This is a genomic window from Bifidobacterium sp. LH_426, from assembly GCF_056356875.1.
The window spans coordinates 1-230,686 of record NZ_JBKEVB010000001.1 but is presented as its reverse complement, the minus strand read 5'-3'; the positions used below and the strand labels follow the sequence as shown (position 1 = coordinate 230,686).

The 230,686-nt window shown below is 67.1% G+C and carries 183 protein-coding genes, 2 tRNA genes, 1 other RNA gene, 2 pseudogenes and 1 riboswitch (1 of these 189 cut by a window edge); of the genes and pseudogenes, 65 read left to right on the top strand and 123 right to left on the bottom strand.

Translation table 11 applies throughout. The features are described 5' to 3' along the window. The 7 genes from AC1AYD_RS00940 to AC1AYD_RS00910 form a co-directional block, all read right to left on the bottom strand. On the bottom strand, window positions 1–368 hold the 5' end (the start) of the coding sequence (locus tag AC1AYD_RS00940) for a DUF3710 domain-containing protein (protein ID WP_476501900.1). Its footprint begins 502 nt before the window's first position; only the first 368 of its 870 coding nucleotides appear in the window; its start codon is at window positions 366–368; the stop codon falls past the left edge of the window. A gap of 73 nt (window positions 369–441) precedes the next feature. Continuing rightward, window positions 442–1,299, bottom strand: a complete 858-nt coding sequence (locus AC1AYD_RS00935) for an exodeoxyribonuclease III (RefSeq protein WP_476501901.1) — start codon at window positions 1,297–1,299, stop codon at window positions 442–444. A gap of 146 nt (window positions 1,300–1,445) precedes the next feature. Next, complete coding sequence (locus tag AC1AYD_RS00930; RefSeq protein WP_476501902.1) at window positions 1,446–3,461, bottom strand: dipeptide ABC transporter ATP-binding protein; 2,016 nt, start codon at window positions 3,459–3,461, stop codon at window positions 1,446–1,448. Between the two features lie 19 nt (window positions 3,462–3,480). Next, the gene (locus tag AC1AYD_RS00925; protein ID WP_476501903.1) at window positions 3,481–4,449 is read right to left on the bottom strand and encodes an ABC transporter permease; all 969 of its coding nucleotides are present in this window, start codon (window positions 4,447–4,449) and stop codon (window positions 3,481–3,483) included. A gap of 19 nt (window positions 4,450–4,468) precedes the next feature. Next, window positions 4,469–5,395: an ABC transporter permease gene (locus AC1AYD_RS00920; RefSeq protein WP_476501904.1), complete on the bottom strand. Its 927-nt coding sequence runs from the start codon at window positions 5,393–5,395 to the stop codon at window positions 4,469–4,471. Window positions 5,396–5,636: 241 nt separating this feature from the next. Further along, entirely contained in the window at window positions 5,637–7,271 is a 1,635-nt protein-coding gene (locus AC1AYD_RS00915; protein WP_476501905.1) for a peptide ABC transporter substrate-binding protein, read from the bottom strand. 264 nt (window positions 7,272–7,535) lie between these two features. Beyond that, the gene (locus AC1AYD_RS00910; RefSeq protein ID WP_476501906.1) at window positions 7,536–8,651 is read right to left on the bottom strand and encodes a tyrosine recombinase XerC; all 1,116 of its coding nucleotides are present in this window, start codon (window positions 8,649–8,651) and stop codon (window positions 7,536–7,538) included. Between the two features lie 52 nt (window positions 8,652–8,703). On the opposite strand from AC1AYD_RS00910, the gene AC1AYD_RS00905 reads away from it, so the two are divergent. From AC1AYD_RS00905 to AC1AYD_RS00895, 3 genes are all read left to right on the top strand, one after another. After that, entirely contained in the window at window positions 8,704–9,525 is an 822-nt protein-coding gene (locus AC1AYD_RS00905) for an ABC transporter ATP-binding protein (protein ID WP_476501907.1), read from the top strand. Next, window positions 9,522–12,311: an ABC transporter permease gene (locus tag AC1AYD_RS00900; protein WP_476501908.1), complete on the top strand. Its 2,790-nt coding sequence runs from the start codon at window positions 9,522–9,524 to the stop codon at window positions 12,309–12,311. The genes AC1AYD_RS00905 and AC1AYD_RS00900 overlap by 4 nt, the downstream gene beginning before the upstream one ends. Before the next feature lie 90 nt (window positions 12,312–12,401). Next, the gene (locus tag AC1AYD_RS00895; protein ID WP_476501909.1) at window positions 12,402–12,653 is read left to right on the top strand and encodes a DUF6725 family protein; all 252 of its coding nucleotides are present in this window, start codon (window positions 12,402–12,404) and stop codon (window positions 12,651–12,653) included. A gap of 11 nt (window positions 12,654–12,664) precedes the next feature. Here the strand turns inward: AC1AYD_RS00895 and AC1AYD_RS00890 are convergent, their stop codons facing one another. The 6 genes from AC1AYD_RS00890 to AC1AYD_RS00865 all read right to left on the bottom strand — a co-directional run bounded on the left by AC1AYD_RS00890 (window position 12,665) and on the right by AC1AYD_RS00865 (window position 20,469). Beyond that, the gene (locus tag AC1AYD_RS00890) at window positions 12,665–13,768 is read right to left on the bottom strand and encodes a prephenate dehydrogenase (RefSeq protein ID WP_476502031.1); all 1,104 of its coding nucleotides are present in this window, start codon (window positions 13,766–13,768) and stop codon (window positions 12,665–12,667) included. A gap of 20 nt (window positions 13,769–13,788) precedes the next feature. Next, window positions 13,789–14,814, bottom strand: coding sequence for a prephenate dehydratase (locus AC1AYD_RS00885; RefSeq protein ID WP_476501910.1), 1,026 nt, complete (start codon window positions 14,812–14,814; stop codon window positions 13,789–13,791). Window positions 14,815–14,831: 17 nt separating this feature from the next. Next, the gene (locus AC1AYD_RS00880) at window positions 14,832–15,287 is read right to left on the bottom strand and encodes an alcohol dehydrogenase (RefSeq protein WP_476501911.1); all 456 of its coding nucleotides are present in this window, start codon (window positions 15,285–15,287) and stop codon (window positions 14,832–14,834) included. A 4-nt stretch (window positions 15,288–15,291) separates the two neighbouring features. Continuing rightward, on the bottom strand, window positions 15,292–17,223 hold the full coding sequence (gene typA / locus AC1AYD_RS00875; RefSeq protein WP_476501912.1) for a translational GTPase TypA: 1,932 nt from the start codon (window positions 17,221–17,223) through the stop codon (window positions 15,292–15,294). 190 nt (window positions 17,224–17,413) lie between these two features. Next, window positions 17,414–19,303 carry an asparagine synthase (glutamine-hydrolyzing) gene (asnB, locus tag AC1AYD_RS00870; RefSeq protein ID WP_476501913.1) on the bottom strand — a complete coding sequence of 630 codons (1,890 nt, stop codon included), beginning with the start codon at window positions 19,301–19,303 and terminating at the stop codon, window positions 17,414–17,416. Window positions 19,304–19,482: 179 nt separating this feature from the next. Beyond that, window positions 19,483–20,469 (bottom strand): 4-hydroxy-3-methylbut-2-enyl diphosphate reductase, encoded by a 987-nt coding sequence (locus AC1AYD_RS00865; RefSeq protein WP_476501914.1) that lies wholly within the window; start codon window positions 20,467–20,469, stop codon window positions 19,483–19,485. A gap of 233 nt (window positions 20,470–20,702) precedes the next feature. Between AC1AYD_RS00865 and AC1AYD_RS00860 the strand changes: the two genes are divergently transcribed. Continuing rightward, entirely contained in the window at window positions 20,703–21,653 is a 951-nt protein-coding gene (locus AC1AYD_RS00860) for an aldose 1-epimerase family protein (RefSeq protein WP_476544541.1), read from the top strand. A 127-nt stretch (window positions 21,654–21,780) separates the two neighbouring features. Then, entirely contained in the window at window positions 21,781–21,855 is a 75-nt protein-coding gene (locus AC1AYD_RS00855) for a 50S ribosomal protein bL37 (RefSeq protein WP_003817083.1), read from the top strand. A 183-nt stretch (window positions 21,856–22,038) separates the two neighbouring features. Here AC1AYD_RS00855 and AC1AYD_RS00850 read toward each other — a convergent pair whose 3' ends face one another. Beyond that, window positions 22,039–22,332 (bottom strand): hypothetical protein, encoded by a 294-nt coding sequence (locus AC1AYD_RS00850; RefSeq protein WP_476501916.1) that lies wholly within the window; start codon window positions 22,330–22,332, stop codon window positions 22,039–22,041. Continuing rightward, a complete protein-coding gene (locus AC1AYD_RS00845) occupies window positions 22,329–23,012 on the bottom strand; it encodes a sigma-70 family RNA polymerase sigma factor (protein ID WP_476502032.1) in 684 nt (227 codons plus the stop codon). The genes AC1AYD_RS00850 and AC1AYD_RS00845 overlap by 4 nt, the downstream gene beginning before the upstream one ends. 251 nt (window positions 23,013–23,263) lie before the next feature. On the opposite strand from AC1AYD_RS00845, the gene AC1AYD_RS00840 reads away from it, so the two are divergent. The 4 genes from AC1AYD_RS00840 (at window position 23,264) to AC1AYD_RS00825 (ending at window position 28,548) form a co-directional block, all read left to right on the top strand. Then, window positions 23,264–24,826: a UDP-N-acetylmuramoyl-L-alanyl-D-glutamate--2,6-diaminopimelate ligase gene (locus AC1AYD_RS00840; RefSeq protein WP_476501917.1), complete on the top strand. Its 1,563-nt coding sequence runs from the start codon at window positions 23,264–23,266 to the stop codon at window positions 24,824–24,826. Between the two features lie 138 nt (window positions 24,827–24,964). Then, window positions 24,965–26,554, top strand: a complete 1,590-nt coding sequence (locus tag AC1AYD_RS00835; protein WP_476501918.1) for a UDP-N-acetylmuramoyl-L-alanyl-D-glutamate--2,6-diaminopimelate ligase — start codon at window positions 24,965–24,967, stop codon at window positions 26,552–26,554. Window positions 26,555–26,560: 6 nt separating this feature from the next. Next, window positions 26,561–27,805, top strand: a complete 1,245-nt coding sequence (locus AC1AYD_RS00830; RefSeq protein WP_476501919.1) for a carboxylate--amine ligase — start codon at window positions 26,561–26,563, stop codon at window positions 27,803–27,805. Then, the gene (locus AC1AYD_RS00825; RefSeq protein ID WP_476501920.1) at window positions 27,802–28,548 is read left to right on the top strand and encodes an aspartate/glutamate racemase family protein; all 747 of its coding nucleotides are present in this window, start codon (window positions 27,802–27,804) and stop codon (window positions 28,546–28,548) included. Before AC1AYD_RS00830 ends, AC1AYD_RS00825 begins: the two co-directional genes overlap by 4 nt. A 94-nt stretch (window positions 28,549–28,642) precedes the next feature. Here AC1AYD_RS00825 and smc read toward each other — a convergent pair whose 3' ends face one another. Next, window positions 28,643–32,350 (bottom strand): chromosome segregation protein SMC, encoded by a 3,708-nt coding sequence (gene smc / locus AC1AYD_RS00820; protein ID WP_476501921.1) that lies wholly within the window; start codon window positions 32,348–32,350, stop codon window positions 28,643–28,645. Between the two features lie 14 nt (window positions 32,351–32,364). After that, on the bottom strand, window positions 32,365–33,948 hold the full coding sequence (locus tag AC1AYD_RS00815) for a bifunctional folylpolyglutamate synthase/dihydrofolate synthase (RefSeq protein ID WP_476501922.1): 1,584 nt from the start codon (window positions 33,946–33,948) through the stop codon (window positions 32,365–32,367). A gap of 350 nt (window positions 33,949–34,298) precedes the next feature. Between AC1AYD_RS00815 and AC1AYD_RS00810 the strand changes: the two genes are divergently transcribed. Both AC1AYD_RS00810 and AC1AYD_RS00805 read left to right on the top strand, forming a co-directional pair. Further along, window positions 34,299–35,468, top strand: a complete 1,170-nt coding sequence (locus AC1AYD_RS00810; RefSeq protein ID WP_476544540.1) for a hypothetical protein — start codon at window positions 34,299–34,301, stop codon at window positions 35,466–35,468. Between the two features lie 43 nt (window positions 35,469–35,511). Next, entirely contained in the window at window positions 35,512–36,273 is a 762-nt protein-coding gene (locus AC1AYD_RS00805; RefSeq protein ID WP_476501924.1) for a metallophosphoesterase family protein, read from the top strand. A 31-nt stretch (window positions 36,274–36,304) separates the two neighbouring features. Here AC1AYD_RS00805 and AC1AYD_RS00800 read toward each other — a convergent pair whose 3' ends face one another. Then, window positions 36,305–37,135: a nitrilase-related carbon-nitrogen hydrolase gene (locus tag AC1AYD_RS00800; RefSeq protein ID WP_476501925.1), complete on the bottom strand. Its 831-nt coding sequence runs from the start codon at window positions 37,133–37,135 to the stop codon at window positions 36,305–36,307. Between the two features lie 198 nt (window positions 37,136–37,333). Between AC1AYD_RS00800 and AC1AYD_RS00795 the strand changes: the two genes are divergently transcribed. Then, entirely contained in the window at window positions 37,334–38,182 is an 849-nt protein-coding gene (locus AC1AYD_RS00795) for an aldo/keto reductase (RefSeq protein ID WP_476502033.1), read from the top strand. A gap of 52 nt (window positions 38,183–38,234) precedes the next feature. Continuing rightward, window positions 38,235–40,385: an SWIM zinc finger family protein gene (locus AC1AYD_RS00790; RefSeq protein ID WP_476501926.1), complete on the top strand. Its 2,151-nt coding sequence runs from the start codon at window positions 38,235–38,237 to the stop codon at window positions 40,383–40,385. A 27-nt stretch (window positions 40,386–40,412) separates the two neighbouring features. On the opposite strand, the gene AC1AYD_RS00785 is transcribed toward AC1AYD_RS00790, so the two are convergent. The 3 genes from AC1AYD_RS00785 to AC1AYD_RS00775 form a co-directional block, all read right to left on the bottom strand. After that, complete coding sequence (locus tag AC1AYD_RS00785) at window positions 40,413–40,679, bottom strand: hypothetical protein (RefSeq protein WP_476501927.1); 267 nt, start codon at window positions 40,677–40,679, stop codon at window positions 40,413–40,415. Window positions 40,680–40,859: 180 nt separating this feature from the next. Continuing rightward, window positions 40,860–41,126 carry a hypothetical protein gene (locus AC1AYD_RS00780; protein ID WP_476501928.1) on the bottom strand — a complete coding sequence of 89 codons (267 nt, stop codon included), beginning with the start codon at window positions 41,124–41,126 and terminating at the stop codon, window positions 40,860–40,862. Beyond that, entirely contained in the window at window positions 41,123–41,725 is a 603-nt protein-coding gene (locus tag AC1AYD_RS00775) for a hypothetical protein (RefSeq protein WP_476501929.1), read from the bottom strand. Before AC1AYD_RS00775 ends, AC1AYD_RS00780 begins: the two co-directional genes overlap by 4 nt. A gap of 306 nt (window positions 41,726–42,031) precedes the next feature. On the opposite strand from AC1AYD_RS00775, the gene AC1AYD_RS00770 reads away from it, so the two are divergent. Beyond that, window positions 42,032–42,409: a type II toxin-antitoxin system HicB family antitoxin gene (locus AC1AYD_RS00770; RefSeq protein WP_476501930.1), complete on the top strand. Its 378-nt coding sequence runs from the start codon at window positions 42,032–42,034 to the stop codon at window positions 42,407–42,409. 57 nt (window positions 42,410–42,466) lie between these two features. On the opposite strand, the gene AC1AYD_RS00765 is transcribed toward AC1AYD_RS00770, so the two are convergent. After that, the gene (locus tag AC1AYD_RS00765; protein ID WP_476501931.1) at window positions 42,467–42,790 is read right to left on the bottom strand and encodes a hypothetical protein; all 324 of its coding nucleotides are present in this window, start codon (window positions 42,788–42,790) and stop codon (window positions 42,467–42,469) included. Window positions 42,791–42,793: 3 nt separating this feature from the next. Next, window positions 42,794–43,285, bottom strand: coding sequence for a Panacea domain-containing protein (locus AC1AYD_RS00760; protein ID WP_034527677.1), 492 nt, complete (start codon window positions 43,283–43,285; stop codon window positions 42,794–42,796). Window positions 43,286–43,621: 336 nt separating this feature from the next. Between AC1AYD_RS00760 and AC1AYD_RS00755 the strand changes: the two genes are divergently transcribed. Both AC1AYD_RS00755 and AC1AYD_RS00750 read left to right on the top strand, forming a co-directional pair. Then, window positions 43,622–43,786, top strand: coding sequence for a hypothetical protein (locus AC1AYD_RS00755; RefSeq protein WP_156963160.1), 165 nt, complete (start codon window positions 43,622–43,624; stop codon window positions 43,784–43,786). Next, the gene (locus tag AC1AYD_RS00750) at window positions 43,776–43,982 is read left to right on the top strand and encodes a hypothetical protein (protein ID WP_476501932.1); all 207 of its coding nucleotides are present in this window, start codon (window positions 43,776–43,778) and stop codon (window positions 43,980–43,982) included. Before AC1AYD_RS00755 ends, AC1AYD_RS00750 begins: the two co-directional genes overlap by 11 nt. Window positions 43,983–44,036: 54 nt before the next feature. On the opposite strand, the gene AC1AYD_RS00745 is transcribed toward AC1AYD_RS00750, so the two are convergent. Together AC1AYD_RS00745 and AC1AYD_RS00740 are read right to left on the bottom strand one after the other, a co-directional pair. Then, the gene (locus AC1AYD_RS00745; RefSeq protein WP_476501933.1) at window positions 44,037–44,600 is read right to left on the bottom strand and encodes an N-acetyltransferase family protein; all 564 of its coding nucleotides are present in this window, start codon (window positions 44,598–44,600) and stop codon (window positions 44,037–44,039) included. Then, window positions 44,578–44,751 carry a hypothetical protein gene (locus tag AC1AYD_RS00740; RefSeq protein ID WP_476501934.1) on the bottom strand — a complete coding sequence of 58 codons (174 nt, stop codon included), beginning with the start codon at window positions 44,749–44,751 and terminating at the stop codon, window positions 44,578–44,580. Before AC1AYD_RS00740 ends, AC1AYD_RS00745 begins: the two co-directional genes overlap by 23 nt. A 535-nt stretch (window positions 44,752–45,286) precedes the next feature. Here AC1AYD_RS00740 and AC1AYD_RS00735 point away from each other — a divergent pair. Next, the gene (locus tag AC1AYD_RS00735) at window positions 45,287–45,496 is read left to right on the top strand and encodes a helix-turn-helix transcriptional regulator (protein WP_476501935.1); all 210 of its coding nucleotides are present in this window, start codon (window positions 45,287–45,289) and stop codon (window positions 45,494–45,496) included. Window positions 45,497–45,543: 47 nt separating this feature from the next. Here AC1AYD_RS00735 and AC1AYD_RS00730 read toward each other — a convergent pair whose 3' ends face one another. The 14 genes from AC1AYD_RS00730 to mraZ form a co-directional block, all read right to left on the bottom strand. Continuing rightward, on the bottom strand, window positions 45,544–46,848 hold the full coding sequence (locus AC1AYD_RS00730) for a tyrosine-type recombinase/integrase (RefSeq protein ID WP_476501936.1): 1,305 nt from the start codon (window positions 46,846–46,848) through the stop codon (window positions 45,544–45,546). Window positions 46,849–47,038: 190 nt separating this feature from the next. Continuing rightward, window positions 47,039–47,435, bottom strand: a transfer-messenger RNA (tmRNA) gene (gene ssrA, locus AC1AYD_RS00725). A 92-nt stretch (window positions 47,436–47,527) separates the two neighbouring features. Continuing rightward, on the bottom strand, window positions 47,528–48,673 hold the full coding sequence (locus AC1AYD_RS00720) for a cell division protein FtsQ/DivIB (RefSeq protein ID WP_476501937.1): 1,146 nt from the start codon (window positions 48,671–48,673) through the stop codon (window positions 47,528–47,530). Beyond that, window positions 48,673–50,178 (bottom strand): UDP-N-acetylmuramate--L-alanine ligase, encoded by a 1,506-nt coding sequence (murC, locus tag AC1AYD_RS00715; RefSeq protein WP_476502034.1) that lies wholly within the window; start codon window positions 50,176–50,178, stop codon window positions 48,673–48,675. The genes AC1AYD_RS00720 and murC overlap by 1 nt, the downstream gene beginning before the upstream one ends. Window positions 50,179–50,313: 135 nt before the next feature. After that, complete coding sequence (locus tag AC1AYD_RS00710; protein ID WP_476501938.1) at window positions 50,314–51,495, bottom strand: UDP-N-acetylglucosamine--N-acetylmuramyl-(pentapeptide) pyrophosphoryl-undecaprenol N-acetylglucosamine transferase; 1,182 nt, start codon at window positions 51,493–51,495, stop codon at window positions 50,314–50,316. Window positions 51,496–51,526: 31 nt separating this feature from the next. Further along, window positions 51,527–52,714, bottom strand: coding sequence for a peptidoglycan glycosyltransferase FtsW (locus tag AC1AYD_RS00705; protein WP_476501939.1), 1,188 nt, complete (start codon window positions 52,712–52,714; stop codon window positions 51,527–51,529). Then, window positions 52,701–54,152: a UDP-N-acetylmuramoyl-L-alanine--D-glutamate ligase gene (gene murD, locus AC1AYD_RS00700; RefSeq protein ID WP_476501940.1), complete on the bottom strand. Its 1,452-nt coding sequence runs from the start codon at window positions 54,150–54,152 to the stop codon at window positions 52,701–52,703. The genes AC1AYD_RS00705 and murD overlap by 14 nt, the downstream gene beginning before the upstream one ends. A 128-nt stretch (window positions 54,153–54,280) precedes the next feature. Then, entirely contained in the window at window positions 54,281–55,387 is a 1,107-nt protein-coding gene (gene mraY, locus AC1AYD_RS00695) for a phospho-N-acetylmuramoyl-pentapeptide-transferase (protein WP_476501941.1), read from the bottom strand. 82 nt (window positions 55,388–55,469) lie between these two features. Beyond that, entirely contained in the window at window positions 55,470–56,948 is a 1,479-nt protein-coding gene (locus AC1AYD_RS00690; RefSeq protein WP_476502035.1) for a UDP-N-acetylmuramoyl-tripeptide--D-alanyl-D-alanine ligase, read from the bottom strand. Between the two features lie 115 nt (window positions 56,949–57,063). Continuing rightward, the gene (locus AC1AYD_RS00685; protein ID WP_476501942.1) at window positions 57,064–57,954 is read right to left on the bottom strand and encodes a UDP-N-acetylmuramyl peptide synthase; all 891 of its coding nucleotides are present in this window, start codon (window positions 57,952–57,954) and stop codon (window positions 57,064–57,066) included. Between the two features lie 19 nt (window positions 57,955–57,973). Further along, entirely contained in the window at window positions 57,974–59,791 is a 1,818-nt protein-coding gene (locus tag AC1AYD_RS00680) for a peptidoglycan D,D-transpeptidase FtsI family protein (protein ID WP_476531763.1), read from the bottom strand. Continuing rightward, window positions 59,791–60,240, bottom strand: coding sequence for a cell division protein FtsL (gene ftsL, locus AC1AYD_RS00675; protein ID WP_476501944.1), 450 nt, complete (start codon window positions 60,238–60,240; stop codon window positions 59,791–59,793). Before ftsL ends, AC1AYD_RS00680 begins: the two co-directional genes overlap by 1 nt. A 1-nt stretch (window position 60,241) precedes the next feature. Beyond that, the gene (rsmH, locus tag AC1AYD_RS00670) at window positions 60,242–61,327 is read right to left on the bottom strand and encodes a 16S rRNA (cytosine(1402)-N(4))-methyltransferase RsmH (protein ID WP_476501945.1); all 1,086 of its coding nucleotides are present in this window, start codon (window positions 61,325–61,327) and stop codon (window positions 60,242–60,244) included. 119 nt (window positions 61,328–61,446) lie between these two features. Further along, window positions 61,447–61,941: a division/cell wall cluster transcriptional repressor MraZ gene (gene mraZ / locus AC1AYD_RS00665; RefSeq protein ID WP_476502036.1), complete on the bottom strand. Its 495-nt coding sequence runs from the start codon at window positions 61,939–61,941 to the stop codon at window positions 61,447–61,449. 422 nt (window positions 61,942–62,363) lie between these two features. On the opposite strand from mraZ, the gene AC1AYD_RS00660 reads away from it, so the two are divergent. Together AC1AYD_RS00660 and serA are read left to right on the top strand one after the other, a co-directional pair. Further along, window positions 62,364–64,643, top strand: coding sequence for a HelD family protein (locus AC1AYD_RS00660; protein WP_476531761.1), 2,280 nt, complete (start codon window positions 62,364–62,366; stop codon window positions 64,641–64,643). A gap of 10 nt (window positions 64,644–64,653) precedes the next feature. Further along, on the top strand, window positions 64,654–65,853 hold the full coding sequence (serA, locus tag AC1AYD_RS00655; RefSeq protein ID WP_476501947.1) for a phosphoglycerate dehydrogenase: 1,200 nt from the start codon (window positions 64,654–64,656) through the stop codon (window positions 65,851–65,853). A gap of 149 nt (window positions 65,854–66,002) precedes the next feature. Here the strand turns inward: serA and nrdR are convergent, their stop codons facing one another. Both nrdR and AC1AYD_RS00645 read right to left on the bottom strand, forming a co-directional pair. Further along, entirely contained in the window at window positions 66,003–66,443 is a 441-nt protein-coding gene (nrdR, locus tag AC1AYD_RS00650) for a transcriptional regulator NrdR (RefSeq protein WP_476502037.1), read from the bottom strand. A 68-nt stretch (window positions 66,444–66,511) separates the two neighbouring features. Then, on the bottom strand, window positions 66,512–66,805 hold the full coding sequence (locus AC1AYD_RS00645) for a LysM peptidoglycan-binding domain-containing protein (RefSeq protein ID WP_476501948.1): 294 nt from the start codon (window positions 66,803–66,805) through the stop codon (window positions 66,512–66,514). 154 nt (window positions 66,806–66,959) lie between these two features. Here AC1AYD_RS00645 and lexA point away from each other — a divergent pair, with 154 nt between their 5' ends. Together lexA and AC1AYD_RS00635 are read left to right on the top strand one after the other, a co-directional pair. After that, a complete protein-coding gene (gene lexA, locus AC1AYD_RS00640) occupies window positions 66,960–67,730 on the top strand; it encodes a transcriptional repressor LexA (RefSeq protein WP_476501949.1) in 771 nt (256 codons plus the stop codon). 135 nt (window positions 67,731–67,865) lie between these two features. After that, a complete protein-coding gene (locus AC1AYD_RS00635; RefSeq protein ID WP_476501950.1) occupies window positions 67,866–68,819 on the top strand; it encodes a cation diffusion facilitator family transporter in 954 nt (317 codons plus the stop codon). 246 nt (window positions 68,820–69,065) lie between these two features. Here AC1AYD_RS00635 and AC1AYD_RS00630 read toward each other — a convergent pair whose 3' ends face one another. Then, complete coding sequence (locus AC1AYD_RS00630) at window positions 69,066–70,028, bottom strand: L-lactate dehydrogenase (RefSeq protein ID WP_163196046.1); 963 nt, start codon at window positions 70,026–70,028, stop codon at window positions 69,066–69,068. A 234-nt stretch (window positions 70,029–70,262) separates the two neighbouring features. Beyond that, the gene (gene hflX, locus AC1AYD_RS00625; protein WP_476502038.1) at window positions 70,263–71,702 is read right to left on the bottom strand and encodes a GTPase HflX; all 1,440 of its coding nucleotides are present in this window, start codon (window positions 71,700–71,702) and stop codon (window positions 70,263–70,265) included. A gap of 233 nt (window positions 71,703–71,935) precedes the next feature. Here hflX and AC1AYD_RS00620 point away from each other — a divergent pair, with 233 nt between their 5' ends. The 4 genes from AC1AYD_RS00620 to AC1AYD_RS00605 all read left to right on the top strand — a co-directional run bounded on the left by AC1AYD_RS00620 (window position 71,936) and on the right by AC1AYD_RS00605 (window position 78,952). Further along, window positions 71,936–72,589 (top strand): class I SAM-dependent methyltransferase, encoded by a 654-nt coding sequence (locus tag AC1AYD_RS00620; protein ID WP_476501951.1) that lies wholly within the window; start codon window positions 71,936–71,938, stop codon window positions 72,587–72,589. A gap of 27 nt (window positions 72,590–72,616) precedes the next feature. Beyond that, window positions 72,617–76,831 carry an ATP-dependent RNA helicase HrpA gene (gene hrpA, locus AC1AYD_RS00615; RefSeq protein ID WP_476501952.1) on the top strand — a complete coding sequence of 1,405 codons (4,215 nt, stop codon included), beginning with the start codon at window positions 72,617–72,619 and terminating at the stop codon, window positions 76,829–76,831. A 114-nt stretch (window positions 76,832–76,945) separates the two neighbouring features. Next, entirely contained in the window at window positions 76,946–77,251 is a 306-nt protein-coding gene (locus AC1AYD_RS00610; RefSeq protein ID WP_476501953.1) for a YhbY family RNA-binding protein, read from the top strand. Between the two features lie 216 nt (window positions 77,252–77,467). Beyond that, window positions 77,468–78,952 carry an MDR family MFS transporter gene (locus tag AC1AYD_RS00605; RefSeq protein WP_476501954.1) on the top strand — a complete coding sequence of 495 codons (1,485 nt, stop codon included), beginning with the start codon at window positions 77,468–77,470 and terminating at the stop codon, window positions 78,950–78,952. Window positions 78,953–79,987: 1,035 nt separating this feature from the next. Here AC1AYD_RS00605 and fruG read toward each other — a convergent pair. From fruG to fruE, 4 genes are all read right to left on the bottom strand, one after another. Next, window positions 79,988–81,010, bottom strand: coding sequence for a fructose ABC transporter permease FruG (gene fruG, locus AC1AYD_RS00600; RefSeq protein WP_476501955.1), 1,023 nt, complete (start codon window positions 81,008–81,010; stop codon window positions 79,988–79,990). Further along, window positions 81,007–82,080 (bottom strand): fructose ABC transporter permease FruF, encoded by a 1,074-nt coding sequence (fruF, locus tag AC1AYD_RS00595; RefSeq protein ID WP_476501956.1) that lies wholly within the window; start codon window positions 82,078–82,080, stop codon window positions 81,007–81,009. Before fruF ends, fruG begins: the two co-directional genes overlap by 4 nt. Before the next feature lie 11 nt (window positions 82,081–82,091). Beyond that, window positions 82,092–83,621, bottom strand: a complete 1,530-nt coding sequence (fruK, locus tag AC1AYD_RS00590; protein WP_476501957.1) for a fructose ABC transporter ATP-binding protein FruK — start codon at window positions 83,619–83,621, stop codon at window positions 82,092–82,094. Between the two features lie 150 nt (window positions 83,622–83,771). After that, a complete protein-coding gene (gene fruE / locus AC1AYD_RS00585; protein WP_476501958.1) occupies window positions 83,772–84,752 on the bottom strand; it encodes a fructose ABC transporter ATP-binding protein FruE in 981 nt (326 codons plus the stop codon). Window positions 84,753–85,054: 302 nt separating this feature from the next. Between fruE and AC1AYD_RS00580 the strand changes: the two genes are divergently transcribed. Continuing rightward, on the top strand, window positions 85,055–85,324 hold the full coding sequence (locus AC1AYD_RS00580; protein WP_476501959.1) for a hypothetical protein: 270 nt from the start codon (window positions 85,055–85,057) through the stop codon (window positions 85,322–85,324). Between the two features lie 117 nt (window positions 85,325–85,441). Here AC1AYD_RS00580 and AC1AYD_RS00575 read toward each other — a convergent pair whose 3' ends face one another. The 13 genes and pseudogenes from AC1AYD_RS00575 to AC1AYD_RS00515 all read right to left on the bottom strand — a co-directional run bounded on the left by AC1AYD_RS00575 (window position 85,442) and on the right by AC1AYD_RS00515 (window position 103,020). Next, window positions 85,442–87,355, bottom strand: a complete 1,914-nt coding sequence (locus AC1AYD_RS00575; RefSeq protein ID WP_476544539.1) for an LpqB family beta-propeller domain-containing protein — start codon at window positions 87,353–87,355, stop codon at window positions 85,442–85,444. Then, complete coding sequence (mtrB, locus tag AC1AYD_RS00570) at window positions 87,352–89,145, bottom strand: MtrAB system histidine kinase MtrB (RefSeq protein ID WP_476544538.1); 1,794 nt, start codon at window positions 89,143–89,145, stop codon at window positions 87,352–87,354. The genes AC1AYD_RS00575 and mtrB overlap by 4 nt, the downstream gene beginning before the upstream one ends. Continuing rightward, window positions 89,142–89,906 (bottom strand): MtrAB system response regulator MtrA, encoded by a 765-nt coding sequence (gene mtrA / locus AC1AYD_RS00565; protein ID WP_476544537.1) that lies wholly within the window; start codon window positions 89,904–89,906, stop codon window positions 89,142–89,144. Before mtrA ends, mtrB begins: the two co-directional genes overlap by 4 nt. Window positions 89,907–89,987: 81 nt before the next feature. After that, window positions 89,988–91,433, bottom strand: coding sequence for a replication-associated recombination protein A (locus tag AC1AYD_RS00560; RefSeq protein ID WP_476544536.1), 1,446 nt, complete (start codon window positions 91,431–91,433; stop codon window positions 89,988–89,990). Next, window positions 91,430–94,024 carry a DEAD/DEAH box helicase gene (locus AC1AYD_RS00555; RefSeq protein WP_476544535.1) on the bottom strand — a complete coding sequence of 865 codons (2,595 nt, stop codon included), beginning with the start codon at window positions 94,022–94,024 and terminating at the stop codon, window positions 91,430–91,432. The genes AC1AYD_RS00560 and AC1AYD_RS00555 overlap by 4 nt, the downstream gene beginning before the upstream one ends. A 6-nt stretch (window positions 94,025–94,030) precedes the next feature. After that, on the bottom strand, window positions 94,031–95,044 hold the full coding sequence (locus tag AC1AYD_RS00550; protein ID WP_476544534.1) for a PPK2 family polyphosphate kinase: 1,014 nt from the start codon (window positions 95,042–95,044) through the stop codon (window positions 94,031–94,033). Window positions 95,045–95,101: 57 nt separating this feature from the next. Beyond that, a complete protein-coding gene (locus AC1AYD_RS00545; RefSeq protein ID WP_476544533.1) occupies window positions 95,102–96,694 on the bottom strand; it encodes an acid phosphatase in 1,593 nt (530 codons plus the stop codon). Between the two features lie 251 nt (window positions 96,695–96,945). Beyond that, window positions 96,946–98,043 (bottom strand): annotated as a pseudogene (locus AC1AYD_RS00540) (amino acid ABC transporter permease); the annotation flags it as partial. Between the two features lie 7 nt (window positions 98,044–98,050). After that, window positions 98,051–98,728 carry an amino acid ABC transporter permease gene (locus AC1AYD_RS00535; RefSeq protein ID WP_476502039.1) on the bottom strand — a complete coding sequence of 226 codons (678 nt, stop codon included), beginning with the start codon at window positions 98,726–98,728 and terminating at the stop codon, window positions 98,051–98,053. After that, window positions 98,728–99,570 (bottom strand): glutamate ABC transporter substrate-binding protein, encoded by an 843-nt coding sequence (locus AC1AYD_RS00530; RefSeq protein ID WP_476544532.1) that lies wholly within the window; start codon window positions 99,568–99,570, stop codon window positions 98,728–98,730. The genes AC1AYD_RS00535 and AC1AYD_RS00530 overlap by 1 nt, the downstream gene beginning before the upstream one ends. Window positions 99,571–99,601: 31 nt before the next feature. After that, the gene (locus AC1AYD_RS00525; protein WP_476501968.1) at window positions 99,602–100,402 is read right to left on the bottom strand and encodes an amino acid ABC transporter ATP-binding protein; all 801 of its coding nucleotides are present in this window, start codon (window positions 100,400–100,402) and stop codon (window positions 99,602–99,604) included. 227 nt (window positions 100,403–100,629) lie between these two features. Continuing rightward, complete coding sequence (locus AC1AYD_RS00520; RefSeq protein WP_476501969.1) at window positions 100,630–101,187, bottom strand: YbaK/EbsC family protein; 558 nt, start codon at window positions 101,185–101,187, stop codon at window positions 100,630–100,632. Between the two features lie 201 nt (window positions 101,188–101,388). Further along, complete coding sequence (locus AC1AYD_RS00515; protein ID WP_476501970.1) at window positions 101,389–103,020, bottom strand: ATP-binding cassette domain-containing protein; 1,632 nt, start codon at window positions 103,018–103,020, stop codon at window positions 101,389–101,391. Between the two features lie 416 nt (window positions 103,021–103,436). On the opposite strand from AC1AYD_RS00515, the gene AC1AYD_RS00510 reads away from it, so the two are divergent. Next, the gene (locus AC1AYD_RS00510) at window positions 103,437–104,405 is read left to right on the top strand and encodes an endonuclease domain-containing protein (protein WP_476544531.1); all 969 of its coding nucleotides are present in this window, start codon (window positions 103,437–103,439) and stop codon (window positions 104,403–104,405) included. Window positions 104,406–104,558: 153 nt separating this feature from the next. Here AC1AYD_RS00510 and aspS read toward each other — a convergent pair whose 3' ends face one another. Then, a complete protein-coding gene (gene aspS / locus AC1AYD_RS00505) occupies window positions 104,559–106,358 on the bottom strand; it encodes an aspartate--tRNA ligase (RefSeq protein WP_476501972.1) in 1,800 nt (599 codons plus the stop codon). Window positions 106,359–106,423: 65 nt separating this feature from the next. Beyond that, entirely contained in the window at window positions 106,424–107,803 is a 1,380-nt protein-coding gene (gene hisS / locus AC1AYD_RS00500) for a histidine--tRNA ligase (RefSeq protein ID WP_476501973.1), read from the bottom strand. Between the two features lie 128 nt (window positions 107,804–107,931). Here hisS and AC1AYD_RS00495 point away from each other — a divergent pair, with 128 nt between their 5' ends. Continuing rightward, on the top strand, window positions 107,932–109,377 hold the full coding sequence (locus AC1AYD_RS00495) for a DUF349 domain-containing protein (protein ID WP_476501974.1): 1,446 nt from the start codon (window positions 107,932–107,934) through the stop codon (window positions 109,375–109,377). A 114-nt stretch (window positions 109,378–109,491) separates the two neighbouring features. Here the strand turns inward: AC1AYD_RS00495 and AC1AYD_RS00490 are convergent, their stop codons facing one another. After that, the gene (locus AC1AYD_RS00490; RefSeq protein WP_476502040.1) at window positions 109,492–111,276 is read right to left on the bottom strand and encodes a bifunctional metallophosphatase/5'-nucleotidase; all 1,785 of its coding nucleotides are present in this window, start codon (window positions 111,274–111,276) and stop codon (window positions 109,492–109,494) included. 238 nt (window positions 111,277–111,514) lie between these two features. On the opposite strand from AC1AYD_RS00490, the gene AC1AYD_RS00485 reads away from it, so the two are divergent. Continuing rightward, window positions 111,515–113,173 carry an acetolactate synthase large subunit gene (locus AC1AYD_RS00485; RefSeq protein ID WP_476532310.1) on the top strand — a complete coding sequence of 553 codons (1,659 nt, stop codon included), beginning with the start codon at window positions 111,515–111,517 and terminating at the stop codon, window positions 113,171–113,173. A 100-nt stretch (window positions 113,174–113,273) separates the two neighbouring features. Here AC1AYD_RS00485 and AC1AYD_RS00480 read toward each other — a convergent pair whose 3' ends face one another. Continuing rightward, window positions 113,274–115,853: an ATP-dependent Clp protease ATP-binding subunit gene (locus tag AC1AYD_RS00480; protein WP_476501975.1), complete on the bottom strand. Its 2,580-nt coding sequence runs from the start codon at window positions 115,851–115,853 to the stop codon at window positions 113,274–113,276. 150 nt (window positions 115,854–116,003) lie between these two features. Between AC1AYD_RS00480 and AC1AYD_RS00475 the strand changes: the two genes are divergently transcribed. Further along, the gene (locus AC1AYD_RS00475) at window positions 116,004–116,984 is read left to right on the top strand and encodes a universal stress protein (RefSeq protein WP_476501976.1); all 981 of its coding nucleotides are present in this window, start codon (window positions 116,004–116,006) and stop codon (window positions 116,982–116,984) included. Between the two features lie 117 nt (window positions 116,985–117,101). Here AC1AYD_RS00475 and AC1AYD_RS00470 read toward each other — a convergent pair whose 3' ends face one another. From AC1AYD_RS00470 to AC1AYD_RS00450, 5 genes are all read right to left on the bottom strand, one after another. Further along, window positions 117,102–118,517, bottom strand: coding sequence for a DUF3027 domain-containing protein (locus tag AC1AYD_RS00470; protein WP_476544530.1), 1,416 nt, complete (start codon window positions 118,515–118,517; stop codon window positions 117,102–117,104). A gap of 9 nt (window positions 118,518–118,526) precedes the next feature. Beyond that, window positions 118,527–118,916 (bottom strand): cold-shock protein, encoded by a 390-nt coding sequence (locus AC1AYD_RS00465; protein ID WP_476501978.1) that lies wholly within the window; start codon window positions 118,914–118,916, stop codon window positions 118,527–118,529. Between the two features lie 107 nt (window positions 118,917–119,023). Then, window positions 119,024–120,826 carry a sensor histidine kinase gene (locus tag AC1AYD_RS00460; protein ID WP_476502042.1) on the bottom strand — a complete coding sequence of 601 codons (1,803 nt, stop codon included), beginning with the start codon at window positions 120,824–120,826 and terminating at the stop codon, window positions 119,024–119,026. 275 nt (window positions 120,827–121,101) lie between these two features. Then, window positions 121,102–121,833: a response regulator transcription factor gene (locus AC1AYD_RS00455; protein ID WP_476501979.1), complete on the bottom strand. Its 732-nt coding sequence runs from the start codon at window positions 121,831–121,833 to the stop codon at window positions 121,102–121,104. A 94-nt stretch (window positions 121,834–121,927) separates the two neighbouring features. Continuing rightward, on the bottom strand, window positions 121,928–122,851 hold the full coding sequence (locus AC1AYD_RS00450; protein WP_476544529.1) for a TPM domain-containing protein: 924 nt from the start codon (window positions 122,849–122,851) through the stop codon (window positions 121,928–121,930). A gap of 81 nt (window positions 122,852–122,932) precedes the next feature. On the opposite strand from AC1AYD_RS00450, the gene AC1AYD_RS00445 reads away from it, so the two are divergent. Further along, window positions 122,933–123,223 carry a WXG100 family type VII secretion target gene (locus AC1AYD_RS00445; RefSeq protein ID WP_476501981.1) on the top strand — a complete coding sequence of 97 codons (291 nt, stop codon included), beginning with the start codon at window positions 122,933–122,935 and terminating at the stop codon, window positions 123,221–123,223. Window positions 123,224–123,321: 98 nt separating this feature from the next. On the opposite strand, the gene groL is transcribed toward AC1AYD_RS00445, so the two are convergent. The 3 genes from groL to AC1AYD_RS00430 form a co-directional block, all read right to left on the bottom strand. Further along, complete coding sequence (groL, locus tag AC1AYD_RS00440; RefSeq protein ID WP_476501982.1) at window positions 123,322–124,947, bottom strand: chaperonin GroEL; 1,626 nt, start codon at window positions 124,945–124,947, stop codon at window positions 123,322–123,324. A gap of 315 nt (window positions 124,948–125,262) precedes the next feature. Then, on the bottom strand, window positions 125,263–125,466 hold the full coding sequence (locus AC1AYD_RS00435) for a cold-shock protein (protein ID WP_034529900.1): 204 nt from the start codon (window positions 125,464–125,466) through the stop codon (window positions 125,263–125,265). A gap of 200 nt (window positions 125,467–125,666) precedes the next feature. Further along, complete coding sequence (locus tag AC1AYD_RS00430) at window positions 125,667–126,353, bottom strand: LytR C-terminal domain-containing protein (RefSeq protein ID WP_476544528.1); 687 nt, start codon at window positions 126,351–126,353, stop codon at window positions 125,667–125,669. A gap of 139 nt (window positions 126,354–126,492) precedes the next feature. Between AC1AYD_RS00430 and AC1AYD_RS00425 the strand changes: the two genes are divergently transcribed. The 11 genes from AC1AYD_RS00425 (at window position 126,493) to AC1AYD_RS00375 (ending at window position 137,399) form a co-directional block, all read left to right on the top strand. After that, a complete protein-coding gene (locus AC1AYD_RS00425) occupies window positions 126,493–127,194 on the top strand; it encodes a uracil-DNA glycosylase (protein WP_476501984.1) in 702 nt (233 codons plus the stop codon). Between the two features lie 69 nt (window positions 127,195–127,263). Further along, window positions 127,264–128,340: an AAA family ATPase gene (locus AC1AYD_RS00420; RefSeq protein ID WP_476501985.1), complete on the top strand. Its 1,077-nt coding sequence runs from the start codon at window positions 127,264–127,266 to the stop codon at window positions 128,338–128,340. Beyond that, window positions 128,337–129,290, top strand: a complete 954-nt coding sequence (locus tag AC1AYD_RS00415) for a DUF58 domain-containing protein (RefSeq protein WP_476501986.1) — start codon at window positions 128,337–128,339, stop codon at window positions 129,288–129,290. The genes AC1AYD_RS00420 and AC1AYD_RS00415 overlap by 4 nt, the downstream gene beginning before the upstream one ends. Continuing rightward, window positions 129,287–129,859: a hypothetical protein gene (locus tag AC1AYD_RS00410; RefSeq protein ID WP_476501987.1), complete on the top strand. Its 573-nt coding sequence runs from the start codon at window positions 129,287–129,289 to the stop codon at window positions 129,857–129,859. The genes AC1AYD_RS00415 and AC1AYD_RS00410 overlap by 4 nt, the downstream gene beginning before the upstream one ends. Continuing rightward, window positions 129,859–130,926: a VWA domain-containing protein gene (locus tag AC1AYD_RS00405; protein WP_476501988.1), complete on the top strand. Its 1,068-nt coding sequence runs from the start codon at window positions 129,859–129,861 to the stop codon at window positions 130,924–130,926. The genes AC1AYD_RS00410 and AC1AYD_RS00405 overlap by 1 nt, the downstream gene beginning before the upstream one ends. Beyond that, window positions 130,923–131,954 (top strand): VWA domain-containing protein, encoded by a 1,032-nt coding sequence (locus AC1AYD_RS00400; protein ID WP_476501989.1) that lies wholly within the window; start codon window positions 130,923–130,925, stop codon window positions 131,952–131,954. Before AC1AYD_RS00405 ends, AC1AYD_RS00400 begins: the two co-directional genes overlap by 4 nt. Beyond that, complete coding sequence (locus AC1AYD_RS00395; protein WP_476501990.1) at window positions 131,951–132,553, top strand: DUF6466 family protein; 603 nt, start codon at window positions 131,951–131,953, stop codon at window positions 132,551–132,553. The genes AC1AYD_RS00400 and AC1AYD_RS00395 overlap by 4 nt, the downstream gene beginning before the upstream one ends. A gap of 110 nt (window positions 132,554–132,663) precedes the next feature. Then, entirely contained in the window at window positions 132,664–132,999 is a 336-nt protein-coding gene (locus AC1AYD_RS00390; RefSeq protein ID WP_476544527.1) for a hypothetical protein, read from the top strand. A gap of 1 nt (window position 133,000) precedes the next feature. Then, window positions 133,001–134,608, top strand: a complete 1,608-nt coding sequence (locus tag AC1AYD_RS00385) for a PGAP1-like alpha/beta domain-containing protein (RefSeq protein WP_476501992.1) — start codon at window positions 133,001–133,003, stop codon at window positions 134,606–134,608. A 156-nt stretch (window positions 134,609–134,764) separates the two neighbouring features. Next, window positions 134,765–136,585 (top strand): FtsX-like permease family protein, encoded by a 1,821-nt coding sequence (locus AC1AYD_RS00380; RefSeq protein WP_476501993.1) that lies wholly within the window; start codon window positions 134,765–134,767, stop codon window positions 136,583–136,585. A gap of 85 nt (window positions 136,586–136,670) precedes the next feature. Continuing rightward, window positions 136,671–137,399: an ABC transporter ATP-binding protein gene (locus AC1AYD_RS00375; RefSeq protein WP_476544526.1), complete on the top strand. Its 729-nt coding sequence runs from the start codon at window positions 136,671–136,673 to the stop codon at window positions 137,397–137,399. A gap of 17 nt (window positions 137,400–137,416) precedes the next feature. On the opposite strand, the gene dnaE is transcribed toward AC1AYD_RS00375, so the two are convergent. After that, window positions 137,417–140,968: a DNA polymerase III subunit alpha gene (gene dnaE, locus AC1AYD_RS00370; protein ID WP_476501995.1), complete on the bottom strand. Its 3,552-nt coding sequence runs from the start codon at window positions 140,966–140,968 to the stop codon at window positions 137,417–137,419. 92 nt (window positions 140,969–141,060) lie between these two features. Between dnaE and AC1AYD_RS00365 the strand changes: the two genes are divergently transcribed. Further along, window positions 141,061–142,275, top strand: a complete 1,215-nt coding sequence (locus AC1AYD_RS00365; protein ID WP_476544525.1) for a helix-turn-helix transcriptional regulator — start codon at window positions 141,061–141,063, stop codon at window positions 142,273–142,275. Here AC1AYD_RS00365 and AC1AYD_RS00360 read toward each other — a convergent pair. The 8 genes from AC1AYD_RS00360 to AC1AYD_RS00325 form a co-directional block, all read right to left on the bottom strand. Next, the gene (locus AC1AYD_RS00360) at window positions 142,188–143,186 is read right to left on the bottom strand and encodes an RluA family pseudouridine synthase (protein ID WP_476501997.1); all 999 of its coding nucleotides are present in this window, start codon (window positions 143,184–143,186) and stop codon (window positions 142,188–142,190) included. The genes AC1AYD_RS00365 and AC1AYD_RS00360 overlap by 88 nt on opposite strands. After that, window positions 143,183–143,740, bottom strand: a complete 558-nt coding sequence (locus AC1AYD_RS00355) for a signal peptidase II (RefSeq protein WP_476501998.1) — start codon at window positions 143,738–143,740, stop codon at window positions 143,183–143,185. The genes AC1AYD_RS00360 and AC1AYD_RS00355 overlap by 4 nt, the downstream gene beginning before the upstream one ends. A 26-nt stretch (window positions 143,741–143,766) precedes the next feature. After that, complete coding sequence (locus AC1AYD_RS00350) at window positions 143,767–145,125, bottom strand: DivIVA domain-containing protein (RefSeq protein ID WP_476501999.1); 1,359 nt, start codon at window positions 145,123–145,125, stop codon at window positions 143,767–143,769. Between the two features lie 138 nt (window positions 145,126–145,263). After that, window positions 145,264–145,545: a YggT family protein gene (locus AC1AYD_RS00345; RefSeq protein WP_476502000.1), complete on the bottom strand. Its 282-nt coding sequence runs from the start codon at window positions 145,543–145,545 to the stop codon at window positions 145,264–145,266. 117 nt (window positions 145,546–145,662) lie between these two features. Next, on the bottom strand, window positions 145,663–146,166 hold the full coding sequence (locus AC1AYD_RS00340) for a cell division protein SepF (RefSeq protein WP_476502001.1): 504 nt from the start codon (window positions 146,164–146,166) through the stop codon (window positions 145,663–145,665). Between the two features lie 37 nt (window positions 146,167–146,203). Next, the gene (gene ftsZ, locus AC1AYD_RS00335; RefSeq protein WP_476502002.1) at window positions 146,204–147,577 is read right to left on the bottom strand and encodes a cell division protein FtsZ; all 1,374 of its coding nucleotides are present in this window, start codon (window positions 147,575–147,577) and stop codon (window positions 146,204–146,206) included. 178 nt (window positions 147,578–147,755) lie between these two features. Then, a complete protein-coding gene (gene dusB / locus AC1AYD_RS00330; RefSeq protein ID WP_476502003.1) occupies window positions 147,756–149,003 on the bottom strand; it encodes a tRNA dihydrouridine synthase DusB in 1,248 nt (415 codons plus the stop codon). Window positions 149,004–149,201: 198 nt separating this feature from the next. After that, entirely contained in the window at window positions 149,202–150,677 is a 1,476-nt protein-coding gene (locus AC1AYD_RS00325; protein ID WP_476502004.1) for a glycine--tRNA ligase, read from the bottom strand. A gap of 182 nt (window positions 150,678–150,859) precedes the next feature. Continuing rightward, window positions 150,860–150,969, top strand: a riboswitch (TPP riboswitch). Here AC1AYD_RS00325 and thiM point away from each other — a divergent pair. Beyond that, the gene (thiM, locus tag AC1AYD_RS00320) at window positions 150,962–151,852 is read left to right on the top strand and encodes a hydroxyethylthiazole kinase (RefSeq protein ID WP_476502005.1); all 891 of its coding nucleotides are present in this window, start codon (window positions 150,962–150,964) and stop codon (window positions 151,850–151,852) included. (Overlaps the previous riboswitch by 8 nt.) Before the next feature lie 41 nt (window positions 151,853–151,893). After that, on the top strand, window positions 151,894–154,635 hold the full coding sequence (thiC, locus tag AC1AYD_RS00315; protein ID WP_476502006.1) for a phosphomethylpyrimidine synthase ThiC: 2,742 nt from the start codon (window positions 151,894–151,896) through the stop codon (window positions 154,633–154,635). Window positions 154,636–154,739: 104 nt separating this feature from the next. Here the strand turns inward: thiC and AC1AYD_RS00310 are convergent, their stop codons facing one another. After that, window positions 154,740–155,948, bottom strand: a complete 1,209-nt coding sequence (locus AC1AYD_RS00310) for an AAA family ATPase (protein WP_476502043.1) — start codon at window positions 155,946–155,948, stop codon at window positions 154,740–154,742. 167 nt (window positions 155,949–156,115) lie between these two features. On the opposite strand from AC1AYD_RS00310, the gene thiD reads away from it, so the two are divergent. Then, window positions 156,116–156,922 (top strand): bifunctional hydroxymethylpyrimidine kinase/phosphomethylpyrimidine kinase, encoded by an 807-nt coding sequence (gene thiD / locus AC1AYD_RS00305; protein WP_476502007.1) that lies wholly within the window; start codon window positions 156,116–156,118, stop codon window positions 156,920–156,922. A gap of 19 nt (window positions 156,923–156,941) precedes the next feature. Further along, window positions 156,942–157,391: a thiamine-binding protein gene (locus AC1AYD_RS00300; protein WP_476502008.1), complete on the top strand. Its 450-nt coding sequence runs from the start codon at window positions 156,942–156,944 to the stop codon at window positions 157,389–157,391. A gap of 65 nt (window positions 157,392–157,456) precedes the next feature. Here the strand turns inward: AC1AYD_RS00300 and gmk are convergent, their stop codons facing one another. The 12 genes and pseudogenes from gmk to AC1AYD_RS00240 form a co-directional block, all read right to left on the bottom strand. Beyond that, entirely contained in the window at window positions 157,457–158,041 is a 585-nt protein-coding gene (gmk, locus tag AC1AYD_RS00295) for a guanylate kinase (RefSeq protein ID WP_476502044.1), read from the bottom strand. A 306-nt stretch (window positions 158,042–158,347) separates the two neighbouring features. Then, window positions 158,348–159,256, bottom strand: a pseudogene (gene pyrF / locus AC1AYD_RS00290) (orotidine-5'-phosphate decarboxylase); the annotation flags it as partial. Between the two features lie 37 nt (window positions 159,257–159,293). After that, window positions 159,294–162,677, bottom strand: coding sequence for a carbamoyl-phosphate synthase large subunit (gene carB, locus AC1AYD_RS00285; protein ID WP_476502009.1), 3,384 nt, complete (start codon window positions 162,675–162,677; stop codon window positions 159,294–159,296). 1 nt (window position 162,678) lies between these two features. Further along, window positions 162,679–163,899: a glutamine-hydrolyzing carbamoyl-phosphate synthase small subunit gene (carA, locus tag AC1AYD_RS00280; RefSeq protein WP_423734911.1), complete on the bottom strand. Its 1,221-nt coding sequence runs from the start codon at window positions 163,897–163,899 to the stop codon at window positions 162,679–162,681. Window positions 163,900–164,086: 187 nt separating this feature from the next. Beyond that, window positions 164,087–164,500 (bottom strand): transcription antitermination factor NusB, encoded by a 414-nt coding sequence (gene nusB / locus AC1AYD_RS00275; protein WP_101622084.1) that lies wholly within the window; start codon window positions 164,498–164,500, stop codon window positions 164,087–164,089. A gap of 76 nt (window positions 164,501–164,576) precedes the next feature. Then, a complete protein-coding gene (efp, locus tag AC1AYD_RS00270; RefSeq protein WP_034526990.1) occupies window positions 164,577–165,134 on the bottom strand; it encodes an elongation factor P in 558 nt (185 codons plus the stop codon). 202 nt (window positions 165,135–165,336) lie between these two features. After that, window positions 165,337–167,850, bottom strand: coding sequence for an esterase-like activity of phytase family protein (locus AC1AYD_RS00265; RefSeq protein WP_476544524.1), 2,514 nt, complete (start codon window positions 167,848–167,850; stop codon window positions 165,337–165,339). Window positions 167,851–168,128: 278 nt separating this feature from the next. Next, entirely contained in the window at window positions 168,129–169,328 is a 1,200-nt protein-coding gene (tuf, locus tag AC1AYD_RS00260; RefSeq protein ID WP_034526986.1) for an elongation factor Tu, read from the bottom strand. 139 nt (window positions 169,329–169,467) lie between these two features. Next, on the bottom strand, window positions 169,468–171,591 hold the full coding sequence (gene fusA, locus AC1AYD_RS00255; protein ID WP_476502011.1) for an elongation factor G: 2,124 nt from the start codon (window positions 171,589–171,591) through the stop codon (window positions 169,468–169,470). A gap of 30 nt (window positions 171,592–171,621) precedes the next feature. Then, entirely contained in the window at window positions 171,622–172,092 is a 471-nt protein-coding gene (gene rpsG / locus AC1AYD_RS00250; protein ID WP_034526982.1) for a 30S ribosomal protein S7, read from the bottom strand. A 5-nt stretch (window positions 172,093–172,097) separates the two neighbouring features. After that, window positions 172,098–172,469, bottom strand: coding sequence for a 30S ribosomal protein S12 (gene rpsL, locus AC1AYD_RS00245; RefSeq protein WP_003825774.1), 372 nt, complete (start codon window positions 172,467–172,469; stop codon window positions 172,098–172,100). Between the two features lie 513 nt (window positions 172,470–172,982). Further along, a tRNA-His gene (locus AC1AYD_RS00240) sits at window positions 172,983–173,058 on the bottom strand. Between the two features lie 1,257 nt (window positions 173,059–174,315). Here AC1AYD_RS00240 and AC1AYD_RS00235 point away from each other — a divergent pair. Further along, window positions 174,316–175,353, top strand: a complete 1,038-nt coding sequence (locus AC1AYD_RS00235; protein WP_476544523.1) for a threonine aldolase family protein — start codon at window positions 174,316–174,318, stop codon at window positions 175,351–175,353. Between the two features lie 43 nt (window positions 175,354–175,396). On the opposite strand, the gene AC1AYD_RS00230 is transcribed toward AC1AYD_RS00235, so the two are convergent. Then, window positions 175,397–176,602, bottom strand: coding sequence for a glycosyltransferase (locus AC1AYD_RS00230; RefSeq protein WP_476531693.1), 1,206 nt, complete (start codon window positions 176,600–176,602; stop codon window positions 175,397–175,399). Between the two features lie 54 nt (window positions 176,603–176,656). Beyond that, the gene (locus AC1AYD_RS00225) at window positions 176,657–177,874 is read right to left on the bottom strand and encodes a pyridoxal phosphate-dependent aminotransferase (RefSeq protein ID WP_476544522.1); all 1,218 of its coding nucleotides are present in this window, start codon (window positions 177,872–177,874) and stop codon (window positions 176,657–176,659) included. A gap of 192 nt (window positions 177,875–178,066) precedes the next feature. Here AC1AYD_RS00225 and purT point away from each other — a divergent pair, with 192 nt between their 5' ends. The 3 genes from purT (at window position 178,067) to AC1AYD_RS00210 (ending at window position 184,192) form a co-directional block, all read left to right on the top strand. Beyond that, a complete protein-coding gene (gene purT, locus AC1AYD_RS00220) occupies window positions 178,067–179,386 on the top strand; it encodes a formate-dependent phosphoribosylglycinamide formyltransferase (RefSeq protein ID WP_476544521.1) in 1,320 nt (439 codons plus the stop codon). 108 nt (window positions 179,387–179,494) lie between these two features. Further along, entirely contained in the window at window positions 179,495–180,247 is a 753-nt protein-coding gene (gene purC, locus AC1AYD_RS00215) for a phosphoribosylaminoimidazolesuccinocarboxamide synthase (protein ID WP_476531687.1), read from the top strand. A gap of 192 nt (window positions 180,248–180,439) precedes the next feature. Beyond that, a complete protein-coding gene (locus AC1AYD_RS00210) occupies window positions 180,440–184,192 on the top strand; it encodes a phosphoribosylformylglycinamidine synthase (protein ID WP_476544520.1) in 3,753 nt (1,250 codons plus the stop codon). A gap of 69 nt (window positions 184,193–184,261) precedes the next feature. On the opposite strand, the gene AC1AYD_RS00205 is transcribed toward AC1AYD_RS00210, so the two are convergent. Beyond that, window positions 184,262–184,864, bottom strand: coding sequence for a DUF4230 domain-containing protein (locus tag AC1AYD_RS00205; protein WP_243394323.1), 603 nt, complete (start codon window positions 184,862–184,864; stop codon window positions 184,262–184,264). 115 nt (window positions 184,865–184,979) lie between these two features. After that, on the bottom strand, window positions 184,980–185,123 hold the full coding sequence (locus tag AC1AYD_RS00200) for a hypothetical protein (RefSeq protein ID WP_165784851.1): 144 nt from the start codon (window positions 185,121–185,123) through the stop codon (window positions 184,980–184,982). 103 nt (window positions 185,124–185,226) lie between these two features. Here AC1AYD_RS00200 and AC1AYD_RS00195 point away from each other — a divergent pair, with 103 nt between their 5' ends. Next, window positions 185,227–185,763, top strand: a complete 537-nt coding sequence (locus AC1AYD_RS00195) for a DNA-deoxyinosine glycosylase (RefSeq protein WP_101622122.1) — start codon at window positions 185,227–185,229, stop codon at window positions 185,761–185,763. Between the two features lie 40 nt (window positions 185,764–185,803). Here AC1AYD_RS00195 and AC1AYD_RS00190 read toward each other — a convergent pair whose 3' ends face one another. From AC1AYD_RS00190 to AC1AYD_RS00175, 4 genes are all read right to left on the bottom strand, one after another. Then, entirely contained in the window at window positions 185,804–186,379 is a 576-nt protein-coding gene (locus AC1AYD_RS00190) for a hypothetical protein (protein ID WP_476544519.1), read from the bottom strand. A 55-nt stretch (window positions 186,380–186,434) separates the two neighbouring features. Then, on the bottom strand, window positions 186,435–187,841 hold the full coding sequence (locus AC1AYD_RS00185) for a Na+/H+ antiporter NhaC family protein (RefSeq protein ID WP_101622065.1): 1,407 nt from the start codon (window positions 187,839–187,841) through the stop codon (window positions 186,435–186,437). A 119-nt stretch (window positions 187,842–187,960) separates the two neighbouring features. Then, window positions 187,961–188,179 carry a hypothetical protein gene (locus tag AC1AYD_RS00180; protein ID WP_101622064.1) on the bottom strand — a complete coding sequence of 73 codons (219 nt, stop codon included), beginning with the start codon at window positions 188,177–188,179 and terminating at the stop codon, window positions 187,961–187,963. A 100-nt stretch (window positions 188,180–188,279) separates the two neighbouring features. Further along, window positions 188,280–189,899, bottom strand: a complete 1,620-nt coding sequence (locus AC1AYD_RS00175; protein WP_101622121.1) for a Y-family DNA polymerase — start codon at window positions 189,897–189,899, stop codon at window positions 188,280–188,282. 171 nt (window positions 189,900–190,070) lie between these two features. Between AC1AYD_RS00175 and AC1AYD_RS00170 the strand changes: the two genes are divergently transcribed. The 6 genes from AC1AYD_RS00170 to purD all read left to right on the top strand — a co-directional run bounded on the left by AC1AYD_RS00170 (window position 190,071) and on the right by purD (window position 196,802). After that, window positions 190,071–190,766 (top strand): response regulator, encoded by a 696-nt coding sequence (locus AC1AYD_RS00170; protein WP_476544518.1) that lies wholly within the window; start codon window positions 190,071–190,073, stop codon window positions 190,764–190,766. 148 nt (window positions 190,767–190,914) lie between these two features. Then, window positions 190,915–192,057, top strand: coding sequence for a histidine kinase (locus AC1AYD_RS00165; RefSeq protein WP_165784849.1), 1,143 nt, complete (start codon window positions 190,915–190,917; stop codon window positions 192,055–192,057). 55 nt (window positions 192,058–192,112) lie between these two features. Further along, window positions 192,113–192,646: a hypothetical protein gene (locus AC1AYD_RS00160; RefSeq protein WP_101622062.1), complete on the top strand. Its 534-nt coding sequence runs from the start codon at window positions 192,113–192,115 to the stop codon at window positions 192,644–192,646. Window positions 192,647–192,850: 204 nt separating this feature from the next. After that, window positions 192,851–194,374 carry an amidophosphoribosyltransferase gene (gene purF, locus AC1AYD_RS00155; RefSeq protein ID WP_101622061.1) on the top strand — a complete coding sequence of 508 codons (1,524 nt, stop codon included), beginning with the start codon at window positions 192,851–192,853 and terminating at the stop codon, window positions 194,372–194,374. A gap of 59 nt (window positions 194,375–194,433) precedes the next feature. Then, on the top strand, window positions 194,434–195,471 hold the full coding sequence (purM, locus tag AC1AYD_RS00150) for a phosphoribosylformylglycinamidine cyclo-ligase (RefSeq protein WP_476544517.1): 1,038 nt from the start codon (window positions 194,434–194,436) through the stop codon (window positions 195,469–195,471). A 59-nt stretch (window positions 195,472–195,530) separates the two neighbouring features. Then, window positions 195,531–196,802, top strand: coding sequence for a phosphoribosylamine--glycine ligase (gene purD, locus AC1AYD_RS00145; protein WP_476544516.1), 1,272 nt, complete (start codon window positions 195,531–195,533; stop codon window positions 196,800–196,802). A gap of 178 nt (window positions 196,803–196,980) precedes the next feature. On the opposite strand, the gene AC1AYD_RS00140 is transcribed toward purD, so the two are convergent. The 7 genes from AC1AYD_RS00140 to AC1AYD_RS00110 form a co-directional block, all read right to left on the bottom strand. Then, window positions 196,981–198,522, bottom strand: a complete 1,542-nt coding sequence (locus tag AC1AYD_RS00140) for an aldehyde dehydrogenase family protein (RefSeq protein ID WP_476544515.1) — start codon at window positions 198,520–198,522, stop codon at window positions 196,981–196,983. A 10-nt stretch (window positions 198,523–198,532) separates the two neighbouring features. Continuing rightward, a complete protein-coding gene (locus AC1AYD_RS00135; RefSeq protein WP_476531672.1) occupies window positions 198,533–200,623 on the bottom strand; it encodes a sulfatase-like hydrolase/transferase in 2,091 nt (696 codons plus the stop codon). Window positions 200,624–200,808: 185 nt separating this feature from the next. Further along, entirely contained in the window at window positions 200,809–201,738 is a 930-nt protein-coding gene (locus AC1AYD_RS00130; RefSeq protein WP_476531670.1) for a metal ABC transporter solute-binding protein, Zn/Mn family, read from the bottom strand. Window positions 201,739–201,973: 235 nt separating this feature from the next. After that, the gene (locus AC1AYD_RS00125) at window positions 201,974–202,384 is read right to left on the bottom strand and encodes a Fur family transcriptional regulator (protein ID WP_476544514.1); all 411 of its coding nucleotides are present in this window, start codon (window positions 202,382–202,384) and stop codon (window positions 201,974–201,976) included. Between the two features lie 9 nt (window positions 202,385–202,393). Then, window positions 202,394–203,623: a 5-(carboxyamino)imidazole ribonucleotide synthase gene (gene purK / locus AC1AYD_RS00120; RefSeq protein ID WP_476531669.1), complete on the bottom strand. Its 1,230-nt coding sequence runs from the start codon at window positions 203,621–203,623 to the stop codon at window positions 202,394–202,396. Beyond that, entirely contained in the window at window positions 203,607–204,104 is a 498-nt protein-coding gene (gene purE / locus AC1AYD_RS00115) for a 5-(carboxyamino)imidazole ribonucleotide mutase (protein ID WP_034526948.1), read from the bottom strand. Before purE ends, purK begins: the two co-directional genes overlap by 17 nt. A 70-nt stretch (window positions 204,105–204,174) precedes the next feature. After that, a complete protein-coding gene (locus AC1AYD_RS00110; RefSeq protein WP_476532307.1) occupies window positions 204,175–205,167 on the bottom strand; it encodes a zinc-binding dehydrogenase in 993 nt (330 codons plus the stop codon). A gap of 214 nt (window positions 205,168–205,381) precedes the next feature. Between AC1AYD_RS00110 and AC1AYD_RS00105 the strand changes: the two genes are divergently transcribed. Next, window positions 205,382–207,538 carry a 1-deoxy-D-xylulose-5-phosphate synthase gene (locus AC1AYD_RS00105; RefSeq protein ID WP_476531667.1) on the top strand — a complete coding sequence of 719 codons (2,157 nt, stop codon included), beginning with the start codon at window positions 205,382–205,384 and terminating at the stop codon, window positions 207,536–207,538. Window positions 207,539–207,593: 55 nt separating this feature from the next. Here the strand turns inward: AC1AYD_RS00105 and AC1AYD_RS00100 are convergent, their stop codons facing one another. Genes AC1AYD_RS00100 through AC1AYD_RS00090 form a run of 3 tightly spaced genes read right to left on the bottom strand, consistent with a single transcriptional unit; the run spans window position 207,594 to window position 210,993 of the window. Beyond that, window positions 207,594–209,096 carry an ABC transporter permease gene (locus AC1AYD_RS00100; RefSeq protein WP_476544513.1) on the bottom strand — a complete coding sequence of 501 codons (1,503 nt, stop codon included), beginning with the start codon at window positions 209,094–209,096 and terminating at the stop codon, window positions 207,594–207,596. Continuing rightward, the gene (locus tag AC1AYD_RS00095; protein WP_476503212.1) at window positions 209,093–210,280 is read right to left on the bottom strand and encodes a COG1361 family protein; all 1,188 of its coding nucleotides are present in this window, start codon (window positions 210,278–210,280) and stop codon (window positions 209,093–209,095) included. The genes AC1AYD_RS00100 and AC1AYD_RS00095 overlap by 4 nt, the downstream gene beginning before the upstream one ends. Beyond that, window positions 210,277–210,993, bottom strand: a complete 717-nt coding sequence (locus AC1AYD_RS00090) for an ABC transporter ATP-binding protein (protein ID WP_476503211.1) — start codon at window positions 210,991–210,993, stop codon at window positions 210,277–210,279. The genes AC1AYD_RS00095 and AC1AYD_RS00090 overlap by 4 nt, the downstream gene beginning before the upstream one ends. Window positions 210,994–211,355: 362 nt before the next feature. Here AC1AYD_RS00090 and AC1AYD_RS00085 point away from each other — a divergent pair. Next, a tRNA-Arg gene (locus tag AC1AYD_RS00085) sits at window positions 211,356–211,429 on the top strand. A gap of 111 nt (window positions 211,430–211,540) precedes the next feature. Here AC1AYD_RS00085 and AC1AYD_RS00080 read toward each other — a convergent pair. Next, on the bottom strand, window positions 211,541–211,942 hold the full coding sequence (locus AC1AYD_RS00080; protein ID WP_034526933.1) for a DUF4186 domain-containing protein: 402 nt from the start codon (window positions 211,940–211,942) through the stop codon (window positions 211,541–211,543). Window positions 211,943–212,313: 371 nt separating this feature from the next. Between AC1AYD_RS00080 and AC1AYD_RS00075 the strand changes: the two genes are divergently transcribed. Continuing rightward, on the top strand, window positions 212,314–212,526 hold the full coding sequence (locus AC1AYD_RS00075) for a Nif11-like leader peptide family natural product precursor (RefSeq protein WP_476503210.1): 213 nt from the start codon (window positions 212,314–212,316) through the stop codon (window positions 212,524–212,526). Window positions 212,527–212,744: 218 nt separating this feature from the next. On the opposite strand, the gene AC1AYD_RS00070 is transcribed toward AC1AYD_RS00075, so the two are convergent. Further along, window positions 212,745–213,416, bottom strand: coding sequence for an ECF transporter S component (locus AC1AYD_RS00070; protein WP_476503209.1), 672 nt, complete (start codon window positions 213,414–213,416; stop codon window positions 212,745–212,747). A 268-nt stretch (window positions 213,417–213,684) separates the two neighbouring features. Here AC1AYD_RS00070 and purB point away from each other — a divergent pair, with 268 nt between their 5' ends. From purB to AC1AYD_RS00055, 3 genes are all read left to right on the top strand, one after another. Further along, window positions 213,685–215,121: an adenylosuccinate lyase gene (purB, locus tag AC1AYD_RS00065; protein WP_034526926.1), complete on the top strand. Its 1,437-nt coding sequence runs from the start codon at window positions 213,685–213,687 to the stop codon at window positions 215,119–215,121. Window positions 215,122–215,161: 40 nt separating this feature from the next. After that, window positions 215,162–217,630 (top strand): lysylphosphatidylglycerol synthase transmembrane domain-containing protein, encoded by a 2,469-nt coding sequence (locus AC1AYD_RS00060; protein WP_476503208.1) that lies wholly within the window; start codon window positions 215,162–215,164, stop codon window positions 217,628–217,630. A 157-nt stretch (window positions 217,631–217,787) separates the two neighbouring features. After that, entirely contained in the window at window positions 217,788–218,072 is a 285-nt protein-coding gene (locus AC1AYD_RS00055) for an HU family DNA-binding protein (RefSeq protein WP_055426949.1), read from the top strand. Between the two features lie 244 nt (window positions 218,073–218,316). Here AC1AYD_RS00055 and pafA read toward each other — a convergent pair whose 3' ends face one another. The 6 genes from pafA to AC1AYD_RS00025 form a co-directional block, all read right to left on the bottom strand. After that, window positions 218,317–219,822: a Pup--protein ligase gene (gene pafA, locus AC1AYD_RS00050; protein ID WP_476503207.1), complete on the bottom strand. Its 1,506-nt coding sequence runs from the start codon at window positions 219,820–219,822 to the stop codon at window positions 218,317–218,319. Next, window positions 219,822–220,025: a ubiquitin-like protein Pup gene (locus AC1AYD_RS00045; protein WP_476503206.1), complete on the bottom strand. Its 204-nt coding sequence runs from the start codon at window positions 220,023–220,025 to the stop codon at window positions 219,822–219,824. Before AC1AYD_RS00045 ends, pafA begins: the two co-directional genes overlap by 1 nt. 45 nt (window positions 220,026–220,070) lie before the next feature. Continuing rightward, entirely contained in the window at window positions 220,071–220,928 is an 858-nt protein-coding gene (locus AC1AYD_RS00040) for an inositol monophosphatase family protein (protein WP_476503205.1), read from the bottom strand. Window positions 220,929–221,025: 97 nt separating this feature from the next. Further along, window positions 221,026–222,735, bottom strand: a complete 1,710-nt coding sequence (gene dop, locus AC1AYD_RS00035) for a depupylase/deamidase Dop (RefSeq protein ID WP_476503204.1) — start codon at window positions 222,733–222,735, stop codon at window positions 221,026–221,028. 16 nt (window positions 222,736–222,751) lie between these two features. Further along, a complete protein-coding gene (gene arc, locus AC1AYD_RS00030) occupies window positions 222,752–224,293 on the bottom strand; it encodes a proteasome ATPase (protein ID WP_476503203.1) in 1,542 nt (513 codons plus the stop codon). Between the two features lie 269 nt (window positions 224,294–224,562). After that, window positions 224,563–225,273 (bottom strand): DedA family protein, encoded by a 711-nt coding sequence (locus AC1AYD_RS00025; protein WP_476503231.1) that lies wholly within the window; start codon window positions 225,271–225,273, stop codon window positions 224,563–224,565. A 71-nt stretch (window positions 225,274–225,344) separates the two neighbouring features. Between AC1AYD_RS00025 and serB the strand changes: the two genes are divergently transcribed. Next, entirely contained in the window at window positions 225,345–226,088 is a 744-nt protein-coding gene (gene serB / locus AC1AYD_RS00020) for a phosphoserine phosphatase SerB (protein ID WP_476503202.1), read from the top strand. Between the two features lie 129 nt (window positions 226,089–226,217). Here the strand turns inward: serB and fmt are convergent, their stop codons facing one another. From fmt to AC1AYD_RS00005, 3 genes are all read right to left on the bottom strand, one after another. Further along, entirely contained in the window at window positions 226,218–227,189 is a 972-nt protein-coding gene (fmt, locus tag AC1AYD_RS00015; protein ID WP_476503201.1) for a methionyl-tRNA formyltransferase, read from the bottom strand. A 137-nt stretch (window positions 227,190–227,326) separates the two neighbouring features. Beyond that, window positions 227,327–228,031 carry an HAD family hydrolase gene (locus AC1AYD_RS00010; RefSeq protein ID WP_476503200.1) on the bottom strand — a complete coding sequence of 235 codons (705 nt, stop codon included), beginning with the start codon at window positions 228,029–228,031 and terminating at the stop codon, window positions 227,327–227,329. A 98-nt stretch (window positions 228,032–228,129) separates the two neighbouring features. Continuing rightward, the gene (locus AC1AYD_RS00005) at window positions 228,130–230,532 is read right to left on the bottom strand and encodes a primosomal protein N' (RefSeq protein ID WP_476503199.1); all 2,403 of its coding nucleotides are present in this window, start codon (window positions 230,530–230,532) and stop codon (window positions 228,130–228,132) included. Between the last annotated feature and the right edge of the window lie 154 nt (window positions 230,533–230,686).

Here is a 230,686-nt window from a genome sequence, read left to right as displayed (position 1 = left end):
GCCTCGATCTCCAGGCTGGAGTTCTTGTAGGTGATGGTGGAGCCGAGGATGGCGCGGGTGGCGCGGTTCGCCTTGATGCGCAGCTCGATGTGCTGCATGAACGGCAGGTAGTAGGCGCCGAGGTCGAGGTAGTCGTCGTAGTCGGGCACGTCCTCGTCGTCCACGTCCCACGGGCCGCGTTCCTCGCCGCGTCCCGCGTATTCGCTGCTCGCCTCCGGCAGGGCCGCGGCGGCCGTCTCCTCGGCGGTCTCGCTGTCGGCCTTGGCGGCGGCGTTCGCGGCCGCGGCGGCCTTCGCGTCCTCGTCCTCGGTCTCGACGGCGGCCTTCGCGGCCTTGTCCTTCTTCTTGCCGAATCCGAACAGTCCCATGGTTCCTCGTTTCGTTGCTACGTTCTTTACGGTTGCGACCCTGTTAAGCCTAACACCTTCGGCTGCCCGTAGGTCACACGTCGTAGCGGATGGTGAGGGGCGCGTGGTCGGACCAGCGCAGATCGTAGGCGGGCGCCTTGTCGATGACGAATCCGCGCGCGGTCTCGGCGAGCTCCGGCGTGGCGAACTGGTAGTCGAGACGCCAGCCGACGTTGTTGTCGAAGGCGCGGCCGCGCTGGCTCCACCACGTGTACGGTCCCTGGATGTCGCCGGCGAGGTCGCGCATCACGTCGACGAACTCGTACTCGTCAAGCCACCGGTCCACGTAGGCGCGCTCCTCGGGCAGGAAGCCCGCGTGCTTCACGTTGCCCTTCGCGTTCTTGATGTCGAGCGGCGTGTGCGCGATGTTGAAGTCGCCGCACAGCACGGCCTGGCGTCCGCCCTTCGCCGCCTCGTCACGCAGTTCGCCCATGCGCGTGAGCATCGTGTCGAGGAAGCGGAACTTCTGCGCCATCTTCGTCGCGTCGTCGGCGTTGCCGGCGTGCACGTACACGCATGCGACGGTGATCGAATAGCCTTGCGGGGTGACGACGTCCGCCTCGATCCAACGGCCCGAATCGACGTCCTCGTCGAGGCCGGGCAGACCGTGACGCACGGCGGTCACCTCCAGATCGGAGAGCAGGGCGACGCCGGCGCGGCCCTTGACGCGGCACACCTCGTTGACGCGGTGCAGCGCGGCCGGGCCCTCGACGCGGCCCGCCTCCGCGTAGTCGGCGGCGAGACCGTCGAGGATCGGGTCGAGCTCGGCCTGCGGGGCGCGCACCTCCTGCATGCACCACACGTCGGGCGTGTTGCGTCGCGCCCACTCCTCCACGCCCTTGCGTTTCGCCGCGCGGATGCCGTTCATGTTCGATGTCGTGATGGAGATCATGCGGCTCACTATACGGGCATGCATGACGAAAGGCCCCCTCTCACTCGTGTGAGAGGGGGCCTTTCGTCATGCATGCCTAATCTCTCCCCCACCCGGCTTCGCCGGGAGCCCCCTCGTCAGAGGGGGCCGAGGGAAAGGACTAAGGCTCAGTCGAGGCCGAGCTGGAGCTTGCCGCCGGGGATGGCATCGAGCAGGTCGCGGGTGTACTGCATCTTCGGGTGGTTGAACACCTCGTCGGTGGTGGCGTGCTCGACCAGGCGGCCATGCTGCATCACCACGACCTCGTCGGCGATCTGGCGGACGACGGCCAGATCGTGGGTGATGAACAGGTAGCTCAGGCCCTTCTCGGCCTGCAGGTCGTTGAGCAGGTGCAGCACCTGGTCCTGCACGAGCACGTCGAGGGCGGAGACCGCCTCGTCGCACACGATCACGTCCGGGTTGAGGGCCATGGCTCGCGCGATGGCGATGCGCTGGCGCTGGCCGCCGGACAGCTCGTTCGGGTAGCGGGTCATCACGGACTCGGGCAGTTCGACCATGTCGAGCAACTCGCGCACGCGCTTGGCGCGGCTCGTCTTGTCGCCGATGCCGTGGATGCGCAGCGGCTCCTCGATGGAACGGTAGATCGAATACATCGGGTCGAGCGAGCCGTACGGGTTCTGGAACACCGGCTGCACGTGGCGGCGGAACTCGAGGAGCTCCTTGCCCGTGAGGGAGGCGATGTCCTTGCCCTCGTAGAGCGCCTTGCCGGAGGTGGGCGTCAGGAGCTTCAACACCATGTTCGCCACGGTGGACTTGCCGGAGCCGGATTCGCCGACGATGGCCAGCGTGGAGCCGCGCTTGACGGAGAAGGACACGTCGTCGACGGCCTTGAACATCTCCTTCTTGCGCGGGAGCTTGAACTCCTTGGTCAGATGGTCGACGACGATGACGTTCTCGCTCTTCTCGAGCTTCTCCTCGCCGACGACGTGGTGCTCGAGCAACGCGTCCGCATCCTCGCCGCGCTCGTGCGCGGAGATGATGCGCTGGGAGGCGAGCGACGGGGCGGCCGCGACAAGACGCTTCGTGTACGGGTGCTGCGGGTGCTGGAGCACTTCGAGCGACGGACCGGATTCGACGACCTGGCCCTTGTACATCACGACGATGTGCTGGGCGCGCTCGGCGGCGAGGCCCAGATCGTGGGTGATGAACAGCACGGCGGTTCCGAGCGAGTCGGTGAGCATGTGCAGATGGTCGAGGATCTTCTTCTGCACGGTCACGTCGAGCGCGGAGGTCGGCTCGTCGGCGATGAGCAGGTCGGGTCGGCAGGCGAGGCCGATGGCGATGAGCGCGCGCTGGCGCATGCCGCCGGAGAACTCGTGCGGGTACTGGCGGGCGCGGGTGGCCGCGTCGGGCAGGCCGGCCTCGCTCAGCAGGCCCGCGATGCGGTCGTCCACGGTGGAGCCGGTGACGTGGGCCTTGGCGATCGCCCATGCCTTGTCGTCGGCGACGCCGGCCTTGATGAGGTCGTCGGCGACGCGCCAACGGGTCTCGGAGCCGGGCACCCACTCGCCCTTGAAGTAGTCCATGGACTTGGCGACCGCCCCCTCGCCGACGCCGGCCTCGGCCAGCGCGGCCTTGGCGGCGTCGAGCAGGGCGGGCAGCTCGGCGGATCCGACGAACGTCTCGTCGTCGTTGCCCTTGAGCTCGACGTCCGCCTCCTCGCCGGCCAGGGCCTTGGCGAGGGCGGAGCGCTTCTCGTGCGCCACGTCCATGTTGTTGGCGGTGAGCGCCTCCTTGACCTGCGTGCCGATGCGGTACACCGGATTGAGGTTGCTCATCGGGTCCTGCGGGACGAGGCCCATCTTGTCGCCGCGCAGCTTGTCGAAGTCCTTCGGCTTCAGGCCCGTGAGCTCCTGGCCGTCAAGCTTGATGGAGCCGCCGACCACGTGGCCGGTGCCGGGCAGCAGGCCGAGCACGGCCATGGCGGATGTGGACTTGCCGGAGCCGGATTCGCCGACGATGGCCACCCACTGGCCAGGGTAGACGGAGAAGGACGCGTTGCGCACGGCGTGCACGGCGCGCTTGTCGTCGGTGGTGAAGTCGATGGCGAGGTTCTTCACCTCGAGCAGCGGGCCGTGGGCCTTCTGCATCTCGACGATCTTGGCATCGTTCGTGTTTTCCATTTGTCTTCCTACCTCACACTCAGGCCGTGCGGCTCTTCGGATCGAGGGCGTCCTTGACGGCGTCGCCCATCATGATGAAGCTCAGCACGGTGATGGCCAGCGCCACGGACGGGTAGAACAGGACCATCGGGTTGGTCATCAGGTTGACCTGCGCCTGCGAGATGTCGCCGCCCCAGCTGACGGTCGTGGTCGGCAGGCCCACGCCGAGGAAGCTCAGCGTCGCCTCGGACACGATGTAGGAGCCGAGGGACGTGGTGCCGATGACGATGATCGGGGCGAGCGCATTCGGGATGATGTGGTGGAACAGGTTCCTCATCGGCGTGGAGCCGAGCGCGGTGGACGCGGTGTTGAACTCGAGGTTCTTCGCCTCCATCACCGAGCCGCGGGCGATACGCGCGGTGGACACCCAGCCGAACAGGGCGAGCACGAGCACGACCTTCCAGATGGAGGTGGAGGTGCGGAACATCTGCAGGACGACGATGGCGCCCAGCAGGAACGGGATCGAGTAGAAGATGTCGATGATGCGGCTCAGCAGCGCGTCGACCCAGCCGCCGCAGAAGCCGGCGACCGCGCCGATGAGCGTGCCGATGGCCACGACGATAATCGTGGTCAGCAGGCCCACGGACAGCGAGGTGCGGGTGCCGTAGACGGTGCGTGCGAACACGTCGCAGCCCTGGAAGTCGTAGCCGAACGGGTGGCCGGCCTCGGCGGGCTCGAGCGAGTTGTCGAGGTTGCAGTAGTTCGGGTCGATCTTCGTGATGATGCCCGGGAAGAGCGCCACGAAGACGATGCACACGATGAGCACGCCGGAGATGATGAACAGCGGGTTCTTGCGCAGCGTGCGCCACGCGTCGGCCCACATGCTCGTGGCGGGGGCGGATTCGTCGACCTTGTCGACGGCCTGCAGCGGGGTCTCGTCGAGCGGGGCGACGTAGCGCTCCTGGCCGGGCAGCGTCTCGTAGACGGCGGGTTTGGTTTCGTCGGTCATGATGTCCTTTCCTCCCTCGTCACTCGTAGCGGATGCGCGGGTCGAGCGCCGCGTACAGCAGGTCAACGATCAGGTTGCAGATCACGAACACGAGCAGCAGCAGCGTGACAATGGAGACGACGAGGTTGCCTTCGCCCTTGAGGATGCTCTGGTAGGTGAGGAAGCCGACGCCGTGGATGTTGAAGATCTGCTCGGTGATCATGGCGCCGCCCATGAGCGCGCCGAGATCCTGGCCGAGGTAGGTGACGACGGGGATGAGCGAGTTGCGCAGCACGTGGCGGACCATCACTGACTTGTTCGACATGCCCTTGGCGCGCGCGGTGCGCACATAGTCGAGGGCGATGTTCGACGAGACCTCGGAACGGGTGAGTCGGATGATGTACGCCATCGAGACCGATCCCAGCACCATCGCCGGGAAGAGCAGCTCGGTGAACGTCGGGTTGGCACTGGCCGTGACGGGGATGAGGCTCCACTGCACGCCGAGGAAGTACTGGCCGGCGAAGCCGGTGACGAACGTCGGCACGGAGATGAGCAGCAGGGAGACGATCAGGATGACCGAGTCGTACCACTTGCCCTTCTTCAGTCCGGAGATGATGCCGAACACCACGCCGAAGACCGCTTCGAAGACGAACGCCATGACCGCCAGCTTGATGGTGACGGGGAACGCGCGTCCGATCTCGTCGATGACCGGCTGCCCGGCGAACGTGTTGCCGAAGTCCAGCGTGAACGCGTTCTTGAGGAACAGCAGGTACTGGATGATGAATGGCTTGTCGAGGTTGTATTCGGCGCGGATCTGGGCGGCGACCGCTTCGTTGACGGGCTTGTCGCCGAACATCGCCTTGACCGGATCACCCGGCAGCGCGAAGACGAGCGCATAGACCAGAAGCGTCGCACCGAGAACCACGGGGATCATCTGCAGGATACGGCGCAGAAGATATTTGCCCATCGGTTTCTCCTTGTTTCACGGACCGGTGCGTGACGCCGTTCGGATGCGCCTTTCGGGCGCGTCGAAGCCGCCCTGGCCGGTCGCTCAGTACCCCGTTAGTTTACCCTATGTGCCGACACGAATGTTTCACAATGATGAATCACAGGTGGACGGGATACGACGAAGGGGACGGAACCCGGATGGGTTCCGTCCCCTTGTGGTCTCGATTCGAGAGACGAATCGGATCAGGCGAGCGTCAGGCTCACTTGGTCAGCTCCTCGTAGACCGGCAGGTTCTGCCAGTTCATCTCGAAGCCCTTGACGCTGGTGCTCGCAACGCCGGCGGCGTTGGAGTAGTACAGCGGGATGGCCGGCAGGTCGTTGAGGAGGATCTCCTGCGACTGCTGGTAGATCTTGTTGGCGGCGTCGGTGGTCTTGGCGGCGTAGGCCTCGTCCATCAGCTTGTCGAACTCGGCGTTCTTGTAGTCGCCGTCGTTGGAGCCGTTGCCGTCCGCGGCGGCGGAGGCGTACAGCTGGAACAGGTAGTTCTCGGCGGACGGGTAGTCCGGCTGCCAGCCGGTGCGGAAGGCGCCCTTGATCTGGCGGTTGGTGACCGCGTCACGGAACTCCTGGAAGGTCGGCATCGGGTTGGTGGCCGCGTCGATGCCCAGGTTGTTCTTCAGCTGGTTGACGATGGCGTCGTAGATCGGCTTGGCGCCGCCGTCGGCGTTGTAGGCGAAGGTGAGCTGGCCGTCGTACTTGGAGATGGCGTCGGCCTTGGCCCACAGCTCCTTGGCCTTGGTCGGGTTGAACTCGAGGTTGCCCTCGCCCTTGAGGCTGCTGGAGTAGCCCGGGGTGAGCGGGGAGGTGAAGTCCTTGGCCGGGGTGGCGACGCCGCCGAGGACCTTCTCGGTCAGCTGCTTGCGGTTGATGGCCATGGAGATGGCCTGGCGACGGAGCTGGCCCTCCTCGGTGTTGGTCTGGAAGTGCTCGAGGTTGGACGGGATGGTGAAGGTCTGGGAGACGGAGCCGGCCTTGTTGTAGGCCTGGACCTTCGGATCCTTCTGGAAGGTCTTGGTGGCGGAGGCCGGGACGGACTCCATCACGTCGAGGTTGCCGGCCTGGATGTCGGCGTAGGCGGCCTTGTCGTCGGTGTAGATCTTGAAGGTCACGCCGTCGTTCTTGGCCACGTCATTGCCCTTGTAGTCGGGGTTCTTGACGAGGTCGATCTCCTTGTTGTGATCCCACTTGGAGAACTTGTACGGGCCGTTGCCGACCGGGGCCTCGCCGAAGGCCTTCGGATCCTTGTAGAAGGATTCCGGCAGCGGGGCGAACGCCAGGTAGCCGACCTTGATCGGGAAGGTGGCGTCCGGCTGGGACATGTCGACGGTGAAGGTGTGGTCGTCGACGACCTTGAGGCCGGAGAGCTGCTCGTCGCCCTTCAGGTTCTTGGCGTCCTGCAGCTCGTTGAAGCCCTTGATGGTGGAGAAGAAGGAGGAGCACTTCTGCGCGTTCTTCGCGTTGGCGGTGTAGCTCCAGGACTTGGTGAAGGACTCGGCGGTCACCGGGGTGCCGTCGGTGAACTTCCAGCCGTCCTTGAGCTTGATCGTGTACTGGGTGGCGTCGTCGTTCGGGGTGATGGACTCGGCCACTTCGTTGGAGGCGTTGCCCTTGGCGTCGAAGGAGACGAGGCGGGCGAACAGCAGGTCGCCCGGCTTGCCGCCGCCGGTCTCGTTGGTGTTGCCCGGGATCAGCGGGTTCTGCGGCTCGGAGGCGTACGAGGTGATGATGTTGTTCGAAGCGGTGCTGCTGCCGGCGTTGTTCGAAGAGCCGCAGCCGCCCAGCATGGTCGCGACGGCGCACACGGCCGCGGCGATCGCGAAGGCTTTCTTCTTCATATGGATTCTCCTGTTTCATCCGGGCGCGGGGGTTCCGCGCCCTGTCACGCGAAGGGGGCCGGTGGCCTCACGGCCAGCCAACCCCCTTGCTGATCGCGTCCCATTGTGCCGCAGAACGGAGACGTTGTGTTACCGAATTGCGAATATTCGGTGAAAGACCTTGGCGTTTCCTGCCGGTTCCGTCCCGGTTCTCCGGGAATCACGTCATCGTCGCCGCCGTTCCACATTCCGGACATCGTCGGCCGCGCCCGCGCCGCTCCCGGATCACGCGCGCGGGAACGCCTGCGCGTAGCGCGACTTCAGCTGTTCGATCGAGACGTGCGTGTAGCGCTGCGTCGTCTTGAGCGAGGAGTGGCCGAGCATCTCCTGCACCTCGCGCAGGTCCGCTCCCCCGTCGAGCAGGTGCGTGGCGGCCGAGTGGCGCAGCGCGTGCGGCGAGACGTCGGGCACGCCGGCGCGCCGCGACGCCTCGTGCACGACGCGGCGGACGATGCGCTGGTCGAGCCGCCCGCCGCGCGCGCCGAGGAACAGCGCGGCCGCGGCGTCCGCACGCGCGTCCCGCCCGGTGTCGCGACGTGCCGTTTCCGTTCGCCCGTCGCGAACGGAACGCCGTCCGTCGCCGCGCGCGCCATGCGCGTCGCGCGACGCGGCCGCCGCAAGGACGGGCGGCCGGCCGCGTCCGATCCACCATTCCAGCGCGCGCGACGCGGGCAGTCCGAACGGCACGACCCGCTGCTTGTTTCCCTTGCCGGTGACTCTGACGGTGCGGTTCGCGAAATCCACGTCCGTCAGGTCGAGTCCGACGAGTTCGGCCACGCGGATGCCGGTCGCGTACAGCAGTTCGAGAATCGCCGCGTCGCGCAGACGCATTGCCTCGCCAAGGACTCCGTCATCGGCGGCGCCGCCGTCCCGCGTCACGCCGCCGGCCGCCGCACGCCCGTCGCCGCCGTCGTCTCCTGCGCCGCGGGGCACGCCGTGCGCCCGCTCCTCGACCTCGCCCATGAGCCGGGACGCCTGCGCTTCGGTGAGCACGGCGGGCAGGGTGCCGGGGATCTTCGGCGTCATCAGCATGGCGGCCGGATCGGTCGCGGTCACGTCATGCCCGTGCGCCCACGCGAAGAACCGGCGTACGGCGACGGTCTTGCGCGCCATGCTGGAGCGCGCGTGCGAGCGCGACTCGTGCGCCATCCACGCGCGCAGGTCGTCGAGCGTCACCTCGTTCAGATCCTCGACGCCGCGCAGTTCCAGAAGATGCAGGCACTCCCCCACGTCCGTCCCGTACGCCTTGAGCGTGTTCGCGCTCAGCCCGCGGTTCGCCCCGAGATACGCGAGGAACTCCCGCAACCGGTCGTCGAAGCGCATGCCGATCCTTTCCTCCATGCCGTTCTCCGATAGACTATAACCGTTCGCGATAGTGGGAAATGGGGCGGCGATGGCACGACATGCGGCACGACGGAACGGGAATCGGAACGACGTCGGACGACGCGACGACGGGGAGGTCGTGGCGCGGGCCATCGACCTGACGAAGACATACGGCGACGCGGACGCGCGCGTCACCGCCCTCGACCATGTGGACGTCGCGTTCACGCGCGGCGAGATGACCGCGATCATGGGGCCGTCCGGCTCAGGCAAGTCCACGCTCATGCACATGATGGCCGGGCTCGACACGCCCACCTCGGGCCGTGTGCTGGTCGAAGGCCTCGAGGTCTCGTCGATGAGCCAGCGCCAATTGACGAAGCTGCGCCGCGACCAGATCGGCTTCATCTTCCAATCGTTCAACCTGGTGCCCACGCTCACCGCGGAGGAGAACATCCTCCTGCCGCTGCAGATCGCGAAACGGCCCATCGACCGTGCATGGTTCGACAAGGTCGTCGACGTGGTGGGCCTGCGCCCGCGCCTGAAGCACCGGCCGAGCCAGCTGTCCGGCGGCCAGCAGCAGCGCGTCGCCTGCGCGCGTGCGATCATGGCGCGCCCCTCCGTGATCTTCGCGGACGAGCCGACCGGCAACCTCGACTCGCGGTCCAGCCGCGAGGTGCTCGGATTCCTCAAGGATTCGGTGCGCGAGTACGGGCAGACGATCGTCATGGTGACGCACGATCCGCGCGCCGCCTCCTACGCGGACCGCGTGCTCGTGCTCGCCGACGGGCGCATCACCCGCGACCTCAGGCACCCGACGTACGAGGAGATCCTCGCGCAGTTCGCCACCGAAGGCGACGAGGCGCGGGGACCGGAGGGGGACGAGGAGGCCGCATGATCCGTATCGGGCTGCGTGACGCGCGGGCGCATCTGTCGCGGTTCGTCATGTCGATCATCGCGATCGCGTTGGGCGTCTCGTTCGTGGTCGGTTCGTTCGCGTTCCGCGCGATGATGAACGACCAGGTCGACCAGATGCTCGGCTCGAACACCGACGCCGACGTGTACGTGCGCGGCGTCAAGGAGAAGAAGGACGACGCCGCGACGACGGGGACAGGCTCGGACTCGTCCTCGTCGTTGAAGACGTACAACGACATCGACGTGTCGCTCGCCGACGACATCGCCAAGGTGAAAGGCGTCGAGTCAGCGGGCGTCACGTATTCCGTGTCCGGTTCGCTCGTGCTCGTCGCCAAGGACGGCAACGCGGTCTCCACGATGGGTTCGCCGACGATGGGCATCGGCCTGGAACAGGGTACATGGCGGTCCACGCATCTGACCAAGGGGCGCTGGGCGAAGGACCGTCACGAGATCGCCCTGCACGCGTTCGCCGCCGAGACCGCGGGGCTCGCGGTGGGCGACACGACGAAGCTCGTCTACCCGTCCGGCCCGGAGGACGTGAAGGTGGTCGGCGTCTTCGATACCGACGTCTCGCAGGCGGGCGCGATCATCATCGGCCTCGCCCCGTCGGTCGCACGCGACCTTCAGCAGGAGCAGACCGGCGAAATCGGCGTCACCCAGGTCATCGGCGTGTATGGTTCCGCCGACGGCGGCGCTCCCCTCGACGACGCGCAGCAGCGGGAGCTCGCCGAACGCATCGACGACGCGCTGCCGAAGGACGCGAAGGCCACGGCGATCACCGGCGACCAGCTGCGCGACGAATACTCGCGGTCCATCAAGGACCAGTTGGGCTTCATCCAGCCGCTGATCCTCATCTTCGGCATCATCGCCCTGTTCGTCGGCTCGTTCATCATCGCGAACACGTTCTCGATGATCGTGCGCGAATCGATGCGCGGCTACGCGCTGCTGCGTTCGGTGGGCGCCTCCCCCGCGCAGGTGTTCTCCACGGTGATCGTGCAGGCGCTGCTGCTCGGCCTGATCGGTTCGGGCGCGGGCATCGCGCTCGGCTGGGGCATGGTGCGCCTCATCGTGTTCGGACTCGCGCAGGCGGGCACGCCGATGACCGGCGCCGCCGATCCGGGCCCGACGGACATGCTCGTTGGCCTCGTCGTCGGCCTCGCGGTCACGCTGGTCGGCGCGGCGCTGCCGGCGCGCAGGGCGGCGACCGCGCCGCCCATCCAGGCGATGAACGAGACCGTGAACCCGGAGAAGCCGGTGCTGCCGCGCGGCGTCGCCGGAGCCGCGATGATCGCGTTCGGCTCCCTGTGCTGGGTCTTCTGCCACCGCATCGCAGCGGCGGGCGACGGAGGAGAGCCGACGCCGATCGCGTTCCTCAACGATCTGGCGTCGCGGTTGGGCGTCGGATGGCCGCTCGGCGCGGGCGCGGCGCTCATCGTCGTCGGCGTGATCGTGCTCGCGCCGGCGCTGGTCGGCCCGGCCGGCGTCGTGCTCGGATGGGTCCCCGCGCACGTGTTCCCGGTGACGGGACGTCTCGCCGCGCGCAATCTGACGCGGCAGAAACGGCGCACGGCGAACACGGCGGCCGCCCTGTTCGTCGGCGTCGCGATCGTCAGCTGCCTCGGCGTGGTCGCCTCGTCGGCGAAGGCATCGGTCGCCGGCATCGTCGACACGGGGCTCAAATCCGATTTCACCGCGATGAGCGCGTCCTCCGGTCGCATCCCCGACGAGGCGGTCACGGCGATCAGGAAGACCAAGGGCGTCGCCTCCGTGTCGCAGAGCCGCATGCTCATGGGCGTCACCTACGGTTCCGGCGACGACGCGGCGCAGGCGATGACGTTCGCCGAACAGCCGTCCCTGTTCTCGAAGGTGTTCGCGCCCGTCGCGAACTCCGGCGACGCAGACAGGGCGCTCAGGTCCGGCGAACTCGTCGTGGGGCTGTCCGTCGCGCAGGACAACGGCTGGAAGGTCGGCGACACGGTGCAGGTCAACGGCCGGCGCGTCGTCGTCGACGAGGAGGCGACCGCGAAGGCGCAGGCCGACTATCAGGCGAAGCTCATGGCCGGGCAGGCGCAGCCGGTCGACCCGTCGACGCTGGTGCGCACGACCACCGAGACCACGCATGTGAAGATGAAGGTCGGCGCGGTCATCGAGAACTCCGTCTACCGGTCGATGGTGCTGATGAATGACGAGCGCGCGGAGCAGATCAACAACGAGAACACGATGTTCACGATCATGCTGTTCATCAACGCGGCTCCGCACGCGGACACGGCCGCGGTGAAGAAACGTCTCGTCAAGGCGGTCAAACCGTTCTACGTCATCACCGTGCAGGACCGCGACGAGTTCAAGTCGACGATGTCGACGATGGTCGACCAGATCCTCATCATCCTGTACGCGCTGCTCGCCCTGTCGATCGTCATCGCCGTGTTCGGCATCGTGAACACGCTCGCCCTGAGCGTGTCGGAACGCACGCGCGAGATCGGCCTGCTGCGCGCGATCGGCACGTCGCGCGGGCAGGTGCGCGGCATGCTCGCGATCGAGGCGTCGCTGATCGCCGTGCTCGGCACGCTGCTCGGCGTCGTGACGGGCGTCGCGGCGGGCGCGGTGATCCGCGAGGTGTACGCGTCGAACGGATTGGAACGGTTGTCGGTCCCATGGGGCCAATTGGGCGTGTTCCTCGCCGCGTCGATCCTCGTGGGCGTCGTGGCCGCATTGCCGCCGGCGCGACGCGCGCTGAAGGTGCCGGTGCTCGACGCCGTGGCGACGGACTGAACGGAGGAATCGGGGAGTACAGTGGCAGATACCGGACATCGACGTCCGGAACGGACCATGCAACGGATCATTTCGGGGAAAGGACGAATCATGGCATTGCCGAGGCAGATACCGTCGGGCGCACGCGTCGTCGTGCGCGTCATCGAGGGCGTGGACCCGGCCGACGGACGCACCAAGTTCCGCGACTACGTGGGCCACGTGCTCGGCTGGGACGGGCGCACGCTCGAACTGTCGCGCGACGCGGCCGCGAACGGCTCGCGCCCGCAGCAGCACGTGACGATCGACGCGGACACGATCGCCACGCTGAAACCGGTGCCGGAGCGGCCGCGGACGAGGCCATAGGGAAACTCCGGTCAGACGGCGGAGCGGATTTCGGCGCGAGCGGCGTCGGGGCCGTCGAAGGCGATGATGTGCTCGCCGCGACGGGCGGAGGCGAGCAGTTCGCCGCGCCAGTCGCCGGCCGGGTCGATATGCAGCTCGACCGTCTCATATGGCTCCCGCTCCCCCGCCTGCCGCGCGGCAATGGCGCGTTGGGCGGCCTTGTAGTCGCGGAACGGCTGGCCTTCGGCGAAGAAGCCGAGCATGTCGGTCTGGGCCTGCGCGCCGACGGCGATGTCGCGGGCGTCCTGTTCGCCGTGCAGCAGGTTCGCGACCTTGAGCAGCCGGGAGGCCACGTCGCGCAGCAGCCGTTCGACGTTCTCGGCGTCCTCCTCGACCATGGCGCGCGTGCGGTCCGGGTCGGTCAGGGCGACGCGCGTCATGTCGCGCCAGCTGCCCGCGGCGAGCGCGGCCGCGATGTTGCGGTCGGGGCTGGCGACGAGCGTGTTGATCATCGCGGTGGCGACGACGTGCGGCATGTGGCTGATAAGCGCGGCCGCCTTGTCGTGCGTGTCGTCGTCGAGGACGATCACGCGGTCGCCGACGCCGGCGGTGATGAGCCGGGCGACATCGAGGAACCGCCGGTAGTCGGTCGTCTCGTCGACGGTGATGGCCCACAGGGCGTCGTCGTAGAGGTGCGGGTCGGCGGCCGCCCAGCCGGACAGCTCGTTGCCGGCCATCGGATGCGCGCCCACGTAGCGGTCGCCGAGCCTGGCGGCCTTCACCTGGTCGCGCACCATGCCTTTGACGCTGCCCACGTCGGTGAGCGTCACATCGAGGCCGGGGGTGCCGTCGATCAGGGGTTTGAGCACGGCGAGGATGGCGGGCATCGCCTTCAACGGGTTGCACAGGATGATCGTCGAGGGTCGCGCGGCGACGAGCGCGTCGAGCGTCGGCGCGCAGCGGATGCCGGCCTTCTCGGCCTCGGCGTACGGGTGGGGGCGGTGGTTCCATGCGACGACGTCGATGCCGCGGGAGACGAGCCTGCGGGCGAGCGAGCCGCCGATCAGTCCGAGCCCGATGATGCCGATCGGCCCGGCGGATGCGGGCGTGCGATGTCCGGCGGTCGTGGCGGCCATGTCGATCGTGGCGGTCGTGTCTACCACAGCAGTTCCCTCCTCGTGGTCTCGTCCTGTTCCCAGTCGTCGCTGATGCGCGTCGCGTCGAGATGCACGCCGCCCTGCGGCAGCCTCCACGCCTCGACGGGCGGGTTGGAGCGTTCGCGCCGCGGGTAGACGGCGAGCGTCTTCAGCCAGATGCCGTGCGCGGCGAGCGTCGCGAGCACGTCGCGGAAGCGCGGCTCCCACGGCGCGGCGTCGAGCGTGTCGATGAAGCTGTACGTGCCGTCGTCGCCTTTGATGGGGCGGGACATGAAGCTGGTCATGTTGAGTCCCGCGTCGCGCAGGATGTCGAGCACGTTGGCGACGACGCCGGGGCCGGTGACGAGCGGGATGAACGTGATGATCGTCTCGAAGTCGGTTTCGCGCGCGCGTGCGCGGTCGTTCGACGCGCGCACGTCGTCGCGCCTGCCGAGGACGAGGAAGTCGGTGTGCGCGCCTGCGAAGTCCTGCACGCGCGCGGCGAGCGTGTCGAGTCCGTAGAGTTCGCCGCAGATGCGCGGCCCGAGCGCGACGCCGCCCGGCTGAAGGTCGCGGCAGGCGGCCGCGTTCGACGACGCGGGTGTGGGCGTGAGATGGTGGTCGGCGATGAACCGCTTGCACTGGGCGAGGCCGTGCGGGTGCGCGGAGACGGGAATCGCGGCGGAACCAGCACCGTCGGCGGTTTCCCCGGCGTCGCGCGCGGCGAGAGGATCGTCGCCGCGTCGCGTGAACGCGTCGAACGCGACGTCGACGCGCACGCGCGCGAGGCCGGCGACGTCGGTCGCGTCGATGAGCGCGTCGAGGTTCGGCACGACGTAGCCTTCGACGTTGTTCTCCCAGGCGATGACGCCCAGGCCGCGGCCCGAGCGGACGGCCTCCATGATGGCGGGGACATCGGGCAGGGGGACGAGGTCGAAGCCCGTCTCCCCCGTCGTCTCATCCGCGAGCTGCACGGCGGCCTCCATGGCCGCCTGATGCGTGAACGTGCCTTCCGGCCCGAGATAGAACAGGGTTTCGCGTGTCATAGGACACCACTGTACCGTCACTCGCCCTTCGGGGCGGGGATGCGGAACCATGATGCGGGCGGGACCAGCATGGCGACCTGCACGAGAATCACGCCGTACAGCCAGATGTAGCCGGCGTGCTGGCTGAAGAACGTGGTCGGCGTGCTGAATCCGGCGACGACGAGCGCGTCGCTTCCCGGGCCGGGGACGAGGGCGAGGCCCCAAGCGACGGCCGAGGAGACGATGAGATGCAGGGCGAGGCCGGTCACGCCCTGGCGCGCGCGGGCGCAGTATGTCGACAGGGCGATGATGAGGAACGCGAGCAGAAGCCCGTAGGGGACGTTCGAGGCCGCGCCCATGCGGTGCGCGAGCGTGCCGACGAACGCGGCGCCCGCGCCCGCGAGCAACGTGACGACGGTCCGGCCCAGAGGACCGAACCGGTGCGACCACGGCCGCCCGTCGGAGCCGGCCGTGGTCTTCGCGCGCTCCGTCACTTCGTCACTTGCCCTGCTGGGCGGCGTTCTGGCGACGCTGCTTGGCGCGCCACTTGTACCAGTCCTCGCGGCCGAGGATGATCTTGCGCACGCGGATGGACTCCGGGGTGACCTCGACGCACTCGTCCTCGTTCGCGAAGTCGAGGGACTCCTCGAGGCTCATCTTGATCGGCGGGGTGAGGGTCTCGAGCACGTCGGCGGTGGAGGAGCGCATGTTGGTCATGTGCTTGGCGAGCGTGATGTTCACGTCCAGCTCGTCGGGCTTGTTGTTGACGCCCACGACCTGGCCCTCGTACACCGGGGACTGCGGCTCGACGAAGAAGTTGCCGCGCGCCTGGAGACGCTGCATGGCGTACGGGGTGGCGACGCCCTTGCGGTCGGAGACCATCGAGCCGTTCTGGCGGATGGTGATCTGGCCAGCCCACGGCGCGTAGCCGGCGGAGATGGAGGAGGAGATGCCGGTGCCGCGGGTGGCGGAGAGCAGCGCGGTGCGGAAGCCGATGAGGCCGCGGGACGGCACGGTGAACTGCAGACGCACCCAGCCGGAGCCGTGGTTGGTCATGCCGTCCATGCGGCCCTTGCGGTCGGCCATGAGCTGGGTGACGGTGCCCATGTACTCCTCGGGCACGTCGATGGTGGTGTTCTCCATCGGCTCGTTGATCACGCCGTCGATCTTCTTGGTGACGACCTGCGGGCGGCCGACGGTCAGCTCGTAGCCTTCGCGGCGCATCTGCTCGGCGAGCACGGCCAGCGCAAGTTCGCCGCGGCCCTGCACCTCCCAGGCGTCCGGACGGTCGGTGGGCAGCACCTTGATGGACACGTTGCCGATGAGCTCGCGGTCGAGGCGGTCCTTGATCATGCGGGCGGTGAGCTTGTGGTCCTTGCCCTCGGTGCCGGCCAGCGGGGAGTCGTTGACGCCGAAGGTCATGGAGATGGCCGGGTCGTCGACGTGGATGAGCGGCAGCGGCTTCGGGTCGTTCGGGTCGACGATGGTCTCGCCGATCATGATGTCGTTGACGCCGGCGACGGCGACGATGTCGCCGGGGCCCGCGGACTCGACGGGCTGGCGCTCGAGGCCCTGCGTGCGCAGCAGCTCGGCGACGCGGAAGTTCTCGATGGAGCCGTCGACGCGGCTCAGACCGTAGGTCTTGCCCTTCTCCAGAGTGCCGTTGTAGATGCGCACGAGGCCGAGACGGCCGAGGAAGTCGGAGGAGTCGATGTTGGCGACGTGGGCCTGCAGCGGTGCGCCCTCCTCGTACTCCGGGGCGGGGATGTTGGAGATGATGGCCTCGAACAGCGGCTCGAGGTTGTCGTTGTCCGGCAGCCCGCCGTTCTCCGGCTGGTTGGCGGAGGCGTAGCCGGCCTTGGCGGCGCAGTAGATGACCGGCATCTCGAGCAGCTGGTCGAGATCGAGATCGATGCCCTCGTGCTGCACGTCGTCGGCTAGGCCGAGCAGCAGGTCGGAGGTCTCGCCGACGACCTCCTCGATGCGGGCGTCCGGACGGTCGACCTTGTTTACGCACAGGATGACCGGCAGCTTCGCCTCGAGCGCCTTGCGCAGCACGAAGCGGGTCTGCGGCAGCGGGCCCTCGGAGGCGTCGACGAGCAGGACGACGCCGTCGACCATGGAGATGCCGCGCTCGACCTCGCCGCCGAAATCGGCGTGGCCGGGGGTGTCGATGATGTTGAGGGTGATGCCCTCCGGGTGGCCGTACTTGGCAGCCAGCGGGCCGGTGTACTCGACGGCCGTGTTCTTCGCGAGGATGGTGATACCCTTCTCGCGTTCCAGATCGTTGGAGTCCATCACGCGATCCGGCACTTCCTCGCGCTCGTTGAACACGTGGGACTGCTGGAGCATCGCGTTCACCAGCGTGGTCTTGCCGTGGTCGACGTGAGCCACAATCGCCACATTACGGATATCACCGCGAACCGCCATCGAAACCTCTCTTGATTGATTCTGTTTGTTCTTGTCGCGTAACCGCGCGGCGCGGGGCCTGTCCCGCGCGCCGCCCTCCCGACAGTATGGACAGCATGGATTGGTCCAACCTGTGTGTGCACACAAACCGCACTGATGATAGCCGGAAGGCTTGACCGCGGTCGCGGTCAAGCCTTCCGATGAACGGCGCTCAGTCGCCCAGGTCGAGCACGGCCGGCTTGGAGCCGTCGTGCACGAAGTACACGTCGTACCAGGTGAGGAACGTGTAGATGGTCCAGATGCGGCGGCGGTCGTCGGTCTTGCCGGCGTAGTTGTCGTCGAGCATCTTGAGGATCGCGTCCTGGTCGAAGAACTCGTTCACGTAGTCGCGCTCGAACACGGAGCGCACCAGCTTGTAGTACTTCTCCTCGCGCAGCCACTTCTTGATCGGCACGGGGAAGCCGAGCTTCTCGCGGCTCTTCCACTCCTCGGGCAGGTGGCGGCCGGCGGCCTGGCGGAACGCGTACTTGGTGTTCTCGTCGTTGATGAGCCACTTGGTGGGCACCTGCTCGGCGACGCCCATGAGCACCTTGTCGAGCAGCGGCACGCGCAGCTCGAGCGAATGGGCCATGGTGAGCTTGTCCGCCTTGAGGAGGATGTCGCCGGGCATCCACTGGTGCATGTCGAGGTACTGCTTCTTCTTGAGCTCGCTCAGCCCCTTGCCCTCGATGCGGGCGTAGGTCTTGTCGACGATGCTCTGCACGCTGGGCGCCTTGCGGTACGCGGGCTTCAGGATGCGGTCGGACTCCGATTCCTCGAACACGCGGGCCTGGCCGATGAAGCTCTCCTCGGCGGGCGCGAGGTTCGCGTACAGGTGCCATGCGCCGTGGAAGGTCTTGCCCTTGCACCAGCGGGCGATGGCGTGGCGGGCTCCGGCGGGCAGGTGGGTGAGCCAGCGGGTGACGACCTTGATGACCTTCGACTTCGTGTGCACGCCGTAGTCGATGTAGCCGCCGAACAGCTCGTCGGCGCCCTCGCCGGAAAGCACGACCTTGACGTCGTGCGCGGCGAGCTTCGAGAGGAAGAACAGCGGCACGCAGCTCGGGTTGGAGTCGGGCTCGTCGAGATGCCATTGGATCTGCGGGAAGGCGCTGAACGCCTCCTCGTCGGTCAGGGCCTCGGCCGTGTTGTTGAGCTTGAGGATCTCGGCGAGTTCGCCGGCCTGCTGGCTCTCGTTGTAGGTGCCCTTGCCGAAGCCGATCGAATACGTGTGCTGCGGGCGGGCCACGGCGGCCACGTAGCTGGAGTCCACGCCGGAGGAGAGGAACGAGCCGACCTCCACGTCGGCGATCTGGTGGGCCTTGACGGATCCCATGACCGTGTCGTCGATGGTGTCGACGAGATGGTCGAGAGTCACGTCCGACTCGCGGAAGCGCTCGTCGTAGTAGCGGTGGATGTCCATCTTCCCGTCGCGGTAGGTGAAGTAGTGGCCTTCGGGCAGCTTGAACACGCCCTTGAAGAAGGTCTCGGCGAACGGCGGGTACTGGAAGGTCATGTACGGCTTCAGCGCCTCGCGGTTGAGCTCCTTGACGAAGTCGGGGTGCTGCAGCAGGCTCTTGATCTCGGAGGCGTACATGAACGTGCCGTTCATCTTCGCGTAGTAGAAGGGCTTGATGCCGAAGTGGTCGCGCGCGCCGAACAGCTCCTTCCTGGTCTTGTCCCAGATCACGAAGGTGAACATGCCGCGGATCTTCTGCAGCAGCTCGACGCCCCACTCCTCGTAGCCGTGCAGCAGCACTTCGGTGTCGGATTCGGTGGTGAACGTGTGCCCGGCCTCGATGAGCTGGGCGCGCAGCGGTTGGTAGTTGTAGATCTCGCCGTTGAACGTGATGACGAGGTTGCCGTCCTCGTTGTAGATGGGCTGCTGGCCGCCGCCGAGGTCGATGATGCTCAGGCGCCGGTGGCCGAGCGCCACGTACTCGTCCACGTACTTGCCTTCCGAATCGGGTCCGCGGTGGGCGATGATGTCGGTCATCCGCTTGATGACCGGGCACTTGACGTCGATCGGGTCGTCGTTGACGAATCCGGCGATTCCGCACATAAGGTATTCCATCTCCTCGGGGTTGATTTCGACTGCCAATACCCTACCAACGCGATGTGACGGTCCTGTGCATCGCCGCCGGCGCGGTCATCGCCTGCGAAGTTACCGGCGGCGAAGCTCCGACGACTGAGCCGCATAGCGGAAAGCCCGGTGGGCTTTCCGTAGGCGAAGTGAGCGGTTTACCGCGAAGGCTGCCTGCGGAGTTCCGCAGGCAGCACGAAGTGCATGGTCTCCTTGGTGGTCTCCACGGATTCGACGTCGGTGTAGCCGCGTTCGCGCAACGCGGCGATCACGCCGTCCACGTACTCCTCGGGCACGGACGCGCCGGAGGAGACGCCGACCGCCTCGACGCCCTCGAACCAGGTGGGGTCGAGGTCGCCGGCGTCGTCGACCCGGTGGGCGCGGCCGCGCTCCCCCAGCCCCTCCTGTGCGACCTCGACGAGGCGCACGGAGTTCGACGAGTTCGCCGACCCCACGATCACGACGCATCCGGAGCGTTCGGCGACGAGCTTGACGGCGGCCTGGCGGTTGGAGGTCGCATAGCAGATGTCCGAGCTGGGCGGCATCTCGATCCACGGGAAGCGGGCCTTTAGCGCGGCGATCGTGCCGGCCGTCTCGTCGACGCTCAGCGTGGTCTGGCTCAGGAGCACGAGCTTCGTATCCGGCGTGAAGTCCAGCCCCTCGACGTCGCGCTCGTGCTCGATCAGATGCACGTGCTCCGGGGCCTCCCCCACGACGCCGACCGCCTCGTCGTGGCCCTTGTGACCGATGTAGACGATCTCGTAGCCGGAACGCGCGAACCGCAGCACCTCGCGGTGCACCTTGGCGACGAGCGGGCAGGTGGCGTCCACCACGTTGAGCCCGCGCGCCTTCGCCTCCGCCTTGACGGCGGGCGACACGCCGTGCGCGGAGAACACGACCGGCACGCCAGCGGCGGCGGCCTCGTCGGGGATCTCGTCCAGCTCCTCGACGAACACCGCGCCCTGCGAGGCGAGATCCTCGACCACATGCTTGTTGTGCACGATCTGCCGGCGCACGTACACGGGCGGCAGATCGCCGTCCGGCGCGCCGTGCGAACCCTTGAGGATCGTGCGCACGGTGAGGATCGCCCGGTCCACGCCGGCGCAGAATCCGCGCGGATCGGCCAATACGATGCGTTTCGCCATGGGAATCAGGGACCTTTCTCGACTGTCGCGGGGCATCGGCGCGTCCGGCGCCGCCCTCCCTACTGGATGCACTCTACCGCACCGCGGGGCACCGCGACCGGCCGCGCCGCGCGCGATTCGCCGGCGACATGCGCGGCGCGGCGTGAAAATGGGGCTAGACTGGACGTGTTAGCGATAACGCAAGTTGTCGCGTACACTACAACAACCTCTATATTCACTCTGGAGTGAGATATATGGCCAAGAACCTTCCCCCGCGCACGGGACAGCAGTACACGATCACCCACGGCGACTACAAGGCCGTCATCACCGAACTGGGCGCGACGATGCGCGAAGTCACCTACAAGGGCAGGAACGTGATCGTCCCGCTCGGCCCGGACGACCCGGTCACCTGCTGCCACGGCCAGCTGCTCGTGCCGTTCCCGAACCGCATCGAAGCCGGCGTCTACACCTTCGAGGGCAAGACGTACGAGCTGCCGATCGACGAGCACGACAAGAACACCGCCATCCACGGCTACGGCTACCGCTCCTTCTGGAAGCTCGAATCCCTCACCGAGAGCTCCGTCACCCAGTCGTGGCGCGTGCCGTTCCTGCTCGGCTACCCGTTCGACGTGACCGTCACCGCGACGCACGAGCTCACCGACGACGGCCTGAAGATCACCGTCGAGGCCACCAACAACGGCGACGTGGACGCCCCGTGGGCGCTCGCCATCCACCCGTGGCTCGACAACGGCTTCAACGGCTACGGCGACGAGATCGACGGCCACAACGCGCAGTGCACGCTCACCGTGCCCGCCCGCACGCACGTCACCGTCGACGAGAACCTCATCCCGACCGGCACCGAGCCGGTGGACGGCACGAAGTACGACTTCCGCGAGCCGCGCCTGCTCACCGAGCAGCCGTACGACGACGCGTGGACGGACGTCGAGCACGCCGCCGACGGCACCGCGACCGCCACGTTCCACCGTCCGGACGGCCTGACCGTCCACGTGGGCGGCGACGAGACGGTCACCTCGTTCCAGGTGTGCACCGGCACCGGCTTCCCGGCGTTCAAGCACCCGGCGGGCACCGCCGTCGAACCGCAGACCGCCTACGCGAACGCGTTCAACACCGGCAAGGACCTCATCGCGATCAAGCCGGGCGAGTCCAGCGTGACGAAGCTGTTCATCAAGGCCGAGATCGACTGACGTCCCCTTCCACGGCACGCGCCGCGAACCGCCTGACGGGCATCGCCCGAAACGCGGTTTGCGGCGCGTCCGCGCTCTGTGGCATAATGCCGAAGGCTTATTTATCTTTCCAGTAAAGGAGTCCATCATGGGCATGCGCGGACGTAAGCGCAAGGATCGTCGTAAGAAGGCCGCCAACCACGGCAAGCGCCCCAACGCCTGATTCTTGTCTGTTCAAGACGCGGAAAACCCGCCTGAGCCTCGCGCCCAGGCGGGTTTTCTCATGTCCCCGGCTCCCTCTGATGTCCGAGTCCTCGGCTCCCTCTGACGAGGGAGCTGTCGGCGAAGCCGACTGAGGGAGAGACATCGCGAACGGAATCCCACATACCCCGCGCGAGGCACCGGCTCACTGCTCGCCGCAACAGTGGTCGAGGCACGTCTTCAGCCGCGCCTTGAGACATTCGGGCGCCGATTCGGGCCGCAGATAGGCGCGCAGCGCGGCGATCATCGCCTGCTCGCGCTCGGAGCAGCAGGTCGACGGGTCGAAGCACTCCCCCATGCCGGACGCGGCGACGTCCGGGGAGTCCGCGCCGACGACGCGCGTCTCGGCGATATGCACCTCGGTGCGGCTGACCGTCCCGTCCGCGTTCACGCGGGTGATGGAGACGCTGCTGACCTGCTCCACGGATCGCTCGTTCATCGCGTCCCCTTTCCCTTGCCGTCGGTTCCATTATCGCCGGAAACACCCGAACCGGCACGGCCGCGCCCCGACTTCGCCGAGGGTGAACCGGAGGCGGAGGACGGCTTCGCCGGCAGCTGCGAGCCGTACCCGCGCTCGCGCGCATAGGAGGCGAGCTCGTGCTTGAGCTGGGTGCGCGCGCGGTTGAGCCGGCTCATCACCGTGCCGATGGCGACGCCCTGCTCCTCGGCGACCTGCCGGTACGATTTGCCGTCGATCGCCGTGTCGATGAACACCTGCCGGCGCTCGGGGGACAGTTTCGCCAACGCCTGCATGATCTCCTCGGGCGCGAACGCGTCCAGATACTCGTCCTCCGCGGATTTGAGCCCATCCGAGGAATGCTCGGACGCCTCGTACAGGTCCCAGTCGTCGTATTCGCCGCTCGTATCGTTCGCCCGCTGCGGACGGCGCTTCGCCTTCGCATACTGGTTGAAGTAGGCGTTGCGTTCGATGGTGGTCATCCACGCCTCGAAGTTCGTCCCCGGGGTGAACGAGTCGAACGCCTTGAATCCCTTCTCGAAGGTGTCCTGCACGAGATCCTGCGCATCGTCCGGATCGTTGGTCAGGCGCATCGCCCGCCGGTACAGTGCGTCGAGCGCGGGCATGGCGAGCTTCTCGAAGCGCGCGCGGCGCTCCGCCATCGTCTCTTTCGTCTCGCTGGTCACGGTTGCCCATTGTAATCGCCGTCCACGGGATATCGTCGGCATCCTGCGACGGGAATCCAAGACACCTCCCAGCGAACGTCGAGATTCGTCGCCCACAGTGGAGCCGTCCGGACGGGAATCCCGCGGGGACGGCCCGTACACGACCGCGCACACGACCGGACGCACGACGACATACGACCGATACGAACGGGCGGGCCCGGGGCCCGCCGCGAAAGGAAGCGACACCGATGGCCCTGACCCTGAACTCCGCCGCGACGCTGCTCGAACGCCACCATCTGCTGCGCGAGGTGATCCACGGCGGACATTGGTCGAGGACGGCCGCGACGCTGCCCCACGCCGACGAGCCGTTCGCCTCGATCACCTACGACACCCGCGAGATCGCGCCCGGGGCGATGCTCGTGTGCAAGGGGCGCTTCCGCCCCGAATTCCTCGACGGCTGCGACGCCAAGGGGCTCGCCGCCTACGTGGCCGAGACCGACATGTCCGCCCGCACCGCCGCGCCCGGCCTGATCGTCGACGACGCGCGCAAGGCGCTGAGCCTGCTCGCCGCGGAATTCTACGGCCGCCCGCAGGACGAGCTCACCCTGATCGGCATCACCGGCACCAAGGGCAAGACCACCACCGCCTATTTCACGCAGGCCGTGCTCAACGCGCGTTCCGGCGGCCGCTGCGCCCTGTTCTCCTCGGTGGACAACTGCCTCGACGGCCGCACCTACGTCGAATCGGATCTGACGACGCCGGAGTCGCTCGACGCGTTCCGCATGATGCGCGAGGCGGCCGACAACGGCATGAGGTACCTCGTCATGGAGGTCAGCTCGCAGGCGTACAAGGTGAACCGCGTCTACGGACTCACCTTCGACGTCGGCGCGTTCCTCAACATCTCCCCCGACCACATCAGCGACATCGAGCACCCCTCGCTCGAGGACTATCTGCGCTGCAAGCGCCTCATCGTGGACAACAGCCGCGCGCTGGTGCTCAACGCGCGGACCGACCACGCCGACCTGCTGCGCGAGGACGCGGCCGCCGCCGGCGTGCCCGTGACGGATTTCGCGCTGCTGGACGCCGCGCCCGCCGGGAACGACGCGCCCGCCGCGGCCGTCGCGTGGCCGACGGACGGCGGCCACGACGCCTACGCGATGCGTCTCGATGGACGCGACCTCGGCGGATACCGGCTGGCGCTCGCCGGCGATTTCAACTACGAGAACGCGCTGGCCGCCGTGGCCATCGCCCACGCCGCCGGCGTGACGGCCGACGAGGCCGGCGCGCTGCACGCGATGGAGGCCACGCGCGTGTCCGGCCGCATGGAACGCTTCCGCGACGAGGCGAGCGGCACCGACGTCATCGTCGACTACGCGCACAACCACGTGTCCGTCACGGCGCTGCTCGACTTCGTCGACGCGCGCTACGCCGGCCGCAATCCCATCATCACGCTGGTGGCCGGAGCCGCGGGAGACAAGGCGCTCGACCGCCGCCGGGAGATCGTCGAGGCGGCGCAGGACCGCATCGCCCGATTCGTGTTCACCGCGGAGGACACCGACACCGAACCCTACGAGGACATCTGCCGCGACATGCGCTCCCACGTGACGAACCCGCACGTCGCCACGACCACGATCATCGACCGCGTCGCCGCCATCGCCGACGCGCTGGACGAGGCCCGCGCGCACCCGGAGCGCACGGACGTGGTGCTCGTCATCGGCAAGGGCGACGAACGCTGGATCAAGGACCGCAACAGGCACGTGCCGTACGAGGGCGACGACCGGGTGGTCGAACGGCTGCTGGTGTCGCGGTGATACGCCGGCGGCACGGCCGTCCCGCGCCCGCCGTGCCCGTCCCCCAAGGCCATCGCACGGCGGGCGGCGGTGGAGTAGTATCGTGCGGTGACGCCGGGGAGACCCCGCGTCGCCACACGATACTAGGGAGAGAGCCATATGCCCACCACGACTTCGCCGTTGAGCCTCGCCGCCGCGGCCAAGCTGCTGGATAACCATCATCTGCTTCGTGAGATCGTCGCCGGGGACCGTTGGACGATGGACGCCTCGACGCTGCCCGGCGCCGACGATCCGATCCCGTCCATCACCTACGACACCCGCGAGGTGACGGACGGCACGCTGCTGTTCGTCAAGGGACGGTTCAAACCCGAATTCCTTGACGGCATCGACGGGCGCGGTCTCGGCGCCTACGTGGCCGAGACCCCCTACACGGACCGCACGAAGGCACCGGGCCTCATCGTCGAGGACGTGCACAAGGCGATGAGCCTGCTCTCGGCCGAGTTCTACGGCCGTCCGCAGGACGAGCTCACCCTGATCGGCATCACCGGCACCAAGGGCAAGACCACCACCGACTACTTCACGCACGCGATCCTCAACGAGTACTCGCACGGCCACGCGGCGATGATGAGCTCGCTCACCTGCTGCCTCGACGGGCATACGTGGACGCCGTCCAAGCTCACGACGCCCGAATCGCTCGACGCGTTCCGCATGATGCGCGAGGCCGCCGACGCCGGCATGGAGTACATGGTGATGGAAGTCAGCTCCCAGGCGTACAAGGTGAACCGCGTCTACGGACTCACCTTCGACGTCGGCGCCTTCCTCAACATCTCCCCCGACCACATCAGCCCGATCGAACACCCCACGTTCGAGGACTACCTCTACTGCAAGCGCCGCATCATCGCGAACTCGCGCACGCTCGTGCTCGGCGCCGACTGCGACCACGCCGACCTGCTGCGCGAGGACGCGCGACGCGCCGGCGTGACGGTCACGACGTTCGCGCTCGACGACCCGGCGACCGGACACACGACGCCCGCCGACGTGACGATCGCCGTGGACCCGTCGCGCAAGACCGGCATCCGCGTGACGTGCGGCGGCACGACCGTCGCGCTCGAGCTCGACATGCTTGGCGAATTCAACTTCCTCAACGCGGGCACCGCGATGACGCTGGCGATGAAGGCCGGCGTGCCGTTCGACGACCCGGCGATGCGCGCCGTCGAACGCGTGCAGGTGCCGGGACGCATGGAACGCTTCACCGAAGGCGAGAACCTGCACGTGTACGTGGACTACGCGCACAACTACATCTCCACCAAGTCGGTCGTCGATGAGGTGCTGCGCGTGTACGGCGAACGGGACCCGCGCATCACGCTCGTCGCCGGATCGACCGGCGGCAAGGCCATCGACCGCCGCGAGGGCATCGTCAAGGGCGCGCTGGGACGCGCCAAGTCGTTCATCCTCACCACCGACGATCCGAACTTCGAGGACCCGCGCGCGATCGCCGAGGAGATGGCCTCCCACGTGACCGACCCGGACGCGACGGCGAAGGTGATCGTCGACCGCGAGCAGGCGATCGGGACGGCCATCGACGAGGCCCGCGCCGACGCGCGCGAGCACGGGAGGCTTAACATCGTGCTCGTCATCGGCAAGGGCCACGAGACGCGCAACATCATCGACGGCAGGCCGGTGGCGTGGCCGGGCGACGCGAACGTCGTGCGGCGCGCGCTCGAACGGCATGCGCAGGGAGTAAGGTGAGCAACCATGACCCGATTCCAACCGATTCTGCTTGGCAGCGACATCAACGTGTACGGCATGGCCCGCGCGTTCCACGAGGAGTACGGCATCGTCTCCGACGCGTACGCGTACTTCCAGCTGAGCCCCACCAAGTTCAGCAAGATCGTCAACGTGCACATCGTGCCCGACTTCGACAACTTCGTGACGTTCCGCGACTTCATGCTCGACCTCGGCCGGCGCATGAAGGCCGAGGACCCGGACCGCGCGCTGCTGCTCATCCCCTGCGGCGACGTGTACGCGAACCTGCTGAGCCAGTGCGGCGACGACCTGAGGAAGTACTTCGTCTACAACACGCTCGACATCCGCCTGTCGCGCGAGCTCGCCTACAAGGCCACGTTCTACAAGCTGTGCGAAAAGTACGACCTGCCGCATCCGAAGACGAAGACCGTGACCGCCGAGGACGTGAGGCTCGGCGCGTACAAGGACCTGCCGTTCTCCTACCCGGTGGCCATGAAGCCCGCCAACTCGGTCGAATGGCTCGACATCGACTTCGAGGGCCGCCGTAAGGCGTACATCTTCGAGCGCCCCGAGGAGCTGGACGTGATGATCCGCCGCGCCTACGACGCCGGCTACAAGTCCGAGATGATCATCCAGGACTTCATCCCCGGCGACGACTCGCGCATGCGCGTGCTCAACGCCTACGTGGACCACCACCACCGCGTGCGCATGATGTTCCTCGGCCACCCGCTGCTCGAGGACCCCTCCCCCGTGGCCGCCGGCAACTACGCGGCCATCATCCCCGACTTCAACCAAGGCGTGTTCGACCGCATCAAGGCGTTCCTGGAGAGCATCGGCTACGAGGGCGTCGCGAACTTCGACATGAAGTACGACGAGCGCGACGGCGAGTACAAGCTGTTCGAGATCAACCTGCGCCAGGGCCGCTCCAGCTACTTCGTCACGCTCAACGGCTTCAACCTGGCGAAGTACTTCGTCGACGACCTCGTCGAGGACACGCCGTTCGACGGGAACACCGTGTTCGGCCGCGGCTCGAAGCTGTGGCTGGAGATCCCGCGTTCGATCTTCACCGACTACGTCGCCGAAGGCGAGGACAAGGCGCGCGGCATGGCGATGATGAAGGCCGGCGACTGGGGCACCACGCTCGAGTACTCGAAGGACATGAACCCGCTGCGCTGGCTGATGATCCGCCACATGTTCTCGATCTACAAGAAGAGCTACGCCAAGTACTTCCGACAGAAGGGCGCATTGAAGTGAGAAGACCGTTCTTCGCCGTGCTGGGAGGCATGGGATCGCTGGCCACGGAAAGCTACGTGCGTCTCGTCAACGAGGGCACGCACGCGCATTGCGACCAGGAGTACCTCGACTACGTCGTGTTCAACGACGCCGCCGTGCCGGACCGCACCGCGTTCATCACCGGCCAGTCTGGCGACGACCCGTTCCCGGTGATCGCCGACGACATCGAGAAGGCGACCGCGATGGGCGCGAGCTTCATCGTGCTCACCTGCAACACGGCGCACTATTTCTACGACCATTTCCAGGCGCTCACCCCTGTGCCGATCCTGCACATGCCGCGCGGGGCGGTCGCGCGCCTCGCCGAACTGTACCCGCATGCGCCTTCGGGCACGTGCGAGCGCGTCGGCTTCCTCGGCACGCTCGGCTCGCGCGCCGCGGGCGTGTACCGTCAGGCCGTCGAGGAGGCGGGCTACGAGTTCGTCGAACCGGACGACGCGCTGCAGGACCGCATCACGTCGCTCATCTACGACGACGTGAAGGGCGACGGCGGATTGAACCTGGAACGCTACGAGTCGGTGCTGCGCGACATGCTCGACCCGTCCGGACCGGTGCGCGCCGACGCGCTGATCCTCGGCTGCACCGAGCTGAGCGTGCTGAACGAGGCGTTCCCAATGCCCCAGCTGCCGCTCGTGGACGCGCAGGCCGTGCTCGTGGACGATACAATCGTCCGCGCCAAGGCGTTGCGCGAGTCACGCAAGGCGTGAGCCGATCGGCTCTTCCGGCGGCATGACGAAGCCCCCTTCCATCCCGTAGCGGGTGGAAGGGGGCTTCCGCGTCTTCGTGTCTTCGTGTCTTCGCTCAGTCGGCGATGGCGAGGCCGCCGTCGAGCTTCTGGCTCACCACGGCGGTGACGCCGTCGGCACGCATCGTCACGCCGTAGAGCGCGTCCGCGATCGACATCGTACGCTGCTGGTGGGTGATGACGATGAGCTGGGCGTGCTCGCGCAGATCGTCCAACGCGTCGAGCAGACGTGTGAGGTTCACGTCGTCCAGCGCGGCCTCGACCTCGTCCATCACATAGAACGGGCTGGGACGCGCGGTGAAGATCGCGAACAGCAGGGCCAGCGCGGTCAGCGAACGTTCGCCGCCGGACAGGAGGCTCAGCTGTTTGACGCGTTTGCCGGCGGGGCTCGCCTCGACGATCACGCCGGTCGAAAGCGGGTCGTCGGGGTGTTCGAGCCGCAGACGACCGGTGCCGCCGGGGAACAGAGTCGCGAAGACCTGTTCGAACGCCTTGGCGGTGTCGTCGAACGCGGTGAGGAACACGTCGACCATCGTCGCGTCGAGGTCGTGGATGAGCCGCATGAGGTCGTCGCGCGAACGGGCCACGTCGTCGCGCTGCCCGTTGAGGTACTTATTGCGCTCCTCCAACGCCTCATACTCCTCGGTGGCGAGCGGGTTCACCTTGCCGAGTTTGGCGAGGTCGCGCTTCGCCTTGTCGAGACGCCGCTCCTGCTCCTCGCGCACGTACGGCGTGGTGCGGATGGCGGCGGGAGCGCCGTCGGCGGCGGTATCGGCGGCGGTCGCATCGGTCTCGGTCGCATCGGTGGTATCGGTCGCGTCGGTATCGGCGGTCTCGACGGGAATCGGACGGCCGTGCTCGTCGAGCACCGGCACCGGCCGGTCCGGACCGTACCCCATGACGAGCTCCTCGACCGTCATGCCGAGTTCGTCGCCCGTCTTGCGTTCGATCTGCGCGTATTCGCCCGCGTAGCGCTCGCGGTCCACGTCGAGCGCATGCTCGCGTTCCGCCAGTCCGCCGACCTTTGGTTCGAGCCCGTTGCGGCGTTCACGCAGTTCGCGCAGCTCCTCGTTGCGTCCCGCCGCCGCGGCCCGAAGCGCGTCGCGCTCGGCGACGACCTTCGCGATCGCCTGCTCCGCCTTCGACGCCGCCGCGCCGGCCTTCCGCGCGAGCGTCCGGGCGTGCGCGGCGCGTTCGCGACGTTCCGCGGCGAGCCTGTCGAGCCGTTCGCGGCGTTCGCGCGCCGCCTGCGCCTGCGTGTGCAGGAGCATCGTCTGACGTTGCAGCGATTCGGCCTTGCGTTTCGTCTCCGTCCATGCGATCTTCGCGGCGACCTCCCGGTCGCGGGCCGTGGCGAGCGCCGTCTCGAGCTCCCGCGCGCGTTCGGCGAGCCCGTCGGCGTCCTGCCGTCCCGCGTCGTCCGCCGTTTCCGCGTCGAGCGCGGCAGCGAGGTCGGCGAGACGGGTGCGGTGGCCCTCCTGCTCCTCGCGCGCGGCGGCGAGCCGTTCGTCGAGTCGTGCGATCTCACGCGTGACGCCGTCGAGACGCGATCGGACATCGCGCGTCTCACGTTGCGCCTGTTCGGCTTTGAGCCGCTGTTCGGTGCGTCGTCGGGTCTCGGCGTCGACGTTCGCCGACGCCTGCGCGAGTGCGGTGCGCGCCTGCGATACCTTGGGCTCCAGCTGTTCGAGCCGTGCGGCGAGTTCCTTCGCGCGGCGCAGCGCCTTATCGCGGCGGGCGGCCAGCGACAGGTCGCTTTGCGCGGAGCCCGCGCCGCCCGCCGCGGCGACGCCGGCGACCAGCACGTCGCCGGCGCGCGTCACGGCGCGGGTCGCCTCGCCTGCGGCGACGATGCGTTGCGCGTCCTCGAGCCGGTCGGCCGTGGCCGTGTCGGCGAGCAGGGCGCGCACCGCGGCGACGACGCGGGCGGCGAGCGCCGGATCCGCGGCATGGGGGTTCGCGGCGACGAGCGAGGCGAGCGTGGGCGTACCGGCGACCGCGTCGCCTTCCTCGGTGTCGCCTTCTGTGGCATCGGCCGATGCTCCCGCAGTATCCGGGATGTCGCATCCCGCGTTGATGACCGCGGCTTTGCCGATGCGGCGTTCGCGGGCGGCGCGCAACGCGGCGAGCATGGCCGTGTCGTCGGGGACGATGAGCGCGCCCGCATACCCGTCGAGCGCATGGGCGACCGCCTCCTCCCATCCGTCGGCGACGTGGATGAGGTCGGCGAGACGCCCGAGCACGGTCACGTCCGGATCGGATTCGAGCGAACCGGCGTCGCCACGTGACTCGAGCGTATCCTTCAGCGCCTCGGATTTGGCGTCGAGCGAGATGATCGCGGACTGGAGGTCACGCTGTTCGGCGAGCAGCGCGTCGAGGGCGCCGCGACGTTCGTCGAGCGCGGCACGCGCCTCGTCCAACGCGACGTTCCCGTCGTCGCCGCCGGTTCCGGTCTGCTCGCGCAGGCGAGCGAGCCGCGTGCGCGCGTCATATTGCTGGGCGAGCAGGGATTCGCGTTGCGCCGCGAGGTCCTTGCCTCGTCCCTCCCCCAGTTCGACGGCGGCCTCCTCGCGCGCGATGAGCTCGCGCATCCGTGCGGCGCGCGCGTCGCGTTCTCGTGAGGCGCGGTCGACTTCGGCGATCGTACGTCGCATGCCGGCGAGTCGCCGCTCGTCGGCGGCGCGCGTCTCGGTTGCCTGTTCGAGCGCGAGCCGCGCATCCTGTTCCGCGTCCCGCGCTTCGGCGGCCTGACGGTCGAGTTCCGCGGCGCGATGGTCGAGGATGTCGGGATCCTCGCCGCGTTCCGGCGCGACGGCCGCGGACAGCGCACGGCCACGTTCGTCGGCGAGCGCGGCGAGCGAACCGAAGCGTTCCTTGAGCTGCGTGAGCTCATGCCAGGACCGGTCGAGCCGTTCGATGGCGGGGTCGGCTTCGCCGGCCTGCGCCTCCACCTGTTCGATGCGCACTTTGACCTGTGCGAGTTCGCGGCGCATGGCGTTGAGGTCGCCGCGGACGGCCGTCAGCTCCTCGTGCGCCCGGTCGCGTCGTCGCATCGCCTTGACCGCGTCCTCGGCGTAGAGACGTGACTGGGCGTCGCGCAGCGTGACCTTGATCGCGTCGGCGCGGCGGGAGACGCGGGCCTGGCGGCCGAGCGGCCCGAGCTGGCGGTGGATCTCGCCGAGCAGGTCGTCGAGCCGGCGCAGGTTCGCGTCCGTGTTGGCGAGTTTGCGCAGCGCGCGCTCCTTGCGTTTGCGGTGTTTGAGGACGCCGGCCGCCTCCTCGATGAACGCGCGGTGCCCGGCCGGGTCGGCCCTCAGGATCTGGTCGAGACGCCCCTGGCCGACGATCACGTGCATCTGCTGGCCGAGGCCGGTGTCGCTCAACAGCTCCTGGATGTCGAGCAGACGGCATGGCGAGCCGTTGATCGCGTATTCGGAGCCGCCGTTGCGGAAGATCGTGCGCGAGATCGTGACTTCCGTGTAGTCGATGTCGAGCGCGTGGTCGGTGTTGTCGATGGTGAGGCTCACCTGCGCGCGGCCGAGCGCCGGACGGGAGGACGTGCCCGCGAAGATCACGTCCTCCATCGACGTGCCGCGCAGGTTGCGCGCGCCCTGCTCGCCCATCACCCAGGTGAGCGCGTCGACGATGTTCGATTTGCCGGAGCCGTTCGGTCCGACCACGGCGGTGATGCCGGGCTCGAAGCGCAACGTGGTCGCCGAGGCGAACGATTTGAAGCCGCGCAGCGTCAGTTCCTTGAGATACACCCCTTGGTCGTCCTTTACTCGGCCTTGTCGGCGGCGTTCGTGGCGGTGTCGGCGTTCGCGTTCGTGTCGGCGGAGGACCGCTCCTCGCCGCCGAACAGACCGCCGAGCACGTCGTCGCCGTCGTCCTCGTCGGAGTCGGAGCCGGTCTTGCCGGCGTCGCCGTCGTCCGGCTCGACGACGGGCTGGTGGATGCTCATCGCCTTCCTCATGATCGGGCTCGCATGCTCTTCGAGCATCTCACGGGCGTCGCCGGCGGTGACGAAGCTGCCGCAGATGAGCACGCCGTGGCCGTAGCCGACGCCGAGCTCGTCGGCCTCGTCGACCATGTTGACGGCGGTCTGGATCGCGTCCGGCAGTTCCGGCTCCTTGACGACGCGGTCGCGGCCGAACACCTCGACGGCGATCTTCTCCAGGTCGTCGGCGGACATGACGCGGTCGCGCCACGAGTTCTCGGTGACGACCACCTGGCTCAGGACCGGTTCGAGCACGCCGAGATACTCCTCGACCTGCTTGTCCTCCATCATGGCGACCACGCCGACCAGCTGCTCGAAGTGGTAGTTCTCCTCGATGGCGGCGCGCAGGGATTCGGCGGCGTTCACGTTGTGGCCGCCGTCCACGATGATCGTCGGCGAGGTGCGGATCTGCTCGATACGGCCCGGGATTTTCACGCTGGAGAGCGCCTCGGCGACGATGTCGCCGTCCAACGCGCCGGAGACGGGAATCACGGCCTCGCAGGCGGCGAGCGCGGAGAGCGCGTTGTGCGCCTGATGTTCGCCGAACTTGGCGATCGGGACCTCGGTGTACGTGCCGAGCGGCGTGGACAGGGTGGCGACCTGCCCGCCGACGGCGGGCATGCGGTTGACGACCTCCATCTCGTAGCCGTCGCGCACGAGCTTCGCATGGTTGCGTTCGGCGGCCGCCTCGATGATCGGCATGACCTCCTCCTCATGCGGCTGGGGGCCGATGACGGCGGTGCAGCCGGGCTTGATGATGCCGGCCTTCTCGGTGGCGATCTCCTCCACGGTGTCGCCCAGCCACTTCATGTGGTCCATGTCGACCGGTCCGATGATCGCCGCGTCCGCGTCGAGCACATTGGTCGCATCCCAGGCTCCGCCCATGCCGACCTCGACGATGGCCACGTCCACGGGCGCGTCGGCGAACTTCCAGATGGCCATGGCGGTGAGCACCTCGAAGAAGCTCATGCGCGGCTTGCCCTGCTCCTCCATCTTGCGGTCGACGAGCGCGACGAGGTCCTTGATCTGGTCCCACGCGTCGATGAAGTCGTCGTCGGAGAGCTGCTGGCCGTCGATGGCGATGCGCTCGTTGATCTTCTCCAGATGCGGCGACGTGTACAGGCCGGTGCGCATGCCATAGGCGCGGCAGATGGCCTCGGCCATGCGTGCGGTGGACCCCTTGCCGTTGGTGCCGGTCACATGGATCACGCGGAACGACTCCTCCGGGTGCCCCAGCACGTCGAGCATCAGGTTCATGCGGTCCAGGTCGAGATTCGTGGTGTTATGCTCCGGCGGACGGCTCATGATGTCCAGCTCGACGTCCTGGATGGTCTCGTTGTTCCTGTTCGGATGCTCGAATGACATGGTTCCTGTGCTCCTGCTTGTTCTTCTGTGCCGTCTATATGGCCTCACATGCCCAAACCCCACAATGATAGCCGACCCCCTGCCGTCATGCGCCCTCCGTTCGCCGCCCGCTCATCGTAGGTGCGCCCTTCCCCTTCCGCGTCGCTTCCCCTCCGCGTCGTTTCCATACCAACGGCGTCGCATGCACACCATCCGCTGGCCGGAAACGACGCCGGGAGAGCTCTCAGCGTCGGAACTGTGCCAAGTGTGGCGCGGAAACGACGCTAAAGAACCCTCCACCGTCGTTTCCATGCCAAGGATGGCACGCAACCGATGCTCAATCCCCTCCTAGCGTCACCGTTCCGCCACCCATGGCACGGAACCGACGCAAGATGGAAACCTCCCGCAGCCCGGCGCCATCACCGTTATCCACATCGGGCACCTTGTGCGCGAATCGGCTTGATTCCGCCGATTCCTGTAACGGGCACGCCGAAAGAGGGGGGCTCCGACCACAAGGGGCGCTCGGCACCCTCCGCGGAGTGCGAATCGGCTACGGTCGAACCATGAGAACGCATAGAACGGTGACGAAGCTGATGGCGGACGCCCAGCGTGCAGGCAGATGCGCGTATTCCCGCAATACGGCCGAGCAGGCGGCGTTGCGCAGGCGCGCGAAAGCCGGAGATTTCACATGCGTCTATCCGGGAATTCCGTCGCTGTACGCCGAGACCGTTTATTGGAACGGGCTGAATCCTCCGGAACGCACGATGCACATCGCCCGCACGCTCGCACAAGCCCATCGCACATGGGTATTCGGAGGACTCGTCGCCGCAGTGGCCTACGGATTCGAACATCAATGGTGTCTGCACGACGGTTCCGTGACGATCGCCACATCGAATCATGGCACGCACCGTCCCGACCGTCATCTGAAACGCGTCTATGTGCCGAAGACGGCGGCGGCGCGGATCGAACACGAGGAAACGGGATTGTTCCTGTTGCCGCCCGCCATGACGTTGCTCGATTGCGCCGGCTCACATGAATTCCGTTTCTCATTGCCGTTCTTCGACTCGGCGTTCGCCAAGGGAATCACCGCCGAGGACGTGCTCGACGCGATCGGCCGGATGCACGCCGATCCACGCTCGGCCCTGCGTCTGCTGCGTCACGTGAACGCGAAAAGCGAGAACGGCGGGGAATCATTGGCCCGTGGCACGATGATCGAGGAACGGTTCCTCACGCCGCGTCTTCAGGTGCCGGTGAGGGACCCGCAGACCGGAGCGGAGTACCGCGCCGATTTCGTGTGGACGCTGACGGATGGCGCGACGGTCGTCGGCGAATATGACGGCACCCGCAAATACATCGATCCCGACATGACCGATAATCGAAGCATCCAGGAGATCGTAGCGAACGAACGCCGCCGGGATGAGGCCTTGAAGCGTGCAGGCGCACGCGAAATCGTCCATTTCAACTACGACGACGTCATGCGGAGGACGCCGTTGACGATGAAACTGCTCAAAGCCGGCATTCCCCGCCGGGACGCCCCATGACCGGTATCGGTACCATAATCCATTCCGAGGAAGGAACACGTATATGAGGTATTTCACCACCGACACGCATTTCGGGCATCCGCTAGTGAGCGTGCTGCGCGGATTCACGACATTCGACCCCGGTCGCGAACGCTATGCGGCGCTGCTCGCCGACCAGGGGCGCAAAGCCGCCGAGGATTGGGCGAAGGGCGTCGTGCTCGACGATTCGCGGCTCAGCTTCCGCACCGCGGCCGACACGGACGCGCATGACGAGACCGTCGTCGCGAACATCAACCGGCTGGTCGGCGAGGATGATGAGCTGTGGATTCTCGGCGACATCGGATTCCGCACATCCGTCAATCATCTCAAGGACTGTCTGAGGCGGCTGCGCTGCCGGCATCTGCACGCGGTGATTGGCAACCATGACGACTGGTGGCTGGACGATCGTCCCGCCCGCAACCTGTTCGCCTCGATCGAACCGAACGGCACGGTCGGTCTCATCGGTCTCGACGCCGCACGGCCGGACGCGGTCCAGACCGTGAACCTGTCGCATTTCCCGTACCGCGAGGATCTCGCCTACGGTTGGCCGGACGACGCCGTGCGGTTCCACGACAAGGCGCTGCCGTTCGACGGCCGTCGTCTGCTCTACGGCCACACGCACCAGCTCTCGCCCGAAGGCGCCCGCCCGGAAGCGCTCAACGTGGGCCTCGACGCGTGGAATCTCGAACCGGTGAGCGAGACCAGCATCGCCGACTGGTTCCACGGGCGTGCCGGCGACGATCCGCGCGCCGCAATGCTCGACATGCCATCGGATGGAAGATTCTGAATGGTCGGATGCCGGTCGCGGAACCGCGAGCCTAAGCCAGCGCGGGATCGGCGAAACGGCGGTTGGCGAGGACCGGGAGCGTCCGGCGGGCGGCGGCGAGCGCGTCACGACGCAGTCCGGCGGTGATGAGCGCCGGTTGCGGGCCCGCCGCCGCGACGACCTCGCCGAGCGGGTCGATGATGCGGCTCAATCCGATGGTCCTCGCTCCCGTCGCACTGCAGGCGAGCACATAGCAGGTGTTCTCCAACGCGCGTGCGGCGGCCATGATCTCCCAATGGCGTTCCTTGCGCGGGCCGCGCACCCATGCGGCCGAGACCGCGATCGCGTCGGCACCGCGCACGGCCAGCGAGCGCGCCGTCTCGGGGAACCGCAGGTCGTAGCAGGTCATCACGCCGATGCGCCATCCGTCGATGTCCACGATCGGCGGGAGCGCATCGCCCGGCTCGACCGTATCGGATTCGCGTTCCGCGAACGCGTCGTACAGATGGAGTTTGCGGTAGGTCGCAGCGATTTCGCCATCCCTGATGACGACGAACACGTTGGACACCCGTCGGGCGGTCGCACCCGCCGCGTCCAGGGCGTCCGCCGGCACATGCACGGTGCCCATCAGCGTGATGCCATACCGCTCGCCGATATGACGCAATCCTGTGACGAACGGACCGTCCAACGGCTGCGCCATGCGCGCCGTATACGAGGGATCCCCGTCGTCGCGCGCAATCAGTCCTTCCGGCAGAAGCAGCACCCGCGCGCCGTTCTCCGCACCCTGCCGCGCATACCCCTCGATGGTCTCAAGGTTCGCGGCCGGTTCTTTCGCCACCGTGAACTGAGCGACACCGACCTTCAGCACGTCATTCCCATGCATTTCGACATCCATATCGCCATTATCCGCCGCCGCTCATCCGAATGTCCGGTTCCTCTCGAGACCCACGTCACATGGTTTCGGCGTGTCGCGAATCCGGGATCGGGGACGGGCGGAACGCGCGTAGAGTTGGTGGGGATGCGGCGGATCCGCCCGCACCATATGACCATATGTCCAATGAAGGGAACCATCATGGCAACACTGCTCGACCCTCCCGCCATCCCCGTGCGCCGCGCGCATGACGGGCTGGAACTGCCGGCCATCGGCTTCGGCACGTACAAGGTGAACGGCTTCGCCGGCGTGGAGGCGATCAAGTCGGCGCTCGAGGTCGGCTACCGTCTCATCGATTCGGCGTTCAACTACGAGAACGAGGGCGTGGTCGGCAAGGCGATCCGCGAATCCGACGTGCCCCGCGAGGACATCATCGTCGCCTCGAAGCTGCCCGGCCGCCACCACCAGTACGACCAGGCGCGCGCGACCATCGAGGAGTCGGTGGCGCGCATGGGCCTCGACTACATCGACCTGTATCTCATCCACTGGCCGAACCCGTCGCAGGGCCAGTTCGTGGAGGCGTGGCAGGCGCTGGTCGACGCGCAGCAGCAGGGTATCGTCAGGCATATCGGCGTGAGCAACTTCCTGCCCGGCCACATCGACCTGCTCATCCGCGCCACCGGCGTGACGCCCGCGGTCAACCAGGTGGAGCTGCACCCGTTCTTCCAGCAGAACGAGCAGCGCGCCTACGACGACGCGCACGGCATCATCACCGAGGCGTGGAGCCCGCTGGGACGCGCCAACCAGATGCTCAAGGATCCGACGATCACGCGCATCGCCGCCAAGCACGGTGTCTCCCCCGTCGCCGCGATCCTGCGCTGGCATATCCAGCTGGGCGACGTGGCGATCCCGAAGTCGATGCACCGCGAACGCCAGCGCGCGAACCTCGACCTGACCGGATTCACGCTCGACGAGCAGGACATGCGCGACATCGCCGCGATGGACAATCCGGAGGGCTACACGTTCGGCCAGAACCCGCACTGGCACGAGGAAGCCTGACCGGTTCCGTGACCGGACCCCGGCATACGGGTTTCGCGGCTACACTCGAGGTATGAGTCTTCCCGCGAAACCCGCGCTATACGAGTTCGAGTCCATGTTCGACGACGCGCCATGGATACTCGAACGCGCCTATGACTATTGGCAGGATGGCCGCGTGGAACGGATCGAGAGCATCGCGCCCTCGTTGTTCCACGCGCAGGTCGCCGGCAGCGAAGACGGTCCCTACGATGTCGATGTCCGCATCGACGATGCCGGCGACGTCATGTCGGCCGCATGCACCTGCCCGTATCACCTGACCCCATACTGCAAGCATGTGGGCGCGACGCTCTACGAGCTGCGCCGGCGCTGGGCCGACGGACACGGTGATGCGGCGCCCGACGCGTCCGATACGTCCGAATCGTCCGGCGGACGCCGCCGCCGGGTGCCGTCCTATGTGCTCGACGGCGTGCTGAAGCGCATCGACGAGGAGAAACGCGATTCCGACGGCCGCAACGTGCTGTTCTTCTGGTCGAACACATGCATCGAATACGCGGATCATCTGACGCGCGAGGGCTCGTCCGGACCGCTGATTCCCACCCGTGAGGCGGGTCGAATGATGCTCGGTCCCATGGACGCCTACCACCGGCGGCACGGCATCCATCATCAGGGCGACGGCATCCCCCTCGACGACATGGACGGCGGGCTTCTGCCGCCAGACGCCCTCGACGACCCCCTCGACCATCCCCACGGGGATGACGATATGCCACGGCCCGATGATCCGACGCTCGCCGAAGCCCTCTCCGGTTTCCACACGGTCGTCGACAACGCGCTCCATTCCACGGATTGGGAACACGCCTGCCTGAACCTGGCCATCAGCGCCTCGGCGCTGGCCGCGTTCACGAACTCCGTCGAGGATGAGCGGCACGAGCTATGCAACGAGAACGACCTGCTGTCCAGCGAGATCCGCTGTTACATGGAGAACGTCGCCCGCTACGCCGACTCGGCGACGGCGAGCATCGCGCTGGGCGAGATCGCGAAGGCCGCATACGAGCCTGAACTCCAGTTCTATGACCCCGTCAACGCGGCCATGCTGCTGGCGTCCGCCACCGCGTTCGCCCGTCACGGCGACAAGACGATGTGGGCGTACGACGTCGTCGATACCGCGCTCGAACGGTTCGGCGAGCACCATGACGCCGACCTGCCGCATGAGGCGTTGGTCGCTTCACGCCGCGTGCTGCGCCGCTACATGCTCATGGTCGCCTACGATATACGCCGCCTCGCCGGAGACGACGAGGGATGCGCCACGCTTTGGCGTGAGCATCCCGATATGGCTCCACTCACGCTGATGCGCGTCGTCACGTTGCTCGACGACCGCCGGTTCCGCGAGGCGCGTGAGACGGTCGAAGCGTTCCTCGCCACGGTGACGGACCGATTCCAGGCCGATGCGTTCATCACGCGCAATGGGCTGCTGCCGGGGCTGCTGCCACACGGCTGGCGCACGTTGCTGGAATGTTGCGCGGAAGGTACGGACGACGCGGCACGGCTCGCCGACCTGTACCGCGACTACATCATCACAGGCAATGACAAAAGGGACGCCGCATACGTGAACCGTCTGCGACGGCTGCTGTCCACGGAACGTCCCGGCGGCGCGGACGATGCCGGTGACGCGCGATGGCATGACGAGGCCCGGCGTCTCGCCCGCCGTTGCGCCCGCGACATCGCCGAACGCATCACGTCGCGGCCCGAGATGACGACGGTCGACGACGGGTACAGGGTCGCCAGGCGCAGCAGCTGGCGCAATCCCGCATATGAGAAGCTCATCGTGGACGAACGTCTGACCGACGACGCGCTCACCTACTGCGTGACCATCGCCTATCCCCCGCTGCCGTTGCTGAAGACGATGGCGATCGGGCACCCGGACAAGGCGCGCGAGACGATTCTGGAGGCGATGCCGCAGGGCGCGTTGTCCGAGGACGACGTCATGCGGCTGCTCCATGCCGATGCCGCGGATCCGTCCCGGCCGTCGGGCGCGGTGCGCGCGCCGCGAGCGGGCATGGTGCGGTTGAGCGCCACCCGTGCCGTCTACCGGCAGATCGCGAAACAGCTGCGCCGCTACGCCGACGTGTTCGACGACGCCTCGGCACGGCTCGTCGCCGATCTCATCATCCGCAGGTATCCGAACCGTCCCGCATTGCGCGAGGAACTCGCCTTCATCCGAGGATGACGCCGGACCGATGAATCGGTGCTTGGATTATTCGGGGACGGGGCCCAACCTGTCGAGGAATCCGCGGTCGCAAAGCATTTCGCTTTCGTCCGTCGTGCAGTATCGGACCCTGCCGGTTTCCATGTCCACGAAGAATGCTTGGGGCAGTCCCAATACCATGCCCGGTTCGTAGTCGGCCGGGACGGTGTAGAAGATGAGCTCGCCGTCATGCACGCCGGCGGGTTCCTCCAAGCTAAGGCCTTCGGCCTGCGCGGCCCGTGAGGCTTCCTCGCGTAACTCGCTGAACGGCTTCATTCATTCCCTCCATCAGTCCCGACACGATGCCCTTGTCCAATTCAAGGCTATCAATCCCTGTCAGAACCGGAGCGGAGACGATCATGACAAGATAATCATGGTTCTTCCCCACCGAGGATAATCGGGGGAATGGAGATAGGGCCTGCCGGTAATGGGATTGTGGGCGTCAGATTGTGGGTGTCAGCTATGTTGGAGCTGGCTGGCGATGAGGGGCGCGTACTCCTCCATGTCCTCTGGTTGTATGCAGTCTCTGATCTGCTCGACGAGGTCGTGGGGAATCGTGAGGTTTTCGTCTTCGGTGGCGTCGAACAGCCATTTGAGGGCTTCGTAGCCTTCGCCGGCGTCGATGGTCACATCCGCGATGAGCAGTTGTCTGTCGGTCATGACAGGGGCGACCAGTAGGCGGAGTTGCCGGGCCAGTTGTGCGGCTCTGTCGTCCAGTGTCATGACCATGCTCCTTGTCTGGCGGGGTAGGAGGTGATCACCCTCCATTTGTCGATCTTCCATACGAGTTCCACGACCACGTCGACGCCTTCGATGTTGCGGACGTGGAATTTCTTGTTGGATCGGGGCCCTACGATTGCTTCGCGTGGTGCGGTGACGGTTTCCTTTACCGCCCAGCGTATCTTCTTCTCGTCCCAGGTTTCGGGGAATCGTGTCTTGCCGGTGACGGATCGGGCCCGTGTGCATGTTTTTCCAAGTGGATTGCCGGGTGGTAATGGTTTGGTCGTCGTCTCAGCTGGCCTCCATGCTGCAGTGGCATTTGCCTTGGCCCACCGCATCGTGTCGTCCATGTTTTTGAGGCTCAGCCACAGGTCATCCACCGCCAATCCGGCGCAGGATTGCCCGTTCCTGAGCTGCGTGTAGTTCAGACCGTTGTAGTCGTTGCCGTTGAAGCCGCAGACCATGCGGTAGAACATATGGTCGGGGTCGTAGACGTCATCGGTCGCGTAGTCTTCGAACGCATCCGTACGCGTCCGCGTAGGCCTTGCATACGGCGTTGTAGTAGTCACCCCCTGACTGACATCGTGCGCGTAGTCACGCATGACTGCGGCTGTTCAATAGGAAGTGGAAGTGGGCCGTGGAACCAAAAGAAACACTTTTTTCTTTACTTAACTCTGAGTTGATGAGGCCGATGGATGGCCTCCTTAGACCTAGATAGATGACTCACGGACACGGTTTAGTCAATATCACTTGACTTGAAAAGTGCATAGTTATGAACTACACATGTGGAGTGGAAAAGCTCACGAAGCGAGCCTACAAGCCCATCAAGGACAACGACCTCGAAGACGCCTGGGCCAAAAGCGGCAATCATAGCAAAGGCATCCTGCACTGCATCCGAAGGAACAGAAATGAGCGAACCCGTCAATACCACCGCCATCTGCCGGCGCGTGAACGGCTGGTGGGCCGTCGAAGTCCCCGAGATCCCCGGCCTGTTCACCCAGGCGCGCCGCCTCGACCAGGTCGAGGCCATGGTGCGCGACGCCGCCGACATGCTCGGCGTCAAGGTCGGCGACGTCGCCATCGACCCGCAGCTCGACGAGGCCACGCAGCGCATGGTCGACGACCTGTTCGCCAAGCGCGAGGCCGCCCGCAAGGCGCAGGAGGAGGCGTCACGCCTCGCCCGCAGCACCGTCGCCACCCTGCGCGGCGAAGGATTGACCGTGCGCGACGTCGCCACCGTCACCGGCGTCAGTCCCCAACGCGTCAGTGCCCTGCAGGACGCCTGACCAAGGCGAACGACGAGACCGCTCCCGGCTGCTCATCGGCGAGCGCCGGGGTGGTTCCTATTTCGAATTGCGGCCGAATAGGAAGCCGAGTGCGGTAGTGGCGATCAGCTTGAATACGTCGATTGCGCTGGAGATGGTTTCATGCCCGTATCTGGAGCCTGTCCATGTGAATTGCACGCCGGTGAAGATCGCGACCATGAGGAGGCAGAAGGCGACGATGATGAAGGCCGTGCTGTTCTTGAAGTTCTCGACTTCCCAGTTGTGCTTGTCTTTGGGGTTGATGGGTTCCGTTTTGATGTTGTCGTCTGCGTCGGTGGATTCATATCCCTCCGGAGGCAGATCGACGGATGCGTCGAGGGGAATGTCTTCGTTCTGATTCATGTTTCAGATTCCCAGCTCTTCGTCGAATGTGTGGTCTTCGGCCATTGCGGTGTTGCTGATGAATGGTTTCTCGGCGGCTATGGCTTGCGACCATGCGGAACCGTTGCGGTGGGTCATGCGGGAAAGCTCTACGGCGCTTCTCCCTCCCAATGTCAGCCATACGAGGTTCAGCGCCTTGCGGAACGGTTCGCTGCTGGACTCGTCCACCGCGGTGGCGTTGCCTAGCGCATCTTGTGCGTATCGCGTGATCGGCTTGCCTCCGAAGCCTTTGAATTCGTCGTATACGCTACGGCATACGGGGCCGTAGCGCCATGGCTGGAAGGACTCGGTGAGCAGTCTCTTGCCCGTGTTTCTCTGGTACAGGCAGGTGACGTAGAAGAGGAGCTTCTGGAGCTTCATGGGGGTCACCTGAACATCATCGCGGAAGGCGCGACGGAGGATGCTGTTGGCGACCGTAGTCGGTGTTATGCCGGTTCCGACGATTTTCTCGGCCATCATTCCTCCTTTGCCGTCCATTCAACTCTTCGGCGTGGAGACGACGGCGTGTCGTCGTTGTCCCGACTTGCATATCTTTATTATCTATGTTAATATAGTTATGTCGGCACGGAAGACCGACGCCACAACTCAAGAGCGAAAGGAGGAAGCGGGATGAGCAACGACTTCATTCTCGCCGTCGCGGCCATCGGGGCCGTGATCGTCGAAGCCGCCAAACTGGCGTTCGACATCATCAAATGGCGCGACGAACGCGACAAGCCCAAGAAGTGACAGACCGAAGTCCCGGATAGGCCTAGAATCCGGGGCTTCGGCCCCACAATCATCCCGCAAACCACCATGAAACGCAAGACACAGGGCATCGGCGGACTCGCGTTCGCCATCATCGCGGCCGCCTGCGCCGTGGGCGGCATACAGCCGTGGATCACCGCGCTGTTCGCGGTCGCGGCCGGCCTCGACTGTCTTCATCTCGGATTTGACAACGGAGGCCGCGATGACCACTGAATACCTCGGCGTCACCGACGTGGCGAGACGACTCGGCATCAGTACCGCCGCGGTCTCCGCCTACAAGCTGCCCGAACCGGACGCGACCATCGGCCGCACGCGCGGATGGCTGCCCGAGACGATCGACGAATGGAACCGGAACCGCCCCGGCCGCGGCGTCGGCGGCGGACGGCCGCGCAAACATCCCAAAGAATAAGCGAAAACGGCCCCGGCGCCCGCATCTGCGAGCGCCGGGGCGGTCATGTCCGGATTATCGCGTTTCGTTCTCGTCAAGCATGACGGGTGAATAGAGATAGAGCCTGTCGGTGGCGGACGGTTTGAATGTTTTCGACCAGATGTGGTATTCGGCGTCGTTCTCGTCGATGCCCTCGTCCTCGAAGCCGGCGTCGGTGAACAGGTGGATGCTGGCTGTGTTGTGTGGGTCGATTTGTGTGAGCACGTATGGTTCGCGTCCGTGACGGGCGGCGTCGTTTGCCATCCAGCGCAGTGCGCCGTCCAGCAGGTAACAGCCCAGATGCCGTCCTCGCTCGCTCAGGGCGGTGGCGATGAATGAGATGGCGTAGCCGCTGGATTCCGGGGCTGCGGGGTCGTAGCCGAATTCGCAGAATCCGACAATCGGCCCCACGTGGGTCTCGTCGCCATACTGGAGGACCATGCGGTACATGCCGGGTTCGTCCGCGAGATGGAGGCCGCGGATATACCTCTGCACGTCCATCGCGTACTCGGGCGCGCCCGGCTCGCAGCAGACGAAACGTCGCAGGGCGAGCTGGTCGTCGGAGTCGCACAGGCGGCTAGTGACGATCGCTATTCTCAACCTGTTCGGCTTTCTTCATGGCGCGTGTACGGCGGTTCAGCATCGCGCGGTGCAGCTTCATCCATTTCGCATCCACCGCATTGCGGGGCTTTCCGTCGGCGGGCGGCGTGTACACCGGGATGGGCTTCACGCCGGCATCGGTCATGGTCATGGCCGCCTCCTTTCGATTGCGTTCGGCGTAATCTGAACAGCTTACGCGACATCACGGGATGTCGCAAACGTCATATCTCCGATTCTCGCGAAACCGTGGACAGGGTAGGCGGCAGGGCGCGGCGGCCTTCGGCGTGTCGTTGCTGTCTCGGCTTGCATATCTTATATAGATGTTCTATAATAGAATCGTCAACGGAACACGGGAAAGGAGGTGAACATGGATAGCTTCTGGAATGCAATCAACGCAATCGGCAACTTCCTCATCGGAATCGGCACGATAACCATCGGCATCGCCGCCTACTTCGATTCAAGGAAGAACGACAAAAAGTAAAAGGCCGGTCCCGGATTCCTCACCTATCCGGGGCCTCGGCCCATTCCAGAATAATCCATGAACGCCATGAACACGAAATACATAATCCCCCTGTCATGCGGCATCGTCTCGCTCGCGCTCGGAGCGACGGGGCATGCCCTCCCCGCCGGAGTATTCGGCCTGTGCGGCGTCATCATCGCACTGGCCGCACAGAAGCGGAGTCACGATGACGACTAGACGGTATCTCAGCATCGCCGAGGTCGCCGAACGCATCGGCGTGAAGAACGCGAGCGCCGCCGGCTACAGGCTGCCCGAGCCGGACGCGCTGGTAGGCCGCACGCGCGGATGGCTGCCCGAGACGATCGACGAGTGGAACCGGAACCGCCCCGGCCGCGGGGTCGGCGGCGGACGGCCGCGCAAGCACCCCAAGGAATAGACGAAACCTCCCCGGTGCCCGCATCGGCGAGCGCCGGGGAGGTTTCGTCATTGTCGGTTGAGCTGTTGGGTGAGGCGTTGGTTTTCGGCGGCGAGCGCGGCGAGTCGTCGTTTGAGCCGGGTGATCTCGTCGTCGGTGTCGTCGGTGTCGTCGGTGTCGGTCGGGGTGGTGTCGGTGGTTGGGATGAGTTGGCCGATCTGTCGGGCGAGGGCGCGGGTGCGGGTTTGTGTGGCGTGTTGGTAGCGCATGGCGGTTTCGGGGTCGCTGTGGCCTGCGGCGGCCATGAGTTCCTTGAGGGTGGCGCCGTGTTCGGCGAGGAGGGTGAGGGCGGTGTGGCGTAGGTCGTGGAAGCGCAGGTCGGGGCGTCCGGCGGTTTCGCGGGCGGTTTTGAACCATTTGCGGAGGGTGTTGGGGTGGAGGGGCTGGTCGGGGTGGCGGATGGCGGGGAAGACGAAGGCGTCGGGGTCGTCGGGGATTTGGTCGAGGAGGTCGTTGAGGAGTGGGGCGAATTGGGGTGGGATGGCTTCGTCGCGCACGCTGTTGGCGGTCTTGGGTTTGCCGGTGAGGGCGGTCTTGTCCATGGTCTTGCGGCTGGCGCGGATGTGGAGGGTGAGGTTCTTGAGGTCGATGTCGCGGCGGCGGAGCGCGCATACCTCGCCGATGCGCAGGCCGTTGCAGAAGAGGCTCAGGTAGACGGCGGGCGCGTAGCGTTCGGGCATGGCGTCGTGGATGGTCTTGACCTGGTCGATGGTGGCGGGGATGGTCTCGTGGTCGCGGCGGTGGCGGGGCGTGGTGATGCGGCAGGGGTTTTCGGCGATGAGCGGGGTTTCGCCGTCGCGTCCGGGTGCGGCGGCGCTGTTGAGGATGGCTTTGAGGGTTTTGAGCGCGTTGATGCACATGGCGGTCTGGGTGTGGTCGAGGCCTGCCCACCAGCGGTCGATGTCGCTGGTGGTAATGTCCGTCAGGCGCATGCGGCCGAAGTACGGGAGGATGTGGTTTTCGGCGTCCTTGCGGATCCGGTAGAGGGTGCCGGCCTCCAATGGTGTGCCCTGTTTGGTGCGGCGGGTCGTGATCCACTGGTCGAAGTAGGTGGCGAGGGTGATGGATTTGCGGCCTTGGTCGCGTCTGGTCTCGCTTTCGGGCTGCCATGATCCGGCCTCGATGCTGACGCGCGCCTTGCGGAGCCATGCGCGTGCGCCGTCCTCGTCGTCCGGGTCGAAGTTCGCGTATTGGCGTTCCTTGAGGCCGGGCCATTCGCTGAACGCCCATGCGGGCGTGATGTAGCTGGCCTCGATGTATTTGGGGTTGGTCTTGTTGGGTTTGAATCGGATGGCCCCGAATCGTTTCGGCATCGCTCCTCCATCGTCGCGTCCGGCGGCGCGGTTTTCTACCACACCAACTACCACACATGATAGGTGTCAGACGGACGTTTCAGACCTTTTCACGTCTTTCCCTCCCCGCCTCGGAACACTTGGAAAATCAGGGGAAAACGTTGGTATTGCAACGAAAAAGCGCCGCCCCTTTCGGAGCGGCGCTTTCGTGTGGTGGAGTCGCGGGGAATTGAACCCCGGTCCGGTGACCGTACCCTCAGTCTTCTACGTGCGTAGTCCGCTGGCCATGCGGCGGTTTTTCTGCTCCCAACTATGTCGCGGACAACCGTTGGCGGGCATATTCGCAGTGAAAGTCCCGATGCGACCCTGTGACTCAATCACATCAGCAAGTCCTCTAAACGACGCTCAGCATCCCCCCAAGGACGAGGAGGAGTGAACGGAGCGGCTGCTCACTGGTTAATCCTGGCGCGAAGCTCAGGCAGCGAGAGCGAACTCAGTGCGGTTAGATTTAGCACTTATTCTTTTGCCGGGGGCATCCACGAGCGGACCCGGCGTTCTCGGCACGCTTCCCTGCGACGAACAGGTCACCGTCGAAACCGATCGACCCCATTCTTGAATTATCAAGCTCCGGTCTTGCGGCCGGACTTTTCAGAATACACCCGGTCGCCGCCTATCGCAAACGGGTCCGGCGCTTATGCTGTCAGCGCAGCACCGGCCGCAACGGCGCGGACACGTCGATCTCGGTCTTGTCTCCGATCACGTTCGAGTCGGACAGGATCTTGTCGACCACGGCCTTCTTGAGCTTCAGATCCGAGGAGTTGCCCCACACGATCACATGTTCGCCGCCGTTCAGTTCGGTGGTCACGGAATCCTGCGTGCCGGCGGTCACCTTGGTGATCTGCTTGCGCAGCGATTCGGGAAGCGAATCCAGTATCGTGAGCGTCTCCTTGACGGCCCGGCTCTTGAGCCCGGCGTCCACGTCGCCGACGTCGATCACCGGCACGCCCTCCACGGAGGCGTTGGCGGACACCGAGTTCAGGATGCGGGCCTTCGCGTCGACGGCGGTCAGCGCGTCCGAGCCTTTCTCCCTGAGCATGGCCGCGGGCCGCTGCGCCTTGATGGTCACGGCGAGCCCGTGCGGGAACTTCTTTACCGCCTCCGCCCGGCTCACGCCGGCGATGGCGGTCATCTCGTCGGTCATCGCGTTCGTGTCGACGAGCAGCAGCGATTTGCCGGTCTGTCCGTCCACGATTTGCCGCACCTGACGTTCGCTCACCCATTCGTTGGCGCCGGAGACGGTCACCTGCGAGGCTTCGAGCCGCAGCACCGGGGACAGGAACAGCAGCCATCCCAATCCGACGACCAGGGCGGTCACGAGCACCGCGACGCCCACGCGCAACGCGATGATGCGCGCGCCCACGCGCCTGCGCTCCTTGGCGCGCGCCTTGAAGTCCACGACCTTGGGTCGCGTGGCGAGGCCGAGCGTGCCGGAGTTCTCCTGCAACGTCCGGGCGACGAGGTCCTCGCTGGCGAGCCGGCGCGCGTCGACGAACTGTCCCGGTTCGGAACGTGACACCGGTTCTCGCGAGCCGGCCTCGCCGACGGCCCGGCGGGGGCGGCGTTCCGTCTCCGATCCGATTCCGGCCGTGTGCGGCGCGTCGAGGCCCGCCGCCCCGCCGGAGCGGCGGCGCACGACCGATCTGCCGGACACTGCGGACGAACGCGTCTCACGGGGTTTGCCGGAACCGCCGTATCCGCCGGAGTCCGCGAACCTGCCGGAATCGTCGTATCCGCCGGTTTCCCGCCCGGACGCACCGCCGTCCGACCTGACGACGCGTCCCGCCATCACTCGCAGCTTTCGCGGTGGGCTTCGAGCGCGTGCAGGATCACCTCGTCCATTTCGGTGATGTCGCCCGCGCCCACGGTGAACACGACGTCGCCGTGGTGCGCGCGCATGGCCATCATGCGGGCGGCGAGGTTCATGTCGTCGACGGCGCGGAATTCGACGCCCGTCATCCCCTGCGATTCACGCACGATGGTGAGCGGTCCCACACCCGGGAAGTCCTCCTGCTTCTCACGCGCCGGGAACACGCCGGTGACGATCACGTCATCGGCCTTGGCGAGCGCCTCGGCGAACTCGCGCGCGAAGAACTTCGTGCGGCTGAACAGGTGCGGCTGGAACAGCACGCGGATCGTCGACTTCGGGTAGCGGCGGCGCGCGGCGTCGAGCAGCGCGGCGATCTCGGTGGGGTGATGCGCGTAGTCGTCGACGACGGTGACCTGCTTGACGGTGCCGCGGACCTGGAACCGGCGTGCGGCGCCGCGGAACGACGCGATCGCGGCGGCCGCGGCGGACGGCGCCACGCCGAGCAGCACGGCGGCGGAGATCGCGGCGGCCGCGTTGCGCGCGTTGTGCAGTCCGGGCACGGCGAGCGTGACCGGCTGGTCGACCGGCTCGCCGCCGGTCACCGCTTCCGGCAGATGGAGAGTGAAGTGTTCGGCGCCGGTCCCGGCGGTCTCGTTCTCCGATTCGATGTGCACGTAGGCGGCACCGTTGAGGTCGCCGGCTTCGGCCGGATCGGCGGTGCCGTAGGCGATGGCGTGCGCCGCGACCGACGGATCGAGCGCGCGCAGCACGGCGAGCGCGTCGGCGTCGTCGGCGCAGATGACGATGTGACCGGTCGCGTGCCCCGCGTGTTCGACGAACGCGGCGCGGTAGTGCGCCTCGTCGCCGTAGTGGTCGAGATGATCGGCCTCGCAGTTGGTGATGATCGCGATCTCGGGACGGTATTTCTCGAAGCTGCCGTCGGATTCGTCGGCTTCGGCGACGAGCGGCGCGCCCGCGCCGACGTGGCCGCCGTCGATGGTGGTGCCGTCGGGCCCCTGGATGGAGCCGCCGATCGCGTAGCTCGGTTCCTCGCCGCAGTGTTCGAGGACGTGCGCGAGCATCGAGCTGGTGGTGGTCTTGCCGTGGGCGCCGGCCACGGTGACGGCGCGCTTGCCGTGCATGAGCAGGGCGAGGATGTCGCTGCGGTGGACGATGCGCTTGCCGGCTTCGTGCGCGGCGACGATCTCCGGGTTGTCCGGCTTGATGGCGCTCGAATAGACGATGGTGTCGGCGTCGGCCACGTTCTCGGCCTTCTGTCCGAACGCGACGGTGATGCCGAGCGATTCGAGGCGGTCGGTCTTGGCGCTGCGCTCACGGTCGGAGCCGGACACGGCCACGCCGCGTTCGTGGAGCATTTCGGCCAGGACGGACATGCCGGCGCCGCCGATGCCGATGAAATGCGTGGCCCCCAGCGTGTCGGTGGTCTCTTCCGGACGGAAGGCCGCGCGTGCGGGGTCGAGGATGATGGACGATGAGGTGTCTGCGCTCACGAAACGTGCTCCTTGTGGGAATGATCTGCGGCCCATCCGCGTCTGTCCGCGGCACGGGCCTGTTCCATTATGGTCGGATATGTCGTATCGGTCCACTCGCGTATCGGCCTATTCGCGGCCGGTGCCGGCCAGGGCGAGGATGCGGCGCGCCATCGTGTCGGCCGCGTCGCGGATGCCGTACTCCCAGGCCTTCGCGCCCATGGCCCTGAGCCGTTCGGAATCGGCGAGCAGGGCGGGGATGTGACCGCGCACCCAGTCGGGCGTCATGTCGGCGTCGGCGACCATGACGCCGCCCTGGGCTTCGACGACCGGTTGCGCGTTGAACCGCTGTTCGCCGTTGCCGATGGGCAGCGGCACGTAGACGGCGGGCAGACCGAGCGCGGTGAGCTCGGCGACCGTGCCCGCGCCGGAACGGCAGATCACGAGGTCGGCGCACGCGAACGCCAGGTCGATGCGTTCCAGGTATTCGGCGACATGGTAGTCGCCCTGTCCCGCGGCGTCGCCGTCGTTGAAGCGCAGTCCGGCGAGATGGCCCTCGCCGGCGTTCACGTCGACGAGCCCGCGCACCTCGTCGGCCTTGCCTCGACCGGTCAGGTGGATGACCTGCGCATGGGCGAGGATGTCGCCCGCGGCCGCGGCGACGGCGCGGTTGAGGCTGACCGCGCCGAGCGAGCCGCCGGTGACGAGCACGAGCGGACGGTCCGGGTCGACGCCGAGCTCGGCCGCGGCACGGCGGCGCGCCCCGGCGCGGTCCTTCACCAGCTCGCCGACGAGCGAGGCGATGGCGGGCCTGAGCGGCAGGCCGACGCGTTCGATCTCGGTCCCCTTGCCCGGCTTCAGGCCGGTGCCCTCGTACACGGTGCCGATGAAGTCGGCCCAGCGGGCGCCCAGCTTGTTGGCCATGCCGGCGCGCGCGTTCTGCTCGTGGATGACGATGGGCAGGCCCATGCGGTGCGCGGTCGCGTAGACGGGTGCCGAGGCGTAGCCGCCGAAGCCGGCGACCACGTCGGTCTCGCGCGCCTCGAGGATGCCGCGCACCTTGCGCGTCTCCGCCCTCCATTTCGCGGGGAACCGCAGCATGTAGAGGTTGGGGCGGCGCGGGAACGGGACCTTGTCGATGGCGTCGAGTTCGAATCCGGCGGCCGGGACGAGATCCTTCTCCAGTCCGACGGCCGTGCCGATGACCGTCACCTTCGCGTCGGGGTCGATTCCCCGGATCGCGTCGGCGACGGAGAGCAGCGGGTTGACGTGTCCGGCGGTGCCGCCGCCGGCGAGGACGATATGCTTCATGGGTATCGAGCATAGTCAGGCGCGCGGCCATCTACAGTCTGGACGTGTCCGCCTTGACCTGCGGCTGCTGGCGCATGAGCCCGCTGGCGAATCCGGCCGTCATCAGGCACATGAGCATCGACGAGCCTCCGGACGAGACGAACGGCATCGGCACGCCGAACACGGGGAAGATGCCGACGACCACGCCGATGTTGACGAACGCCTGCCCGACGAACCAGGTGGCCACGCACATGAGGGCGATCGCGCTGTAGCGGTCCTTGGCCTGCATGGCGCTGAACAGCAGGCACCAGCCGAGGATCGCGAAGATGAGGATCACCATCGCGCAGCCGACGAAGCCGGTCTCCTCGCCGATGATCGCGAAGATGAAGTCGTTGTGCGCGGCCGGCAGATAGTTCCATTTCTCGCGCGAGTTGCCGAGGCCGACGCCGAGGAACCCGCCGGAGGCGATCGCGTAGCGCGCGTGCGTCGACTGGTAGCAGATGTCCTGCGCGTCGGCGGCGGAGCATTGCGTGTATGCGGCGAGCACGCGTTCGCGGCGGTTGGGGCTGGACGCGACCATCGCGACCACGGCGGCCATGCCGATTCCGGCGATCGCCGCCAGTTTCCTCCCCGGGAATCCGGAGACGAGCAGGGCGACGAAGCCGATGAGCATGACGACCATCGCGGTGCCGAGGTCCTTGCCGCCGAGCACCAGCACCAGGCAGGCGCCGTACACGATGAGCACCGCCCGGTACGCGGAGAACACGTCCTTCCATCCGGTCCGGTCGCCGAGGATCCGGCGCGCGGCGATCAGCGCGGACGGCATCCACACGCACAGGGCGAACTTCGTGAACTCGGCGGGCTGGAAGGTGAGCGACGTGCCGGGCAGGGCGATCCAGCCGTTGTTGCCGTACTGGCCGACGCCGAGCGGCGTGAAGGTGAGCGCCTGGACGAAGGCCGCGACCACGACGAGCGGGAATCCGGCCTTCCGGTAGAGCCGCGTCGGGCACGCGCCGACGAGCATGCCGAGCACCAGACCCACGACGCACACGCCGACCTGGCTGAGCGAATCGGTGAACGGCGACCGGCCGGCCGACGCCGACGAGACGGCGGACGACGAGAACACCATGATCACGCCGAAGACGCTCAGGCCGAGTACGGCCATGCGGAAGCCGTGGTAGCACCACAGCGGGTTGAGCAGGCTACGGATGCCGGGATGGTCGCGATCAGTCTTCGCCATGCGCCTTCACCCAGCGGCGCGCGGCTTCGGCGAAGCGGTTGCCGCGGTCGGCGTAGGAGACGAACTGGTCCATGGAGGCGCAGGCGGGCGCCATGAGCACCACGTCGCCGGGCGCGGCGTACGCGCCGGCGGCCTCGACCGCGCGGTCCATCACCGTGCCGTTCGGTTCGGGGTCGATGACGGTGAGCGGGGTGTCGGGCGAGGAGGCGGCGAACGCGTCGAGCATCGGACGCTGGTCCTTGCCGATGATGACGGCGGCCTTGATCGTGGCCTTGCGGTCGGCGACGAGGTGCTCGAACCGGCTGCCCTTGGCGAGGCCGCCGGCGATCCACACGACGGTGCCGTCGGCGAAGCTGGTGAGCGAGGCGTTGGCGGCGTGCGCGTTCGTGGCCTTCGAATCGTCGACGAAGCGGATCGTGCGGCCTTCCGCGTCGGCGGCGGTGGCGGCGACGGTCTCGATGCGGTGGCCGCCCGGGTGGAAGGCCTTCAGCGCTTCGAGCGCCTTGTCCTTGTCGGCGCCGTAGCCGAGCACGAGGGCGAGCGCGGTGAGCGCGTCGGCGAGCAGGTGCGGGTAGATGGTGCCGTCGGGCTCGGTCAGATGCGTGAACTCGGCGATGGGCGCGATGCGCGTCGCCTCGCCGGGCTCGCCGCCCGCGACGCCGCTCCTGTCGACGATCCAGCCGTCGGCGACGCCGATCTGACCGGCCTCGGGCTCATGCAGCGTGAATCCGACCTTGAGGCACCCGTCCGCGGGCTCGGCGGCCCCGGCCTTGGCGGTGACGAGCACGTCGTCCGCGTTGTAGACGAGCGCGCGCTTGACGCCGTGGAACACCTTGGCCTTGTCGGCGGCGTAGTTCTCGCGGCCGCCGTGCCAGTCGAGATGGTCGTCGGCGATGTTGGTGATGGCGGCGCAGTCGAGCGCGAGCGAATCGGTGAAGTGCAGCTGGAACGAGCTCAGCTCGACGCACAGCACGTCGTGCGCGGGGTTGGTGGCGCAGCGCGACAGCGACATCGCCATGTTGCCGGAGGCGATGTTGCCGGCGCATGGCGCGTCGAGCCCGCAGGCGGTGAGCATGGCGGAGGTCATCTCGGTGGTGGAGGTCTTGCCATTGGTGCCGGTGATGCCGATCCAGCCGGCGGGCTCGCCGGTGCGCGCGGAGTCGACGCGCAGACGCCACGCGAACTCGACCTCGCTCATCACCGGGATGCCGCGGCGCTGCGCCTCGAGCACGAACGGCGTGCGGGGGTTGAACACGGGCGACGACATGACGTAGTCGACCGTGTCCCAGTCGATCTGGTCGAAGGAGTGGAGGTCGGCCTCCGGCTTGCGCTCGTCGACGCCGATCACGTGCGCGCCGCGCTCCCGCAGCACCTCCGCCAGCGACGTGCCCGACACGCCGAGTCCCGCGATGACGACCGTCTTTCCTGTGATGTCCATGTCTTGATCCCCCTTAGGATGTCCGCATGATGTCCGCGATGCCGTGACGGGTCACGCCGCGGCTCCAGCGGCATTATTCCAATCGATTGTTACGCCGAACGCCGGTCCGGCCGCCGGCCCGGCCGGACTCAGCTGAACAGCAGGCCGGAGCGGGTCACCCAATCGCCGTAGAAGACGACGAGGCCGATGAGCACGAACATGAGCTCGATCATCCAGAAGCGCACGACGACCTTCGACTCCTGCCATCCGCACAGTTCGAAGTGGTGGTGGATGGGGGCCATCTTGAACACGCGCTTGTGCGTGGCCTTGAAGTAGCCGACCTGGATGACGTCGCTCATCGCCTCGATGACGTACAGGCCGCCGATGATGACGGCGAGGAACTCGGTGTGCGTGGCGATGGAGAGCGCGGCGAACAGGCCGCCGAGCGCAAGCGAGCCGGTGTCGCCCATGAAGATCTCGGCCGGGTTGGTGTTGTACCACAGGAAGCCGATGCAGGCGACGGCCGCGCAGATCGCGATGATGGTCAGGTCGAGCGGGTCGGAGACGCCGTAGGCGAAGCCGTAGTGGCCGGCGCCCTTGAGGTGGTAGCTCTCCCAGAACGCGATGACGCCGTAGCCGGTGAACGCGATCATCGAGGATCCGGCGGCGAGGCCGTCGAGGCCGTCGGTGAGGTTCACCGCGTTCGTCCACGCGGCCATGAGGAAGTTCACCCAGATCACGAAGATGACGATGGCGACGGCGCGTCCAGCGAAGTCGAAGCTCAGGAACGGCTTCTCGATGAAGCTCATGCCGGCCTGCGCGCTGGGGAACCCGTTCTTGGTGGGGATGAGCAGCGCGAGCACCGCGTAGACGGTGGCGAAGATGAACTGGCCGATGAACTTGCCGCGCACGGTCAGGCCCTCGTTCTGCTTCTTGCGCACCTTGGCGAAATCGTCGATGAAGCCGAGCAGGCCCATCGAGAGCATCGCGAAGAGCACGAGCACGGCCGACCACGAGGGCACGTCGCCGTTGCGCAGGTAGCGGTAGAGCGCGGAGGCGCCCCAGCCGAGCAGGATGGCGAGGTTGATGACGACGCCACCGAGCGTCGGCGTGCCGCGCTTGACCAGATGCGACTGCGGGCCGTCCTGGCGGATGTACTGGCCGTAGTGCAGCTTGTGCACGAGGCGGATGAGCATCGGCGTGCCGACGATCGTGACGAGCAACGACACGAGGATTCCAATGATGAGCGCGATCACTTGCTGTTCCTTTTCCCTGTCTGTTCCCTCGCCGGGGTCTCGTCCCCGGCATGTTCCCGGTTGGCGGCGGTGTGCGGCGGCGTCATGCGTCCGGGGTCCAGCGCGCGGCGAGCGCGCTCAGCCCGGAGGCGTGCGATCCCTTGAGCAGCACGACGGTGCCGGCATGTCCGCGGGCCGCCTCGCGCACGAGCGCGTCGGCCGCGTCGGTGTCGTGCACCTGCGCGACGGCGTCGGCGTCCATGCCCGCCTCCGTCGCGCCCTGCGCGATCGAAGCGGCGAGCGCGTCGAACTCCGGGTCGTCCGGCGAGCCGACGGCGATGACCCGGTCGATGCCGGCGTGGGCGGCGTATTCGCCGATGCCGCGGTGCAGACCGCGTTCGTCGCCGCCGAGTTCGAGCATCGCGCCGAGCACGGCCACGCGATACGGTTCGGGGCCGCTTCCGGCGCCCCAGCGGGCGAGTCCGTCGATGCCGGCCTTCATCGAATCCGGGTTCGCGTTGAACGAGTCGTCGATGAGCGTGAATTCGGCGTCACCTTCGCGCACCGTGGAGACGGCCATGCGGTGCGGGCTGATGCGCTTCTGTTCGCCGAGCGTGCGGGCGATGTCGTCGAGTCCCATGCCGAGGCGGCGGGCCACGGTGGCGGCGGCGAGCGCGTTCATCACGTTGTGCGCGCCGGGGATGCCCATCGTCACGTGCGCGTCGGCACCGTCGTCGGCGGCGAGCGTGAAGGACGCGCGGTCGGTCGCGTCGCAGGCCACGTCGCGCGCGGTGAGCGCGTCCTTGCCGGCGTTGGCCGGGTCGACGCCGAACCACAGGACGTCGCCGGGCGCGATGGCGGCCATGGCGGCGACGTGCGCGTCGTCGGCGTTGAGAACGGCCGTGCCGCCGGGCGCGAGGCCGCGCACGATCTCGGACTTCGCCTGCGCGATGCGTTCGACGGAGCCGAACTCGCCCAGATGCGCGACGCCGACCTTGAGCACGATGGCGATGTCCGGCGGGGCGATGCGGGTGAGCCCGGCGATCTCGCCGACGTGGTTGGCGCCCATCTCGGCGACGAAGTAGCGGGTGGACTCCCCCACCGTCAGCGCGGTGAGCGGCAGTCCGATGTCGTTGTTGAACGAGCCGACCGGGGCGACCGTCTCGCCCATCGTGGCGAGCAGCGCCTTGAGCAGGTCCTTGGTGGTGGTCTTGCCGACCGATCCGGTCAGTCCGATGAGCGTGAACGGCTCGCCGGTGGCGCGGCGCAGTTCGATGTTGCGCTTCGCAAGCGCGCCGAGCGCCGCGACCGTGTCGTCGACGACGATCTGGGTGACGTCGGCGCCGGCGACCTCGTGGTCGACGATCGCCGCGACGGCGCCCTGGGCTCCCACACGCGCCACATAGTCGTGTCCGTCGACGCGTTCGCCCTTGATGGCGACGAACACGCCGCCCTCGCCGACCTGCCTGGAATCGCTGACCGTGTGGCGCGCGACCGCGCCTTCCGGCACCTGTCCCGCCGCCGGCGGGACGATGCGTCCGTCCGTCGCCTCCGCGATCTGGCCGATGGTCATCGGCATCATTGTGCTGTCCGTCAAACCTGAGCTCCTCGTTTGTCGTTCGTTGTCGTTCTTCGGTCGTTCCGTCCGCCGCACGGCCGTCCGCGTCGTGGGCGGGCGCGCGTCACGGCGGCGCGCCTCATGAGAGGTCGCCGGCCACCCGCAGCGCGTTCCTGATGTTGTTGCGCCGCACTCCCGCGGCGAGCACCATGGCGATGGCGAGGGACAGGCGCCGCCGTTCCTCGTCCGTGTCCGTGGTGGTCGCGATCCGGGCCAGCGTGTCCGATTCCTCGGTGCGGCTGGTCACGCGCATCTGCTCGTCGGCGCGGAAGCCGTATTCGTCCTGCATGCGTTCGATCACCGCGCGGTCGGCGTTCGCCGGCGCGGGCGTCGCCGAGCCGAACACGTCGACGCTGACCGATTCGAGCGCGTGCGTGGAGACGGTCAGATCGTCCAGGGCGATGACCACGGCCGCCGCGCCGTCCTCGGCGCATACGGCGAGCGTGCGCTGCAGGTCGAGCACGCCGAGCGGATAGTCGAGGTCGAGGCCGCGTTCCAGCGAATACGAACCGCCGACGCTGATCACGCCCACCGGATTGCCGAGCATGTGCAGGAACTTCGCGAGCTTGTCCACCACGGCGACGCTTTCGGTCGGCGTGCCGCCGCTCACGGCGAACACGGCGAGCGTGTTGGACGGGTTGCCGGCCATCTGCGCGGCCAGCGCGCCGAGCTCCTCGTCGGTGGGTGACGCGTACAGGATCGGCATGTCGGGGTCCTCGGGCAGGTTGCCCCGCGTGCTTTCGGGGACGATCGCCGCGTAGGCGCCCTTGCGGCGCGCGCGGCGCAGCGCGTCCACGTCGAGGTCGTGGTCCGACCACAGGAGCGCGCCGGGGGCGACCGAGTCGATGTCGTCGGCGAGCGAGGTGACGGTGACGGACTTGGCGAACGGCGGCACCAGATCCCAGCCGTAGTGCTCGACGAGATGCCCGAGTGTCATGCGCTGCATGATGGACTCGCTCACTGCGCTCATATTCTCCCTTTCGCCCGTGTTACCACTCAACCGGAATAGCATCCGTGCGCGGCGACGAGGTCGGCACCTCGTACTTCTGCATGAGGAATTCACCGATCTGCGCGAACAGCTTGCCGGATGTGGTACCACCATACATGCCGTCCGGGTCGAGCATGACCACGGTCACGACATAGCGCGGATCGTCGGCGGGGATGATGCCGGAGAAGTCGGCGATGATCGAGGTGAGCTGGCCGGTGGAGCCGACGACCTCGGCGGTGCCGGTCTTCGCCGCCACGCGGTAGCCGTCCACGCCCGCCGTGGTCTTGTACTCCTCGGCGACAGACTCCATCGCGTTCTTGATCTCGTCCGACACGCTCTCGTCGATGACGCGCGTCGCCTCGCCGTGGGACTCGTCGGTCACGTGCCCGTCGGCGTCGGTCACGGACTTGATGATCGACGGCTGGCGCATGACGCCGCCGTTCGCGATGACCGACACGGCGCGCGTCAGCTGCAGCGCGTTGACCGTGTAGCCCTGGCCGAACAGGATCGTGTCCTTCGTGCGGCCATCCCACGATTCGGGCGTGCCGAGCACGCCCTGCGACTCGCCGGGCAGGTTCAGGCCGGTGGGCTGTCCGATGCCGAACTTGGTGAGCATGTCGTAGCGCTGCTGCGAGGTCACGTTCTCGGAGGCCATGACCATGCCGACGTTCGAGGAGTTCTGCAGGATGCCGGCGAGCGTCCAGTGCTTCGTGGCGTGCTCGACGGCGTCGTGGAACTTCTGCCCGTTGCTCTTCGTGTACTCGTAGGGCACGGAGAACTTGTCGGTGATCTTGTGCGCCCCGTTCTGCAGGATCGCGGCGAGCGCCGGCACCTTGCCGATCGAGCCGGGCTCGAAGGTCTGGCTGACCGCGCGCGAGACCGAGAGCTTCGCCTCGTCGGAGCCGGCCTTGACCTGGTCGGAGTCCTCGAGGGCGACGATGCCGCCGGTCCGCGTGTCCATGACGACGGCGATGCCCCACTGCGCGTGGCTGGACTGGACGCCCTCGGTGAGGACCTTCTTCACGTACCAGTCCACGTCGGAGTCGATGGTCAGCGTCACGTCCTTGCCGTCGACGGCCTCCTTCGACTCGGTGACGGTGCCGGGGATGACCTCGCCGCCGTTGCCGCGCTGGTAGACCGTGTAGCCGTCGGTGCCGCTCAGCGTCTTGTCGAGCGTCTGCTCCAGACCGGCCGCGCCGTGCCCGTCGTCGTTCATGCCGCCGAGCAGCGAGCCGAGCAGCGTGCTCTCCGCGTAGACGCGCTCGCTGCTGAGCTCGCCGTAGACGATGCCGTACAGGCCGAGCTTGTCGATCTGGCGTTTGACCTGCGGGGTGACGTCCTTCTTGATGACGACGTACTGGCCGGTGCCGTTGAGCATGGCGCCGAGCTCCATCGCGTCCATCTTGAGGATGGGGGCGAGCAGGCGGGCGACGGCGGCCGCGCCGGTCGCTCCCACCGGCTTGCCGTCGATCTCATGGCAGTAGCCGAGGGATTCGGCCTGCTTGGAGCCGCAGGACACGGGGGTGAACCCGGTGGCCGCGTCCGGCACGCCGATGATGTTGTAGCGTTCGACGCTCTGGGCGAGCACGGTGCCGTTCGCGTCGAGGATCTTGCCGCGGTTGGCGCTGGTGACGACCTTGGAGGTGCGCGCGTTGGTGGCCGCCTGGGCGGTGGCCCGGCCTTCGAGCAGCTGCACGCAGGCGAGCCTGCCGAGGCACACGGTGCCGATCACGGCGAGCGCGATCCCGACGGCGAGGCTCTTCACCATGAAGCCGTCCATCCCGTGGGCGCGGGCGAACGCCCTGATGCGCTTCATCATCACTGGCCGCCTTCCTGTGGCTCCTGGTAGCCGTTCAAATCGATGGTCACGGATCCGGACTGCGGGACCATGCCCATGTCGCTGGCCTTCTGGGGCAGGGACGCCTCGAGCTGGTCGAGCTTCGCCTGGTCGTCCTGCACGTCCTGGGTGAGGCGGCTGATCGAGGTCTCGAGCTGGGAGACCTCGAAGGCGTTGCTCACCATCTGCGTGCGCAGCATGAGCGCGCCGATGAGCGTGCCGGCGAGGAACGTCACCGCCACGACGATGTGCACGGTCGGGGCGGAACGGGTCCTCACCCACGTCATGAATCGTCCGAGCCCCTCGACGAGGCCGGCGCGGTCGTCGGCGCCGCCGTCGACGACGCGCAGCTCGGGGCGGGACGCCGGCCGGGAGGCGGGTTCGGGGCGACGCGACGCGACGGAACGTGTCGTGCGTGCTGGGGTCGCCATGTCAGTTCCTCCTTCCGTGCCTGCGGCGGTCGTCCGCCGCGCGGCCGGCGTGCGCGTCGCGCGGCAGCGCGTCCCGTCCGAACCGTTCGACGGCGCGGGCGGGAAGCGGCCTGGACAGTTCGACGGCGCGCAGACGCACGGACGCGGACCGCGGGTTCGCCGCGATCTCCTCGGCGTCCGCCTTGACGGCGCCGCGCGTCAGCTCCCTGAAGAACGGGCGCGCCTCCGGCGGGACGACCGGCATGTCGGGCGGCACGTCGGCGGTGAGTCCCTGGGCCATGAAGGTCTTGACGGTCTTGTCCTCCAGCGAGTGGTAGGACTCGACGACGATGCGCCCGTGGGGGGCGAGGCGCAAGGCGATCTGCGGCAGGGTGCGCGCGAGCTTGTCGAGTTCGCCGTTCACCTCGATGCGCAGCGCCTGGAACACGCGCTTGGCGGGGTTGCCGGCGGGACGGTGCGCCTTCGGGATCACCTCGTCGACGAGCGCGTTGAGCTGGGCGGAGGTGGCCAGCGGCCCCTCCTCCTGCCGCCGTCTGACGATCTCGCGGGCGATCGGACGGGAGAACTTCTCCTCGCCGTAGGTGCGGAAGATGCGCGTCAGGGCGCGCTCGTCGTATTCGGCGAGCACGCGGGCCGCGGTGAGCGGCTGGCTCACGTCCATGCGCATGTCGAGCGGCGCGTCGTGGGAATAGGAGAAGCCGCGGTCGGTCTCGTCGATCTGCAGGCTCGACAGGCCCAGGTCCATGAAGACGGCGTCGACGCGGCCGATGCCGTGCGCGTCGAGCGCCTCGGTGAATTCGTCGAAGGCCGCGTGCACGGGGACGAAGCGGTCGGCGAGGCCCTCGCGTCCCATGCGTTCGGTGGCGAGCGCGAGCGCCTCGGCGTCGCGGTCGATGCCGACGAGGCGGGCGTGCGGCGCCGCCTTGAGGAAGGCGGTGGCGTGTCCGGCGAGTCCCAGCGTGCAGTCGACGATCACCGGATGGTCCGCGCGGTCGAGCCCCGAGGTGACCAGACGCACGCAGTCGTCGAGCAGGACCGGCTGGTGGATCGTGGCCGGGTCCCTCGTCGCGGCGCTCGTGTCGCTCATGTCGTGCTCCTTGGAATGTTCGTGGTTCACCGTCGTCGCGGTCTGCGTTCCGATGGTTCCGTTGGTTCTGGTTCGTTCGTCGTCCGTGCCGGGGACGGCGTCGCCGGCGGTCACGGTCCTCACAGTCCCACCTCCGGCAGGACGTCGTCGGCGATGTCGGCGTATCCCTGTTCCTTGTCGGCGAGGTAGGTCTCCCACGCCTCGCGGTTCCAGATCTCCGCGCGGGTGCCCACGCCGATCACGACGATGTCGCTGCCGAGGTTCGCGTAGTCGCGCAGCATCTGCGGCACGAGCACGCGCCCCTGCTTGTCGGGATCCTGGTCGACGGCGCCGGACAGGAAGACGCGCAGGTAGTCGCGCGCCGCCTTGTCGCCCATCGAGGTGCGTTGGATCTGCATCGCGATGCGCCGGAACTCCATGGCGGGCAGCAGGTACACGCAACGTTCCTGCCCGCGCGCCATGACCAGCCCGGTGCCGAGCTGCGCGCGCATCTTGGCGGGCAGCGCCATGCGTCCCTTCGCGTCGATCTTCGGGGTGTAGGTGCCGAGCATGAGCGGCGGGAGCGCCGCCTGCGGCTGGATCGCCTGCGGCGCGGGGGCCGGCACGCCCGCCATGCCGCCTCCGGCGACGCCGGGCTCGTTTCCGGACGCTACGGGCGCCCCCATGACGGGGTATCCCGGGTACGCCTGATAGCCGGCGTATCCCGGATAGCCGGCGAGGTTCGCTCCCCCCTGGGCGGGGCCGAACCCCTCCGCCTGCATCCCGTTCACGGTCTCGCCGGCCATCCGCCCCACCTCCTTCGCGCGACATCCAGACACACTCCGACCACACTGCCTCCCCACTCTACCCCACTTTTCCCCATCGTTCCCCACACGCGCACACAATCCGCGCTTTTTCGCCGCCCCGGACGCCACGCGGACGGAATTCACCGGGAATTCACCCGTGGAGAACGGACCGCGCCCCGCGCTCGTTGGGGGTGAGGAGTAGATTGGAACACTCAAGTTTTCAGGAGACCAGAACAGGGGAAACGGAACACATGTCGAGTTACGCCTCGCAGATCGAGGAGGAACAGCGCGCGGTCAGCCGCGCATACGACCGTCTGGACGCGTTGCGCGCGGAGGCCAGGCAACGTCTCGACACCGTGCGCGCCGCGGGCTCGCATGGCTCGCCCACCCAACGGACCGAACGCGACTCGTTCGCCACCATGTACGAGGACCGGCTCACCCAGCTGCGCGCCGTGGAGGACCGTCTCGTGTTCGGCCGTCTCGACGACGTCTCCGGGTCGCGCCGCTACATCGGGCGCATCGGTCTGTCCGACGAACGGCATGTGCCGATGCTCACCGACTGGAGGGCCGAGGCCGCACGGCCCTTCTACGAGGCGACCCCCTCCCATCATGGCGACATCGTGATGCGGCGCCACATCACCCTGAGCTTCCGCGACGTGGTCGCCTTGGAGGACGAGGTGCTCGACGTCCATTCCGACCAGGTCGGCGAGGCGTCCAAATCGGGCACGCTGACCGGCGAGGGCGCGCTGCTCGCCTCGCTGAGCTCGCGCCGCACCGGCAAGATGACCGACATCGTCGCCACCATCCAGGCCGAGCAGGACCACATCATCCGTTCCGCGATGGACCGCGCAGTGGTCGTGCAGGGCGGCCCCGGCACCGGCAAGACGGCGGTCGCGCTGCATCGCGCCGCCTACCTGCTGTACACCCACCGCCGCACGCTGGAGCGTTCCGGCGTGCTCGTGGTCGGTCCCAGCACGACGTTCCTGCACTACATCGACCAGGTGCTGCCGTCCCTCGGCGAGACCGGCGTGGTCTCGCGCACCATCGCCGACCTCATCCCCGGCGTCGAGGCGACCGCCACGGACTCGCCGCGCGCCGCCCAACTCAAGGGCGACCACCGCATGGCCAACGCGGTGCGCAACGCCGTCGCCGCGCGCGAACGCGTGCCCGCCGACCTGCCGGTCGTGCAGATCAACGGCATGAGCGTGCCGATGCTCGCCGTGGACGTCGAACAGGCGATCGGCGACGCCAAGCGCACCCGCCAGCCGCACAACAAGGCGCGCGAGACCTTCGTCAAGTCGATGATCTCCGCGATGCGCACGCGCTACGAGGAGCAGCTCGACTACACGCCCGACCAGGACGAGCTCAACCGCGCGGTCTCGCTGCTGCGCATGAACGACAAGGTCCGCGTGGCCCTGAACCTCGCCTGGCTGCCGATGAACGCCGCATGGCTCATCGACGACATGTTCTCCAAGCCGGCGAAGCTGCGCCGCTTCGCCCCCTGGCTCGGCGAGGAGGACGTCGCAGAACTGACCCGCCCGAAGGGCTCGGCCATCACCCGCTCCGACGTGCCGCTGCTCGACGAGGCGCTGGAGCTGCTCGGCGAGGATCCGAAGATCGCCTCGAAGCGGCGACGCGAGGAGGCCGCGCAGGCCGAACAGCTGCGGTTCGCGCAGGACACGCTCGCGCAGAACGGCATCGGCACCGGTCTGGTCACCTCGCAGATGCTCGTCGACCAGATCAACGGCCCGGACGGCGAGGCGACGGCCCAGCGCGCCGGCCGCGACCGCGAATGGACCTACGGACACATCGTCGTCGACGAGGCGCAGGAGCTCACCGCCATGGACTGGCGTATGCTCATGCGCCGCTGCCCGTCCCGCTCGTTCACGATCGTGGGCGACGTGGCGCAGACCAGCGCGCTCGGCGGCACCCGCTCGTGGCCGAAGACGATGAACCGTCTGTTCGGCCGCGGCCGCTGGGACCTCAACGAGCTGACCATCGACTACCGCAACCCGCAGGAGGTGTCCGACCTGGCCGGACGGTTCGCCGAGGCGCAGGGGCTCTACATCTCCACCGTGCACGCGGTGCGGCGGATCGCGGACTCCGTGTCCCGCACCACGGTGGGCACGCGCGACGAGCTGGTCGGGGCGGCGGCCCGGCAGGCGGCCGAGCTCGCGAAGCGCTTCGTCGCCCAGGACGGTTCGGGCCGTGTGGCCGTGATCGCCCCCGACGCGCTGCGCTTCGAGCTGCGCCGGGCGCTCGCGCCGCAGCTGAAGGCCGTCCTCGGCGACGACGAGGCGCGCAGGCTCGCCGAACAGGAGACCTGGGACCGTCAGGTGGACGTGTGCGGCACCGAGACGGTGAAGGGCCTCGAATACGATGCGGTCGTGCTCGTCGAGCCCGGGCTCATCGACCAGGAGGCGCCGAGCCGCCTGGTGGCGGCCGCCGACCTGTACGTGGCGATGACCCGTCCGACGCAGCGTCTGGCCATCGTGCGGACCTCATTGGACGAAAAGGACCTGGAACTCTAAGGTGGGGAATATGCCTAAAGCACTGTTGTTGGAGAACATTCACCCGGATGCGGCCAAGTCGCTGCGCGACCACGGGTTCGAAGTGGAGACGATGAAGGGGGCGCTGAACGAGGACGAGCTCATCGACGCGCTGGACGGCGTCGACGTGGTCGGCGTGCGTTCCAAGACGAGCGTGACGCGCCGCGTGCTCGAGGCGCGCCCGACGCTGTCCGCCGTCGGCTGCTTCTGCATCGGCACCAACCAGGTGGATCTCGATTTCGCCGGGGAGCAGGGCATCGCCGTGTTCAACGCCCCGTATTCGAACACGCGATCCGTGGTGGAGCTGGTGCTGTGCGACATCATCTGCCTGATGCGCCGCATCCCCGCCCACACGCACCATCTCAAGCACGGTGTATGGGACAAGACGGCCACCGGCTCGCATGAGGTGCGTGGCAAGACCCTGGGCATCATCGGCTACGGCAACATCGGCTCCCAGCTGAGCGTGCTCGCCGAGGCCCTGGGCATGCGCGTCGTCTTCTACGATCTGGAGGAGAAGCTGGCGCTCGGCAACGCCCACCGTTGCGCGACGCTCAACGAGCTGCTCGAACAGTCGGACGCGGTGACGATCCACGTGGACGGCCGCAAGTCGAACACCGGCTTCTTCGGCGAGGACCAGTTCGCCCACATGAAGCAGGACGCGATCTTCATCAACGCCTCGCGCGGCTTCGTCGCCGACCTCGGCGCATTGAAGCAGCATCTGGACTCCGGCCACCTGTCCGGCGCGGCCGTGGACGTGTTCCCCGTGGAGCCGAAGAAGACCGGCGACCCGTTCGAGACGGCCCTGGCCGACGAGGACAACATGATCCTCACGCCGCACATCGGCGGCTCGACGCTGGAGGCTCAGGAGGCCATCGGCCACTTCGTCTCGCAGCGACTCGAGGACTACTGGGAGAAGGGCTCGACCTCGCTGTCGGTGAACCTGCCGCAGATCAATCTGGGCGCGAACCGCGGAGTGGCCCGCATCGCCCACCTGCACGCCAACCTGCCGGGCGTGCTCGCCCACGTGAACCGCGTGCTCGGCGAGGAGAACATCAACATCGCCGCGCAGTCGCTCGGCACCGAGGGCGAACTGGGCTACGTGGTGACCGACGTGTCCCAGCGTCCCTCCAAGACCGCCCTGGAGGCCCTGCGCTCCATCGAGGGGACCATCCGCATGCGCGTGATCTCCTGACGCGTCGCGCCCGTCGCGCCGCGTGTCCGTCCCTCGTCGCCATCCGCCGGCGGCCCGGGACGGACACGGCAAGGCCCCGGTGTCCCGTTCCGAAACAGGAACGGGACACCGGGGCCTTGCCGAAGATGCCGAGAATCGGTATGGTCCGTTCAGTCCTTGAGCGCGTCGATGGCGCGCTGGAAGTCGGACAGGTCCTCGAAGTTCTGGTAGACGCTGGCGAACCGCAGGTAGGCGACCTGGTCGAGCTCCCGCAACGGCTTGAGGATGGCCTTGCCGACCTCGTCGGAGGTGACCTGGGCCTGTCCGGTGGATCGCAGATCCTCCTCGACGCGCTGGCCGAGCTTCCTCAGGTCGTCCTCCTTGACCGGACGCCCCTGGCAGGCCTTGCGCACGCCGGAGATGACCTTGTCCCTGTTGAACGGCTCCAGGCTTCCGGACCGCTTCTCGACCAGCAAGGTGGTGGTCTCCAGTGTGGTGAAACGCTTGTTGCAATGCAGGCACATGCGCCTACGACGAATCGAATAGCCGTCTTCGCTGACGCGGGTCTCGATGACCTTCGTCTCGGCATGGTGACAATACGGGCAATGCATGCCATCCACCATACCGTGACCCACCCCGCGCCCCGCCGCGGCGGGGTTTCGACACGCCCCGGAGCCCGTCACCTCGCCGCGTCCCTGGGCACCACGATGCGCTGGCCCGCGCGCACCTCGGTGCCGCTCATGTCGTTCAGACGCATCAGCTCGTCCACCGATTCGGACACGTCGCCGCCCTCCGGGGTGATCATCTCGGCATAGGTCCACAACGTCTGCCCCGGCTGGACCGTATAGCTCGTCACCTCCATCGCGCCCGTGGCGCTTCTCGCCTGCGCCGGGGAGAACAGCACGCCCACGCCGATCCATATCGCGACGGCCGCCAACACCACCACGACCGCCCGTTCCATCGTCTTCGCCATGACGACCACATCCTTTCGAACAGACGTTCCATCGAACAGTTGTTTTGATTGTGGCACATATGTTCGAACATCGCAACCCGCCGTGTCGAACATATGTTTTGCCGATTGCCCGTTTCGGCGCTATGCTTGCATCATTCACAGGAAAGGAGCGCGCATGGGCACCGTACCGTTCAGGCCGGGAAACGCCGGCGAACCGGACGAGAGGGAGCTGACGGAACGTCAGCGGATGATCCTCGACGCGATCAGGACGTACCAGAGCGAGCGCGGCTTCTCCCCCTCCTTCCGCGACATCGGCCGGGCGGCCGGTCTGAAGAGCCCCTCGTCGGTGAAGCACCAGCTGCAGACGCTCGAAGCGAAGGGGTTCATCCGCCTCAACGCCAACAAGGGGCGCGCCATCGAGATCCTCCGGCCCACGGCGGGGGCGTCGGCCTTCGGCACCCCTCCGGAACACATCGACGACGCCCCCTCCTCCCCCGCCTCCTCGCCGATGGCGGAGGGCTCCACCGTGGTGGTGCCGTTCCCGGCGTCGTCGTCCGCGTCGGTACGGGAGTCGCGCGACGTGCCGCTGGTGGGCCGCATCGCCGCGGGCGTGCCGATCACCGCCGAACAGCATGTCGAGGACGTGATGCGTCTGCCCGAACGGTTGACGGGCCCCGGCGGCAATCTCTTCATGCTCGAGGTCCATGGCGATTCGATGATCGACGCGGCGATCTGCGACGGCGACTTCGTGGTGGTGCGCGAGCAGCAGGACGCGGTGAACGGCGACATCGTGGCCGCGCTGCTGGACGGCGAGGCCACGGTGAAGACGTACCGCAGCGAGAACGGGCACCTGTGGCTGATGCCGCACAATCCCGCCTATCCGCCGATCGACGGCACGCACGCGACGATCATGGGACGCGTGGTCACGGTGCTGCGCCGCCTGTAGCGGCGCGCGTGCTATAGTCGTCATCGTCATGGACCCCGGCCGCAACGCCGGGGTCCTCGTGTTTTCGGACGCTACCGGGAATGGTAGTGAGAAACGGTCTCACCTGCGTGGGGCCGATGGAAGCGAGGTGTCGTCATGGTTCACGATCATGCGCATGGTTCGGCCGCAACGCCGTCGCCATCCGGCCGGGAGGCGGCGGCCCATCGCCGCAGGCTTACGGCCACGCTGGCGGTGACGGCTTCGGTGTTCGTCGTGGAGGTGGTGGCCGCGGTGCTGACCGGCTCCCTCGCGCTGCTGGTGGACGCCGGCCATATGCTGACGGACATGTCGGTGTTGATCGCCTCGACGGTGACGGCGGTGCTGATGGGCCGCAGGCCGAGCAGCACGCGCACGTGGGGCTGGGCGAGGCTCGAGGTGCTGACGGCGGCGGCTGGCGCGGTGGTGCTGCTCATCGTGGGCGTATACGCGCTGGTGGAGGCGGGCATGCGCCTGTTCGGCGGTGCCGGTCATGGCATCGACGACGTGAATCTGCTGTTGTTCGTGGGCATCCTAGGCTTGTCGGCCAATGTGGCGTCGATCTTCATCCTGGCTTCGCAGCGCGGCGACAACATGAACATGAAGGCGGCGTTCCTCGAGGTGATGAACGACGCGTTGGGTTCGGTGGCGGTGGTGCTGTCCGCCTTGGTGATGATGTCGACGGGCTGGATGGGCTTCGACGCGGTGGCGGGCGGCGTGATCGCGCTGATGATGATCCCGCGCGCGGTGTCGCTGCTGCACAAGGCGGTGCATGTGCTGCTGGAGGAGACGCCGGAGGGGCTGGATCTGGACGAGGTGCGCGAGCATCTGGAGCAGGTGCCGCATGTGGTGGCGGTGCATGACCTGCATGCGAGCACGGTGTCGACGGGCATGCCGTTCCTGATGGCGCATGTGGTGGTGGATCGGGGGCTCACGATGGAGCAGGCGGCGGTGATCCTCGAGCAGCTGCAGGATTGCCTGCGCGAGCATTTCCCGGTCTCAATCCCCCACACCACGTTCCAGCTCGAACCGGAAGGCTACGACTCCCCCTCCGACGAATCCCTCCACGAGTAGGTCGAACCACCCTCAGTCGGACTCCGTCCGACAGCTCCCGCCAGCGGGAGCCGGAAAAGAACAACCCCTGTACGGGCCCACACAAGGCACCCGTACAGGGGTTGTTTCACGAAAAAAGCCGTTGGGCATCAACCCTATGAAAATGGTGATGCGCGCGTGCGGCTTCAAGGCGCGGGAGGCGAAGGCGTACGAAGGTACGTCGAGCCTACCGCAACGCCGAAGACGCTCCGCGCATCGCCGTTTTCATCAGAAGCCGAACTGGGCGGCGGTTTCCTTCAGCGTCTCGGCGGAGCGCTTGAGGGCCGCGAGCTCCTTGTCGGAGACCGGGGTGTTGATGGCGGTGTTGACGCCGGCGCGGTTGATGAGGGTCGGGACGGACATGCACACGTCGGAGATGCCGTGGAAGTCCTTGAGCATGGAGGACACCGGCAGGATGCGGTTGGAGTCCTTGAGGACGGCCTCGATGATGTCGACGCCGGACATGCCGATGGCGTAGTTGGTCGCGCCCTTGCCGTTGATGATCTTGTAGGCGGCGTTCTTGACGTCCTGGTGGATCTGCTCGCGGGTGTCGGCGTCGAGCGGCTCGTGGCCCGGCAGCGGGGTCCAGTCGAGCATCGGGACGCCGCCGATGGTGGCGGAGGTCCACAGCGGGACTTCGGAGTCGCCGTGCTCGCCGGCGATGTAGGCGTGGACGTTCTTGACGTTGACGCCGGTCTGCTGGGCGATGAGGAAGCGCAGGCGGGCGGAGTCGAGGTTGGTGCCGGAGCCGAAGACCTGGTTCTCGGGCAGGCCGGAGATCTTCTGGGCGACGTGGGTGGCGATGTCGACCGGGTTGGTGATGAGCATGTAGATGGCGTTCGGGGCGACCTTGACCAGGTTCGGGATGATGGCCTGGAGGATCTTGACGGTGGCGCCGACGAGCTCGAGGCGGGACTGGCCCGGCTTCTGGCGGGGGCCGGCGGTGATGACGACCATGTCGGCGTCGCGGCAGATCTCCGGATCGTCGGAGCCGTCGATGGAGACGGTCGGGTAGAAGCTGGAGCCGTGCTGCATGTCGAGCACCTCGGCCTCGACGCGCTCCTTGGCGATGTCCTCGAGGACGATCTCGCGGGCGATGCCGCGCTGGGCGGCGGCGAACGCGAGGGTGGAGCCGACGGCGCCGGCGCCGATGACAGCGAGCTTCGTGGGCTTGTTGACCAATTCAGCCATGTTAATGAACCTCTCTTAGAGTCAATGCCCGTTGCCGGGCATCATTCAACCAACGGCTACCAATGTACTCGCATAACGTGACGACGCGTCGAACGTTGGTTGACGGAATCCTTGCAACGGCAACGTTGTTATCGCTCACACGCGCATCGCGCGACACATGTGGGCAAAGTCACATCGCGAGCCACGAAGATATTGGACGGCGGCCGCGCGACACCGCACGCCGCCGCGCCGACGTCAGTCGACGGCGACGGCGACGATGCGCGCGGCGAGATGCGCGTCGACGTCGGCGACGACCTTCACGCCGTCGTCGCGCCATTCGACGCTTTCGACATGGCCGTATTCGCGCACTTGGGACAGCAGGGCGCCGGCCGTGTACGGCAGGAGCGCGTCCACGTGCACGTTGGGCACGGGCAGCAGCGATTCGACGGCGTCGCGCAACGCGTCGACGCCGCGGCCGTCGAACGCGGAGACGATGTGCGCGTCCGGTTCGAGCGCGGCGAGCCGTTCCAGCGTGGTCTCGTCGCACATGTCGGCCTTGTTGAACGCGATGATGCGCGGGATGGATTCGGCGCCGTCGATGCCGGACAGCACCTCGTTGACCGCGTCGATCTGCGAGAACGGGTCCGGGTGCGAGCCGTCGACGACGTGCAGGATCACGTCGGCCTCGGCGACCTCCTCCAGCGTGGATTTGAACGCCTCGACGAGCTGCGTGGGCAGACGACGCACGAATCCGACGGTGTCGACGTAGGCATAGAGACGGCCGTCGCGCGCCTTCGCGCGGCGCACGGCCGTGTCGAGCGTGGCGAACAGCGCGTTCTCGACGAGCTCCGTCGATCCGGTGAGCCGGTTCGTCAGCGACGACTTGCCCGCGTTCGTGTAGCCGACGACGGCGATGGTGGGCAGCCCGTAGCGCCGGCGCGAGCCGCGCTTGACCTCGCGGGCGGGCGCCATCTCGCGGATCTGACGCTTGAGGCGGGCGATGCGCGTGCGGATGACGCGTCGGTCCATCTCGATCTTCGTCTCGCCCGGGCCTCGCGATCCGATGCCGCCGTCCGCGCCGGCCGCGCGGCCGCCCGCCTGACGCGACAGGGACCCGCCCCAACCGCGCAGGCGCGGCAGCATGTATTCGAGCTGGGCGAGCTCCACCTGCGCCTTGCCTTCGCGGCTGGTGGCATGCTGGGCGAAGATGTCGAGGATCACGGCGGTGCGGTCGACGACCTTCACCTTGGCGGCGTCCTCAAGTCCGCGGCGCTGGCTCGGCGGCAGGTCGTCATCGACGACGATCGTGTCCGCCTCCTCGCGCGCGACGATGTCGGCGATCTCGCGCGCCTTGCCGGAACCCACGTAGGTGGCGGCGTCCGGCTTGAGACGATGCTGGAGCAGGCCGTCGCACACCTCGGCGCCCGCGGTCTCGGCGAGCGCGGCGAGCTCGCGCAGCGACTCCTCGGCCTTCGCCTGCGTGGTCTTCGCGCTCGACCATACGCCGACGAGCACGACGCGTTCGAGGCGCACCTTGCGGTATTCGACCTCGGTGACGTCCTTAAGCTCGCCGAGGCCGGCGACGTGCTTCAGCTGGTTGCGCGACTCGCGTTCCGCCCACTCCTCGTCGTGGCGTTCCGCCCAGCCGGCGCCGTTCCCTTCGTCGAGCAGCACCTCGGACGCTTCGGCGAGCACTCCCCCGCCGTCCGTCGCGACGGCCTCCTCGCCGGTGCTGCTGGCGTGCGATGGTTCACGGGTTGCGGTGCTGCTGCTCAATGTCACCTCTGGTCTGTCGGAAGGTTCCTCGATTGCGTTATGGTCCTTATTATCATCATTGAGGTGACATGCGCCGGCATGCGCACCATGGGACGGACGGTCCGGGCGACGCGCGACGCGGGCGTCGGGGCGGTAAGGAGTTTGAGGACATCATGGCGGAACAGTATTTCGCGGCGGAACCGACGTCGAAGGACGTGCGTCGCACGATGCACGTCACCCTGCGCGGCCACGAGGCGGACGTGGAGACGTCGAACGGCGTGTTCTCCGGTTCGCGCGTCGATCTCGGCACGTCGGTGCTGCTCAGGCAGGCGCCCGAACCTCCCGAGACGGGCGATCTGCTCGATCTCGGCTGCGGTTGGGGCCCGGTCTCGCTGGCGTTGGCCGCCGAATCGCCCGAGGCGCGCGTGTGGGCGGTGGACGTCAACGAGCGCGCGCTGGAGCTGACCGCGTCGAACGCACGTCGCAACGGCGCCGCGAACGTGCATGTGACGGCGACGGACGCGCAGGGCGCGCCGCTCGCCGACCAGCCGCTCGACGTGTGCGAGGCAATGCCGGACGATCTCCTGTTCGACGCGATCTGGTCGAATCCGCCGATCCGCATCGGCAAGGAGGCGCTGCATACGCTGCTGATGGCGTGGCTGCCGCGTCTGAAGCCGGGGACGGGCGCTGCGTATCTGGTCGTGCAGAGGAATCTCGGCTCGGATTCGCTGATCCCGTGGCTGGCGGACGCGCTCGGCGAGGGTTATGCGGTGGGCAAATACGCGAGCTCCAAGGGATTCCGTATCATTGAGGTTTTGCGAAAGTAACGACCAGTAGGAAGTCAGCCCAGCAGCATGCGTTTCGAATATCCAGCGGAATTGCCGGTCTCGGCGGCGCGCGACGAGATCGCCGACGCCGTCCGTCACAGCCAGGTGGTGATCGTCTCCGGACAGACCGGTTCGGGCAAGACCACGCAGCTGCCGAAGATCCTGCTGGAACTGGGGCGCGGCACGCACGGCAGGCAGATCGTGCACACGCAGCCGCGCCGCATCGCCGCGCGCACGGTCGCCGAGCGCATCGCCTCCGAGATGGGCGTGCGGCTCGGCGACGAGATCGGCTATCAGGTGCGCTTCACCGACGAAAGCTCGCCGAAGACGCGCCTGAGGGTCGTGACCGACGGCATCCTGCTCGCGCAGATCCAACGCGACCCGCAGCTGAGCCGCTACGACACGATCGTCATCGACGAGGCGCACGAGCGCAGCCTCAACATCGACTTCCTGCTCGGGTACCTGACGGCCCTGCTGCCCAAGCGCCGCGACCTGAAGCTCGTCATCACGTCGGCGACCATCGATTCGGAGAAGTTCCAGGAGCATTTCGAACACGCCCTGCACGAGAAGGTGCCGGTCATCGAGGTGTCGGGACGCACCTACCCGGTGCAGGTCGTCTACGAACCGCTCGGCACGGCGCCCGCGCTGATGCGCGAGGTGCCGGGCTTCGCGACCGGCGCGCGCCCCGGCGACGCCGACTACGAGGAGCTGGCGAACGCGATCGCCGGCGAGGACGACGGGCCGGCGCGCGGTGGCCGCGGGCCGGCGCGCAACGCGAACTCGTCGTATGAGGACGACGGCATCACCGACATGCCGACGGCCGTGGCGCGCGCCTGCGCCGAGCTCGTCATCCACTCCTCGCACGAGCGGGGCCCGCGCGACATCCTCGTGTTCGCGTCCGGCGAGCGCGACATCCACGAGTTCGAGGCGGCGCTGCGGCACCATTACGGTCCGCGCGCCGAGGACATGCGCCGCGCGGACGCCATCGAGATCATGCCGCTGTTCGCGCGCCTCTCCGCCGCGGACCAGCACAAGGTGTTCGAGGCGCACACGCACCAGCGCATCGTCATCGCGACGAACGTGGCGGAGACGTCGCTGACCGTGCCGGGCATCCGCTACGTGGTCGACCCGGGCACGGCGCGCATCTCCCGCTATTCGAAGACGGCGAAGGTGCAGCGCCTGCCGATCGAGCCGATCAGCCAGGCGAGCGCCAACCAGAGGAGCGGCCGGTGCGGCCGTGTGGCGGACGGCATCGCGATCCGTCTCTATTCGCGCGAGGATTTCGAGACGCGCCCGCGCTTCACCGAGCCGGAGATCCTGAGGACCTCGCTCGGCGCGGTGGTGCTGCACATGCTGTCGGTGGGCGTGGCCCGCACCGCCGAGGACGTGACCGGCTTCGGCTTCATCGACCCGCCGGACGTGAAGGCCGTCTCCGACGGCTTCAACGAGCTCACCGAGCTGAAGGCGGTGGCGAGGAGGCGCGGCGAGGTGACCCTCACGCACATCGGCCGCCAATTGGCGCGCATCCCGATCGACGTGAGACTCGGACGCATGGTGATCGAGGCGGCGCGCACCACGTCGCCGAACACGCTGGCCGCGGTGCTCGTCGTCGTCGCGTTCCTGAGCCTGCAGGACCCGCGCGAACGCCCGGACGAGAAGCGCGAGGAGGCCGACCGCATCCACAACCGGTACGCGGACCCGACCTCCGACTTCCTGACGGCCCTCAACATCTGGGACCGCGTGTTCCAGGCGGACGGCAATCCGAGCAACAACGCGCTGCGCCGCATCTGCAAGACCGAGTATTTCAGCTGGCTGAGGATGCGCCAGTGGAAGGACCTGGTCGCCCAGTTGACGCAGATGTGCCGCGAGATGAAGTTCAAGGTGGGCGAGCCGCAGCCCGCCTCGCGCGCCGGCCTCGAGATCCGGCAGCTGCCGATCAACCAGCAGGCCGCGCATTCGCTGTGCTGCTCGTGGGACGCGGAGGGCATCCACAAGTCGATGCTCGCCGGACTCCTGTCGATGATGGGCATGCAGGTGGTACGCGAGCCGAAGGCCTCCGACTACGCGCACCTGAAGGGCGCGGCGAGGGCAAGGGCCCTGAAGCGCGCGCAGAAGATGTCGAAGAACGACTATCTGGGCGCGCGCGGCACGCATTTCGCCCTGTTCCCCGCCTCCGCCGTCGCCAAGTCGACGCCCAGCTGGGTGATGTCCACCGAACTGGTGGAGACGTCGCGCCTATGGGCCCGGTATTCGGCGGTCATCGACCCGGCGTGGGCGGAGCCGCTGGCCGGCACGCTCACGCGCACCACGTACGCGGAGCCGCACTGGTCCGGTTCGCGCGGCTCGGCCGTGGCGACCGCGCGCGTGCTCCTCTACGGTCTGCCAATCGTGCAGGACCGCACCGTGCAGTGGGGACGCATCAACCCGTTGGAGGCGCGCGACTTCCTGCTGCGTCAAGGCCTCGTGGAGGGCGACGTCCAGCAGCGGTTCAGCTACGACGACTTCGTAGCGAAGAACCTCAAACAGCTGGAGGAGGCGGCGGACGACGCGAACCGCACGCGTCAGATCGCCGAGACCGTGTCCGACGAGGACCTGTTCGACTTCTACAACGCGGTCATCCCGCACGACGTGACGAGCGTCGCCGCCCTCGCCAAATGGTGGAAGGGCGAGCATGACGCGCATCCGACGCTGCTCGACTTCGACCCGAGCAAGGTGGAGCGCCTCCAGTCCGCCGAATCGGTGAGCCTCGACGACTATCCGGACCACTGGCATACGCTCGGCACCGACGGCCAGCCGATCGACCTGCGATTGAGCTACGTGTACGACCCGTCCGACACGGCGGACGGCGTCACCGTGCATGTGCCGTTGAAGGCGCTCTCGCGCGTCACACCGGAACAGTTCACGTGGAACGTGCCCGGCCTGCTCGACGAGCTCATCCTCGCGATGATCAAGGCGCTGCCGAAGAAGCTGCGCGTCCAGTTCGTACCCGCGCCCGACGCGACGCGCAGGATCCGCGCGTGGATCGACGACCACTACCCGGACCTGCCCGGCTCCGGCTCGCAGCGCAAGCCGAACCTGCCGCCGGAGGACGCCGGTGGCGACGCCGCGGACGGCGCGGCCGGCGGCGGTGCGGGGGCGGCGGGCGGCGCCGCATGGCCGGATCTCGCGCACGTGTTCACGCGCGCCGCGATCGAGACGGTCGGCGCGCAGATCCACCCCGAAGTGCTGGGACCGGAGCTCGTCGAACGGCTCTCCCCGTACCTGAAGATGACGTTCGCGGTCGAGCAGCCGCTGGACGACGGACGCGGCGGGCACGGCGGCGACGGCCGACGTGCCCGCAGGCGCGGCAGGAACGCGGTCAAGACGCTCGGCACCAGCAAGGACCTCAAGGCCCTGCAGGTCAGGTTCGCGCAGGAGGCGCAGGTCTCCGCGCGCAAGGCCGTGCGCCGCAAGGCCGACCAGGCCGCCGGCCAAGGCAGACTCGTCGAACAGGCGAACCTGCTGCACAAGGCGGGCGCGACCACCGAATCGCGCGCGTCGATGCTGTGGCGGGGCGCGCTCGACGCGCTGCGACTGCCCGACGAACGCGTCTCGTCGCGTTGGCTCGGCACGGAGGCGCTCATGCTCGCCGCCGCCCCCTACAAGTCGACGAAAGCGCTCGTCGAGGACCTGCAGCTCGCCGCCGTCAAACGACTGCTGCCCGACGTGGACCGTCTGCCCGACGACGAGGCGCTCGCCAACGCGGTGCTCGACGTGCGCGAAGTGTACGAGGACACCGTCTACCAGGTGGCGCGCGACGTGATCGCGATCCTCAAACGCTACGCGGAGGTGGACAAGGCGGTGTCCGGCAAGGCGGACCTGCCGATGCTCTCCGTGCTCCAGTCGATCCGCGAGCACATCGCCACGCTCGTCCACCCCGGGTTCATCGGCGCCGCTCCCCCGGCCTCGCTGCGGCACATCGAACGGTACCTGCACGCCGACCTCATGCGCCTGACGAAGGCCAAGTCGGACAAGAACCGCGACGTCCGCTGGGCGTGGGAGGCCGACGAGGCGAAACAACTCGTCGACAAGGCCATGGCCAAGGCGAAGGCCGAACCCGCCGGCCCGAGGCATGAGGAGCTCATGCGCAAGGCCACGGACGCGCGCTGGCTCTTGGAGGAGTTCTACGTGAGCCTGTGGGCGCAGGAGCTCGGCACGCCCAAGCCGGCCAGCATGAACCGCATCCGCAAGGCGCTCGCCTGACCCTGCCGGTACAATACCCCGGTACGGCGCACGACCCCGGCGACGGCGAAGCCGCGTCGAAGAGACGCGAATCAGGACAACCATCAAGCAATCAAGGAAACGAAGGAAACGACTATGGCACTGACCAAGAAGCAGACCAAGCAGCTGCGCGGCATGGCGAACACGATCAAGCCGCTCATCAACATCGGCAAGAACGACGTGACCGACGCGCTCGTCAAGCAGGCGAGCGAGACCCTGGAGAACCGCGAGCTCGTCAAGTTCAGCGTACAGGACGGCTCCGGTCTGACCGCCAAGGAGGCCGCCGAGAACCTGGCCGGCCAGCTCGGCGCCGAGGTCGTGCAGACCATCGGCAACCGCTTCACCCTGTTCCGCCGCTCCAAGCGCAAGAACGTCGAGCACATCCGCCTCGTGCGCGAGTAATCGCGCGAACAATCGGGGGGCTTCCTCCCTCTTCCCATCCCCTTCCCTCCCCACCGTTCCCGGCGTTGTCCAGCGTGACGCGATACACTGCACACGCCGGGAGCTCTCCGCAGATCCGTGCGGCCAGGGCCGGCTTCAGCATCCTGGACAGTCAGGCCATCCGCGATTCCGCCCATGTATCGGGCATCGCGACGATGATACGGGATTTTGCAACCAATGACAGAACAGAAGAAGGAAACAAGCGGACAGGCGCGCGGCGTCATGCCGGACGAGAGGATTCCCGGCAAGCTGATCGGCGCGATCATCGCGACCGGCGCGCTCGCGTTCATCGGCATCCTCACCGAAACGGTGATGACGGTGCTGTTCCCCGCGCTGATGCGCGAATTCCACGTGGACACGGCCACCGTGCAGTGGATCACCACGATCTATCTGCTCACCGTGGCGGCGACGATGCCGATGTCGTCGTTCCTCAAACGCCGGTTCCGATTGAAGGCGATCTTCGTGGCCGCCGTGCTGCTGGCGCTCGTCGGCTCGGTCATCATGATCGTCGCGCACGCGTTCCCGCTGCTCATCGTCGCCCGCATCATCCAGGGCGTCGGCTCGGGTGTGGCCACGCCGCTGATGATGAACATCATCCTCGAACAGTCGCCGCGTTCCAAGATCGGGCGTCTCATGGGCGTCGGTTCCCTCGTCATCACGGTCGCGCCGGCCATCGGCCCGACCGTCGGCGGCGCGGTGACGACCGTCCTGCCGTGGCGCGCGATTTTCGTGATCGCCGTGCCGTTCATCCTGCTCGCGCTGCTGCTCGGCATGCTGTGCATCGAACAGAAGGCCCCCACCGAGGCCGCCTACCTCGACCCGTTCCAGGTGGTGACGATCGTCGTGGCGCTCGTCGGCATGGTCCTCGGATTGAACCAGGCGGGCGTCGCGGTGAGCGCCGCCGTGGCCGGACGTTCGGCCACCCGCGCGGCCGTGGTCGCCGCCGTGAGCGTGGTCGTCGGCCTCGCCGCGCTGGCCGCGTTCTGCTGGCTGACGAAGCGCGCGTTCTCGCCACTGCTCAGGCTCGGCATCCTGCGCGATCCGGTCGTGCTGCTGCATCTGGTCGCCTATCTGGTGATGCCGATCGTGTCGATCGGATTCGGCTACGTGATCACCAACGTGGCGCAGCTGGGTCTCGGCACGAACGCGTTCCTCGCCGGTTCGCTGGTGCTGCCAGGCGCGCTAATCGGCGCCGTGTGCGCGCCGCTGGGCGGCTGGCTGTACGACCGCTTCGGCGCGGTGAAGCCGATTCTCGTGCCGTTCGGCATCGCGACGCTCGGTCCGGTGCTGCTGTTCGCGTTCGCGCTGCGGCTCACCCCCGTGATGCTCGCCGGCTTCTACTTCATCTTCGGATTCTGCTTCGCGCTCGGCAACTCGAACGTGATGACGAGCGCCCTGAGTTCGATTCCCCGCGAGTTCGCGCCGGACGGCAATGCGATCTTCAACACGGCGCTCCAGTTCGGCGGCGCGGCCGGCACCGCCCTGTTCTCGACGATTCTGGCGGTCGCGCAGGCCGGTCATGGCGCGGAGGGATCGGCGGAGTTCATGCACGCGACCGCGGTGGGCGGCCAGTGGGTGTTCGCCACGATGATCGTGATCTGCGTGGCCGGATGGGTGAGTCTCGCCGCCGCGTTCCGCGCCCGCGCCCGTCGCGGGCTATGAACCGTCTGTCCGGCGACCGAAACGGGACACGAACCACGTGACCGGCACCCGACTGACGGCCGACTGACCGTTAACTACGTTCCAAGGGGTACTTCGTGACGGTGACTGACAGCCATCTTGTCTCCGAGGGGTACCCGCTCGGGTAGAGAGGGCGCCGAAATGGCTTGGCCCCGGTGCAGAACGCCGTCGGCACCTGCCCCTGTGCGGTGACGGATACCCCTCGTTAGCGAGATGGCGATCCGCATCGGAGCGGAAGCACCCCTGACAACGCAAATACCTCTACGCCGGTGGTCAAACGGCATCGGATCGTCCCGGATACGCGTTCCGCGACCGCAATGCCCTTTGGCGCAGCAGCCAGTCTCGATCGCGTCGCAGCCCGGCGCAAGAAATCCCGGAGATCTTCAGCGGTTTCCGGGATTTTTCGTATCGGGTCACCGACGACAATAATCGTCGGCACAGCCATCGGCGCGAGAAATCCCGGTTCCGTCCCAATCGTCCGGGATGTATTGCGCAGAGAACGAGTCGGTGCGAGGATTCCCGGACGGCTCCCCCTCTTTTCCGGGATTCCTTACGCAGCCTCGGGGCGGATCGCATGGAGATACGAAGTTGCTGAGAGATACGAATTCCGTTCCGCACCGCGAGCCGCGAGCCATGAGCCACAAGTAAGTTCATGGGGAACTTCCGAAACAACGCGTGTGGCCCGTCCCGAGGGATCTCGGGACGGGCCACACGCGGATGAAAGGAAGGAAATGAAGGAAGAGAGAGGGTGGATGCCGGCGGACGTGTCACCGTACGGTCCCCGCGCGAAGCTCTCGTTGCTTCAAGGCGAGGAGGATTGCCTTTGCGGGCACCGATGGCGTATCGCCCGCCGGTCTCCATGTTCAGTTATCGCTTATTCAGTTATCGGTATTCAGTTATCACGATGTTCGGTTATCACCGCGGTCGTCATCACGGTAGACGGCGACCGCTGCGGGGCTCCGATCGGTCCGGGGGAACCGCCGCGCCGGGCGGCGCCTCCCCCGGACCGATCATCGCCTATTTCTTCTCGCCGACCGCGGTCACCACACGCTGGAGGACCACGAAGGCGAGAATCATCAGGCCGACCACGATGGTCGTCCACTCGGCCGGGACTCCGAAGTCGGAGGTCAGCGGGTCGATGATGGAGCGGACCAGGGCGCCGAGGGCGGAGCCGAGGACGTAGCCGAAGCCGCCGGTGATGATCGTACCGCCGATGACCACGGAGGCGACGGCGTCGAGCTCCCAGCCGACACCGACCGTGTTCTTCGCGGAACCGAGGTTGGCGATGTACACGATGGAGGCCAGCGCGGCGAGGGTCGCGGAGGTGATGTAGATCGTGAACTGGGCGCGCTTCACGGGCAGACCCATGAGCTCCGCGGAGGAGCGGGAGCCGCCGATCGCGTAGATGGTGCGGCCGGTGCGGGTGTGGTGCAGCAGGATGTAGCCGAACACCAGCACCACGAGCGAGATCACGACGCCGATGTTGAAGTAGAGGTCGTTGCTCAGCTTCGGGTTGTCGATGATCGTGATGCTCTGCGCGATCCAGTCGAAGTTGTTGTTGTCCGGGAAGGTCAGCGAATCGGTGGAGATGATGGAGGCGATACCACGGGCGAGGAACATCGTGGACAGCGTCGCGATGAACGGCTGCATGTTGAATTCCTCGATCAGGATCGCGGCCAGCAGGCCGAACGCCGCGCCGATGAGCAGCATGACGACCATCACGACGAGGGCGGGAACGCCCGCGTTGGCCATCTTGATGCCGATGACGGCGGTGATGGCGACGATGGCGCCGACCGACAGATCGATGCCGCCGGTGAGGATCGGGAGCGTCATGGCCACGGCCAGGATGATGAGGTAGGCGTGGTCGATGAACAGGGTGGAGATGAAGCCGAGTCGCAGGTAGGTGCCGAAGAGCGCCTGGCCCATGATCATCATCAGGATGAAGATGACGACGGCCGCGATGGTCGGAATCATCTGTGCGTCGATGCGACGCGTCTTCTTCACGGCCTTCTTGGCCGGGGTTGCCGTAGCGTTTGTCATGCTGCCACCGCCTTTTCAGAGGACTTGAGCGCGCGCTTACGCTTGAGTTCCGCGCTCAGGTTACGAACCTTGGGTGCCTGCATCACGCAGATCACGATCACGACGACGGCGAAGAAGGCCGGGGTTGCGGCGGAATCGATGCCGAGGGTGATGATGGTCTTGCGGATCATGGCGATGATGACGGCGCCGACGGCGCTGCCAGCGAGGGAGAACTTACCACCGAGCAGCGAGGTGCCGCCGATGACGACCGCGAGGATGGCGTACATCTCGAGATCCTGACCGGTCTTGACCACGTCGACGCGCATCACGGATGCGGTGGCGAACAGGCCGGCGATGGCGGCGAGGAAGCCGGAGATCGCGTAGACGAGGAAGAGGATCTGCTTGGGCTTGATGCCAGTCATGCGGGAGGCTTCGGGGTTGATGCCGACGGCCTCGATGAACATGCCCATGGCGGTCTTGCGGCACAGCAGGCCGACGAGGATCACGATGACGACGGCGATCACGAAGTTGGCCGGGATGCCCAGGATGAAGCCGTTGGCCATCCACTTGAGCGGTTCGCTGCCGGCGACCGCGGAGGCGTCGGTGTTCTCGCCGGAGGTGATGACCTTCGCGAGGCCACGGCCGGCGAGCATCATGATCAGCGTGGTGATGAACGGCTGGAGGCCGAGGAACGCGACGAGCGCGCCGTTGATGCAGCCGACGGCCAGACCGATGACGAGGGCCAGCAGGATGGAGAGCCACACGTTGGTGCCTCCGGACAGCGCCTGCATCGCGGCCGCGCCGGCGACCGCCATGACGGAACCGACGGAGAGGTCGATACCTGCGGTGGAGATGACGAGCGTCATGCCGGTGGCGATCATCAGGTATCGGGCGGATTCCTGAAGCATCGTGATGATCGGGCCGGCGAGACCGCCCGTGTTGTCGTTCCACTGCAGGGAGAGGAACGCGTGATCAAACGCGGTGCACAGCAAAACCAGCAGGATGAGTGCGACCACCTCGACGGTGATGTTAGAGGAGAGCAGCTTCTTGACGATGTTGTTCTTCTCGTCCGCTTGCTTCTTATCAGCCATCATCCCTCCTTTCAGTTCTTCACGTTCGTGTTGGCGATGGTCTCGACGATGGTCGACTGCGAGACGGTGTCGCCGTTTTCGATTTCAGCGATCTTGTGGCGATCCTTGAGGACCTCGATGTCGTCGGACAGGCGCACGACCTCTTCAAGCTCGGAGGAGATGAAGACGACGCCCATGCCCTTCGAGGCGAGGTCGAGGACGACCTGCTGGATCTCGGCCTTCGCGCCGATGTCGATGCCTCGGGTCGGCTCGTCGAGGATGAGGAGCTCCGGGTGGGTTGCCAGCCAGCGGCCGATGAGGACCTTCTGCTGGTTGCCGCCGGAGAGGTTCTTGATCGGGCGATCCGGATCGGCCGGTCGCACGTTCATCTCCTTCATGTACTTGTCGACGATCGCGTCCGCTTCCTTCTTCGGAATCGGCTTGAACATGCCGCGCGTCGCCTGGAGGGCGATGAGGATGTTCTGGCGGACGGTCAGGTCGCCGACGATGCCCTCGTCACGACGGTTCTCGGTGGAGTACGCGATCTTGTTCTTCAGGGCGGTGGCCGGGTCGCCGATGGACACCTGCTTGCCGTTGAGCGTGTACGTGCCCGAATCCGGCTTGTCGGCGCCGTAGAGGAGGCGGCCGAGTTCGGTGCGGCCGGAGCCGAGCAGGCCGGCGAAGCCGACGACCTCGCCCGCGTAGATGTCGAGATCCACCGGGTTGATCGTGCCCTTCTTGCCGAGGCCCTTGACGTCGACGATCGGCTTCTCGCCGGGCTCGATGGCGCGGCGCGCCTTCTTGGCGCCGATCTGGGACAGTTCCTCGGCGGACTTGCCGATCATCATGCCGATGAGCTCGTCGCGCGGGGTGTCCTTGGTCATGACCTCCTTGATGAACTTGCCGTTGCGCAGGATGGTCAGGCGGTCGGTGATCTCGTAGATCTGGTCGAGGAAGTGGGAGACGAACAGGATGGCCACGCCGGAGTCGCGCACCTTGCGCATGATCGCGAACAGGTCCTCGACCTCGTTGGCGTCGAGGGAGGAGGTCGGCTCGTCGAGGATCAGCACCTTGGCGTTGATGACCATGGCTCGCGCGATGGCGACCAGCTGCTGCATGGCGATGGAGATCGAGCTCAGCGGGGTGTGCGGATCGATGTGCTCCAGACCCATCTGCTTGAGGTAGGTCTTGGCGGCCTCGTGGGTCTTCTTCCAGTCGATGCCGAACGGGCCGCGCTTCTCGTGGCCGAGCATGACGTTCTCGCCGACGGAGAGGTTGGTGCACAGGTTGACTTCCTGGTACACGGTGGCGATGCCGGCGTTCTGCGCGTCCAGCGTGCCGTTGAACTGCTGCGGCTTGCCTTCGACGGTGATGGAGCCCGCGTCGATCTTGTAGACGCCGGTGAGGGCCTTGATCATCGTGGACTTGCCGGCGCCGTTCTCACCCATGAGAGCGTGGACCTCGCCCGGGTACAGCGTCAGATTGACACCGTCCAGGGCCTTGACGCCCGGGAACTCGATCGTGATGCCCTTCATCACGACGATAGGGGTTTTGTCTGTCATATCGTTGCCTTTGAACAGGGAAGATTGTTACCGTTTTGTGATATTTCGACCCCACATGAATGATGGTGCACAAGGGACTACCTCATGCACCATCGGTTATATGTTCATGTGCGGTTCTCGATCATCACTGATGGAGGCGCTTGGCCCGAATCAGTAGGCGCGGGAGTTGGAATCCAGGGCTTCCTTGGCGCTGGCGGCGTCGAAGGTCTTGGACTCGATCTGGATGTCGGACTTGACCTTCTTGCCACCCAGGTAGTCCTTGACGGCCTGCGCGGTCTCCTTGCCGAAGATCGGGTTGTACTCGATCACGTAGGAGAGGTCGCCGTCGACGAGGGCCTGCAGGGCGTTCTTCGTACCGTCGATGGTGATGATCTTGACCTTGCCCTTGAGGCCGGCGGCGTCAACGGCCTGCGCGGCGCCGAGGCCCATCTCGTCGTTCTGGGCGAAAATGAACTGCGGGTTGTCGGACTTGTACTTGTCCAGCAGGCCGGCGGTCACGGTCTTGGCCTCATCGGTGGACCAGTTGGCGGACTGGGACTCGAGGACCTTCACGTTCTTGGCGATCTTGGCATCCCAGCCGGCGCCACGATCCTTGACGACGGACAGGCCGGCGGGGCCTTCGAGGATGAAGCCGTTGGCGCCGTCCGGGAAGTTCTTGTTCACGAACTCGGCGGCCTGCTCACCGGCCCACTCGTTGGACGGTCCGATGTGGGAGACGATGGCCTTCTTGGCGTCGGAGTCCTTGACCTGGACGTTGCGGTCGACGGTGAAGACCGGAATCTCGGCCTCGGCGGCCTTCTTCAGGGACTCGTCCCAACCGGTATCCTCGGTGGAGGACAGGATGATGGCGTCCACCTCGTCGTTGACGAACTTGTTGAAGGCCTGAATCTGCTTCTGCTGATCGTTGTTCTGGGTCGGCGAGTAGATCAGGTCGAATCCGGCGGACTTGAACGCGGACTTGATGTCGTTCTCGTTCGCGGTACGGAAACCACCCTCGGGGCCGACGGCGACGAAGCCGACGGTCTTCTTGCCGTTGTCCGAACCACCGTTGGAGCCGGAACCGCATGCTGCCACGCTCACCAAAGCGGCGGCGGAAGCAACAAGGGCGATGGCCTTCTTCCAATTCTTCATGTTTATACTCCTCCTCGAGTTATCGAGCACCAAGGTCCTTTCCTTGGCTGACGACTGTTTGTCATCGACAAGCTCAAGTATGAACCAAACAATGTGAGCGTTCAACCTCACGGGATAACATTTCGATAACGTCTTGATAACGATTTGATAACATAGCGCCCGCACGTCGGCTTATCGGCGCGGTACCGCCGTTTTCGGGTATTATGGAGAGCGCCGTAACGAGGCGCCGCCGCCTCGCATGCACCTATACATGCACCTATATGAGGCGGTCGGCACCGTACAACGAACACGAAAGGAGACCCATGGATACCGTGTTCCTCATCATCAAGCAGGTGGAAGGCATCAAGCACCTCGCCGGCGTGGCCGCCACCATCGGCGACGCCGCCAAGCTGCTCGCCAAGTGGGAGCCGGAATGCCCGGACAACTTCAACTTCCTCGGCACCGAGGAGGTCTACGGCGTCAAGCGTCACCTGTTCAACATCCCGTTCAACATGCAGTACCTCATCTACGAGGTCCCGATCAACTCCGAGGTCCCGCAGGAGCTCTTCAAGAGCGAGTACGGCGGCATCTGATCGAACGACCCGCGCATCTCGTCGAGAGAGGGCTCCTTCCCGTCAGGAAGGAGCCCTCTTTTGTCGTTTCCACGCATGCGCGACGCATGGTGCACCGCATCGTCGCCGCACCGTCCGTCACTGCGCGCCGAGCGCCGTCACCTGCGAATCGGCGATGGACCACGATCCGTCGAGCGAACCGGACACCGACCGGACCACGCCGAGGTCGTCGAGCACGGCCAGCCTGCGGTACAGCGCGATCTGCCCGGAGGCGAGTCCCGTCACCGTGGTGTCCGGCAGACGCTGCTCGCGCACGGGGCCGGGCGCGATCTGCCGGTATCCCCGCTGCTTCTGCACCACCGACGAACCGGACGAACCGGACGAACCCGACGACGAACCGGAGGCCGAACCGGACGAATCCGACGCGCCATCCCCGCCGGAACCCTGGCCGTCCGCGTCGTCCGTCGAGGGGACCGACACGTAGATGAGGTTCAGATCGTTGTAGAAGGTCATCATCGTCACGTTGCGCTGCCGCGAGATCTCGGTGGGCTGGGAGGACAGTCCCGACGGCACGAGGCTGCCGTCGCGGCTCACGCCGACCATCACCACGCCGTCGTCGAGCGCCAACGCGAGACGCGCGCCCTCCGGCGAGACGGCGACGGCGCGGATCGACTCCGAACCGAGCCAACCGACCGACAGATGCCGTTCCACGCCGTCGCGCGAGACATAGAGGCTGTGGCCGCCGTCCGAGACCGCCCAGATCTCGCCGTCGAGACCGCCCGAGATGAACGAGACGCGGGCGCCGGAGAACATGACGCCGCACGAGGAGGCGTCGGCCTTGAGACATTCGACCACGCCGTCGGCTCGCAGCACCGCTCCCCCGTCGGCGGAGAACGCGAATCCGCGCGCCCCCGGGTAGCCGTCGGTCTCGCCGACGCGCAGGGGGCTCGACGAGCCGAGGGAGACGACGCGTCCGTCGGTGAGCGTGTAGAGGCCGACGCTCGGCTGCCCGTTGTCGAGGTCGAAGCCGGAGTCGATCCCCGAATAGTCCGCGCTGTCCACGGTCACCTGCAGCTGAGCGCTGGGCACGCCGTCGCCGAGCGTAAGCCGGATGAGATGGACGAGCGCGACACGCGACTCCTCGTCGAGCTTGAGGAATTCGGTGCTCAGCCGCACCTGCGGCTTGCCGTCCGTCAAGGGCACGGTGTCCACGGCGAGCGTCGTCCTCGCCGTGTTCACGTCGCGCACCGCGTCTCCCAGCCAGGCCGCGCCGCCGGCGAGCACCTCGCGCACGGCCTGGGTGCGCCAATTGCGCCAGCTGAGCCAACGCACGTCGGGTACGAGATGCTTGCCGGCGGCGTCCAACTGGTAGACGGACACCTGGCGGAAGACCTGTTCGAAGTCGGCCGAGGAGACGACCACGCCATCCGCCAGATGGGAGATGCGCCACTGGCCGTCGGACTGCGCCATCGAGAACGTCATCACGGTGGTGCTTTCGTCCGCGGGGGCGGGCGTGTACAGTCCGTGGGCGTCGAGGCTGCCCACCACGTTGAGCTCCGCCTCGACCACGATGCCGCCGGAGGCCTCGGGCGATCCGGTCTGCCCGCTCGCCTTGCGCGTGAACCTGGGCGTGCCGTCGTAGATGACGGCGCCGGCGTCGCCCTTCCACTGCTCCGCGGCCTGCGTGGTGAGGAAGCGGCGCGCCACCCGGTAGCCGTCGGACTGCACGCCGGCGGGCATCGCGTTGAAGAACCCCTCGACGATGTCCTCCGGCTGGTCGTTGTCCGACGGTCCTTCCGGACTCGTGTAGACGCGCTGCGTCTGCTGTTCGACCGGGGAGAACGCCTGCACGCCGCCGCCCGACGGCAGTCCGATCGGGCTGGAGCAGGCGCCCGCCGCGCATACGGCGGCGACGACGGCGCATGCGGCGGCGACGCGGACGCAGCGACGCGCGAGCCGACGCGCCGACGCGCCCGCCGTGGGCGCGGACGCAGGCGCAGGTACGGGCGCGGGCATGCCGCCATCGGCCGATCCGTTCCGTCCGTCCATCATTCGTCTCCCGTCCCGTCGTGGCCGTCGCTTCCCGCATCGCCGGCGTTCCCGTCGCCGGTCCCGCCGTCCGCGGCGTCCATGGTGTTCACGCCGCCCGCGTCGCCGCCGTCGCGCGAGCCGTGCTTGACGTAGTCGGCGCTGCGGTTGTCGGCGATGCCGAAGCCGCCGGTGATGACGGGACGGCTGGTGCCGCGTTCGAAGTCGACCGGCAGCTCGTTGTCCGGCACGACGCCGAGCGCGGGATCGCGCGGCAGCGTGACGAGGAACCAGGTGCCTTCGCCGAGTTCGGAGCGCACGCGGATCGAGCCCTGGTGGAGCTTCGCGTCGGTCATCGCGATGGACAGGCCGAGACCGGTGCCGCCGGTGGTGCGCGCACGCGAGGGGTCGCCGCGCCAGAAGCGGTCGAACACGTGCGGCACCTGGTCGCGCGGCATGCCCACGCCGTAATCCCGCACGGAGATGACGACGGCGCGACGGTTGGCGGCGAGCCTCACCTCGATCGGCTTGTCCTCCGCGAAGTCGACGGCGTTGGAGAGCAGGTTGCGCACGATGCGCACGATGCGGCGCGCGTCGAAGTAGGCGAGCACCTCGATGTTCGGCAGGAACGTGTGGATCGGCACGTGCTTCGCCTGGGCGAGGCCGGACACCTGGTCGACGGCCTCGCGGATCGGTTCGCGCATGTCGGCCTCGACCAGGTCGAGCGCCGCATAGCCCGCGTCGTAGCGGGAGATCTCCAGCAGATCGGCGAGCATGTCCTGGAAGCGGTTGATCTGGCCGGAGAGCAGTTCGACGGTGCGTCGCGTGATCGGATCGTACCCGTCCTTGCGGCTTTCGAGCAGATCGGAGGCCATGCGCATCGTGGTGACGGGGGTGCGCAGCTCGTGGCTCACGTCGGAGACGAAGCGGCGCTGCATCGCGCCCGCCTCCTCCAGCTCGTCGATCTTCTGGTCCAACGCGGCGGCCATCGTGTTGAACGAGTCCTGCAGGGAGCCGATCTCGTCCTTGCGCGTCACGGGGACGCGCGCGCCGAGATCGCCGGCGGCGAAGGTCTCCGCCGCGGCGGCCACGACGCCGACCGGGACGATGATGCCGTGCAGCGCCATCCACACGACGATGCCGACGAGCACGCTCAGCGCGAGGCATACGGAGATGAGATTCATCTGGATCTGGGTGAGCGAGTTCTCCTGCGACTCGTAGGAGAACAGCGCGAAGAACTCGAGTCCGCCGGCCGCGCCGAATTCGAGCGTGGTGCCGAGCACCGCGCCGGGCACGTCCGTACGGTTCTCGACGTCGATCGCGATGGGCTGATAGAAGACGCGGCTGTGCGTGTCGGAGGCGACGGCGCTGCGCATGTCGTCGGTGACGGCGTCCTCGTATGTGGGGTCGGTGGACACGGGCACGATGAGGCGGCTCTCGTCGTCCTTGCCGCGCAGATAGACGCTCACGAGGTTCGACGCGCCCTCGTTCTGCAGCGAGGAGGCCAGATTATTGACGAGCTGCTGGTACTGCACCGAATCGGAGACATCGGCCGAGTCGAGCCCGGTCTGCGCCTGCTGCACCATGTTCGAGAAGTCGTTGCGCGCCTGCGTGGAGACCTGGTCGAGGAGCGTGGAGCGCACGGAGATCATCGACACGACGGAGAAGACGACGGCCACGATGAGCGTGACCGCGACCACCATGGCGACGGTGCGCGCCTGCAGCGACCGTCGGACCTCGGCGCGTCCGCTTTTCAGCAGACGACGCCAGCTGAACCGGTCGCCGATGCGCGCGCGCAGATCGGCGCCGGTCATGCCGCCGCCCGCGCGGGATCATGCTCCGGCGGGACGAACTTGTAGCCGATGCCGCGCACGGTGACGATGATCCGCGGCTTCTCCGGATCGTCCTCGACCTTGGCGCGCAGACGTTGGATGTGCACGTTCACGAGACGCGTGTCGCCGTCGCCGTCGTAGCCCCACACCTTCTTGAGGAGCGTGGAGCGGCTGATGGCCTCGCCGCTGCCGGCGGCCAGCACGGCGAGCAGTTCGAACTCCATCGGCGTCAGCCCGAGGTCGACGCCGTCCTTGGTGGCGGTGTGGCCGGTGCGGTCGATGACGATCGCTCCGCGTTCGATGTGCTGCGGGTCGGAATCGCCCGTCTCGCCGCCGTTGCCGGCCGCCGCGGCGAGCTTGGCGCGGATGCGGAAGCGCGCGCGGATGCGGGCGAGGAGCTCGGCCACCTTGAACGGCTTGGGCACGTAGTCGTCGGCCCCCGCCTCGAGGCCGGCGACCACGTCCACGGTGTCGGACTTCGCGGTGAGCATGATGATCGGCACGTTCGACGAGGTCTCGCGGATGCGCCGCGCCACCTCGGTGCCGTCGATGCCGGGCAGCATGACGTCAAGCAGGATGAGGTCCGGATTGACGGTGGGGAACATCTCCACGGCGCGCAGGCCGTCGAGACAGGTGGTGGTCCGGAACCCCTCGTTCTCCAGCACGATGGAGAGCATCTCGCCCAGTGCCTGGTCGTCGTCGACGATGAGGATCATCTTACCGGCGCTTTCGTCCTGCGTCATCGCGTGCTCCTTTCCCGCCATGGTCATGATGGCGTGGCGCGTCCGTCGTTTCGTATCGGGCTCATTGTACCCCGTAACCGCTTACCTGTCCGCCTGTTTCGTCCGTTCTTCCCGATCGGTTCCCGTCCCGGCGTCCCGTCCGTCCCGTCCGTCCCGCGGGCCGTCGCCGGAGTGCAGGATCGGCTCGATGCGGGCGAGCCGCTCCCCCACCTCGCGTTCGTAGCCGCGGTTGTTCGGCCGATAGTAGCGCCGTCCACGCAGGTCCTCGGGCAGGTACTCCTGCGGCGCGACGGCCCCCGGCCAGTCGTGCGCGTACCGGTAGCCCTCGTGGTTGCCCCACTCCTTCATCAGTTTGGTGGGCGCGTTCCTCAGATACAGCGGCACGGCGCCGATGTGCCCGGCGTCCACGTCCGCCAGCGCCTCGTTGATGGCGTTGTAGCTCGCGTTCGACTTGGGCGCGGTGGCCACGGCGATCGCCGCCTCGGAGAGGATGATCCGGGCCTCCGGCATGCCGACGAGCGCGACCGCCTGCGCGGCGGCGACCGTCACCTGGAGGATCTGCGGAGCGGCCATGCCGACCTCCTCGGCGGCGGCGATCATGATGCGTCTGGCGATGAACCGCGGGTCCTCGCCGGCGCGGATCATGCGTGCGAGGTAGTGCACGGCCGCATCCGGGTCGGATCCGCGCATCGATTTGATGAATGCGGAGATCACGTCGTAATGGTCGTCGCCGTCCTTGTCGTAGCGCACGGTGGCCACGTCCATCACGGTGGAGACGACGTCGGGCGTGATGGACGGGCGGCGTCTGCCCTTCTCGCGCGCCTTGTCGCCGGTGACCGCGCCGGCGGCCGCCTCGAGGATGGTGAGCGACTTGCGCGCGTCGCCGCCCGCCATCCGCACGATCTCGGCGATGGCCTCGTCGGTGGCCTTCACCTCGCCTTTGAGCCCGTGTTCGGAGGCGAGGGCGCGGCGGACGAGGTCGTCGAGCTGTTCCGGTTCCAGCGATTCGAGTTTGACGACGACGGAACGGGAGAGCAACGGTTTGATGACCGAGAAGCTCGGGTTCTCGGTGGTCGCGCCGATGAACGTGACGTCGCGGTTCTCGACGGCGGGCAGGAGCGCGTCCTGCTGGGATTTGGAGAAGCGGTGCACCTCGTCGATGAACAGGACGGTCTCCTCGCCGCGTGAGACGAGCCGCTCGTGCGCGCGGTCGAGCACGGCGCGCACGTCCTTGACGCCGCTGGTCACGGCGGACAGCTCCTCGAACACGCGGCCGGACTGGCGGGCCACGATCGTGGCGAGCGTCGTCTTGCCGACGCCGGGAGGCCCGAACATGATGATCGAGCTGGGCGCGGTGAGCGAGCCCTTCGACGCCGGATTGGCGAGACGCCGCAGCGGCGAACCCTCCCCCAGCACGTGGGACTGCCCGATCACCTCGTCGAGCGTGCGCGGGCGCATGCGCACGGCGAGCGGACGCGTCACCTCGTCGGGCGCGTCCGACGCCGCGAACAGGTCGTTGTCGGTCATTCGTTGCCGACCTTGTAGTCGAAGAAGACGACCTCGCCGCTCTCCTGCGTGGCGTCGAGGTCGACGACGCCTTCGATGGCCCAGTCGTGGTCGCCGTCGGAGTCATCGATGATCTGACGCACCTTCCACGAGTGCTCGTCCTTCTCGTGCTTCGTGTCGAGCATGAAGAGCTCCGCGGAACGGGCCTTCGCGTCGGTGTTCACGTATTCGTGCTCGTCATAGAAGTCGTCGAGCGCGTCCTCCCATTCGTGCACGCCGTAGCCCCAGTCCTTGTCGAGCGCGCCGAGCGTGTCCGGATCGTCGAGATCCATGAGCGTGACGCGGCGGAACAGGGCGTTGCGCACGAGCACCGTGAGGCCGCGGCGGTCCTCGACGACGGCGTCGCGCGCGCCGGGGGCGGCGAGCGACGCGGCCGCCTCGGAGGCGTCCGTGGAGCCGTCCGCGCCCGCGTTCTCCCACTCGTCGACGAGCGAGGAGTCGATGGAGCGCACGAGCACGCGCAGCCAGGCGATGATGTCGTCCAGCTGCTCGTCGCGCTTCTCCGGCGGCACGGTGCGGGCGAGCGCGCGGTACGCGTCGGACAGGTAGCGCAGGAGCGTGCCTTCGGAGCGGGCGATGTTGTAGCGGGCGATGTAGCCGGTGAAGTCGGAGGCGGTCTCGACCATGTCGCGCACCACCGACTTGGGGCTCAGCCAGTAGTCGTTGGCCCACGGCACGTCGTGGCGGTACTGGTCGAACGCCGCGTCGAGCATGTCCTCCAACGGCTTCGGGTAGGTGATCTCCTGAAGGCGGTCCATACGCTCGTCGTAGTCGAGGCCGTCGGCCTTCATGTCGGCCATGGCCTTGTCGCGGGCGGCGCGCTCCTGGGCGCGCAGCACCTGCTTGGGGTCGTCGAGCGTCGCCTCGACCATGGAGATCACGTCGAGCGCGTACGTGTCCGACTCGGGGTCGAGCAGTTCGAGCGCGGCGAGCAGGAACGGCGAGAGCGGCTGGTCGAGCGCGAAGTCGTCGGGCACGTCGAGCGTCATCACGTAGTCCTTGCCGCCGTCGCGGCCTTCGAGCACCTCGATCACGTCGGTGTCGAACAGGGTCTGGAAGATCTCGTCGGCGCGCTGGTGGAGCTTCTCCTTCTGATCGGGGGTCTGCGCGGAATCGTCGATGAGGTCATCGATGCGCGCGCGGGCGTCGCCGCCCTGCTCGACCTCGTTGAGCACCATCGAATGCGTGATCTTGAGGTGCGGCACGAGCGTTTCGGGGGCGGCGTCGATGAGCTTGTCGAACGTGTTCTGGTTCCACGTGACGAAGCCTTCGGGCGCCTTCTTGCGCTTGACCTTCTTGAGCTTCTTCGGGTCGCCGCCCGCCTTGGCGATGGCCTTCTGGTTCTCGATCTCGTATTCGGGCGCCTCGGCGACGACGAGGCCTTCCGTGTCGAAGCCCATGCGGCCGGCGCGGCCGGCGATCTGGTGGAATTCGCGGGCCTTGAGGCGGCGCATCTTGGTGCCGTCAAATTTCGTCAAGGCGGTGAGCACGACCGAATGAATCGGCACGTTGATGCCGACGCCGAGCGTGTCGGTGCCGCAGATGACGGGCAGCAGGCCCTGCTGGGCGAGCTGTTCGACGAGGCGGCGGTAGCGCGGCAGCATACCCGCATGGTGGATGCCGACGCCGGTACGCAGCAGCCGTTGCAGGATCTTGCCGAACGCGGTGGTGAACTTGACGCCCTTGATGGCCTCGGCGATGGCGGCGCGCTGCTCCTTGCTGGAGACGCCGGTGGAGGCGAGCGCCTGCGCGGTCTCTAGGGCGGCGTCCTGCGAGAAGTGGACGACGTAGATGGGGGTCTCGCCGTTCCTGAACGCGAGTTCGACGGTCTTCTCCAACGGGTCGAGCGTGTACTCATAGCTCAGGGGCACGGGCCGCGGCGCGTCGGCGATCACGTCCACGTCGGGCACGTCGTTCAAATCGGAAAGCTTGTCGGCGATCGCGTCGACGTTACCGAGCGTGGCGCTCATGAGCAGGAAGCGCGTCTGCGGAAGGGTGAGCAGCGGCACCTGCCACGCCCATCCGCGCTCCGGGTCGCCGTAGTAGTGGAACTCGTCCATCGCGACCATGCCGATGTCCGCATGCTCGCCCTCGCGCAGCGCCTGGTTGGCGAGGATCTCGGCGGTGCAGCAGATGATCGGCGCGTCCGCGTTGATGTGGCTGTCGCCGGTGATCATGCCCACGTTGTCGCGGCCGAACACCTCGACGAGGTCGAAGAACTTCTCGGAGACGAGCGCCTTGATGGGTGCCGTGTAGTAGGAGCGGCGGCCGGTGCACAGGGCGGCGAAGTGCATGCCGAGCGCGACGAGCGACTTGCCGGAGCCGGTGGGCGTGTTGAGGATCACGTGGTCGCCGGCGAGCAGGTCCATGATGGCCTCCTCCTGGTGGGGCCATGGCTCGATGCCCTTGACGTCCTCCACCCAGCCGAAGAACCGTTCGTAGATGTCGTCGTCCGTGAGGTTGCGCTCGCGTTCGCTTCCGTCCCATTCCGGGGCGAGCCGCCCCAGCGACCCGTAGCGCTTGTCGTCCTCGTATTCCTTCTCGTCGGTCATGGTTCCCTAGCTTAGCCGACGTCGCGCCTCGTCGGCGTCCACTTCCGCTTCGAGCGGCGGCCAGGACATGTTCATGTTCCGCAACGTGGTGCGCAGCAGTTCGGAGACGACGGCCCGGGAGTACCAGCGGTTGTCGGCGGGCACGAGATACCAGGGGGCGGCGGGCGTGCTCGTCCGTTCGAACACCTCCTGCCAGGCGTCCATGTAGTCGTCCCACCGGTCGCGCGCGTCCAGGTCGGAGACGTCGAACTTCCAGTATTTGGTGGGGTCGTCGAGGCGCGCGAGGAAGTGCCGGCGCTGCTCCTCACGGCTGGAGACGAGGAAGATCTTGATGACGGCGCATCCGGAGGCGACGAGATTGCGCTCGAACCCGTTGACGATGTCGTAGCGGGCCCGCCACACGTCCTCGGGGAACGTGCCGTACACGTGCGGCATGACGATGTCCTCGTAGTGGGAGCGGTCGAAGATCGCGATCCACCCCGGATCGGGCAGTTCGCGTTCCACGCGCCACAGGAACCCGTGGCCCGCCTCTTCCTCGGTGGGTTTGCCGAACCCGTGGTAGTGGATGCCCATCGGGTCGCCCTGCCGGAACACGTGGCGCACGATGCCGCCCTTGCCGGAGGCGTCCATGCCCTGCAGCACGATGAGCAGCCTTCTGGGCGACCCCTTCACGCCGTTCGCGTACATGAGCCGCTGGTAGCGGGCGATGCCCGACGAGCTCAGGTCGATGAACCGTTCGCCGTCGTACTTGTCGCCGTCGAAGCCGGGGGTGCTCCCCGCGCCCGTCGCGGCCAGCTCCCCCACGTCGACGCCGTGGTGGAACATGAGCCGCTGCGCGGGCGGCAGCGACCAGACGGCGCTCAGCAGCTCGCTGGATTTCGCGGCGCGCGCGAGACGCTCCGCCACGTTGTCGCTGTCCTCGACCGAGCCGATCAGCTCCTCGGCGCGGTCGAGCGCCTTGTCGACGTACTTGCGCGTCCTGCCGCCGCCTTTGGCGTTCTTCCTGTCATCCTTGGCCATAGGGCCGATTGTACGCCGCCGCGGACGTGTGGCGACGATTTCGCCGGCACCGGACGGTCACGCGGCACGGCGCGCGCGGCGGCGGTCGCGCACGCGCAACGCCGTGCCGACCGCGGCGACGGCGACGGTGCCGAGGGCGACCGCGGTGAGCGCCCGACGATCGAGGCGCTTCGCCGCGGGCCCGGGTCCGGCGGCCTCGTCGCCGTTCTCGCCGGCCGCCGCATCGGAGTCGGGATGGTTTCCGCGGTCAGCGTATTGCGCGTTGACGACGGTCGGACCGTCGAACGCGCCCTCGGCGTCGTCGGCGGTCTCGACCTTGGCGACGTCGCCGTTCGCATCCAACGTGACGCGGGCGCACAGGGCCTTCGCCCAGTCGATGCGCTGCCAGCCGTCGGACGACTTCCATAACGGGTATCCGGAGTCGAGCGCGGTCTTCGCGAGGATCGCGTTCCGCTGGTCGGCGTGCAGCTGCGGGTAGGCGAGACGCAGCACGTCGGCGGCGCCGCGCGGCGCGGTGAACGGTTCGCCCTTCTCGGTCTTGTTCTGCGCGAATCCGTAGGTCATGCGCTTGACGTAGACGCGGACGGCGGACGCCCGGTCCCTGACCGGCTCGTCGGCGATCGGGTCGAGGAACCCGTTCGTATAGCCGCCTTCGCCGGTGGCCTTGAGGTCCGCGATGCACGCCTTGAGCGTCGCGCCGTGGCCGTCCGCCCTGCAGCGTTCGGTGAGGTAGGCGCGCAGCTGCCGCGCGGCGGGGGCGACCGACGTGCCGAACTCGTTGTGCCAGTATTGCCCGTTCTGCGCGGAGCCGCCGATGCGCCCGCCGATGACGTCAAGCGGATAGTGGACGCCGAGCACGATGCGGTTGTTGCCCGCCTCCGAGGTGCGCGCCATGATCTGCGGCGCGAGTTCGGGGATCATGCCGGCGAGCGCTACGCCCCACGAATAGGCCGTGGTCGTGTGTCCGGACGGGTAGGAGCTGTTCTTCTGCAGGTTCGAATAGCCGGGGACGTGGTCGCCCCATGCGGGCACCTGCCTGATGTCGAGCGTGGCGGGCAGTCCCGCGAGGTCGTTCGTGCCGTTGTAGGCGCTCACCGAGCGGTCGAGGTAGGGCCGCGGGTGCATGGCCGCCCGCTTCGACTCGTAGGTGGAGGCGACGTCGAAGCGGAACAGGTCGACGACGCGGCCGAGCCGGTGTCCGTCGATGCCTTCGCGCATGTAGCGGCCGAGCACGGGGCCGAGCGCGTCGGGCATGGTCTCGCGCGCCCTGAGGTCGGAGTCGACGAGCGCGCGTCTGCGCTGCGGGGTGAGCCCGTCGGCGTCGGCGCCTTCGGCCCCCTTGTGGTTGATGGCGACGGCGAGGTCCCCGTCGCGCTTCATCACGGTTTTGTCGAGCACCTTGCCGCCGTCCCGCGCGCTGGTGGGCGCCTTCCAGTAGTCCTTCTCGTAGTCGGCGAGGAGGGCCGCCCAGTCAGGGTTGGGCAGCTGGTCGGCGCGCGCGGCGGGGACGGCGCCGGGAATCGGCGCGACGGCGGCCAGGGCGACGGCCGCGACGGCCGCGGTCGCGGCGACGAACACGGCGGCCACGGCGCGGAGGGACCGGATGCGCGCGGATACGATGACGGCGGACAGGTTCGGGAACGGTGTCATGCTCCCTAACCTATCCGCCGTTTCGCTACGCGACGAGGGGCGCGGCCGAACGATGGGTGAACTCTTCGTGTCGCTCAGATCTTCAGACGGTGCCCCATGTCGTCGTGGTTGTGGTCCTTCTTGCCGATGTCGCCGTGCGGCTTGAAGACGGCGCGGTCGTGCTTCTCGCCGTGGCCGTACTGGTCGTGGCGTTCGGGCGGCTCGCCGCCGTTCTCCTTGGCGGCCTTGGCGGCGAGGCGCGCCGCCTTCGCGGCCTTCGCCTTGCGTTCCGCCTCCTCGTCGCGGATCAGACGGCCGGTCTCCGGATCGATCTGCGATTCGGGCTGCGTGGCGTCGTAGCCCTGCTCGTAGCGGGTGCGGCGCCAGTTGCGGATCGACGCGTTCGTGCCGCGGTGGTGCACGTGGTACTGGCGGGGCGCGCCGCCGAGCGGCAGCTCCTCCACCTCCTTGGCGACGGCGATCTGGTTGATGTTCGACGGGTCGCCGGCGGCGATCGGCGCGACCGGCTCGGGCTCGGCGGGCGCGGCCGTGCGCTGCTGCATGCGTTCCGGCAGCCATTCGGCGAGTCGGGACAGCAGCCAGCAGGCGATGAAGTAGATGACCGCGGCCATGACGAGCGTCTGCAGGATGTTGAAGTACATCGAGCCGAGTCGGCGCGACTCCTGCAGCAGATCCGTGTACATGATGATCGAGCCGAGCGCCGTGTCCTTCAGAACGACGACGAGCTGGGTGACGGCGGCGGGCAGCATCGCGTAGACGGCCTGCGGCACCTCGATCTGGATGAGCGACTGCGTTTCGGTGAGTCCCAGGGCGAGGGACGCCTCACGCTGGCCGTTCGGCAGATTGCCGACGCCGGAGCGCACGAGCTCGGCGACGACCGAGCCGTTGTAGAGCACGAGCGCGATGACGACCGCCCAGTACGAGGGGCTCGGGAATCCGGCGAACGCGAACCAGCGCCAGAAGAAGATCATGAGCAGCAGCACCGGCACGGCGCGGCAGAACTCGACGATCACGGCGGACACGCCGCGCACGAGCGGGTTCGGCAGGAGTCGTCCCACGCCGAACACGAGGCCGAACAGGACGGCGCCGACCACGGCGAGCACGGTCGCCTTGACGGTCATCCACAGGCCAGGCAGGTAGAAGTCGGTCCACGCCTCCTTCTCGAGGGCGGGCTTCCACAGCTCCCAGCTCAGCTGGTTCTCGCCGTCCGGCGGGTTGTGCAGACGCATGAGCATAAGTACGACGAGTACGGCGAAGACCAGGCCGGCGACCCAGTTGATGATGCGGATGGTGCGGCGGCCCTTCGGACCGGGCGCATCGAACAGGACGGAATTGGAAGTATCGGCCATGACTCGGTCACCTCCTCACGGCGAGCTTGTTGGACAGGTACGTGGTGAGCATGCCGATCGGGATGATCAGAATCACGTAGCCGAACGCGAAGATCAGGAAGATCTGGATGATGACGTCCGGGCGGAACTCGATCATCTGGCTCATCAGCGACGACGTCTCGGTGGAGACGGACGCGGCGGCGGCGACGGTCGAGTTCTTGAGCAGCGCGATCAGCGTGTTGCCGAGCGGGGCGACCGAACCGCGGAACGCCTGCGGCAGGATGATCTCGGTGGCGGACTGCATGAAGCCGAGGCCCAGCGCGCGGGCCGCCTCGGCCTGGCCGAGCGGCACCGTGTTGATGCCGGAGCGCAGCGACTCGCACACGAACGCGGCCGTGTACAGGCTCAGGCCCATGACCGCCAGCCAGAAGAAGTTCGTGGCGAACGTGTCGGAGAAGGTGAGCTTCAGCTGCGCGTACGCGCCGAGCACCATGAACACCATGATGATGGTGAGCGGCAGGTTCTTGAACAGCTCCACGTAGGCGCCGGCCACGGCCCTGAGGGACGAGATCGGCGAGATGCGCATGACCACGAGGATCACGCCGAGGATCATCGAGAACAGGGCGCTCCACAGGGTCAGTTCGATGTTGACGAGGAACGCGCCGGGCACGTCGTACTGGCTGAACAGTTCGAGGAATCCGTTCATCACTTGTCCCCCTCGCCCTCGTCGGGCGTCGGCGGGTTGTACTCCGCGTTCGGCGTGTACGCCGTGCCCTTCGTGTTGTCACTGATCGCGCGCTTCCAGGAGCCGTCCTGGATCATGTCGACGATCGCGTTGTTGATCTGCGCGGCGAACTTGGTGTCGCCCTTCTTGATGCCCACGCCGTAGTACTCCTGCGTGAACGGCTTGCCGACGACGCGCAGCTTGCCGCGGGAGGCTGAGGCGAGGCCGGCGAGGATGATGTCGTCGGTGGTGACCGCGTCGACGATGCCGGAGAACAGGGCGGTCGCGCATTCCGCGTAGCCCGGCTGCTCCATGAGCTGCACCTCGGAGGCGAACTTCTCCTTGACGGTGGCAGCGGAGGTCGAACCGGTCACGGAGCACAGGCGCTTGCCGTTGAGGTCCTCGGGGCCGTTGATGGACGTGTCGTCCTTGCGCACGAGCAGGTCCTGACCGGCCACGAAGTAGGGTCCGGCGAAGGAGACGGCCTTCTTGCGCTCGTCGGTGATCGAGTAGGTGGCGAGGATCATGTCCACGTCGCCGTTCTGGAGCATGGCCTCGCGCTGCTTGGACGGGGCCTCCTTCCAGATGATCTCGTCCTCGGAGTAGCCGAGCTTCTTGGCGATGTACTTGGCCACGTCCACGTCGAAGCCGACGTAGGTGCCGGACTTCTTGAAACCGAGGCCCGGCTGGTCGAACTTGATGCCGATGCGGATCTTGCCCGCCTCGTCGGAGCCGCAGGCGGCCAGCGACATCGTGCAGGCGAGCGCGGCCACGACGGCGACCGCGCGGCGCGCCATCCGCTTCACTGATGGTTTGAACGTCATATGCTTGCCTTCTTGTCTTTCCCTCGGTCCGTCAGTGGGTGAGGATCTTCGACAGGAAGTCCTTGGCGCGCTCGGTCTTCGGATGCTCGAAGAACTCGTCGGGCGTGTTCTGTTCGAGGATCTGGCCGTCGGCCATGAACACGATGCGGTCCGCGGCCTTGCGCGCGAAGCCCATCTCGTGGGTGACGCACAGCATGGTCATGCCCTCGTGGGCGAGCTCGACCATGACGTCGAGCACCTCGTTGACCATCTCCGGGTCGAGCGCGGAGGTCGGCTCGTCGAACAGCATGACCTTCGGGCGCATGGCGAGCGCGCGGGCGATGGCGACGCGCTGCTGCTGGCCGCCGGAGAGCTGGGAGGGCATCTTGCCCGCCTGCGAGTCGACGCCGACGCGGGCGAGCAGGTCCATGGCGAGGCGTTCGGCCTCCTTCTTGTCCATATGGCGGACCTTGATCGGCGCGAGCGTCACGTTCTCCAGGATGGTCTTGTTGGCGAACAGGTTGAACGACTGGAACACCATGCCGACCTCGGCGCGCAGGTTGGCGAGCTCCCTGCCCTCCTGCGGCAGGGCTTTGCCGTCGATGCGGATGTCGCCGGAGTCGATGGTCTCCAGACGGTTGATGGTGCGGCACATCGTGGACTTGCCGGAGCCGGACGGGCCGACGATGACGAGCACCTCGCCCTTGTTGACGGTGAGGTTGATGTCTTTCAGGACGTGCAGATCGCCGAAGTGCTTCTCGACGTGGGTCAGCTCGACGAGCGGGTGGCCGGAGGTCTCATTGCCCGGCACGAGGGGCGCGACGGGGCGCGTTTCTTCTAGTTTCTCTGACATGGGAGGTCAGTATAACGGCACTGTGTTACCGGCAGACTACCAGCCGGACATCAATAGTTCACCATGTGAGACGCCTATCCATCATCCCGCCCCATTCCCCAGCGCCCTCTTCCCCATGGTGCGGCAACACACTTCCTCCACAACCCCGGAATCAAGCCGTTTCGCGCCACCGCACCATGGGTGATTCATCGCACCATGGGGGTTTCACCGCACCATGGGCACGCGCGTCACTGCACCGGACGCGGCTTGCCGAGGCCCGCGACGAACCGCACGCCCGGGATGTCGGCGAAGATCGAACCGTCCACCACGAGCTTGGAGGGGCGCACGCCGGAACCCAGATACAGCTTCGGGATCGACAGGATGTGCTGGTCGACGAGCAGCGGCCAGGACTCCGGCAGGCCGATCGGCGACATGCCGCCCGACTCCATGCCGGTCGCCTCGACGGCCGCCGCGATCGGCGCGAAGCTCACCTTGGACACCTCCAGCGTGTGCTTGACGACGCCGTTGAGGTCGGCGCGCGTGTCCGCCGTGACGAACGCGGCGGCGAACTGCGGCGGCGCCTTGCGCGTCTTGTGCGTGTGCACGACGACCACGTTGCCGGTGATCGAGAACGGCACCCCGTACTTCGGGCACCACAGGTCGGTATCCGACTCCTCGTCCGTGTTGATGGTCACGCCCAGGATCTTCGATTCCGGCACCCCGGCCGCGACCATCGCGTTCAGCTTGTCGAACACCGGCTTCGCCAGCAGGTCCCCGTCATGCCAGTCCAGTATCTCCAACGTCATAAGTCCCCCTTCGTCATGCGTTCGTCCGCCCAGCATAGCGGCGCCCACCACGCCGCCGCCCGGCGCGCCTATACCCGTTCCCTATAACCGGTTCCATCCGCACCCCATCCCCATGGTGCGGCGATGTCCCCATGGTGCGACAACACACTTCCTCCATAACCCCGGAATCAAGCCGTTTCACGCCACCGCACCATGGGGGTTTTACCGCACCATGGGAATGCAGGTTCCAAGGAAGCGCTCGTCGTGGGAGACGACGACCAGCGCGCCCGGGTAATCAGCCAGCAAGCGGGCCAGCGACGCCTTCGACGACAGGTCGAGATGATTCGTCGGCTCGTCCATGACGATCAATTGCGGACCGTCCGGCAACGCCAGACACACCAGAAGCTTGCGCAGTTCGCCCGGCGACGGGGATTCCCCGGCCAACAGCCGGTCCGGGTCGGCGTTGAGCCGCGCGTACGCGCCCAGCACACGGGCCCGGTCGCCGGCGGACAGCCCCTGCAAACGGCCCATCGCCGTATCGCGGTCATCGTCGGTGAGTTCCTGGGCGACAATCAGTTTCGGTACGTCGGCGGCGTGCGCGAGCATCGTGCGCAACAACGTCGACTTGCCGGTGCCGTTCGGCCCCGTCACCGCGACATGGTCGCGCGGACCGACCGAGATCGTCGGGATCGCAAGTCCTATGGCCGAAGTCTCGTCGACGGCCGGCGACAGTCGGATGCGTCCGCCGGAGACGACGGCCCGCGACAACCCGGACGAGTCGGACGAGTCGAGTCCTAGGCCGTCCTTGCTCACGCTTTCCGGCCCGGTATCGGCGGCGTCCCGTCCGTCGAACCGGACCACGCCCGAATCCAGTCGTATCAATTCGCGTCGCCGGCTCGGCGCAATGTCCATCCAGATGTCACCGTCGTAGCGTTTCGCCGCGACCGTGAGATCCGCCTCCCGCCGCCGCGCCGCAATCGCCCGGGCGTCGAGCCGCGCGTAGGCGCGGGTGACTCCGCGGTCGAGACCGGTCATCTTCGCCAATTGGCGTCTGTCCCTCGCGTCATGGTCGTGTCGGTCGATATGGCGGCCGCCGCGTTTCGCCGCCTCGACCTGCCGCACCTTGCCGAACTCCCGCGCGCGGGACGCCGCCAATCGGGCGGTCTCGCGCCGCGCCTCGGACAACGCGGCGGCGTCGGCGTCGTCGCGCGCCGCGATCGTCGCCGAGACCTGCGTCCATCCGCCCGGAACCGCGTCGACGACGGTCACGTTGCGGGAGCCGACGTGACGTCGCGAGAAGACGACGCACCGGCCGCAGGTCGCGTCGATGAGCGCCGCGTCGTGCGAGACGACGACGCCGATGCCGCGGTAGGCGCGCATCGCGTCGACGATGCGCGCCCGCGCGACGGCGTCGACATGGTTCGTCGGCTCGTCGAGTATCAGCACGTCGGGGCGTGCGGCGAGCGCGCAGGCGAGCTGCACGCGCTTCCTCTCGCCGCCGGACAGCGTGTCGTAACGGTACGGCCAGTCGTCGCCCACGCCGAGCATGTCGCGTACGGCGATCGTCTCGGGCGACCAGTCGGCGGCGAACATGTCGAGACGTTCCGGCGAGACGTCGACGCCTTGCGGGCAATGGCCGATGACGAGACGTTTCGGATTGGGCGTGACGGTTCCCCCATCGGGGATGACGGTGCCGCGCACGATGGCCATGAGTGTGGATTTGCCGATGCCGTTGTCGCCGACGACGGCGGTCCAGCCGCGCGGGAACGATACGTCGACGTCGGCGAACAACGGCTCCGGAGCGTCCGGATAGGTGAAGGTGATATTGGTGAGAGTGAGGATGGAGGGTTGCATGGGTCGCGCCTTTCACGTCGGGCGTGCCGCTTGGGATGCGATGTCGATGACGGCGTGGGACCGGATACGGCCAACGGGCCCGGCGCATATCGTCGCCTGCGATCGGCCACGCCCGGACGGGCGGAAGCCTGAGCCCATTGACGGATGACGCGCGGCGGCACGCTTCGACGCGTGGTCCCGCTGGAGTACCGTCATCCTTCACAGGCGCAACTTGGCTGGTTTCCTTTCGTTCGGTTCCTCTGGCATATCGAAGAACCCGTATTCACGATGCCGTTCGTACATTAGGACGAAACGACGACTTCGCCGATTGTGGACAATCCGACGGGACACGCCGTAGCGGCATCCGGAATCGACCGGGTTATCCACATCGCCCGGAATCATGTCCCTCCCGATCCGGCTTCGGTTATCATGCCCGGATGAACACATACGGCTATGACGAAGCGCCCATGGACGGCGAGGTCCACGATTACGTGAGACGCCGCCTGAACGAACAGGCGGCGGCAAAGGCGCAGGCGTGCCTGGGGCTGCTGCCGCGGGTGAGGACGGAGCGCACGACCTGCTTCGCCTTGGACACGGCGTTGACGCTGTACGCCGTCGAAACGCCACGATGCGGCGGACTGCCACGATGTGATTTCCGCGTCGTCGTGCGCGACCGTGTGGCACGATCGTCCCTCGACGGCGTCGATTTCCGCACCTGGAACCAGCCGTTCGCCACGTATACGTTCCCCAACGGATTGGTATGCGTGCATCCCATCGATACGTGGATCCAATACGCCCGATATCTGGATCTCACCGAGATGGTGGTGCTCGGCGAAGCGATCGTCCGACGATTCGGGTACGCGTTCGATGATCTCGCCAATCGGCTTACGGCGTTTCGCCGCATCGCCGGCCGGGCGCGATGCGACGCGGCCCGACCGCTCATGCGACCGTCCGACTCCGTGCAGGAGACCCGTTCGCGGCTCGCGCTGCTGCGGTATGGCCTGCCGATGCCGGTCATGCATCATGCCGTCGCGGCTCCCGGTGGAACGACCCGGTACGTCGTTGACATGGCGTACCCGGAGCGCCGTGTCGCCATCGAATACGACGGCGACCATCATCGCCGGTTCCGCAGCCAATACGTCCGGGACCAGCGCAAACGCCGGGAGCTGCGCGCGATGGGGTGGACGGTCATCGAGACGTTCGCCGACGACATACGTGACGCCGACGGACGATGTGACTTCGCGCGACGTGTGGCGGACGCGGCCGGCATGCCGTTCACGGCGATGCCGAGCCGCGCGCATCGCGCGCTCGCAGACCCGTCCCTCCGTCCCAACGCGCGCCGCGGCGAATACCATCGACGCGCCTTGGCGCGCGAGGCGTCCATGCACCGCCCCATGGTGCGGTGACCTTCCCATGGTGCGGCAACACACTTTCTCCACAACCGCGAAATCAAGCCGTTTTGCGACACCGCACCATGGGGGTTTTACCGCACCATGGGAACGGGTGGGTTTGAAAAAGGGTGAGCCCCCTGATGGGGGCTCACCCTTGGATGGGGACGATCAGTCCTCGTCCTCTTCCGGGTCGTAGTCGACGCCGGTCTCGGCACGCTGCTCGGCCGAGATCGGGGCCGGGGCACCGGTCAGCGGGTCGCGGCCGCCGCCCGCCTTCGGGAAGGCGATGACGTCGCGGATGGTGTCGGCGCCGGCGAGGATCGACACGGTGCGGTCCCAGCCGAGGGCGATGCCCGCATGCGGCGGGGCGCCGTACTTGAACGCCTCGAGCAGGAAGCCGAACTTCTCGGCCGCCTCCTCGGAGGAGATGCCGAGGACGTTGAGCACGCGGTCCTGGATGTCGTCGCGGTGGATACGCACCGAACCGCCGCCCATCTCCTCGCCGTTGCAGACGATGTCGTAGGAGTCGGACATGGCGTGCTCCGGATCCTGGTCGAACTTGTCGATCCAGTCCTTGGACGGCATCGTGAACGGGTGGTGCATGGAGGTCCACTTGGAGTGGCCGACCGCCACGTCGTCGTCGTCCGGATCGTCGGTCGGCTTGAACAGCGGGAAGTCGACGACCCACGTGAACGCGAACTTCTTCGGGTCCAGGAGTCCCGCGCGGGAGGCGAGCTCGACGCGCACGGCGCCCAGCAGCAGCTGGGAGGACTCGCGGGAGCCGGCGGCGAAGAACACGGCGTCGCCCGGCTCGGCGCCCACGGCCTGCATCAGGCCATTGCGCTCCGCTTCGGACAGGTTCTTGGCGACGGGTCCCTTGAGCTCGCCGTCCTCGGTGAAGGACACGTAGGCGAGGCCCTTGGCGCCGCGCTGCTTGGCCCACTCCTGCCACGCGTCGAACTGGCGACGCGGCGTGGAGGCGCCGCCCTTGAACAGGACCGCGCCCACATAGGGGGCCTGGAACACGCGGAACGGCGTGTCCTTGAAGTATTCGGTGAGCTCGATGAGCGGGTTGCCGAAGCGCAGGTCCGGCTTGTCGGAGCCGTACTTGTCCATGGCGTCCTGCCAGGTGATGCGCGGCAGCGGCAGCTGCACCTCGTAGCCGGCGGTCTTCCAGATGGCGGCGATGACCTTCTCGGCCATGGCCATGACGTCCTCCTGGTCGACGTACGCCATCTCCATGTCGAGCTGCGTGAACTCGGGCTGGCGGTCGGCGCGGAAGTCCTCGTCGCGGTAGCAGCGGGCCAGCTGGTAGTAGCGCTCGACGCCGGAGACCATGAGCAGCTGCTTGAGCAGCTGCGGGGACTGCGGCAGCGCGTACCAGGAGCCGGGCACGAGGCGGGCCGGCACGACGAAGTCGCGGGCGCCCTCCGGGGTGGACTTGATGAACGTCGGGGTCTCGACCTCGGTGAAGTCCATGTCCTCCAGGGCGTGGCGGGCGGCCTTGGCCATGTCGGAGCGCAGCTTGAGGTTGTGCTGCATGGACGGGCGGCGCAGGTCGAGGTAGCGGTACTTCAGGCGCACATCCTCGCCGGGCAGCTTGTTCTCGGACTCGTTCTCGAGCGCGGTGGACACCTGGAACGGCAGGGCGTCGGACTTGGCGAGCACCTCGATGGTCTCGGCGACGACCTCGATCTTGCCGGTGGCGAGATGCTCGTTCTCGTTGCCCTCCGGGCGCAGGCGGACCTCGCCGACGACCTGGATGACGAATTCGCTGCGCAGCGGGCGGGCCATGTCCTCGTCGTAGATGACGACCTGCACGAGGCCGGTCGCATCGCGCAGATCGATGAAGGCGACGCCGCCGTGGTCGCGGCGACGGTCGACCCAACCGGCGAGGGTGACCTTCTGACCGACCAGCGCCTCGGTGACTTCGGTGGCATGGTGTGTTCTGTAAGCCGTCTGGCTCATGCTTCCTCTTTCAGTTCTTGACGTGTCCCGACACGCCGTCCGACACGACGCGGGGACGGCGGTTCTCAGTCGATGACTACGGTTTGCCGGGCACTAACAGTATCCGGCTCCCATGACGTGGCGTCGGCCGGGTTCTGGTCGCCGGAGACGATGTTCTTCACCTCGTCGCCCGCGCCCTCCTGGCCGGGGAACCACACGTACGGGATGCCGAGCTTGTCGGCGTACTTGATCTGCTTGCCGAGCTTGGCCGCGGTGGGCGCCACGTCGGCGGCGATGCCGCGCGAGCGCAGCGTGTTCGCGATCGCGTTCGACGCGGCGCGGTCCTCCTCGTTCCATACGGCGACAAGCACGCTGGCCGGCGAGACGCGGCTCGCGTGCGCGCCGGCGGTGTGCAGCATGTAGCTGACGAGACGGCTCAGGCCGATGGACAGGCCCACGCCCGGGTACTTGCGGCTGCCCTGCGAGGCGAGGTTGTCGTAGCGGCCGCCCGAGCAGATCGAGCCGAGCGACGCGGCGCCGTCGAGGAACGTCTCGTAGACGGAGCCGGTGTAGTAGTCGAGTCCGCGCGCGATCTTGAGGTCGGCGATCACGGAGCCGGGGCGGATGGCCGCGGCCTGGTCGACGATCATCGCGAGCGTGTCGAGGCCCTGCTTGGCGAGCGCGTACGCCTCGGAATCGGCCGCGATGCCATGGGCCGCGCACAGCGCGTCGAACTTCGACGCGAGCTCGGCGCCGTCGGCGGCGGTCAGCTCGGCGAGTTCGAGGCAGGCGCGCGCCTGCGCCTCGGACGCGCCGCACTCCTCGACGAGGAGCTTCGCGACCTCGTCGGCGCCGATCTTGTCGAGCTTGTCGATCTCGCGCAGCACGCCTTCGATGTCGGTCAGGCCGAGCCCGCGGTAGAAGCCCTCGGACAGCTTGCGGTTGTTCGCGTGCACGGTCGCCTTCGGCAGGCCGAACGCGCGCAGGCGTTCGAGCGCCGAGACCATGACGAGCGGCAGCTCCACCTCGTAGTGGTCGGGCAGGTCGCCCTGTCCGATCACGTCGATGTCGGCCTGGACGAATTCGCGGTAGCGGCCCTCCTGGGGACGTTCGCCGCGCCAGACCTTCTGGATCTGCCACCGCTTGAACGGGAAGGCGAGCTGGCCGGAATGCTCGACCACGTACCGGCTCAGCGGCACGGTGAGGTCGAAGTGCAGGCCGAGCCGTTCCTCGATCGGGGTGTCGGACTCGCGACCGACCTCCTGCAGACGGGACAGCAGGTAGATCTCCTTGCTGGTCTCGCCTTTCTTCAGCAGGGACGCTCCGGTCTCCACGGCACGGGTCTCGATGCCGAGGAAGCCGTTGAGCTCGAAAACCTCACGGAGCGTGTCGATGACACGCTGCTCCACAACGCGTTCAGAGGGGAGCCACTCTGGAAATCCTGAAATTGATGCGCCTTTAGCCACGGAATCAATATAATAGGTGAGGGTTGCGTCAAACATCGCCATATTCCCATGGGGGTCCGAGCGGATTCCCCGGGTATCGCGATGCGGGATGCACGCCGCACATACTTCCAAGCTGTAAGGAGCTGGCCATGGCCGACGAGAACGTCACCGAAACCGAGAACACCACCGAGCCCACCGAGCAGGCGACGCAGCCCGCGGTGGAACAGACCGCGCCCGCGGCAGCTCCGAAACCCTCGGCGATGCCGAAGCCGCACGCGCCGTCCCCGGCCGCGTTCGCCCACAAGCCCGCCGCCGCGCGCCCCGCCGCGTCGGCCGCCAAGAGCGGCCACGCCGAGGCCGCGATCCACGAGGCCGAGGCGTTCGGCCGCGTCGCCGACGACGGCACCGTGTACGTCAGGGAGGGCGAGACCGAGCGCGAGGTCGGCCAGTTCCCGGACGTGTCCAAGGAGGAGGCGCTGGCCCTGTACGCCCGCCGCTTCCTGGACCTCAAGGCGAAGCTCGACGCGCTGGCGGGCCGCCTCAAGTCCCGCAACGTCAAGCCGCGCGAGATCGACGAGTCCCTGAAGATGCTCGCCGAGGAGACCGCCTCGCCGGCCGTCGTCGGCGACATCGCCGCCCTGAAGGCCCAGTACGAGGAGCTGAAGGCCGCCGGCGAGGCGAAGAAGGCGCAGATCGCCGAGGCGCGCAAGGCCGCGATGGCGAAGGCCATCGAAGGCCGTACCGCCATCGTCGTGAAGGCCGAGGAGCTGGCCGCGTCGCTCGGCGACAACACGAACTGGCGTTCCACGGCGGACAAGTTCCGCGCCCTGTTCGACGAGTGGCAGGAGCACCAGCGCAACAACGTGCGCATCGACAAGAAGGACGCCGACGAGCTGTGGAAGCGCTTCTCCGCCGCCCGCACCACGTTCAACCAGGCGCGCCGCAAGTGGGCGCAGGCCCGCGACGTGGAGCGCAAGGAGGCCCGCGACGCCAAGGAGGCGATCATCGCCGAGGCGAACGAGCTCAAGGACTCCACCGCGTGGGGCGAGACCTCCCGCAAGTTCAACGAGCTGATGGACCGCTGGAAGAAGGCGGGCCGCGCCGGCCGCAACGAGGACGACGCCCTGTGGGCGCAGTTCCGCGAGGCCGCCGACACCTTCTTCAACGCGCGTCAGGCCGACCGCGACCAGATCTCCTCCTCGGAGAAGGAGAACCTGGCCGCCAAGGAGGCGCTGCTCGTCAAGGCGGAGGCGCTCGTGCCGGTCGCCGACGAGAAGGCCGCCAAGCACGCCCGCCAGGAGCTCGCGAAGATTCAGGAGGAGTGGGACCAGATCGGCTACGTGCCGCGTGACGACATGCGCCGCATCGAGGGCCGCCTGGACGCGGTCGACAAGCAGATCAAGGCCGTCGAGGACGCCGCCTGGAAGCAGTCCGATCCGGAGGCCGACGCCCGCAAGTCCAGCTTCGAGGAGCAGCTCAACGCCCAGCTCGCCGAGCTCGACGAGAAGATCGCCGCCGAGTCCGACCCGAAGAAGAAGGCGAAGCTCGAGGCCGAGAAGGCCACGAAGGAGCAGTGGCTCAACGCGGTGAAGTGATGCCGCGCGCCGCGTAGCGCGGTCCACGCCACGTGTAAAAAAAGGCCCGTCGTGAAGGAATTCACGACGGGCCTTTTCGTATGAGTCTCTCCCCAGTCGGCTTCGCCGCCGTCCCTACACGAGCACGGTGCCGGTGACGGGCAGCGGGATGCGCACATCCGGGTGACGGCCGAGATAGTCGGCGAGCGCCTCGCCGTACCCCATGTCGAGCTCGTGGTAGCTGCTGCCGGCGCGGAACGCGGTGTACCGGTCGCCGCCCTGGAGGAGGAACGAGTTGGATGCGGCGATGACGAGGTCGTCGTCGCCGATCTCGCGCCCGTCGACCGTGAGTCCCACGATCGACGCGCCGCCCGCGTCGTCCGCGCTCTCCCCCGGCACGTCGGGCGCCTGCCCGCCGGTCACGTACCGGTACCGCACGTTGCCGGACACGCCGAGACGCGAGATGACGGTGCGGCCGCCGTGTTCGCGCCATTGCTGGGCGAGCACGGCCTTGAGCTCGCGTCCGGTGAGCGTGGTCTTCGCGACCTTGAACTGGAGCGCCATCATGCTGTCGACCTCGCGCAGGGTGATCTTCCCGTCGCCGTTCTGGTCGAGGTTCGCGGTCCTCAGACTTCCCTCGTTGGAGAATCCGACGACGGGTATCCGGTCGCCGGCGTACAAATCGCGGCGCACGGCCTCGCGTTCGGCGTCGGCGACGAGCACGCCGAGCGCGCTTTCCGTGCCGGGCGACGGCACCTTGCCGAAGTAGGCGTCGCGCGCGATGGTGCCGACGACACGCCCGCCGACACGCCGCGCGCCCGCCGCGGCCTTCCGCCAGATGGCGGCGGCGCGGCGCACGCGCGCGTCGGTCTCGCCGGCCGACCGCCACGCGGCCTGTTTCGCATGGGCGACGCCGTCGGTGCCGTCCGCGCCGTCGAGCGCGTAGACGCCGGCGACGTCGGTCGGCGTCATGCCGTTGCCGGGGTCGACGTCACGCACGGCGACGTGCGACGTGCGTCCGGAGCCGGTGATGACGAGATCCTGCACGGCCATGTCGCGCCCGAAGCTGCCCGCTTCGATGATGGGGGCGCCGGCGGCGGTCGTCATGCGTTTGACGGCGTGGCTGTGACCGGCGTAGACGAGGTCGACGTTATGGTCGAGCGCCGCCGCGCCGGTTCCGGCGGCGGCGGACGCGTCGGCGTGGATGAGCGCGACGACGGCGTCGGCTTCGCCGTTCGCCTCGTCGCCGTCGCTGAGCTGGTCGGCGACGCGGTTGACGGCGTGGACTGCGGTCTCGTCGAGGTCGGCGTCGCGGGTGATCTGCGGCGTGGCGACGGCGCCGAGTGCGTCGGTGAGCGCGCCGACGAACGCGACGCGTTTGCCGTTGACCGTGCGGATCGTGTAGTCCTTGACGTGGCTCAGCAGGCCGTCGGGCGTCTTGTTCGCGGCGGACACGTTGGCACTCAGCCAGTCGATGCCGTTGGCGGGCGCGGCGACGCGGTCGTTGAAGTCGGCGACGCCGCGGTCGAACTCGTGGTTGCCGACGGCGGAGATGGTCAGTCCCCACGCCTTGGCCATGTCGAGCGTGGGCTGGTCCTTCTCGTACGCGGATTCGTAGGGGCTGCCGCCGACGAGGTCGCCGGCGGAGACGGGCACCGTGTTCCCCGGGTTGTGCGCGTCGGCGAGCGCGAATCCGGCGGCGTTCGCCTCGCCGCGTTCGATGTGCCCGTGGAAGTCGGTGATGTCGGCGATGGTGACGGTGCGTTCGCCCGTGGCCGCGTCCGCGCCGGAGAAGGGAACGGTTCCCGGGTTCGACGCGGACGCGTGCGGGGCCGCGAGCGCCGCGACGAGAAGGAACGTGATACCTGCGATGGCGACCCACGGTCGCCTGCCGGCCTTCGTGCGCCGGCCTGACTGCATCCTGCTCACGATTGCAAGGTATGCCGCGTGGTTGAACGGCGTTCCCGCGCATGCCGTCGCGCAGGTGAATTCTCAGTGGCTTCTGAGTGGGGGCCGGAGGTCCCGTCCGACACGCGTCCACTATGCGGCGGGAGGCCCAAACGCACATCGGTGCTGTTACACTATCCCTACCGTGAACGCTACAGACGCAACGGCATCCACGGCGACCGAGCCGCAGGAGCAATCGAAGAAGACCCACATCCGCACCGTCGCCGACCTGTTCGTCGAATGTCTCGTCAACGAGGGCGTGGAGACCATGTACGGCATCCCCGGCGAGGAGAACATCCCGCTCATGGAGGCCATCGAGCGTGACGGGCGCATCCGCTTCGTCCTGACCCGTCACGAGCAGGGCGCCGGTTTCATGGCCGCCACACAGGGCCACCTGACCGGCAAGCCGGGCGTGTGCCTGGCGACGCTCGGCCCGGGCGCGCTGAACCTCACGCTGCCGGTCGCGCAGGCGAACGCGAGCACGACGCCGCTGGTTGCGATCTGCGCGCAGGGCAACGTGACCCGTCTGTATAAGGAGTCGCATCAGATCGTCGACCTGGTGAGCGTGTTCCGTCCGCTCACCCAGTGGACGTCGATGGTGATGGAGCCCGCCTCGGTGCCGGAGATGGTGCGCAAGGCGTTCTCGATCGCCCAGCGCAACCGTCCGGGCGCCACCTGCCTGATTCTGCCGGAGGACGTGGCCGAGATGCCGGCGCCCGAAGGCGCGCATCCGCTGCCGCTGCCGAACCCGATGAGCTTCGCGCCCACGCCGGACACGATCGAACGCGCGGTGAGCATCATCCGCGGCGCGAAGCATCCGATCATCCTCGCCGGCAACGGCGTGGCGCGCGGCCACGCGGAGAACCGTCTACTCGCCCTGGCCGAGCAGCTCAACGTGCCGGTGGCGACCACGTTCGAAGGCAAGGGCGTGATCTCCGACCGCATCCCGCTGGCGCTCGGCGTGGTCGGCTTCATGCGCCACGACTACGAGAACTTCGCGTTCGACGAGGCGGACCTCATCATCGCGGTCGGCTTCTCGATCCAGCAGTTCGATCCGAAGAAGATCAACCCGAACGACGACAAGACGATCATCCACATCAACACGTTCATCGAGGACACGGACGCGCATTACTCGACGGCCCTGAACATCATGGGCAACATCGACGCGACCCTGTCCGCGCTGGTCGACGCGCTGGCACGCCAGCATGTGACGTTCGGCGTGTCCCATCCGAAGATCCACGAGCTGCTGACGGACGAGTACGAGTCGTACGCGCAGGATGACTCGTTCCCGCTCAAGCCGCAGCGCATCGTCGCCGACACGCGCCGCGCGATGGAAACCGACACGGACATCGCGCTCGTCGACACGGGCGCGTTGAAGATGTGGATGGCGCGCCTCTACCCCACGTACTATTCGAACACGTGCGTGATCGACAATTCGCTGTCGACGATGGCGTGGACGTTGCCCGGCGCGGTCGCCGCCTCGCTGGAGAACCCGGGCCGTCCGGTGCTCGCGGTGATGGGCGACGGCTCGTTCATGATGAACGTGCAGGAGATCGAGACGGCGGTGCGCGTGGGCGCGCGCATCGTGATCCTCGTGTGGGTGGACGAGGCGTACGGCCTCATCAAATGGAAGATGGACCTGCATGACGGCAGCCACGAGTACGTGGACTTCAACAATCCGGACGTGGTGGCGCTCGGCATGAGCTTCGGCGCGAAGGGCCATCTCATCGAATCGGCGGACGAGCTGTACCCGACGCTGCGCGCCGCGCTGCGCTCCGGCTCGGGCATCGACATCATCGCCTGCCCGGTCGACTATTCGGAGAACATGAAGCTCATCGACAAGCTCGGCGAGGTCGACTTCAGCGCCTGACCGCCTTCCGGCCGCCGATGCATGACCATGCATGACATACGACGAAGGGCTTCGGTTCCAGCTGGAACCGAAGCCCTTTCACGTTGCTACGGACGGAGCGTCACTCCGCGTCGCCGGAGGCGTCGCCCGCGACCGGGGCCGCGTCGGCGCCGACCAACTCGGGCTCACCGCCTTCGCCGGACCCGCCTTCCGCGTCGGTCTTCGGCTCCTCGAAGTCCTCGCCCTTGAACGTGAACTCGCCGAGGATGCCTTCGCCCTCCGCGTCGACGACCACGCGCTGGCCGTCCTTGAGCTCGCCCATGAGGATCTTCTCGGAGATCGCGTCCTCGATGTCGCGCTGGATCACGCGGCGCAGCGGACGGGCGCCGAGCAGCGGGTCGAAGCCCTTCTGCGCGAGCAGGTCCTTCGCGGCGTCGGTGAGTTCGAGCGACATGTGGCGGTCGAACAGGCGGTCGTTGAGCTGCTTGACGTCGAGGTCGACGATCTGGCGCACCTGCGGCTCGGTGAGCTGCTTGAACACGATGATGTCGTCCAGGCGGTTGAGGAACTCGGGGCGGAACTGCTGCTTGAGTTCGGCGCTCACCTGCTCCTTCATGCGCTGGTAGCTGGACTCGGTGTTCGAGCCCAGGTTGAAGCCCGTGTTGGCGGCCTTCGCGATGTCGCGCGTGCCCAGGTTGGTGGTCAGGATGATGATCGTGTTCTTGAAGTCCACCTTGCGGCCCTGGCCGTCGGTCAGATGGCCGTCGTCGAGCACCTGCAGCAGCGTGTTGAAGATGTCCGGGTGGGCCTTCTCGATCTCGTCGAACAGCACGACGGAGAACGGCTTGCGGCGCACCTTCTCGGTGAGCTCGCCGCCCTCCTCGTAGCCGACGTACCCCGGGGGCGCGCCGAACAGGCGCGAGGCGGCGTACTTCTCGGAGAACTCGGACATGTCGACGCGGATGAGCGCGTCCTCGTCGTCGAACAGGAACTCGGCAAGCGTCTTGGCCAGCTCGGTCTTGCCGACGCCGGTGGGGCCGGCGAAGATGAACGAGCCGGACGGGCGCTTCGGGTCCTTGAGACCGACGCGCGTGCGGCGGATGGAACGGGACAGCGCGGAGACCGCCTCGTCCTGGCCGATGATGCGCTTGTGCAGCTCCTTCTCCATGTTGAGGAGCTTCTTGGACTCGGCCTGCGTGAGCTTGAACACGGGGATGCCGGTGGTGGAGGAGATGACCTCGGCGATCACGTCCTCGTCCACGACCATCTTCACGTCGGACTCGCCCTCGTGCCAGGCCTTCTGCTTCTCCTTGAGCTCGGCCTGCATCTTCTCGAGGTCGTCCCTCAGGGAGGCGGCCTTCTCGAAGTCCTGGTCCTTGACGGCCTGCTCCTTCTCGGCGGAGAGCTTCGCGACCTTCTGGTCGAGCTCCTTCAGCTCCGGCGGCGTGGTCAGGCGCTTGATGCGCAGGCGCGCGCCGGCCTCGTCGATCAGGTCGATGGCCTTGTCGGGCAGGTTGCGGTCCTGGATGTAGCGGGCCGACAGCTCGGCGGCGGACTGGAGCGCGCCGTCGGTGATGGTCACCTTGTGGTGGTTCTCGTAGCGCGAGCGCAGGCCCTTCAGGATCTCGATGGTCTCGGCGATCGTCGGCTCGTGCACCTGGATCGGCTGGAAGCGGCGTTCGAGGGCCGCGTCCTTCTCGATGTACTTGCGGTACTCGTCGGTCGTGGTCGCGCCGATGGTCTGCAGTTCGCCGCGCGCGAGCATCGGCTTGAGCATGTCGGACGCGCCGAGCGCGCCGTCGGCCGAACCGGCGCCGACGATCGTGTGGATCTCGTCGATGAACAGCACGATGTCGCCGCGGGTCTTGATCTCCTTGAGCACCTTCTTGAGACGCTCCTCGAAGTCGCCGCGGTAGCGCGAGCCGGCCACCATCGAGCCGAGGTCCAGCGAGTAGACCTGCTTGCCCTTGAGGGTCTCCGGCACGTCGCCTTCCTGGATCTTCTGCGCCAGGCCCTCGACGACGGCGGTCTTGCCGACGCCGGGCTCGCCGATCAGCACCGGGTTGTTCTTGGTGCGGCGGGAGAGCACGACCATGACGCGCTCGATTTCCTTGGAGCGGCCGATGACCGGGTCGAGCTTGCCCTCGGCGGCCTCGGCCGTGAGGTTGCGGCCGAACTGGTCGAGGATCGCCGAACCGGACTTGTTGGCCTTGTCGGCCACGCCGCCGGCGTTCGCCAGATCGCCCTTGCCCTTGCCGTCGCCGGAGTTGCCGCGGATCATGTCGATGGTGGTGGAGCGCAGCTCCCCCAGGTCGACGTCCATCTTGATGAGCACCTGCGTGCCCACGCCTTCGCCCTCGCGGATGAGACCCAGCAGGATGTGCTCGGTGCCGATGTAGCTGTGGCCGAGCTGCAGCGCCTCGCGCAGGCTCAGTTCGAGCACCTGCTTGGCGTGCGTGGTGAAGGGTATGTGGCCGTTGGACGTCGCGTTGCCCTTGCCGATCATCTCCTCGACCTGCTTGCGGGTGGCGTCGAGCTCCACGCCCTTCGCGGCGAGCGCCTTGGCGGCCACGCCCTCACCTTCGCGGATCAGTCCGAGCAGGAGGTGTTCGGTGCCGATGTAGTTGTGCTGGAGGGAGCGTGCCTCCTCCTGCGCCAACACGATCACGCGCCGCGCACGGTCTGTGAACCGTTCGAACATTATTGTCCTTCCTCAATTGACACTGCCCCTCACTTTAGCGATTCGCGGTGACGTTTGCCCCGTTCCGTCCCGTATTTCCGCTCAGGACGTATGGAAGGCGATATGCTGGGACTTGGTGGATGTCCTTTACGTGATGACCAAGGGAGGTTCATGATGACCACATTCGATTTCCCGTATGATTCGACGGCCGACATCGTCGTCGGCGTGGATGGTTCCGACGAGTCGTTCGCGGCGCTCAAATGGGCGCTGCGCGAGGCGTCCCTGACCGGGCAGCGCGTGAACGCGGTGTTCGGCTGGACGCATTCGTGGGACATGGGCGCCGAGCCGGACAGCGAGGAGGCGTGGGCGAAGGTGCGCCGCGACATCGCCGCCCAGCTGCACGAATGGGTGGACGAGGCGTGCGCCGGCATCGACTTCGATCCCGAGCGTCTCAAGCTCACGTCGGTGAAGGCGTCCGGCACGACGGCGCTGCTCCAGATCGGCCGCGACGCGCAGCAGATCGTCGTGGGGCGCCGTTCGCTGGGCCGTGTGGCCCGCTGGTTCATGGGGTCGCTGTCCGCGTCGCTCGCGGAGGCGGCCGAGGTGCCGGTCACGGTGGTGCGCGTCGCCGGCGGCGAGGACGAGTCGGTGACCGACGACATCGCGAACGCCCTCTCCCCCGTCAAGGAGACCGTGCACTACGTGCCGAGCGAGGGCGTGGTCGAGGAGTCCCGCCGCCCGGTGGTCGTCGGCGTGGACGGTTCGGACACGTCGCGCCGCGCGCTCGCGTTCGCGATTCGCGAGGCGCAGGTGCATGACGCGCCGCTGCACGTGCTGTTCTGCTGGCAGTTGAAGGATCTGGGCGTGGTACCCGGCTACGAGCGCGCGGTCGCGCCGATCGAGGTGGGCCAGCGTCGCGCCGAGGAGCTGCTCGCCGGCCTGCTGGCCGACACCCCCGTCCCCGAGGGGGTGGAGGTCGAGTCGCACGCCTTCCACATCACCGCGTCGAAGGGTCTGGTGGCCGCGTCCCGGTACGCGAGCCATCTGGTGGTCGGTTCGCGCGGCCTGAGCGGCCTGGACGCGCACTTCCTCGGCTCGGTGTCGCGTCAGATCGTGAACTTCGCCGAGTGCACGGTCACCGTGGTCCACTGACGACCGGTCGTGGGCGTACCCCGCGGTGCGGCCGTGCCGCGGGATACGACGAGGGGCGGGAAGCGATGCGTTCGCTTCCCGCCCCTCGTGCGTGATGCGCGTGTGGCGCGTGGCGCGTCACCGCGCGTCGTCGGCGTCGCCGTGTTCGGCTTCGTCCTCCGCGGTGTCCGCGTCCTGCCCGGACGCGTCGTCCGGTTCGGCGGATTCCTCCGTCGCGGATTCCGTGGTCCCGTCCGTGGCGTCGGCTTCGGTCTCGTCCAAGCCATCACCGTCGTCTCCGGCCTCGTCGGCGTCGTTCTCGTCGATGCCGTCACCGTCGGTGCCGAGTTCGACGACCGCCTCGAGCTCCGGCGCGTCGGCCTCGACCGTGTTCTCCTCGATCTCGGGGGCGTCCGCGTCGATCTCGGTGTTCTCCTCGATGTCCTGTTCGGTGGCCTCGGCGGTCTCGTCGTCCGCCGCGATCGAGTCGACGGCGGACCCGTCCGCGGCGGCATCCGGCTCCGCGGCCCCGGCCGAATCCGGATGACCGGCGTCCGCGTCGTCCTCCTCCTGTTCGAGGATTTCGACCTGGGCGCGCTCCTCGCGCGGCTTCTGCGCGATGATGTCGATGTGCAGGTCGTCGAAGGCGGGCTTCGACTGCACCCACAGACGGCTCGGCTCCGGCGGGTCGATCTCCGAATGTTCGCCGCAGCCGTGGTCGAGGGAGACGACGCGGCCGTCGTCCGGGCTCCACTTGTTCGCGCATACGCCGAACAGCAGGTTCAGTTCGCCCTTCAGCGGGACGAAGAAGCCGCATGTCGAGCACAGGTGGCCGGACGCGGTCTTCGTGGACATGGCCTTCGGGCCGCGCGGGCCCTCGTACCAGCGTTTCGCGGTCTGCGCCCGGCCGAGCGGGGAGAGCACGTGGCGACGCGACAGGTCGAACTCCTCGACCGCCTCGTCCACGTCCTCGCGCGAGTCGTCCGCGCCGGTCTCACCGGTCCCGGAGCCGTCGGCGGCATCGGTCCGCGCGGATCCGGACGCGGCATCCGCATCATCGCCGGCCGTATCGTCGCCGGCCGCGCCGGTCTCGGCGGCATCCGCCGCGGTCGCTTCGGCGTCGTCCTTCACGGGTTCGGTCCTGCGGAAGCCGTCCTCGAGACGAGGATCGTCCGGATCGGTGCCGATCGAATCGGTGGGGGCCAGATCGGTCGGTTCCAGACGGTCCTTCCACGGGATCCACGGCGGCGGCATCAGCGCGTCGTCGGTGGGGATCAGCGAGGATTCGTTGACCGTCCACCGGTCCAGCTCCTCGTCGTGGTACAGCGTGACCGACCACTGCCATCCCTCATAGCCTTTGACGTGCGCGGCGACGCGGAAATCGGTCACGCCGTCGCCCAGATCGTGCGTCTCAACGACGTCGCCGACCTGCTCGGGCTCCTCGGCGACGGCGATCGCGACGGACCGCGCCAGCTCGCGCGGGTCGATGCGCGGCGCGGCGGGCGTGTCCTGCGGCGTCGCGTCCTGTTCGGGGGTCTGCGTGGTATCGGTCATGGAACGGTCTCAGTCCTCCACATCGAAATTATCGGCCACGGCGCGCAGCAGCGTGGCGAGTTTGCGGCTTTCCGCCGCGGAGGGATAACGGTGCCGGCGCAGCGTGTTGCCGGCGGCGTCGAGCATCTTGATGAGGTCCTCGCAGATGGCGGCCATGTCGTCCGGCTTCGGACGGGTGGCCTTCACGAGCGACGGCGTCGAGGCGATCGGGGTCACGCCCATCGCCTGGGGACCCTTGCGTCCTTCGACGACGGAATACTCGACCTTCGCGCCCTTGCGCAGCGTGGTGGCTCCGGTGGGCAGCGCGGCCGCGGGCAGGAACACGTCCCCGCCTTCATCACTGGTGATGAAGCCATACCCCTTGGCGGCATCGAACCAACGAACTCGACCGGTGGGCATCGTACACTCTCGCTTTCCTTGTCTCCAATCGTTAAGCCGATTCATTCTACCGCACTCCCCCGCCACACGCTCTCGGCGTAGGGCGGGGAGGGAGCGCGGCGGAACGGTCAACGGGAGAACCAGGAGCCGCGCTTCGCCTTGGCCGGCCTGTCCTTGGACTTCGATCCTCGCGGGGCCTTCCCCGCGGCCGCGCCGTCCGGATCCGCGGCCACGGGACCCGCGCCGGCGGCCGTGACCGGACCCACCGGCAGGACGATGGTGAACGTGAGGCCGCCGCCTTCGGTGGGCGTGGCGCAGATGAGCCCACGATGCGCCTTGACGACGGACTGCGCGATGGCGAGGCCGAGGCCGGTGCCGCCCTTCTCGCGGGCGCGGGACGGATCGGCGGTGTAGAACCGTTCGAAGATCTGCGCGCGCGACTCCTCGGGCACGCCGGGGCCGTGGTCCTCGAACCGCAGCACCGCGTAGTTCGTGCCGGTGTGCATCGAACGTCCCACTTCGACCGCGTCGAGGAAGCGGCGCATCGACTCGTCCGTCGAGGGCAGCATGGCGAGTGCGTCCGGCGTGATCGAGGCGGGCATGACGCCGAGTCCGACGCGCGCCGGCGAGTCGGCCGGCGTGTAGCGGTGGATGTTGCCGACGATGTTCGTCACCACCTGGCGCAGACGCGAGGCGTCGCCGGTGAGCGTGACCGGCGTCATGTCGCCGGCCTCAATGGCGAGCGCGGACGGATGGTCCAGATCGGCGGCGGGCGTGTACGCGACGGAGCCGCGCGTCACCTCGCGTTCGGGGTCGAGCGCGTGCAGGTCGTCGAGCGCGTCGGCGACCACGCCGGTGAGCGAGACGGTCTGCGTCATGTCGATGCCGCGCCCCTCGTCGAGGCGGGCGAGGGAGAGCAGGTCCTCGACGAGCACGGTCATGCGCTGGCTGGATTTCTCGATGTGGGCGATGGATTCGTCGGCGCGTTCCAGCGCGCCCGGCATGCCGCGCTGCATCGTGTACAGCTCGGCGTAGCCGTGGATGGCGGCGAGCGGGGTCCTGAGCTCATGGCTGGCGTCGGAGACGAAGCGTTTCATCTTCGCCGTCGTCTGCTCCTGTTCGTGGAAGCTTTTCTCGATGCGCGCGAGCATCGTGTTGAGCGAGACGGCGAGCGAGCCGAGCTCCGTGTTCTCGGGCGCCCATGGCACGCGCTGGGTGAGGTCTCCGGCGGCGATCTTCGCGGCGGTCTTCTCGATGCGCTTGAGCGGATCGAGCGTGCGCTGGATGATGAGCGCGGCGAGCGAGCCGCCGAGCAGCACGATGGCGATGCCGACGATCGCGCAGTATTTGGTGAGCGTGTCGATGATGTCGATCTGATCGGACAGCGACAGTCCGATGAACACGATGCCCCGGTAGCTGCCGTCGAGGCCGTACCACTGGTATGCGGCGACGCGCCACGGCGCGGCGGCCTGGTCGAGGGTCTTGCTGCTGGGCGTGGACGTCACGACGGCGGGGCCGCCGGGGGCGCCGCCCGTTTCGGACGGACTGTCGCCGGCATTGCCGTTGGAGCCGTTGGATCCATCGGCCCCGTCGGCGCCGGACGACGTCCCGTCGGATGCCGCGCCGGAGGAGTCGGACGACGACGTGCCGCCGGATGAACCCGATGAGCCCGACGAGGAGGCGGCGTTCATGCGCGCGACGGTGGTGACGATGGCGCCGGTGGTGTACGGCTGACCGAGCATGTCGTCGGTGATTTCGTCGTTGGACGGCAGGTCGGGGATGGTCACGACGCTGTCCTCGAGTATCGGGTACAGGCGCGTGTCGATCTGCCCGGTGAGTTTGCCGTCCTTGGCGTGGCGGATCTGGAGGAAGTAGGTGTTGAGGCCGTAGTTCTTCAGGTCGGAGTCCGTGAGCAGCGAGCTGCCGCGCATCACGAGTTCGCGCTGGGAGGTGATCTGCGAGTCGGTCTTCTCGAGCAGGTAGCTGCTGACCAGCTGACGGATGGACGCGGAGATGCCGACCGTGCCGACGATGAGCACGACGAGCGTGCAGGCGACGAGCTTGGCGCTCAGCGAGACGCGGTCGAGATGGTCGAGGAAGAAGCGCGGCACGCGCCGCCATCCCGTGGCCTTCGGCGGCTTCAGGAGGGCGGCGCGCGGCATGGCGGGGCCGGATCCGTTCTTCGGCGGGAACTGCGGCTGCACGATCATGACTTCGGTTCGCGGATCATGTAGCCGATGCCGCGCTTGGTCTCGATGAGCGGCGTGACCTTGTGCTTCTCGCCGTCCTCGCCTTCGACCATGACGCCGTCGACCTTCTTGCGCAGGTAGGAGATGTAGCTTTCGACGATGGCCGCGTCGCCGCCCCAGTCGTACTGCCACACGTGGTCGAGGATCTGCGCCTTGGACAGCACGCGTCCGGCGTTGTCCATGAGGTAGCGCAGCAGCTTGTATTCGGTGGGGCTCAGGTCCACGGTCTGGCCGGCGCGGGTCACGTCGTGGGAGTCCTCGTTGATCTCGAGGTCGCCGACGCGGATGATCGGATCGTCCTCCACCTGCTCGCGCGTGCGGCGCAGGATGGCGCGGATGCGGGCGACGACCTCCTCGAGGCTGAACGGCTTGGTCACGTAGTCGTCACCGCCGACGGTCAGGCCCATGACCTTGTCCTGCGTGTCGTCGCGCGCGGTGAGGAACAGCACGGGCGCGTCGATGCCCTCCTGCCGGATGCGGCGGGTCACGGTGAACCCGTCGATGTCCGGCAGCATGACGTCGAGCACGATGAGGTCGGGCTCGACCTTCTCGATGACCTCGATGGCCTCGGAACCGGAGGCGGCGGTGTTCACCTCGAACCCGGCGAAATGCAGGGAGGCGACCAGCAGTTCACGGATGGACGGCTCGTCGTCCACGACGACGATCGATGCTTCAATGGGCTTGCTCATGGCTCCCAGCATGACCCGCTTCTCTGTAGGTTTCCTGAAAGGCCTCTGTGGATTGCTGACGCGTCCGCGGTATGCCGGGCGCGGCCGGGCGGGTTCAGCGGCCGAACAGGCCGCGCTTGCGCTTGCGCGCCTCACGCAGTTCGCGCCGCGTCATCGGGCGTTCCGCCTCCGCAGGCGCCTCGGGCGCCGCGGATGCCGTGGATGCCGCGGTCTCCCCGGCCGCCGGTCCGGGAGCCGGTTCCGTCGTCGGTGTCGGTTCCGTCGTCGGTGTCGGTTCCGGCATCGGAGCGGAGGACTCCGCTTCCTCGGCACTCCCCTCGGTCTTCCCGGATTCCCCGGTCTTCCCGGATTCCCCGGCCGCGGCGTCCTTGCCGATCTCGCGGCGGCGGCGCACGATCACGGTGACGACGATGACGCCGACCAGCACGACGAGCACGAGTCCCATGACGATGACGCCGATCTTCATCGTGCCGGTGTTCGTGGAGGTCTGCTTCTGCTGCCTGATCTCGTCCATCATGGCGGTGGCCGACCCCGGCCAGTCCTGCGCCCCCTGTTTGGTGAGCGGCTTCATCGCGGCGTCGCTCAGCGCATCGATGGTCTTCTGGTTGTTGAGCCATTCGTCGGAGTTCTTGGAGACGCATACGACGAGGCTGCCGTCGCCGGAGGCCACGGCGAGCAGCACCGTGTTCGGCTCGGGGTCGGTGGATTCCAGCACCGTCGACGCCCATGCGGACTTGTCGCTGGTGCCGAAGGTGTCGATGTAGAGGAGGCGCACGTGCACGCCGGTCTCCTGCTCGGTGCGCTTCATCGCGTCGGACACGGCCGATTCGTTCTTGCCGAGCAGGTTCTGCGTGTCGGTGATGTCGTTGGTGGTGGTGGGGGCGTCCGCGGCGAGCGCCGCGGGGGTTATCCACATCGCGCACATCAGCGCCGCAAGCAGGCAGACAAGCCGTTTCACCATCGGCGACACGCCGTCACAGGGGGCTCCGACCACAGGGGCCGTTTTCTCGTTCCTCATTCGTGCAGACATCATAGACTCCACCTTAGCGACCGGTTGCGCCAACAGACAATCAATCCCCGGCAAGCAAAGGAGACAACGATGCCCCAATACCAGGTGGATTCCGAGAGGATCCAAGCTTCGAGCGCGGCCGTGCAGGCCTCGGTGAGCCAGATCAGGCAGGCCGTCGCCGGCATGTACGCGAACCTCAACGCGCTGCAGGACGCCTGGCGCGGCTCGGCGGCCACGCAGTTCACCTCGGTGGCCGAGCAGTGGCGCGCCGCCCAGCAGCAGATGGAGACGTCGCTGGAGTCAATCCAGAACACCCTGATGCAGGCCTCCACGCTCTACGCGGAGACCGAATCCCAGGCCACGCGCCTCTTCGCGCAGTGACCTTGGCAGGCATACGACGAAGGGACCCGGGCACATGGGCGAACCATGCGCTCGGGTCCCTTCAATCAGTCACCTGATGGAACCGATCGGCCTTCCGATCAGTAGCCCATGTCGGCGCCGGCGGCCGGGGCGGCCGGCTTCGGCTCCGGCTTGTTGGCGACGACGGCCTCGGTGGTCAGGAACAGGCCGGCGATGGAGGCGGCGTTCTGCAGGGCGGAACGGGTCACCTTGACCGGGTCGGTGACGCCGGCGGCCAGCAGGTCCTCGTAGGTGTCGGTGGCGGCGTTGAAGCCCTCGCCGTCCGGCAGGGAGCGGACCTTGTTGATCACGACGTCGCCGGAGACGCCGGCGTTCTCGGCGATCTGCTTGATCGGGGCCTCGATGGCGCGGAACACGATGGCGGCGCCGGTGGCCTCCTCGCCGGTCAGCGAGGTGACGGCCTCATCGGACTCGGCCTTCTTGGCGGCCTGGACGAGGGCCACGCCACCGCCGGGCAGCAGGCCTTCCTCGATGGCGGCCTTCGCGTTGCGCACGGCGTCCTCGATGCGGTGCTTGCGCTCCTTGGCCTCGACCTCGGTGGCCGCGCCGACCTTGATGACGGCGACGCCGCCGGCCAGCTTGGCGAGACGCTCCTGCAGCTTCTCGCGGTCGTAGTCGGAGTCGGTGTTCTCGATCTCGGCGCGGATCTGGGCCACGCGGGCGTCGATGTCCTCCTTGGAGCCGGCACCCTGGACGATGGTGGTCTCGTCCTTGGAGACGATGACCTTCTTGGCGTGGCCGAGCACGGAGACGTCGACGGAGTCGAGCTTGAGGCCGAGCTCGTCGGAGACGACCTGGGCGCCGGTCAGGATGGCCATGTCCTGGAGCATGGCCTTGCGGCGGTCGCCGAAGCCCGGGGCCTTGACGGCGCAGGACTTGAAGGTGCCGCGGATGTTGTTGAGGATGAGGGTCGGCAGCGCCTCGCCGTCGACGTCCTCGGCGATGATCAGCAGCGGCTTGCCGGTCTTCATGACCAGCTCGGCCACGTGGACGACGTCCTGCTGGCTGGACACCTTGCCGGAAGTCAGCAGGATGTACGGATCCTCGAGCACGGCGGTCTGGTCGTCGGCGTTGGTGACGAAGTACGGGGCGATGTAGCCCTTGTCGAAGCGCATGCCCTCGGTGAACTCGAGGTCCAGGCCGAAGCGGTTGTTGTCCTCGACGGTGACGACGCCGTCCTGGCCGACCTTGTCCAGGGCCTCGGCGATCTTCTCGCCGACTTCCGGATCGGCGGCGGAGATGGTGGCGGTCGCGGCGATCTGGTCCTTGGTCTCGACGTCCTTGGCGGCGGCGATGAGCTCCTTGACGATGACGTCGGAGGCCTTCTCGATGCCACGGCGCAGCGCGATCGGGTTGGAGCCGGCGACCACGTTCTTCAGGCCCTCATGCACGAGGGACTGGGCCAGCACGGTGGCGGTGGTGGTGCCGTCGCCCGCGACGTCGTCGGTCTTCTTGGCGACTTCCTTGACCAGCTCGGCGCCGATGCGCTCGTACGGATCCTCAAGGTCGATCTCCTTGGCGATGGAGACGCCGTCGTTGGTGATGGTCGGCGCGCCGTAGGTCTTGTCGAGCACGACGTTGCGGCCCTTCGGGCCCAGCGTGACCTTCACGGTGTTGGCGAGCTTGTCGAGGCCCTCCAGCATACCCTGACGGGCATCCTCATCATACGCAATGATCTTTGCCATGGTTGTGTTCATCCTCCAAATGGCTGGTGTACCGATATCCACCCGTATGGCCATCCGTGACCGCCGGCCGTCAGCCACCGGTTATCACTCCCGACCTCCGAGTGCTAACCATGAGATTAGCACTCCACCCCGTCGAGTGCCAACACGCTTCCATGCGATTGCGCTTTCGGCTTGACCGGCGGCCCCGTCGGCCCGTCCGGGCATGAAAAAAGCCCCGTCATACCGACCGGGGCAAACCTGAGGGGTCCGAATCCTCAACCTCACGAACCTAGGGATCTCATGGTGGGCGATGTCACGAAAGCCACATCGTGTCGTTCACAATTTGGTGACTTTGGTGGCCTGCATGCCTTTCGGGCCCTTCTCGGCCTCGTATTCGACCTTGTCGCCTTCATCGAGGGTCTTGAATCCCTCGCCCGAGATCACGGAATAATGGACGAACACGTCGTCACCGCCACCGTCCGGTGTGATGAAGCCGTACCCCTTGCCATTACTGAAAAACTTTACGGTTCCTTGCGCCATGTTGCACTTCCCTTAGCTGTGTGAGCTGTAATCTCTCCCGACACGGAGGGAATAAAGAACTACAACACCGCGCTCCCCCCGCCTCGCGACTAAAGGGACAGTATAGACGCGACCCATGTCAACGACAACAAGGCGGCCGGAAAAATGGAACGGAACATGGACGAGGACCCGACGGGGGCGGAACCGCGTCCACGATCCGGTCAGCTCATCAGTACGACGACGATCGAACCGCCGAGGCCGCTGGCCTGCTGCACGTTCGTGATGCCGAGCGTGGAGGCCACGTCGTCCGCGGTGGCCTTGTCCGCGTCGGACTCGTACCACACCACGGTGGCGGACGGCAGGGTGCCGGTCGGATTGGACGCGACGACGTTCGTGTATCCGGCGGAGGCGAGCACCGACTGCTTGGTGGCGGCGTAGCCCGAGACGCCGGTGCCGTTGATGACGGTCACGCCCTTGGTCTTGTCGGGCTGGGCGGCCTGCTGCTGCGCCTGCTGGTCGGCCTGCGCCTGCTGGTCGGCCGCGGCCGCCTCCTCGGCGGCCTTCTTCTCCTCGGCGGCCTTCTTCGCCGCCGCCTCCTCGGCCGCCTTCTTCTTGGCGGCGGCGGCCTTCTTCTTCGCCGCGGCCGAGGCCGAAGAGGAGGACGAAGACGACGAGGCGGACGAGGAGGAGGTCTGCGACCACGGCATCCTCACCTTGCCGAACTCGCCGGAGAAGACGCCCCACGCGCCGACGCCGCACAGCGCCGACACCAGGACGACCACGACGAACGGCGCGAACCGCGCCGCGGCCGAGCGCACGCCACGGTGCATGCCCGCCGGTCCCTTCGGCGGATTGTCGAACGCGTCCGGTTCGTAGGAATCGGCCTGGTCCTTCTCGCTTTTCGCCATGGTGCCTTGTCCTCCATTCGTCACACTACCCACCGAGTGTAACGGCATGACCGCCCGAACGGAACGCCCCACCGTGTCATGCCCACGCCATGCGCACATGGCCGCGGCGCGAGGCGGGATGCGGGTAGAGTGTGAAGCCATGAGCGAAATCAAACCGCTGAGCGAACTCGTCGAACCCGGCTGGGCGGCGGCTCTGGCCGACGTCGAGCCCACGATCCACCGCATGGGCGACTTCCTGCGCGAGGAGAACCGCGCCGGACGGCACTGGCTGCCGGCCGCGCACAACATCCTGCGGGCGTTCACGATCCCGTTCGATTCGATCAAGGTGCTGATCGTCGGACAGGACCCGTACCCCACGCCCGGCCACCCGGTGGGCCTGAGCTTCTGCGTGGCGCCGGACGTCCGCCCCCTGCCGAAGAGCCTGGCCAATATATATAAGGAGATGACCGACGACCTCGGCGTGCCCATGCCGTCCAACGGCGACCTGACGCCGTGGACGGAACGCGGCGTCCTGCTGCTCAACAGGTGCCTGACCGTGGGCGTCGGCAGGCCGAACTCGCATCAGGGCAAAGGCTGGGAGGAGGTCACCGAGGCGGCCATCCGCGCGCTGAACGCCCGCGTCGACCCGGAGACCGGCAAGCCGCGTCCGCTTGTCGCGATCCTGTGGGGCCGCAACGCGCAGACGCTCGAGCCGCTGCTCACCAACGCGGTCATCATCAAGTCCCCGCACCCCTCCCCGCTGTCCGCCTCGCGCGGCTTCTTCGGTTCTCATCCGTTCTCGCGCGCCAACCAGGCGCTCACGGCCATGGGGGCCGACCCGATCGACTGGCGTCTCGCCTGACCGCCGACGGCCGCGCATCCAGCCGATTGTCAGGATGCGCGGTCATCGCACGTGGTTAGAGTGGAACGCATGGCAATTTTCCCTCCGAATCCACAGATGCCCCCTCAACCCGCCGGCATGCGGGTCCCCGCGCCGGCGCCCACGGCCGCGAGCGCGATCGCCGCGGACGACGTGAAGCGGGCGGCGGCGCTGGCCGACCGCATCCGCGCGCGCTTCGCCCAGACGCTCGTCGGACAGGACAATCTGCGTGAATCGTTGATCCTCACCCTGGTGGCGGGCGGCCACATCCTCATCGAATCGGTGCCGGGCCTGGCCAAGACGACGGCCGCGCAGACGCTCGCGACCTCCGTGTCGGGCACGTTCAAGCGCGTGCAGTGCACGCCCGACCTCATGCCCTCCGATCTGGTGGGCACCCAGGTGTTCGACTTCGCCTCGCAGCGCTTCACCACGCAGATCGGCCCGATCCACGCGAACTTCGTGCTGCTCGACGAGATCAACCGTTCGAACGCGAAGACCCAGTCGGCGATGCTCGAGGCGATGGCCGAGGGCGCGACGACGATCGGCGGCGAGCGCATCGCCCTGCCGAAGCCGTTCATGGTGATCGCCACGCAGAACCCGGTCGAGGAGGAGGGCACGTTCACGCTGCCCGAAGCCCAGATGGACCGTTTCATGATGAAGGCCGTGATGACCTATCCGACGGCCGACGAGGAGCGCCGCATGCTGGCGCTGCTCACCCGCCGCGGCTCCGACGTGTTCGATCCGGCGCAGCTGCCGGCCGACCAGGTGTCGATCCGCGACGTGGAGTTCCTGCGCGCGGCGGCCCGTCGCGTGCACGTCTCCGACGCGATCATGCGGTATGCGGTCGATCTGGCGGCCACGTCGCGCGGCGCCGGCACGCACCCGATCCAGGGACTGGGCTCGCTGGTGAGGCTGGGGGCCTCGCCGCGCGCCTCGATCGCCCTGACGCGCATCGGCCAGGCGAACGCGCTGCTCAAGGGACGCGACTACGTGGTCCCGGAGGACGTGAAGTCGGTGGCGCACGAGGTGATGCGCCACCGCATCGTGCTCACGTTCGAGGCGCTGGCGGACGGCGTGACCGCCGACCAGGTCGTCGACCGCATCGTCAAGGCGGTCCCCGTTCCATGATCGGCACGCGAACCGACGATCCGATCAGGGCCAGGATTGAGGCGTTGGGCACGCGGCTGAGCCTGCCCACCGTGCGCAAGGCGCTGGGCGTGATCGAGGGCGAGCATGCGTCGCGGCGTCCGGGCGGCTCCGACGAGCTGATGGACGTGCGCGCCTACGAGCCCGGCGACGAGGCGCGTCTGATCGAATGGAAGACGAGCGCCCGCCAGGGCCGTCCGATGGTGGTCCGCCGCGAGCGTCAGGTGACCTCGCGCGTATGGATGCTGCTGGACGTGGGCCGCGAGATGACCGGGGCCTGCGAGTCGGGCGAACGCGCCTTCGAAGTGGCGGCGAACGCGCTGCGCATGTTCGCGGCCCTGTCGCTGCGCCGTTCCGACGACCTGTCGCTGGTGCTCTCCGACGCGGCCAGCATCACCCGTCTGCCGTTCAACGGCGGGTTCGCCCAGTTCGAGCGCACGCTCGACGAGTCGCTGGACCGCGGCTGGGACCATCCGCGCAACATCGACGCCCTGCTCGCCTATGCGAGACGCATCAAGGACCCCCACGCGCTGATCGTGCTCGCCACCGACGAGCACGCGCTGGCCGAGGGCCAGCTGAAGGCGCTGCGCCAGGTGGCGCGCACGCATCCGATCGTCCTCATCGACGTGGCCACCGTGAACCCGTTCTCCGCGGCCCGCACGGTGGGCGTGCTCGACGGCATGGGATCGCGGCGTCTGCCCGCGTTCCTCGCCGACGCGCGCGCCGCGGCCGAGGTGGACACGCACCGCGCCTACATGGCCGCCGCCCTGGAGCGCGAACTCAGGCGCGCGGACGGCCACATGATCCGCGCCGCATCCAGCGAGGCCATGTTCGACGCGTTCGTCCGCCTCGTCTCCCGCGCGCTGGCGGGCAACACGGCGAACCATCTGCGCGCCCCGGCCGGCCTCGCCCCGATGGGAGGTGCCGCATGAGCGCGGATCATCTGCTGAACGCGGCGGGAGCCGTCTCCCGCGTGACGCTCGCGGTGAAATCGGACGACCTGACGCCCGCGGGCCAGATCGACATGACCGGGCCGTTCATCGCCATGCTGGCGGCGTTCCTGCTGATCGCCGCCGCGCTCGTCGTATGCGTGGCGCTGCTCTCCCGACCGAGGAGGACCCGCGCCAAGTCGCGCCCGCGCGGCGCGCACAGCGCCGCCGGCGACAAGGCGGCGTGGCGCGCGCGCATCGACGACGTGGTGTCCCGGCACGCGGCCGGCGAACTCGACCGTGAGGACGCGTTCGCCGAACTGGCGGCGATCGCACGCGACTTCGCCTCCGAATCGACGGGCCGCGACCTGACCGCGCATACGCTGACGGACATCCGCACCGAGCCGCGCGACCCGTCCGTGCGCGGCGGGCTGGACCTGCTGCGCATGACGATCGCCGCGCTCTACCCGCCCGAATTCGCCGACGCCGCAGTCAACGCGCGCGCCCGCGAGGCGAACGTCGAGGAGGCTGCCGGGTGGGTGTCGAATCTCGTGGAAAGGTGGGGACGCTGATGCAGCTGTCATGGCAATGGCCGTGGGCCGCGCTCGCCGGCGCGCTCGCCGCGGCCGCGATCGTCATCCTGATCGTCGCGCTGTCGTCGCGCCGGCATCGGATGGACACGATCCGCGTGTTCACGCTGGACGACGACCTCAACACGGAACGCGCCTCGACGCTGTTCCGCAGGTGGCGCCGTCTGAACCGGTGCGCCGCCGCGCTCGTCGTCATCGCGCTCGCCGTCGCGATTGCGATGGTCGCGCGTCCGGCGACGGTGGACGTGAGCGAGGAGCGTTCGTCGAGCCGCGACATCGTCCTGTGCCTCGACGTGTCCGGCTCGACGCTGCCCTATGACCGCCAGGTGATCGACACGTACCGCGATCTGGTGGGCCATTTCGAGGGCGAGCGCATCGGCATGAGCATCTTCAACTCGACCTCGCGCACCGTGTTCCCGCTGACCGACGACTACGATCTGGTCGCCGAGCAGCTCGACGCCGCGTCGAAGGCGTTGAAGGGCGTCGAATCGCAGGACGACATCGACAAGATGAGCGATGCCGACTACCAGCGGATCGCCGACTGGCTGGAGGGCACGCAGAACCGCAAGGACACGACGTCGCTGATCGGCGACGGCGTGGTCTCCTGCGCGGCGATGCTGCCCGGATTCGCCTACGGCTCGTCCTCGTCCGACGACTCCGACGTCTCGCGCACGCGCGCCGCGTCGATTGTGCTCGCCACCGACAACGTGGTGTCCGGCACGCCGACGTACACGCTCGAGCAGGCGCTGGACCTGACGAAGAGCGCGAAGATCACGGTGGACGGCCTGTTCTCCGGTCCCAGCCAGAGCGAAGGCGAGGAGACGACCACGCGGATGAAGGACCTGATCGAATCGCATGGCGGCGTGTTTCTCACGCAGTCGAACGGCGCGAGCGTCGACGAGCTGGTGCGCGACATCGACGAGCGGCGTTCGGCGAAGAGCCGCAGCGCGAACCAGGCGGCGCTGGTGGACGATCCCGTATGGTTCGAGGCGGCGTTGGCCGTCGTGGTCGCGTTGTGGCTGCTCGTGGTCTGGAGGTTGAGGCGATGAATTCGGTATGGACGCTCTCCCCCGCGTTCGGATGGCCGGTCGGCGGCGCGATCGCGCTGGCGATGCTCGCGTTCGCCGTCGTCGGCGTCGTGCGTCACGCGCGGCACGCGGCCGGCGACGAGACGCTCGCCTCCTGCGTGCGGCGCGCGCTCATCTGCCTGCTCACGGGATTCGCCGTGCTCACCCCGTCCATGGTCTCGTCGACCACGTCGCGCGCCGTGAACGCGACGGACGTGGTGGTCGCCGTCGACGTGACCGGCTCGATGGCCGTCACGGACGCGCATTACGGCTCCGACGAGGCGATCACGCGTCTGGAGGCGGCGCACAGGGCGGTCGACGACCTGACGACGATGTACGCGGACTCCAGTTTCGCCGCGTTGCGCTTCGGCGCGTCCGGCACGCTCGACGTGCCGTTGACGCCCGACGCGCCGGCGATCCGCAGCTGGGCGAACACGCTCGCGCCGGAGGCGACGAGCGTGTCGTCCGGATCGTCGCTGGACGCGCCGCTCGACCAGCTGGTCACCACGCTGAAGCAGATCCGCGACCAACATCCGGATGATGCGGTCGTGCTGTACGTGATCACCGACGGCGAGCAGACCTCGTCGAAGGCGCGACGCACGTTCTCCTCGCTGCGCAGCTACCTCGACGACTCGTTCACCGTGGGCGTCGGCTCCACGGAGGGCGGCAACATCCCGAAGATCGCGGACGGCGTGTCCGCGGACGGCGACGCCGACTCCCAGGAGTGGGTCACCGATCCGGACACCGGCCAGCCGGGCGTGTCGAAGATGGACGAGGGCAATCTCAAGGACATCGCCGACGAGATGGGCGGCACCTACGCGAAGGTGGACGCCACGGACACGATGGCCACGGCGAAGTCGTCGAAGACCAGCAACAAGTGGAAGATGACGAACACGCGCAAGGAGCGCACGAGGGTGACGCCGGTCGTCTGGCCGGTCGCCATCGCCGTCGCGCTGCTGCTCGCTTGGGAGGCGGGCGCGCAGTTCGCACTGTCAAGGAGGCTCATATGAGCGTGAAGGCACGTGAACGGGCGCAGGACGCCGGGGATCCCAGACCGGCGGCGCGCGCGCCGATGGGCGTGCGCGTGCTGCTCGCCGTGCTGGCCGTGCTAGCCCTGTGCGCGGCGGGCGTGGCCGGCGTGAACCTCGTGGCGGTCATGCGCTACAACGAGGCGACCGCCGCGTTGAACGAGAACCTGAAGACGGCCGGCAAGTCCGACGTGGACCTCGACGCGTTGAGCGCGGGGCAGCAGCAGACCGACGCCCAGTTCGACGACGCCGGCGCGCTGTCGTTCCTGCTGTTCCCCTCGGTGAGGCAGTCGATCAGCCAGAACCGACAGGTGTCGAGGAAGCTCACGAGCCGCACCGTCAAGGAGGTCGCCAAGCTGAAGGGCGAATCCACGTCGGACACGGCGGCGGCCGGCTCGGGAACCGGCGCCGGCGCGTCGAGGAACGCGAAGAAGGGCGGCGGACTCACCGCCAAGCAGAAACGGCAGGTCGAGGAGCTGCTCAAGGCGAACCAGCAGTCCACGCCGTCGGATTCGACCACGAAGAACGACGACGGGACCAAGAAGGACACCGCCAAGACCCAGACCACCAAACCCTGGTAGCGCCGGCGGTTTTCCGTCAAGCCACCGGACGAATGGTGGATAACGGGGGCTCCGACCACAGCCCCCGTTCCGGCTGGACGTGGAGCCGGCCGTTCCCGTTCAATGGCGGTATGAACACGCTGACCACCACATTCCCGGGCACGATGCGCATGTTCGCGTCGTCCGCCGCCGGCTCCCCCTCGTTCGGCCTCCAGCCGAAACCCATGTTCGACGATTCGTGCCGCTGCCATGAGGCGGTGCGGACCAGCCGCGGGCGCATCGCGGCCGTCGCCGTGGACACGCCGCGCGTGACCGGGCTCGTACGCGAGGCGCTCGCCTCATGCACCGGCCTCGACTGGGAGGGCAACGCCGCCTCCCTGTTCCGCGACCGGTTGCGGACCCTGGGCACGCCTTTGGACATGCACGACGACGACGCGGCCGCCACGGCCCGCATGGCGGAGGCGTGACATGGGCTGGCAGATCGTATCGCGCATCCACGGCGGGCACCAGTCCGCGCCCGCCACCGTCGAGGAGTTCCAAGCCGCGCAGGCCGCGCTGCGGGACGCCTCCAGCGAACTCACCGCCCATGCGCTCGCCTGGTCGAAGGCCGCCACCGACATCGCATCGGACCGTGCGAGCGTGCCCCTGTGCCCGGTGCTCTCCTCCGGAGCAGCGTCGATGGCCGGCAAGGAGCATACGACGCTCCCCTACGACGGGCTCATCGCCGCATGCCAGCGGCGCGCCGCCGAGATCAACGACACGTGCGCGAAGATCCGCGGCATGGAGGATCTGCTCGTGCGCGCCAACGCGCTGTATTCGGATGCCGAACGCCAGTCGCGGCGCGTCGTCACCGAACTCACGCAGGCGATCACGCAGGCCAGCCCCGTATGGGCCACGGCGGCCATGATCGGCGGCATCTCCGGCGGTCTCCTCTACGGCATGGGTGCGGAGCACGCCTACACGCCCGGATACGCCTCGTGGATCACGGCGCAGTTCCAGGAAGGCTACGTGTCGGGCATCGCGGCGAAGATCGCCGGCGTGGAGATCGGCAAGGGCGTGGTGCATACGGACGAGGTGAACCAGGCGGCCGGCAAAATCGGCAAATGGTCCGGCCCCATCAAGGACCTCTACCAAGGGAACACGCTGACCGTCAGACGCGTCGACGCCCGCGCGGACGTGGTGCGCGGCTCGTCGTCGGTCGGCGAATCGTTGGAGAACCTGCGCCGGCTCGGCGAGGAGCGGCTCGGCAAGGTCGACCTCGATTCCGGGCTCGTCTACGGCACGGTGGCGGTGCAGCGCTACGAGAAGGCGGACGGCTCCAACGCCTGGCTGGTCACCGTGCCCGGCACGGACGGCCAATGGGATTCCCCATTCGGATGGGAGCAGAACATCGAGCTGATGAGCGACGACCCCGAGCGACGGCGGCGCGCCGACAGCGCGCGCATGGTGGTCGAGGCGATGGAGCAGGCGGGCATCCGGCCGGACGAGCCGGTGGCGATCATCGGGCACTCGCAGGGAGGCATCGTGGCCGCGGCGATCGCCTCCGACGAATCGGAACGGTTCGACATCGAGCACATCGTGACCGCCGGATCGCCGATCGCGAACCATCCGATCCCCGAAGACACGTGGGTGACGAGCATCGAGATCGAGGACGAATTCGTCGCCGCGCTGGACGGCGCCGAGAACCCGGCGGACGAGCGTTGGCTGACGATCCGGGGCACGCTCGAACCGGCGCCGGACGTCGACGGGCCGCAGGTCGGCGAGGACGGCGTATGCGTGCCCGGCATCGATTCCGGCGTCTGGGGCGACAGCCCGTACGCGGCGGCCCCCGTCCAGGACCCGTCCGAGACGAAGGAGATGACCCACTGGCTCAAATACCATCAGGCCGCCTACCAGAACGCCTCGGATCTCGGCGGTACGCCGATGATCACGCACGAGAAGCATTTCGCGGACGTCATCGACGGCGAACTCAAGGAGACCCACTACTACGAGGGCCGCATCACCACCCGCGCCGCACAGCCCCAGGCCGACGCGGCCGGCGACGGGAACACGCGCATGACGCGTGCCGCCGACTAGCTTCCAGCGCGCGTTCAGGAAACTCCCCTGATTTCCACGCCGATCGCACCGGGAGACCTTCAGCATGCGGCAAGGGCGCTTCCATGCCCGCGCCGCATGCTGGAGCCGTGGCGTGGGGCGCAGGGCCCGGCGCATGGAAGCGAAAAAGGAACACCCATGTTCGTGTTGAAGAACGCATGGCGATCGGTCGTGCGCAACAAGGGACGCAACATCCTCATCGTCGTCATCGTGGCAATCATCGCTGCGGCCGCGACGATCGGGCTGTCCATCAGGAACGCCGCCGAGACCGCGCGCGAGACCGGCCTCGCCTCGACGAGCGTCACCGCCACGATCGGCGTGGACCGCGAGGCGATGATGAGCAAGGCGAAACAGGCCTCCTCGTCGGATTCGTCCGACTCCTCGGATTCGTCGGGCTCATCCAAGCAGCCCGATTTCGGATCGATGCGCGACGCGCTCGACCAGAGCGCGCTCTCCCTCGCCGACTATGAGAAATACGCGAAGGCGGCCAGCGTCGACGTGGGCACCTACTACACGGAGACCACGTCCGTGAACGGCACCGACGCGTTCCAGCCGGTCGAATCGACCACGTCGAATGAGGCGAACTCCACCGACTCCTCGTCGTCCGCCTCATCCGGCTCCGGCTCATCCGACTCCGCCGCGTCCGGCGACGCGCAGGGCGGCGACGGCCAAGGCGGCGGTCCGGGCGGCATGGGCGGCCAAGGCGGCGGCATGGGCATGGACTCCGGCGACTTCTCGCTCGTCGGATTCTCCTCCGACGAGGCCGTCGCCGCCGCGGAGAACGGCACGTTCACGATGTCCAGCGGCAAGGTGTTCGGCTACGGCTCCTCCAGCGACGGCGACGTGATCGTCTCCAAGGCGCTCGCCGACTTCAACGGGCTCAAGGTGGGCGACACGATCACCGTGGCCGACCTGTCCGGAGACGACACGACCTACGAGCTGACCATCGTCGGCATCTACAAGAACGCGACCTCGTCGAACACGGGCGCGAACGGCCCGATGGGCGGCACCTCCTCCGATCCGGACAACGCGATCTACACGTCGGTGAGCACGCTGAAGAAGCTCGGCCTGTCCACCGAATCGTCCGGCTCCTCCGATTCCTCGTCCGATTCCTCCTCCTCGGACTCCTCCACCACGCAGACCTCCGCCTCCCGCACCCAGCTGAACTTCACCTACGTGCTGGGCGGCAAGGACGACTACGAGACGTTCGTCAAGGACGTCGAGAAGGCGGGCCTCGACGACACGTACACCGTCTCCTCCGCCGACGTCGAGAACTACGAGTCCAGCCTCGTGCCGCTCGACAACCTCGCCAAGTTCGCGCTGACCCTGCTGATCATCGTGCTGGCCGTGGGCGCCGTGGTGCTCGTCGTCCTCAACCTGTTCAACGTGCGCGAACGCAAATACGAGGTGGGCGTGCTCACCGCCATCGGCATCCGCAAATCGAAGGTCGCCGCCCAGTTCGTCGTCGAGCTGCTCATCGTCACGATGATCGGCATCGCGCTCGGCGTGGCCGGCGGCGCCGCGGCCTCGGTACCCGTCTCGAACCAGCTGCTCGCCCAGCAGGTCTCCTCGCAGGAGTCCGAGGCGTCGAGCCGTCAGGCCCAGTTCGGCCGTGCCGCGGACATGCCCGGCGCGCCCGGCGGTTCGAACGGCTCCTCCTCGTCCGATTCCTCCTCGGATGATTCGTCATCGTCCAACGGCTCCTCGAACGGTTCCTCGGATTCCGGCTCCTCCTCCGATGCGCAATCCTCCCAGCCGGCGCGTTCCGGAGGCCAGGGCGGCCCCGGCGGATTCTCGCAGGCAGTCGACTATGTGAGCGAGATCGACGCGACCGTGAACCTCAAGGTCGTCGGTCAGCTCGTGCTCATCGGCCTCGCGCTGACGCTCGTCTCCGCCCTGGCCGGCATCGTCGCGATCATCCGCTACGAACCGCTCCAGATCCTCGCCGACCGCTCCTGACCCGTAAAGTATCGGCCCCCTCTGACGAGGGGGCTGTCGGCGAAGCCGACTGGGGGAGAGACCCCCATTCCCGAAAGGACATCACATGACCACCGAAACCACAATCGTCGAAACCGTCGATACCACGGAAGCCGCCGCCCCGACCCCCGGACCCCGCACCGTCCTGGAGATGGACCACGTGTCCTACTCGTACACGAAGGGCGGCAAGAAGGTCGTCGACGACCTGAGCCGCGGCTTCCACGCCGGCGCCGTGACCGCGATCGTCGGCCCGTCCGGCGCCGGCAAGACCACCGTGCTCTCGCTGCTGTCCGTGCTCACCGGCCCGACCGAGGGCCGCATCCTCTACAACGGCGCCGATCTGGCGAAATCGGACCGCTACCGGTTCCGCAGCCACGACATCGGCGTGATCTTCCAGAGCTTCAACCTGCTGCCGGCCCTGACCGTCGAGGAGAACATCACCCTGTCGATGGAGGCGTCCGGCAAGACCTTCGACAGACCGAAGCACGATATCGTCGTCGAACTGCTCGCCAAGGTGAGGCTGCCCGCCGAATACGCGAACGAACGCATCCTGCACCTGTCGGGCGGCGAGCAGCAGCGCGTGGCGATCGCCCGCGCGCTCGGCTACGATCCGGACATCATCCTGGCGGACGAGCCGACCGGCAACCTGGACATGGCCACGCAGGACGACATCATGGCAATCTTCCGCTCGCTCGCCCATGAGGAGGGCAAATGCGTCATCATCGTGACGCACTCCCCCGCCGTCGCCGACCAGTCCGACGAGGTCTTCGAGCTCAAGCCCCTCCGCCGCCGGTAGCGCGCGCCGCCCCGGCGCTACGCGGCGGGCAGGCAGCTGGGGCCGAACAGGATCTTCAGTTCGGCGAACAGCGAGGTGTCGCGTTTCACACGGAACCGGTCGCCGAACGTGAGGACCTCGGCCTTGCCGTCGCCGTCCACGATGGCGAGTTTCACCTCGCAGTACCCGGGATGGTTGGTGAGCACCTGGCCGAGCTGCATGACGTGCTCGCGGCTCAGCGCCACCTCGGGCAGGGTGATGACGACCGGCCGTTCGTCCTCCGCCTCGAGCGACGGCACGTCGAGCTCGGTGGCCCGGAGCGAGACGGCCTCGTCGCGCAGCTCCACCTGGCCGCGCACCTGCACGACCTCGTCCTGTTTGAGGTTCGGCGCGGCCGCCTCGTACACCTTGCCGAAGAACAGGCATTGGATGGACGCCTCGAGATCCTCGATGGTGACGAGCGCCCACGGGTTGCCCTTCTTGGAGACGCGCTTGTCGACCTTGGTGACGATGCCGGCGAGCGTGACCTGCTGGCCCTCCCCCATCGTCTTCGCCCGGTCGATGAGATGCGCGATCGACATCTCGCGCAGGCCGGCGAGCACGGCGGTCATGCCGGAGAGCGGATGGTCGGACACGTACAGGCCGAGCATCTCCCGTTCGAAGTTGAGGCGGGTCTTCTTGTCCCAATCCTCGATGTCGGGCACGGTGACGTCCGCGTCGCCCATCGCCTCGGCGCCGCCGTCCTCGTCGTCGGAGAACAGGTCGAACTGGCCCTCCGCCTGCTTGCGCTTCAATCCGACGACCGAATCGATGGCGGTCTCGTGAATCTGGAACAGGGCGCGGCGGTTCGGGTCGATCGAATCGAACGCGCCCGCCTTGATCAGCGATTCGACGAGACGCTTGTTGAGCGCGGTCAACGGCACGCGACGGATGAAGTCCATGAAGTTCACGTACTTGCCGTGTCCGCCGGAACGTTCGGCGATGATGTCGGCCACCGCCTTGTCGCCCACGTTGCGGATCGCGCCGAGGCCGAAGCGCACGACGTCGCCGACGGCCGAGTACGCGAGCTGCGACTCGTTGACGTCCGGCGAGAGCACCTGGATGCCCATGCGGCGCGCCTCGCCCAGATACAGGGCGGTCTTGTCCTTGTTGTCCTTCGTGCCCTGGAGCAGCGCGGCCATGAACTCGACCGGGTAGTGGGTCTTCAGGTACGCGGTCCAGTACGAGATGAGGCCGTAGGCGGCGGAGTGCGCCTTGTTGAACGCGTATCCGGAGAACGGGACGAGGATGTCCCACACGGCCTGCGCGGACTCCTCCGAATAGCCGTGCTCCTTCATGCCGGCGAAGAACGGCACCTTCTCCTTGGCCAGCACCTCCGGCTTCTTCTTGCCCATGGCGCGTCGGAGCACGTCGGCCTTGCCGAGCGAGTAGCCGGCGAGGATTCGCGCGGCGGACTGCACCTGCTCCTGGTAGATGATCAGGCCGTACGTCTCGTCGAGCACCTGCTTCAACGGCTCGTCGAGCTCCGGGTGGATCGGCGTGATCTTCTGCAGGCCGTTCTTGCGCTTCGCGTAGTTGATGTGCGATTCCATCGACATCGGGCCCGGTCGGTACAGGGCGATCAATGCGGAGATGTCGTTGAAGTTGTCGGGCTTGAGCATCTTGAGCAGCGAGCGCATGCCGTCGGAATCGAGCTGGAACACGCCGAGCGTGTCGCCGCGCGACAGCAGCTCGTAGGTGGGCTTGTCGTCGAGCGGGATCTTCGTGTAGTCGATCGCCTCTTTGCCGTTGGCGACGATGTTCTTCAGCGTGTCCTGGATGACCGTCAAGTTGGACAGGCCGAGGAAGTCCATCTTGACCAGGCCCAGCGTCTCGCACGTATGGTATTCGAACGTGGTCGTGACGGTGCCGTCGGTGCGTTCCAGCAGCGGCGACGTGTCGGTGATCGGCGCGCTTCCCATGATCGTGGCGCAGGCGTGCACGCCGGTCTGGCGGATCAGGCCCTCGATGGTCTTCGCCTTGTCGACGATCTGGTGCGCGTCATGGTCGGATTCGTACAGTTCGCGGAACTCGCGCGCCTCGGCGAAGCGCTTCGACGTGGGGTCGAAGATCTCCTTGAGCGACGCGTCCTTGCCGTTCTTCGACGGCGGCAGCGCCTTGGTGACCTTCTCGCCCATCGAGAACTCGTAGCCCATGATGCGCGCCGAGTCCTTCAGCGCCTGCTTGGTCTTGATGACGCCGTAGATCACGCACTGGGCGACCTTGTCGTGGCCGTATTTCTCGCCGCAGTAGTTGATCACGTCGAGGCGGCCGTCCGGGTCGAAGTCGACGTCGATATCCGGCAGGGAGACGCGTTCCGGGTTGAGGAACCTCTCGAAGATGAGGCCGTGCTCCAGCGGGTCGAGCTCTGTGATGCCCATCGCGTAGGCGACCATCGAGCCTGCGGCGGAGCCTCGGCCGGGGCCGACCATGATGTCGTGGTCCTTCGCCCACTGGATGTAGTCGGCGACGACGAGGAAGTAGCCGCAGAACTGCATCTGGCAGATGATGCCGCACTCGTAGTCCGCCTGCTTCGACACGTGTTCGGGCACGTTGCCGTCGTAGCGGCGCTCCAGTCCCTCCTCGACCTTCTTGAGGAACAGCGAGGCCTCGTCCCAGCCTTCCGGGCAGGGGAACTGGGGCATGAACGCGCCGTCCTCGTGGTCGTCGAAGATCACGTTGCAGCGTTCGGCGATCTCCAGCGTGTTGTCGCACGCCTCGGGGAACTCCTTGAAGAGCTCGCGCATCTCGGCGGCCGGCTTGATGTAGTAGCCGGTGCCGTCGAACTTGAAGCGGTCCGGGTCGTCGAGGTGGGAGCCGGAGTTGATGCACAGCATCGCGTCCTGCGCCTCCGCGTCCTCGGCGTGCACGTAGTGGGAGTCGTTGGTGGCGAGCAGCGGCGCGTCCAGCCGCTTCGCGATGTCGAGCAGGCCCGCGGTGACCTCCTTCTCGATCTTGAGACCATGGTCCATGAGCTCGATGAAGAAGTTGTCGCGGCCGAAGATGTCCTGGAATTCGCCGGCGGCGCGCAGCGCCTCGTCGAACTGTCCGAGGCGCAGCCTGGTCTGGATGATGCCGGACGGGCATCCGGACGAGGCGATCACGCCTTTCGAGTAGGTGGCGAGCACCTCCTTGTCCATACGCGGGTAGCGCTGGACGCGGCCTTCGAGGTTCGCCACGGAGCTCGCCTTGATGAGGTTGACGAGGCCTTCGTCGTTCTCCGCCCACATCGTCATGTGGGTGATGAGGCCGCCGCCGGAGACGTCGTCGCGGCGCTGGTCCTCGGTGCCCCAGTGCACGCGGGACTTGTCCTGGCGCGCGGTCTCCGGCGTCACGTACGCCTCGATGCCGATGATCGGCTTGACGCCGTTGGCCACGCAGTTCGTGTACATCTCGTACGCGCCGTGCATGTTGCCGTGGTCGGTGATCGCCACGGCCGGCATGCCGAGCTCGGCCGTGTACTTGGCGAGATCCGGGATCTTGGACGCCCCGTCGAGCAGCGAATAGTGCGTGTGGTTGTGCAGATGAACGAAGTCTCCCGAATTGGCCATGCGTTCCACCCTACCGCACGCCCTGTTCAGGGCCTTTCGGCCACGGGCGTAGGATGGTGTTCACCGATGAGGGTCGCAGGAAGGGAGCCGGCATGACTCGTAAGGCCGATGGCGCCGCGGCGGGGGCCGCCCGCGCGCCCAAGACGCCCACCGCGCAGATCGTGGTGGAGATCATCGAACTGCTCGCGGCGCATACGGACCGCGAGCACGGGCTCACCGCCTCGGAGATCGCGCAGACGCTGGGGGTGAACGAGAAGACCGTGCGCAACCATCTGCGCGCGTTCGAGTCCATGACGCCGATCGGCCGCAAGGTCGGGCATCTCGACCGCGCCGATCTCGTGCACGCGGAAAGCCCCGACCCGCGCCCCGGCTGGTACATCGACCCGGTCTTCGACACCGCGCAGATGCGGCTGCTCACCGACGGCGTGATGCTCTCCCGACCGGACGGCGAATACCTGCGCGACCTCATCGCGAAGATCTACTCGTTCGCCGGGCGTTCCGGCCAGCTGCGCGGCCTGAGCAGGCTCGAGACGCCGAAGAACTACAACACGGAGTTCCTCAACAACATCGAGGTGCTCAACGACGCGATCGACCATGAGCGCGTCATCGAATTCCATTACTGCACGTACGACACGGACGGCGTGCTCGTGCCCCGCCGCGACGCCGCCGGCAGGGCGCGCGTGTACCGGGCCGACCCGTACCATCTCATGTACAAGAACAACATGTACTATCTCGTGTGCCACATGCACATCTACGACGGGCTGGCCTACCTGCACGTGGACCGTCTGCGCGACCTGAGGATCGACGACGCCGACCATTCCGTCTCGCATCTTCTCGACGATTTCAGCGACACGCCCGGCGAGCCGTTCGACATCGACCGGCATATGGCGGAGCGCCCCTACCCGGTGAAGGGCCCCGCGGTGCCGATCCGCATGCGCATCGCCGGCCCCTTGGAGCCGTTGTTCGACTGGTTCGACGACGCGCAGGTCACCCGGCTCCCACAGCCTCCCGCCGGGACGGCGGCGAGGGACGGCGAAGGCGGAAAGCGCGCGAAAGGCGCGAAAGGCGCGGAGCCCGTCTACGAGGTACGGGTCCGCGCCAACGAGAAGGCCACCCTGTGGTGGGCGCTGCAGTATGCGGACGGCGGGAACATCGAGATCCTCGAGCCGCAGTCCCTGCGCGACAGCCTGCGCGAGGTGGGCGAACGCCTCGCCCGCACCTATGCCGCGAACGGGTCCGCGGCGGGCGCCTCCGCATCCGCGGTCTCCGACGCCGCCTCCGCATCCGCTGCCGGCGCTTCCGCGTGACGGGCGCGCATCACGTCGAGCGCATGCTCCAAATCGGCCGGATAGCTTGACGTGACGGTCGTCCACACGTGCGTGCGCGGGTGACGGAACTCCAGCTGCATCGCGTGCAGCCATTGGCGTTCCAAGCCGAGCTCGGCGGCCAGCACCGGGTTCGCGCCGTACATGTGGTCGCCGGCGAGCGGATGCCCGATCGACGAGAAATGCACGCGGATCTGGTGCGTGCGACCGGTCTCGAGGTTCACGGAGACGAGCGTCGCCTCCGAACCGAACCGCTCCATCACGTCCCAATGCGTGACGGCGGGCTTGCCCGACGGTGTCACGCAGAAGCGGAAATCGGAGACCTTCGCTCGCCCGATCGGCGCGTCGATGGTCGCCTTGTCCTGTCTGAGCGAGCCCTGCACGAGCGCGTGATACGTCTTGACGACCTCGTGCTCGGCGAACTGCCGACGCATCTCCACATACGCGAGATCGGATTTGCATACGAGCATGAGGCCGCTCGTGCCCACGTCGAGCCGTGAGACGATGCCCTCGCGCCCGGCGGCGCCGTACGAGGTGATGTGCACGCCGCGGTCGCGCAGCGAGCCAAGCACGGTCGGTCCGGTCCAGCCGACGGACGCGTGCGCGGCGACGCCGACCGGCTTGTCGACCACGACCACGTCGTCGTCCTCGTAGACGACGGCCATGTCCGTGGCAATCGGCTCCGGCGCCTTGCGCTCCTCGACGAGATCGAATTCGACGGTCTCCCCCGCCTGCAGGATGCCGGATTTCGCGATGGAGCGGTCGAGCACCTTCGCCTGTCCGGTGTCGATGAGTTCGGCGGCCTTCGAACGGGAGACGCCGAGCATCTTGGAGACGGCCACGTCGAACCGCCTGCCGACCAGCGCGTCGGGCGCCGGCGCGAGGCGGCTCATGCGACGCCGCCTTCCGCGCCTTCGCCGTCCGCCACGGCGGCGGCGCGCTCCCCCGCCTTCCCGCCGTCACGGGCGCCGAACGGCACGTCGAAGAGGATCATGAGCACGATGGCCACGCCGGCGGCCATGAGGAAGATGTCCGCCACGTTGCCCACGGACCATCCGTAGTTGAGGAAGTCGACGACCTTGCCGTCGAGGAAGCCCGACGCGTAGACGACGCGGTCGATGAGATTGCCGAGCGCGCCGGCGAACGCCAACGCGAACGCCGCCGACCATGCCGTCGACGCGGTCCGCCACGCGAGCGCGGCGAGCACGACGCAGGCGACGATGGCGAGCAGCGAGATCACCCACGTGGCGCCCGATCCGAAGCCGAGTGACGCGCCCGGGTTGCGTACCAGCGTGAGCGACAGCAGGCCGGGGATGACGCGCACGGTGCGACCGTCCGACAGCGCGGACAGCGCCCACAGTTTCGTGAGCTGGTCGACGGCCAGCGCGATGACGGTGACGCAAGCAAAGACGGCCACGCGAATGCGCGGCCGTCCATGATGAACCATGTTCATACCGGGATGCGTACCTGCGATCAGTCGCCGGACTGCTCGGTCTGGCTGTAGGTGTTGTTGTCCGACACCTGGTTGACCAGCTGGCCGAGGAACTCGGTGAGGCGGGCGCGGTACTCGGTCTCGAACTGCTTGAGGCCCTGGATGTTGCCCTCGATGGCCTTGGCCTCGTGGGTCAGGTTCTCACGCACCTGGTTCGCGTAGTCGTCGGCGGCGGTACGGGTCTTCTTGCCGTAGTCCTCGGCCTCGTTGCGGGTCTTGACGCCATAGTCGTCGGCTTCCTTGCGGGTCTGCTTGCCGTACTCGTCGGCGGCGGTACGGACCTTCTGGTCGTACTCGGCGGCGCGGCGCTGGACCTCGGCCTCGTACTGGTCGGCCTCGTTGTGCTTGGTGCCGAGGTAGGTGTCGGCGTCCTGACGGGTCTTGACCGAGTAGGCATCGGCGTCGGAGCGAGTGCGCTTCGAGTAGGCGTCGGCGTCGGAGTGGACGCGCTTGTTGTACTCGTCGGCCTCAGTGCGGGTGCGGTTGGAGTAGTCGTTGGCCTTGCCGATCAGGTCGTTGTAGTCGTTCTGGCTCTTCTCGGTGATCTCCTTGGCCTTCGCCTTGCCCTTGTCCACATACTGGTCATGCAGCTGCATGGCGAGGGTGAGCATGGCGGTCGCGCGCTCCGGCTCGCTGCCGGCGCCGACGGCCGCGCCGGCGATCTTGCGCAGGGAGCCGGTCTCGGTGTCGGGCTCGACCTTGGCGACCTGCTCGCGCAGCTGGTTCTCGCGCTTCTTGGACTCCTCGAGCTGGCGGGTGAGCTCCTGGACCTGCTGCGCCTGCTGCTGCAGACCGGAGGCCTGCTGCTGGAAGGCGGCGATCTTGCGGGACATGTCCTCGGCCTGGGCACGGAACTGGTCGCGCTCTTTCTGGACGGCCGCGATCTGCTGGGCGACGGCGTCCTGGTTGCCGGAGGCCTGGGCGGCCTGGGCGGTGAGCTGGTCGATCTGCGCGTTGAGCTGGTCGACCTGGGCCTTGAGCTGCTCGTTCTGGGAGGAGAGGGCCTTGTTGGAGGACTCCGCCTCGGCCAGCTTGGCCGCGACGGCCTGCGCCTGGTCGCCGCCGGCGGCCGCCTGCTTGGCGGCGTCCTTGAGCTTGTCGTTCTCGTCCTGGAGCTGCTGCACCGTTGCATTCAGCTCGGAGATCTTCTTGTTCAGGGCGGTCACATCCGGACCCAGCGCCTGGGTCGACTGGCCGGCGACCGCCTGCTTGCCGAGCGCCTCGACGGTCTCGGTGACCTGGTCGAGGAAATCGTCGACCTCGTCGACGTCGTATCCTTCCTTGAAGCGCACCGTCTGGAACGTGCGCTCCCTGATGTCCTTAGGCGTCAACAGAGCCATAAATCTACACCTCGCTTTGGGGCTGTGCCTCGCTTACGTTGGTATCAACACATGACATTAGCACGTCCCCCCAGCATTCATGCAGTATTTCCGCGTTTGCGGACGGATGACACGCCCATGGGCGCGCTCACGGGCCGGTCAGATGAGCGCGCGGAGCACCACGAGGACGAAGTACAGGACGATGAAGCTCATATCGAGCGCGACGGCGCCGAGACGCAGCGGCGGGATGTAGCGGCGCAGCCATTTGAGCGGCGGCTCGGTGACGCTGTACACGATGTCGATGAGCTTGGCGACGAGGCCCCTCGGGTACCAGCGGGGCGCGAGCAGCGCCGCCCAGTCGAGGATCATGCGGATGAACAGCACGGTGATGTAGGCGTCGATCAGACCGTCGACGAGGCGCGTCAGGATGAGGAACAGCATGCCTCCACCGTATCAGCCCCGCTGGGAACAGGCTGGGTGTTCGCTGATGACATACCGAAACGTCCCCGCGGCTTTCGGCTGCGGGGACGTGGAAGGGCGATGCGGGAACCGTGTGGCTCAGTCGGCGAACAGGTCGCGCGCGCTGTTGGCGTTGGCCGATTCCTCGACCTTGATGTTCACCTGTGACGGGCTCAGCAGGAACACGCGCGGCGTGACCCGCTCCATCGAACCGTGCACGCCGAACACCACGCCGGCGGAGAAGTCCACGATGCGGTAGGCGACGGCCTCGGGCACGCCCGTCAGGTTGAGCACGACCGGCACGCCGTCGCGGATCGCGCGGCCGACCATCTGCGCGTCCTCGTAGGACTTCGGATGGATGGTCGTGATGCGGCTGAGACGCCCCTGGAACGGGTTGGCGACGCGCGTGGACGAGGACGGGGACGAGGCGGCCGACGCCGGGACGGCGGGCTTCGTCGGCATCGGGGTCACCGTATGGTCGGAGTCGAACGAACCCGCGGGTTCCGGGGTCTCCGGTTCCTCGTCGATGTCGAAATCGTCATCGTTCTCGGAGACGTCGGACATGCCCAGATAGGACATCGCGTTCTTCATGAACCCTGCCATGGCTTAACCCTTTCTCGTCGTCGTTGTCGTCTTGCCGTCAGCGCAGGAAATCGGGGATGTCGAGGTCTCCGGCCGGATCGTTCGCGTCGGGCGCGTACGGGTACTCCTGGTAGGGGTTCCGGTAGTGGTACGGCTGCTGGGCCGGAATCCCGCCGGTGGTCGGGGCGAAGGTGAACGGCGACTGGTCGGGCTGGGCGGTGGACGGCTGCGGCGTGGCGGCCGGGGCCTGCTGCGGCTGCGCGGGGGTCGGCGTGGCGGCCGGAGCCGCGGGAGCGGCGGGCTGGGCCTGCGGCTGGGCGGACGGGGCCGCCGGCTGCGCGGGGGCGGCCGGCTGAGCAGGAGCGGCGGGCTGCGCGGGAGCCTGCTGGGCGGCGGGAGCCGCGTCGCGGGCGGCCTTCGCCTGCTGGGCGGCGACGGCGAGCGGCTGCGCGTCGTTCGCCTCGGCCTGTTCCTTGGCGGTGTCGAAGCCGGCGGCGATGACGGTGACGCGCACCTCGTCGCCGTAGGCGTCGTCAAGGGCGAGGCCCCAGATGATCTGGGCCTCGGGGTGGATGGCCTTGCGCACGAGCTCGACGGCGGCGGAGGCCTCCTGCAGGCCGATGTCGGTCGGGCCGGCCACGTTGATGAGCGCGCCGTGGGCGCCTTCGATGCTCTCCTCGAGCAGCGGCGAGCTGATGGCCAGCTCGGCGGCCTGGGTGGCGCGGTCCTCGCCGCGCGCGGAACCGATGCCGAACAGCGCGGTGCCGGCGCCGCGCAGGATCGCGGTGACGTCGGAGAAGTCCACGTGGATGTACGAGTTGGAGGTGATGAGGTCGGTGATGCCCTGGACGCCGGACAGCAGCGCGGAATCCGCGGTCTTGAACGCGTCCATGATCGTGATGGAGCGGTCGGACAGCTCGAGCAGACGGTCGTTCGGAATGACGATGAGGGCGTCGACCTCCTGACGGAGGTTGTCGATGCCGAGCTCGGCGGAGGCGGCGCGCTGCGGGCCCTCGAACGAGAACGGACGGGTGACCACCGCGATGGTGAGCGCGCCCTGCTGGTGGGCGGCGCGCGCGACAATCGGGCTGGCGCCGGTGCCGGTGCCGCCGCCCTCGCCGCAGGTGACGAACACCATGTCGGCGCCCTTGAGGGACTCCTCGATGTCGGACTGGTGGTCCTGCGCGGCCTTCGCGCCCTTCTCCGGGTCGGCGCCCGCGCCGAGGCCGCGGCTGGACTGGTCGGACAGGGAGATCTTCACATCGGCCTCGGAGCGCAGCAGGTCCTTGGCGTCGGTGTTGACGGCGATGAACTCAACGTTCTGAAGACCTTCGGCGATCATGCGGTTGACGGCGTTGCCGCCGGCACCGCCTACGCCGACGACCTTGATGTTGGTCTTGTCGTTGAACTCAGTCTGGGCGTTCTCGCTCACGTTTGGCTCCTGTCACTTCACGGTTACACCCTAGACTAGCGCAGGGCTCCCCCGTATTGTGTGATATTTTCGCGCGTGTAACGCGTATTTCACGGCGATGACGACGTTTTCATCGCACACCGCTCCCGACGTCGGTCCCGGGCGTCGGCTCCCGGTGCCATGGCGTCAGTAACCGGCGTCAGTAGCCGGCGTCCATCGGGTCGTCGCCGAAGAGCGTCTCGCGCTCCTCATGGCTGGTCGTGCGCGACTCGAGCCAGCCGTACGGCAGATGCACCTTCTTGGCGAACCGCACGCGCCCGCGCGGCTTGTCCACCACGCGCTCGGGGAACGTGACGTCCGGGTCGAGGCGCGCGATCTCGCGGTCCACGTCGGCCAGGGACTCGCATTCCATGAACGCCTTGCGCGTGGACCCGCCCACCGGGAACCCCTTGAGGTACCAGGCGATGTGCTTGCGCAGATCGTGCACGGCCATGCGCTCGTCGCCGTCGTAGAACTCGACGAGCAGGCCGGCATGGCGGCGGATCACGCGGCATACCTCGCCGAGCGTCGGGTTGAAGCGTTCGTCCGAGCCCTCGAAGGCGTGTTTGATGTCGGCGAACAGCCACGGGCGGCCCTGGCAGCCGCGGCCGATGGCCACGCCGTCGCATCCGGTCTCGCGGATCATCGCGAGCGCGTCGTCTGCGCCCCAGATGTCGCCGTTGCCGAACACGGGGATGTCGAGCCGCTCCTTGAGCTCGCCGATGCGGCTCCAATCGGAGTGTCCGCCGTAGTATTCGGCGGTGGTGCGCGCGTGCAGCGTGACGGCCGCGCACCCCTCCTCCTGCGCGATATGGCCGGCTTCGAGGAAGGTCTCGCGGTCGTGGTCGATGCCGACGCGGATCTTCGCGGTGACCGGGATGCCGGCCTCGCCGCACACCTTGACGACGCGGCGGATGAGATCCGTGTAAATGTCGGTCTTCCACGGCAGGGCGGAACCGCCGCCGCGGCGCGTCACCTTGGGCACCGGGCAGCCGAAGTTGAGGTCCACGTGGTCGGCCATATGCTCGTCGACGACGATGCGAGCCGCCTGTTCGACGATGGCCGGGTTCACGCCGTACAACTGGAGCGAGCGCACGCGTTCGGAGGGCGCGAACCGGCACAGGCGCAGGGCCTTCGGGTTGCGGGCGACGAGCGCGCGGGCGGTGATCATCTCCGCCACGTACAGGCCGTCGGGCCCGTATTCCTCGCAGATCACGCGGAACGGCCAGTTGGTCACGCCGGCCATCGGCGAGAGCACGACGGGCGTCGGCACGCTGATGTTCCCGAGCCTGACCGGCGCGATGGCCGGGGCGGGTTCGCCGGCCGCGCGGCGCGGCGCGTCCGTGCGCGGGTCGAGATCGTCCGTCTCGTGTGGCGCGTTGATGATGGTTTCGGTGATGTCGCTCACTGTCACAGGCCTTCCGCTCGTTGCTGGGGGTTCGGGACATACGGGCCCCCTCTGACGAGGGGGCTGTCATCCGCGGGATGACTGGGGGAGAGACCGCGGCGCGTCGGCCGCTCCTTCTCTCCCCCACCCGGCCGAGCCGGGAGCCCCCTCATCAGAGGGGGCCACTGTCGCCGCCGTCTTCCGACGGCACGCCGCCAATCAGTACAGGCCGCCGGCCTCGTTGATCCTGACGGAGTCCGGCCAGGCCTCGCCGCCCATGGCGACCGGCTTCATCGGCACGCGGGTGCGCTTCTCGCCGATGCGGGCGGCCACGTAGTCGGCGACCTTGTCGAGCGCGACGCGCTCCTGGTTCATCGTGTCGCGGTCGCGGATCGTCACGGCGTGGTCGTCGAGCGTGTCGAAGTCGACGGTGATGCACAGCGGGGTGCCGATCTCGTCCTCGCGGCGGTAGCGGCGGCCGATGGCGCCGGACTCGTCGTAGTCGATCATCCACTCGTTCTGGCGCAGGTCGGCGGCCAGGTCCTGGGCGACGGACTGCAGTTGCGGCTTCTTGCTCAGCGGCAGCACGGCGGCCTTGACCGGGGCGAGGCGCGGGTCGAGGCGCAGGACGGTGCGCTTGTCGACGCCGCCCTTGGTGTTCGGTGCCTCGTCCACGTCGTAGGCGTCGACGAGGAAGCACATGAGGGAGCGGGTCAGGCCGGCGGCCGGCTCGATGACGTATGGGACGTACTTCTCGCCGGTGGCCTGGTTGAAGTAGCTCAGATCCTCGCCGGAGTGCTTGGCGTGCGCGGAGAGGTCGAAGTCGGTGCGGTTGGCCACGCCTTCGAGCTCGCCCCAGTCGGAGCCCTGGAAGCCGAACTTGTACTCGATGTCGACGGTGCGCTTCGAGTAGTGGGCCAGCTTGTCCTTCGGGTGCTCGTAGTGGCGCAGGTTCTCCGGCTTGACGCCGAGGTCCAGGTACCACTGGGTGCGGGCGTCGATCCAGTACTGGTGCCATTCCTCGTCGGTGCCGGGCTCGACGAAGAACTCCATCTCCATCTGCTCGAACTCGCGGGTGCGGAAGATGAAGTTGCCGGGCGTGATCTCGTTGCGGAAGGACTTGCCCATGTTGGCGATGCCGAACGGCGGCTTGGAACGCGAGGAGGTCATCACGTTCTTGAAGTCGACGAAGATGCCCTGCGCGGTCTCCGGACGCAGGTAGTGCAGGCTGTTCTCGTCCTCGACCGGGCCGAGGTGCGTGCGCAGCATCATGTTGAAGTCGCGCGGCTCGGTCCACTTGCCGCGGGTACCGCAGTCGGGGCAGACGATGTCGGCCATGCCGTTCTCCGGCAGCTTGTCGCCGTGCTTCTCGGCGTAGGACTCCTGCAGCTTGTCGGCGCGGTTGCGCTTGTGGCAGTTCAGGCACTCGACCAGCGGGTCGTTGAACACGGCGACGTGGCCGGAGGCGACCCACACCGGGGTCGGCAGGATGATGGAGGTGTCGACGCCGACGACGTCGGGACGGGTGACGACCATCGAACGCCACCACTCGCGCTTGATATTATCCTTCAGCGCGACGCCGAGCGGGCCGTAGTCCCAGGCGGAACGGGTCCCGCCGTAGATCTCGCCGGCGGGGAACACGAATCCGCGACGCTTCGCGAGGGACACGACTTCATCAAGTTTGGACTGAGCCACAATGCACCTTCTGGTTTGAACGGTTTGGGGTCTTACAACCCGTTCAGACTACCTGCATACGCCGACCGGCGAAAGGCCGCGCCACAACTACCACTCCGCCGCACGACACGCAAGAGGTGTGACGCGCTGGAATCCGTCTTCGTCACAGGTTGTCCATATAACCGCATAGCGTCGAATCCGATAACGCAATGCAGGGGAACCCGCAGCCACTCGGCGGGTTGAGATGGGCGCGACGCCCGACCCTTTGAACCTGTTGGTTAAGACCAGCGTAGGGAGCAGTGAATATGAGCGAATCATCGCAGGCAACCGCGGCGGACCGCGACGACGCGGACGTCGCCGCATTGAAGGCGCGCATCAGGAAGGCCTCCGAGGCGGTGCGCGAGCGCACGCCGATGGCGCAGTCGTTCACGAACTTCGTGACCATCAACCTCGTCGCCAACGCGCAGCTCGCCGCCGGCGGCGCCGCCGCGATGAGCTTCCTGCCGGACGACGTGATCGACACCGCGACCATGTCCGGCGCCGACTACATCAACGTGGGCACGCTGCTGCCCTTCTATAAGGACGCGCTGCCGAAGATCGCGCGCGCCTTCCACAAGACCGGGCACAAGTGGGTGCTCGACCCGGTGGCCGCCGGCATCGGCTCGACGCGCACCGAGATCCTGCGCGCCTTCCGCGCCGCTCCCCCGACCATCGTGCGCGGCAACGCCTCCGAGATCATCGCCCTGGCGACGATGTGGGGCCTCGTCTCCCCCGACGACGCGACCCGGCCGGCCGGCGTCGAATCCGTCGACGAGGTCGAGTCCGCCGTCGAACCGGCGAAGACACTCGCCCGCTTCCTCGCCGCGTCCGCGCCGGAAGGCGAGGCGGCCGTCGCCGTCTCCGGAAAGGCCGATCTCGTCACCGACGGCGAGACCGTCTACCGTCTTCCCGGCGGCAGCGCGATGATGGCGAAGATCACCGGCGCCGGATGCTCGCTCGGCGGCGTGACCGCCGTCTACCTCGCCGTCACGGACCCGCTGACCGCCGCGCTCGCCGCGACGGCGCTCTACGACCGCGCCGGCGAGGCCGCGGAGAAGGTCTCGAACGGTCCCGGATCGTTCCAGGTCGCCTTCCTCGACGCCCTCTGGAACACCACCCCCGACCAGATCGCCTCCAGCCCGATCCTCATCGGCTGACACAAAACTTCCACCAACCAATCAACAAGGAACAGGAACACATGAGCAACGAATATCCCTACGCGTCCATGCGCGATTCGTTCGACCTCTCCGCGTACTTCGTGGTCGGGCCGGACGACTGCAAGGGCCGCCCGCTGACCGACGTGGTCGACCAGGCCCTGCACGGCGGCGCCACGTTCATCCAGCTGCGCGCCAAGGGCGCGGACGCCTCCGAACTGACCGAGATGGCCCGCGACGTGGCGCAGATCATCGAGGACGCCGGCAAGTCCGACACGGTCGCGTTCGTCATCGACGACCGCGCGGACGTCGTCTGGCAGGCCCGCCGCAAGGGCATCAAGGTCGACGGCGTGCACATCGGCCAGACCGACATGGAGCCGCGCGAGGCCCGCGCGCTGCTCGGCGACGAGGCAATCGTCGGCCTGTCCGCCGAGACCGAGTCGCTGGTCCGTCTCATCAACGAGCTGCCCGACGGCTGCATCGACTACATCGGCGCCGGCCCGCTGCACGTCTCCTCCACCAAGCCCGAGGCCTCGGTCGGCGGCAACGACGGCTCCGGCAAGACCCTGGACGCCCGCCAGATCGACACGATCTGCGCCGCCAGCGAGTTCCCGGTCGTGGTCGGCGGCGGCGTGACCGCGGCCGACATGGCCATGCTCGCCGGCACCAAGGCCGCCGGCTGGTTCGCGGTCTCCGCCATCGCGGGCGCCGACGACCCGGAGGCCGCCACCCGCGCGATGGTCGAGGGCTGGAAGGCCGTGCGCGGCGACAAGCGCCACAGCTACGCCCCGCGCATCGTCACCCACACGCCGGCCGTCGACACGCAGGCCGCGCAGGAGGGCGCCGCCGAGCCGGGCGCCGAGGCCACCGAGAAGAAGTTCACGAACGCGAAGGAGGCGAAGGAGGCGCAGAAGCTCGCCAAGCAACAGCGCGTCGACATCGCCGCCCGTGGCTCGAAGCAGCGCGACAAGGCGCACATCCGCAAGACGAAGACCGTGCCGTTCTCCTACGAATACGGCTCCTACGACCTCGAAGTGCCGTACACGGAGATCAAGCTCTCCGACACGCCCGGCGTCGGCCCGAACCCGCCGTTCATCGACTACAACACCGAAGGCCCGAAGTGCGATCCGAAGGAGGGACTCAAGCCCCTGCGCCTCGACTGGATCCGCGACCGCGGCGACATCGAGGACTACGAGGGCCGCGCCCGCAACCTGCAGGACGACGGCAAGCGCGCCATCAAGCGCGGCCGCGCCACGAAGGAATGGCGCGGACGCACGCACAAGCCGATGCGCGCCAAGGACCACCCGGTCACCCAGATGTGGTACGCCCGCCACGGCATCATCACCCCGGAGATGCAGTACGTCGCGACCCGCGAGAACTGCGACGTGGAGCTCGTGCGCTCCGAGCTGGCCGCCGGCCGCGCCGTCATGCCGTGCAACATCAACCACCCGGAGGCCGAGCCGATGATCATCGGCTCCCGCTTCCTCACCAAGCTCAACGCGAACATGGGCAACTCGGCCGTCACCTCGTCCATCGACGAGGAGGTCGAGAAACTCACGTGGGCCACCAAGTGGGGTGCCGACACCGTGATGGATCTGTCCACCGGCAACGACATCCACACCACCCGCGAGTGGATTCTGCGCAACTCCCCCGTGCCGATCGGCACCGTGCCGATGTACCAGGCGCTGGAGAAGGTCGAGGACGACGCCTCGAAGCTCAGCTGGGAGCTGTTCCGCGACACCGTGATCGAGCAGTGCGAGCAGGGCGTCGACTACATGACGATCCACGCCGGCGTGCTGCTGCGCTACGTGCCGCTCACCGCGAACCGCGTCACCGGCATCGTCTCCCGCGGCGGCTCGATCATGGCCGACTGGTGCCTGCGCCACCATCAGGAGAGCTTCCTGTACACGCACTTCGACGAGCTATGCGACATCTTCGCCAAGTACGATGTGGCGTTCTCCCTCGGCGACGGTCTGCGCCCCGGCTCCCTCGCGGACGCCAACGACGCGGCACAGCTCTCCGAACTGATGACGCTGGGCGAGCTCACCGAGCGCGCCTGGGCGAAGGACGTGCAGGTCATGATCGAGGGCCCGGGCCACGTGCCGTTCGACACGGTGCGCATGAACATCGAGCTGGAGAAGGCCGTGTGCAAGGGCGCCCCGTTCTACACCTTGGGACCGCTCACCACCGATACCGCCCCCGGCTACGACCACATCACCTCCGCGATCGGCGCCACCGAGATCGGCCGCTACGGCACCGCCATGCTGTGCTACGTGACTCCGAAGGAGCACCTGGGCCTGCCGAACAAGGACGACGTCAAGCAGGGCGTGATCGCCTACAAGATCGCCGCCCACGCGGCCGACATCGCCAAGCACCACCCGCACGCGCAGGACCGTGACGACGCGATCTCGAAGGCCCGCTTCGAGTTCCGTTGGCTCGACCAGTTCAACCTCTCCTACGATCCGGACACCGCGATCGCGTTCCACGACGACACGCTGCCCGCCGAGCCGGCCAAGATGGCGCACTTCTGCTCGATGTGCGGCCCGAAGTTCTGCTCGATGGCCATCTCGCAGAACATCCGCAAGGCGTTCGGCGGCGCGGCCGCCCAGGAGCAGATCGTGAAGGATTCGCTCGCCGGTGTGGCCGCCGACGCGCAGCCGGCCGCGGCCGACGGCGTCGTCTCCGCCAACGTGCTGAGCCCCGAGGAGATCCGAGCCGGCCTCGACGCGATGAGCGAGAAGTACACCGCCCAGGGCGGCAAGCTCTACTCCACCGCCACCGAGTGACGGATTCCGGTCCCCACCGGTAGGATCCCTCCGGTCCGATATGTTGAAACCCCTCTCATCCGAGAGGGGTTTCAACATATGTGGGGTTCCCTTGCCGGCCTCTGCTAGCCCCTATGCGCGCGCAGTTCGGGGCGACGTTCGACGCGCTCGAACGCGGTAATGAGGTCCGCGGCGCGGATCGCGGCGCGGCGATCCTTGGCGGCGACGAGCGCCGCCTCCGTCCAGATCGCGCACACTTCGGCGCCGCTCCAGCCTTCGGTGCGCCGCGCGATGTCCGCGAGGGGCAGCTCCCCTTCGGTCGAGAGCGCGCGCTCCTGCACTTCAAGGATCGCGAGACGGTCGTGCTCGCCCGGCATCGGGAACGGGATCTGCCAGTCGAAGCGGCCAGGGCGCAGCAGCGCCGGATCCACGTCCTCGATGCGGTTCGTGGCGGCGACGACCACCACGTTGCCTTTGGACGCGAAGCCGTCCATGAGCGTCAGCAGCTGTGCGACGAGACGCTTGCCGACGCCGTTCGTGTCGGTGTCGCGCGAGGAGGCGATCGAATCGATCTCGTCGAAGAAGATGATGGCACGCTGGTCGGCCTGCGCGGCGGCGAAGATCATGCGCAGCGTTTCCTCGCTGTCGCCCACGTATTTGCTCACGATGGTCGGACCGGAGACGAGGTAGAACTGCGCGTCGGCCACATTGGCGATGATGCGCGCCAGATGCGTCTTGCCGGTGCCGGGCGCGCCGGTGAAGATCACGCCCTTGATCGGCTTCGCACCGATGGCGCGCATCTGCACGCTGTTGCCGAGCTGCGTCTCGATGAGCTCCTTGGCGCGCGTGACGACCTGCTCGTAGCCGCCGAACGACGCGAACGTGAGGTCCGGGTCGGCGCTCGGCGTGATCCGGTACTGTTTGATGTCGTCGTCGTGGTCGGATTCGCCGGGGCGGATGGCCGTCGGCCACAGCACGCGTTCGATGCCGAACAGGTCGGTGAACTCGACCGTGTTGCCGGGCATGATGTCCACCGGATAGTCGCCTTCGAGGAGTTCCAGCCCGTCCGAGGTCTCCAGCACGACCGCATCCTCCAATGCGCGGCGCACGACGCCGACGCGGGGCTTGATCGGCCAGACGGAGGCGGGCACCTTCGTGTAGAAGCCGTCGCCGACGAGCAGCACGTCGCCCACGTCGAACACCTCCTGACGCGGGAACGTGAGCTGCGTGCTCCGCCCGTTCGGCATCGTCGCGTAATAGGCGACGCGCCCCTCGTCGAATCCGGTGATGCGCGCCAGCACGCCGTCACGGCGCAACACGTCGTCGGACATGATTCCCCTCTCCCACTGCTCGGTTCCGGCCGTTGTCCCGGCCCGTTCCATCACACCACACAACCGCCCCGGAATCAAGGGAAATCCGAGGGAAGTCCAAGGCGGGGCGAGCCGGAAATCAACGGCGGAAACAGGTGAAAAACGAGTCTCCCCCGACTAAGCTGAACCGTATGTCAACACATGCAACCACGCTTCCCCCCGTGCTCGCGATCTCCGGTTCGGATTCGTCCGGCGGCGCGGGCATGCAGGCGGACCTGAAGACCATGCTCGCCAACGGCGTGTTCGGCATGAGCGCGATCACCGCACTCACCGCGCAGAACACGACCGGCGTGCGCTCCATCCAGGACACGGAGCCGACGATCCTCGCCGACCAGATCGACGCCGTGTTCGAGGACATCCCGCCGCTGGCGGTCAAGATCGGCATGGTGTCCGCGACGGACATCATCGACGTGATCGCCGACCGGCTCACGTTCCATCATGCGGCGAACGTCGTGCTCGACCCGGTCATGGTCGCCACGTCCGGCGCGAAGCTCATCAGCGACGACGCGATCGCCGCGCTCACGTCGAAGCTGTTCCCGCTCGCCACGGTCATCACGCCGAACATCCCCGAGGCGCAGGAGCTCACCGGTCTGGCGATCGTCGACGCCGGTTCGATGGAGGCGGCGGCGCGCGCCCTCGTCACGCGCTACGGCTGCGCGGCGCTCGTCAAGGGCGGTCATCACACGAACGACGCGAACGACGTGCTCGCCGAGACCGATGGCACGGTCACGTGGTTCGAGGGTTCGCGCGTCGACAATCCGAACACGCACGGCACCGGCTGCACATTGAGTTCGGCGATCGCGTCGAATCTCGCGAAGGGCGAGACGCTGCCCGACGCAATCCGGCACGCGAAGGAGTATCTGACCGGCGCACTGAACGCGATGCTCGATCTGGGCCACGGTTCCGGCCCGATGGACCACGCGTGGCAGTGGCGGTGAGAGAGAAGGAGAAATGACGATGACGCAGAACGATGACGCCACCGGGCGCGACGCTTCGGACGCGCGTGACGCGGCGCTCGCCACGGCGACCGACCGTTTCGCCGTGAAGCAGGAGGTCCCCATCGACCCGAAGACCGGCAAGCCGTATCTCAACACGGTGGCCGCGATCCAGGTGTCGGTGACGGGCGCGGGCTCCGAGGTCTCCCCCTACGTCTCGCAGGCGATCGAGGTGATCCGCGATTCGGGCCTCCCGCAGGAGACGAATGCGCTGTTCACCGACGTGGAGGGCAACCTCGACGACGTGCTGCACGTGGCCGGCGAGGCCGCGAAGAAGCTCGCGGAGCAGGGCTACCGCACGAGCCTCGTGCTCCACATGGACATCCGCCCCGGTTTCACCGGCCAGCTCGCCGAGAAGCCGAAGCTCGCCGACCAGCTCATCGCCGACCGCAAGGCCGCCGCGGCGGAATAAGACGAAAACAAAAAAGCTCCCTCTGACGAGGGAGCCTGAAGTATATACGGCTGTACAGGGAAGGCTCACGCCTCCTTGCCGTACTCCTTGGCGATGATGTCCCAGAGCTGGTCGGCGGCCTGTTCGACGTTCTCGTTGACGATGGTCACGTCGAATTCGCTTTCCGCGGCGAGCTCCACCTTGGCGGTCTCGAGGCGGCGCTTGCGCTGCTCCTCGGTTTCGGTGCCGCGGCCGGTGAGGCGGCGCACCAGCTCGTCGAAGCTCGGCGGGGCGATGAACACGGTCATCACCTCGAGTCCCAGCTCCTTGGCCTTCTCCTTGACGCGACGCGCGCCCTGCAGGTCGATCTCGAGAATCGTCGGCGTGCCGACGGCCATGTGGTCCTCGAGCGGCTTCAGCGGCGTGCCGTAGTGCGCGAGTCCGTGCACGAGCGCCGTCTCCAGGAACTCCCCCGCCTTCTCCTTGGCGGCGAACTCCTCCTCGCTCATGAACCAGTAGTTGACGCCGTTCACCTCGCCCGGGCGCGGGTCGCGCGTCGTGGCGGAGACGGACACCCAGATCTCCGGGTGCTTCTTGCGCAGCGCGATCTCGACGGTGCCCTTGCCGACGCCGGCGGGGCCGGTGAGCACGAGCAGACGTCCGCCACGCAGCGCCTGCGCGTCCGCGTCGGCTGTGGCTTCCGGCTGCGTGCCGGTGGCGGCCGCGGTTTTGCCCGCGGGAGCGGTCGTCGCGTCGGATTGTGCCTCGGCGGCGGAATCAGCGGAAGCGGCGGTCTTATCGGTGTCGGTCACGGTGATGCTCTCCCTCGGCGCGTCCGCGCCGGTCGTCTCGGATGTTGCGGTTGCGCCGTGGTCGGACGTCCCGGCGGTCTCGGCAGGCGTCTGCGGCACGGGCGCGGCCTCGTCCGTCGCCGCCGCAACGGCCTTCTGCTGCTCCTGCGGCAGCTCGGCGACGCGCGTCGCCTCCATGAGCGCTTGACGCACGTCGAGCGAAATCGCCTCGGTGGCTTCGCTCAATGCGGCGATGTCCGGACCGTGCGACGCGATGAAGCGGGACACGGTGACGAGCACGTTGCCCTTCGTCCCCTTGAACACGGTGCGCAGGTCCTTCGCGTCAGCGCCCTGCCAGCCGTAGCCGGGCGAGAGGATCGGTCCGGTGAACTGGGCCGGGTCGACGCCGGTCTCGTTGATCCACTGGCCGATGGTCGCGCCGATGACGAGGCCGACGGAGCCCATGCCGTCCACGTTGCGGTTGTTCTTCTGCGCGGTGGCGGCGATGCCGTACGCCACCGTCTTGCCTTCATAGTCGCCGACCTGTCGGATGGCGCTTTGCAGGCTCTTGCCCTCCTCGTTGGAGGTGAGGGATGCGATGAACACGCCGCGCCCGTTGTCGAGCGCGTCGTCGATGAGGCCCTGCAGCGATCGCGCGCCGTAGTACGGCAGCAGCGTGATCGCGTCGGCCCTCAGCGGCGCGCCCGGCTTGAAGTAGGCGTCGGCGATGGCGGAGATCGTCGTGGACAGTCCGCCGTGCAGGCAGTCGACGATCGTGATGATGCCCATCTGGCGTGCCGCGTACAGCACGCGTTCCAGCGCGGCGAATCCCTTCGAGCCGTAACGCTCGAACATCGGCGACTGGAACTTGACGGCGGCGGCGCGTCCGTTCGCGGCCTGCAGCATGCGCATGGCGAACATCTCCGCGCCGTCGGCGTCGACGTTGTAGCCCCAATCGGTCAGGAGTTTCCGGTGTGGGTCGATGCCCACGCACAACGGACCGTACTTGTCCATCGAATTGCGCAGACGCAGACCGAAGTCTGAACGCCTGGCGAGCCGTTCCTTGTCCTGTTCCTCAATGGGGCTGTCACTCATCGCGATCCCTTCCTTCGTGTGAGAGGAAATCCGTTGATCAGAAATCCTTGCTTTCCAACGCGAACAGCTGCTTGGAGTGCTCCTGGATGCTCATGATCTGGTAGTCGTTGCGCTTGACCGCCTCGATGGCCAGCAGCACCGCGGAGAACTCGGTGATGGTCGTGAACTGCGGCAGGTCGGCGGCGATGGCGGCGGCTCGAATCGAGTAACCGTCGGAGCGCGACCCGCGCGAGTTCGGCGTGTTGAGAATCATGTCGATCGCGCCGTCCTCGATGAGTTCGACGACGTTCTTGCCGATCGAGCCTTCGGCGTGCACGACCTTCACCGGCGCCTCCGGATCGGAGTCCACGCGGGTGGAGATCTTGTCGACGATCTTCGAGTCGATGCCGTAGCGGCGCAGCACGGAGGCGGTGCCCTCGGTCGCCCAGATCGTGAAGCCGAGCTCGACGAGACGCACGGCCATGAGCGGCAGCTGGCGCTTGTCGGTGTCGTTCACGGAGATGAACACGTTGCCGTGGGTCGGCAGACCGCCCTCGTAGGCGGCGAGCTGGCTCTTGGCGAACGCGTGCGGGAAGTCGCGGTCGAAGCCCATGACCTCGCCGGTGGAGCGCATCTCCGGTCCGAGCAGGATGTCGACGGTCTTGCCGACGGGCGTGCGGAAGCGCTTGAACGGCAGCACGGACTCCTTGACCGCCACCTGCTGGCCGCGGTGCATGACGCCGCCGTCGCCCTTGGGCAGCAGCAGGCCGTTGGCGCGCTGGTCGGCGATGGTCTCGCCGGCCATGATGCGCGCGGCGGCCTTGGCCAGCGCCACGCCGGTCGCCTTGGAGGCGAACGGCACGGTGCGGGAGGCGCGCGGGTTGGCTTCGATGACGTACAGCGTGTTCGCCATGAACGCGTACTGCACGTTGATCAGGCCCTTGACGTTGCAGCCCTTGGCAATCGCATAGGTGCCCTCGCGCAGGCGACGGATCTGGTCGTCGGACAGCGTGGACGGCGGCAGCGTGCAGGCGGCGTCGCCGGAGTGGACGCCGGCCTCCTCGATGTGCTCCATGATGCCGCCGATGTACAGCTCCTCGCCGTCGAACAGCGCGTCGACGTCGATCTCGATGGCGTCCTGGAGGAACTTGTCGATGAGCAGCGGGGAGGGCAGACGGCCGGAGACGACCGTGTCGGCCTGGGCCTCGGCGAGGGCACGGTTCACGTACTTCTCGAGCTGGGCGTTGTCGTAGACGATCTCCATGCCGCGGCCGCCGAGCACGTAGCTCGGGCGCACGAGCACCGGGTAGCCGATCGAGTGGGCGGCCTCCTGGGCCTCCTCCAGCGACAGGGCGGTGCCGTAGCGCGGCGCGTTCATCTTCGCCTTCTTGAGCACCTCGCCGAACAGCTCGCGGTTCTCCGCGAGGTCGATGGCCTCCGGGGTGGTGCCGAGGATCGGCACGCCGGCGGCCTTGAGGCGCGCGGCGAGCGACAGCGGCGTCTGGCCGCCGAGCTGCACGATGACGCCCTTGACCGGGCCCATGCGCTTCTCGGCCTCGTAGATCTCGAGCACGTCCTCGAAGGTGAGCGGCTCGAAGTAGAGGCGGTCGGAGATGTCGTAGTCGGTGGAGACGGTCTCCGGGTTGCAGTTGACCATGATCGTGTCATAGTCCTTGCCGAGCTCCTGCACCGCGTGCACGCAGGTGTAGTCGAACTCGATGCCCTGGCCGATGCGGTTCGGGCCGGAGCCGAGGATAATCACGGCCTCGCGCTCGCGCGGCTTGACCTCGGACTCGTCCGCGTAGCAGGAGTAGTAGTACGGCGTGGCCGCGTCGAACTCGGCGGCGCAGGTGTCGACCGTCTTGTACACGGGCTTCAAGCCGTAGGTCCAGCGCAGCTCGCGGATCGTGTTCTCGCCCTCGTCGCCGAGGTTCCTCAGGTGCGCGATCTGCAGGTCGGACAGGCCGGCGAGCTTGGCGCGGCGCAGCAGCTTGCGCGTGAGCGTCTCGGCCTCGCGCACCGCCTGGGCGGTCTCGTTGATGAGCGTGAGCTGCTTGAGGAACCACGGATCGATCTTGGTGGCCGCGTACAGCTGCTCGATGGTGGCGCCGCCCCAGATGGCGCGCATGAGCTCGAGGTAGCGGTTCTCGGTGGGCGTGTGGATCGCCTTGAGCAGTTCGGCGACCTCGTCGGCCGTCGGCTTCGGACCGTCCCAGTTGAAGCCCATGTGGCGCTTGTCGATGGAGCGCATCGCCTTGCCGAGGGACTCCTGGAAGTTGCCGGCCAGGGCCATGGCCTCGCCGACGGACTTCATCGACGTGGTGAGCGTCGGATCGGCGCCCGGGAACTTCTCGAACGCGAAGCGCGGCACCTTGGTGACCACGTAGTCGATGGTCGGCTCGAAGGAGGCCGGCGTGGACTGGGTGATGTCGTTGCGGATCTCGTCGAGCGTGTAGCCGAGGGCCAGCTTGGTCGCGATCTTCGCGATCGGGAAGCCGGTGGCCTTCGAGGCGAGCGCGGAGGAGCGGGAGACGCGCGGGTTCATCTCGATGACGATGATGCGCCCGGTCTCGGGGTGGATGGCGAACTGGATGTTGCAGCCGCCGGTGTCGACTCCCACGCCGCGGATGATGGCGATGCCGATGTCGCGCAGCTTCTGGTACTCGCGGTCGGTCAGGGTGAAGCACGGGGCCACGGTGATGGAGTCGCCGGTGTGCACGCCGACCGGGTCGACGTTCTCGATCGGGCAGACGACCACGACGTTGTCGTTGCGGTCGCGCATGAGCTCGAGCTCGAACTCCTTCCAGCCTTCGATGCCCTCCTCGATGAGCACCTCGTCGGTCGGCGAGTAGTGGATGCCGGCGCCGGCGATGCGGTGCAGCTCCTCCTCGTCGTGCGCGATGCCGGAGCCGAGGCCGCCCATCGTGAAGCTCGGGCGGACGACCAGCGGGTAGCCGAACTCGTCGGCGATGCGGTCCACTTCGGCGAGCGTGTGGGCGATGCGGGAGCGCGCGGATTCGGCGCCCGCCTCGTCGACGACCTTCTTGAACAGCTCGCGGTCCTCGCCGCGGTCGATGGCGTCGAGGGACGCGCCGATCAGCTCGACGTCGTACTTCTTGAGCACGCCGGCCTCGCCGAGCGCCATCGCGGCGTTGAGCGCGGTCTGGCCGCCGAGGGTCGGCAGCAGCGCGTCGGGGCGTTCCTTGGCGATGATCTGCTCGAGGATCGGCGTGGCAATCGGCTCGATGTAGGTGGCGTCGGCCATCTCGGGGTCGGTCATGATGGTGGCCGGGTTCGAGTTGACGAGGATGACGCGGATGCCTTCCTCCTTGAGGACGCGGCATGCCTGGGTGCCCGAGTAATCGAACTCCGCGGCCTGACCGATCACGATCGGGCCGGAGCCGATGACCATCACGGATTTGATGTCGGTGCGCTTCGGCATATCACTTACCTTCCTTGGAGTCGGCGCGGGAATCGCGCGGATTGTTCTTCATGAGATCGCAGAATCGGTCGAACAGGTACGCGGCGTCGTGCGGGCCCGCGGCGGCCTCCGGGTGGTACTGCACGGAGAACGCGGGGATGTCGACGCACTGCAGGCCTTCGACCACGTCGTCGTTGAGATCGATGTGGCTGACGAACACCTTGCCGTACTTGCCGTTCTCGAACGGGGCGTCGACGGTTTCGCCGATCGGCGCGTCGACGGCGAAGCCGTGGTTGTGGGCGGTGACCTCCACCTTGCCGGTGGTGAGGTCCTTGACCGGCTGGTTGATGCCGCGGTGGCCGAACTTCAGCTTGTACGTGCCGAAGCCGAGCGCGCGGCCGAGCAGCTGGTTGCCGAAGCAGATGCCGAAGAACGGGTAGCCGGCGTCGAGGACCTTGCGCAGCAGCTCGACCTCCGGGCCGGCCTGCTCCGGGTCGCCCGGGCCGTTGGAGAAGAAGACGCCGTCCGGGTTGAGGGCGGTCAGCTCTTCGAACGTGATGGTGGAGGGCACGACGTGCACGCGGCAGCCGCGCTCGGCCATGCGGTGCGGGGTCATCGCCTTGATGCCGAGGTCGACGGCGGCCACGGTGTACAGCGGCTCCTTGCCTTCGAACTCGCCGCACGGCTCGATGGTGTACGCCTCCTTGGTGGAGACCTCGTCGTACAGGCTCAGACCCTGCATCTGCGGGGTGGCCTTGACCGCGTCGAGCAGTTCGTCGATGGTCTTGAGGCGGCCGTCCTCGCCGAGGAGCGCGTCGCCGGAGAAGATGCCGGCGCGCATCACGCCTGCGGAGCGCAGGTGGCGCACCAGCTTGCGGGTGTCGATGTCGGCGAGACCGACGATGCCGTTGGCTTCGAGATCGCCGTCGAGGCTGCCCTCGGCACGCCAGTTGCTCACGTTCGGGGAGGGCTCGCGCACGATGTAGCCGGCCACCCAGATGCGGGAGGATTCCGGATCCTCGTGGTTGACGCCCGTGTCGCCGATGTGCGGGAAGGTCTGCACGACGATCTGACGGTCGTAGCTCGGATCGGTGAGCGTCTCCTGGTATCCGGTCATGCCGGTGGCGAACACGATCTCACCCGTGGTCGCGCCATGGGCCCCGTAGGGTTCACCCACATACACCTGCCCATCCTCCAGCACAAGGACCGCATCGTCCTTGCCATAGTTCGCGATCTCGCTCACCAAAACCCCCTTTTCGTTCTCGGGTCGTCCGTATTCAAGGTTATCGGCCCGCGCCGACGCACACGCGCAGGACACACGCGCATGTCGCCGTTCGCGGCCGTTCTGTTCTCGTGCCGGTTGGTCGCGCCCGGCCCACGCTCTCATAAAAACGCCTCCCGTGTTGCGGGGAGGCGTTCAAAAAGAAATATCAGTCCAACGGCTTTTCCTTGGCCGTGCAGATCGCGGACAGCAGTCCGTGGATGAATGCGGGGGAATCCCCGTCGCACAGCGTCTTCGCGAGGGACAGCGCTTCGTCGATGGCGACCTTGTCGGGCACGTCATCGTTGAAGAGGATCTCCCAGGCGGCGATACGCAGGATGTTGCGGTCGATCACGCCCATACGGCGGACCTTCCACCCGGTGGAGTGCTCGTCCAGGGTGGAGTCGATCTCGTGCTGGTGCTCGGCCACGCCCTTGACGATCTCGATGGCGTATTCGGGCAGCGGCGTCTGCGCGCCGGGCGTCTCGATGCGCTCGTCGAGCAGGGACAGGATGTCCTGATCCTTCTCGTCCGCCTCATACAACGTGTTCAGAGCCCTCTTACGGGCGGTGGAACGTGCCATGCAGCTCTTTCGTCCTTCGTGTCGTCGGTTTACCGGTTGGAACTGGTGCGATCGGTGTGATCAGCGGGTGTGCGGATCAGTTCTCGCGGCCCAGGTAGGAGCCGTCGGTGGTGTTGACCTTGACCTTCTCGCCCTCGTTGATGAACAGCGGGACCTGGATCTCGGCGCCGGTCTCCACGGTGGCCGGCTTGGTGCCCGCGTTGGAGCGGTTGCCCTGCAGGCCCGGCTCGGTGTGGGTGATGGTCAGGACGACGGAGGCCGGCAGTTCGACGCTCAGCGGGGTCTCGTCGTGGAAGGACACGATGCAGTCGGTGCCTTCGAGCAGGAACTTGGTGTCGACGATGGACTTCGGCACGTAGACCTGGTCGTAGGTGGTCATGTCCATGAAGACCAGGTTGTCGCCGTCCTCGTAGGAGTACTGGAGGTTGCGGTTGTCGACGGTCTCGAACTCCATCTTCATGCCCGCGTTGAAGGTCTTGTCGACGATCTTGCCGGAGAGCACGTTCTTGATGGTGGTGCGCACGAAGGCGGGGCCCTTGCCCGGCTTGACGTGCTGGAACTTGAGGACGGTCCACAGCTGGCCGTCCAGGTTCAGGACGGAACCGTTCTTGATGTCATTGGTAGTCTGTGCCACGATGTCTCACCTATTTCTAGTGTCGAGGGCTTACCCAAAATTTGCCTTCGCTATTATGCCACCACCCCCCTACCGCGCCACACCGGCCGTCCGGCGAACGGGCCGGCGCCGTCACGCGTCTTCGTGATGCATGCGATGCATGTGGGACATACGACGGGCCGTCCGTGTCCCGGGGAGACACGGACGGCCCGCATGGATTATCTCACAGGCGACGACGGCGCGCAGCGAGATAGCCGCCGGCCACCGACAGCAGCAGCGCGGCTGCGGTGATCGCCGTCACGTCGGCGCCGGTGCGGGACAGCTTGCCGGCACCCGTGGCGCCGTGCCGGCCACCGTTCGGCTTGGCGCCTGTCTGCTGGCCGCCATTCTGATCACCGGCGGTCTGGCCACCAGCGGTCTGGCCGCCGTTCTGGCCACCAGCCGTGGGATCGGGCACGAACACGGACCGGTCGATCTGCAACCGGACGATGCGCGTCGTCTCCGTGGTGTCGAAGTTGTTGTCGGTCATGACGCTCAGGTCGAGCTTGCCGCCATCGTTCGAATCGGTGATGATCAGATCCTCGAAATTGTCGAGCAACGGGTTGGTGTCCGAATACGCCGCGTTCGGCTTGAACCGGGCGCCGAGGGTCAGCTTGCCGCCCAGATCGGCGAGTTCGGTGAAGCTCAGGAACGACGAGTCGCCGCTCGCGGACAACGAGGCGACGCCGCTGACGTCCGGAGCCGCCGCGATGCCGTGCGCATACGCGATCCTGATGCCGTATCCGTGGGTCTGGTCCCACGAGCGTTCCAGCACGAGGAACCCGTCCTCGCCGATGGCGGCGAATTCGGTGATGCCCATGTCGGCGTTCGCGGCCTTGAACGCGACCTGCTTGACCAGTTTCCACTGGCCTTCGGAACCCTTCACATCGTCCCGGTACACCAGGACTCGGCGGGCGGCGGTGTCGATGTCCTTGCCGGTCGGGGAGTCGTTCTTCAGCGCGTATTCGTTGCCGACGAGGATCTGGTGGCCGGACGGGGACACGGTCAGCGCCTCGAGGCTCTTGTTGTGCAAGGCCTGTCCGTTGCCGTTGATGTCGAACAGTTCCGGCACGGGCAGTTCGCCCTTCTGCCGTCCGTCGGTGCCGAAGATGCGGATCTTCGGCTCCTCGTGCTCACCCGCGGCGGCGTTCGGATGGCCTTCGGAGGTGAGCACGAAATCACCGTTCGGCAACACGCCGAGGCCTTCGTCGTCGGTGGTTTCGCCGTTGTATGGGGTGCCGTCCGCATCGGTCAGGACGATGCTCCCGGTCGGGGCGGCCTTGCCGAAATCGTTGCCGAGCAGCCACAGACGAGCCACGTCGGTGCCGTGGTTGTCCATCGTGGAGACGTACTGTCCGAGCTTGGCGTTGTATGCGGTGGAGGACAGTCCTCCGAACGGGATCGGTTCGCTGGTGCCGGTGCCGTCGCTGTACCCGTTGACCGACCAGTAGTCGAGGTGGTCGTCACGGCCGAGTGCGGTGACGTACTTGGAAAGCGTGCCGCTCGCCGAATCGTCGAAGCCGGCGGCCGCCTTCTGGAACGGTTCCGCTTCGACGTCGAGGATGCGCGTGGTCTGGCTGGCGCTGTAGTTGTCGTCGCTGATGATGGAGATGTCGGCCTTGTAGCTGCCGTCGCCGCGGTACCATGTGGCGTCGGGCGTGGCGAGCTGGTCGCGGTTCGTGATGACGAGCCCTTCGTAGTTGTCCATCAGCGGGTTGGTCTGCGGCGATCCCGGCTTCTTGGATGCGCCGAGGTCGGAGAGCTTGTCGAGCTCGCCGATCTGACGCGACTTCACGAATTTCGAGGCGTTGGCGGGATCGTTGAGGTTGGCGACGTCGGAGACGTCGGGCGCGGCGTCGAGTCCGGAGACGTAGGACAGCGCGACCTTGTTGCCGGTCTGGCTGTTCCAGGTGCGCTGCAGCACGTATAGAGAGTCTTCGGAATCGAGCGCGACGTCGGTCACGTCCAATCCGGTGACGGCCTGGAATCCGACCTGCTTGACCAGCGTCCACGTTCCGGCCTTGCCTGCGACGTCGTCGCGGTAGACGAGGAAGCGCCGTGCGTTGGTCTTGTCCTGATACACGTCGTTCTTGAGCGTGCCCTCCATGGCGGCCACGAGCTCGTGGCCGGTCGGCGACAGGCTCAGGCCTTCGAGCGTGAGGTTATGGGACGCCTGTCCTTCGGCGGTGTTGATGTCGAACAGTCCGGGAATGGGCAGCTCTCCCTTCTGCCTTCCGGTGGCATCGAAGATGCGGATCGTGGGATGTTCGGGCTGCGTCTTTCCCGCCGGGGGAATGCCCTCCGACGTGATGGCGAAGTCCCCGTTGGGCAGCACGGCGATGCCTTCGTTGTCGGTCGTGTTGCCGTTGTAGGGGGTGCCGTTCGCGTCGGTGAGGGTCACCGGGTCGCGGGTGATGGCCGGGTTGCGCAGGTCCTTGCCGAGGAACCAGACGTGGGAGACGTCGCTTCCGTGGTTGTCGGACTGCGCGACATACGAATCGGCCTGCGCATCCCAGGCGATGCCGGAGAGTCCTCCGACGCGTATGCCCTTGTAGTCGACCTTGTCCAGCGCGTCGCTGTAGGCGACCGGCGTGACCTGATTCGGCGTGACGGTGTCATCGGCATACGCCGCGGGAGCCGTCGCGCACCCCAGTGCCATGCATGCGGCCGCTGCGATCGCCGCTATCGTTCTGTTCATCATTCCCCTTCCGTAACCGTAACCAGTATCGCTGATTGCGCTATCATGCTGGCCCCGCAAAGTTGCGAGGGAGGGAAGAATCGCACGGCATCTGATGAACCGTGCATGAAGAACATGTCGGTCGCGACGTGATCGGGTACGCCGTCGTACCCGTACGTATCCGTTTACAGGAAAGAAATGGAAAGGAATATACGAATGGGGCTCCGAAATCCGTAAGGATTCCGGAGCCCCATTTCAGTACGCTAGTTCAAGCGTGTCGAAGATCTCTCTGATGGAAATCAGGCGAGGATCTTGGTGACACGGCCCGAGCCGACGGTGTGGCCACCCTCACGCACGGCGAAGGTCAGGCCCTCCTCCATAGCGATCGGCTGGATCAGCTCGACGGTGAAGGTCGCGTGATCGCCCGGCTGGACCATCTCGACGCCTTCCGGCAGCTCGATGACGCCGGTGACGTCGGTGGTGCGGAAGTAGAACTGCGGACGGTAGTTGGAGAAGAACGGCGAGTGACGGCCACCCTCATCCTTAGTCAGGACGTAGACCTCACCCTCGAACTTGGTGTGCGGGGTGACGGAGCCCGGAGCAGCCACGACCTGGCCACGCTCGACGTCCGTACGGCCGAGGCCACGGAGGAGCAGACCGGTGTTGTCGCCAGCCTCGCAGGAGTCCATCGTCTTGTGGAAGGTCTCGATGGAGGTGACGGTGGTGTTCTGGGTCGGGCGGATGCCGACGATCTCGACCGGGGTGTTGACGGCCAGCTGGCCACGCTCAACACGGCCGGTGACGACGGTACCACGGCCGGAGATGGTGAAGACGTCCTCGATCGGCATCAGGAACGGCTTGTCGAGGTCGTGGACCGGGGTCGGGATGTACTCGTCGACGGCGTCCATGAGCTTCTTGATCTGCTCGACCCACTTCTCGTGGTCCGGAGCGTCGTCGTGCAGCGCGCCGTAGGCGGAGACGTGGATGACCGGGCAGTCACGATCGAAGCCGTTCTCGTCGAGGAGGTCACGGACCTCTTCCTCGACGAGCTCAATGAGCTCCTCATCGTCGACCATGTCGCACTTGTTCAGGGCGACCAGGATCTTCGGGACGCCGACCTGACGGGCGAGCAGGACGTGCTCGCGGGTCTGGGCCATCGGGCCGTCGGTGGCGGCCACAACGAGGATGGCGCCATCCATCTGGGCGGCACCGGTGATCATGTTCTTCACGAAGTCGGCGTGGCCCGGGCAGTCCACGTGAGCGTAGTGACGCTTCGCGGTCTGGTACTCGATGTGGGCGATGTTGATGGTGATACCGCGGGCGGCCTCTTCCGGAGCGGAATCGATCTGGTTGAAGTCGTACTCCGGGTTGACATCCGGGTACTCCTCGTGCAGAACCTTGGAGATGGCCGCGGTCAGGGTCGTCTTGCCGTGATCGACGTGGCCGATGGTGCCGATGTTAACGTGCGGCTTAGTACGCTCGTACTTTTCCTTTGCCATTACTTTGTCCTCCTGGACGTTTCGTAGGTTTACTGGGTTTCTGGGTTTCGTGCCACATTGAAGGAGCCAGAACCCAGTCAGCGGTACACGATATTACCGCTGACTGGAGACGTGGCGCAAATCAACGTAGCTACGCGTGTCACTCGCCGCGCTGGGCCTTGATGATCTCGTCGGAGACGCTCTTCGGCACCTCGGCGTAGGAGTCCATCTGCATGGTGAACATGGCGCGGCCCTGGGTCTTCGAGCGGAGGTCGCCGATGTAGCCGAACATCTCGGACAGCGGGACCTTGGCGTCGATGACCTTGACGCCGGTGGCGTCGGTCATGGACTGGATGTTGCCACGGCGCTGGTTGAGATCGCCAATGACTTCGCCCATGTAGTCCTCCGGGGTACGGACCTCCACGGCCATGATCGGCTCGAGGATGACCGGCTTCGCCTTCGGGGCGGCTTCCTTGAAGCACATGGAGCCCGCGAGCTTGAAGGCCATTTCGGAGGAATCGACCGGGTGCATCTGGCCGTCGGTGACGGTGGCCTTGACGCCCACGACCGGGAAGCCGGCGAGAATACCGGATTCCATGGCCTCCTTGACGCCGGCCTCGATGGACGGGATGAACTCCTGGGAGATGTGGCCGCCGGTGACGGCGTTCTCGAACTCGAAGGTCTTGCCCTCGGTGGTCTCGAGCGGCTCGAAGTTCATCAGGACCTTCGCGAACTGGCCGGAACCACCGGTCTGCTTCTTGTGCGTGTAGCCCTGGTCCATGACGGCCTTGCGGATGGTCTCGCGGTAGGCGACCTGCGGCTTGCCCTGGGTGCACTCGACCTTGAACTCGCGACGCATACGGTCGACGATGATGTCGAGCTGGAGCTCGCCCATGCCGGCGATCAGGGTCTGGCCGGACTCCTCGTCCGTGGTGACCTGGAACGTCGGATCCTCTTCGGCCAGCTTGGCGAGGGCGATGCCCATCTTCTCCTGGTCGGCCTTGGTCTTCGGCTCGACGGCGACCTGGATCACCGGATCCGGGAAGGTCATCGAGTTGAGGGAGATCGGAGCGTCCATGGCGCACAGGGTGTCGCCGGTGGTGACGTTCTTCAGGCCCACGAAGGTGTAGATGTTGCCGGCGTCGGCCACGTCGACCGGGTTCTCCTTGTCGGCGTGCATCTGGAAGATCTTGCCGACGCGCTCCTTCTTGCCGCGCGTGGAGTCGAGCACGTTGTCGCCCGGCTTGACGGAGCCGGAGTAGACGCGCACGAACACGAGCTTGCCGTAGAACGGGTGGGTGGAGATCTTGAAGACGAGGGCCGCGAACGGATCGGACTTGGTCGGCTTGCGGTCGATCTCGACGGATTCATCGCCGGGCTCGAAGCCCTTGATGGCCGGCACGTCCTCCGGGGACGGCAGGAAGTCGACGACGCCGTCCAGCATCGGCTGAACGCCCTTGTCCTTGAAGGCAGAACCGCAGAAGACCGGGAAGGCCTTCTTCTCGATGGTGAGCTGGCGGACGCCCGCGCGGATGTCCTCCTTGGACAGCTCGCCGTCCTCGAAGAACTTGTTCATCAGGTCGTCGTTCGCCTCGGCGGCGGCCTCGACCAGCTGCTCGTGGTACTCGGCGGCCTTGTCCTTCAGGTCGTCCGGGATCTCGGTGGTGTCGTACTTGGCGCCGAGGCTGTCGGTGCCGTTCCACACGTAGGCCACCATCTCGACCAGGTCGACGACGCCGGTGAAGTCGTTCTCGGCGCCGATCGGCAGCTGCATGACGATCGGGGTCGCGCCCAGCTTCTCCTTGATGGTGTCGACGGAGTAGTAGAAGTTCGCGCCGAGCTTATCCATCTTGTTGATGAAGCAGATGCGCGGCACGCCGTACTTGTCGGCCTGACGCCACACGGTCTCGGACTGCGGCTCCACACCCTCCTTGCCGTCGAAGACGGCGACGGCGCCATCGAGCACGCGCAGGGAGCGCTCCACCTCGGCCGTGAAGTCCACGTGGCCCGGGGTGTCGATGATGTTGATCTGGAACTTTTCCTTGGTGTCGTGGGACTGACGGCTCCAGAAGCAGGTGGTGGCGGCCGACTGAATCGTGATGCCGCGCTCCTGCTCCTGCGCCATGAAGTCCATCGTCGAGGCGCCATCGTGGGTCTCACCGATCTTGTAGTTCTTACCGGTGTAGTACAGGATGCGCTCGGTGGTGGTGGTCTTACCGGCATCGATGTGGGCCATGATGCCGATGTTGCGGACGAAATGAAGGTCCGAAAGCTCTGCAGCCATCTTTATCCTTAGTCTTCCTCAGGCGAGTGATTACCAGCGGTAGTGGGCGAAGGCCTTGTTGGCCTCTGCCATCTTATGAGTATCCTCGCGACGCTTGACAGAAGCGCCGAGGCCGTTGGAGGCGTCCAGGATCTCGTTGGCGAGACGCTCGGCCATGGTCTTCTCGCGACGGGCGCGGGAGAAGTCAGTCAGCCAGCGCAGGCACAGCGTGTTGGCGCGGTTCGGCTTGACCTCGACCGGCACCTGGTAGGTGGCGCCGCCGACTCGGCGGGAACGCACCTCGAGGGACGGGCGGATGTTGTCCAGCGCGCGCTTGAGGACGGCAACCGGCTCCTGGTCGGTCTTCTCCTTGACCATGTCGAGCGCGGAGTAGACGATGTCCTCGGCGATGGACTTCTTGCCGTCCAGGAGGATCTTGTTGATCAGCTGCGCGACGACGGTCGAACCGTAGATCGGATCGGGCAGCACGACGTGCTTCTTAGCGGGTCCTTTACGTGACATATCTCTTACTTCGCCTTCTTTGCTCCGTACAGGGAACGACCCTGCTTGCGGTCCTTGACACCCTGGGTATCGAGCGCGCCACGCACGATGTGGTAACGCACACCCGGCAAATCCTTCACACGGCCGCCGCGCACGAGCACGATGGAGTGCTCCTGCAGGTTGTGGCCCTCGCCCGGGATGTAGGCGGTGACTTCGATGCCGGAGGACAGACGGACACGGGCGACCTTACGAAGCGCCGAGTTCGGCTTCTTCGGGGTGGTGGTGTAGACACGGGTGCACACGCCGCGACGCAGCGGGCTGCCCTTGAGCGCCAAAGTCTTCGACTTCTTCGGCTTCGGCGAACGTCCCTTACGGACGAGCTGTTCGATAGTAGGCAACTTGAATTCTCCGATTCAGTGTTTTTCTTGGTTCCGTGAGGCCCGCAGCACCGTGAGCCACACTCCCCCGAGCATCCGGAACCCCGTTCCGAATCGGAAAGTCAGCCACTGTCCACCGGCCCGATGGCCCGTTCCTCTCTCGCCGCCGCATTGCTGCGCGCGATCCATGCGATTCACGGGATATCCCAGCGCCGTACTCCTGTCACATAAGGCGTACCGCTGGCACACACGAATATCCATATTACGAACCGCCCGGACAACGACACGCCAGACTCTCATCCACGCCCCTCCTCACCCACGCCCTCCTCAACCCCAGCCCCAACCTCGCTTCCACCCCGCCACACTCCAATTCCAACCCCACCACCCCATGGTGCGGCAACACAATTTCTCCACATCGGCGAGAATCCGCCGTTTTCGCCTACCGCACCATGAGGGTTTTACCGCACCATGGGATGAAACGGGGGGGGGGGAGGGAATACGAAAAGACCCCGAGGTTTCCCCTCGGGGTCTTGGTGGGGTGGCTAACGTGGCTCGAACACGCGACCTTCTGAACCACAATCAGATGCTCTACCAACTGAGCTATAGCCACCATTGTTCTCGACCCGCTCTCGCCGGTCGGCAACGAGTGAATACAATACAGGAGTTTCCGCCGTTGTCCAACTACGGCGTGTCGCGCCTGTTTCCAAGGATTGAGGGCATATATACCCCAAGAGCACGATGCAGGAAAGCACGCAACTATTCGCGAAATCGTGGAATCCCACGCCGCATCGCCCATTTCGTCCCCTCTGCACCACACCTCCGCTCCTCGCGCGCGGACGGCTGCAGGCCCGACTCGCCGCGTTGGGCGCGCCCGCGACCTCCGCTCCTCGCGCGCGGACGGCTGATCACGGGTGGTTACGCGTTGGCGAAGTTCCGACCTCCGCTCTTCGCGCTCGGACAGCCGCCGATGCATGTCTGCGCGGTGGGGCGGGTGACGCCTCCGTTCCACGCACGCGGACGGCCGCACGTAGGCGGCGCGCCCGCCCGCCACTCCACCACGCCCCCACCGGTTCCACCGTCGGTCCCTTCGTTTCACAAGTACGGCCGCCCGCGCCGCAGCAAAACCCACGCCCGGCAAACCCTGCATCCCACGTCGCCTTTGCGAACCGTCATCGCCCCACCCAATCGCTCGCATACGCACATGAGAACGGTCACATTGTTCGCTTGTGTTCATTTCAACATAGCCCGTCACCCTTACTGCCGATTGGCTTTCCGGCGTGTTGAAGCGTGCAGCATGTTCGGTTTTTGGTATACTTACCAGTGAAGGCCGGAGTTTAAGATCGGCCGGGAATCCGGCAGGTCGCAACGAAGCGCAGAAAGCCGTAAGGCCGCAGGCGCAACGCCTTCGAGATAACTGAACAGCGATCGATGGTGAATTCACCGAGGTGCGGCAAGGCAACACGGCGCAGGCGCCGGGCCGCGAAAGAAACACGTGTACTGGTTGTTTGTGGTTCATCATTGCAAGGAGGCCGCGCAAGGCGGCGCGGCGAAAGCAGCAAAGCGTACCATCGCCTCCTTCCCCATCAGATGGCCCCCGGAACTTCTTCCCTTCGGTTCCGGGGGCCATCTTCTTGTGCGCGGGACACGAGGCCTCGCACGCCCCCCCTCGGCCCCGCTTCGCGGAACAGCTCCCGCCGGCGGGAGCGAAGAGGTACGGATACGCTCGGTCATGCAGACCACCCTCAGTCAGCCGTAGGCTGACAGCTCCCGCCAGCGGGAGCGCAAACTCCATGCGGGAGCGGAAACTCCGCGCGGGAGCGAGAAACCGGACTCCGCACGGGAGCGGCCGGCCACTACACTGGTCGTCATGCTTTCCTTCGAGAACGATTACTCTCGCGCGGCACACCCGGCGGTGCTCGACGCGATCGCCCGCATCAACGAGAACCTGTACCCCGGCTACGGCATGGATCCGATCTGCGAGCGCGCCAAGGCGAAAATCCGCGAGGCGTGCGCCCTGCCGGAGGCGGACATCCACTTCCTGGTCGGCGGCACGCAGACCAACCAGGTCGTCATCGACGCGGTCACGCCGCCGTACGCGGGCGTCGTCGCCGTCGCATCCGGCCATCCGAACGTGCATGAGGCGGGCGCCATCGAATACTCCGGCCACAAGGTGCTCACGCTCCCCCATCACGACGGGAGGATGGACGCGGCCGAGCTCGACGAGTACTGCGCGACCTTCTACGCGGACGGCAATCACGAGCACATGGTCTTCCCCGGATGCGTCTACGTCTCCATGTCGACCGAATACGGCACCGTCTACTCGAAGGCGGAACTGGAGGCCGTCGCCGACGTCGCGCACCGTTACGACATGCCGTTGTTCGTCGACGGCGCGCGTCTCGGCTACGGCCTCACGGCGACCGGCTGCGATATGACGCTGCCCGACCTCGCCCGCATCGCCGACGTCTTCTACATAGGCGGCACGAAGGTCGGCGCGATGTTCGGCGAGGCGGTCGTGTTCGCGAACCGCGACGAACGTTCCGCCGCACCGCGTCATTTCCTCACCGAGATCAAGCAGCATGGCGCCCTGCTCGCGAAGGGCTTCCTGCTGGGTGCGCAGTTCGAAGCGCTGTTCACCGACGACCTCTACTTCCGCATCGCCCGCAACGCGAACGCGCAGGCGGACCGCATCCGCGCCGCGCTGCGCGACAAGGGCTACACGTTGACGTTCGAGGCGCCGACGAACCAGATCTTCGTCACGCTCGACCAGCCGACCATCGACCGTCTGGAACGCGACGTGCGTCTCGGCTTCATGGAGAAGGCGGACGAGACGCACACGGTGATGCGCATCTGCACGAGCTGGTCCACCACGGACGAGGAGACGGACCGGCTCATCGCCCTGCTGTAGCGATCCCTGCTGTAGCGGTCCCCGCTACAACGGCCCCGTCGTGTCATGCCTCCGCCGTGGCGATCGCCTCGCGTTCCATGTCGACGAACCGGTGGACGGACGCCTCCACCGAATAATGCTCGCGCGTGTGCTCGGCGTAGACCGCGCCCCAGCGCGCGAGCTCGTCCGGATGATCAATCCACCAGTCGATGCGGCGCGCGAGCATCGCCGCGTCGCGCACCGGGAACAGCGAGGCGTCGGTCAGCGCGAACTGGCTCGCCGCGGACAGTTCGGACGCGGCGATGACCGGCACGAGGCCGCACGCCATCGCCTCGATGACGCTCACCGATTCGATGTCGGCGATCGAACAGTGCACGAACAGGTCGCACGAGCGCAGCAGCGCCGGCATGTCGACGTTGCGGTGGAAGCCGATGTCCGCCTTGCGCTTGAGGCGACGGTTCGCGCGGAACGTGAGATACCGTTTGAGCGGACCGGTGCCGGCGATGACCAACTGGACGTCGCTCGCATGCCGGCTCATCGAGATCGCCTTGATGAGCGTGATCTGGTCCTTCTCGTGCGCGAGGCGGCCGGACGCGACGACGCGGAACGGCACGTGCGCGGGCGCGTCCGGATCGAACGGCTCGCGCGCGGTGAACCGCGGCGCGTAGCCGTTCGAGATCACGTGCATCGTCCCCTTATAGCCGTGTTCGCGCAGCAGGCTCGCGGTCATCTCGGTGGGCGTGTGGATGTGGTCGACGCGCTTGTACAGCCACTGGCGGAACAGCCAGTAGAGGAACCGCTCCATGCCGGGGATGTAGCGCAATGGTCCGGCGGAGTAGAGCACGTTCTCCGGCTGCAGGTGGAATCCGGCGGTCACGGGGATGCCCATCCGACGGGCGACCTTCGCGGCGTGCCGGCCGAATTTGAACGGCATGTAGATATGGACGACGTCGACGCCTTGGAACGCGGTGCGGAACAGCGTGTCGCTCGGCTCGGCGAACTGCATCTGCTGCTTGGCGGCCACCCAGGAGACGAGCGGCACCTTGTTGACGCGCGCCGGATAGTCGGGCGAGCCGACGCCGACGAGACGCACGTGATGCCCCTGCCGTTCCAGTTCGGCGGCCCATTGCAGCGCCGAATTCGACGTGCCGTTGCCTTGGTTGCCGACCGTGTCGACCACCAACGCGATGGTCAGCGGACGGTCGATGTCCTCCTCGACGATCGGCGTCTGCCGGATCTCCTCATCATGCTCCGATTCCTGTTCACGCATTGCTCCAGTCTATGACCGCACGCGACTGGGCACGGGCCGTGCGCCGCGGCGATGCTATGCCAGCGCGCGCGTGATGCGCGACACCGCCTGATAGAGGTCGCGTTCCGGCTTCAGCAGGCTGAACCGTACGAATCCGTCCGACGCGGGACCGAAGCACGATCCGGGCATGACGGCCACGCCCGCATGTTCGATGAGCCATGCGGTGAACGCGTCCGACGTGCCGTAGTCATCCGGCACACGCGCCCACAGGAACAGTCCTCCGTGCGGCGGCGCCACGTCGAGCCCCGCCTCGCGCAATCCGTCGGCGAGCACCTGCGCGCGATGCCCGTAGCTTGTGCCGAGCGCCGCCACGGAACGCAGGTCGCCGCTCAGCGCGACCGCACCGGCCTGCTGCACGACGCTGGGTGCGAGCACGGCGGTCTGCTGGTGGACGGCCTTCGATGCGGCGAGAATCGCGGCGTTGCCGGCGATCCAGCCGCCGCGCCACCCGGCGACCATGAACATCTTGGACAGCGATCCGAGTTCGACGGCCACGTCAAGCGCGCCCGGCGTGGCGAGGATGCTGGGCGACGGCGCGTCGCCGAACTCGATGCCCGCGTAGGCGAAATCGTTCATCACCGCGAACCGGTGCTCGTGCGCGAGCGCGACGACGCGCCCGTAGAATTCCGGCGTCGCGACGGCGCCGGTGGGATTGTTCGGATAGTTGAGGATCAGCAGCGTCGCCTCGTCCCACAGCTTCGGGTCGACGGCGTCGAGGTCCGGCAGGTAGCCGTGCGCCGGGTCCGCGGGAATCGTGACGAAGCGGCCCTTGGCGACGGCGGTGGAGCCCTCGTACTGCGGATAGTACGGGTCGACGGCCACGACCGTGTCGCCTTCGTCGATGAGCGCCTCGATGACGGTGGAGATGCCCACCGACGCGCCGGCGGTGGCGAGCAGGTGCGCGCGCGGGTCGAGCGCCACGCCGTAGCGTCCGTGATACCAGTGCGCGATTGCGTCGAGATAGGCGGGGACACCGTCGAACGCGGGATAGCGGAACAGGGACGGGTCGTGCGCGGCGTGGGCGAGCGCGTCCTGCATGAACGCGGGCGGCGCGCCGTCCGGATTGCCTTTGGACAGGTCGATGACGTCATGCCCGGCGCGGATGGCGGCCGCGGTGCGCGCGTCGGCCTGGGCGAACGGGTTCGGCGGGAGCGCCGCCGCCCTGCGTGAGATCAGATCCGCGATCGGATCGACGGACTGACTGACTGCGGGCGACGGATTCCCTTCCCCCATCTCCAACTCCCTTTCTTCCCCTTCAGGAAACGTTGGCCCGATCGTTTATTCCCAACCGATCGGTGATACTCAAGGTACGCCGCGGATCGGCACGCGACAACGGCGTGTCTATACGCGGTATTTATGGACGGTTATCAACGCGTGCCGGCATGCCGGCGCGCCTCATCGGGTGGCGATGGGAGAATGTGACGCATGACCGATAGCGTGAACACCGTGAACACCGTCAACACCGTCAATGATTCCCCTTCCTCGTCCCACTCCCCCATCTCCGGCCGCGTGCTGGGCACGCCGCTGGGCGCGCGGCCGACGCGCGTGCTGTTCCTCGGCTCGGGCGAGCTCGGCAAGGAGGTGACGATCGAGCTGATGCGCCTCGGCGCATGGGTGTGCGCCGCCGACTCGTATGCGGGCGCACCCGCCCAGCAGGTGGCGCATGAGGCCCGCGTGCTCGACATGGCGGACGCCTCCCAGCTGCGCGCCCTGTTCGACGAGGTGAGGCCGGACATCGTCGTGCCCGAGGTGGAGGCGATCGCCACGTCCGAGCTGGCGGATGCGGCCGCCCGCGGCGTGCAGGTGGTGCCGAGCGCCGAGATCGCCGCGATCTGCATGGACCGTGAGCGTCTGCGCGTCATCGCGCACGAGGAGCTGGGACTGCCGACCACGCCCTACCGGTTCGCGGGCTCGCTGGAGGAGCTGCGCGCGGGCGCCGACGAGGTCGGCTATCCGTGCGTCGTCAAACCGGTGATGAGCTCGTCCGGTCACGGCCAGTCGGTCGTGCGCGAGGCGGACGCGATCGACGCCGCGTGGACGGAGGCGCAGGAGGGCCGTCGCGCCGCCGGCGAGGGCGACGTGTCGCGCGTGATCGTCGAGGCGCTGGCGCCGCTCGACTACGAGCTGACCGTGCTGACGGTCTCGTCGAGCGCGGGCATCGTGACGTGCGCGCCGATCGGGCAGCGTCAGGAGTCCGGCGACTACCGCGAATCGTGGCAGCCGGCCGCGGCGGGCGACGCCGTGCTCGTCGAGGCGGGCCGCATCGCGCGCGCCGCCGTCGAGGGCCTCGTCGCGAAGGCGAAGGCGAGCGGCGAGACCGGCTGGGGCGTGTTCGGCGTGGAACTGTTCGTGCTGACCGACGGCTCTGTCCTGTTCAACGAGGTATCGCCACGCCCGCACGACACGGGCATGGTGACGATGGCCTCGCAGCGGCTCAGCGAGTTCGCGCTGCACGCGCGCGCGATCCTCGGCCTGCCGGTCACGGAGGGCCATGTGGCGCTCGCGATGCCGGAGGGCGCGGTGGCCGCCAGCCATGCGATCGTGGTCGCCGGCGACGGCGAGGCGGAGTTCTCCGGGCTCGACCGCGCGCTCGCCGAGCCGGGCACCGATCTGCGCGTCTTCGCCAAGCCGGAGGTGCACGGCCATCGCCGCATGGCCGTCGCGCTGGCGATCGGCGGTTCCGAGGCCGACGCGCGCGCCAAGGCGAGCCGTGTCGCCGACGCGCTGACCATCGAAGTGCGCTGACCATCGAGGTCGCCGGCCATCCGCCGCGGTCGTGTGTTGCATGTAGCCGGCGATTGGTACCCTTTTACCGTTAGTTCACCCAGATATTCCACTCCTGAAAGGCGAGTAATGGAGAAACTGGAAATGCTCTACAAGGGCAAGGCCAAGAAGATGTACGCAACCGACGACCCCGACGTGCTGTGGGTCGAATACATGAATCAGGCGACCGCCGGCAACGGCGCGAAGAAGGCCCAGATCGAAGGCAAGGCCAACCTGAACAACCACATCACCTCCGTCATCTTCGACCTGCTCAAGGCGCGCGGCGTGGAAAGCCACTTCATCAAGCGTCTGTCCGACACCGAGCAGCTGGTGAAGAAGATGGACATGTACCCGCTCGAGATCATCATGCGCAACACCGCGGCCGGCTCCTTCGCCAAGCGCTACGGCGTCGAGGAGGGCACTCCGCTCAAGAAGCCGATCCTCGAGTTCTGCCTCAAGTCCGATGAGCTGGGCGACCCGTTCATCAACGACGACGGCATCGTGGCCCTGGGCCTCGCCTCCGAGGAGGAGCTGGCCGAGATCTCCCGCATCGCCCGCGCCGTGAACGACGGCCTCAAGGACATCTTCTCCAAGATCGACGTGCAGCTCGTCGACTTCAAGATCGAAGAGGGCAAGACCTCCGACGGCACCATCCTGCTCGCCGACGAGATCACCCCGGACACCTGCCGCCTGTGGGACCTCAAGGACAAGTCCGGCAAGATCGAGCACCTCGACAAGGACCTCTTCCGCCGCGACCTGGGCAACATCATCCCCGCGTACGAGGAGATCTACGGCCGTCTGGTCAAGCTGGCCGAGGCCGAAGGCATCGAGCGCGCCGAGTGACACGCTTTCATGCAGGCTCCCTCTGACGAGGGAGTTGGACCGCGAAGCGGGACTGAGGGAGAGAACCCGTCGGGAACGACGGCATGGCGACCGATGGTCGCCGTCTCTCCCTCAGTCGGCTCCGCCGACAGCTCCCTCGTCAGAGGGAGCCGATGTTTTAGGATTCCGTTCAATATTCCCGAAAGGACCCTCATGGTTTTCCGCGTGTACGTGGAGAAGAAGCCCGGCTTCGACGTCGAGGCTCAGCAGCTCGCAGGCGAGCTGAAGACCATCCTCGGCATCGCCGGCCTGAAATCCGTGCGCATCGTGAACCGCTACGACGTGGAGGGCATCAGCGCCGAGCTGTTCGCCCAGGCCACGCCCACCGTGTTCAGCGAGCCGCAGGTGGACGACGTCGCCAACGACCTGCCCGACTTCGGCGCGGCGAAGGTGTTCGCCACCGAGTTCCTGCCCGGCCAGTTCGACCAGCGCGCCGACTCCGCCAGCGAATGCATCCAGCTCATCTCGCAGGGCGAGCGCCCCACCGTGCGCTCCGCCAAGCTGTACGCCCTCGAAGGCGACCTGACCGAGGCCGACGTCGAGGCGATCAAGCGCTACGTCATCAACCCGGTCGAGGCGCGCGAGGCGTCCCTCGACGTCAAGGAGACGCTGAAGACCGCCGTGCCGACGCCCGGCAAGGTCGAGGTCATCGCCGGATTCAACGAGATGGACGCCGAGGCCGGCCAGAGGTTCATCGACGAGCGCGGCCTCGCCATGGACCTCGCGGATCTCGAGTTCTGCCAGAAGTACTTCGCCGAGGCGGGCCGCGAGCCCACGATCACCGAGATCAAGGTCATCGACACCTACTGGTCCGACCACTGCCGCCACACGACGTTCGGCACGATTCTCACCGACGTCGCCATCGACGACGAGGTCGTCAAGGCCGCGTTCGAGCGCTACCTCGAACTGCGCCACGAGCTCGGCCGCGACTCCAAGCCCCTGTGCCTGATGGACATGGGCACGATCGGCGCGAAGTGGCTCAAGAAGAACGGTATCCTCACCGGCCTCGACGAGAGCGAGGAGATCAACGCCTGCACCGTCAAGGTGAAGGTGGACGTCGACGGCGAACAGCAGGACTGGCTGTTCCTGTTCAAGAACGAGACCCACAACCACCCGACCGAGATCGAGCCGTTCGGCGGCGCCGCCACCTGCATCGGCGGCTGCATCCGCGACCCCCTGTCGGGCCGCTCCTACGTGTACCAGGCGATGCGCGTGACCGGCGCCGCCGACCCGACCGTGCCGGTCTCCGAGACGCTCGAGGGCAAGCTCCCCCAGCGCAAGCTCGTGACCACCGCGGCCGCCGGCTACTCGTCCTACGGCAACCAGATCGGCCTCGCCACCGGTCAGGTCGACGAAATCTACCACCCGGGCTACGTGGCCAAGCGCATGGAGGTGGGCGCGGTCGTGGCCGCCACCCCGGCCGACCACGTGCGCCGCGAGACCCCGGCCCCCGGCGACAAGATCATCCTGCTGGGCGGACGCACCGGACGCGACGGCATCGGCGGCGCGACGGGCGCCTCCAAGGCCCACAACGTCGAATCGCTGGAACTCGACGGCGCCGAGGTGCAGAAGGGCAACGCGCCGGTCGAGCGCAAGCTGCAGCGCCTGTTCCGCCGTGGCGACGCGTGCCGTCTCATCAAGCGCTGCAACGACTTCGGCGCGGGCGGCGTGTCCGTGGCGGTCGGCGAGCTGGCCGACGGCCTGTACCTGGACCTCAACACCGTCCCGAAGAAGTACGAGGGCCTCGACGGCACCGAGCTGGCGATCTCCGAATCGCAGGAGCGCATGGCCGTCGACGTGGCCGCGGAGGACGTCGACGAGTTCCTCGGCTACGCGCGCGAGGAGAACCTCGAGGCGACGGTGATCGCCACCGTGACCGAGGACCCGCGCATGGTGATGACCTGGAACGGCGACGAGATCGTGAACCTCACCCGCGAGTTCCTCGCCTCCAACGGCGCGCCGAAGCATCAGGCCGTGCACATCGAAGCGCAGCAGGCGTACGCGGTGCCGTCCGCGTGGACGACCGGCACGCTGGCCGAGCGCATGCACGCCCTCGTCACCGACCTCAACGTGGCCTCCAACAAGGGTCTGTCGGAGCGCTTCGACTCGACGATCGGCGCGGGCACCGTGCTTATGCCGTTCGGCGGCGTCAGGCAGCTCACCCCGAACGAGGCGATGGTCGCCAAGCTCCCCGTGTTCGGCGAGACCACGACCGCATCCGCGATGGCCTGGGGCTTCAACCCGTACATCATGGAGAAGAACCAGTTCACCGGCGCGTACCTGTCCGTCGTCGAATCGCTCGCCAAGCTGGTGGCCGCCGGCTTCGAGCATGAGAAGGCGTACCTGAGCTTCCAGGAGTACTTCGAGAAGCTGCGCGACGAGCCGGAACGCTGGGGCAAGCCGATGGCCGCCGTGCTCGGCGCGCTGATGGCGCAGATCGACCTCGGCACCGGCGCGATCGGCGGCAAGGACTCCATGTCCGGCTCGTTCGAGGATCTCGACGTGCCGCCGACCCTGATCTCCTTCGCCGTGGCCGTGGGCAACATGAAGCGCGCCACCTCCCCCGAGTTCAAGGGCGCCGGCCACCGCATCGTGCGCATCGCGCCGCGCTACCTGGCCGACGGCCTCACGCCGGACAAGGACGCGCTGCTCGACGCGTTCGGCCTGGTTGAGGAGCTCACCGACTTCGGCACCGCGCTGGCCGTGTCCACGCCGGGCTACGGCGGCACCGCCGAGGCGCTGTTCAAGATGACCGTGGGCAACGGCATCGGCGTGGCTCTGAACGACGGCATCGCGCTCGACGACCTGTTCAAGCCGGCGTACGGCTCGTTCATCGTCGAGCTCAAGGACAACGAGAAGATCCCGGCCGTCTCCAACCTGGTCGAGGTCGGCGAGATCGGCATGACCACCGAGGCCTACGAGTTCACGGCCGCCGGCGAGACGCTCGACCTCGCGGGCACGCAGGACGCGTGGGAGGGCGGCATCGAATCCGTGTTCCCGTACCGTTCCCGCGGCGCGGAGAAGACGGAGACCGTCGAGACGATCGACTTCCACGCGGCCGAGGCCGGCGTGAAGAAGACCGTGTACGTGGGTTCCGGCGTGGCCAAGCCGCGCGTCATCATCCCCGTGTTCCCGGGCAACAACTGCGAGTACGACTCGGCCGCCGCGTTCGAGCGTGCGGGCGCCGAGGCGCACACGCTGATCGTCAACAACCTCACGCCGGCCGCGGTGGCCGAGTCCACCGCCAAGCTGGTCGAGGAGATCGGCAAGAGCCAGATCGTGATGATCCCGGGCGGCTTCTCGGGCGGCGACGAGCCGGACGGCTCCGCCAAGTTCATCACCGCGTTCTTCCGCGCCCCCGCCGTCACCGAGGCGGTGCGCGACCTGCTGAAGAACCGCGACGGCCTGATGCTCGGCATCTGCAACGGCTTCCAGGCGCTCATCAAGCTGGGTCTGGTGCCGTTCGGCGACATCGTCGACATGGACGCCACCTGCCCGACGCTGACGTTCAACACAATCGGCCGCCACCAGAGCCGTCTCGTGCGCACGCGCGTCGCCTCCGACCTGTCCCCGTGGCTCGCGAAGACCAACGTGGGCGACGTGCACACGGTCGCCATCTCCCACGGCGAGGGCCGTTTCGTCGCCTCCGACGAGACGCTGGCGCGCCTCAAGGCCAACGGCCAGATCGCCACGCAGTACGTGAGCGAGGCGGGCGTGCCCGGCATGGATCTGGACGTCAACCCGAACGGCTCGATGCTCGCCATCGAGGGCATCACCAGCCCGGACGGCCGCGTGTTCGGCAAGATGGGCCACTCGGAGCGTTCCGGCAACGGCCTGTACGTGAACGTGCCCGGCGACAAGTACCAGCCGATCTTCGAGGCCGGCGTCGACTACTTCGCCGCCTGATGATCTAGCATCCGTATGGAAAAGGGGAGACCCGAAGGTCTCCCCTTTTCCATATCTACGGTTCCCGATTCACGACTTCGGGTCGGTGGTGGTCACGTCCACCGTGTAGCCATCCGTCTCGGCGATCGGCGAATACATACGCTCGATGACGTCCTTGGCCTGCTCGTTGGCGGTGGTCAGCAGCTCGCCCTTGTTCAGCTTCTTCTCGGCGCTCTTCTTGGCGTCCTGCAACGCGGTCGCCGCATCGCCGACATCCGAAGAGTTGAGTATCGACGACTGCTGATCGAAGAACTGCAAAGTGTCCGGATTGACCGACACCGACTGGATCGTCGGCGCGGGCAGCGTGATGTCGATGGTCTTCTTCTCATTATCGACGGAGATGTCGGCCTTGCCGAGGTCGATGCCGGCACGGGCCTCATACGAGTAGAACATCGTGAACGACTTCTTGTTGATGAACGCGACACCGCCCTCATCGTATTTCTCAAACCCGAAATCGGTCTCCTTCGCCGTGGTCAGATCCTGGATCTTTTCCAGTTGCTTGGCAACCACGGTGTTGGTGAGCGTCGGATGCGGGTTGAGGAACCCGTCGATGATGCTGCGTCCGAACACTCCCGTCGCAACGCATGCGACGATAATCACGACGCCGATGATTACTTTGACGGTCTTGCCCATGTATACGTCTCCTTCGTTCATCTACTGGGCGCGAGATAATGAAAGCGTAACCTTTCACCAAGACTACGTTGGTGTTCCCATGAGGTCTGCGGCTCGGTCGATGAACCGGGGGACGTCAGTCCTCGACCTCGTAGTTGTCGACGGACACCTTGACCTGCGCGGCGACAGATGGCCCCAAGGCCACGTTGCCGTTCGAGGGGTATTCGGGCGGCGTGAGCGTCATCCTCCCCGATGATTCGACGTGTCTCGCCCGGCTCATGGTGGTCCACGGGTAAACGAATCACACTCCGTGAGGCCGTCAAAGCCGACTAAACAAAGTCCCCTACGCATCAGCAACACGCGACACGATTATCATGGGCGGCATGGTGCGTGTGGAGCATGGGTTCGGGCCGGTGTGGGATGATTCGTCGCGGATGTTGGTGTTGGGGTCGATGCCGAGTCCGAAGTCGCGGGAGGCGGCGTTCTACTACATGCATCCGCGCAACCGGTTCTGGCCGGTGCTTCAGGCGCTGTTCGCGGATCCCTCCGACCCCTCCGACCGTGTGGGCGACTCCCCCGCTTCGCGCCGCGCGTTCGCGTTGCGGCATCACGTGGCGTTGTGGGATGTGATCGCCTCATGCGACATCACGGGGGCGAGCGATTCCACCATCCGCAATGCGGTGCCGAACGACATCGTTCCGATCCTACGCGACGCGCCGATCGCGCATGTCTTCACGACGGGCGGCAAGGCGGCGCAGCTGTATCGGCGTCTCATCGCGCCGCTACTGGACGCGGCCGGCCTCGACGTGCCGATGACGCCGCTGCCGTCGACGAGTCCGGCGAACGCGTCGATGCGGCTGGACGACCTCGTCGCCGTCTATCGCGAGGCGTTCGCCGCGGCGGGGCTCATCGGCGGGTGATTCGTCATCGACGCGGCTCGCCGACCACGACGCCGGCGGCTCAGCCGATGAGCTTGGCCTTCACGTGGTTGACGCGCACGTAGAACTTGAGATCGAAGTTGATGCTTTTGGCCTTCGCGTCGTAGGTGAACACCTTGGTGGAGTCCTCGGAGCCGAATTCCGACTTGGTGACCTTCTTGCCTTGCGCGGACTTCGAATCGGCCTTGCTCGTCCACTTGCCGGTCTTCGCGATGGACTCCGAATCGACGGTGCCGTACCAGTACGGGTACTTGCCGAAGTCGTCGGACATGACGGCGGAAATCATACCGTCCTTGACGGTGACGGTGATCTTGCAGTCCTTCGTGCAGTCCTTGCCGAAATCAGAGAACTCGTAGGTGCCGGTGATGTCGACCGGAGTGGCGGATGCCGACGCCGAGGCATCGGAGGAATCGGAGGAATCCGTCTTGTCGGACTGTTTGGACTGTTCGGACTGTTCGGACTTCTTGGAGGAGCCCCCGTCGGTCTGCGAGCTGCTCGCGGAGCCGTTCGCCGATCCGTTCGCGGCGGAGGCGTTCGACGACCCGCATGCGCCCAGTCCGATGGCGAGCGCACCGCACAGCATCATGGTGGCCAACATCGTTCCCGTTCTCATGCCCATCGTCGATCGTCCTTTCGTGGAAATCCTCATCACGTCATACGGATGCCATGATAGCGTCATCATCCCGCAGTTCTCCGGACTCGCCGCATTCCGTGGGAACCGTCGCACGCCGATGCCTGCGTATGGCCGACGCCAGAAGCCGGGTGAGCGGCAGGAGATAGAGGAACGTCGCGGCGGCGATGCTCACGGTGGGCGCGCCTATCGTGGCCAACGGCACCGCGCCGGCGATCGACCAGGGTACCAGCGGCGCGATGACGACGGCGGAATCCTCCAGGTCGACGGCAAACGCGCCGCGCGCCGCCTCGTCGTCACCGTACAGTCCCGTGCAGAGCTGGTGGGTGAGCATGATCGTCAGGGTCTGGTTGCAGGAGAGCGCCGCGGCACCTGCCGCGACGGCCGTGGTCGCGCCGGTCGCGCCGATGCGGAAGCCCAACGCGTCGATGGCATGCCGCAATCGGGCGAGCATGCGGGTTTCGGCGAAGATGCCCGCGTAGGCGGAGGAGATGCATACGATCGCCGCCACGTTCACCATGGAGATCATGCCCCCACCGTCGAGCAACGCGCCGACATGTGGATCGACGGCATGGTATCCGGAAACGAGGAGACGCAGCAGTTCCGGCCAGGTCATGCGCTGCACGCCGACGCATACCACCGCGGATACGGCGATGCTTGCCAGCATCGTCAGCCGCACGCCGACACGCAGCAACGCCATGACGACCACGAGGATCGCCGGCGTCACGGTGAGCCAATGCAGGTCGAACGCCTTCGCGAACAATCCGGCGATCGGGACGCCTCCGGAGACGGCCGACGACGTTCCGTCCCCGGACATGATGCCGGTCACGGCGGCCACCGCATAGACGATGCAGCTCGACGCGAACGGCACCGCTCCGGTACGCAGCATGCGCCCGAGGTTGGAGAACAGATTTGTGTGCGTGAGTTGCGCGACGAGCAACGCACTGGTGGAGACCGGGGAGAACCGATCCCCCACGTATACGCCGGCGAGCACCGCGCCGCCGAGCATCGCCGGATGGGCGCCCATCGACAAGCCCAATGACATGCAGATCGTACCCATGGTCGCGGCGCTGGCGAACGACGAGCCAATCAGCATCGACATCGCCGAGCAAAGAAGGAACGTCAGCGGCAGTACGGTCACGCCGTGAATCAGGGACGAGGCGTGGGCGACGATGAACGCGATGGTGCCGCTGGCCCGCCACAGGGAGGTCAGCATGCCGATCAGCGCGAACGTCACGAGAATCATTCCGGCGGCGCGGATGCTGCCGGCGGCACGGCGCGTCATCGCGGACAGCTTCCGGCCACGCGCCAACCCGTATCCGACGAACAGCACCATGCCGATCAGCAGCGCGGGGATGATCGACCAGCCTTGCGCGACGCTTACGAACAGCGTTGCGCAGAACGCGAGCATCACGACCGCCTCGGTCATTCCCGCGCCTCCTTTCCCGTCCGATCCGATGCCGACACAGAGTACACCGCGTCACCGTTCGCAGCCGAGCCACGGTCGGATGCTTGACCGCGACCGCATGAGCCGCACCCGTTCCATGGTCACGCGCCGAAGTCGCGGTCGAACTGGGAGTCGCGGGCGGCGACGGTCTCCTCGACGCGGCGCGCGGTCTCCTCGATGACCTGCTCGTAGCCGGTCAACGCGGCGAACGGCATGAACTGGGCCGCGCGTTTGTGCCGTGACATCGGCGGATGCCGTCGCGACACGTGGTGCGGCAGATCGATGATGTCGTCGTATCGGTGTGTCTCATGCAATGCCATGTCGCTCGGTCTCCTGTCGGTAAGGACGGGCTGCACCCGCATACGCAGGCTCGCCTGTCGGCTCGCACATCACCTACGGACAACCCACCGGGTTGTCCGCTTAACGGTGATGTCCTCCGATCTGGTTGTTGCGTTCGATGCCGGTGGCGCCGGGTTCCATGTTCATGGCCTTGACGACCGCGTTCTTCCCAAACCGGCGTTTGATCGCCAGCAGCGCGCGGTCCACCGCGTCGCGGTCGGTCCCGGCGTCGGATTCCCCGCCGGCATCGCCACAGGGCCGGACGGCATCGGATTCCCCGGCATCCCCGCCTGCCGCGGCATCCGCATCGAACAGGTCGGGCTGCTCATAGCGTTTGCCGGCGGCGAGCTCCCCGTCCGTGGCGAGATCGTCGGCGACGACGGTGAGCCGGCGCACCAGCAGCCTCGGGTCCACGATGCGTTCGAACAGCAGCGTCATCGCCTCGCGGATGCGCGCCGACGAGGACGTGAACTCCCCCAATCCGATCGAACCGGCCGACGGTTTGGGTACCTTGCGACCGTAATGGTCGACCGCCACCGGGCCGTGATAGGACTCGGCGGCGCGTCTCGCCAGACGTTTTGTCTCCGGCGCCTCGCAATCGTCCAGCAGGCCCGCGTCGAGGCTGCCGACGTCGTATCCGACGACGAGCGTGAGCCGGTTCGTGCGCACGCCTTTGCCGACGAGGTCCAACGCGAGCGCATCGGCCATCTCCTTGGCGATGAGCCGCGCGGTGCTCCAGTCGGCCGGTCCGGTGAGCACCTGGCCGATGCTGGTGCTGTGCGCGTCCGGCTCATACGACTTGATGTCGGCGATCGTGCACGGCTCCCACCCCCACGCGTGGTCGATGAGCAGTTCCGCGTTCACGCCGAACATGCGGTAGAGCAGATCCTCGTTGTAGTAGTCGGAGGCGCGCCCCACCGAGCACCGCGCGACGTCGCCCATCGTCATGAGCCCCGCCTTCTCGAGTTTGCGCGCGTACCCGCGCCCGACCCGCCAGAAGTCGGTGAGCGGGCGATGGTCCCACAGCAGGCGGCGGTACGACGCCTCGTCGAGTTCGGCGACGCGCACGCCGTCCGCATCCGCCGGCATATGCTTGGCGACGATGTCCATCGCGACCTTCGCGAGGTACAGGTTCGTGCCGATGCCGGCCGTCGCGGTGATGCCGGTCTCGCCCAGGATGTCGCGCACGATGGTCATGGCCATCTCGTGCGGGGTCATGCCGAGCGCGGCGAGATACGGCGTGGCGTCGATGAAGACCTCGTCGATCGAATACACGTGGATGTGCTCGGGGGCGGCGTATCTGAGGTAGATGCCGTAGATGCTCCCGCTGACGGCGAGGTATCTCGCCATCCGCGGCGGGGCGATGATCATCGACGCCTTGAGCCGCGGCGATCGTTCCAGATCGCGCGCGTCGCACGACTCCCCCATCAGCCGGCGGCCGGGGGCCGCGAGCGCGCGGTCGGCGTTCACGCGACGCAGCCGCTCCTTCGCCTCGAACAGGCGCGGACGGCCGGGCAGCCCGTACGCCTTGAGCGACGGCGACACGGCGAGGCAGATCGTCTTGTCGGTGCGTGTCTCGTCGGCCACGACGAGATTCGTCGTCAACGGGTCGAGGCCACGAGCATGACATTCGACGGACGCATAGAAGGATTTGAGGTCGATGGCGAGGTAGACGCGGCCCCGCCCGGAATCATCGGCCATCGGCATCACCGCCACCTCCCATCATCAAACAAACGTTCGAATATCCACAACTCAACACTGCCACGATACCATAAAATCAAACATCTGTTCGATTCGTGTTGCGAGGTCCATGTAAGTCAGATAACTACACGTCGACGCCCCTGTGCTTACCCGGCAGTTATCATAGGAGCCATGGCTCAGCCAAACCCAAACCGCACATTCCAACGTTCCGACGCTACGCCGATCCGCGTCGCGCTGGTAGACAATGACGCATGCGTGCTTCAGTGGATGAGAGCGGCGCTGGCCACACATATGGGCATCGATGTCATCTGGGCGGAGAAGGACTCGGACGTGGCCCTTCAAAAAACATTATTCGAAAAGAATGTCCCCCATGTACTGATAACGGACATCGTCCTTAACCTCATGTCGGGCGTACAACTGTGCGAAGCCATCCGAAGAAGAACTCCAGCCATTGGAATCATTGGCATCACCGCATATCCAATCGAACATTACGAAACCGAATTGGCGCACGCCGGAGCCCAAGGCATACTCGACAAAAGCAATAGCATCATCGAAAAACTATTGTCGGCGATTCCCATTGCCGCTCACGGCCTACCGATCGACCGCAACGGCCCCTTCATGGACGCAAAAACCGCGCATGATTTGGTTTGCTCAAACCCCAACCCGACAATCGGCCAACTGTCGGAAACGGAAATACAGATACTCCGTCTATGCAACGCACACTATTCATTACGGGAAATATCGGAAATCATTGGGATGAACCCCCACACCGTTTCCACCCATGTAACCCGGGCAATACGAAAATTGGGAGCCAAGAACCGTTATGAGGCACTGCGAATTTGTGCGAAATATCACTCGCTGGATTAACGACCTTGCAAATCATGCAATCGCAAAGACGCGTTGTATCAGACATCGTTGGATCACCCTTCTTGCGACAATCACATCCTGTCTTCTCATCAGCGACGAAAGTCGTCTACTATCATTTGACTCAAATTCGGCGACACCCCAACTGATAATGACGATTCTGGCGATTGCCTCACTGGTGGGAATGTGCGTCCAACCCGCACTGGGAGCATGGGCCGTTATAGCATCCAGCGCCATTGCATACCTTCTCATGCCGACCCCGGTGATATTCGCCAGCACATTCTCGATTCCCCTATATATCTCGGTTGGCGTTCTGTCCTATACGGATATCATTCAAGGCATTATCGCGACCCCCATCGCCATCTCGATTGACATATCCGCAGCATACGCCTGTGGGAAAATATATTTCCTCTCCACCTCCAACATCATAACGCTCATCACGGTTTATATACTGGTATGCTTGCTGGGCTATTCCCTACGTTGGCGGGAACGAGCCTTACGCACCGAATGTCGCCTACAAAGCGCTCAACACCGATCAGCCACGGCCCATAAACTCCACGATTCGGTTGCCAATGATCTTTCATACGCCATGATGCATATCGACGCCATCCTTGCTTCGGATTCCGATGACGTGGACTATATGTCAGAAACGAAAGAACTGAAAACCATCCTTTTACGAGCCATAGCCAACACACGTGAGCTCATCGAATCCATGCACTCACCCTCCAACGGCAATATCCGCACTTTCGACAATCAACCTCCGAAAAGATTCAACGATATAGAATCCCAGCAAAAAGTGAAATACGATGACGGTATCGAAGTACCGTGGATTCGACATCTCAAGGCGTTAGTCAATACGAAACAGTCCCATCTTGAACAATTGCATATACGGGGCATTGCCATACTCCCCGACTCATCGAATCATGAGATAAGCCCGCACAACGAACTACTGTTAACTGATTTTTTGAACGAAATATTCATCAACATCGCCAAATATGCAAATCCGGAATTCGGCTATGCAATCATCATAGCAACCGATGACAATGGTATTCAAATATCTCTAACAAATCACAGAAAGGACATAAAATCAAAGTATATGTCTACACACCTTGGGATGCAATATTATTGCGATGCTCTCTATAAGGCTGGAGGGCACTGCCGAATCGAGGAGAAGGATTCTTCAATCTGGCATCTCGTCGCATCCATACCCTATGGGGACGCCACTTTCACTGCACGCACCCTCTGTAGTGGAATTCATTACACACGCTGTTCTACGCACCGAAAACAGGATTGAATTGAATCGGGATTATCCGGACTGACGACCCATCCAACGGATGAAAGGAATAATCATGCACCAGCACATCAGACACATTATCATGGCCATCATCGGTGTAATCGCCTTGCTGATGGCACCCGCAGCCATGGCCGATGAACCCACACAGCCGAACGAACCAGAGTTCATCCAGGTCGGCCCCACTCTGGTTGAATCCTCGCTGAACATCCACACTGAACAGGAACTGACGGACTTTCTCCTGTCAAGCACACCAAAGGACGTATGGGAGGATGTCGATACGGGAACCATTACCAAGGTGGCTTTGCATCAAGACACCGGCACCCCCTACATTGATTATCAAAGCTACTGCGACACATTCACGCTGTGTCTGATGACTCCAAGCGGAGCCGATGTCGCGGGCTTCAAAAACGCCGGCATCCGAGCCGGTCGATGGGGCAATGTAGGACAATGGCGCACTCTGGCGATTGGCGGAGGCCAGATTCGATATTCCCAGAACGGTCATTACGTGACCACGGCAAAAAGAGGCCCTTGGACATGGAATAAGTTGTCCGGGACCGTCGACGTGGTACGTGTCCAGATATGGGATTGACGGTTTCCTAAACTCGCCCCGGTATTCTGCGGGATACCGGGGCTTCTTCTTAACGGTAATGCTCTCAGCGCAAGTCATCGTCATCCGCAGTCATCCGCATCTCACGGACACGGCCACGACGCGCCGCCATGATGTAGCCGGCGATTGGTAGGGTGAACGGGTAGTGAACTCCATGTCTGACCACGTTTGAAAAGGAGCTTTGGCTTGTCGGCTGAACTCGAAGACATTCATGAGGAATGTGGCATCTTCGGCGTGTGGGGCCATCCCGACGCCGCACGACTCACCTATTTCGGACTGCACGCGCTGCAGCATCGCGGCCAGGAGGGCGCCGGCATCGTCGCGAACGACAACGGCCATCTCACCGGACACCGCGGCCTGGGCCTCCTGACCCAGGTCTTCGGCGACGAACGCGAGATCGAACGCCTCAAGGGCGACCGCGCGATCGGCCACGTCCGCTACGCGACCGCCGGCTCCGGCACGACGGACAACATCCAGCCGTTCATCTTCCGCTTCCACGACGGCGACGTGGCGCTGTGCCACAACGGCAACCTCACCAACTGCCCGTCCCTGCGCCGCAAGCTGGAGGACGAAGGCGCGATCTTCCACTCCAACTCGGACACCGAGGTGCTCATGCACCTCATCCGCCGCTCCATGCAGCGCACCTTCATGGACAAGCTCAAGGAGGCGCTCAACACCGTCCACGGCGGCTTCGCCTACCTGCTCATGACCGAGGACGCGATGATCGGCGCGCTCGACCCGAACGGCTTCCGCCCGCTCTCCCTCGGCAAGATGAAGAACGGCGCCTACGTGCTCGCCTCCGAGACCTGCGCGCTCGACGTGGTCGGCGCCGAACTCGTGCGCAACATCCGCCCGGGCGAGATCGTCGTCGTCAACGAGCACGGCTACCGCATCGTCCAGTACACGAACAACACGCAGCTCGCGATCTGCTCGATGGAGTTCATCTACTTCGCCCGCCCCGACTCCGACATCTACGGCGTGAACGTCCACTCCGCCCGCAAGCGCATGGGCGCGCGTCTCGCCGCCGAATCCGGCGTGGACGCCGACATGGTCATCGGCGTGCCGAACTCCTCGCTGTCCGCCGCGTCCGGTTACGCCGAGGCCGCGGGCCTGCCCAACGAGATGGGCCTGATCAAGAACCAGTACGTGGCCCGCACGTTCATCCAGCCGACGCAGGAGCTGCGCGAACAGGGCGTGCGCATGAAGCTCTCCGCCGTGCGCAGCGTCGTCAAGGGCAAGCGCGTCGTCGTCATCGATGATTCGATCGTGCGCGGCACCACGTCGAAGCGCATCGTGCAGCTGCTCAAGGAGGCCGGCGCGGCCGAAGTGCACATGCGCATCAGCTCGCCGCCGCTCAAGTACCCGTGCTTCTACGGCATCGACATCTCCACCACGCGCGAGCTGATCGCCGGCCACAAGTCGGTCGAGGAGATCCGCGAGTACATCGGCGCCGACTCGCTCGCCTTCCTGTCGCTCGACGGCCTGGTCGAATCGATCGGCCTCGGCGCGGACGCCCCGTACGGCGGCCTGTGCGTCGCCTACTTCAACGGCGACTACCCGACCGCGCTCGACGACTACGAGGAGGACTTCCTCAAGTCCCTCACCCCCGAGGACCGCGTGCGCCTGCCCGAATTCGCGCTGTACAAGAGCAAGTACATCGGCAACGAGTACACCGTGCAGCCCGAGGACCGTCCGCAGGACAACGCCTGACAAACGTCCGACAGTAAACAAGCCCCAACCCCATCAGCCCCAAGAAAGGCCCAACCCCAATGCCCAAAGCATATGAGAACGCCGGCGTGAGCGTCGAAGCCGGCTACGAAGTCGTCAAGCGCATCAAGTCGCACGTCGCCCGCACGAACCGCCCCGGCGTGGTCGGCGGCATCGGCGGCTTCGGCGGCCTGTTCGACCTCGCCTCCCTCGGCTACAAGGAGCCGGTGCTCATCTCCGGCACCGACGGCGTGGGCACCAAGCTCGTCGTCGCCAAGATGGTCGGCAAGCACGACACCATCGGCGTCGACTGCGTCGCCATGTGCGTCAACGACATCGCCGCCCAGGGCGCCGAACCGCTGTTCTTCCTCGACTACATCGCCTGCGGCAAGAACGATCCGGCCCTGCTCGAGCAGGTCGTCGCCGGCGTGGCCGACGGCTGCGTGCAGGCCGGAAGCGGCCTGATCGGCGGCGAGACCGCCGAGATGCCCGGCATGTACGACGAGGACGAGTATGATCTCGCCGGCTTCGCGGTCGGCGTGGCCGAGAAGTCGAAGATCGTCGACGGCTCCGGCATCGCCAAGGGCGACGTGCTCATCGGCCTGCCGTCCACCGGCATCCACTCCAACGGCTTCTCCCTCGTGCGCAAGGCCCTGTTCGAGCAGGCCGGCTACGCCGTCGACACCGAGCTGGACGAGCTCGACGGCGCGAAGCTCGGCGACGTGCTCCTCACCCCCACCAAGATCTACGTGAAGGCCCTCAAGCCCCTGTTCGAGGCGGGCGTCGTCAAGGGCGTCGCGCACATCACCGGCGGCGGCTTCATCGAGAACGTGCCGCGCATGATCCCCGACGGCCTCGCCGCCGAGATCAAGCTCGGCTCCTGGCCCGTGCTGCCGATCTTCGACGTGCTGGAGAAGGCCGGCGAGATCGACCACATGGAGATGTACAACATCTTCAACATGGGCATCGGCATGGTGCTCGCCGTCCCCGCCGAGCGCGCCGACGAGACCATCAAGCTGCTCGAGGCCAACGGCGAGGCCGGCTACCGCATCGGCGAGATCGTCGAGGACGCCGACGGCACGCAGATCGCGCTCAAGTAACATTCACGCTTCATGAAGCCCCCGCCAGCGGGGGCTTTGGATTGAAAGGACAACACGCAATGGGTCAGAAGGTTCTGGTCATCGGTTCCGGCGCGCGCGAGCACGCCATCGCCCACGCGCTCCAGCGCGGCGGCAGCGTCGAGGAGGTGACCGTCGCCCCCGGCAACCCCGGCATGGAGCTCGACGGCATCCGCACCTCCCACATCGACGAGTCGAACCACGCGGCGCTCATCGACTTCATGAAGGACAACGACTACGACTGGGCGTTCGTCGGCCCCGAAGTGCCGCTCATCGACGGTCTCGTCGACGACTTCGCCGCCGCCGGCCTCAAGGCGTTCGGCCCGAACAAGGCCGCCGCCCAGATCGAAGGCTCCAAGGACTTCGCCAAGCAGCTCATGGAACGCCACGGCATCCCCACCGCCAAGTACGCGACCTTCGACGCGCTCGAACCGGCCGTCGCCTACGTGCGCGAGCACGGCGCGCCGATCGTCGTCAAGGCCGACGGTCTGGCCGCCGGCAAGGGCGTCACCGTCGCCATGGACGTCGAGACCGCCGTCGCCGCGCTCGACGACATCTTCATCGATCATCGTTTCGGCAACGCGGGCGCCAAGGTCGTCATCGAGGACTTCCTCGAAGGCCAGGAGTTCTCCCTGATGAGCTTCGTCAACGGCACCGAGTTCTGGCCGATGCCAATCTCCCAGGACCACAAGCGCGCCTACGACGGCGACAAGGGCCCGAACACGGGCGGCATGGGCGCCTACAGCCCCGTGCCGCAGATTCCGCAGACCGTCGTCGACGAAGCCATCGAGACGATCGTGCGCCCCACCGTGCAGGCCATGGCCGACGAGGGCACGCCGTTCACCGGCATCCTCTACGCTGGCCTCATCGCCACCGCCGACGGCCCCAAGGTCATCGAATTCAACGCCCGCTTCGGCGACCCCGAAACCGAAGTCGTCCTCCCGAAGCTCACCTCCGACCTGGCCGCCGGCATCAGCGCGATCCTCGACGGCGAGACCCCCGAGTTCACCTGGGACGACGACCGCGTCACCCTCGGCGTCGTCCTCGCCTCCGACGGCTACCCGACCAACGTCGTCAAGGGCGCGAAGATCCCCACCATCCCCGTCGACGAGGACTCCCACGTCTACTACGCCGGCGTCGCCAAGGACGAGAACGGCGAGCTCGTCGCCTCCTCCGGCCGCGTCCTCTTCGTCGAAACCTCCGCGCCCACCATCAAGGACGCGCAGGACAAGGTGTACGCGGTCATCGACGCGCTGCCCACCGAGGGCATGTTCTATCGTCACGACATCGGCTTCAAAGCCCTGAACGCGTGATTACGGAGTGTCCTCGGCGTTGCGGGAGACTCGACGTACCTTCGTACGCCTTCGTCTCCCGCGCCTTGAGGCCACACACGTAATCCCACGTTCAGTCCGGATAGACGTAGTTCCGTAGAAAACGCCGCTGAGTGTTGCTCAGCGGCGTTTTCTACGAAGACGACCTCAAGCCAATCAATCAACTCAATCGTCGCAACACATCGATGACACCTCGCGTCATCGCGTCGAACGGCGGATAGACCAGACGCAGCGTGTCCGGATGCTGCGGCTTCACCGTCACCGTCTTGACGTGGCTGAACGTGTCGAACCCGGCCTTGCCATGGTAGGCGCCCATGCCGGACGCGCCTACGCCGCCGAACGGCAGGCGCGCGGACAGAAGATGCCCCAACGGCAGGCCGAACCCCAACGCGCCGGACGAAGTACGCCGCTCGAAGGCGAGCCGCGTCGCACGATCCCGTGAGAACACGTACGCGGCGAGCGGACGCGGACGGGCGTTCACGAACCGGATCGCCGCATCCGCGTCACGCACGACCAGGACCGGCAGAATCGGACCGAAAATCTCCTCGCGCATCACCGGCGCGTCCGGCGACGTGCCGAACAGCACGGTGGGCGCGACGTACCGCGCCTCACGGTCGACCACGCCGCCGCACACCACGCGTCCGGCGGCGTCCGGCGCGGCGCCGCCGCCGGACGCGCCGAGACGACGCCCGACCATATTCGAAACGGCGCCGAACACGGACGCCACCCTAACCAACGGCGACGTCGGACGCGCCGGACCTGCCGGAACGGCGGCGGAAACGGCGTCCGCGGGCAGCAGCCCGCGCAGCCGCTCCACGTGACGCACGTTGACGATGCGCCCATAGTCGGGCGAACGGCGCGGGTCGTCCCCGTAGAACTCGCGGATGGCGACGGCTATCCGCTCCGCCAGCGCCTCCGCCACGTCCGGCGTGGCGAGCACATAGTCGGGGGCCACACAGGTCTGTCCGGCGTTCGTGAACCGCCCCCACGCGATGCGCCGCGCCGTCACGGCGAGATCGGTCGTGCCGTCGACGAAGACCGGCGATTTGCCGCCGAGTTCCAACGTGACCGGCGTCAGGTGCCCAGCCGCGGCCCGCATGACGATTCGGCCGACGCGTTCGCCGCCCGTGTAGAACACGTGGTCGAACGGATGCGCGAGCAATGCGCCGGTCTCCCCCGCCCCGCCTTCGACCACGGCGACCGCGTCCGGGTCGAGGTAGCGTGGGATCAGGCGCGCGAGCAGCGCCGACGCGCGCGGCGCGAGTTCGGACGGTTTGACGCAGACCGCATTGCCGGCGGCGAGCGCGTCGGCCAACGGTCCGAGCGTGAGCAGCACCGGATAGTTCCATGGCGCGATGACGAGCACGACGCCTTTCGGTTCGGCGACGGTCCAGCCGGCCGCGGGCTGCAACGCCAACGGCATCACGACCGGTCTGCGGCGCGTCCATACGCCGATCCGGTCGCGTACGAACCGGGCTTCGGCGGCGACGAGATCGAGTTCGGTGAGCATCGTCTCGGCCGCCGGCTTGCCGAGGTCGGCGCGGACCGCTTCGGCGAAATCGTCGCGATGCTCGCGCAGCATGCGGCGCAGCGCGTCGAGCTGCGCGCGCCGCCATGCGTGCGGGCGTGTGCGGCCGGAATCGTAGGAGGCTGTGAGCCGTGCGAACGTCGCGTCGATGGCGTTGTCGATGTCATCGGTCATGGAGGCCTCCTTACGGCAGCGTGAGGAAATCCGTGTCCTTGAGATAGTTGTGGCCGTCGGTGATGTCGTACTGGATGAGCTTGTAGTCCTCCAGCAACTGTTTCGTCTCCTCGTCGAAGTCGCTTGCGGCCATCGGCTTGCCTGCGTTGTCGAGGTAGATCGCCTGGCCTTCGGGGATACGGTCCCAGCCTTGGATCTTGTTGACGACCGGCGGCTCCATGGCGGAGACGTGCTGGTGCATGAGCGTGAGGAACGCGAGGTACGGCGACACCTTGGCGTCCATGTGTTCGGCGGCCTGCGCGACGAAGAAGTTCGGCGACGAGTAGTCGGCGTTGTCGATCTTCACGCCCTGCGTGCTGGAGGCCTTGTTCGACCAGATGAAGTAGTCGGTCAGGTGGAGGGCGAGCGAGTTGTCGTCGTCCTCGCTGGCGGACGAGTAGATGCCGGGCAGATGGTCGCCGTAGAAGACCACGGTGACCGGCTTGTCGATCGCGTCGAGCTGGTCGAGGAAGTCGGCGGTCGCCTCGTCGGTGATCGCCTGGCCCTTCTGGTAGGTCTCGATGGATTCCTGCTCGTCCTTGCCGAGCGGCGTGCCGGTGTTGGATTCGGCGGTGAAGTCGTTGTCCTTGTACCACTCGTGGTAGGGCATGTGGTTCTGCATGGTGATGACCTGCAGGAACTGGTTGGACTTGGTCTTCCTCACCTCCTCCAGCGTGCTCTGGTACGTGGCGGCGTCGGAGACGTAGGGACTGTCGTCGATCCGGTCCTGGTGGGAGATGACGTCCGGGCCGGTGAGCGTGTAGAAGTGGGAGAAGCCGAACTTCTTGTAGTTGGTGGCGCGCGAGTACATGGAGGATTCGTACGGATGCAGGCCGATCGAGTTCTTCGGCGCGCCCCACATCTGGTTGATCGTGGGCGTCCAGTGCTCGCCGGGGACGAGCTGCTGGTAGGGGCTCGTCAGCGACGAGTCGAAGTTCGCCATCGACAGGCCGGTGAGCCCCATGTATTCGAGGTTCGCGGTGCCGCCGCCGTAGCCGGAGGAGAGCATGAGGCCGGAGGTGGTGTTCTCCTTGATCGAGCGGATGTTCGGCATCGAATCCTTGTTGACCTTGAGTCCGGGCACGCGCGACGTGTCGGAGAAGGATTCGGACAGCACGTAGATGACGGTCGAGTCGGTGAGGTTGTTGCCACGCGTGGCGTTGATCTTCGCGGCGGCCTTCCGGTAGCGTTGGGCGACCTGCTGCATCGTCTCCTCGGAGTATTCGGACGGCTTGTCCATCACCTTGGGGTTGACCTGGCGCATGAACGCGACGAGCGGGCCGTTGCGCTGCGCGTCGTACACGGAATCCCACATGGACGGCTTGTCGCCCATCACGGTGGCGAGGTTCTTCGCCCAGCTGCCGACGGTGCTCACCTGCATCGCGTACAGGCCGAAGAACAGGCCGGGCACGAGCACGAGCAGCAGACGCGCGACGGCGTCCGCCGACCTGGCCTGACGTCCGGAGCCGCGGAACAGCCTGCCGTGGCGCGCGTCGATGTGGTTGAGCGCGACGAACACGGCGGCGAACACGGCGAACACGGCGATGGCGGCGAGGATCACCCAGTGCGCGCCGGCGGGCATGAAGCCCATGAGATTGCCGGCGTCCGCCTTGAGGAAGTTCAGGTCGGAGGGCAGCACGGCCTCGTAACGGATCGAGATTTTGAAATGCTCGATGACGGCGACGACAATCGCTGCGGCCACCAGCACCGGCGTGGCGATCCAGAACCGGTTGAAAATCATGAGCAGCGCGAGGTAGAGCACGCCGACGAGCAGGATGTTGAGCAGGAACACGAAGTTGGGCTCCCGGGCGTTGAACATCTTGCCGACGAAGTCCCAGCCGACCTCCGGGCTGGACAGGGTCACGCGCGAGGAGGCGCCGAGGCTGACGCCGACCTCGAGGATCGCGACGGCGGCGATGTCGAAGACGAGGAACAGCACGGCGTACAGCCAGCCGGGGAACGGCCGAGGCTCGGGCAGCCCGCGACGCGGCCGTCGGCCCGTCCCGCTGGTCGCGTCCCGCGCGGCGTCGTGTCCGGTCTTGGCATGCGATTCCTGATTCATACTGCTTGACTCACCCATACGCTCGGTTCCGTGTGACATACAACCGTTCATTGTCGCCGTCGAACCTTGGAAAGACCAGAGCCGCGACGGTTTCCTCACGTTTTCCAACCATTCACCTTATCGCAAAGGGTGCCTCGGATTTGATCCGCGGCACCCTTCGTTCCCCTCCTGCGTGGATTGCGCCGTTACTTCGCGGCGGAGGCGAAATCGCCGACGAGCGCGCCCATCCAGTCGAGCAGGTCGTCGTACTGCGACGGCATCTGTTCGGTGAGCTCGACGGTCGGCACGTTACCCTCCTTGGCGGCGGAGACGATCTGCTTGGTGGTGGAGTTCTCCTCCTGCGTGTTGAGGACGAGCAGGTCGATGCCGCCGCTCGTCAGGGCCTTGCGGAACTCGGTGATGTCGCCGGGGGTCGGCTCGCTCTCGTTGGCGGAGGCCTGCTTGTAGCCCTTCGGCGTGGCGTCGGTCATGCCGAGGTCGTCGGCGAGGTACCAGGCGACGGATTCGGTGGCGGCGTACGGCAGCCCCTTGGTCTTGGCGGAGGTCTCCTCGATCTTCGATTCGAGCCGGTCCTCCTTGGCATGCCAGTCCTTGTTGAGCTTGGCGTAGTCGTCCTTATGGGCCGGGTCGGCCTGCTGGTAGGCCTTGGTGATCGCATCGGCGGCGGCGGAGCGCACCTTGGCGGAGAACCACACGTGCGGGTTGCCGCCCTGCTTGACGCCACTCGCTTCGGCGGCGTCGACGAGCGTGGCCTTGGTGGATGCGACGGCCTTGGTCGCCCACGCGTCGTAGTCGGCGCCGTTGACGACGGCGACCTTCGCCGAACCGATCTTCGCGACGTCTTGCGCGGTGGGCTCGTAGTCGTGCGCCTCCACGTTGGTCTTCGTCATGATCGCGGTGACGTCGACGTGGTCGCCGCCGAGGTCGCGGGCGACGGAGCCCCACTGGTTGATGGACGCGACGACCTCGATCTTGCCATTGGACGACGAGGCCCCGGAAGCGGAGTCGCCGTTGGACGACGAACCGCAGGCGGCGAGCGAGCCGAGCGCCACGATCGCGGTGACGGCGGCCAGTCCGCGCATGGCGGCGTTCCTGATGGTGGTCGGAATGGACATGATGGATGCTTCCTCTCTACGCGGCCGACGTCCGGCCGCTCCATATGACGCATCACACCATAACACATATTGAGAACTATTATCATTAGCATTACAGCGGCGTGTCGCATGCGGGAACGGATTGCGAGACGACACGCGAGCATACGAAAAGGGCCGTTCCCGTCGGCATCATGATTCGATGCTGACGGGAACGGCCCTTCCCTCCACAGGACGGCGACGCGCCCTTCCGTAACGCTCAGACGGCCGTCTTCTCCCGCTTCTCCCGGCATTCCGGGCACAGCCCGAAGACCTCGAGCGTGTGGCTTTCGACGGTGAACCCGTGTCTGGCGGCCACGCCGCGCAACCACGCCTCGTCCGGCGGCTCGATCTCGACCGTGCGGCCGCAGCGCTTGCACACCAGATGATGGTGGTGCGCGTCGTCGCCGCACAGGCGGAACAACTGCTGGTCGTCCAGGCGGATCGTGTCGGCCGCGCCCGAGTCGGCGAGCGCGTTCAGCTGCCGGTACACGGTGGCCAGTCCGATGCGCGAGCCCTCGTCCTGCATGCGCCGATGCAGGTCCTGCGCAGAGATGAACTCGTCACAGCCGGCGAGCGCCGCGTGGATCGCATCCTTCTGCTTGGTCTGTCGTTCAATGTGTTCGACCATGGACGCGGCTCACGCCTTCGCTTCGGCGGAACCGGCGGGCGGCACGGGGCGCACGAACGGCCGCGCGTACGGCTTGAGGTCGTCCCAGCAACCGGTCGCCTCGAGCTCGTCCACGGTGCGCGCGGTGTCGTCGGTGAGCACGGTGATGTGGCCCATCTTGCGGTTGTGGCGCAGCTGCGCCTTGCCGTAGTCGTGCACGTTCCATTCAGGGTGCGTGGCGATCTGCGCGCGCGTGGGCAGCACGTGCTGGCCGAGCACGTTGACCATGACGGCGGGGCTCAGCAGCTTCGGCTGGACGAGCGGCCAGCCGGCGATGCCGCGGATGTGCGCGTCGAACTGGTCGATGGAGCACGCCTCGATCGTGTAGTGGCCGGAGTTGTGCGGGCGCGGCGCGAGCTCGTTGACGATCACGCGGTCGTCCTTGGTGACGAACAGCTCGATGGCGAGCGTGCCGGCCAGCTCGAAGCCCTTGGCGAGCGCGATCGCCATCTCGTGCGCGGTCCGCGCGATCGAGGGGTCGACCTCGGCGGGGGCGATCGTCATGTGGAGGATGTTGTTGCGGTGGTCGTTGCGCACGATCGGGAACGTCACGTAGTCCTTGCCGTTGCCGGACACGAGGATGGACGCCTCGAACGCGAAGTCGACGAAACCTTCGAGGATGGACGGGGGGAAGCCGCCGCCGCGGTCGCCGCGGGCGCGGATCTTCTCCAGGTCCATGTCGTTCCTCAGCACATGCTGGCCGTGGCCGTCATAGCCGCCGGAACGGGTCTTCAACACGCACGGGTAATGCAGGTCGTCGATGGCGGCCTCGAGCTCGTCGAAGTCGTTGACCTCGCGCCACGGGGCGGTCTCGATGCCGTGCTTGTTGATGAACGTCTTCTCGTTGATGCGGTCCTGGGTGACGCGCAGCAGGTCGGTGCCCTGCGGGGCGGCGACCAGGTGGCGCACCTCGTCGATCGAATCGGCGTCCACGTTCTCGAACTCGTAGGTGAGCACGTCGGACTTCTCCGCCAGATCATGGATGGCGGTCTTGTCGTCGTACTCGCCGACGACCTGGAAGTCGGCGACCTGCGCGGTCGGGCAGTCGGGGGTCGGGTCGAGCACGCCGATGCGGAAGCCCATGTACTTGGCGCTCAGGGCCATCATGCGGCCGAGCTGGCCGCCGCCGATGATGCCGATGGTCGCGCCCGGCTGCAGCATCTGCGTGGCGCCGTGGGTTTCCTCAAACAAGCTGGGCATTGGATTCCGCCACCTTCTCCTTCAACGACTCACGGTAGGCCTGGAGCTTGTCGGCCAGGTCGGGCTCGAACGCGGAGAGCATCTGCACGGCGAGCAGGCCGGCGTTGGTGGCGCCGGAGTTGCCGACGGCGGTGGTGGCGACGGGGATGCCGCCGGGCATCTGCACGATGGAGAGCAGCGAATCCCAGCCGGACAGGGCGTGGGAGCGCACGGGCACGCCGATGACGGGCAGCGTGGTCTGCGCGGCGATCATGCCGGGCAGGTGGGCGGCGCCGCCGGCGCCGGCGATGATGACCTTGAGTCCGTTGGCGCGCGCGTTGTGCGCGAAGTCGGCCATGAGCTCCGGGGTGCGGTGGGCCGAGATCACCTGCTTGTGATAGGCCACGCCGAACTGGTCGAGGATGTCGCAGGCGCGCTTCATGGTCTCCCAGTCGCTGGACGATCCCATGACGACCGCCACTTCGGGCTTGCTGTCCGTCATTATCATTACCTCCACGTTATTGAGAATGTGGTTTCACTGTACTCCCCCGCCACCCCGGAAACATGGAGGCTCACACGGTGATGGCGACCTTGCCGAACACATCGCCGCCGATCAGACGGCGGAACGCGTCCGGCGCAGCGTCGAGTCCGGCGAACGTCGAGTCGATCACGGGATGGATGCCGGCGTGCTCGACGAAGCGCAGCAGGCGCGCGAAGTCGTCGCGCGAGCCCATCGTGTTGCCCTGCACGCGGATGTCCTGGAAGAAGACGCGCGTGAGCTCCGCGCCCGGCTGGTCGCCGGTGGTCGCGCCGCACACGGCGATCGTGCCGCCGGGGCGCACGGACTTGACGGAATGGGACCATGTGGCCGCGCCCACCGATTCGATGACGGCGTCGACCTTGCGCGGCAGGCGCGCGCCCGCCTCGAACGCGGCGTCCGCGCCGAACGCCAGCGCGCGTTCGCGCTTGGCCTCGGAACGCGACGTGACGAACACCTCCAGCCCGGCCGCGTGGGCGAGCTGGATCGCCGCGGTGGACACGCCGCCGCCCGCGCCCTGCACGAGGATCGCGTCGCCGGGCTTGACGTTCGCGGACGTGAACACGAGCGAGTAGGCGGTGAGCCAGCTGGTGCCGAGCGCCGCCGCCTCGGCGAGGCTCAGGTTCGCCGGCTTCGCGAACACGTTCGCGGCCGGCACCTGCGTCTTCTCGGCCATCGTGCCCGGGTACTTCTCGGACAGGATCGTGCGGCGCTCCCCCGGCGCGACGCCGGCGCCGTCGGTGCCGACGAACGTGTAGAGCACGACCTCGCTTCCCGCCTTGAGCCCGCCGCGGCCCGGCACGTCGTCGTCGAGGATCCCGGCCGCGTCGGTGCCGAGGATCATCGGCGTCTGTTCGGCGCGCAGTCCCACGCCGCGAAGACTCCACACGTCATGGTGGTTGACGGTCACGGCCTTCACGGACACGGTGGACCAGAACGGTTTCGGCTCCGGTCCGGGAAGCTCGCCCACGGCGAGCGCGGCGAGTGGATCGGCATTGTCGACGCGGGAAGCGTATACGGCCTTCATCGGCGTTCCTTTCGTCATGCGGCGTTCCGCGACGCCGCGCGCGGAGCGGCGTCGTTCCGCCATCATTGTCGCACGGACACGCGCCGATTCGCGGATGACACCGGGCGATTTACGGAGATGTTGGGAGTATCGCCGCGTGGCGTATGACCGCTGGCGGCGGGAGCGTCTAGGCTTGCGGTCGGCAGAGGATACCATCGGGAGGAGCGAGACGCATATGACGAACGGCATTCTGGAACGGATTTCGGGCCCCGCCGACGTCAAAACGCTCTCCCGCGCCGAACTGCACGGACTGTGCCGCGAGATCCGGTCCACGCTGCTCGCCTACGGCCACGCGCACGGCGGCCACATCGGATCGAACCTCGGCATGGTGGAGGCGACGGTCGCGCTGCACCGCGTGTTCGACTCGCCGCACGACCGCATCGTGTTCGACGTGTCGCACCAGAGCTACGTGCACAAGATGCTCACCGGCCGCGCCGCCGCATATCTCGATCCGGCGCGCTTCGACGAGGTGACCGGCTTCACGAACCCCGCGGAGAGCGAGCACGACCAGTTCACGCTCGGCCACACGGGCACGTCGATCTCGCTCGCCTGCGGTCTCGCGAAGACGCGCGACATGGCGCTCGCCGCCTCCGATGGCGCCGACGACGCGGGCATCGGCGCCGTGGTCGCGGTGATCGGCGACGGCTCCCTGAGCTCGGGCATCGCGTTCGAGGGATTGAACAACGCGGCCGAGCAGGGCGGCAACCTCATCATCGTGCTGAACGACAACGAGATGTCGATCGCCGGCGACTTCGGCGGCATGTACGGCCCTCTGGCGCGGCTGCGCGAGTCGAACGGCGCCGCGCAGCCGAACCTGTTCGAGGCGTTCGGCCTCGGCTATCGGTATGTGGCGCGCGGCAACGACGTCGACGCGCTCATCGAGGCGTTCGAGGCGGTCAAGGGCACCGACCGTCCGGTCGTCGTGCACATCCATACGCTGAAGGGCGCCGGTTTCACGGGCGGCGACGTCGCGGCCGTGGGCGCGGACGGCCCGGGTACGACCACGGCCGACGCCGTCGACGCGAACGACACCGGCGTCAACGCGACCGGCAACGTCGCGCACGCCGAGCCGTGGCGCTCCGACCACTGCGACCTGCCGGACGCCGCACCGCACGAGGGCCAATGCGAGGCGTCGCACTGGCAGACGCCGGACAAGGCGCTGGGACGCCCCGACGACCCACGCAAGCATTACGGCAAACTCGCGATGGCCGCGCTGGAACGCCGCTTCCCCGACGAGCCGGGACTCGTCGTGATCTCGCCGGCGACGCCCGGCTCGAACGGCATCACGCACGAGTTCCGCGAGCGCGCGGGCGCGCATTACGTGGACACGGGCATCACCGAGGCGCATGCGGTCACGTTCGCGGCCGGCATCGCGAAGGCGGGCGGCACGCCGGTGGTGGCGACGACCGCGTCGTTCTTCCAGCGCGCCTACGACCAGTTCTTCCAGGAGATGAGCCTCAACCGTTCGCGAGTGACGGTCCTCGACTTCCTCGGCGGCCTGTCCGGTTCGGACAACACACATTCCGGCGCGTACGACGTCGCGATGTTCGCGAACATCCCGGGAGTCACGATGCTTGTCCCCACCTCGACGCGCGACTATCTCGACGATCTCGCGTGGGCGACGTCGCCGGCGGGCGCGGCCGATGCGCCGGACGGTCCGGTGGTGATCCGCGTGCCCGGTCAGGCGATCCTCGACCGCGAACGCGCGCTGGGACGCGAGTCGTCGCCCGAGGCGGTGCTGCGCGGGGAGTTCGATTACGGCGGACACCCCCTCAGCCGTCCTGCGGACGGCAGCTCCCCCTCCAGGGGGCGCGGGGACGCGAAGGCGGCGGACATGCTCGCGTACCGCGTGGATCATGCGGGTGCCGATGTGGCGGTGATCGCGCTCGGCAACACGCATCCGCTGGGCGAGCGGGTCGTCGAGGCGCTGTCCGCGCCGACGACGGACACCGATGACGCGACCGGCGAGACCGGCGCGACGGGCGCGGATACCGGCCGCTCCCCCATCGACGCGACCCTCATCGACCCGCGGCAGTGCACGACGCTCGACGTCGCCGCGCTCGAGGCGCTGCGCGACGGGCATCGTCTCGTCGTCACGCTGGAGGACGGACAGCTGGAAGGCGGCTGGGGCGAGAAGGTGACCGCGTACTACGCGAACCACGGAGCCGCCGGCGCGGGCACCGGTGCTGGAACCGGTGCCGGCATGCGCGTGCTCAACTTCGGCGCGGCGAAGGAGTTCACCGACCGCGTGCCGCTGACGGAACTCAACGAGCGCTACGGGCTCACCGTGGAGACGATCACGCGCCGCATCCGCGAGACGCTCGGCCGCTGACCGGCGGCCTCCCGGTCGGCCGGCGGCCTCGCCACGACGGCCAGCCGGCCCCGCGCTAGCCGTCGTTCCTGATGGCGTCGAGCGCGGGAATCCTCACCGCGCGGTTGGCGGGCTGGAAGCCCGAAACGACGCCAATCGCGCAGGAGAACGCCAACGCGAACAGGTACAGCCACCACGGGATCACGGAGACGCGGCTCACATCCTCGCCGCCGACGATCGCGTTCCATATGGTCGTGCCGTTCACGCCGCCCAACGCGATCAGGTTGATGACGAGCGAGACGAGGGCGCTCACCACGCAGCCGATCAGGCCGCCGAGCAGACCGATGAATCCCGCCTCCCCCAGGAACATGATGCGGATGTCGCGCACGTAGCAGCCGAGCGCCTTCATGATGCCGATCTCGCGCGTGCGTTCGGTGACGGACATGATCATCGTGTTGGTGATGCCGATGGCGGCGACGAGCAGCGACACGGCGCCGATGCCGCCGAGCACCAGCTGGATGGCGCGCGACTGCTCTTCGAGGCTCTTGCGCGTCTGTTCGCTGGAGTTCGTGCCGAAGCCCATGTCGCGGATCCGCTGCTCCACGTCGGAGACCTGCGAGATGTCGGAGACCTTGACGAGCGCCGAACCGTAGGTCGTGGTCTTCGCCGCGGTCCTGTCGGCCTTCGCGATCATCGCCTTGAGCTGGTCCAGGTCCATGAGCAGGCCGTTGGAGGTGGACTGTCCCTTGTTGTAGTCCTCCTTGAGCGTGCCGGTCACCTTGAGCTTGAACACGTTCGGCGCGGTGGATGCGGCGGTGCCGGAGCCGCCGTCCGAAGTCCCCGTAGCGCCGGTCGTGCCGGTCGCGGCCGTGGCGCCGCCCGATTCCTCGTCGCCGATGGTGAGCGTGATCCGCGTGGTCATCGGGTCGAAGAACGCGCCCTTCGCCTGGTCCGCGGGCACGGCGGCGCAGTTGCCCATGTCGTCGCATTCCATGACGGTGCCGTCGCCCATGTCGTACGGCTGCTGCCGGTAGTTCTGCCCCTCGGGACGGTACTTGTCCATGAACTGGTAGGCGAAGTACTGCCCGGCAAGCACCTCGCCGTCCTTCACCGGCTTCGTACCGTCCGCAATCTCGAATCCGAGGACGTCGAGCTGGCTCAGATCCACGGCCTCGATGGTCCCGTAGTCGGCGGTGTACCGCCCGTTGTCGGCGGTGATCCGCACCGGGGCGTCGAGCGTCATCTGCGCGCTCGCGCCGACGACGCCGGGAATCCGCTTCATGTCGTCGATGGTCGCGTCGTCGAGTTTCGCGGACGTGCCCGAACCCGAACCGGAGGAGGACGCGCCGCCCATCGTCATCATGCCGGAGGCGGAGCCCTGCGCGTACACGTTGATGATGGTCAGGTCGCCCATCTGTCTGAGCATCGCACGGTTCTGCTCGGTCAGTCCCGCACCGAGCGAGACCATGATGACGATCGAGCAGCATCCGACGACCACGCCCAGCACGGTGAGAATCGTGCGCGACTTGCGGCGCAGCAGGTTCTGCCCGCACAATCGCAGGATGTCCGCGAATCTCATGCGCGCCCTTTCGCGTCGGAGGCCGAGGCGCCGCCGATCGTACCGGCGCCGGCGATCACCTGCGTGGCGACCGCGTCGGAGGCCGGTGCCGTCGCGGACGCCGGGACCGCCGCCGTGCCCGGAGACACGGTAGCCGGCCTGCCCCAGTCATCCCAATCCTCGTCGTCCTGGGCGTCGGCCTTCGCCTTGCGCTTCCTGCGCCGGCGACGCACGACGAGCGCGACGACCACGACGACCACCAGCACGATGCCGACCGCAACGAGCGCCACCGCCCACCACGGTACGGCGGGCTGCGGCTCCTCCACCGTCGCGCCCATGTCGTCGGACGTCGGCGCCGGCTCGGCCGCCTCGATCGTGACCGGGAACTCCTTCGACTGCGCATGACCGTCGGAATCCTCGTAGGCAACATGCAGCTTCGCCTCGATCGCACCGGACTGCGTCGGTGTGAACGCGAAACCGATCGAACCGTTCGCGCCGGACGCGACGTTGCCCACGTACTGCGTCTTGACGGTCGTCTCGAGTCCGTCGCCCTCGATCGACGCCTCCACGTTGGCGATGTCGCCCTTGCCTTTGTTCACATAGTCCATCGTGATCGTCGTCTCCGCGCCGACGGTCACGCCCTCGGGCACGACCGGATCGTTGAGCTGGAAGCGGTCCGGCTGCGAGACCGGCACGGAGATGCGGATGTCGGACGTGTTCGACGAGCGCGCGTCGTTGTCGACGTACTCGTACCGGAAGCTCACATTCACCGGTTGGGCGCCGCTCTTCGCGCTCTGCAGCGCCTGCATCGGCACGCTCTGCGTGAGCGACCAGCCGGCGTACAGCGTGTCGAAGTAGAACGTGTTCGTGCCGCCGGAGATGGCGAAGTTCTCGCCGCCGTCCACGGTGACGACCATGTTGCCGACCGCCACGCGGCCCATGTTCTGGAACGTGAACGTGAGGGTGAAGTCGCTGCCGACCGCCACCGACCCGTCGCCGTACGTGAAGTTCGTGATGATGATGTTCGGCACCGGACCGGAGATCGGCGCGGGGGCCGCCGTGGACGAGCCCTGGTCGGCCGTGGTCGCGGCGTCGTCGGCGAAGGCGGCCGGCGGCGTGGCCGCGACGGCGACGGTGCAGACGAGCGCCAGCGTGGCGAGCAGCACCGTGAACGCGGTGAGGGCGCGGTGGATGGATGGGGTCATCGTGGGTCTCCTTGGCTCGGGATGTCGGTCGTATGGTCGATGACGCGATCGTCGATGATACGTCCGTCGAGCAGCGTGACGACGCGGTCCGCGTAGGCGGCCATGTTGTCGTCGTGCGTGACGAGCACGATCGTCTGGTCGAGGGCGCGCGCGAAGGAGACGATCATCTCCATCACGTCGATCTTGGTTCTGGAATCGAGATTGCCGGTCGGCTCGTCGGCGAACACGACCTGAGGCCTGGCGACGAACGCGCGGGCGATGCCGACGCGCTGCTGCTGTCCGCCGGACATCTGCGTCGGATAGTGGTTCAGCCTCCTGCCGAGGCCGACGCGCCTCAGCATGGCACGCGCCGCCCGTTCGCGCTCCTGTTTCGGCACGCCGCGGAACATGAGCGGCATCGCGACGTTCTCCACGGCGGTGAGATTCGGCAGCAGGTTGTACGACTGGAACACGAATCCGAGATGACGCTGGCGAAACGCGGCGAGCTCGCGCTCGTCGAGACGAGAGATGACGGTGCCGCCGATGCGCACGCCGCCGCGGGTCGGCTTCTCCATGCCGGCGAGCTGGTTGAGCAGCGTGGATTTGCCGGATCCGGATTCGCCGTAGATGCAGCAGATCTGGCCGCGCGGGACGACCAGGTCGATGCCGGCGAGCGCGACCACGGTCTCGTCGTCGGCGGGATACTCCTTGCGCAGGTCGCGCACTTCAATCATCGGAGGCGCGTGGGATTCCCGCGGTTCGCGTGATTGCTGCGGTCCATGTAATCGTTGCGGTCCGCGTGATATCGGCGATCCGTGCGGCTCCTCTGGCTTCGGCATGGTCGCGGCCCTCTTCCACTCCTGCGGGACGTGCGCGCATCGGTCGCATGCGTCTGTATCCCGTTTTTCGTTCGTCGTCCTTGACGGACTTCCTTCCTTGGTCCGGCCGTCGGGCCGTTTCCAGGGCCAGTGTATAGCTGCCGGTCCGTCGCCGCATCCCCTAGGGGTGTTCCCCGATGGGCGTGCAGGCGCGTGTGCCGTCCCATGCGCCACTTCCATGCGCCGTTCCACCCCAGCCGCTATAGTGTGACGGGTTTGGCCCCGTAGCTCAGCTGGATAGAGCAACTGACTTCTAATCTGTAGGTCGCCGGTTCGAGCCCGGCCGGGGTCACCGGAGACCCCTTGGAATTCCAATGATTCCAAGGGGTTTGATTTTTCCGTCATCCCCGTTGCGTCCCTGATGGTCCCCGGCGTACCGTTTCGGCGCGCGCCGCCGGACACGTCATCTCGGACCGGCGGGTTGATTCACGGGATGGTTCACGAGGTCGCGTTCGATCCATGCCATGACGAGGTCGGCGAGACGGTCCACCTCCGCGTCGGTCAGTGCGCGGCCTTTGGGGATGTGATGCCATTTCTCGATGCATCCGCGGCAGCAGGTGGCGGTCGCGTGTTGCGCGGTGAACACCGGATGCCCGCGCCACGGGGTCTGCCGCCCGTCGTTCCTCGGCTCGGCGTCGCCGACGCGGGCGCGCAGCATCTCGCGCGCATGCCGGTCGATGGTCGCCTTGCCTTTGTCGCGCGCATAGGCGCGGTCCTTGGCGGTCAGTTCGAATTTCGCGCGGAACGCCGAATGCGAAAGCCGTTCCAATGTCCCGCCGATCCACCGCCGTTCGTCATCGTCCATATCGGGCCCTCCTCGTCGTCCATGTGCGCCGCCGTATCCGTTCACTCCCGGATTAGCACGGTTCGCTCCGTGAATCCAACGGCTCCCTCCACGGCCGTCATGGCTCGCTCCATGATTCGACACACATTCCCGTGGAAAACCACGAAGCGAACCGTGACGGATGAGGAAGGAACGGTGACGAGCACGGAGCGAACCGTGACGGATATGGAGAAACGCCGGGCGGAACGCTACCCGTCCGGGCCGGAAACGACTAAAACGGGAATCAGCCGGGGAATCCCGAGGGCGGGGTTCCTGAAATCCGCGGCGCACGACGACACCGACGCCGATGGCGTGCGTGCGACGGCCGCGGTACGAGACGCAAGGAGTCGACTATGACTGGCATCAGCGAGAAGGAACTTGACGAGAAGCTTGCGGCGGCGCAGACCATCGACGAGGTCATGGCCATCGCCAAGGAGGCTGGCCATTCGCTGACCTACGAGGAGGCGGACGCGTTCTTCGGCCGCATTGAACAGGCCAAGTCGGATACGGCCGAGCTGGTCGGCGATTCGGTGCAGTCCGTGGCGGAGGAGGAGTTCGGCATCTGAGCCGGGCCGGCGTTTTCTTTCCCCATAGCGACGCGGCGGATCTTCCGGAAAGAAGGTCCGCCGCGTCGCTATGTCCATGCGGGCTAAAAGCCCGCTTTCTCTCCCCCAGTCAGCTTCGCTGACAGCCCCCTCGTCAGAGGGGGCCAAACCAAAGGCCCGCACGAGCCTCCGGCGTTTCCGTCACGGCTCGGCTCGTCAGAGGGAGCCGAATCGGCGCGTCAGGCCTGGGGACGGGCGCGGAGCAGGGCCCTGCCGGAGGCGAGGCGGTCGAGCACGCCGGTCGAGGCGAGGGCGAGCATGAGGAACCACGGCATGACGCCGCTCAGCACCACGCCGCCCGTCACCTCGGAGATCATGTGCACGATGCCGCGCGGGCTCACCAGCGCCACGCCCTGGTAGCGGAAGAACAGCAGGTAGAAGCCGTATTCGAGCGCGACCATCGCGCCGGAGGCAATCGAGACCGGCAGGTTGAACACGCGGTAGCGGGTCACGAAGAACGGGATCTCGGCGAACACGCCCTGCAGCAGCGCGGAGACGATCACGAATCCGATGCCGTACTGGCTGCCGATTACGGTCTCGACGAGCGTGCCGACCACGTTCACGTAGAGCGCGGCGCCCGGCTTGCGCAGGACGAGCACGGCGAGCGTGCCGGAGAAGTACCACATGGCGTGCGTCACGCTGGCGAGTCCCGGCAGCACGGCGCCGAGGAACGACGAGATCGGCATGTACGCGAAGTTGAAGCCCCAGAAGATGACGCCGCAGGCGACGCCGAGCGTCGCGCCGACGGCGATGTCGAGCGGCCGCCACTTGAGGCGCGTCCCGTCGTGCGCGGCTTCCGGCGCGACGGAGTTCGATGATTGCGATGATTGACGATCGGTGATGGCGGACATGCTGTTCCCACGATCCCTTCGATGATTCCCAAGACCGCGCACGGTACGATACGATGGCGCCGGCGTCGTGACGACGCCCCGCGTCGGCGCTCCTTGACCTGCGCGGTCCGGGCGGGAACGCCGCATGCCAGTATACGGTCGCGGGAAACGGTCATGTAAACAGGGGCGAACAGCCGCAAAACCACACAACATCGCACAGCGAAACCGCACAGAACGGCACAAATCGCAGCCATTCCCCCGGTTCACGGCTGGAAGTACCCTAACAACTATGAAGCTTACCGATATTTCCCCCGCAATCGCACTGACGCCGCTCGACGGCCGCTACCACAACGCCACCGCCCCGCTCGTGGAATACCTGAGCGAGCCGGCCCTCAACCGCGAGCGCATGCGCGTCGAGGTCGAGTGGATGATCCTCCTGGCCAACGGCTTCGAGGGCAACGGCAATCGGCCGATCATCGACGGCGTCGAGCCGTTCACCGAGGAGGAGAAGGCGTTCCTCCGCTCCATCCCGGAGGACTTCGGCGCCGAGGGCATCAAGCAGCACGCCGCGCACGAGGCCGTCACCCACCACGACGTGAAGGCCGTCGAATACTACATCGACGACCAGTTCGCCAAGGCCCCGGCCGGCTCCACGCACATCAACGACCGTCTCAAGACGCTCGTCCACTTCGCGTGCACCTCCGAGGACATCAACAACCTGTCGATCGCCCGCTGCGTGAAGAACGCCGTCGAGAACGTCTGGACCCCGGCGTTCAAGGAGATCATCGACCATCTCGCCGCCAAGGCCGAGGAGCACAAGGACCTCGCGCTCCTCTCCCTCACGCACGGCCAGCCGGCCACGCCGACCACGCTCGGCAAGGAGCTCGCCGTCTACGTCTACCGTCTGAACCGCCAGCTCAAGCACATCGAGAACCAGGAGTACCTGGGCAAGATCAACGGCGCGACCGGCACGTTCGGCGCTCACTTGGCCGCCTGCCCGGACGTCGACTGGATCGCCGTCTCCCGCGAGTTCGTCGAGAACCGCATGGGCCTGACCTGGAACCCGCTGACGACGCAGATCGAATCCCACGACTGGCAGGCGGAGCTCTACTCGACCATCGCCCACGCGAACCGCATCATGCACAACCTGTGCGTGGACGTGTGGATGTACATCTCGCGCGGCGTGTTCGCCCAGGTGCCCGTCAAGGGCGCGACCGGCTCCTCCACGATGCCGCACAAGGTCAACCCGATCCGCTTCGAGAACGCGGAGGCCAACTTCGAGCTGTCCTGCTCGCTGCTCGACACGCTGTCCGCCACGCTGGTGGAGTCCCGCTGGCAGCGCGACCTGACCGATTCGACCACGCAGCGCAACATCGGCTCGGCGCTCGGCTACTCGCAGCTCGCCCTGTACAACCTGATGGGCGGCTTGAAGTCCATCCACCCGAACGAGCACGTCATCACGCGCGAGCTCGACGAGAACTGGGAGGTGCTCGGCGAGCCCATCCAGACGGCGATGCGCGCCTGCGAGCTGCGCGGCCTGCCGGGCATGGAGAAGCCGTACGAGAAGGTCAAGGAGCTCATGCGCGGCCACACGATCGACCAGGCGCAGGTCGAGGCGTTCATCGACCAGCAGTCCTTCGATCCGGAGACCGCCGCCCGTCTCAAGGCGCTCACCCCGGCCACGTACACGGGCGTCGCCTCGAAGCTCGTCGCCTTCGATCGCTGACCCGTCCCACCCCGCACCCTGCAAGGAGCCGCATAAGCCCATGCACATCGACGATGTGGCGCCCCGGCGCACACACGACTTCGGTGATCTGACACGCGCCGCCATGTCCCTCGGACTGGCGGCCGTCGTCATGGTGTTCGCCGTATATCTGGGCGGCATGACGCGCGGCGTCGAATCCGACGCGCACACCGCCGCCCGGGCCATCGACTGGCTGGCCGGGATCCCGTCCACCGTCCTGCAGCAGTTCGCCACGCTCGTCATCGTGGTCATGGTCCTGTGCCAGCTGCTGCTCAGCCGCGAATGGCTGCAGTCCGCGGTCTCCGCGCTTTCCATGTTCGCCGGGTACGGCGCGGTCTGGCTGGCGTCCGCCGGCATCAGCGGTCTCGCCGACAAGACGCTCGCCCTGTCGCTCGCCTCCGCCGCGACCGCGTTCGGCTCCGGACTGCTGCCGAACATGTACGCGGGCATGGCCTCGTTCCTCACCGTCGCCGGCCCGCGCCGCACGCGTTCCAGCGTCAAATGGGGGTGGAACATCCTGTATGCGACGGCCGCGGTCATGGTGGTGCTCTCCTGGCATTCGGTGACCGGCATGCTCGTCTCGTTCGCCTGCGGGCGCACGGTCGGCATGCTCATCCGGTTCGCGGTCGGCACGCAGAACAAGGGCGTGTGGGGCGAGGATCTGGCGGCCGCGCTGCGCGGCGTCGGCCTCGACCCGTCGTCGCTGGTGCGCCGCGAGGACCCGTCGCCGGGCGTACGGTCGCTCAGCGCCTCCCTCGACGACGATCTGGTCGAAGGCTCGCGCATCTACGATCTCGAGACCCGCGACGGCGGCCGGTACACGGTGTCCGTACTGGACGCGCAGACGCATACGGCCGGCTATCTCAAGCAGCTGTGGGACTGGCTGCGCTTCTCCGGCGTGGCGATGCGCCGCGACCGTTCGGCGCGCGACGCCGTCCAGCATCACCTGTCGATGCTGCTCGGCCTGCACAACGTGAAGCTGCCCGCACCCGCGCCCTACGCGATCGCAGACACCGAGGAGTCCGCGATCCTCATCCTCAACGCGCATACGACGGAGCTCGCCGCGAACCCGAACACGCTGACGCGCGCCGACGCCGTCGACTACATGCGCTATCTGGCCGTCGCGAACCGTCGCGGCTACACGCACCGGCGCATCACGCCGGGCGTGCTGTCGCGCTTCGAGGACGGCACGCCGGTGATCGCCGGATGGCAGAACGGCGACGCCGCGTCCTCCCCCGCCAACGTCGCGTTGGACAAGGTCCAGCTGCTCGCCCTGTTCGCCGCGCTGATCGGCGTGGACGAGGCGGTGGCGGCGGCCCGCGACGCGTGGGACGAGGCGACGCTCGCCGCGATCGCCCCGTTCATCCAGAAAATCGCGGTGCCCGCCCCCACGCGCGCGCTCGACTCGTGGGACAAGTCCACGCTCACATCGTTGCGTGAGGCGGTCGCGCCGCGACGCGACGACGACGCCGAAACCGTCGCCGCGTCGTCGGACGGCGCGCCGGCGGCCGCCGGCGCCGTCCAGTCCGACGCCGCGGACGCCCCCGTGGAGACGGTCACGTTGGCGCGGTTCTCGCTGCGTTCGATGATCACGATGCTGCTGCTCATCGTCGCCGCGGTCGTCGTGTTCACGCAGATGCGCCCCGACGAGATCATCGCCGCGGTGCGCAACGCGAATCCGGTCATGGCGCTCGTCTGCCTCGCGTTCGGATTGTGCGGCTGGATCGGGTCGTCGGTCTCGCTCGGCGCGCTGATGGACCGCGACCGGCGCAACCCGGCGGGCGTGTTCATGAGCCAGGTGGCGGGCGGCTTCGCGACCGTGTCGATGCCCGCGGGCGTGGGCCCCTCGTTCGTGAACCTCCAGTTCCTGCGCCGATCCGGCTACCGCAATACGGCGGCGACCGCGATCATGAGCGCGGCGCTCGTCGTCTACTATGCGACGTACGCGGTGATCATCGTGGTCATCGGCCTGTTCACGGGACGCAACACGTTCTCCGGCATGATTCCGACGAACACGCTGGCGATCGTGTTCGGCATCGCCGTCGCCGTGTTCTCCGTCGCGATGATGGTCCCGCCGGTGCGCCATACCGTCATGCAGCGGCTCGTGCCGGTCGCGAAACGCTATCTCAACCAGCTGCTCGACGTGCTCGGCCAGCCGGTGCAGCTGTCGGCGAGCGTGGCCGGCGCGCTCCTGCAGAACATCACGACGGGACTCGCGTTCTGGGCGGCGCTGCTCGCGTTCGGCGTGAACACGAATCCGATCGAGACGACGTTCGTGTTCATGCTCGCCTACGCGCTCGGCTCGGCGGTGCCGACCCCGGGCGGCTTGGGCGGCGTGGAGGCGGCGCTCACCGTCTCGTTCGCCGCGGTGGGAGTGCCGCAGGGCGTCGCCCTGTCCGCCACGCTGCTGCACCGCGTCGTCTTCTACTGGCTGCGCATCCCCTTGGGCGCGCTGGCGATGAAGTGGCTGGACAAGCGCAACCTCGTGTGATGCGCGAGGGAGATGCGAAATCCGTGAAAATCACTTGTGGAACACGTGAAATCGTTGAAAAATGCGCTGTTTGGCCTCATCATGCGCTATCATCATCTATGAAATAAACGGACCGGCGGCCAAGTTGCCGGTCCCCGGACAAAGAAGGATGCTGTTCATGGCATACAACAAGTCTGATCTCGTTTCGAAGATCGCCCAGAAGTCCAACCTGACCAAGGCCCAGGCCGAGGCCGCCGTCAACGCCTTCCAGGATGTGTTCGTCGAGGCCATGCAGTCCGGCGAAGGCCTGAAGCTGACCGGCCTGTTCTCCGCCGAGCGCGTCAAGCGCGCCGCCCGCACGGGCCGCAACCCGCGCACCGGCGAGACCATCGAGATCCCCGCCACCTACGGCGTGCGTATCTCCGCCGGCTCCCTGCTGAAGAAGGCCGTCACCAACAAGTGAGTCTTCCGCCCAGCGGCGTAGCAGCATAAATCTTCGAGGGGCCTCCGCACCAATCGGTGCGGAGGCCCCTCGCGTATGTCGACCTTCTGTACCCCCTCATACCCCCCTCAGTCCGGCATAGCCGGACAGCTCCCCCTGCAAGGGGGAGCAAAGGGACAATCGTACGTCGATTCTTTGCGCCCCCTTCAGGGGGAGCTGTCGGCCGAAGGCCGACTGAGGGGGCATGCGTCAAGCCTTCCGACGCCTACCCCATCGCGGCCATCAGCTTGCGGTAGGCGTCGGTCGGCTTGGCGCCGAACGGGTCGAGGAGGGTCGCCTCGCGGCGGGTCGGCGCGGTGACGACGAGCGTCGTCCAGTCGCAGGAGAACTGGACGCCCGTGTCGAGCGCGCGACGCACGAACGCGCCACGCAACGCGGCGCGCGTGTCGGCGGGAGGCTCGTGCTTCGCGGCCGCCACGCGCGCGCCGTCCAGCAGCTCGCGCAACCGGCCGTGCGCGACGAGCGAACCGTAGAGCCGCCCATTGGCCACGTCATGGTAGTCGAGTTCCAATCGTTCCAGCTGCGCGAAGTCCAGGTCCGGCCGGCGACGGCGCATCGCGGCGGCGAGCAGGTGCTTCGCCGCCCAGTCGACGCGCAGCGACAACGCGGCGAAATCCCGCCGTTCCAGCGCGTCCAACGCCCACCGCCAGTCGGCGAGCACGGTATCGACGTCCGTTCTCGGCAGGGAGGCGGCGACCGCTTCACGACGGTCGCGCACGAACGCCTCGACGATGCCGAGGTAGCGACGCTGCATGGCGAGCGGATCGGGCATGCCGGCGGCCGCGGCATCGCCCGCATCGCCCGCGCCGCCCGCGCCGGACGCATCGCCCGGCTCCCGCCCGTCCGTACCCGCGTCCAGCCAACGGCTGACCGCGCGGTTCGCGGCGGCCGGATCGGCGAACGTGAGATCCTCGAACCCGCTCGGCACCCCGCGGCGCACCGCGTCCTCGATCACGCACAGCACGAGGTGCGTGACGGCGAGTTTCATCCACGTGGCCCACTGGGAGCGGTTGGAGTCGCCGATGATGACGTGCAGACGGCGGAACGATTCGGGGTCGGCGTGCGGCTCGTCGCGCGTATTCACCATCGGGCGCGAACGCGTGGTCGCGGACGAGACCGCCTCGTCGAGGAAGTCGGCGCGCTGCGTAATCTGGAAGCCGTCCGGCGTGAACCGGCCGGCGCCCGTGTACAGCTGACGGGTGATGAGGAACGGCAGCAGCTGCCGCTCGATCGTCTCCAACGGCACGAACCGGCGGACGAGATAGTTCTCGTGGCAGCCGAACGCGTGGCCGGCGGAGTCCACGTTGTTCTTGAACACGTGGATCGTCGCGCCCGCGCCGTGGCTCGCGCGGAGCCGCGTCTGCGCGTCCTGCGCGAGCGACGCCATCACGCGTTCGCCGGCCGCGTCCTGCGCGAGCGCGTCGAGCGGGTCGCGCGCCTCCGCGGTCGCGTACTCCGGGTGGGAGCCGACGTCGAGGTAGAGGCGCGAACCGTTGTCGAGATACGTGTTCGTCGAGCGGGCGCGGGAGACGACCGGCTGGAACATGGTCATCGCGACCTGTCCGGCGTCCACCGGACGGTCGGCGCCGGTGACGGACACGCCGTATTCGGTCTCGACGCCGAAGATGCGCATGAAGCCGTCGAGTTCGGCAGCCGGCGTCGCGCCCGCCTCGTGGGCGGCGCGCGTGCCACTGTCGCGCAGCTGCGGCATCACTCGCCGCCCTTCTGCACGAAGCTGTTCACGTACTCCTCGGCATTGGTCTCCAACGTGGATTCGATGTCGTCGAGCACCGCGTCGAGCGCGTCGAATTCGACGTCCGACTGCTGCGCGGCCTGCGCGGACGCGAGCTCCTCGCCCGCGTCCTGCTGGTCCGACTGCGCGGACTGGTTCGCCTGCGCGAATTCCTGAGGCATGATGGTTCCCCTTCCGTTCTTTCCGTCCGTCCGGTCGACCGGACGTCACTCGCCTTCGCCCTGGATGAGGTACGGCTTGATCTCGCGGTCGATCAGGCCGTTCGTGCAGAGCACGTCGTTGTCCTGACGCCAGTGGATGCCGTTGCCGTTCCAGCGCCGCAGCGTGCCCTGCGCCTCCCAGACGACCACGGCGGCCGCGGAGATGGCGGGCACGTCCCACTCGTGCAGCATCGGTTCGAAATACGCGTCGTACGTGCCGTCGGCCACCTTGCACAGGTCGAGCGAGGCGGGGCCGACGCGCTTGATGTCGGCGGGATGGCCTTCGGCGAGCGCGGCGACGGTGTGCAGCGCGCGGTCGGCCTCGCCGGGCACGTAGGACATGCCGAAGCTCACGACCGCGCCGTCCAGCGAGGAGGTCATGGACGGGACGACCTTCTCGCGCTTCTCGCCGACGGGCGTGTTGCGGATGCGCAGCGCGCCCGCGCCCTTCGCGGCGAGATACGTCTCGCCGAGCGCCGGCGCGTGCACGACGCCGAGGATCGGCTGCGCGGAGCCCTCCTCGTTGAATTCGAACAGGGATACGGTGACGGCCCATTCGCTCATGTTGCGGATGTAGTTGATGGTGCCGTCGATCTTGCCGACGCACCAGTAGCGCTGCCCGGGGCGGGATTTCGACGGACGCGTCTGCCAGAAGCCGTCGAAGTGCTCCATGTCCGCGAGACGGCCGGACATGTAGCGCAGCAGTCGTCCGTCGACTTCCGCGTTGGACTGTTCCTCCGGCTTGTCGCGTGAGATGAGCATGTCATGCGGTGCCATCTGATCCTGCAGGGCGTGTTTGCCGGCGGCCTGGGCGATGGCGGCGACCTTCATCGCGAGGTCGCGCAGATTCTCCTGTTGTGCCATGGTTCACCATCTTATCGGTGTTTTGTGGTGGTGTCGTGCGGCCGGCGACGAGACGGCGGCGGCGAGACGGCCGCCGGCCGCACGACGGCGTCGACGGCTATCGGCGCAGCGCGAGCCGTTCGATCAGCGAGGCCGCGTCGCCCGCCTCGGCGAGCGCGGTCTCGACGTTCTCCTTACGGAAGGCGAGCGGGTCGGACATGTCGAGGCTGACGAGGTCGCCGGGACGCACGCTCGTCGCCTCGGCCGCCGACGCGTTGCCGTACGTCTCCGGCATCGCTTCGCCCGCCTCACCGGTGCCGGAGACCGGCTTGCGCACGGTCAGGTGCGACCAGCTGGCGGCGACGACGTCGGCGGGGAACGTGCGCACGAGCGCGGCGCGCAGCCAGGCGCGCGTCGTCTCGGGCGGGTTCTGCGCGGCGCGTGCGAGCGCGTCGTCGTCGACGAGGCGCTCGGCGCTTCCCGCGGCGGCGAGTTTCGCGAACACGGATTTCGCCGGGTCGAGCGCCGCCCAGGACAGGTCGACGGCGGCGAGGCGCGGATCGGCCCAGGAGGAGGCGTCGGTGCCGGCGGCGACGCCTGTCTTGCTGGCGATCTTGCGGCGCAGCTTTTCGAGCAGCTGCCATTTGAGCAGCCATTCGACGCGCCCGGCCTCCGCCTTCATCGTGAGGCGCTTGTCGTCGTCCGCGTGGCGGATGGCGGCGGTGTCGGCGAGCGCCTGCCCCCACATGGCCATGACGTTGCGGGTCTCGCGGTCCTCCCACGCGGGTTCGCCCTTCGTGTCGGTGCCGAGCGTGGCGGCGGCGACCTCGTAGACGGCGCGGCGCAGGGCCACCTGCATGAGCCATGCGGTGGTGGTGCCGCCGGTTTCGAGCGGCAGCGGGGCGGCGAGCGTCAGGTCGTGGGAGACGGTGTGCATCGCCTCGACCGGGTCGGCGAGTTGGAGGGAGCCGAGCAGCGTGTCGAGGTCGTAGTCGGCTTCGCGCGCGTGTTCGAGCGTCCACAGGAGGATGGAGGTGACGCCGAGTTTGAGCACCTGCGGCACGTCCATGCGGTTCGCGTCGCCGACGATCACGTGGAGGCGGCGGAATGCGTCGGTGGCGTGGGATTCGTCGCGCGTGTTGATGATGGGCCGGTCGAACGTGGTCTGCAGGCCGATCTTCGCGTGGATCGTGTCGGCGCGCTGGCTCAGCTGGAATCCGGGTTCCTCGCTCGCCTCGCCGATGCCGACGCGGCCGGAGCCGGCCCAGATCTGGCGGGAGACGAAGTGCGCGGTCATCAGCGCGGCCACGTCGCTGAACGGCACGTCGCGGCGCATCATGTAGTTCTCGTGCGTGCCCCAGCTGGCGCCTTTGCCGTCCACGTTGTTGCGGTGGAGCACGACCGGATGCCCGGACGCCTTGAGCTCGGGATCGGTGGCGCTGGCGGCCCGGGCGGCGGCGAGCATGAGCCGGTCGCCGGCGTGGTCGTAGAGCAGCGCCTGGAACGGGTCGGTGGTTTCGGGTGCCGAGTATTCGGGGTGCGCGTGGTCCACGTAGATACGTCCGCCGTTGGGGGCGATCACGTTGGTGATGTTGAGCTGGGGCGCGTCGGTGAGCATGTCGGGGCGGGCGGCGGCGCGGTCGAGCCGGGTGCCGCGCGCGTCGTTGACCGGGTCCTCCTGACGGTAGTCCCAGCGGATGTGCCGGGTCGCGTCGTCGGCGGCCGCGCCAACCACGTCGAAGCTCAGTTTGACCGGCTGGTAGTAGGCGACGCCCGGCTGCGACACCGCGTACTCGGTCTCCGTCCCCATCACTCGTCTGACGGTCATGTTCCACTCCTTGCTACTATTCGACACCGCGGATGGCGGTGACGGTGCCGGCGTCGAAGCCGTTGACGCGGCTCCACTGGACGGGGTCGGCATCGAGCAGCGAATCGCGGGTTTCCGCGAACTCGTCCTCGACGGCCTTCGCGAGCAGGTCCACGCCGATCGCCACGTCGCCGCCGCGTTCGATCGACGCCTTCACGGCGAGCGTCTTCGCCCGGTCGACGATGTTCTTGAGGCTCGCGCCGCTCGTCACGTCGGCGAGGAACAGCGCGTTCCAGGTGCCGTGCTCGTCGCGCACGTCGGCGAGATGGCGGCGGGAGGAGCGCGTGTAGATGTCGCGAACGAGCACGCGGGCGAGCGCGTCCGCGTCGAGACCGTGTTCGAGCGGCAGGTCGTCGGTCAGATAGTGACGCACGATGGCGACGGCCGCCTCGCCGTCCGGCCGGTCGATGCGGATCTTCACGTCGAGACGGCCCGGGCGCAACACGGCCGGGTCGATCATATCGACGCGGTTGGAGGCGCCGATCACCATCACGTTGCCGAGCGATTCGACGCCATCCAATTCGGCGAGGAACTGCGGCACGATCGTCGTCTCCACGTCGGAGGAGACGCCGGAGCCGCGCGTGCGCAGCAACGAGTCCATCTCGTCGATGAACACGATGACGGGGCGGCCGTCGGCGGCGCGTTCGCGCGCACGCTGGAAGATGAGGCGGACGAGACGCTCCGACTCGCCGACGAACTTGTTGAGCAGTTCGGGGCCCTTCACGGAGAGGAACACGCCGGGTTTGCCTGTGCCTGCGCCTTCGGCGAGCGCATGGGCGACGGCCTTCGCGATGAGCGTCTTGCCGTTGCCGGGGGGACCGTACAGGAGCACGCCCTTGGGCGCGGCGAGATCATAGCGGGCGAACAGGTCACGGTGCTGGAACGGCAGCTGGACGGCGTCGCGGATGCGGTCGATCTGCCGGTCGAGGCCGCCGATGTCGTCGAACGTGACGTCGGGCGTCTCCTCGAGCACGAGGTCGGCGTCGTCCTGCTTCGGCAGGGCGGTGACGGCGATGCGGCCGGACGCCTCGACGACGACGCGGTCGCCCTTGTCGAACATGGTGGAGGCGAGCGCGCTGGCGCGACGGACGACGCTCGGATTGCCGCCAGCGTCGGCGACGACGAGACGGCCGTCGGCGAGCGTCTCCGTGACGGTGCGGACCGGGCCGAGCACGTCGTGGTCGCGTTGTTCGACGAGCACCATCTTCTCATTGAGCACGACGGTGGCGCCAGCGGCGAGACGGGACGCGTTGAGGTTCGCGGCGACGGGCACGACCATGCGGCGCGTGCCGGCGATGACCTCGGCGCTGGCGTGCTGCACGCCCATGTCGTCGACGCGCGACGAGTCGACCTTCACCATCGTGGCGAAGGTGAGCGGCGGCTGGGCGAGCTGCGCCAATTGCGAGCGCGCCTTGGTGAGCTCCTTGCCGGCGCGGTTCAACGCCTCGGCGAGCGCATGGTTGCGCGCCATGAGCCGGTCGTTCACCTCCGCCAGTTCCCGGGCGGTCTCCTCGCTCATCGCCTCTCCTTTCATCTCCAACGGAGCCGGCCACCGGCCGCCCCCATTCCCTCGGCTCCCCTTGTCAGGGGAGCTGCCGCGCGGATGCACGACTGAGGGGTAGCCCTGCGCTCGTCAACGGAGCCGGCCACCGGTCGCCCCTCCCCTCGGCTCCCCTTGTCAGGGGAGCTGTCGGCAACGCCGACTGAGGGGTAGCCTTGCGCCCCCCTTCAGGGGGAGCTGTCGCGCGGATGCGCGACTGAGGGGGTGGCCGGCGGCCCAAGGTGGTCTCACCCGTCCCGTCGTCCGTTCCTGTTCTGCATCACTGTACGCACCTTCCGCACGGCCCACACGGCGATGACCACGATGAAGGCGACGATGACCACATCCTCGAACACGTTGAGCACCCCCAGGATCGAGCACCATCCGGCGCCGAGGAAGTAGCCGGCGGAGACGAGGATCGTGTTCCACACGGCGGAGCCGAGCAGCGTCCATCCGGTGAAATGCAGGAAGTTCATGCGGTTGAAGCCGGCGGGGATCGAGATCAGCGAGCGCACGACGGGGATGACGCGGCCGATGAGCACGCTCCACGTGCCGTAGCGGGTGAACCAGTCGTTCGCCTTGTCCACGTCGTTGCGGCTCACGCCGGGGATCTTGTCGGCGGCCTTGTGGATGCGGCGCAGCCCCACCCATCGGGAGATGCCGTACAGCGCCCACGCGCCGATGAGGGAACCGACGGTCGCCCAGATGATCGCCTCGGCGAGGTGCAGGGTGCCGCGGGAGGCGGTGAATCCGGCGAGCGGCAGGATCACTTCGGAGGGGATCGGCGGGAAGATCGATTCGAGGGCGATGGCGAGGGCCACGCCGATGCCGCCGACCGTCTCCATGAGGGAGACGAGCCAGTCGGTGATGACTTGGATGAGGCCGCCGTCGCCGGTCGGGCAGACGGGCGAGGCCGCGGCGGGGGCGGCGACGTGGACGGTCGCGGCGGTGATGGTCATGGTCGTGGCGTCATGAATGGCGTCGAAAATCATATGAGGGATTGTCCCAAGGTTTTTCGACAATCGGGGGCATGACGCTTGAAACCACGCAATTCCTTGACGAGCAGGGCGCCGGCGTGCCCCACGATGACGGCGACGGTGACCGGAAGGCCGCGTCCGCGGTCGCGAAGCCGCCGACGCTCGCCGAGCCGGGACTGCTGGTGATGGACGTCGATTCGACGCTCATCGACGAGGAGGTCATCGACGAACTGGGCGAGGCGGCCGGATGCGGCGCGCGCATCGCCGAGGTGACCGCGCGCGCGATGCGCGGCGAACTGGACTTCCGCGAGGCGTTGCGCGCCCGCGTGGCCCTGTTGGAGGGGCTGCCGGTCTCCGTGTTCGACACGGTGCACGACCGGGTGCATTTCACCCGCGGCGCGCTGGCGCTCATCGACGAACTGCACGCGCACGGCTGGAAGGTGGGCGTCGTCTCCGGCGGTTTCCACGAGGTGGTGGACCGTCTCGTCGAGGAGGCGCATATCGACCACCGTCTGGCGAACCGTCTCGAGGCGCGCGACGGCCGGCTCACCGGCAAAGTGGACGGCGCAATCGTGACCAAGACGGTGAAATTGGAGGCGCTGCGCGAGTGGGCGGCGAGTGACGGCGTCGCCATGGCGCAGACCGTGGCCGTGGGCGACGGCGCGAACGACATTCCGATGATCCAGGCCGCCGGTCTCGGCGTCGCGTTCTGCGCGAAGCCGAAGACCCGTGCCGCCGCGCCCGCCGCCATCGACGAGCGCGACCTCACCAAGGTCCTCGACCTCCTGCGCCGCTAGACTCGCCCTTTTATGCCTCCCTCTGGCGAGGGAGGTTCATAGGCATCGGCTCACCACGCGGTCGCTCTCCCTTGCCTCCCTCTGACGAGGGAGGTGGCATCGCGAAGCGATGACGGAGGGAGAGACCCCCTACGCGAGCCGCGCCCCTTCGCCGAGCCGCGCCCCGCGCGCCCAGTCGGCGGCGCGCATGGCCTTCTTGCCCTGCGCCTTGACTTCGGTGAGTTCGAGCGGCGCGCCGCCGGTGCCGACCCACACGTTGCGCTTGCCGGTCTTGAGTTCGCCCGGCGCGAGCGACGCGGGCGTGTTCGGGTTCGCGGGATCGGCCGGCTGGGCGCGCAGGATGTGCAGGGTGAGCGGCTTCGCATCGTCCGCGTCGCCGCCCGCGTGCAGTTCGCACCATGCGCCGGGATGCGGCGTGCAGGCGCGGATCTGGCGGTCGGTCTCGTCAAGCGGCTTCGCGAAGTCGATGCGTGCGTCCTCGACGGTGATCTTGTGCGCGTACGTGAAGCCCTCGGCGGGCTGCGGCGTGTAGACCGCGGTCCCCTCCCCCACGCGTGCGAGCGCGTCCACGTACATGGGCGCGCCTTCCTCGGCGAGTCGGTCGAGCAGTTCGCCGGAGGTTTCGCGGCCGGTGAGCGTCACGCTCATCGTCGCGATGACGGGGCCGTCGTCCAAGCCGACGCCCACTTTGAACACGTCGGCGCCGGTGGTCGCGTCGCCGGCCCAGATGGCGCGCTGCACCGGGGCGGCGCCGCGCCATGCGGGCAGGTTGGAGAAGTGGAGGTTGTACCAGCCGAGCGGCACGGCGTCCAACACGTCGGCAGGCAGGATGTTGCCGTAGGCGATGACGGCGGCGATGTCCACGTCCAGCGACTTCAGCGTGTCGAGGAAGCCGGGGTCGCGCGGCTTCGCGTCGATGACGGGGATGCCGAGCTCGAGCGCGGCCGCCTTGACCGGGCTGGGCTTCAGCTTGCGGCCGCGGCCGGTGGGCGCGTCGGGGCGGGTGAGCACGGCAGTGACCTCGAAGCGCGGGTCGGCGGCGAACGCCTTGAGTGACGGCACGGCCACGTCGGGGGTGCCGGCGAACAGCAGTTTGAGCATGGAGTGGTGGGATTCCTTTCGGTGGGTTGATGGTGGGGGTGGGATACACCCCTCAGTCGGCTGCGCCGACAGCTCCCCCTCAGGGGGGGGGGAGCCAAGGAAATACGCTGGTCTCCGCCACCAGAGGCGGAGACACGCTACTGGAGGTCGGGGATGTTCACGCCGGCGTCGATGAGGAGGCGGCGCAGCTTGACCGGGTCCTTGAAGCGGATGCCGCGGATGCCGGCGGCGTTCGCGCCGACGATGTTCATCGCCTTGTCGTCGATGAACACGGCGCCGTCGGCGGTGATGCCGAACTCCTGCAACGCGCGCTCGTAGATGTCCTTGTGCGGCTTGCGCAGCCTCACGTAGCCGGAGACGACCTTGCCGTCGAGCTGTCCGAGGATCGGCGTGGCCTTCTCGGCGATCGGGAACAGCTCCTTCTCCCAGTTGGACAGGCCCCACACGCCGATTCCCGCGGCCTTGAGGTCGTTGATGAGCACGCGCGCGCCGGGGACGACGCCGACGAGCGAGTCCTCGAAGTTGTCGAGATAGTACCGGAGGATGTCGGCCCACTTGTCGCCGTGGGTCTCGCGCATCCACGCAACACCCTCCTCGGGGGTGGCGCCGCCGTCCATGCGGTCGTTCGCGTCGTAGAAGCCGGATATGTCGTTGTCGAGGAACTCGTCGATGGTCTTCTGGCTGTAGCGCGGGATGAGCACGGCCGCCGGATCCCAGTAGATGAGCACGTTGCCGAAGTCGAAGATGACGTCGGTAATCGGCTTGCCCGCGTTCGCTGCGGCCTCGCCGTCGGCCACCAACACGTCGTAGTCCATTTCCGGTTCTCCCGGCCAACCCTTCATCGCGTCTCCTTACGTTCGTGTCCGTATGTTTCCGCAGGCGGGGTGCGCCCGTCGCCGCCATCATGTTCCCATGCGTGCGGGACGGTGGAGGCCATACGCTAGATCAGGTCCTTTCTGTCGAGTTGGAAGCGCAGTTCGCCGGGTTCGCGGGCCGCCACGTGGCGTGCGACCGCGGTGCGCAACCGTTCGGCGAGTTCCTCGCGCCGCGCGTGGGGCACGCGGATGACGGCGCGCACGCGGTCGGCGGTCACTTCGAGTTCGCGCGCGTCCACGGTGCGCGGCTGCGGGATCGGCACCGGTCCGAGCACGCCCGGCAGCTCCGGGACCGGCGGCGTCACGTCGACCGGCGTCGATGTGCCGTCACCCGATGTGCTATCACCCGATATGCCGCCGCCCGGCGCGACGTCGACGCCCTGCGGCAGCGGGCAGACGGCCATATCGCCGCCGATCGCCGCGCCGACGGCGCGCAGCGCGTAGTCGACGGCGTCACGCCGCCCCCACACGCAGGCGACGGAGACGACCGGCGGCATGCCGGTCTCGTAGCGTTCGGCGAGTTCGCGTGCGGCGAGCAGCGACGAGTCCCAGAGCATCAGCGACTGCGCGATGGCCGGGTCGGTCTCCCCCAGCAGCAGCGCCTGACCGCCCTGTTCGCGCGGCGCGCACAGTGATACGGCGCGCATCCACGCGGACAGAGTGTCCACGCGCGCGTCCAGTCCCGGCGCGTACAGGCTCGTCCATGCGTCGAGGATCGCGACGGCCGCATAGGGGGAGTAACGGGGTCCGTCGCCCTGCGGCGCGCGCACGCGAGGTTCGGCGCCGGGCGTCGCGATGACGATCACCGGACGGTAGTCGATCTCGCCGATCATGCCGCCCGGTTGGCTGGGCGACGACAACAGGACGGGCACGCCGCGGAACAGGCCACGCAGTTCGTCGGCGGTGCCGGCCGCGCCGACGCGCACGACGCGCAGCCGCTCGCCGTGGCAGTGCGGGCATGTCCAGTTCGAGGCGGCCGCGCCGCACCAGCGGCAGCGCGGCACCGGATTGCCGTTCACACGTTGCAATGGCCCGGTGCAGCGGCGGCATCGCGCCTGCCGCAGGCATTTCGGGTTCGCGCAGCTCAACGCCTCCGACACGCCGTCGGAGGGGATGGAGAACAGGACGGGACCGGAGCGCAGCGCTTCCCGGATGTTGCCGACGGCGACGTGCGGCACACGCGCGCCGATGGACGGGTCGGCGAGACGCGCGAGCTCCTCGCGATTGAGCCATCGCACCCATGGCATGGCGTCACGGAGCACGGTGGGCAGCGGGCGGACGGGTGTGGACGGCCCGCTCACCGCGGTCGTGACGGCGCGCCGCGGCACGCCGGGAATCCCCACGGCCTCCATCTGGCTCAACGGGCTGCGCGCATTGGCGAGCGCGACGAACACGCCGCCATGCGCCTGCGCGCGCAATCTGAGTACGCCGCGCGCATGCGCGTACGGCATCATCCCGTCGGCCTGCTGGTAGGCGACGTCGTCCATGATGGCGAACAGTCCCGGTCCGTCGACGGGCGCGTACATGGCGGCGCGTGGCCCGATCACGCACTTCACCTGCCCGGTGGCGACGGCGAGGTAGGCGCGGTAGCGGTCGACGGGCGGCATCTCGGCGCTGAGGATGGCGACGTCGCCGGTCCAGCCGCCGGTCCCGGCACTGGCGCGCCCCGGTCCGAACGGCGCGAATCCGAGCGCCTGCAACGCGTCGAGCACGTCGTGGGTCTCCTTCATGCCGGGCAGGACGACGACGGCCGCGTGTCCGGCGGACAACGATTCGGCGGCCATCCATGCGAGGGCGCTGGCGGCCTGGCCGACGCCGGGCAGCGGGTCGAAGACGAACGAGCGGAAGGCGCGGGCGTGCAGCGCGTCGCGCAGGTCGCGCACGCCCGCGTCGTAGTGGGCCGACATGCGGTCATAACACACGTCGACGGGCGCGGCAGCGGTCTCTCCCCCAGTCGGCTGCGCCGACAGCCCCCTCGCCAAAGGGGGCCTGGCATCCGAGTGACGCGCGAAGCCGGCGACGAGCCGCTGCTCCTGTTCGACTTTGGCGACGCGCGGCGGCACGGCGAGGCGGAGGATGTTGGCGCGCGTGCCGCCGTACGCGTCGGCGATGAGCGTGATGTCGCGGCGCATGGCGGCGGGGACGAGAATGTCGCCGCCGAGCACGCGCTCGAGATAACGCAGGGCGGAACGCGGCGTGTCCGATGCGGCGGCACGCTCCCAGATCACGCCGTTGACGCGGCGTCCGCCGAACCGGACGCGCACGAGCGCGCCGGGACGGGCGGTTTCGGAATCCTTCTCGTCGATGAGATAGTCGAAGGTGCGGCCCAGATGCGTGGCCTGGATGTCGAGCACGACGCGCGCGATTGGGTCGTGCGCGGCGGGCGTTCGCGCCGCGGGCGCACGACGGCGCCGCTTGCGGGGGGCGAGCCCTTCAAGCGCCAGCTGTTCCGCTTCCATTCCGGTCATGCCCACCATCGTAGCGGTACGCGAAAGGGCCGGTACATACGTACCGGGCTATAGGAACCAAACGTGGTGTTTATGACCGGGGTTTGGCCTTGTGACAGTAGGCGTGTCGGGTTGGTTTTAACACGATGTCGCGTTAAAGACCGCCGGTTCGGCC

What these genes read in the sequence shown, in the direction of transcription:
- AC1AYD_RS00935 (WP_476501901.1), bottom strand. Translation starts at nt 1,299, where the DNA reads ATGATCTCCATCACGACATCGAACATGAACGGCATCCGCGCGGCGAAA.
- AC1AYD_RS00930 (WP_476501902.1), bottom strand. Translation starts at nt 3,461, where the DNA reads ATGGAAAACACGAACGATGCCAAGATCGTCGAGATGCAGAAGGCCCAC.
- AC1AYD_RS00925 (WP_476501903.1), bottom strand. Translation starts at nt 4,449, where the DNA reads ATGACCGACGAAACCAAACCCGCCGTCTACGAGACGCTGCCCGGCCAG.
- AC1AYD_RS00920 (WP_476501904.1), bottom strand. Translation starts at nt 5,395, where the DNA reads ATGGGCAAATATCTTCTGCGCCGTATCCTGCAGATGATCCCCGTGGTT.
- AC1AYD_RS00915 (WP_476501905.1), bottom strand. Translation starts at nt 7,271, where the DNA reads ATGAAGAAGAAAGCCTTCGCGATCGCCGCGGCCGTGTGCGCCGTCGCG.
- AC1AYD_RS00910 (WP_476501906.1), bottom strand. Translation starts at nt 8,651, where the DNA reads ATGGAGGAAAGGATCGGCATGCGCTTCGACGACCGGTTGCGGGAGTTC.
- AC1AYD_RS00905 (WP_476501907.1), top strand. Translation starts at nt 8,704, where the DNA reads ATGGCACGACATGCGGCACGACGGAACGGGAATCGGAACGACGTCGGA.
- AC1AYD_RS00900 (WP_476501908.1), top strand. Translation starts at nt 9,522, where the DNA reads ATGATCCGTATCGGGCTGCGTGACGCGCGGGCGCATCTGTCGCGGTTC.
- AC1AYD_RS00895 (WP_476501909.1), top strand. Translation starts at nt 12,402, where the DNA reads ATGGCATTGCCGAGGCAGATACCGTCGGGCGCACGCGTCGTCGTGCGC.
- AC1AYD_RS00890 (WP_476502031.1), bottom strand. Translation starts at nt 13,768, where the DNA reads ATGGCCGCCACGACCGCCGGACATCGCACGCCCGCATCCGCCGGGCCG.
- AC1AYD_RS00885 (WP_476501910.1), bottom strand. Translation starts at nt 14,814, where the DNA reads ATGACACGCGAAACCCTGTTCTATCTCGGGCCGGAAGGCACGTTCACG.
- typA (WP_476501912.1), bottom strand. Translation starts at nt 17,223, where the DNA reads ATGGCGGTTCGCGGTGATATCCGTAATGTGGCGATTGTGGCTCACGTC.
- asnB (WP_476501913.1), bottom strand. Translation starts at nt 19,303, where the DNA reads ATGTGCGGAATCGCCGGATTCGTCAACGACGACCCGATCGACGTCAAG.
- AC1AYD_RS00865 (WP_476501914.1), bottom strand. Translation starts at nt 20,469, where the DNA reads ATGGCGAAACGCATCGTATTGGCCGATCCGCGCGGATTCTGCGCCGGC.
- AC1AYD_RS00860 (WP_476544541.1), top strand. Translation starts at nt 20,703, where the DNA reads ATGGCCAAGAACCTTCCCCCGCGCACGGGACAGCAGTACACGATCACC.
- AC1AYD_RS00850 (WP_476501916.1), bottom strand. Translation starts at nt 22,332, where the DNA reads ATGAACGAGCGATCCGTGGAGCAGGTCAGCAGCGTCTCCATCACCCGC.
- AC1AYD_RS00845 (WP_476502032.1), bottom strand. Translation starts at nt 23,012, where the DNA reads ATGGCGGAGCGCCGCGCGCGCTTCGAGAAGCTCGCCATGCCCGCGCTC.
- AC1AYD_RS00840 (WP_476501917.1), top strand. Translation starts at nt 23,264, where the DNA reads ATGGCCCTGACCCTGAACTCCGCCGCGACGCTGCTCGAACGCCACCAT.
- AC1AYD_RS00835 (WP_476501918.1), top strand. Translation starts at nt 24,965, where the DNA reads ATGCCCACCACGACTTCGCCGTTGAGCCTCGCCGCCGCGGCCAAGCTG.
- AC1AYD_RS00830 (WP_476501919.1), top strand. Translation starts at nt 26,561, where the DNA reads ATGACCCGATTCCAACCGATTCTGCTTGGCAGCGACATCAACGTGTAC.
- AC1AYD_RS00815 (WP_476501922.1), bottom strand. Translation starts at nt 33,948, where the DNA reads ATGTCATTCGAGCATCCGAACAGGAACAACGAGACCATCCAGGACGTC.
- AC1AYD_RS00810 (WP_476544540.1), top strand. Translation starts at nt 34,299, where the DNA reads ATGGCACGGAACCGACGCAAGATGGAAACCTCCCGCAGCCCGGCGCCA.
- AC1AYD_RS00805 (WP_476501924.1), top strand. Translation starts at nt 35,512, where the DNA reads ATGAGGTATTTCACCACCGACACGCATTTCGGGCATCCGCTAGTGAGC.
- AC1AYD_RS00800 (WP_476501925.1), bottom strand. Translation starts at nt 37,135, where the DNA reads ATGCATGGGAATGACGTGCTGAAGGTCGGTGTCGCTCAGTTCACGGTG.
- AC1AYD_RS00790 (WP_476501926.1), top strand. Translation starts at nt 38,235, where the DNA reads ATGAGTCTTCCCGCGAAACCCGCGCTATACGAGTTCGAGTCCATGTTC.
- AC1AYD_RS00785 (WP_476501927.1), bottom strand. Translation starts at nt 40,679, where the DNA reads ATGAAGCCGTTCAGCGAGTTACGCGAGGAAGCCTCACGGGCCGCGCAG.
- AC1AYD_RS00780 (WP_476501928.1), bottom strand. Translation starts at nt 41,126, where the DNA reads ATGACACTGGACGACAGAGCCGCACAACTGGCCCGGCAACTCCGCCTA.
- AC1AYD_RS00775 (WP_476501929.1), bottom strand. Translation starts at nt 41,725, where the DNA reads ATGCGTGACTACGCGCACGATGTCAGTCAGGGGGTGACTACTACAACG.
- AC1AYD_RS00770 (WP_476501930.1), top strand. Translation starts at nt 42,032, where the DNA reads ATGAGCGAACCCGTCAATACCACCGCCATCTGCCGGCGCGTGAACGGC.
- AC1AYD_RS00765 (WP_476501931.1), bottom strand. Translation starts at nt 42,790, where the DNA reads ATGAATCAGAACGAAGACATTCCCCTCGACGCATCCGTCGATCTGCCT.
- AC1AYD_RS00760 (WP_034527677.1), bottom strand. Translation starts at nt 43,285, where the DNA reads ATGGCCGAGAAAATCGTCGGAACCGGCATAACACCGACTACGGTCGCC.
- AC1AYD_RS00755 (WP_156963160.1), top strand. Translation starts at nt 43,622, where the DNA reads ATGAAACGCAAGACACAGGGCATCGGCGGACTCGCGTTCGCCATCATC.
- AC1AYD_RS00750 (WP_476501932.1), top strand. Translation starts at nt 43,776, where the DNA reads ATGACCACTGAATACCTCGGCGTCACCGACGTGGCGAGACGACTCGGC.
- AC1AYD_RS00740 (WP_476501934.1), bottom strand. Translation starts at nt 44,751, where the DNA reads ATGACCATGACCGATGCCGGCGTGAAGCCCATCCCGGTGTACACGCCG.
- AC1AYD_RS00735 (WP_476501935.1), top strand. Translation starts at nt 45,287, where the DNA reads ATGACGACTAGACGGTATCTCAGCATCGCCGAGGTCGCCGAACGCATC.
- AC1AYD_RS00730 (WP_476501936.1), bottom strand. Translation starts at nt 46,848, where the DNA reads ATGCCGAAACGATTCGGGGCCATCCGATTCAAACCCAACAAGACCAAC.
- AC1AYD_RS00720 (WP_476501937.1), bottom strand. Translation starts at nt 48,673, where the DNA reads ATGGCGGGACGCGTCGTCAGGTCGGACGGCGGTGCGTCCGGGCGGGAA.
- AC1AYD_RS00710 (WP_476501938.1), bottom strand. Translation starts at nt 51,495, where the DNA reads ATGAAGCATATCGTCCTCGCCGGCGGCGGCACCGCCGGACACGTCAAC.
- AC1AYD_RS00705 (WP_476501939.1), bottom strand. Translation starts at nt 52,714, where the DNA reads ATGGCGAAGACTGATCGCGACCATCCCGGCATCCGTAGCCTGCTCAAC.
- murD (WP_476501940.1), bottom strand. Translation starts at nt 54,152, where the DNA reads ATGGACATCACAGGAAAGACGGTCGTCATCGCGGGACTCGGCGTGTCG.
- AC1AYD_RS00690 (WP_476502035.1), bottom strand. Translation starts at nt 56,948, where the DNA reads ATGATGCCGATGACCATCGGCCAGATCGCGGAGGCGACGGACGGACGC.
- AC1AYD_RS00685 (WP_476501942.1), bottom strand. Translation starts at nt 57,954, where the DNA reads ATGAGCGCAGTGAGCGAGTCCATCATGCAGCGCATGACACTCGGGCAT.
- AC1AYD_RS00680 (WP_476531763.1), bottom strand. Translation starts at nt 59,791, where the DNA reads ATGATGAAGCGCATCAGGGCGTTCGCCCGCGCCCACGGGATGGACGGC.
- ftsL (WP_476501944.1), bottom strand. Translation starts at nt 60,240, where the DNA reads ATGGCGACCCCAGCACGCACGACACGTTCCGTCGCGTCGCGTCGCCCC.
- rsmH (WP_476501945.1), bottom strand. Translation starts at nt 61,327, where the DNA reads ATGAGCGACACGAGCGCCGCGACGAGGGACCCGGCCACGATCCACCAG.
- mraZ (WP_476502036.1), bottom strand. Translation starts at nt 61,941, where the DNA reads ATGGCGGGCGTGCCGGCCCCCGCGCCGCAGGCGATCCAGCCGCAGGCG.
- AC1AYD_RS00660 (WP_476531761.1), top strand. Translation starts at nt 62,364, where the DNA reads ATGTCGAGTTACGCCTCGCAGATCGAGGAGGAACAGCGCGCGGTCAGC.
- serA (WP_476501947.1), top strand. Translation starts at nt 64,654, where the DNA reads ATGCCTAAAGCACTGTTGTTGGAGAACATTCACCCGGATGCGGCCAAG.
- nrdR (WP_476502037.1), bottom strand. Translation starts at nt 66,443, where the DNA reads ATGCATTGCCCGTATTGTCACCATGCCGAGACGAAGGTCATCGAGACC.
- AC1AYD_RS00645 (WP_476501948.1), bottom strand. Translation starts at nt 66,805, where the DNA reads ATGGCGAAGACGATGGAACGGGCGGTCGTGGTGGTGTTGGCGGCCGTC.
- lexA (WP_476501949.1), top strand. Translation starts at nt 66,960, where the DNA reads ATGGGCACCGTACCGTTCAGGCCGGGAAACGCCGGCGAACCGGACGAG.
- AC1AYD_RS00635 (WP_476501950.1), top strand. Translation starts at nt 67,866, where the DNA reads ATGGTTCACGATCATGCGCATGGTTCGGCCGCAACGCCGTCGCCATCC.
- AC1AYD_RS00630 (WP_163196046.1), bottom strand. Translation starts at nt 70,028, where the DNA reads ATGGCTGAATTGGTCAACAAGCCCACGAAGCTCGCTGTCATCGGCGCC.
- AC1AYD_RS00620 (WP_476501951.1), top strand. Translation starts at nt 71,936, where the DNA reads ATGGCGGAACAGTATTTCGCGGCGGAACCGACGTCGAAGGACGTGCGT.
- hrpA (WP_476501952.1), top strand. Translation starts at nt 72,617, where the DNA reads ATGCGTTTCGAATATCCAGCGGAATTGCCGGTCTCGGCGGCGCGCGAC.
- AC1AYD_RS00610 (WP_476501953.1), top strand. Translation starts at nt 76,946, where the DNA reads ATGGCACTGACCAAGAAGCAGACCAAGCAGCTGCGCGGCATGGCGAAC.
- AC1AYD_RS00605 (WP_476501954.1), top strand. Translation starts at nt 77,468, where the DNA reads ATGACAGAACAGAAGAAGGAAACAAGCGGACAGGCGCGCGGCGTCATG.
- fruG (WP_476501955.1), bottom strand. Translation starts at nt 81,010, where the DNA reads ATGACAAACGCTACGGCAACCCCGGCCAAGAAGGCCGTGAAGAAGACG.
- fruF (WP_476501956.1), bottom strand. Translation starts at nt 82,080, where the DNA reads ATGGCTGATAAGAAGCAAGCGGACGAGAAGAACAACATCGTCAAGAAG.
- fruK (WP_476501957.1), bottom strand. Translation starts at nt 83,621, where the DNA reads ATGACAGACAAAACCCCTATCGTCGTGATGAAGGGCATCACGATCGAG.
- fruE (WP_476501958.1), bottom strand. Translation starts at nt 84,752, where the DNA reads ATGAAGAATTGGAAGAAGGCCATCGCCCTTGTTGCTTCCGCCGCCGCT.
- AC1AYD_RS00580 (WP_476501959.1), top strand. Translation starts at nt 85,055, where the DNA reads ATGGATACCGTGTTCCTCATCATCAAGCAGGTGGAAGGCATCAAGCAC.
- AC1AYD_RS00575 (WP_476544539.1), bottom strand. Translation starts at nt 87,355, where the DNA reads ATGATGGACGGACGGAACGGATCGGCCGATGGCGGCATGCCCGCGCCC.
- mtrB (WP_476544538.1), bottom strand. Translation starts at nt 89,145, where the DNA reads ATGACCGGCGCCGATCTGCGCGCGCGCATCGGCGACCGGTTCAGCTGG.
- mtrA (WP_476544537.1), bottom strand. Translation starts at nt 89,906, where the DNA reads ATGACGCAGGACGAAAGCGCCGGTAAGATGATCCTCATCGTCGACGAC.
- AC1AYD_RS00560 (WP_476544536.1), bottom strand. Translation starts at nt 91,433, where the DNA reads ATGACCGACAACGACCTGTTCGCGGCGTCGGACGCGCCCGACGAGGTG.
- AC1AYD_RS00555 (WP_476544535.1), bottom strand. Translation starts at nt 94,024, where the DNA reads ATGACCGACGAGAAGGAATACGAGGACGACAAGCGCTACGGGTCGCTG.
- AC1AYD_RS00550 (WP_476544534.1), bottom strand. Translation starts at nt 95,044, where the DNA reads ATGGCCAAGGATGACAGGAAGAACGCCAAAGGCGGCGGCAGGACGCGC.
- AC1AYD_RS00545 (WP_476544533.1), bottom strand. Translation starts at nt 96,694, where the DNA reads ATGACACCGTTCCCGAACCTGTCCGCCGTCATCGTATCCGCGCGCATC.
- AC1AYD_RS00535 (WP_476502039.1), bottom strand. Translation starts at nt 98,728, where the DNA reads ATGAACGGATTCCTCGAACTGTTCAGCCAGTACGACGTGCCCGGCGCG.
- AC1AYD_RS00530 (WP_476544532.1), bottom strand. Translation starts at nt 99,570, where the DNA reads ATGACGTTCAAACCATCAGTGAAGCGGATGGCGCGCCGCGCGGTCGCC.
- AC1AYD_RS00525 (WP_476501968.1), bottom strand. Translation starts at nt 100,402, where the DNA reads ATGTCAGAGAAACTAGAAGAAACGCGCCCCGTCGCGCCCCTCGTGCCG.
- AC1AYD_RS00520 (WP_476501969.1), bottom strand. Translation starts at nt 101,187, where the DNA reads ATGACGTTGGAGATACTGGACTGGCATGACGGGGACCTGCTGGCGAAG.
- AC1AYD_RS00515 (WP_476501970.1), bottom strand. Translation starts at nt 103,020, where the DNA reads ATGCAACCCTCCATCCTCACTCTCACCAATATCACCTTCACCTATCCG.
- AC1AYD_RS00510 (WP_476544531.1), top strand. Translation starts at nt 103,437, where the DNA reads ATGAACACATACGGCTATGACGAAGCGCCCATGGACGGCGAGGTCCAC.
- aspS (WP_476501972.1), bottom strand. Translation starts at nt 106,358, where the DNA reads ATGAGCCAGACGGCTTACAGAACACACCATGCCACCGAAGTCACCGAG.
- AC1AYD_RS00495 (WP_476501974.1), top strand. Translation starts at nt 107,932, where the DNA reads ATGGCCGACGAGAACGTCACCGAAACCGAGAACACCACCGAGCCCACC.
- AC1AYD_RS00490 (WP_476502040.1), bottom strand. Translation starts at nt 111,276, where the DNA reads ATGCAGTCAGGCCGGCGCACGAAGGCCGGCAGGCGACCGTGGGTCGCC.
- AC1AYD_RS00480 (WP_476501975.1), bottom strand. Translation starts at nt 115,853, where the DNA reads ATGTTCGAACGGTTCACAGACCGTGCGCGGCGCGTGATCGTGTTGGCG.
- AC1AYD_RS00475 (WP_476501976.1), top strand. Translation starts at nt 116,004, where the DNA reads ATGATGACCACATTCGATTTCCCGTATGATTCGACGGCCGACATCGTC.
- AC1AYD_RS00470 (WP_476544530.1), bottom strand. Translation starts at nt 118,517, where the DNA reads ATGACCGATACCACGCAGACCCCCGAACAGGACGCGACGCCGCAGGAC.
- AC1AYD_RS00465 (WP_476501978.1), bottom strand. Translation starts at nt 118,916, where the DNA reads ATGCCCACCGGTCGAGTTCGTTGGTTCGATGCCGCCAAGGGGTATGGC.
- AC1AYD_RS00460 (WP_476502042.1), bottom strand. Translation starts at nt 120,826, where the DNA reads ATGCGCGGCAGCTCGCTGCTCACGGACTCCGACCTGAAGAACTACGGC.
- AC1AYD_RS00455 (WP_476501979.1), bottom strand. Translation starts at nt 121,833, where the DNA reads ATGAGCAAGCCCATTGAAGCATCGATCGTCGTCGTGGACGACGAGCCG.
- AC1AYD_RS00450 (WP_476544529.1), bottom strand. Translation starts at nt 122,851, where the DNA reads ATGAGGAACGAGAAAACGGCCCCTGTGGTCGGAGCCCCCTGTGACGGC.
- AC1AYD_RS00445 (WP_476501981.1), top strand. Translation starts at nt 122,933, where the DNA reads ATGCCCCAATACCAGGTGGATTCCGAGAGGATCCAAGCTTCGAGCGCG.
- groL (WP_476501982.1), bottom strand. Translation starts at nt 124,947, where the DNA reads ATGGCAAAGATCATTGCGTATGATGAGGATGCCCGTCAGGGTATGCTG.
- AC1AYD_RS00435 (WP_034529900.1), bottom strand. Translation starts at nt 125,466, where the DNA reads ATGGCGCAAGGAACCGTAAAGTTTTTCAGTAATGGCAAGGGGTACGGC.
- AC1AYD_RS00430 (WP_476544528.1), bottom strand. Translation starts at nt 126,353, where the DNA reads ATGGCGAAAAGCGAGAAGGACCAGGCCGATTCCTACGAACCGGACGCG.
- AC1AYD_RS00425 (WP_476501984.1), top strand. Translation starts at nt 126,493, where the DNA reads ATGAGCGAAATCAAACCGCTGAGCGAACTCGTCGAACCCGGCTGGGCG.
- AC1AYD_RS00420 (WP_476501985.1), top strand. Translation starts at nt 127,264, where the DNA reads ATGGCAATTTTCCCTCCGAATCCACAGATGCCCCCTCAACCCGCCGGC.
- AC1AYD_RS00415 (WP_476501986.1), top strand. Translation starts at nt 128,337, where the DNA reads ATGATCGGCACGCGAACCGACGATCCGATCAGGGCCAGGATTGAGGCG.
- AC1AYD_RS00410 (WP_476501987.1), top strand. Translation starts at nt 129,287, where the DNA reads ATGAGCGCGGATCATCTGCTGAACGCGGCGGGAGCCGTCTCCCGCGTG.
- AC1AYD_RS00405 (WP_476501988.1), top strand. Translation starts at nt 129,859, where the DNA reads ATGCAGCTGTCATGGCAATGGCCGTGGGCCGCGCTCGCCGGCGCGCTC.
- AC1AYD_RS00400 (WP_476501989.1), top strand. Translation starts at nt 130,923, where the DNA reads ATGAATTCGGTATGGACGCTCTCCCCCGCGTTCGGATGGCCGGTCGGC.
- AC1AYD_RS00395 (WP_476501990.1), top strand. Translation starts at nt 131,951, where the DNA reads ATGAGCGTGAAGGCACGTGAACGGGCGCAGGACGCCGGGGATCCCAGA.
- AC1AYD_RS00390 (WP_476544527.1), top strand. Translation starts at nt 132,664, where the DNA reads ATGAACACGCTGACCACCACATTCCCGGGCACGATGCGCATGTTCGCG.
- AC1AYD_RS00385 (WP_476501992.1), top strand. Translation starts at nt 133,001, where the DNA reads ATGGGCTGGCAGATCGTATCGCGCATCCACGGCGGGCACCAGTCCGCG.
- AC1AYD_RS00380 (WP_476501993.1), top strand. Translation starts at nt 134,765, where the DNA reads ATGTTCGTGTTGAAGAACGCATGGCGATCGGTCGTGCGCAACAAGGGA.
- AC1AYD_RS00375 (WP_476544526.1), top strand. Translation starts at nt 136,671, where the DNA reads ATGACCACCGAAACCACAATCGTCGAAACCGTCGATACCACGGAAGCC.
- dnaE (WP_476501995.1), bottom strand. Translation starts at nt 140,968, where the DNA reads ATGGCCAATTCGGGAGACTTCGTTCATCTGCACAACCACACGCACTAT.
- AC1AYD_RS00365 (WP_476544525.1), top strand. Translation starts at nt 141,061, where the DNA reads ATGACTCGTAAGGCCGATGGCGCCGCGGCGGGGGCCGCCCGCGCGCCC.
- AC1AYD_RS00360 (WP_476501997.1), bottom strand. Translation starts at nt 143,186, where the DNA reads ATGAGCCGCCTCGCGCCGGCGCCCGACGCGCTGGTCGGCAGGCGGTTC.
- AC1AYD_RS00355 (WP_476501998.1), bottom strand. Translation starts at nt 143,740, where the DNA reads ATGGTTCATCATGGACGGCCGCGCATTCGCGTGGCCGTCTTTGCTTGC.
- AC1AYD_RS00350 (WP_476501999.1), bottom strand. Translation starts at nt 145,125, where the DNA reads ATGGCTCTGTTGACGCCTAAGGACATCAGGGAGCGCACGTTCCAGACG.
- AC1AYD_RS00345 (WP_476502000.1), bottom strand. Translation starts at nt 145,545, where the DNA reads ATGCTGTTCCTCATCCTGACGCGCCTCGTCGACGGTCTGATCGACGCC.
- AC1AYD_RS00340 (WP_476502001.1), bottom strand. Translation starts at nt 146,166, where the DNA reads ATGGCAGGGTTCATGAAGAACGCGATGTCCTATCTGGGCATGTCCGAC.
- thiM (WP_476502005.1), top strand. Translation starts at nt 150,962, where the DNA reads ATGAGCGAATCATCGCAGGCAACCGCGGCGGACCGCGACGACGCGGAC.
- thiC (WP_476502006.1), top strand. Translation starts at nt 151,894, where the DNA reads ATGAGCAACGAATATCCCTACGCGTCCATGCGCGATTCGTTCGACCTC.
- thiD (WP_476502007.1), top strand. Translation starts at nt 156,116, where the DNA reads ATGTCAACACATGCAACCACGCTTCCCCCCGTGCTCGCGATCTCCGGT.
- AC1AYD_RS00300 (WP_476502008.1), top strand. Translation starts at nt 156,942, where the DNA reads ATGACGCAGAACGATGACGCCACCGGGCGCGACGCTTCGGACGCGCGT.
- carB (WP_476502009.1), bottom strand. Translation starts at nt 162,677, where the DNA reads ATGCCGAAGCGCACCGACATCAAATCCGTGATGGTCATCGGCTCCGGC.
- nusB (WP_101622084.1), bottom strand. Translation starts at nt 164,500, where the DNA reads ATGGCACGTTCCACCGCCCGTAAGAGGGCTCTGAACACGTTGTATGAG.
- AC1AYD_RS00265 (WP_476544524.1), bottom strand. Translation starts at nt 167,850, where the DNA reads ATGAACAGAACGATAGCGGCGATCGCAGCGGCCGCATGCATGGCACTG.
- tuf (WP_034526986.1), bottom strand. Translation starts at nt 169,328, where the DNA reads ATGGCAAAGGAAAAGTACGAGCGTACTAAGCCGCACGTTAACATCGGC.
- fusA (WP_476502011.1), bottom strand. Translation starts at nt 171,591, where the DNA reads ATGGCTGCAGAGCTTTCGGACCTTCATTTCGTCCGCAACATCGGCATC.
- rpsG (WP_034526982.1), bottom strand. Translation starts at nt 172,092, where the DNA reads ATGTCACGTAAAGGACCCGCTAAGAAGCACGTCGTGCTGCCCGATCCG.
- AC1AYD_RS00235 (WP_476544523.1), top strand. Translation starts at nt 174,316, where the DNA reads ATGCTTTCCTTCGAGAACGATTACTCTCGCGCGGCACACCCGGCGGTG.
- AC1AYD_RS00230 (WP_476531693.1), bottom strand. Translation starts at nt 176,602, where the DNA reads ATGCGTGAACAGGAATCGGAGCATGATGAGGAGATCCGGCAGACGCCG.
- AC1AYD_RS00225 (WP_476544522.1), bottom strand. Translation starts at nt 177,874, where the DNA reads ATGGGGGAAGGGAATCCGTCGCCCGCAGTCAGTCAGTCCGTCGATCCG.
- purT (WP_476544521.1), top strand. Translation starts at nt 178,067, where the DNA reads ATGACCGATAGCGTGAACACCGTGAACACCGTCAACACCGTCAATGAT.
- purC (WP_476531687.1), top strand. Translation starts at nt 179,495, where the DNA reads ATGGAGAAACTGGAAATGCTCTACAAGGGCAAGGCCAAGAAGATGTAC.
- AC1AYD_RS00210 (WP_476544520.1), top strand. Translation starts at nt 180,440, where the DNA reads ATGGTTTTCCGCGTGTACGTGGAGAAGAAGCCCGGCTTCGACGTCGAG.
- AC1AYD_RS00205 (WP_243394323.1), bottom strand. Translation starts at nt 184,864, where the DNA reads ATGGGCAAGACCGTCAAAGTAATCATCGGCGTCGTGATTATCGTCGCA.
- AC1AYD_RS00200 (WP_165784851.1), bottom strand. Translation starts at nt 185,123, where the DNA reads ATGAGCCGGGCGAGACACGTCGAATCATCGGGGAGGATGACGCTCACG.
- AC1AYD_RS00195 (WP_101622122.1), top strand. Translation starts at nt 185,227, where the DNA reads ATGGTGCGTGTGGAGCATGGGTTCGGGCCGGTGTGGGATGATTCGTCG.
- AC1AYD_RS00190 (WP_476544519.1), bottom strand. Translation starts at nt 186,379, where the DNA reads ATGTTGGCCACCATGATGCTGTGCGGTGCGCTCGCCATCGGACTGGGC.
- AC1AYD_RS00185 (WP_101622065.1), bottom strand. Translation starts at nt 187,841, where the DNA reads ATGACCGAGGCGGTCGTGATGCTCGCGTTCTGCGCAACGCTGTTCGTA.
- AC1AYD_RS00180 (WP_101622064.1), bottom strand. Translation starts at nt 188,179, where the DNA reads ATGGCATTGCATGAGACACACCGATACGACGACATCATCGATCTGCCG.
- AC1AYD_RS00175 (WP_101622121.1), bottom strand. Translation starts at nt 189,899, where the DNA reads ATGGCCGATGATTCCGGGCGGGGCCGCGTCTACCTCGCCATCGACCTC.
- AC1AYD_RS00170 (WP_476544518.1), top strand. Translation starts at nt 190,071, where the DNA reads ATGGCTCAGCCAAACCCAAACCGCACATTCCAACGTTCCGACGCTACG.
- AC1AYD_RS00165 (WP_165784849.1), top strand. Translation starts at nt 190,915, where the DNA reads ATGACGATTCTGGCGATTGCCTCACTGGTGGGAATGTGCGTCCAACCC.
- AC1AYD_RS00160 (WP_101622062.1), top strand. Translation starts at nt 192,113, where the DNA reads ATGCACCAGCACATCAGACACATTATCATGGCCATCATCGGTGTAATC.
- purM (WP_476544517.1), top strand. Translation starts at nt 194,434, where the DNA reads ATGCCCAAAGCATATGAGAACGCCGGCGTGAGCGTCGAAGCCGGCTAC.
- purD (WP_476544516.1), top strand. Translation starts at nt 195,531, where the DNA reads ATGGGTCAGAAGGTTCTGGTCATCGGTTCCGGCGCGCGCGAGCACGCC.
- AC1AYD_RS00140 (WP_476544515.1), bottom strand. Translation starts at nt 198,522, where the DNA reads ATGACCGATGACATCGACAACGCCATCGACGCGACGTTCGCACGGCTC.
- AC1AYD_RS00135 (WP_476531672.1), bottom strand. Translation starts at nt 200,623, where the DNA reads ATGAATCAGGAATCGCATGCCAAGACCGGACACGACGCCGCGCGGGAC.
- AC1AYD_RS00130 (WP_476531670.1), bottom strand. Translation starts at nt 201,738, where the DNA reads ATGTCCATTCCGACCACCATCAGGAACGCCGCCATGCGCGGACTGGCC.
- AC1AYD_RS00125 (WP_476544514.1), bottom strand. Translation starts at nt 202,384, where the DNA reads ATGGTCGAACACATTGAACGACAGACCAAGCAGAAGGATGCGATCCAC.
- purK (WP_476531669.1), bottom strand. Translation starts at nt 203,623, where the DNA reads ATGCCCAGCTTGTTTGAGGAAACCCACGGCGCCACGCAGATGCTGCAG.
- purE (WP_034526948.1), bottom strand. Translation starts at nt 204,104, where the DNA reads ATGACGGACAGCAAGCCCGAAGTGGCGGTCGTCATGGGATCGTCCAGC.
- AC1AYD_RS00110 (WP_476532307.1), bottom strand. Translation starts at nt 205,167, where the DNA reads ATGAAGGCCGTATACGCTTCCCGCGTCGACAATGCCGATCCACTCGCC.
- AC1AYD_RS00105 (WP_476531667.1), top strand. Translation starts at nt 205,382, where the DNA reads ATGACGAACGGCATTCTGGAACGGATTTCGGGCCCCGCCGACGTCAAA.
- AC1AYD_RS00100 (WP_476544513.1), bottom strand. Translation starts at nt 209,096, where the DNA reads ATGAGATTCGCGGACATCCTGCGATTGTGCGGGCAGAACCTGCTGCGC.
- AC1AYD_RS00095 (WP_476503212.1), bottom strand. Translation starts at nt 210,280, where the DNA reads ATGACCCCATCCATCCACCGCGCCCTCACCGCGTTCACGGTGCTGCTC.
- AC1AYD_RS00090 (WP_476503211.1), bottom strand. Translation starts at nt 210,993, where the DNA reads ATGATTGAAGTGCGCGACCTGCGCAAGGAGTATCCCGCCGACGACGAG.
- AC1AYD_RS00080 (WP_034526933.1), bottom strand. Translation starts at nt 211,942, where the DNA reads ATGGACGATGACGAACGGCGGTGGATCGGCGGGACATTGGAACGGCTT.
- AC1AYD_RS00075 (WP_476503210.1), top strand. Translation starts at nt 212,314, where the DNA reads ATGACTGGCATCAGCGAGAAGGAACTTGACGAGAAGCTTGCGGCGGCG.
- AC1AYD_RS00070 (WP_476503209.1), bottom strand. Translation starts at nt 213,416, where the DNA reads ATGTCCGCCATCACCGATCGTCAATCATCGCAATCATCGAACTCCGTC.
- purB (WP_034526926.1), top strand. Translation starts at nt 213,685, where the DNA reads ATGAAGCTTACCGATATTTCCCCCGCAATCGCACTGACGCCGCTCGAC.
- AC1AYD_RS00060 (WP_476503208.1), top strand. Translation starts at nt 215,162, where the DNA reads ATGCACATCGACGATGTGGCGCCCCGGCGCACACACGACTTCGGTGAT.
- AC1AYD_RS00055 (WP_055426949.1), top strand. Translation starts at nt 217,788, where the DNA reads ATGGCATACAACAAGTCTGATCTCGTTTCGAAGATCGCCCAGAAGTCC.
- pafA (WP_476503207.1), bottom strand. Translation starts at nt 219,822, where the DNA reads ATGCCGCAGCTGCGCGACAGTGGCACGCGCGCCGCCCACGAGGCGGGC.
- AC1AYD_RS00045 (WP_476503206.1), bottom strand. Translation starts at nt 220,025, where the DNA reads ATGCCTCAGGAATTCGCGCAGGCGAACCAGTCCGCGCAGTCGGACCAG.
- AC1AYD_RS00040 (WP_476503205.1), bottom strand. Translation starts at nt 220,928, where the DNA reads ATGGCACAACAGGAGAATCTGCGCGACCTCGCGATGAAGGTCGCCGCC.
- dop (WP_476503204.1), bottom strand. Translation starts at nt 222,735, where the DNA reads ATGACCGTCAGACGAGTGATGGGGACGGAGACCGAGTACGCGGTGTCG.
- arc (WP_476503203.1), bottom strand. Translation starts at nt 224,293, where the DNA reads ATGAGCGAGGAGACCGCCCGGGAACTGGCGGAGGTGAACGACCGGCTC.
- AC1AYD_RS00025 (WP_476503231.1), bottom strand. Translation starts at nt 225,273, where the DNA reads ATGACCATCACCGCCGCGACCGTCCACGTCGCCGCCCCCGCCGCGGCC.
- serB (WP_476503202.1), top strand. Translation starts at nt 225,345, where the DNA reads ATGACGCTTGAAACCACGCAATTCCTTGACGAGCAGGGCGCCGGCGTG.
- fmt (WP_476503201.1), bottom strand. Translation starts at nt 227,189, where the DNA reads ATGCTCAAACTGCTGTTCGCCGGCACCCCCGACGTGGCCGTGCCGTCA.
- AC1AYD_RS00010 (WP_476503200.1), bottom strand. Translation starts at nt 228,031, where the DNA reads ATGAAGGGTTGGCCGGGAGAACCGGAAATGGACTACGACGTGTTGGTG.
- AC1AYD_RS00005 (WP_476503199.1), bottom strand. Translation starts at nt 230,532, where the DNA reads ATGACCGGAATGGAAGCGGAACAGCTGGCGCTTGAAGGGCTCGCCCCC.